Here is a 229,844-nt window from a genome sequence, read left to right on the forward strand (position 1 = left end):
TTCGCTCCTGCACTTTTTTTATCGCTTCTGACATTCCAGCACTCTTCCAAAATTTAAAGTTATGGGCCCGCCGGAACGCGTCCATGCGGCTCTCGCCGCAAAAAACTTGTCCGTGGGATACCTGTATTATCGCGAAATCTCACTATGCTGTCCAATATATGGATAATCTAGGATCCATACTTTTCACAGATACCGCATGGAACTCAGACATTTACGCTATTTCGTCGCCGTCGCCGAGGAAGGCAATATCACCCGCGCGGCGGAACGGCTCGGCATCGGCCAGCCGCCGCTGAGCCAGCAGATCCACGCGCTGGAGCGGGAGCTCGACGTGAAGCTGTTCCACCGCACCGGCCACGGCGTGGTGCCGACCGACGCCGGCAAGGCGCTGCTCGTCGACGCCAAGCGCCTGCTGGGCGACGTGGAGCACGCCACCCTGAACGCGCAGCGGGCCGGACGCGGCGAGACAGGCCATTTGCACCTCGGCTTCACCGCGTCCGCCGCGTTCCACCCGATCGTGCGCGCGCTGGTGCGCGAATTCCGCAATGCGTATCCCGGCGTCGGCCTCACACTCACCGAAGGCACGACGGCGCACCTGCTGGCGCAACTCGAGGAAGGCCGGATCGACCTGGCCTTCCTGCGCCCGGGCGTGCACTCGTTCGCCGGCGTCGTCCTGCAGGACATCGCGAGCGAGTCGATGAAGGCCGTGCTGCCGGTCACGCATCCACTCGCGCGGCGGGCGAGAATCCCCCTGTCCGCGCTGGCGCAGGAACCGTTCGTGCTGATTCCCCGCGCGGCCAGCCCGATGCTGCACGACGAGATCGTGTCGGCCTGCCGCCACGCGGGTTTCGAACCGATGCCGGGCCAGCAGGCACCGCAGCTGTCCACCGTCGTCAGCCTCGTCGCGGCGGAATTCGGCGTGTCGATCGTGCCGGCGTCCGTCAGCCAGTTCCACGCCGAAGGGGTGACGTACGTGGACATCGCGGATGCGAAAGTCCGCTCGAAGCTGGCGCTGGCGTCGCTCGAAGGGAATTCGTCGACGAAGGTGGGGAATTTTCTCGAGATCGCGCGCCAGGCGGCGACTCGGCCGAACGGGAGATAACGACATGTCGACAGAACCAGACCGCCCCTCACAATATCAACGCGGCCGCTTCGTGCTGGTGCACCAGGCGGTCGTCGTCGTGGCCACGATCGTCTCGGCGCCCGCGCTGGGCCTACTCGGCGCGGTCACCGTACTCGCGCCCCTCCTCAAGCTGCGCGGCGCCACGCGGCGCGACGCGAACACGGTGTTGATCAGCGTGGCGCTGGGCGTGGCGACGATGGCGCTCGTGTTCGGCGCCGGCGTGGCCATGCTTGCATACGGCCTCGGGCACGACCGCAACTGGCGCTGAGCGGCTTTACCCCACCTGCGCCGCGATGCGCGCCGCGCTTTCCGGGTCCGTCTGCCGAATCGCCTCGACGAACACGTCAAGCGACGACCCGCACGCGAACACGAGCACGTCCCCGCGGCGGCACAGCGACAGGCCGAGGCGGATCGCCTCGCCCACGTCGAGTTCGCGGTGCAGGGTATCCGTCTTGCCGACGACTTCCTCGGCGCCCTGCAGGATCAGGTCGACGGCGCCGCCGTAAGCGCGCCCGCGGCTCGACGATTCGTACACGACCAGTTCGTCGAAGCGCCCGGCGCACACGCGGCCCACTTCCAGCAGGTCGGCGTCGCGCCGGTCGCCCGGTGCCGTCACGATGCCCACCAGCTGGCCGGGCAGCAGCGAGCGCGCCATCTCGGCCAGCGCGGCATACGCGGCCGGATTGTGCGCGTAATCGACGATGACCGTCACGCCGCGCACGTCGAACACGTTCGTGCGCAGCGGGTTCGTCTTGCCGTCGCTGACGAACGTCGACAGCCCCGTCGCGATCTGCAGGTTGCTGAAGCCGGCCGCCATCAGGCCCGCCGCCGCCGCGAGACCGTTGGCGATGTTGTAGCGCGCGCGGCCGCCCAAGGCGATCGGCATCGCTTCCACGCGCACCAGCTCCTGGTGGTAAGTGGCATCCGCCACGACGATCGAATTGTCCTGGAAGTAGACGGCGCGGCCGCCCTCTTCCAGGTGGCGCAGCAGCACGGGACTGTCCGCCTCCATCGCAAAGTACACGATCTCCACGTCCGGATGCACGCGGCGCGCCATCGCCACGCACAACGGGTCCTCGGCGTTCAGCACGACGGCGCGGCTGGCCGACAGCGGCACCACGGCCTTCACCTGCGCGAGGTCTTCGATCGTGTCGACGCCGTCCAGGCCCAGGTGGTCGGGCGATACGTTCAGCACCATGCCGATGTCGCAGCGGTCGAAGGCGAGGCCGCGTTTCAGGATGCCGCCGCGCGCCGTCTCCAGCACGGCGAACTCCACGTCCGGCGAGGCGAGCACCGTGCGCGCCGACCAGTAGCCCGTGCAATCGCCCTTCGTGACTTCCTTGCCGGCGATGTAGACCCCGTGCGTCGTCGTCACGCCCGTGACCTTGCCCGCGAGGCGCACCGTGTGCGCCATCAGCAAGGTGGTCGTCGTCTTGCCGTTCGTGCCCGTGCACGCGATGATCGGGATGCGCCCGTCCGACTCGCCCATCAGGCCCTGGACGATGGCGTCGCCCGCATCGCGCGGCGTGCCGCCGCTGGGATGCTGGTGCATGCGGATGCCGGGTGCCGCGTTGACTTCGATGACGGCGCCGCCCTGGTCCGCCAGCGGCTGGGCGATGTCGCGGCAGACGATGTCGATACCGGCCACGTCCAGGCCGATCTTCGCGGCCGCGCGCACGCACAGGCGGCGCGTGGATTCCGGCAGCAGGTCCGTCACATCTTCGGCCGTGCCGCCCGTGGACAGGTTCGCGTTCCCGCGCAAATACACCGTCGTGCCGGCGGCAGGCACGGTGTCCGGGACGAGGTCCTGGCGCCGCAGCAGGTCTTCCGCATGGGCGTCCAGCGCGATCTGCGTGAGGATGTTCGTGTGGCCCGCGCCGCGCGCCGGATTGCGGTTCTCGAGATCGACGAGTTCGCGCACCGTGTGCGTGCCGTCGCCCACGACGTGCGCGGGCCGCCGCAGCGACGCCGCCGCCACCTTGCCGCCCGCGACGAGCACGCGGTAATCCGCGCCTTCGACGAAGCGTTCGACGATGATGTGGCGGCCGAACTTGCGCGCGTACGCGTAGGCCTGCTCGACTTCTTCATCCGTGCGGCACGCGACCGTGACGCCCTTGCCCTGGTTCGCGTCCAGCGGTTTTACGGTCACCGGCGCGTTCAGCTTATTTGCCATGTCATGGGCGACGCGCAGCGCGTCTTCGACAGTCGTCACCGTCTCGCCCTGCGGCACCGGCACGCCCGCCTCGTGCAACAGCTGCTTGGTGAGCTGCTTGTCGCTGGCGATGCGCACGGCGATGGTGCCCGTGTCGCCCGTGATCGTCGCCTGGATGCGCTTCTGCTTCACGCCCCAGCCCAACTGGAACAGGTTCGCGTCTTCCGTGATGCGCGAGACGGGAATGCCCCGCTCCTGCGCGGCGGCCAGCACGGCGGCCGTGCTCGTGCCGATCGCGTAGTGCTCTGCGATCTCGCGCAACTCTTCCAGGCGCGGCGCCAGGTCGAATGCGTGGCCGTGCGCGAGCGTGTCGACGATGTCCACCGCCAGCGCGAACGCCGGCTGCGCGACCTTTTCGAGCTGGTAGGCGCAGACGATGCGGTACTGGCCCGGCTCGCCCGTCACGGGACGCGTGCGCCCGAACGCGACGGGCGCGCCCGCGAGGCATTGCAGGCCCAGGGTCACATGCTCGATCACGCGCGCGAGATACGTGCCCTCGCGCAGGCGCTGGGCGAAGCCGCCCGGCTGGCCCGTCGGAACGAGGTAGTCCGCGAGCGATGGCAACAGGGCCAGCAGCGCCTCGTTGAATTGCGGGAGGTCGCGGGTCGAGACGCCGTACAGATCGTCCAGGTCGAGCACGGACAGCAGGCAGGGGGTGGCGGCGTGGATGTTCGGTCCGCGCAAGAAGCGTTGTTCGAGTATGTGCACAGGAATCCCTTGTTTGTCGGTCGTCGCGGCGCGCGCGGGCGCGCCGCTGCGTTCATTTCAAGCGTCCAGCAGCTGCGAATACATCCGCGTGGCCATCAGGCCGATCGCCGTGTGGTGCACGGACGGCGACATCAGCTGCGCCAGCATGGCCATCGCCTCCGGCTTGCCGGCGGCCGCCGCCACGCGCTGTTCCAGCTGGTGCAGTTCGGAGTCGCCGCCGGTGCCCGCGGGGCGGCGGCGGATCAGGCCCCGCTCCGGATAACCGCTGCGCTGGGCATGCTGCGTGAGGCTGTCGAGCGTGCGCTGGCGCGCGCGGTGGCTCAGCACGCGGGTCGTGCGCGCGGCGGCGCTGGCGTCGCGCGGGGTCGTGATCCAGTCGCGCAGCACCTGCTGCTCGTAGCTCGAGAACACGCCGAACATCTCCGCCCGCTCGCCCTGGATCAGGCGCCAGAAGCGGCTCTGCTCCACGTCTTCGCCGCGCTGGATCCAGCCGGATTCCTCCAGCTTCGTGAGGAAGTCGGGGATCTGCTGCGGATCGCCGAGCCAGTCGTTGACGGAGCGGCCGGCCACGCGGCAGTAATCCGAGTGCATGTTCTTGCCGATGGCCGCCTTGGCGCCGAAGATCTCGACCAGTTCGGCTTCGAGATCGAAGGCGCCGATGACGGAGGTCGTGCACGCGCCCAGGTCGTTCAGCCGGTAGCCGTCCAGCACGCGCCGGAAGAACGCGGCCGGGTCGCCCGACTGCGCCATCAGGTGGCGCAGCGCCTGCACGGCCTTGTGCGCGTGGCCGCTGCCGGCGTTGTCCACGGTGACGTGCAGCGTGAAGTAATACGGATCGATCCCGAGTTCGTTCAACTCGTACGACGTGATCAGCAAATGCAGCGGCAGTTGTTCGTAGCCGAGGTTGTAGCCCACCACTTCCGGCAGGAAGGCGTCGGCGTTGTACGCGAGCGCGAGCTGGATGGCGCCCTGCACGAAGTGGTCCGGCGGCAGCGTCTCCCAGTGTTCGCAGCCGTGCGCCGCGAGCAGGCGGCGGTACAGCGTGACGTGGTTCTTGTCCGGCACGCCGTCGCCCAGCTCTTCGAGATAGGTCTTGATCAGGGGGTGGAAGTCCGGATTCTCCCAGCGCGACAGGGTGCCGTACAGCCAGGCGCCGTCGACGAGCTTCGTGGGCGCGACGCCCTTCAGGAAGTACAGCGCATGCGACTTGTTCGTGAAATAGCGGCGCGGCGCGCCATTCTTGCGCGCGGCGAGGTATTCGCGGTACGCGATGCCGACCGATTCGGCACGGCCCTGGATCCAGCCCTGCAGCTGCCACACCGCATCCGGCAGTTCGCACGGTTCGGCGCGCGCGACTTCGATCTGTGCCGCGAGGAATGCGCGGGACGCCTCGAGGGCCGCGGCCGGGTTGTCCATCAGCGCGAAGTACAAATCCCTGGCGGACGATACCTGGACCGGGCGGGTGTCCCGGCCCGTCGCGCGGGCCGGGCTGTCGACGACAAAAGTGGAGGTCATAACAAATCTTTTGGTAAATGTTCTACCAAGATTATGCGGACCCGGCCAACTTGGCGTAATCGGTACGCTTCCCTCCAGAATGTCGGACAGGGATTACAAAAAATATATCGTTGCAGAATAAAAAAGCGGCGCCGCAGCGCCGCTTCTGCAAAGTCACGCCGAATTACGGCTGCGTCACGCCACTCAGCAAGGAACGCGAACGGGCATAGCCGAAATACACCAGCAGGCCCAGCACCAGCCAGATGAGGAATGCCACCCACGTGATCGCGGACAGGAACGACATCAGCGCCAGGCAGAACACGACGGCGATGCCCGGCACGATGGGCACGCCCGGGCAGCGGAACGCGCGCTTCAGGTCCGGCCGCTTCTTGCGCAGGACGATGACGGCGACGGAGACGAGGCAGAACGCGGCCAGCGTGCCGATGTTGACGAGCTCGGCCAGCACGTTCAGCGGCACGAACGCGGCAATCAGGCCGAACAGGATGCCGACCACCCACGTCGCGAAGAACGGGGTGCCGAATTTCGGGTGCACGGTGGACAGCTTCGCCGGCAGCAGGCCGTCGCGCGACATCGCGTAGATGATGCGGGTCTGGCCATAGGCCATCACCAGGATCACGGTGGTCATGCCGAGGATCGCGCCCAGGTCGATCCAGCCGGCGAACCAGTTTTCGCCCGCGTGCTGCAGGGCCAGCGACACCGGGTGGTCGATGCCCTTGAACATCTGGAACGGGACGATGCCGGTCATGATGGCGGCGACGATCACGTACAGGATCGTGCAGATGGTCAGCGAGCCGATGATGCCGATCGGGAGGTCGCGTTCCGGACGCTTGACTTCCTCGGCGGCCGACGTGACGGCGTCGAAGCCGATGAACGCGAAGAACACGACGGCGGCGGCGCTCATGATGCCCGTGCCGCCGAACGGCGCGAACGGATGCCAGTTGGCCGGCGTGACGTGCTTGAAGCCGACGGCGATGAACAGCAGCACGACGATCATCTTGATGACGACCATGACGTTGTTGACGCGGGCCGATTCGCGCACGCCGTACGACAGCATCGCGGTCAGCACGAGCATGATGACCAGCGCCGGCAGGTTCATCACGCTGTGCACGCCCGGCACCGCGCCCGGCGCGGCGGACAGGATCTCGGGAATCGTGATGCCGAAGCCGCCCATCAGCGACTGGAAATAGCCGGACCAGCCGACGGCCACCGCCGACGTCGCCAGCCCGTATTCGAGCAGGAGGTCCCAGCCGATCATCCAGGCGACGAGTTCGCCGAGGACGACATAGCTGTAGGTATAGATCGAACCGGCGATCGGCACGGTCGACGCGAACTCCGCGTAGCACATGGCCGCGAAGCCGCACGCGATGGCGGCGACGATGAACGACACCGTCAACGCCGGACCGGCCGTCAATGCGCCGGTACCGGTCAGCACGAAGATACCGGTGCCGACGATCGCCCCGATGCCCATGAGGATGAGGTCGGTTGGCCCCAGCACTTTCTTCAGCCCGCCCGGGGTACGGGAGGCTGCGACCATGTTGTCGAGATTCTTGGTTCTGAAAAGACTCACTGCTTTCTCCAATCGATAGTAGATAGATCCCGGTCCCTGATTGTTATGCGCGGCGGGCAGGCGATAACCTGCACATACATCCGCCGAAGGGGGTCTCCTCCTGGGCTCGGGCCGCCGGGACTGGCATGCAAGAACAATGCCGGTCGCCAGCCTGGCGGCGTCACATTATCGCCATTCTGTTATCCAGAATCAAAGGAAATACTCAATATTTCAAGGTGTAGAAGCTGGGAAACCGCAAAAAACGGCCAGGAACGCCTAGCGCAACGTGCAAATGAGGAGTTCCGGATCGGCATTCAGCCGCAGCGGAATGCCGGAACAGCCGATGCCGCGGCTGACGATCAGCGGGCCGTTGCCGGGCACGTCGTAGCGGCCGTAGCAGAAATCGCGCGAGCACGGGCCGCTGGGATGGAACAGCGGCGCACCATCCGGGAGCGCGATCTGGCCGCCGTGGGTGTGGCCGGCGAAGGCGACGTCGAAGCGCTGGCCCTGCAGGCGGTACAAGCCGTCGGGGGAATGCGTGAGGTAGATCCGGACGGCGCCCGCGCCGGCGAACGTGGCGCCGGCCGACGGCGCCCCGGTCCACGGATCGTCGATGCCGCACACGCTGACGCCGCCGAACGGCGCCGGCAGCGCGACGTTGCGGTTCACGAGCACCTCGGCGCCGCCCGCGCGCAGCGCGTCCTCGATGATGCCGCGGCCGTTCCAGGTGTCGTGGTTGCCGATGACGGCATAGGTGCCCAGCGGGGCCCGCGCGCCCGCAATGAAGTCCGCCAGGACGGCCACGTTCTCCGCATCGAAACACACGTAGTCGCCGCCCAGCAGCATCACGTCCGGCGCTTCCGCGCGGATCGCGGCCAGCAGGTCGTCGAACACGGCGGGATGCGTCGTGGGGCCGGCGTGGAAATCGGACGCGAAACCGATGCGCAGCGGCTGCGCCAGCCGGCGTTCCGGGCCCAGCTCCACCTGCTGGCGCGTCACCCGTACCTTGCCCAGGCCGCCGAGCCGGTAGCTCATCCCGGCCACGAAGCCCCTCAGCAGGGCGGCATTCAGGACGCGTTCGAACGCATTGCGCAGAGGTTGCTCGTGCTTGTGACTGGACATAGGACCCGCACTTTACACCAACTGCGCCCCCGGTGAGGTAACATTGCCTTTTTGCCCAGGGCTACCATGCTGACACCCGACCAGTTCCTCGCCTTCCTCGCCGCCGCCATCCTGCTGACCCTGTCGCCGGGGCCGGACAACATGATGGTATTGAGCGTGGGCGTGGCGAAGGGCCGGGTGCGCGGCATCGCGTTCGGGCTCGGATGCGCGTTCGGGTGCCTGTCGCACACGCTGCTGGCCGTCGTGGGCGTGTCCGCCCTCATCGCCGCGTCGCCGCTGGCGTTCACGACGCTCAAGGTGTGCGGCGGCCTGTATCTCGCGTGGATGGGCTGGCACGCCATCCGCAGCCGCGGCGGCGCCCGCGTCGACACGGCGCATGCCGCCGCCGACCCGGCCCGCGCGCTGTTCTTCAAGGGGCTGGTGGCGAATGCGATCAATCCGAAGGTCGCCCTGTTCTTCCTGTCGTTCCTGCCCCAGTTCGTCGTTGCCCAGCGCGGCGACGCCAACCTGCAGACGGCGCTGCTGGGCCTCACGTTCACCCTGCAGGCCGTCGTCCTGTTCGGCCTGCTCGGCTTCTTTTCCGGCGCCATCGGCCAGTGGCTCGCGCGCCGCCCCAAAGCCGGCCAATGGCTCGACCGCATCGCCGGCACGATCTTCATCGCCCTCGGCCTGCGCCTGATCGTGGCGCGCTGACGGCATCCCTCGGATACATAGTCGCTTTTCGTTTTAACGTTCGTCATATATCGAACGGCGAATATCTTCGTTCACGCGGAGTCCCCCGTTTGCCATACTGGGCCGACTCTGCTGAAGGAGATCGACCATGCATCTGGCACTACACCCGGTTCCCGCATCGTCGGACGGCTACGCCCACCCGGCCCTGGCGTCCGACCCGTATGACCCCATTGCCGCCGCCCACGACCTGGCGGCGCGCGGGCGGCAGTGGATCCGCGCTTCCGGCCTGCTCGCCCTCCCGGTGCCGCGCGAATACGGCGGCCTCTGGGCGAGCTGGAAGACGATCGGCGAGGTCGTGCGCATCGTCGCACGTGCCGACGGCGCCCTCGCCCACCGGCTCGGCCTCCACCACCTCCAGATCGCCGGCATCCGCCTGACGGGCAACGCGCGCCAGCAGCGCCGCCTGCTGTTCGAGACCATCGAGCACGACGTGTTCTGGGGCGAGACCCTGAACCCGCTGGACCAACGCCTCGTCGCCCGGCCGACGGCGGGCGGCTACGTGCTGGACGGCGCCAAGGCTTGTGCAGCAAGTTCGGTCGGGTCAGACCGGCTCACCGTGTGCGCCTGGGACCCGCTCGCGCACGGCACGCTGGTCGCCGTGCTGCCCACGCAGCGGGATGGCGTCGCCGTCCACGCCGACTGGAACGCGTTCGGCCTGCGCCACGCCGCCAGCGGCACCGTGACGTTCACCGGCGTGCAGCTGACGGAAGACGACGTGCTGCAGCCGGCCGCCCGCGCAGCCACGCCGCGGGCGGCCTTGCGCGCGCAGGTGGCGCAGATGATCGTCGCGAACGTGTACGTCGGCCTCGCCGAGGGCGCGCTGGAGGCGGCGCGCGGCGAGGCGCAGCCGTGGTTCCAGATGCTTGTGCGACCCGCGCAGGTGCTGGCCGAAGGCGCCGCCGCGGCGCTGGACGACGCGTTCGCGCGCGGCCACCATCTGACGGGACGCGAACGGCGCCAGGTCGCGCTGGCGGCCGCGGAAGCGAAGGTCGTCGCGCACAAGGCCGCGATCGGGATCGGCCGCCACGCCCTCGGCGGCACGCTGCCCGAACCCGCCGCATACCCGTGACGGGGGCCGCCATGACCATCATCCGTCTCGACCGCGTGCGCACATCCTTCGGTGCCGACCCCGTGCTGCGCGACGTATCGCTGCACGTGGCGGGCGGCGACGTCTTCGGCATCGCCGGCCAGAGCGGCGCCGGCAAATCGACCCTCCTCCGCACGATCAACCTGCTGGAGAGGCCGGACAGCGGCGCCGTCGTCGTCGCGGGCCGCGACCTGGCGCGGCTGTCGAAACGCGACCTGCGCGCCGCGCGCCAGAACATCGGCATGATCTTCCAGCACGACAACCTGCTGCAGAACCTGACCGTGTTCGACAACGTCGCGTTCCCGCTGCGCCTGCACGGCATGCTGAATCCTCCGCGCCTGCGCCGGCGCGTGCAGGCGTGCCTGGAGCTCGTCGGCCTGGCGGCGCGGGCGGACGAGTATCCGGCACGCCTGTCCGTCGGCCAGAGACAGCGCGCGGCCATCGCCCGTGCAATCGCAAGCCAGCCCGAGGTCCTGCTGTGCGACGAGCCGACGTCCGCCCTCGATGCGGAAGCGACGCGGGCCCTGCTCGCCACCCTGCGCACCGTGAGTGCGGATCTCGGCGTCACGATCGTCATCGTCAGCCATGAACTGCCCGCCCTGGCGGCGCTGTGCAACCGCGTGGCGGTGATCGAACACGGCGTCGTCGCGGAAACGTTCGCCCCCGCCGACACGACGGCCCCGCGCGTCACACCCCTCGGCCGCGAACTCGCGTTCCACGCCACCGAAGCCGGTGCGCTGTTCCATCCAGGAGTCCTCCATGCTTGAGAGTCTCATCGACCTGTTGCCCGACCTGGCCGTCGCGCTGGGCCAGACCCTGGCCATGCTCGGTATCGGCGTGTGCGCCGCCGTGCTGTTCGGCGGCCCGCTCGGCGTCGTCCTGTTCGTCGTCGGCGCCGGCCAGTCGCTGCGCAACCGTCCCCTCGCGCTGCTGCTCGGGTGGACCGTGAACACGATCCGCTCGTTCCCGTTCATCATCCTGCTCGTCGCGCTCGTGCCGCTTACCCGGCTGATCGCCGGCAGTTCGATCGGGCCGCTCGCGGCCTCCGTGCCGCTGTCGATCGCCGCCGTCCCGTATTTCGCGCGCCTCGTCGAACAGACCCTGCGCGACGTGCCGCGCGGCGTGATCGAGGCGGCGCGGGCAATGGGCGCGTCCGAGCTGCAGATCGTCACCCGCGTGCTGCTGGTCGAAGCCCGCTCCGGCCTCGTGCTGGCGCTGACTGCCCTCGCGATCGGTTTTCTCTCGTACGCCGCGGCGGCCGGCGTCGTGGGCGGCGGCGGCATCGGCGGCCTCGCCATCCGCTACGGCTACTACCGCTTCGAGACGGACATCATGGTGTTCACCGTCGTCGTGCTGGTCGCGCTCGTGCAGGTCATCCAGCTCACGGGCGACCGCTTCGCGCGGCGGCTGGACAAGCGCCAGGCGGGCTACGCGAGGACAGATTGACCCCGCCTCTCACGATAAATGGAAATTTCTGCATAGAAATTTGATTGCCGGCCACGTTTTTTGCTACATTGGCGGTTTTATCTCTTCGGGATGGCTGCCATTCCCGCTTGCGGCCGCGAATGCGCGAATCCACTCTGTTCAAGCACCTGACTTCCAGCTCGATCGTTACCGCCTGCTGCGTGCTCGGTCTGCTGTATTTCGGGCGCGACGTCCTCGAACCGCTCGCGCTGGCGGTCATCCTCAGCCTCGTGATCGCCCCGCTGATCCGCACGCTGCGGCGCATCGGCCTGGGCCAGGTACCGGCGACGATGCTGTCCGTGCTGATGGTGGGCACGTGCGTGGTCGGCCTGGGCATCGTCCTCGCGTTCCAGCTCGTCGCCGTGACGGGCGACCTGCCGAAATACCGTGCCGCGATCCGCACCAAGGTCGCGGCCGTGCGCGAGATGACGGAGCGGCCGTTCGCCCGCATCGAGGCCGAGATCAGCGCCGTGCAGCCGCAGGCGCAGCAGAGCGGCACCGTCAGCAGCCGGCGCGGCATGAGCACCGTGACCGTCAGCCCGACGCAGCCGCTGCCCGTCGAGATCCGCCAGCCGCGCCTGACGACGCGCGATTCGCTCGCGCGCCTGTTCGCGATGGCGTGGGGACCGCTGGGCGAAGCGGGCCTCGTGCTCGTGCTGCTCGTCTTCATCTCGCTCGAACACGAATCGCTGCGCGACCGCCTGATCCGGCTCGCCGGCCAGACCGAAATCAACCGCACGATCCGCACCCTGGGCGACGCGGCCCAAGGCGTGTCGCGCTTCTTCCTGTCGCAATTCACCGTCAACCTGACGTTCGGCACCCTCATCGGCGTGCTGCTGTGGCTGGCCGGCGTACCGCACGCGGGCCTGTGGGGCGCGCTGTCCGGCATGCTGCGCTTCGTGCCCTACCTGGGCGTGATGGCGGCGGGCGCCGTCATCGCCGTGTTCGTCGCCGCCATCGACCCCGGCTGGCAGCTGGCCCTGTCCTGCATCGCCCTGTTCGTCGCGCTGGAACTGTTCGTCGCGAACGTGGTCGAACCGAAGGTCTACGGCCACAGCTCGGGCCTGTCGCCGCTCGCCGTGATCGTCTCGGCCGTGTTCTGGGGCGCGATGTGGGGGCCGGTGGGCCTGCTGCTGTCGACGCCGCTGACCCTGTGCTTCGTCGTGGCGGGCCGCCACGTACGCGGGCTGGAACCGGTGACGATCCTGCTGGGCGACGCCCCCAACGTCTCGGGCGCCCAGCGTTTGTACCAGCGCCTGCTGACGGCGGACAGCGACACGATCGTGCGCGACGCCCACGCCTACCTGCGCCGCGCCAGCTTCGCGCGCTATTGCGACAAGGTGCTGCTGCCGGGCCTCGCCCTGGCCGGCGCCGACATGCGCGCGGGCCGCATCGACGCGGGCCAGATGGAAACCATGCGCGCCGCCATGGGCCGCGTGGCGGCGACCCTGAACCCGGAAGGCCGCACGCCCGCGCGCACGCGGCGCCGCCGCGACGTCTCGCTGCTCGACGCCAACCTGGGCGCCTACCTGCGCCAGATGCGCGAGACCCGCCAGGGCCGCTGGCAGGGCTCGCTGGACGTGCCCGCGCACTCCGTCGTGCTGTGCGCCGCCCTCGCGGCGGAACGGGACGAACTGCTCGCCGAACTGCTCGTGTCGGCGCTGCGGGACGCCAACATCGATGCGCGCAGCACCCTGTTGGGCACGGCCGACCGGCCCGGTCCGGAAAAGGCGGAGCTCATCTCCACCGTGATCCTGCCGTACCCCGTCGAGGACCGGCTCGGGGACTGGCTGAACGCCGTCACGGAACTGCGCACCCACCTGCCGGATGCGCTGCTCGCCACCGTCAAGCTGCCGTTCGACCAGTCGTCCGTGCCGCAGCCGACGGTCGAGGAGCATGTCGACATCGTGTTGCGCTCGTTCGAGGAAGCGCTGGCGTTCGTGGCGCCGGAGCGGGCGCCGCGCGGGTGAGCGCGTCGAAGAAATCGCTACACCATTTCGTTCATTATCTGATGTGATATTTCTATATGGCAACTTGATGTATAGACGCCATGACGACATGTTCAACCTGAACAAGGCAATCGATAAATAGACGATTCGCTATGCCCGCAACGATGCCCATCGTTCCCGGCTCGGCATTTCTCGCTGCTCACTCCGCCTCATTGAGCTGGTGGAACGGCAACCGGACAAATTTCCTTCCCAATCGGATCTCATCTGGTACAGAATCGGCTGCTAGCACAAGCGCGGTCGGCCGATTCCGCCCGACACGATCGGCGCTGCCAAACATGGCGTTTTCCGGTGCCGAGGCGTAACGCCCACTTGCAATCCCTCTACTTCAACACCGGGTGGACGGGCACTCTTCTACGTGGTTATCGGACGAATCGCGAAACTGCTTTCAAAGAGTTGCCTTGTCGCTATAATGTTTCCAAACATCACTTTTGCGGGTCATGGCAGCGTCTACTCATCCTGATACGACTGGCACATCGAACGTCGTTCCCGGCTCCGGTCGTCCCGAACACTACGAACTGCGCGCCCGACTCGGCGAGGGCGGATTCGGCGTAGTCTACGAAGCATGGGACACTCGCCTGCACCGCAGCGTCGCGATCAAGACCATACGGCACGGCTCGATGGCAAGCGCGGACCTCGTGCGTGAAGCGCGCCTGGCCGCGTCGCTGCATCATCCCGCCTTCGTGAAGGTGCACGCCATTGAGGATGACGGCATTAGTCAATTCATCGTCATGGAACTGGTGCATGGCCGCACGCTGACACAGATTCTGCGGGGAGGCCCAGTCAATCTCGCGACTGCTCTCGATTGGGTAGGCCAGGTGGCGGAGGCGCTGCGCGACGCGCATGCATCCGGTCTCGTGCATGGCGATATCAAGCCGTCGAACCTGATGATCGAAGACGGTGGACGCGTGCGCATCCTCGACTTCGGTCTCGCGCTACGCCAGGACGCGCTGGCCACCGAGACCGTGTCGCTGGGCGAGGTCGCAGCTACCGGCCAGACCGATCCCCAGGGCACGATCGCCTACATGGCGCCCGAACGGCTGCAGGGCGCGACGCCCGATCCGCGCGCGGACGTATATGCGCTCGGCGTCATCCTGTACGAACTCGTCTGCGGCAAGCGGCCGTTCGCGGCCCTGCATGGGCTGGCACTTGCCGCTGTTCTCATCCAGACGTCGTCGGATGGGTGGGATTATCCGGACAGCCTCGATACGAGATTGATCGCATTGATACGGGCGATGACGGCGCGACAGCCCGAGCAGCGGGTAACAACCATGGATGAAGCACTGCGGCGCCTAAGAGAAAAGAGGGGCAAGCCCGGCTCGGCCAGCCCACAAGAAGAGCACACTCTTCAGCTCAAGAACCGCCTTTCCCGCCGTGCCGTGCACATTGGTATCGCCACAACGATCGGGTTCGCGATTGCAGGCGGGCTGTGGTGGCAGGTTGCACCCAGGCTCGGGATGCTCAGCGAAGCGCTGGCCCCCTATTCTGAAGCGGTGGAGATGGAACAGGGCCTGGCCGCACTCAAATTGCTGGATCTTCCCGGGAGCCTCGAGAACGCAGAAACGCATTTCAACCGGATCTTGAAACAGAGCCCTGATAGTGCTGCGGCAGTTGCCGGCTTATCGCTCGTCAGTATTATCCGCTATGGCGGTGATCGCCAGGATGAAACATGGTTGCGCAAGGCTGATGCCGGTGCGCAGCAGGCGTTGAAACTGAACGATCAGTTAGCGCTCGGGTACATCGCCCAAGGCTGGGTGCGCGACTTCCAGGGCCGTCGGGATGACGCTGTCGCAAGCTACGATCGAGCACTTCGCCTCGATCCCTCCAACTTTTTCGCGTGGTGGGGTAAGATCGAAACGTTGCGCCACGCCCGGCGCTATGCAACTGCGGAATCCGCGATCACGGAAGCGATCCGCCAGTTTCCACGCGAACGTGTCTTCCTCGACGCGCTGGGCTCTGTGTACTACGAACAATCTAATCTTCCCGCCGCCGAAGAGGCATTTCGTCGCAGCATTGCGCTGCAGCCGGATGCGGTGAGATCCTATTCCAATCTGGCCGCCGTTTTGATGCGCCAGAATCGCTCTGACGAGACGTTGCGCGTACTTCAACAAGGTCTGCAAGTACGTCCGTGCGCCGATCTCTATGCAACCCTTGGCAACATCCTGTTTAAACGCGGCGACTACGTCGGTGCTGCCGGCGCGTTCGAAAATGCCGTCTCGCCGACCCGCGGCGCGCCGGGATCCTACCTGAACTGGGCCAACCTGGCTGACACTCTGCTGTGGATCCCTGGACGAGGCGACGAGGCACGTCAGGCATACGACAAGGCACGACGCCTGCTGGCCGAACGGCTCGAGCACTCCCCGAACGATGTGCTGCTCGTATCCCGCATGGGACTGTATGCGGCCCGCTCTGGCCACCAGGAAGAGGCGCGGACATTGATAACACGGGCGTTGTCACTGGCTCCCGCGAACGCCGACGCTCATTTCCGCGCCGGCCTCGCCTATGAACTGCTTGGTGACCGTAAGCAGGCGCTCGCGGCAATCACAGAAGCACTCCGCCTCGGCTATCCGGCAAAGTACGTCGAAGCGGAACCAGATCTACTGGCGCTACGCCGCGATCCCAATTACCACCCAGACTGATCGCCTCACAGTTCAAACGAAAGGAACACCATGCCCCAAAAAACCCATCAACTTGTGGTCACCTACGTCAAAGGCCAGACCACGGCCACCTGGAGCCTGGACGGCGTCCCGCATCACGATGGCGACGCGCTCAAGGTTCAGTCGGGCGACAAAATCACATTCCAGTTCGATGGACCTGATGACATCGCTGAATGTGTGCTGATCAGCGGGAAGATGGAGACAAAATGCCATGGCGGGTCGCCGTTTACCGAAGGCAACCGCATCAACCTTAAGGCGAACTCGACTGTCGTTGTCGGTCAGCAACATGGTCTTTGGGGATTCACGGTATCGTTCTCGACTAGCAACAGTGACGGGACCAGTTCGTTCTATTTCCTTCCGGACCCGGAAGTGGACGTCGGCACGATGCCGCCGATGTGCGACTAATCGCGTCGTCTACGTTGGCGTCAGGCGATCCAGCGTCAGGCGCCGCACTTCCCGCCGCAACGACTCCGTCGGCGTCCTGAGCACTTCCGCGCAGCGCCCGACGTCGCCCGCGCACGCGGCCAATGCGCGTTCGATCTCATCGGCGGGAATCCGCTCCGCCCAGCGGATCTCGCGGTGGGCATCGAGCAGCTTGTACATCGTCGGCCGCGAGATGCCCAGGTCGCGCGCCGCGGCCTGGATGTTCCACTCGTTCGCCGCCATCGCCCGCAATACTTCGGCCTCCGTGATGTCCGACGGCTTGCGGCGCGGCGCAACGTGTGGCCCAGCTGGCGGATGTTGCCGGGCCAGTCGTGGCACGCGATCTCCACCACCAGTTCCAGCGGCAGCACCGGCTGCGCGCCATGCGCCTGCAGCAGGTGCACGATCAGCACGCCGATGTCCTCGCGCCGCGCGCGCAGCGGCGGCAGTTGCAGCGCGAATCCCTCCAGCCGGCGCAACAGGGCCTGGTTGAATACGGCCGTGTCGAGGTCCTGGTCCGTCGCCGCGATCAGGCGCGCCGTCGTCTTGCGGTCCTGGCTCGCGCCCAGCGGGCGGAAATCGCCCCCTTCCAGCACGCGCAGCAGCATCGGCTGGACGCTGGCCGGCGCATTGCCGATCTCGTCGAGGAACAGGGTGCCGCCGTCCGCTTCCGCGAACAGGCCACGGCGCTCCTGCGCGCCCGTGTACGCGCCGCGCGCCGCGCCGAACAGCTCGGCCGCCGCCAACGATTCGTTCAGCGCCGCCATGTTGACGGCGACGAGCCGCGCCTGCGCGCGCTGGCCCAGCGCGTGGATCGCGCGCGCCGCGATTTCCTTACCGGTGCCCGTCTCGCCCAGCAGCAGCACGGGGATGTCGGTCGGCGCCACCATGCGGATCTGGTCGCGCAGCGCGATCGCCGCGGCGCCCACGCCCACGAGCCCCGGCACCGGGTTGTGCTTGGGCAGGCAGTCCATCCAGTGCAGGCACAGGACGACGGCGCGGCCGAGCGTCAGGACCTGGCCGCGCGCGACGTCGGCCGCGTCGAACCGGACCGGCCCCGTCGCGGCCCGCCCGTTCAGCTCGACCGGCATGCGGGTCGCCGGGAAATACACCACGACGCCCTCGCCATCGCCGCCGCGCACGATCCGCACGGGGTCGCGCGAGATCGTGCCGTGGCCCAGCGGCAGGCCGGCCTGGCCCGGACGATAGAACAGCGGCGCGTAGCGGTTCACTTCCAGCGTGCCGGGATCGCCGACGAACTGTTCGCCGATGCGCGCCGGGTCGGGATGCCAGAGGATCGTCAGCGCCAGCAGCGGCCGTCCGGGCATCCCCTGCGCGGACAGCTGCAACGTCTGGGTATATTCGGTGGAGTCAAGCATGCGCGGAACGTCGACGTTATCGCTTTACATGTAAAAAACATGGCAATTTTACACGCAGAAACATCCGATGGGCCGAAATCGGGCCCGTCTCCCCGGATTTCGCCATGGCACGGCGTTTGCAATATGAGTAGCGCCGCCATCGGGGCGGTGCCTTTTCCCGGACGTGCAATGACATTCAACCTCGCTTCCTCGCCCATCCAGCCCTTTGACGCCCGCGTCATGCTCGACGTGCACAGCCTGAAAGCCCTGCGCCAGCGCCGCAGCGGACGCGAGGCGTTGTCCGAACAGTTCCAGGAACGCAGACTCTGCCTCACCCGCGCCGCCATCAAGCGCGCCGAATCCGGCAGGCCCGTACCCTACCGCACCGTGCGCCACCTGGCCGCGTTCTACGGCATCGGCGTCGAGACCCTGATCGACCCGGAGCCGACCCGCCAGGCGCCGCGCGCGCGTCCCGTGCCGGACGCGGCGGACATCTCGGACGTCGAGCGCCTGCAATGCCGTGCAGTCATCGACGCGGTCCATGCCGGCGGCCGCGGGCGGATCATCGACGTGCAGGGTGTCGCCGGCGCCGGCAAATCGCCGCTGCTGTCCTTCGGCGTCCGCGACGCCCGGACGCGCGGCTACACCTGCGTCGTACTCGACGGCGGTCGCGCCCGCATCCCCGCCGTCCACACGGCCGCCGACCTGATGCTCGGCCTGCTCGGCCTTCAGGCCGGCGCCGGCACGGACGCCGTCCCGCTGGCCGACCTCGTGCGTAGCCGTTGCGCCGCGCTGGGTGTGGCGCCGGTCCACGTCGACGCGTGCGTCGGCCTGATCGACGCCCCGCCCGAGTGGCCCCTGCCGGCCACCCAGCTGCTGCAGACGGCCGCCCTGTGCGCGCTGGTCCAGCATCGCGCGGCGAACCAGCCGTTGCTTATCTCTATCGACGACCTCCAGTGCGCCGACTGGCAACTCGCGATGATCCTGAACGTGGTCGTGCCGACGACCCTCGATTACCCCGTCCTGTGGATGTTCGCTACCCGCCTGGAACCCGGTCCGATGCGGCGTCCGCTCGGCGTGCGCATGGACGCGCTCGCCCGCACCACCCTGCACCTGGCGCCGCCCGCCGTGCGCGCGGACCGCGCCGATGCGGGCGGCGTGCACCGCCTTGCCCGCACGGCCGGCCAGGACGCCGGCTAACCGCCGCCGATCCCCGCGTCCGGGCGGTCCACGTCCAGCACGTGGTCGCGGAAAATGTCCGGCAACATCTCCAGCACGAGCTCGCGGCCCAGCAGATCCGCACCGCGGACCGCGCGCGCGACCATGTCGATATCGATGGCCGCCAGCGCCGCCCGTGCCGACGGCGCATGGCTCAGGTGCCATGGTTCCGGGCACATCCCGCGGCGGCGGGTGCGGTACGGACGAAAGAAACCGAAGCGCGCCGCGTGCATGTCGAGCCAGGCATGCAGGCGTGCGTACACGCCGTCCGGTCCGGCCTCGTGCGGCAGCAGCTTCGTCCGGTAGCCGGGCGGGTGCGCGGCGCGGTCGAACACGTCGATGTCCGTGCCCCAGTGGCGCCGCGTCGCGCCCGGCAACCCGGTCCAGTCGAGGATCGCACGGACGATGTCCGGCGGCGCCAGCGCCCCGTGGTCGCGCGCACCGCCCGCGCAATCGTACAATGTCGCCTGCCCGGAAAATTTGCGGTTCCAGTTGCGGGCCTGGGCCTCGAACGGCCGCCACGACGCGATCGGCAGCATGTCGATACCGTCCTCCCCGGCCGCCGCGCGCATCGCGAGAAACGCCGCCGCGACCTCGGGCCGCGCCGCAAAACGGGGCTGTCCCGGCATCTGCCCGTAATGCTGGACATGCGTGCGTGCGCGTCCCGTCAGCGTGAACTCGTCGAACGGCACGCCGCCGGGCCCCTCACCGCCGGGCTCAACGGGTCTCGATCGCATCGACGCGGTCCGGATAATCCGCTTCGCGCAGCGCGAGCGCGCGGTCGCTGCTGGCGAGCACGGTACCGCCGGCGCGCACCGTCACGCGGCCCGGCGCCGGCGTGATCGTGATCGGATGGTCGGGACCGGGTGTCTTCATGGCTGTCGGCATGTTTTCTCCTGTCGTGGCCCCCTACGATCTCATGCCGCCCGGTCCCGTGCAAGTGCGTCCCGTCCGCTCCAGCCGCGGATCCGGATCAATCGCGGTCGTCCCGGCCCCCGCGCACGATGCGGATGTACAGCACGGCGTTCAGCGCCAGCACGGCCGCGGCCAGTCCCCATTGCATGCCGCTCGTGAGACCGGACGGATAGATGAGTCCGACAAGATAATGGTCGACGAAACCGCCCGCATAGCCCGCCGTCCCGGCCAGCATGCGCAGGTGATTCTCCAGCCCGGTCAGGGGGCACGCCGCGCCGGTGGCCTCGATCAGGATGCCCCAGGCGACGGCGCCCAGGTGCAGCGGCAGCAGCCGGCGCCGGCGCGCGACGAGTACGGCACCCGCGACGACGAACAGGATGAAGCCCAGGTGCAATAACAGCACCATGGCGGCGAAAAATTGATAGACCATGGCCCATGATACCGACCGGCGCACGACTGATACATGTCAAGCCCGCCCCCGGGGGTGCTCCTATTCTCCACCTTCATCGCCGATCCGTTCGGCCGAACCGAGGAGAACAACATGATGCACGCGATGCCACGCACGACGCCGCCGCCTCGTGCGGGCCGGCGCCGGTCCGCCCTGCGGCATGCCCTGCTGGGCGCCGCCGCCCTGCTCATGCTCGCCTTCGCATTGCCGGCCGCCACCGCACAGGATGCCCAGCCGTCCCGGTCCGCGACGGCGGCGGCGGGCCAGGCGGCGCACGGCACCGACAACGACTCCGCCACGCGGCGCCAGCAGGCCGCCGTCAAGCACGTCAGCGACGCCGTGGGCGTCGTCCATACGATGAGCAACGAGACCGGCATGGCGGCCCTGCTGGGCCGCGCGCGCGGCGTCTTCATCGTGCCCACCTATGGCCGCGCCGCGCTCGGCGTCGGGGGTGCCGGCGGCGCGGGCGTGCTGATGGCCCGGCGCGCGGATGGCGCCTGGGGCAACCCGGTGTTCTTCGACACCGGCGGCCTCAGCATCGGACTCCAGGCCGGCGTGGAAGGCGGGCCGATCGCCCTGGTGCTGCTGAACCAGAAAGCCGTCGACAGTTTCCGCAACCGTAACAACTTCTCGCTCAGCGCCGACGCCGGGCTCACGGTCGTCAACTTCGCGCGCATGGCCCAGGGCTCCACGGCGGGCGACGTCGTCGCGTGGTCGGGCAGCAAGGGCCTGTTCGGCAACGCGGCCACGGTGGGCATCAACGACGTCCGCTACAACCAGCGCCTGACCGAGGCCTACTACGGCAAGCCGATGACCGCGCTGCAGGCGATCGACAGCAAGGAGACCAACGCCCAGGCCGACGCCTTGCGCAAGGTACTCGGCAGTCCGCCGACGCCGGCCGGAAGCAGCGGCAAGGCGGGCGGACGGTAGCGGCGCGGTTGGGGCCCCCCGGGGTGCCCCGCCCCCCCCCCGGGGGGGGGGGCGGCAGGGGGGTGATGCTTACTTGCGCTGGCGGCCGCGCACGTCCAGCGTGGACGCCGGCAGGTCGACCGTCACGCTGGTCGCGTTCTTGCCGGCCGCGTCTTCGGCCAGCACCAGCTTGTACTTGCCCTTGGCGATGCGCCAGGTCTTGCTCTTCTCGTCGAACAGGCCGAGGATGCGCGGCTCGACGACGACGTCGACTTCCTTCGATTCACCCGGCTGCAGCGCGACCTTGTCCCAGACGGCCAGGCGCTTCGGCGCTTCCCACTTGGCGGCGAGCGGCGACACGTACACCTGCGGCACGTCCTTGCCGGCGACGTTGCCCGTGTTCGTGACCTTGAAGCGCACGTGCAGGCGGCCGTCCTTGACCTGGCTCGCGAGACCCGAGTACGAGAACGTCGTGTACGACAGGCCGTGGCCGAACGGGAACAGCGGGGTCAGGCCCTTCTGGTCGAACCATTTATAGCCGACGGCCGCGCCTTCCTTCGTGTAATCGACGGTGAAGCGCTGCTCCGGCTGTTTCGGATCGCCGTCCAGCTTCGGACGCGGCAGCTGTTGCTCGGAGACCGGGAACGTGGCCGGCAGGTGGCCGGACGGATTCACGGCGCCGAACAGCACGCGCGCGATCGCTTCGCCGCCGCTCGTGCCCGGGTACCACGCTTCCAGCACGGCCGGGATCTTCGACACCCACGGCATCGCGACCGGGCCGCCCGTTTCCAGCACGACGACGGTGCGCGGGTTGGCGCCGGCCACGTTGTCGATCAGGGTGTCCTGGTTGTCCGGCAGCGCCAGCGACGTCGCGTCGTTCGCTTCGCCGATCCACTGCGTCGCGAACACGAGCGCGACGTCGGCCTGCGCGGCCACGCGCGCGGCGCGTGCCGGATCGGTGCCGTCGTCGTACACGACCTTCGCGTTGGGCGCCAGCGCCTGGATGTGACGCAGCGGCGACGACGGGTAGTACACGACCGGACCCGGCCAGACCTTCGGCTCCAGGCCCGGCACGGCATTGCCGCCGACCGGATACACCTGCGACGAACCGCCGCCCGACAGCACGCCCACGTCGGCATGGCCGCCGATGATGGCGATGGTCTTCACGTCTTTCGACAGCGGCAGCACGCGGTTGTCGTTCTTCAGCAGGACGATGCCCTCTTCCGCCGTCGCGCGGCTGACGGCGCCGTTCTTCGCGAAGTCGATCTTGCCGCCCTGCGCGACCGGATTGTCGACGACGCCCTTGGCGAACATCGCGCGCACGATGCGCGTGGCCATGTCGTCCAGGCGCGCTTCCGACACGTAGCCGTTCTTCACGGCTTCTTCGAGCGCGCCGCCGAAGTACGGCGACTTGTCGAATTCCTGGCCCGACTGGCGGTCCAGGCCATTGTTCGCGGCCTGCACGGTGCTGTGCGTCGCGCCCCAGTCGGACATCACGTAGCCCTTGAAGCCCCAGTCCTTCTTCAGCACTTCGTTCAGCAGGTAGTCGTTCTCGCACGCATAGGTGCCGAACACGCGGTTGTACGAGCACATGACGGAACCGGCGTCCGACTGCTCCAGCGCGAGCTGCATCGCGAGCAGGTCCGACATGCGGGCCGCGGCCTTGTCGATGCGGACGTCGTGCTCGTTGCGGCCCGTCTCCTGGTCGTTCAGCGCATAGTGCTTGACGGTCGAGATGACGTGGTTCGATTCGATGCCCTTGACGGCATGGCCGACCATCGTGCCGGCCAGCAGCGGGTCTTCACCGGCGTATTCGAAGTTGCGGCCGTTGCGCGGATCGCGCATCAGGTTCACGCCGCCGGCCAGCATCACGTTGAAGCCGGACAGGCGCGCTTCCGAGCCGATCATCGCGCCGCCGGCATAGGCCATCTGCGTATCCCACGTCGACGCGGTGGCCAGGCCCGACGGCAGCGCCGTGCGCTCGCGCGGGGTCGGGGTGGACTGGGTGGCGACGCCGAGGCCGGCGTCCGTTTCCAGCAGGTCCGGCAGGCCGAGACGCGGGTTACCCGGCACGAAGCCGGCCGAGAACGGGATCGCGCCTTTCGGCGGCGTGGTGCCCTTCGGGGCGAACGACGTGCCGAAATAGCCGAACACCCAACGCAGCTTTTCTTCGCGGGTCATGGCCTTGACGGCGAGTTCGGCGCGCTTGTCGGCGCTGAGGGAACGGTCCAGCCACGGCTTCTGGGCCGGCGCGGCGGGCGCGTCGGCGGCGGTGGCGAACAGGGGGAAGGCGGCGGCCAGGGCGGCAACGAGGGTCAGTTGATTCAAACGCATGGGACGAGGCTCTCTTAGGGTACGGATCGTTATAGGTATGCGACGCTTTGGATAGGCAATGTGCCGCCGCGTGAGAACCGCGCGGCGGCAATTCGGGATCAGGCGGTCAGACGGCCTTGACGTCCACGTACATGCGGGCGTATTTCGCGCCGAAGTACAGGATGAAGGCGTAGCAGACGGCCGGGATCAGGAACGACGTCTGCAGGCCGATCATGTCCGCGGCCTGGGCCTGGATGACGGGCACCACGGCGCCGCCGGCGATGGCCATCACCAGCAGGCCGGAGCCCTGGCTGGTCTGCGGGCCCAGTTCGTGCACCGACATGCTGAAGATGGTCGGGAACATGATCGAGTTGAACAGGCCGACGGCCAGCACGGCCCACATCGCGAAGTGGCCATGGCCGAACGTCGTCGCCACCAGCAGCGCGATGCACACGGCGGCGTTGAACGCGAGGACCTTGCCCGGGCTGACGGTGCGCATCACGGCCGAACCGATGAAGCGGCCGACCATCGCGCCGCCCCAATAGTAGGCGACATAGTTCGCGCCGACTTCCGGCGAGAAACCGGCGATGGACGAGTCGCCCATGTAGTTGATCAGGAAGCTGCCGATGCTCACCTCGGCGCCGACGTACACGAAGATCGCCAGCACGCCCAGCATCAGGCGCTTCTGCTTGAGGATCGAGCCGGTGCGCACCGTGCCGGTGTCCTCGTCACGGATGATCGGCAGGCGGATCACGGCGAACAGGATGGCCAGGATCGCCAGCGTGGCGGCCAGGCCCAGGTACGGACCCTGCACGGCCTGCGCCTGCGCCAGCTTCTCGGCGGCGGTCATGTTGTTCGGATCGGCGACCGTCGAGATGTGCGACAGGATCAGGTAGCCGCCGATCGGGGGGCCGACGAAGGTGCCGAAGGAATTCAGGGCCTGGGTCAGGTTCAGGCGGCTCGACGCGGTGGCCGGCGGGCCCAGTACGGTGACGTACGGGTTGGCGGCCACCTGCAGGATGGTGATGCCGCCGGCCAGCACGAACAGGGCGAACAGGAACAGCGCGTACACGCTGGTGGCGGCCGGGTAGAACAGCGCGGCACCGACGGCGCACACGGCCAGGCCCACGACGGCGCCGGCTTTGTAACCGATGCGGCGGATCAGGGCGCCGGCCGGGATCGACAGCAGGAAGTAACCGCTGAAGAAGGCCAGGTTCACCATCATCGCCTGTACGTACGTCAGGTTGTAGACCGATTTCAGGTGCGGGATCAGGATGTCGTTCAGCGACGTCAGCAGGCCCCACATGAAAAACAGTGCGGTGACGACGGTCAGCGGAAAGGTGTAGCTGGGCTGGGCCCGGTTGGCAGGCTCGACGACAGCCTGTGGTGCGCGTTCCATGGATAAGTCTCCTCGAGATGTTACCGCTAACAGGACGGCAACTTTTATTGTGAAAAGATTCTGCAGAAGCAGGGTAATGGGGTCAAACGGGGTGTGCGATTCGCCGCGAAGTTTAGTCAGGTGCCACTAAACACGGCCTCCCCTCTTATGAAATCGGTTTCTTACATGAGAATATACCGGGCAAACAGCTGTTTAGTAAAGCCGACTAAACTTCCCTGTAAATGCACCTTCGCGTTTGACCAAGGGAATTTTCATATGCAAGACTCCATTCAAATGAGCGACGCCCAAGGCGTGCGCAGCAACGATATCGGAGACAACGTGAATCCCGTCACCTCACGCCCCCAGGCGGGCGACAGCCCCGCACAGGTCACGATCCGCGACCTGGCCAAGTACGCCGGCGTCTCGGCCGGCACGATCTCGCGCGCCCTGAAAAACGAACCCGGCCTCACGGAAAGCACGCGCCAGATGGTGTTGTCGGCAGCCCACGAACTGGGGTATGACTTCTGCAAGCTGCGCCGCAAGCGCATCCGCCGCCTCACGTTCCTGTTGCATCGACAACACAATACGGCCGCCAGCAGCCCGTTTTACTCGCCCGTGCTGCACGGGGCCGAGGAAGCCTGCCGCAAGCAGGGCATCGTGCTGTCGTTCATGGCGGTCGGCCCGGCCGACGGCGTCACGGAACAGCTGCGCATGCACGCGCCGGACGCCATCGTGTGCGCCGGCTTCTTCGAACCCGAACTGCTGAACGCCCTGCGCGCCAGCGGCAAGCCCCTCGTCCTCATCGACATGAAGCTGCGCGGCTACAGTTCGGTCAACCCGGACAACCACATGGGTGGCTACCTCGCCACCCGGCATCTGATTTCGCTGGGGCGCGAACGCATCGCCATGATCTCCGGCTCGCTCGGCCACTACAGCATCCGCGAGCGCAACCGCGGCTACCGCCAGGCCTTGTACGAAGCGGGCATGCTGGCCGACCCGCGCCTGGAGACGTGCCTGCCGGACGGCGTCGACCTCGAGACGGGCGCCTACGAAGCGATGCAGGCGCTGCTCGACCAGCCCCACCCGCCCGACGCCGTGTTCTGCTACAACGACGCCGCCGCCCTCGTCGCGATGCGCGCCTGCCTCGCGGCCGGGAAGACGGTGCCGCACGATATCTCGATCGTCGGCTTCGACGACATCCCCGGCGCCGTGCTGGGCCACCGTCCGCTGACGACGCTGCGCATCAACAAGAAGGAGCTGGGCGCGCTGGGCGTCGAGCTGCTGCTGCGCGGTCCGCAGGATCCGCCGCTGGAACAGGTGGCGCCCGTGGAACTGGTCGTGCGCGCCAGCACGGTCTGCGAGAATTTTCGCCTACGCTAGCGTGGGCTCCCCGAGCCCACGCGTGACGCCGGCATATCGCATACGTCACTGACGCAAAATCGTTCCATCCACATCCCGATTTCACTCACCATAACCCACCATGCTTCCCGATTTCCATTCCCGTTCGACGCTGCTGCAGCACATCCGCCACACCCGCCAGTTCTACGACCCGCGCTGCGTCGACCCGAGCGGCGGCTTCTATCACTTCTACAAGGACGACGGCGCGATCTACGACGCGCGCACGCGCCACCTGGTAAGCAGCACCCGCTTCGTGTTTAATTTTTCGATGGCGTGGCGCCAGTTCCAGGAGCCGGCCGACCGCGAACGCGTGCTGCACGGCCTGCGCTTCCTGCGCGACGCGCACCGCAACCCCGAGACGGGCGGCTATGCCTGGACGCTGGACTGGAACGACGGACAGAAGAAAGTCACGGACGACACGAACCACTGCTACGGCCTGGCCTTCGTGCTGCTGGCGTACGCCCACGCGGTCATGGCCGGCGTCGACGAAGCGCGCGCCTGGCTGGACGAGACGTACGACCTGATGGAACGCCGCTTCTGGGAACCGGCGCACGGCCTGTACGCGGACGAAGCGAGCGGCGACTGGTCGACGCTGTACCCGTACCGCGGCCAGAACGCCAACATGCATGCGTGCGAAGCGATGCTGGCCGCGTTCGACGCGACGGGCGACACGAAATTCCTGTGGCGTGCCGAGACGCTCGCGCACAACATCACCGTGCGCCAGGCGGCCCTGTACGGCAACCTGGTCTGGGAACACTACAACAGCGACTGGTCCGTCGACCCGGACTACAACCGCGACGACAAGACGAACATCTTCCGCCCGTGGGGCTACCAGCCGGGCCACCTGACGGAATGGGCCAAGCTCCTCCTGATCATGGAAAGCCACAAGGACCAGATGGCCGGCCCGTGCGACTGGCTCGTGCCGCGCGCGCGCCAGCTGTTCGACGCGGCGCTGACCAAGGCATGGGACGCGAAGCACGGCGGCATCCATTACGGCTTCGGTCCGGAAAACGAAATCTGCGACGCCGACAAGTACTTCTGGGTGCAGGCCGAGAGCCTCGCCGCCGCCGCGCTGCTGGGCGCGCGCACGGGAGATAAAGCGTACTGGGACTGGTACGACCGCATCTGGGCCTACAGCTGGGAACATTTCGTCGACCACGAACACGGCGGCTGGTACCGCATCCTCGGCCCGGCGAACGAAAAGCTCACGGACGAGAAGAGCCCGGCCGGCAAGGTCGACTACCACACGATGGGCGCCTGCTATGAAGTATTGACCGTTCTCGTGAAGGACTGACATGGCGGACTTTCCCGTATTCGTCGCGGCAGGGGAAGCCCTGACCGACATGATTGTCGACGACGCCGGCGCCACGCGCTGGCACAGCGTGACGGGCGGCTCGACGTGGAACGTGGCGCGCGCGATGGCCAAGCTGGGCGCGCCCAGCGCCTTCGCCGGCGCCGTCAGCCGCGACGTGTTCGGCGACCAGCTGTGGCGCGCCACCCTCGACGCAGGCCTGGACGAGCGCTTCCTGCAGCGCCTGGACAAATCGCCGCTGCTCGCGATCGTGCACCGCCTCGACCCGCCCAGCTATTTCTTCGTCGGCGACGACAGCGCGGACCTGCATTTCGACGCCGCGCAGCTGCCGCAAGACTGGATGGGCGCCTGCCGCTGGGCGCACTTCGGCGGCATCAGCCTGGCGCGCCAGCCGCTGGCCGGCAAGCTCGTCGCACTGGCCGAAACGCTGAAGGCGCGGGGCGTGCGCATCAGCTACGACCCGAACTTCCGCGCGCTGATGGACGAGAACTACGACCCGACACTCCGGCGCATGACGGCCCTGGCCGACGTCGTGAAGGTCTCGGAAGAGGATCTCGTGGGCCTCCTCCGGACGGACGACGCCGATGCCGCCTTCGCGACGCTGCGCGGCTGGAACCCGGACGCCACCTATCTGTACACGAAGGGGGCGGCCGGCGCCTCGCTGCATACGCCGGCAGGATCGTGGGAGATGGCGGCGCCGCGCATCACGCCCGTGGACACGGTCGGCGCGGGCGATGCCAGCATCGCCGCGCTGGCGTGGAGCATGCTGCATGCGCCCGAACGCGATGGCCTCGCCCACCTGCGCTTCGCCGTGGCGGCGGGCGCCGCGGCCTGCCTCGCGGCCGGCGCCACGCCGCCGTCGCTGGCCGCCATCGATACCTTGCTGGCCGGGATGCACGCCTGATCACTTCCAGCAGTTTTCGTAGGTGACGCCGACGGTGAATCCGGACAGCGTCGTGCCATGGATGCCGTTCGCGGCCAGCGGATCGTTCATCCGCGCGGCCGCGCGCGCGGCCTCGTTCCAGCGCGCGTGCGTGACGAACAGGCGCAATTCCGGACGGTCGAAATAGCCGGGCTTCGACATCAGCGCGACGGCGCCCGTGACCTTGGTCAGCCGGCGCACGTCGCCGTTCTGCGGCGCCACGCGGTCATGGCCGATATCCGCCAGCAGTTTTATCCTGTCGGACAGCGCGTACGACATGCGGCCGCCGGCCGACGCCCACGTTTTTGCCTTGGCCGGATCGTGTGCCGTATCCCGTTGCCAGACGGCGATCAGTTCCCCGCCGAAGCGGCGCGTGACCTGCGCGTACCAGCTGTCGATGATGCGCAGCCGGTGCACGTCGTCGCCGCTCGTGATGTCGCCCGTCGCGCCATTGTCCGTGCCGGCGCCCGTGCCCCACTGGACCGCGAGACGGTTGTCGCCGGCGCCGTCCAGCACGCGCTGGCGGTGCTGCACCGTGATCATCGAACCGCCGTGATGATCGCGCTGGCCATCGCTGCGGATCAGCGCCAGGCCCAGTTCCAGCGTGCCGCCCGGATTCACGGGCACGCCGCGCAGCTGAACATCGTGGCGGTTCGCCGTGTCGCCGACGCGCATGATCGGCATCGTCTGCTGGTCGTCGTGCAGGTAGGCGTAGCTGAACTTCATGGGTCCCAGCGGCACGTCTTCGATGCCCACGCCCATGCCGGACGGGTTCCAGTACAGGAAGTCGTTGACGTTCGCGCCTTCGCGCTTGTAGTAGCGGCGCCCGATCCACAGCGCGGCGTCACCGAGTCCGCTCACGTGTTCGATGGCGAGATACGCTTGCGGCAGGCCGATCTTCCAGCCGCCCTGCGGCCGCCTTGCATTGTTCGACGCGGCCGCGTTGCCCAGGTTGAGCATGGCGTACGCCTTCACGTCCTCGCCGGCGTCGCCCTGCACGAGGTGCTGGCCCAGCAGCATCTCACCGTAGACGCCGCATTCATTACCCAAGCGGTACTTGGCGCCCGCGCCGGCCAGGCCGAAGCAGGTCTGGCCGCCGCCTTCGGAATTCGCGGCCGCGTTGGCGCGCAGGTAGTTTTGGACGTCCACGGCGGACGCAGGGAAGCAAAACGCGAGCGCGAGCAGCGCCGGCGCGATGGTTGGCATGCGCATGGTATCTCCTGATTGTTTTTATGGGCAAAGCGGATCCCGTCCGGCCGCGGCGCAGATGCCGCGGCAGGTCGACGGAACAGGATCGGATGACGGGTAGGGTAGGCACCCCGTGCCCACGCGTAACGTCGGCGATATGCCGGCCTTACGCGTGGGCGGAGGCCGCCCGCCCTACCGGAGCAAAGCTTCCACCTCGCATGCGGTGGGCGCATACGGCCCGGCATGCATGGCAGCCGTGGCGGCCACCGCCGCGATGCGCGCGAGCTGGCACGAAGGGCGCATCTCCGGATGGAGCAGCAGGCCCGTGATCCAGCCGGCCATCGACGCATCGCCGCAGCCGACGGTGTCGACGACGTCCACGCGGCGCGCGGGCGCATCGAGCACCTCGTCGCCGCGGATCAGCGACAGGCCATCGGCACCGCGCGTGTACAGGATCTCGGCATCGGGCGCCAGCGCGCGCAGCGCGGCCAGCGCGTCGCGCTGTTCGAAGCCCGGGAACAGACCTTCCAGGTCTTCGTCCGACACCTTGATGTGGCTGGCGAGACCCGCGATGAGTTCGAACGTGGGCCGGTACGCCGCGTCGCGCATCGCGTTGCGGAAGTTCGGGTCGAAGGCGATGCGCTTGCCGGCCTGGCGCGCCATCAGCGCCTGCTCCACGAGACGCCGCGCCAGTGGACCGCGCGCGAGCGCGAGGCTGCCCACGTGGATGAAGTCGGCCGCTTCCAGCCAGCCGTCCGGCAGCAGTTCGGGCCGGAAGTGCAGGTCCGCGCTGTTCTCGCCCAGGAAGACGTAACGGGGCGGATGGCGCGACGTCACCATCGCGATGAACGGCGGCGCCTCCACGCGCTGCAGGAAGCGTTCGTCCAGTCCGGCCGCGCGGCTGGCGTCCGCGATCTCGTCGCCGAAGGCATCCATGCTGACGGCGCCGGCATACCCCGTGTGCAGCCCGAGCCGGGCGCCGACGCGCGCAACGTTCCAGCACGAACCGCCGGGCAGCGAGCGCCACGTGCCGTCGTCCTGGCGGATCATGTCGGTGAGCGCTTCGCCGAAGACCACGTAGCGGGGGAGTCGTTGTGCTTGCATGTCAGTTCGCCTGTTGTTGATAACGCCATTTATCGAGCATCACGGCGAGCACGATGACCGTGCCCTTCGCCACGTACTGCCAGAACGAGGACAGGCCGAGGATCGTGAGACCGTTGTTGAGCAGGCCGATGATCAGCGCGCCGATCACGGTGCCCCAGATCGTGCCCACGCCGCCCATCAGGCTCGTGCCGCCGAGGACCACCGCGGCGATCGCATCGAGCTCGTAGCCCGAGCCCCAGTTGCCGTTCGCGCCATACAGGCGGCTGGCCGACATCGCGCCCGCGGTGCCGGCGCACAGGCCGGAGAACGCATAGACGAAGACGAGGACCAGGCCGACCTTGATGCCCGTGAGCCGCGCCGCCTGCGGATTGCCGCCGACCGCGTACACATGCATGCCCAGCACCGTGCGGCGCAGGATGAACCAGGCCACCAGCACGAGCGCGGCGGCGACCCACACGAGCCACGGCAGGCCGGCGAACGAATCGTTGCCGATCCATTCGAAGGTCGGGATCTCGCGGTTCAGGATCGTGGTGCCGTCCGCGAGCAGGTACGCCGTGCCGCGCAGCGCCGTCATCGTGCCGAGCGTGACGACGAACGGGTTGATCTTGAAGACGGCGGCGAGCGTGCCGTTCAGCAGGCCCATGCCGAGGCCCGCGAGCAGGAAGATCGGCAGCGACAGCGCGGGCGCGTGGCCCGGCAGCGACGCGATCATGCCCAGCACCGCGGACACCGCCAGCACGGAGCCGACGGACAGGTCGATGCCGCCCGTGAGGATCACGAACGTCATGCCCGTCGCCAGCACGAGGTTGATGGAACTCTGGCGCAGCACGTTCATCGTGTTGGCCGTCGTCGCGAAATTCGACACGCCGTCTTCGGCGAAGTAGCCGGTCAGGAAGTAGAACACGATGTACAGCGCGACGAGCACGGGCAGCATGCCCATCGTCGCGAACATGCGCGAAAAGGCCTGGCCGATGCCGCCGTGCGCGCTGGCACGCGGCGCCGTGGGAAGGGATGATTTGAGGGTCTGCATGATGTCGTCTCCTATGCGGCCTGGGCCTGGGTGGCCAGTGCCATGATGTTTTCCTGGGTGATGCGTTCGCCAAGCAGCTCGCCGGACAGCCAGCCTTCGCGCATGACGAGCACGCGGTCGCACACGCCGATGATTTCCGCCAGCTCGCTCGAGATGCACAGCACGGCCACGCCCGCATCCGCCAGCTCGTGGATGATCCGGTAGATCTCGTGCTTGGCGCCGATGTCGACGCCGCGCGTCGGCTCGTCGAGGATCAGCACGCGCGGCTTGATTTCCAGCCAGCGCGCGAGCAGCAGCTTTTGCTGGTTGCCGCCCGAGAGGCCGCCGATGATGCCGTCCGGCCCCGCGCCGCGCGCCGACAGTCTGGCAATCGCGCCGCGCGTGACGTCCAGCAGTTCCCCGCGCCGGAGTACCCCGCAGCGGGCATGCTTGCCGAGCACGTTCATCGTCACGTTCGCCAGCAGCGACTGTTGCAGGAACAGGCCCTGCCCCTTGCGGTCTTCCGGCACGTAGGCGATGCCGAGGCGGATCGCATCGCCCGGCGTGCGGATCGTCACTGCGCGGCCATCGACTTCAATCGCGCCGCCGGACAGAGGGTCCGCACCAAAGACCAGCCGCGCCAGCTCCGTGCGGCCGGCGCCGACGAGGCCCGCGAGGCCGACGATCTCGCCGGCGCGCACCTCGAGCGACACGGGATGCACCTTCGCACCGTGCACGTCGGTGAGCTTCAGGCGCACGGGGCCCGGCACGCGCCGCTGCGCGTGCTCGTAGAAGCCGTTGAGTTCACGGCCGACCATCATGCGCACGACCGTGTCCGGCGTCGCTTCGTCGCGCGTCAGTTCGCCGATCCACGTACCGTCGCGTAGCACGGTGACGCGGTCGGCCAGCATGCGCACTTCCGCCATGCGATGGCTGATGTAGATGATCGCGATGCCCCGTTCGCGCAGGGCGCGCATCACGTCGAACAGGCGCTCCGTCTCGCGCTCGGACAGCGCGGCCGTCGGCTCGTCCATGATCAGCACGCGGCTGTCGTGCACGAGGGCGCGGGCGATTTCGACCTGCTGCTGGTCGGCGATCGACAGGCCGCTCGCGAGACGGTTCGGCGCGAACGTGGCGCCGAGACTTTTCAATACCTCGGCCGCGCGCCGGTTCATCTGCGCCGTGTCGACGACGCCGAACCTGCCGCGCGGTTCCGCGCCCATGAAGATGTTCTGCGCGACCGTGAGATTGGCCGCGACAGACAGCTCCTGGTAGATCAGGTTGATGCCGCATGCGCGCGCATCGGCGGGACACCCGATGCGGACTGGCTTGCCGGCCACGCGGATCTCGCCGGCGTCCGGCTGGTACACGCCGGCGAGGATTTTCATGAGGGTGCTCTTGCCGGCACCGTTTTCTCCCATCAGCGCGTGGATTTCGCCGGGGCGGATGGTCAGCTGGACGCCGTCGAGCACCGTGACGGCGCCGAACCGCTTGCGGATGCCGGCGACCTCCAGCACGGGCGGTGGATGTAGTGTTGCCATGTCTCCTCCAATGAAGGGGATGTTTTAATGACTGGCCCAGCCCTTGTAGGCCAGTACGTTCTGCTTGGTGATTGCGGGGGTGGGAATCAGCACGACCGGGTTCGCGGGACGCTTGCCGTTCATGATCCCGTAGCCGATGTCGACGGCCAGCGTGGCCATCTTGTAGGGGTCTTGCGCGGTGGTGACGGCGAAGATGCTGTTCTTCGACCTGAGCGCCGCTTCCGCATCCGGCGCGCCGTCGACCGACGCGACCATCTGCACGTCCGCGCGGCCCGCCTGCTTGACCGCGAGTTCCGCGCCGATCGCGGACGGGTCGTTGATGGCGAAGACGGCATCGATGCGGCGGTGCGCGATCAGGAGGTTCGTCATCACTTCCATGCCGCCATCGAGGCTGCCCTTCGCGTCCTGGTTGTCGGACACGATGCGGATGCCGGTGCCGGCAAAGGCCTGCTTGCAGCCGGCCACGCGCGCGATCACGGCGGTGACGGGCGGACCGTTGACGATGACGACGTTGCCCTTGCCGTGCAGGCGAAGGGCGATGCGCTTGCAGGACTCGGCACCCGCCATCGTGTTGTCGGACATGATCGTCGCGTCCGCATTGTCCGCGCCGACGTCGACGGCGACCACCACGATGCCGGCATTGCGCGCCTTTTGCAGCACGGGCGCGATGCCTTTCGGATCGGACGCGTTGACGATGATGATGTCGACCTTGTTGGCGATGAAGTTCTCGATCTGGCCGACCTGGGTGTTCAGGTCGTACTTGCTGGAGACGGTGGTGACCTTGACCTTGTCGCCGCCGACCTTTTTCGCGGCGTCAAGCGCGCCCTTGCCGATGGCGACAAAGTAGGGATTGGCGAGGTCGCTGACGGCGACGCCGACGGACTTCAGCGGGCGCGCGGCGTGCGCCACGCCGGCCAGGGAGAAGGCGAATGCCGCGATGCACGCGAACACGGCGGATCTTTTCATGACGGTGTCTCCGAGCTGTTTTAGGTATGGGATACTGCCTGACGAAAGAACTTTACACGTGTCGACTTTTTGTCGTCAACAGATTTTTTACAAAATTTTTAATGGTTGAGTGACCACAACAACACGTGATCCACAGCGGGCGAATGGCGCATGTGCGAGGGGAATCCGCGCTCTTATTGCACGCAAGTATTTTTGCTATGATGGTGACGCGCCTGTCGGCGGGCGCCCACTTTACACGAGTCAACAAACTGATGAAAACAGCGCAAAATCCCCGTGGCCCTGCCTCTCGTGGCCCAGTGACCATGCACGACGTCGCCGCGCGGGCCGGCGTGTCGCGCGCCACGGTGTCGAAGTATTTCAACGACCGCGAGGGATTGAAGGCCGATACGCGGGCCCGCATCGAGCAGGCCTGCCGCGACCTCGAATACGTGCCCGACCCGCACGCCGTGAGCCTCGTGCGCGGGCGCTCGCGCATGGTCGGCGTCATCCTGCCGGTGGTGAACGAACCCTTTTTTGCCGAGGCGCTGCGCGCGATCGAGGCGAAGGCCAAGGCGCTGGGCATGGACGTGATCATCCAGTGCTCGTACAACGACCCGGCCGAGGAAGCGGCGGCGCTGATGACGATGCGGTCGATGAAGGTGGCGGGCGTGATCCTGACCGCGGTCGCGTCGACGGCGAACCTCGACCTGCTGCTGCGGCTGGAGCAGGAAATGCGCATCGTCTACATGGACAGCTACGTCCACGAAGACTGCAACTACGTCATGAACGACAACCGCCAGAGCATGGCGATGCTGACCCGCTACCTGCTGGGCCGCGGCCACCGTCCGGCCTACCTGGGCGCGCCGCCGGTCGCGCATCCGTCGCCGGAAGAACGGCTGGCCGGCTATCTGGACGCGATGACGGAAGCCGGCATGCAGCCGCACCTCGTGCCGGCCAGCACGCAACCGTCGTGGGATTTCGAAGCGTACGCGTTCCGCCACGTGCTCGACTGGCTCGCGAGCGGCGCGTGGAAGCGCGCCGGCGTCACGGCGCTCGCCTGCGGCACCGACAGGCTCGCCATCGGCGCGATGTCCGCGTGCCGCCGCTTCGGCCTCGAACCGGGCAAGGACCTCGCGATCGTGGGCCACGACGACCTGCCGATCTCCGCCTACCTCTACCCGCCGCTGACGACGTTCCGGCAGGACGTCGCGGCCATCGGCGTCGCGGCGATGGAATGCCTGCAGGCGCAGCTGGACGGCGCCGACGTGGCGCCGTACCGCAAGCGGTTTACGGGCGGATTGGTGCCGCGCGATTCGGCTTAGGAACGTTCAGCGCTTCGGCCGGAACCATTTGACGGCAGCGCGCGCATTGGCCTTGACCGTGTAATCGATCTTGGCGAACTGCTCTTCCAGCGCCTCCGCAAGCACGCTGCCCGGGCTGGGCGGCGGCAGGTGCAGGTGGGCGTCCGCTTCTCCGTATTCGCGGCGGATCTCCATGCCGGCCTTCTTCGCAATGTGCATCATCGTGCGGTTCGACGACAGGCACTGCATGTACAACGTGTCGACGTCGGAATTGCGGCAGTGGATGGCGGCCCGTTCGAACAGCCGCGTGCCGACGCCCTGCCCCCGCGCGGATGCCGAGACGGAGACACCGAACTCGGCCACCTTTTCCTTGTCCGTGTAATGGATGCTGTCCGGATGCGCCTCGCGCGACGTGAACGCGAGGTGGCCGACGCCCACGAGCTGGAACCGCCCGTTGTAGACGCCGAACACGATGTCCTTCGAAAAATCGAGTTTCGCGACATACGCTTCGATCAGCTCGTCCGGCAACACGCTGCCGAAGCGCAGCAGGCGGTCGTCGCGGTCGAGGGCCAGGAAGTGGCGCAGGATCCGCCGCCGGTCGCGCCTGGCCAATGCCTTGACCAGCACGGCCTGACCCTTCTTCTTGATCAGGTGGTTCAGCCAGCGGCGGAGTGGATGGTCCTGCATGGGCGCTCTATTCTTGCGTCGATACAACAGAATTTGATCACTTATCGCTGCGAACGGGATACCAAGGGTAAAGCGGCATATACTTGATTCTAAAGAGAAATCGAGAGTGTCGCATGCCATTTTTTCGCCAGGCCCTGCCCTGCCTGATCTTCTGGATGAGCGCGCTGCTCGCGTTTCCGTCCACCGCAGCCAACGCAGATGCATCCGCAGCCTGGCAACCATTTTCTCATGTCTCGTTCCGGCATCACACCGAAGAAGCGCTGCGTTTCGGCACGTCTCTCGCCCAGGATCGCGACGGTTTCCTGTGGCTGGGTACGCAGACCGGCCTGGTTCGCTGGGACGGTTTCCGGGTGCGGCGCTATGTGGCCGATCCGGCGCGGGAAGGTAGCCTGCCGGACGGCTATATCCAGAGCGTGCACGTGGACGCGGGCGGCCGCCTGTGGATCGGTACGAGCGCGGGCGGCCTGGCGCGCTACGACGCGGCGCGCGATCGCTTCACCGTCATCCCGGCCGGCCCGGGCGGCCTGGGCCATGCACGCGTCTCCAGCATCGTCGACGACGGTGCCGGCGGCATCTGGGTCGGCACCGGCGCGGGACTGGGACGCGTCGACGCCGCCGGCAAGGTGCATGCCGCCGCCAGCGGCGCCCCGCAGCTGGCCGCATCCGTGCTCGCACCGGATGGGGTGGACGTGCTGTTGCGCGACCGCCAGGGCGGTCTCTGGATCGGCACCCGCGAGGGCCTGTTCTACCGGTCCGGCGACCACGACCGGCTGGAGGTCGTGCACCTGGGGCTGCCGGCGCCGAACGAACCGTCGATCAACGCCTTGTACCAGGACAGCGCGGGGCGCGTATGGATCGGCACCCGCACCCATGGCGCCTTCGTCATCGCCACGCGGGGCGCGGCGCCCCGTCCCATCGTGGAAACGGGTCCGCAGCCCGCCTTGCAGGGCGAGCGCGTGTTCGCGATCGTGCAAAAGGATGACGACGTCGTCTGGCTCGGCACGGAGAGCGGCGGCATCGTCGAGGTCGACGTGCGCCAGGGCACGACGCGGCGCCTGCGCTACCGCGGCGATGTGCCGGACAGCCTGCGCAGCGACGAGATCCTCGCCATGCTGCGCGAGCGCGGCGGCCAGATCTTCGTTGCCACCGGCGGCACCCTGAGCCAGCACGATCCCCTCCCGCGCGGCATCGTGACGGTGCGGACGATCGGCAGCATTACCGGCCTCAACATTTATCATCTGCTGCCCCGCCCGGACGGCAAGGTATGGCTGAGCGTTCCCGGCGGTGGCGTGAGCATCGTCGAGCCGCACACCGGCGCGCTGGCCGAGATCAGGGCGGACGCCGATGCCCTGCCCAAGGGCCGGGTGCTCGCCATGGCGAATGCGCCGGACGGCAGCGTCTACATCGGCACCCAGCAAGGCCTGTATCGCAGCGACGGCACCGGGCGTACCGTACGGCACGTCGAGATTGCGGGCCGCCGTCCCGACGCGTCCGTCTGGGCCCTGGCATGGCGCGACGGTCTCCTGTGGCTGGGCGGGCTCGACGGGGCATGGGCGGTGCGGCCGTCCTCCGCCGGGCCGGCGACCGTGTTGCGCCACGAAGACGAGGCGCTGGGCGACCGCCGCGTCACCGCCCTGCTGCCGCTCGCGGACGGCAGCGTGTGGATCGGCACCCGGCGCGGCGTCGTGCGGCTGGACCGGGACGGCACGACGGTGGAGCGCCTGCCGACCGACAACGCCGACCGCACGCGCGTGCCGAACGGCTTCGTCTCGTCCCTGCTCGTCGACCGCACGGGCCGCCTGTGGGTGTCCTCGTTCGGCAACGGCGTCGCCATCCTCGATCGCACCGATGCCGGCGGGCGCCGCTGGTTCCGGCGCCTGACGACGGCCGACGGCCTGCCCGACAACAGCGTCAACATGCTGGTACAGGACCGCAGCGGGCAGATCTGGCTGAGCACCGACCTCGGCCTGGCCGGCGTGCACCCCGACACCCTGCAGGTCCGCCGGCTGGGTGAGGCCGACGGCGCCCACGTGCCGAGTTACTGGACCAGCTCGGGCGCGCTGGGGGCGGACGGCGAGGTGCTGTTCGGCGGTTTCACCGGCCTCTCCGTCGTATTCCCCGACCGGCTGGACACCCGCCGTCCCCTGCCCCCGCTCGCCATCACGCAACTGATGCTCGGTGGGCGTGCGATCCGTGCGCTTGCGCCGGTTGCATCGGGCCGCGAGCCCGCCGCGCTGACCGTCACGCCCGCCGATCGCGAACGCGGTTTCGCGGTCGAGTTCGCGACCCTGGATTACATGCCGGCCGAGCACCGCCACTACGCCTACCAGCTCGAAGGCTTCGACACCGGATGGATCGAAGCCGACACGACCGTGCGCCGTGCCAGCTACAACAACCTGCCGCCAGGGAACTACCGCCTGCGCGTGCGTGCCTCCGGTAACAGCGACGATACCGTCAACCTGGAGCTGCCGGTCCGCGTCCTCCCCGCCTGGCACCAGCTGGCCTGGGTGCGGGCAATGGGTGCGATCGCCGTGCTGGGCATCCTTGCCGCCCTGATGCAGGCCCGCACGTCGCTGCTGCGCCGGCGCCAGCGCGAGCTGGAGGCCGTGGTCGCCAGCCGCACCGCCGAGCTGCGCGCCACCCAGCTGAAACTGGAAACCATGGCCTACAACGACGCGTTGACGGACCTGCCCAACCGGCGCCGCTTCAACGACGAACTGCAGCGCCTGGCCGCCCTCGGCCGGCGCGGCGGCGACCCGTTCGCGCTGCTCCTGATCGACCTGGACCGCTTCAAGCACATCAACGATACGCTCGGCCACGATGCGGGCGACGCGCTGCTGGTCGCGGCGGCGGAGCGCCTGCGTGCGGCCGTGCGCCAGACCGACTGCGTGGCGCGGCTGGGCGGCGACGAATTCGCCGTCCTGCTGACGCCGGCCAGCGACGCCATCGTGGGCGACGTGGCCCAGCGCATCGTCGATTCGATGCGCGCTCCGATCGCGTTCGGCGCCCACGACATGCGCGTCAGCGCCAGCGTCGGCGCCGCCGTGGCCTGGCGGGACGGTGTGGACACCGACGCCCTGTACAAGAACGCCGATACGGCGCTGTACTGCGCCAAGGAAGCGGGCCGCGACACGTGGTGCAGGTTCGGGGCCGACACCGCGGCGGCCTAGGTTCAGTCGCGCACGTCGCCCAGCGCCGCCTTCACGGCGCTCACCCGCGCGGCGTGCACGGCTTCGGGGATTTTTTCGCGGTTCTCGGCGTAGCGCGCCGCCACCTCGCCCGCGTTCACGCCGCGCGCCGCGTCCAGCGCGCGCAGCAGCCAGGGCGCCTGCGGATAGGCGCGGCTGCGCATCTCATGTCGTTCGTCGCCGCGCCCGCGCGCATCGCATTCGGACGCCAGCAGCATGTGCGCGAAGCGGTCCGGCTTGCGGAACGCGTCGCAGCGTTCGAACAGGGTCACGATCGTGTTCGGCCGCAGGTCGAGCGCGCGGCTCACGTTGCCGTGCTCGCGCGCCGTCATCACGGCCAGGTCGCGACAGTCCGTCGGCACGCGCAGGCGCTTGCTCAGTTCCGTGATCAGGCGCGGCCCCATGCCTTCGTGGCCATGGTGCTTGGGCCAGTGTTCGGGCGGCGTTGACCCTTTACCCAGGTCGTGCATGAGCGCGGCAAAGCGCACGGGCAGGTCGTAGCCCTGTTCGGCTGCGTAATCGATCACGAGCATCATGTGCACACCCGTGTCGACTTCGGGATGGTGCAGCGGCGGCTGCGGCACGCCCCACAGCGCATCGAGCTCGGGCAGGATGCGCGCCAGCGCGCCGCAGTCGCGCAGCACGGCCAGCATGCGCGACGGCTTTTGCTCCATCAGCCCGCGCGAGAGTTCCTGCCACACGCGCTCCGGCACGAGCGCATCCACCTCGCCCGCCTCGACCATCTGGCGCATCAGCGCGAGCGTCGTGTCGGCCACCGTGAATGCCGGGAAGCGCGCGGCGAAGCGGGCCAGGCGCAGGATGCGCACGGGGTCTTCGGCGAACGCGGGCGACACGTGGCGGAACACGCGGTCCCGCAGATCCTGCAAGCCGCCGTACGGGTCGACGATGGTGCCGTCCTCGGCGCGCGCCATCGCATTGATCGTCAGGTCGCGCCGGATCAGGTCGTCTTCGAGCTTGACGTCGGGGGCGGTGTGGAACACGAAGCCGTGGTAGCCCGGCGCCGTCTTGCGCTCGGTGCGCGCGAGCGCGTATTCCTCGTGCGTCTGCGGGTGCAGGAACACGGGGAAATCCTTGCCGACGGGCCGGAACCCCTTGGCGATCATGTCCTCGGGCGTGGCCCCGACGACGACCCAGTCGTGGTCCTGCACGGGCAGCCCCAGCAGCTCATCGCGGACGGCGCCGCCGACGACGTACGCCTGCATCGTCATCAGTCCGGCAACTCGTCTTCGTGCAGGCCGGCGATTTCCGTTTCGGCCATCGCTTCCTCGACCCAGCGCGCGACGGCCGGGTGCGCGAGCACGCGCGTGCAATAGGCCTGCAGCGCGGGCGCCAGCGCCACGCCATAGGTCTGGAAGCGCGTGACGACGGGCGCGAAGAACGCGTCGGCGATGGAGAAATCGCCGAACAGGAAGTTGTGGTGGCCGAAGCGGGACAGGCACTCTTCCCAGATCTCGCAGATGCGGCCGATGTCGGCCTGGGCGCCCGGCGTGCGGCCGCGGCCCGGCAGGCGCGCCTTGATGTTCATCGTCATCGCGGTGCGCAGGTCGCCGAAGCCGGAATGCATCTCGGCCACGACGGAGCGGGCCAGCGCGCGGGCGGCCACGTCCTGCGGCCACATATGCTTCTCAGGAAATTGCTCTGCTACGTATTCGCAGATGGCGAGACTGTCCCAGATGGTCATCTCGCCGGCCAGCAGCACGGGCACGCGGCCGGAAGCCGAATACTGCGCGATGTTGGTGGCCGTGTCCGGCTGGTCGAGCAGGACGCGCACTTCCGTGAACGGGATGCCGGCGGCGACGAGCGCCACCCAGGGGCGCATCGACCACGAAGAGTAATTCTTGTTGCCGATGACCAGGGTCAGGCCGGCCTGGCGTGCGTTGTCGAGGGTCTGCGTCAATGTCGGGTCGAGTTCGAGAGTCTGCATGGTGTGGCGTGATCGTTGAGGTCAGCGCCCGGCACGGGCGCGCAGGACATCGAGTCCGCCGGGCGGCGCCAGGTACTGCGGCGCGACGGCCTCGAGCGCCGTGAGCTTGATTCCCAGCGCCGCTGTTGTCAAGACTTTATTGTCCCTGGACGGCTGGAGCACATTGTCGACCTTCATCGAATCGAGATTGTCGCGCGTGATGACGGGCTCGCCCGGCAGCAGCTCGAACAACATCGCCTGCAGCCGCGCGAGCGCATCCGGCAAGGCGATCACTTTGCGCTCGTGCCCCGCATAGCGCCCCGCCAGCCGCACCAGTTCCGCCAGCTCGTAGACTTGCGGCCCACCCAGTTCATAGGTGAGGCCGGCCGTGTGCGGATCGAGCAGCGCACGCACGAACGCCTCGGCCACGTCGCCCACGTACACGGGCTGGAAGCGCGCATGCGCGCAGGCGAGCGGGACGACGGGCAGGTGGCGCTGCAGGCGCGCGAACATGTTGAGAAATTTATCTTCCGGGCCGAACACGACGGACGGCCGGAAGATCGTCGCCGCGACGCTGGGCTGGCTCGCCGCGGCCGCCTCGCCATCGGCCTTCGAGCGCTGGTACATCGAGGGTCCGTTGCGGGCAGCCCCCAGCGCGCTCATGTGCAGGTAGCGCGGCACGCCTTCGATCGCGCAGGCGGCGGCGATGCGGTGCGGCAAATCGACGTGGGCCCGGCGGAAGTCCGGCCCGTACGGGCTGCCGCGGCGCGAGTGCAAGATGCCGACCAGGTTGATGACGGCATCGCGCCCGGCCACGAGCTTGCGAAGCGCCGTGTCGTCGTAAGGATCCGCCGGCACGATGTCGACGCCCAGCGGCATCAGGTGCATCGCGTGGCTTTCGTGCCGCGTGGGCACGACGATGTCGATGGCGTGCTCGGACAGCCTGGCCGCCAGGTGGCTGCCGATGAATCCGGTCCCGCCGAACAATACGACCGATTGCGCGTGCATGCTGTCCTCCTGCTCGTTGTTCGCTCTCCTTACGGGAGGCCGATGCCCCCGCCGCGCGGCGTGATCGTACCCAGGCGCGCCTTGAGCGATTGCGGACGCTTGTCGAACAGCGCGGCATAGTTCGTCGCGTTCGACATCACGTTGCGCACGTAGGTTCGCGTTTCCTCGAACGGGATCGACTCGACGAACACCGCCCCTTCCATCGGCGCCGTCAACAGCCCGCGCCACGTGCGCGCGCGCCCCGGTCCGGCGTTGTACGCGGCCGTCGCCAGCACCTGCGAGCCTTCCGCACTGTTCAGCACCATGTTCAGGTAATTGGTGCCGAGCACGATATTCGTCCGGATATCGCTGAGCATGCCGTGGCCGTAGTCCGTCAGCCCGATCTTTTCCGCCACCCACTTGCCGGTCGACGGCATCACCTGCATCAGCCCGGACGCGCCCACGCCCGACTGCGCATCGGAGACGAAACGCGATTCCTGGCGGATCAGGCCATAGACCCAGGCCTGGTCCAGGCCGAGGCCCTGCGCCGTCGGGTGCAGAATGTCGTTGTGCGGCGCCGGGAAGCGCTGGGTGTAGTCGAACTCGGTGCGCGTGCGTTCGGACGTGGACAGCATGCGGTCGAGGATATCGTTCTGGCGCGCGAACTCGGCGGCGGCGAGCAATTGCCGTTCCGTGAATCCGGTGAGCGCCCAATTCCATTCGCGCGTGCCTTCGAAACGCATGCGCATCGAAAAGAATTTCAAGGCGCGCTTGAAGCCGGGGTTCGCGGCCACCTGCGCCAGCTCGGCCGGCGTGGGCGGCGCGGCGCTGGGCGGGATGCTGATCTGCATGCCCAGCTCTTCCATCGCCAGCTGGCCATAGAAACTGTTCTGGTCGGCGATGCCGCGGTACAAGGCCTGCGCATCCTCGCGCCGGCCTTCGGCCTGCAGCGCGCGGCCCAGCCAGTACGTCCAGGCGGGCTCGTCGTGCTGCTGCGGCGGCATCGCCTCGATCGTCGCACGCACCGTCTTCCAGTCGCCGCGGCGCAGCGCGATGCGCGTCTTCCACTCCAGCTGGTTCCACGTCAGCGGCGCCCCTTCGGCCTTCTTCCAGTCGTCGTACGCTTCGGGCGCCAAGGTCAGCGACGCGGCCAGCGCGATGTTCGCCCAGCCGATCGCCCTTTCCTCGGCCGACAGTTTCGATGCGTTCCTGTTGAGCGCCACCGTCGCCAGTTTCAGGCTCGTGCGCGCCATGCGGCCGATGGCGACGAGGTAGATCTCATGGTCGGCGCGCGTGCTGCCGATGCCGCGCGCCATTGCCACGGCCGGCAGGTCGACGGCCTGCGCGGCACGCGTGTCGGACGCACCCAGCAGCAGCGCCGTGCGGCGCGACGGCCCCGTCGCATGCATCTCGCCGGCCAGGCGCAATTGCGCCAGCAAATCATTGTTCGTGAACTGGCCGGACTGGACGAGCTGGTTGACGAGCGCGGCGCACGCTTCGCCATACATCGGCGGATTGTCGAGCAGCACGCGTGCCTCGGCCGCCACGTTTTGTCCCTTCGACGCGCGCGACAGCAAGGCGTAGCACTTGACCTGATAGTCGTCCTTCTTGACGAACAGGGGCAGCTCGCGGTCGAAATTGACCCAGTCGCGCTTGCGGCCGAGTTCCAGCAGCCAGTCGTTGCGCAGGCGGTCGGCGATGGCGCTGCCTTCGTAACGTTTCAGGAAATCCAGTATTTCCTCGTTGGAAGCGTCGCGCAGCCGCGGTTTGAGCCGATAATAGTCGACGTACGACGGAATCGCGTAGTCCGGCAGCCGGGCCGCCAGCGCCGCGGCTTTATCGGCATCGTTCTTGCGGGCGGCGTCGCGCAGTTGCGCGAAGATCTCGTCCTGCTCGCGGCTGGCATCTGCCTGCGGTCCGGGCGCGACGACCGGCGCAGGCACCGCGGTGGGCGCAGCGGGTGCGGGGGGTGCCGTCCCTGGCGACACGGCCTGGGCCGCGACAGCGGACGACGCGAGGAAGAGCAGGCTGGAAGCGGCCGCGACGGCGCCGGCTAACAGTGTCTGCGACATCGATAATGCGATATTCAATGTAGGCTTCATTTCATCCATGACCGGCGATTCAAGAATACCATGCCCCTCGAGCCCGAGCGTGGCGGACGAGAAACAGGCGGCAAAATCGGCATTGCGCAAGGCGCTCAGGACTGCACGTGGGGGGCTTGATCCCGCAATCAAGGTCCAGTGGGATGCACACATCGGCGCACAGGTCGTTGCGTGGTGGAGATTGCGCCAGGTAAGTGTCATCGGTGTGTACTGGCCGCTGGTCGGCGAGCCCGACCTGCGCGCCGCATACGCGGAGCTGCACCAGGCGGGCGTGCGCCTGGCGCTGCCCGTCGTGATGGAACGCGATGCGCCGCTGACGTTCACGGAGTGGACGCCCGGCGAAGCCATGTTGCCGGACGAAGCCGGCGTGCAGGTCCCGGCCCAGCTGCGCTTCATCGAGCGCCCGCCGGCCCTGCTGATCCCCTGCCTCGGCTTCAATGCCGACGGGTATCGCCTCGGCTATGGCGGCGGCTACTACGACCGCACCCTGGAACAGCCGCCGCGCCCGCACACGTTGGGGATTGCCTACAGTAATCAGGAAGCCCAGTTCTCGCATGCGCCGCACGACGTGCCGCTGGACGTGATCGTGACGGAAACCACCCACGTCACCTGAGCGATCGAGTGATCATTCGATACGCGCAGGGGTGGCACGCCGTGCCCACGCGGAGGTTCGCGTGAGTATCGGCGTGCTTGTTCAGGCGCCGATGATGCGCTGCCAGATCGCGGTCGTGGCCGCCGCCTGGTTCATGGTGTAGAAGTGCAGGCCGGGCGCGCCGCCGGCGAGCAGTTTCTCGCACAGGCCGCTGACGACGTCCAGGCCGAACGCCTTGATCGACGCGGAATCGTCGCCGAAGCTGGCCAGCTTCAGACGGATCCAGCGTGGAATCTCGGCGCCGCACATGTCGGAGAAACGCATCAGCTGCGTGTAGTTCGTGATCGGCATGATGCCGGCCACGATGGGCACGTCCACGCCCAGCTTGTGCGCATTGTCGACGAACTGGAAGTACGCGTCCGGATTGTAGAAGTATTGCGTGATCGCGGCATTCGCACCGGCCTGCACCTTGCGGACGAAGGCTTGCAGGTCGTCCTGCGGCGACTTGGCCTGCGGGTGCATTTCCGGATACGCAGCCACCTCGATGTGGAACCAGTCGCCCGTTTCCTGGCGGATGAACTCGACGAGGTCGCTGGCATAGCGCAGTTCGCCTGCGCCACCGTAGCCGCTTGGCAAGTCGCCGCGCAGCGCCACGAGACGGCGGATGCCCTTCTCCTTGAATTCCTGCAAGATCGCGCGGATCGATTCGCGCGTGCCGCCCACGCACGACAGGTGCGGTGCGGCATCGTGGCCTTCGGCCAGGATCTCGAGGACGGTGGACAGCGTGCCGTGCTGCGTGCTGCCGCCGGCGCCGAACGTCACGGAGAAATATTTTGGATTCAGCTCGGCCAGCTTCTGCCGGGCCACGCGCAGCTTGTCCGCACCCTCGGGCGTCTTGGGCGGGAAAAACTCGATACTGATGTTAGGGGTTTCCATCTTTGTTGAGTAATAAGGTAGAAAGCGCCCACGAAATGACACTGTACAAGATCGCCGCCAGGAACGCGGACCAGAACCCCGCCACGTGAAAGCCCCCGACGAGGTGCGCGACCAGCCAGAACAGCAGTGCGTTGATCACCAGGATGAACAGGCCGAGCGACACGACCGTCACGGGCAAGGTCAGCACGACGAGCAAGGGACGGATGATCGTGTTCACGAGACCCAGGACGAGGGCCGCCACGAGGGCGGCACCGACGTTGTCGACCGTTACCGAATGCATCAGGTAAGGCAGGGCCATCAGGGCTGCCGCATTGATCAGCCAGGTCAGGAGCAGGCGCATGTTGTGTCTTTCGTGAGAGGTTGTCCAGCACACCTCCGCCGACGATGGAATCCGGCGGACGTGCATCAGTTCACGGAAGAGCTTACCAGATCAATAACGGTAATGTTCCGGCTTGTACGGGCCTTCCTTGCTCACCGAGATGTAGGCGGCCTGCTCTTCGGTCAGCTCGGTCAGCTGGGCGTTGAGCTTCTTCAGCTGCAGGCGGGCGACTTTTTCGTCCAGCTTCTTCGGCAGCGTGTACACGCCGACCGGGTAGGCGGCGGTATTGGTGAAGAGTTCGATCTGGGCGATGGTCTGGTTCGCGAACGACGAGCTCATCACGTACGACGGGTGACCCGTGCCGCAGCCCAGGTTCACGAGGCGGCCTTCGGCCAGCAGGATGATGCGTTTGCCATCCGGGAAGATAATGTGGTCGACCTGCGGCTTGATGTTTTCCCACTCGTACTTACGCAGCGCGGCGACTTCGATTTCGTTGTCGAAGTGGCCGATGTTGCAGACGATCGCCTGGTCCTTCATGCGCAGCATGTGCTGCTCGGTGATCACGTGGTAGTTGCCCGTGCAGGTAACGAAGATGTCGCCGTGTTCGGCGGCCTGGTCCATCGTCACGACGCGGTAGCCTTCCATTGCGGCCTGCAGTGCGCAGATCGGGTCGATCTCGGTAACCCAGACCTGGGCCGACAGCGCGCGCAGCGCCTGGGCCGAACCCTTGCCGACGTCACCATAACCGGCCACGACGGCGACCTTGCCGGCGACCATCACGTCGGTCGCGCGCTTGATGCCGTCGACCAGCGATTCGCGGCAGCCGTACAGGTTGTCGAACTTCGATTTCGTCACGGAGTCGTTGACGTTGATGGCCGGGAACGCCAGCTTGCCGTCCGCGTGCATCTGGTACAGGCGGTGCACGCCGGTGGTGGTCTCTTCCGTCACGCCCTTGATCTGCGGCAGGCGCTTCGAGTACCACTGCGGATCGATGGCCAGGCGGCCCTTGATGGCGTTGAACAGGCAGATTTCTTCTTCCGAACCCGGCTTGTCCAGCACCGAGATGTCCTTCTCCGCGCGCACACCCAGGTGCAGCAGCAGCGTGGCGTCGCCGCCGTCGTCCAGGATCATGTTGGCGTAGACGTCATCGCCCCATTCGAAGATGCGGTGGGTGTAGTCCCAGTACTCGTCCAGCGTCTCGCCCTTGACGGCGAACACGGGCGTACCGACCGAGGCGATGGCGGCAGCAGCGTGGTCCTGCGTCGAGTAGATGTTGCACGAGGCCCAGCGCACTTGCGCGCCGAGGGCTTCCAGCGTGCGGATCAGCACGGCGGTCTGGATGGTCATGTGCAGCGAACCGGCAATGCGCGCGCCCTTCAGCGGCTGCGCGGCCGCGTATTCGTCGCGGATGGCCATCAGGCCCGGCATTTCGGTTTCGGCGATGCGGATTTCCTTCTCGCCCCACGAGGCGAGGCCGATGTCGGCAACGAGGTAGTCCTGGGTGGTGTCTTTGAGTACGGCGCTCATCACGCCCTCCTTTCAAGTTAAGAAAAAAGTAACGTGAGCGCGGTGTTGATATCCGAGCCTGGCGAGATGGGGAATCTCGTCGCAACGCTCCTCGGAATTTACAAGTGTAGCACGGTGGGCAGGTGTCTGCCCACCGGCAACGGGCGTTTTTGCAACGCCCGTTGGGTGTTACGCGAGACCGGCTTCGGCGCGCAGCAGCGCGGCCTTGTCGGTGCGCTCCCACGTGAATTCCGGCTCTTCGCGGCCGAAGTGGCCGTAGGCGGCCGACTTGGTGTAGATCGGGCGCAGCAGGTCGAGCATCTGCACGATGCCTTTCGGGCGCAGGTCGAAGTGTTCCATCACCAGTTCGGCGATCTTCTCGTCCGAAATGACGCCCGTGCCTTCCGTGTAGACCGTGATGTTGATCGGACGGGCCACGCCGATCGCGTAGCTGACCTGCACCTGGCACTGGCGCGCCAGGCCGGCGGCCACGACGTTCTTGGCCACGTAGCGGGCGGCGTAGGCGGCCGAGCGGTCGACCTTGGACGGATCCTTGCCGGAGAACGCGCCGCCGCCGTGCGGTGCGGCACCGCCGTAGGTGTCGACGATGATCTTGCGGCCGGTCAGGCCGCAATCGCCCTGCGGACCGCCGATGACGAAGCGGCCGGTCGGGTTGACCAGGTAACGGGTGTCCTGCAGCCATTCGCGCGGCAGCACCGGCTTGATGATCTCCTCGATCACCGCTTCCTCGATCTGGCTGTGGCTGACTTCCGGCGCGTGCTGGGTCGACAGCACGACGGTGTTCACGGACACCGGGCGGCCGTTGACGTAGCGCAGCGTGACCTGGGACTTGGCGTCCGGGCGCAGCCACGGCAGGCGGCCGTCCTTGCGCAGTTGCGACTGGCGCTCGACGAGGCGGTGCGCGTAATAAATAGCGGCCGGCATCAGTTCCGGCGTCTCGTCGCACGCATAGCCGAACATCAGGCCCTGGTCGCCCGCGCCCTGGTCGAGGTCGAGGCCGGCGCCTTCGTCCACGCCCTGGGCGATGTCCGGCGACTGCTTGTCGTAGGCGACCAGCACGGCGCAACCTTTATAGTCGATGCCGAAGTCGGTGTTGTCGTAACCGATGCGCTTGATGGTATTGCGTGCAACTTGAATATAATCGACGTTTGCGTGCGTCGTGATTTCACCGGCCAGGACGACCAGACCCGTGTTGCACAGGGTCTCGGCAGCCACGCGCGCGCGCGGATCCTGTTCCAGGATGGCGTCGAGGATGGCGTCGGAAATCTGGTCGGCGACTTTGTCCGGGTGGCCTTCAGAGACGGACTCGGAAGTGAAGAGGTAGTCGTTGGAAGACATTAAGGCTCCTGATACTGTTGTAAAAATTGCCGCAGCACCAAGGCCTGCGACGCTTTAGCGAGATTTATATTCCGCTTCGCAAGTTGTCATTAACTCCGCGGATGCTACAAAGTGGTATTTTACGCTCCTCCAAAAATTCTGGCACAGCAACCCGTCGGTTCTCTACCCTAAATCAATCAATGCTTGTCCTTTTGTTTCGGATCCTGTCGTTTTTGCCGCTGCGCGTCCTGCATGCGCTTGGCGCCGCGCTCGGCTGGATCGTCTATCTGCTCTCGCCGTCGCACCGCCGGCGCCTGCGCGAGAACCTCGAACGGGCCGGCTACGGCGGCCACTTGCGCGCCGCCATCGCCGAATCCGGCAAGGCCATCGCCGAGCTGCCGTTCGTCTGGTGCGCGCCGCAGGAGCGCGTCACCCGCCACGTCACGATGGAAAACTGGGAACTGGTCCAGCGCCAGCTCGACGCCGGCCGCGGCATCGTCTTCCTCACGCCGCACCTGGGCTGCTTCGAACTGACCGCCCAGCAGGTCTCGCTGCGCGTCGAACTGACGGTGATGTACCGCCCGCCGCGCCAGAGCGCCCTGAAACCGCTCGTCGAAGGCGCCCGCGAGCGCCAGCACATGCACCTGGCACCCGCCAACCTGGCCGGCGTGCGCATGCTCGTCAAGGCGTTGCGGGGTGGCCAGCCCGTCGGCGTGCTGCCGGACCAGGTCCCGCAGGAAGGCGAAGGCGTATGGGCGCCGTTCTTCGGCCGCGACGCGTACACGATGACCCTGCCCGCCAAGCTGGCCCAGCTGGGCAAGGCCGACATCCTGACCGTGTACGCGGAACGCCTGCCGCGCGGCCGCGGCTTCGCCATCCGCTTCGTTCCGTTCGAAGGGTCGCTCGACGGCGACGCGGCCCAGCAGGCCGCCGCCATCAACCGCCAGATGGAAAAGCTCATCGCCTACTGCCCCGCCCAGTATTTCTGGAGTTATAACCGCTACAAGAAGCCGCAAGGCGTCGAAGCACCGCACCCCGAGACCGTCGCATGAGGTTCCTGATTTTCCTGTTGTGGCTGCTGCACTTCCTGCCGCTGCCTGTCCTTGGTCGCATCGGCAACGCCGTCGGCTGGCTGATGTATTACGCGATTCCCAAGCGCCGCAAGATCGCGCTGGTCAACCTGCGCCTGTGCATGCCCGAACTGGGCGATGCGGAACGGGTCGATATCGCCAAGCGCCATTTCATGGCTTATTCGCGCAGCATCCTGGAGCGCTCGCTGATCTGGTGGGCGCCGTTCGAGCGCATCCGCAGCCTGATCGAGATCGTGCCGAAGGTGCCGAAGGAGCAGATGGAAAGCGGCCCGACCATCGTGTTCTGTCCGCACTTCGTGTGCCTGGACGTGGCTGGCGTGGCGTCGCGCGTGGTGCCGCTGTCGACGATGTATTCGCCGCAAAAGAACAAGGCATTTGACGATTTGTTGCGTTATGGCCGCGAACGCTATGGCCCCGTGCGGCTCTTCACACGCACCGACGGCATCAAGCCGATCATCCGCGCGCTGCGCGAAGGCCTGCCTTACTTCATGCTGCCGGACATGGATTTCGGCGAGAAGGATGCCACCTTCGTCCCGTTCTTCGGCGTCCCGGCCGCGACGCTCACGGCAATGGGCCGCCTGGCGGGCGCGACGGGTGCAAAAGTCATCCCGGTCGTCGCCACTTTCTTGCCCGACTACAAGGGATACCGGGTAGAGTTCTATCCTGCATGGGAAGATTTCCCCGGCGACGACATCATTGCCGCCACGCGTCGCATGAACGCCTTCATCGAGGACCGCGTGCGCGAACATCCGGCCGAGTACTTCTGGACCCATAAGCGCTTCAAGACCCGGCCACCCGGCGAGCCTTCGTTCTACGATTAATGACAGATACCATGAAACTCAAGTTCACCAAGATGCACGGCGCCGGCAACGATTTCGTCGTCATCGACGCGATCAACCAGCAACTCGACCTCGGCCCGGAACAATGGCGCCGCCTGGCCGACCGCCGCTTCGGCGTCGGTGCCGACCAGATCCTGGTCGTCGAGCGCCCGGTCACGGAAGGCAGCGATTTCCGCTACCGCATCTATAACAATGACGGCGGCGAGGTCGAGCAATGCGGCAACGGCTCGCGCGCCTTCGTCCGGTTCGTCAGCGACAAGGGGCTGACCGACAAGCGCAGCATCCGCGTCGAAACGATGAGCGGCATTATCACCCCGCGCCTGGAAGACGACGGCAGCATCACGGTGGACATGGGCGCGCCGATCCTGGAGCCGAGCCAGGTTCCGTTCGATGCGGCCGGCCTGGAAGGCGTCGCCGAAGGCCGCGACACGCTGTGGCCGATCACCGTCTCGAACAAGGGCCAGGAACAGACCGTGCTCGTATCGACGGTCTCGATGGGCAATCCGCACGCGGTGCAGGTCGTCGCCGACGTCGATGCGGCTCCCGTCCTGGAAACGGGCCCGCAGATCGAGCACCACCCGCGCTTCCCGCGCCGCGTGAACGCCGGCTTCCTGCAGATCGTGGACCGCGGCCATGTGAAGCTGCGCGTCTACGAACGCGGCGCCGGCGAGACGCTGGCCTGCGGCACGGGCGCCTGCGCCGCCGTCGTGGCGGGCATCCGGCGCGGCCTGCTGGATTCGCCGGTGCAAGTCCAGGCCCGCGGCGGCAAGCTGACCATCAACTGGGCCGGCGAAGGCCAGCCCGTTTATATGAGCGGTCCGGCCGAGACCGTGTTCGAAGGCGAGATCGAGATCTGAAGCGAGATCTGATTCAGGCGGCCAGCGAATAGTCGCCGTCCGGCGCCGGGGACTCTTCCGGTTCTTCCGTCCCTGACTCCGCGCTCGCCATCTCCGGCAACAGGCTGCGCAACCGGTACAGGCGCTGGCGATAATTCCCTTCCGGCCCGCCCGGACCGCAATCGACGTTCTCGAAGACGAGCGCCACGCGGTCGAGCAGCTGACGCTCCTGCGCCGTTTCCACCGAGATCAGCCGGCGCCGGCTGCGGCCGTAGCTGGCGCGGATGTCGATCACGAGGCAGTGACCGCGGTCGGCGCCGCGGATATCCAGCAACAGCGCCTCGGCCCGGCTCAGGCCAAAGGCCACCGCCAGTTCCAGGCGCGCGGCCAGCAGCGGATGGGCCGCGAGGTCACGCCCGGCCAGTCCACCCAGGTCCGTCCAGGCGCCGGGCTGGCGCGGCGCCAGCTTGCGCAGCGCGGCCGCAGCCTTGGGACAGGCCTGCGCCGCCGCCTTCTGCAGCCAGAACAGCGCGCGCACGTCGTTGTTCTCGTTCTCGCGGCGCGCACGCCATGCCGCGTTCCCGCATTCCAGCTGGGCATCGCGATAGCCCATCTCCGCCGCGCGCTCCAGGTATTTCTGCGCTTCCAGCACATTGCGCTGGGAGAATTCCGGCTTGATATAAATACGCGACAGCGCGTACCAGGCTTCGGCCAGGCCCTGCTCGCCAGCCAGGGTCAGCCAGCGCACGGCCTTTTTGAAGTTGGCCGCGCCATGGCTGCCGGGAATCCGCTTGCCGTCCACCCGCATGCGGGCGCACCACAGGCCGAGCGCGAACTGGGCATGGCGGTCCTGCTCGGCCGCGGCGATCTCCCAGAACCGGAGCAATTCATCCTGGTCGACGTCGTGCGGGGTCTCGTTCGCGGCCACGAGCCGGGCACAGCGCGACAGCAGCAGCACCTCGTCCGGCGCCAGGCGGGCGGCCGTGTGGTCCTGGGCGGCATCGGAACCGGCCAGGGCGCGCGCCAGCGGGAGCGCCCGCTCCAGCCAGGCGGACCAGCGGCCGGCGTTCCAGTCCTGTTCCAGCAGGGCGAACTGCGCGGCGCCGACGCCGCTGTCGGCCGCCTGGCGCAGCCAGCGCTGGCCCGCGGGGCTGGCCACGGGCGCGCGGGCGACCGGCTCGTCCGTCTCGGGCGGCGCCGCGCCGTGCTCGCGCGCGAGCAGCCACTGCGCTTCCGGAAAGCCGGCACGGGCCGCGTCTTCCAGCGCGCGCAAGGCCTTGGCGCGCTGGGCCGGCGTGCACTGGCCCTCGTTCAGCGCGCCCAGCACCAGCTGGGCATAGACGAGCCCGGCGCGCACGAGCCCGCCGTCGTAGGCCAGTTCATACCAGCCGGTGACGGGTTGCGGATTGTCACGCGCAAGATCGACCGGAATATGGTTCCCGATCAATTGCCATGCTTCAGCGCAACCCTGCTGTGCGGCGCGGTCGAGCCAGTGGAGGGCCGTGGGCAGGCTCTTCGGCAGCCCGGCACTGCCGAACAGGTAGAGCCGGCCCAGGGCCAGTTGCGATTCGACGCGCCCGGCACGTGCGCCGCGGATGACCGCCAGTTCTTCACGGTTTGCCATCGTTCTTTTCTGGATGTTAGAGACGTCTACGAAATATACGCAGTCCAATTTCGCAAGCACAATGCACGAAGATACGTGAAGATCGCTTGCGTTGCGCTACTGATGAGCTCATGTGTCGCGCACTGCGGTAACAATGGACGTCGGATGGGCCAGAGTCTAAAGCCGCGGCGATGCGATTCGGCTACGATTCCAATGGCCTTTGAGCCCGCACAAACCCTGCCGTGGTACGGGGAGAGAATGATGATGTTTTGAAACTTAAACGAGCCTTAAGGTGTGCCCGGTTTCCCGAGGCGGCCGTTTCGAAAATACAACAGCACGATTGGATTTATTGGCTTTCGACCAAGTGCAACAGTCATAATTGACAAATCAGACAATCTTGACGCATTAAGCATTTAAGGTTCACACATCCGAGTGTTCAGCAACTAATAAAAATCTCAATGCTCTCTGGATTCCTTCGATTCACTTTTTAGGATAAAAATTAAGATGAAAAAAACCCTCGTGGCAGCCGCTCTGCTGGGCGCATTCGCCGGTGTGGCACAAGCTCAAACCGCTGTTCAAATCTACGGCAACATCGACGTCGGCATGGTCAAGCGCACCGACCAGACCCTGGCCATCGGCAAGCGTGCTTCGAACACCCTGGGCTTCAAAGGCACCGAAGATCTGGGCAACGGCCTGAAGGCACTGTTCCAGGTTGAAATGCGTTACGAGCCGGACACCGGCACCAACGAAAACAACGGCCGTCCGCTGTTCCAGGGCCAGACCCGCGTCGGTCTGCAGGGTGACTTCGGTATGGTCCGTCTGGGCCGTGGCCTGACCCCGTTCCAGGAAATCGTCGGTTCGTTCGAACCGTGGCACGGTCTGCCGACCCAGGCCGGCTTCTACACCGACATCTCGGTCGCCGGCTTCAACTCGGCTCCGCTGGACGTCGGCGGCAGCGGCCCGAACAACAACCGTGTCTCGAACGCGATCTTCTATAACTCGCCGGTCGCCAATGGCTTCCAGGTGAACGCTTCGTGGGCATCGAAAGAAGCCACCGGCGGCGGCGTGACCGGTATCGGCGCTGGCGCCGCCACCTACGCTGCGGGCGCACAGGCTTCGGCCAACCCGTTCTCGATCGCTGGTACCTACAACAACGGTCCGGCAGCAGCGATGCTGGCTTACGAGCGCAACGCCGTCGAATCGAAGGTCTGGTCGGTCGCAGGTTCGTTCTCGGTGACCCCGGAACTGAAACTGATGGGTACCTACTCGCACCAGAACATGGAGCACACCAACACCCAGCGTCCGACCATCAAGGGTGCTGAAATCGGTGCAACCTACGCTGTCGGCCCGGGCAAGCTGCTGGCTGGCTTCGGTCTGAAGAAGCAGGAAGAAAACGTCCGCCTGCACGACCTGATCACCCGTCAGTACTCGCTGGGCTACGAGTACAGCCTGTCGAAGCGTACGTACCTGTACGTCGACGCATCGCGCAAGACCAACGTCTTCAACCAGGCGACCGGCGCAGCTTCGGCTACCCCGACCGTCAACCACTACGACATCGGCCTGAACCACTCGTTCTAAGCCGAGCCGCGGGGGCAACCCCGCTGCATCGCTCAAGCAAGGGCGGATCCGGGCAACCGGGTCCGCCCTTGGCTTTTGTGGCACAGTGCAGACAGGAAATCTGCGCCGACCCATTGCCGTCGGTTAAAATGAACTGTCTACCCATCTCGCAAGCCGCACATGACCGCCGCAACACTGGATTCCGCCGCCATCGCCCAATACCTGCTCGACCATCCGCAGTTCTTCGTGGAGCACGCCGCTTTGCTGGGCGAAGTAAAACTGTCGAGCCCACTTACGGGCCGCGCCGTGTCGCTGCAGGAACGCCAGATGGAAGTGATGCGCGACAAGTACCGCACCCTGGAACTGCGCATGTCCGAGCTGGTGCGCCACGCCGAGGAAAACGCGGCCATCGCCAACCGTTTCCATGGCTGGACCCAGCAATTGCTGCGCACCCGCGTGCCGGGCGAGATCCCGACCGCCGTCGCCGACGGCCTCGTCAAGCATTTCATCGTGCCGCACGCCACGCTACGCCTGTGGAAACTGGCGCCCGAGCACGCCGACACGTGGTACACGAACGGCGTCTCCGAGGACGTGCGCCTGTTCGCCAGCAGCCTGCGCGTCCCGTACTGCGGTCCGAACAAGGACTTCGAGGCGGTGAGCTGGCTGGCAGGCGCCGAGCTGGGCGGCGCGGACGCCGTGCGCTCGACCGTCCTGCTGCCGCTGCGCGCGAACGGCAGCGCCTTCGGCCTGCTCGTGCTCGGCTCGCCCGATCCGGAACGCTTCAGCGCCACGATGGCAACGGATTTCCTCGTCCACATCGGCGAGACGGCCAGCACCGCACTCGTCCCTCTGCTCGGCTGACATGGACACGCCGGCCGCCGACGACTGGACCGGCCGCTACCTGGCGGAGCTGAAAACGCAGCGCCAGCTGTCCGACCACACGATCGCCGCTTACCGCCGCGACCTGGCCGAACTGGCCCGGCTCACCGGCCAGGCCGACTGGGCGGCATTGACCCATTTCGACATCCGCCGCGTCACGGCGAAACTGCATGCCGAGGGGCAGAGCGCCGCCTCGATCGCGCGCAAGCTGTCCGGCTGGCGCGGCTTCTTCGACTGGCTGTCGCGCCACGTTGCGCTGGCCGCCAACCCGGCCGACGGCGTGCGCGCGCCGCGCCGTCCCAAGCGCCTGCCCAAGGCACTGGCCGTCGACGATGCGGTCCAGCTCATGGAAAAGACGACGTCCGGCCATCCGGAACCCGCGGAGCTGTGCGACCGCGCCATGTTCGAACTGCTCTACTCGAGCGGCCTGCGCGTATCCGAGCTGGCCGGGCTCGACGTCCACCACGTCCCCGCCCGCGATGGCCAGCCCGCCTCGCTCGGCTGGCTGGAACTCGACGCGCAGGAAGTGGTCGTCACCGGCAAGGGCAACAAGATGCGCCGGGTGCCCGTCGGCGGTCCGGCGCGCGCGGCACTGGAAGCGTGGCTGGCCGTGCGTCCGCCGGCGCGCGACGGCAGCCTCGCCCTGTTCCTGTCGACGCGCGACACGCGCATCAGCCCCCGCGTCGTGCAATATCGCCTGAAAGCCCATGCGCAAAAGGCCGGCATGCCGGTCCACGTGCACCCGCACGTGCTGCGCCACTCGTTCGCGTCGCACGTGCTGCAATCCTCGGGCGACCTGCGCGCCGTGCAGGAACTGCTGGGCCACGCCAGCATCACCTCGACCCAGATCTATACGTCGCTCGACTTCCAGCACCTCGCCGCCGTCTACGACCGAGCCCATCCGCGCGCAAAGCGTAAGTAAGTGCTCCAGCGCAGGCAGGCACGGCATGCCGGGTGGTGACGATTCGCAAATTCCGGCATAATCTTCCGATTCCCTGCGGCCGGAACGGCGCACACCATTGGACAGCGACATATGGAATTGATCCCAAGCACTATCCTGACCGGCTTCCTCGGCGCCGGCAAAACCACGTTGCTCAACCGCATCCTGCAGGAAGAGCACGGCCTGCGCATCGCCGTCATCGAAAACGAGTTTGGCCAGGAAAACATCGACAACGAGATCCTCGTGCAGGACCCGAGCGAGCAGATCGTCGAAATGAACAACGGCTGCATCTGCTGCACCGTGCGTGGCGACCTGATCGTTGCCCTGACGAACCTGGCACGCAAGCGCGAAGCGGGCGAAATCAGCTTCGACCGCGTCGTCATCGAGACCACCGGCCTCGCCAATCCCGGCCCCGTGGCCCAGACGTTCTTCGTCGACGAGGAAGTCGGCGCGCACTACCTGCTCGACGCCGTCGTCACCGTCGTGGATGCCCGCCACGCCATGGACCAGCTGGACCGCCACGAGGAAGCCCAGCGCCAGGTCGGTTTCGCCGACAAGATCCTGCTGTCCAAGACGGACCTCGTGGACGCCGCCGCCGTCGAGGAACTGAAGGCGCGCATCCGCCGCATCAACCCGCGTGCACCGATCAGCACGTCGGACTTCGGCCGCGCCCCGATCAGCGACGTGCTCGACCTGCGCGGCTTCAACCTGAACGACAAGCTGGAGCTGGATCCCGCCTTCCTCACGACGGAAGAGGCGCACGACCATGGTCACGACCACGATCATGACCACGTCCACACGGAAGCGTGCGACCACAGCCACGACCACCATCATGGCCACCACAGCGACGACATCGCCGCGTTCGTCTTCAAGAGCGACCGTGCTTTCGACCCCGAACGACTGGATCAATTCCTCGGCAGCATGGTCCAAGTATTCGGTCCAAACATGCTGCGCTACAAGGGCGTGCTGTCGATGGCGGGCGCGGATCGCAAGGTCGTCTTCCAAGGCGTGCATCAAATCATGGGCAGCGACCTCGGTGCAAAGTGGGCGGATGGCGAATCGCGCGGCAGCAAGATGGTGTTTATTGGTAAAAATTTACCGAAAGATGTCTTTATTCGCGGATTGGAACAGTGTTTGGTATAAACTACCCCGGTTCTATGGTGCTCTCATGCACCCTGTGGTTGAACGACTGAACAACGGTCACGGCAGCTCGCCCGGCGCACACACCGAAGCAATGGTAACCGCTGAGTTAGCTGATAAAATGGAAACTCTGTCGTATCAAAGGTAAGTGAAGTCATGACTAAAACAACGAAACCGAATACCGTTGCGCAGCCCGAAGAACGCCTCCTGACGGAAGAAGAAATTCGGGCCATGAGCGACGACGACTACATGAACCCGGCCCAGCTGGCGTTCTTCAAGAACCGCCTGCAGGAACTCGAAAAGGAACTGCTGAAAAACGCAGGCGAAACGACGGAACACCTGCGCGAAACGGTACTCGTTCCCGACCCGGCCGACCGCGCCACCATCGAGGAAGAGCACGCGCTCGAGCTGCGTACCCGCGACCGCGAGCGCAAGCTGCTCAAGAAGGTCCAGCAATCGCTGGCCTCGATCGAGTCCGGCGAATACGGCTGGTGCGAAGAGACCGGCGAACCGATCGGCATCCCCCGCCTGATCGCCCGTCCGACCGCGACCTTGTCGCTGGAAGCCCAGCAGCGCCGCGAGCTGAAGCAAAAGCTGTACGGTGACTGATCGCCGTACGCGCCGATGAAAAAGCATGCGCCCGTCGCATGCTTTTTTGTTTTTGGGGCCGGATTGGCCTAGGGTTCGTGCGCACGAATTATTTCCCATCGGATACACTTATCGGATTGCCGGCAAGTTGACGCAGCTCAGGCGTGCGCACCGCACCGTCCGCGCCGCCATGCTAATGTCTCGACCGGCAAACGGGCAGACAAGGACGGCATGGGACTCTTCGATTTCCTGAAGAAAAAAGGCGACGCACCGCTGGCGGGTGCGGACGCCCGCCCGCGCCCTGACGATCCGCTGACCGCCGGCCCCGTCACGCGGCTTTCCCTCGATACCGAGGCGGAACGCGAGCGCCAGCGTGAAATCGCACGCGCCACCGCGGCCAAGATCGACGCGATCGAACTGGAGATGGCCTCCGCCATCTTCGACGACGACGCCTGGGCCGGCAACCGCCGCCCGCCGGCCGCCGCCGGCGCGCCGCCACCTGACCAGGACACGGACCTCCTGCCGGGCCAGGATGAAGTGCCGGACGCGGCCGCCGCGCCGTCCAGCGCCCCCATCGTCGAAGAAGCGGCAATCCTGTACGCCAACGACCAACTGGAGGCGGCCGCCCTCCTCTTGCGCACCAGCGTGCACGACCAGGGTACCGACCGCCTGCCGTGGTGGATGCTGTTCGACCTGGTCCAGATCATGGGCCTCGAACACGAGTTCGAAAGCATCGCGATCGACTACGCCAGCCGGTTCGAAACGTCGCCGCCCACGTATCACCCCGTCGCGGACACGTCGCACGCGCCCGACCGCCAGGTATCGGGGGCGATCCCGACGGCCACCCTGTCCGGCCGCCTGGACGACGGTCCGCTCGCCCGCGCGCAACTCGCCCGCGCCGCCTCGCCCGGTCCGCTGGTCCGGTTCGAATTCCAGGCGGTCACCGCGGTGACGGCGCCGGGCTGCGCCCTGCTGCTGGACGCGCTGCAGGCCCTGCGCAAGGCGGGACGCGAACTCGTGCTGGCAGGCGCCGACCACCTCGTCGCCGTGCTGCGTCCGATGCTGGCGATCGGCGACCGCGGCGCGGGCGAGGCGCCCTGGCTGCTGTTGCTGGAACTGCTGCTGCTGACGAACCGTGAAAAGGATTTCGAGGAGACTGCGATGGATTATTGCGTCACCTTCGAGGTGTCGCCGCCCTCGTTCGAGGCCCCCAGACACGCGGCCTTGAGCCTGGCGGCCGGTCCGGCGACGGCGGGCGACCGCTTCCTCCTGCCGGCCGCGATCCGGGGCGGCAGCGCGCCGTTGCTGGCCGCCATCGCCGACCACGCGGCGCTCCATCCGGTCCTTGTGCTGGACGGATCCCGCCTCGCACGCATCGATTACGCGGCCGCGAGCGCCCTCGCCGCCCATCTGCGCACGCTTGCCCAGGACGGGCGCGAGGTCGTGCTGCGCGACCTGAACCATCCCGTCGCGGCGTTGCTGCGCCTGCTCGGCGTCGGCGACCGGGTGCGTCTGTACGCCCACCGGTACTGACGCCGCCAGGCGCCGTGCCCCTCGGATACGGTTCAGTCTTGCAATTTCATATCGCATCCCCACTTGCGGTGAGCAGATCAACCACGAGGCAAATATGGAACAATTTCACGGCACGACGATCGTCAGCGTACGGCGCGGCAACCAGGTCGCGCTCGGCGGCGACGGACAAGTCACCCTGGGCAACGTCGTCATGAAGGGCTCGGCGCGCAAGGTGCGCAAGCTCTACCAGAACAAGGTGCTGTGCGGCTTTGCCGGCGGCACGGCCGACGCCTTCACCCTGCTCGACCGCTTCGAAGCGAAACTGGAAAAACACCAGGGCAATCTGCTGCGCGCTTCGGTCGAACTGGCCAAGGACTGGCGCACCGACCGCGTGCTGCGCCGCCTGGAGGCCATGCTGCTGGTGGCCGACCGCGAAAAGACCCTGATCATCACCGGCAATGGCGACGTACTGGAACCGGAAGACGGCATCGGCGCGATCGGCTCGGGCGGCATCTACGCGCAGTCCGCCGCCAAGGCCTTGCAGGAAAACACGGATCTCGCCCCGGCCGACGTGGTCAAGAAAGCGCTGACCATCGCAGGCGAGCTGTGCATCTATACGAACATGTCGCACATCATCGAGACGCTGGAATAACGGTCTCTCACGCAAGAAAGCATTCATGAGCACAATTATGAACATGACCCCGTCCGAAATCGTCTCGGAACTCGACAAGCACGTCGTCGGCCAAGGTAAAGCCAAGCGCGCCGTATCGATCGCGCTGCGCAACCGCTGGCGCCGCCAGCAGGTCGAGGAACCGCTGCGCCACGAGATCACCCCGAAGAACATCCTCATGATCGGCCCGACGGGCGTCGGCAAGACCGAGATCGCGCGCCGCCTGGCCAAGCTGGCCGACGCGCCGTTCATCAAGATCGAGGCGACCAAGTTCACCGAGGTCGGCTATGTCGGCCGCGACGTCGACACCATCATCCGCGACCTGATCGACATCGGCGTCAAGCAGACCCGCGCCAGCGAAATGAAGAAGGTGCGCCAGCGCGCCGAGGACGCGGCCGAGGACCGCATCATCGACATTCTCGTGCCGCCGGCGCGCGACTTCGGCTTCAACGTCAGCAGCGACGCCAAGGACGGCGGCGACGCCACGCGCCAGACCTTCCGCAAGCGCCTGCGTGAAGGCGCGCTCGACGACAAGGAAGTCGAGATCGACGTCGCCGAGGCCTCGCCGCAGATGGAAATCATGGCGCCGCCCGGCATGGAAGAGATGACGGAACAGATCAAGTCGATGTTCGCCGGCGTCGGGGCGGGGCGCAAGAAGCCCCGCAAGATGAAGGTGAAGGAGGCGATGAAGCTGCTCGTCGACGAGGAAGCCGCCAAGCTCATCAACGAAGACGAGATGAAGCAGAAGGCCATCGCCAACGTCGAGCAGAACGGCATCGTGTTCCTGGACGAAGTCGACAAGATCGCGTCGCGGTCGGAACACGGCGGCGCGGACGTCTCGCGCGCGGGCGTGCAACGCGACCTGTTGCCGCTCGTCGAAGGCACGACGGTGAACACGAAGTACGGCATGATCAAGACCGACCACATCCTGTTCATCGCCTCGGGCGCGTTCCACCTGTCGAAACCGTCGGACCTGATTCCCGAGCTGCAGGGCCGCTTCCCGATCCGCGTCGAACTGGAATCGCTGTCGATCGAGGATTTCAAGAGCATCCTGACCTCGACGGACGCAAGTCTGACCAAGCAGTACGAAGCCCTGCTGGCGACGGAAGGCGTCAAACTCGAGTTCGCCGACGACGGCATCCATCGCTTGGCCGAGATCGCGTATTCCGTCAACGAGCGCACCGAGAACATCGGCGCGCGCCGCCTGTACACGGTGATGGAAAAGCTGCTGGAAGAAATCTCGTACTCGGCGACCGACAAGTCGGGCCAGGCGCTCGTCATCGACGCGGCCTACGTCAACGAACGGCTGGATGCGCTGGCGGTCAACGAAGACCTGTCGCGCTACGTGTTGTAATCCACGGCTGCAGAAAGGAGAGGCGGCGATGGCAAACAAGGCACTGGCAACCCGGCAAAAGATGCGGCTGCGTGTCGAGCCGACGCCGCCACTCAAGCCCCGCAACCCGTTCGCCGGCTTCGCCAAGGCGCGCGCGGCTGGAGCGCATGCAAAACCCGAGGCCAGCGAGCGGCTGGCCGCGAAGCGTGCGCTCCAGAAGGTCAAGCTGGAGCCGGACGACGAGTAACCAGCGCCGGCGTTATTTCGCCGGCATGATCAGCGGCTTGCCCTTCTCGACGAAATAGGTGGCGATGCCCGCCCCGGCCCCCGTGCCGGGGTTCCTGGCCGCGTGGATGGTGCCGGCCGGGATGAAGACCGATTGCCCCGCCTTCAGCATCACGGGCGCTTTGCCGTCGGGCAGGTACTCCAGCGTGCCCTCGACCACGTACAGCACTTCATCACCCGGATGCGTATGCCTCGGCACGCCATGGCCCGCGTCGACCTCGACGCGCACCTCGACGACTTCGCGTCCCGACACCACGCTGTCGTGCTTCAGCAGATCGGTGCGCCGCACGCCCGGCACCTGCGCCGCCGCCTGAGCACATGCTGCCGCACTGAATAACGCCAATACGAACACGCTTACCGTTTTCATACGTTCTCCTTGGGTCTCGATTGGACACCGGCGCAGCGGCGAGGGCACGGAAGTTCGCACCTGAACTGATGCGCATCATAACGCTGACCGGACCCAGCAGGCGGTCGTGGCTGGCGGGACTCGACATTTCTTGAACTGCCCTGCCTTCTTCTGTACATTCGTCAGGCCGAGTTGACGAACGAAAACAGAGAACTGACCACAACCATGAGCTCCCCCGACATGTTGCTGGACGTGCTGCGCGCCGAACTACGCGCGGCCGGGATCACCTACAAGATGCTGGCCGACCGCATCGCGATGAGCGAATCGAGTATCAAACGCATGTTCGGCCAGAAGGACATGACCCTGTCGCGCCTGGCGCAGATCTGCCAGGCGGCCGGCATCGCCATGGAAGACGTGCTGCGGCGCGCGGCCGATGCGCGGCCGCAGGCCGACACGCTGACGCTCATCCAGGAAACGGCGCTCGTCGCCAACCCGCGCCTGCTGCTCGTGGCGATCTGCTGCCTGGGGCACTGGAGCCTGGAACAGATGGTGGAAACCTATCGCTTGAGCGAACCCGAATGCATCGGCTTGCTGGTGGAACTCGACCGCCTCGGCGTGATCGAACTGAAGCCGCTGAACCGTTACACGCTGCGGGTCTCGAACGCGTTCCGCTGGCTGCCGGACGGGCCGGTGCAACGCTTCTTCCGCGCCCACGTCGTCGAGGATTATTTCGCCGGTAACTTCGACGGTGCAGGCGAAACGTTGATGTGCCTGCCCGCACGCCTGTCGCTGGCGAGCGCCGCCGAGCTGGCGGAAAAGATCCATCAACTGGCCGGAGAACTTGCGCGCATGCACCGCAACGACCGCCGCCTGCCCCCGCAGGAGCGCGACGGCTTTACGTTGCTGGTCGGTTTCCGTTCGTGGGAATTCGCGGCATTCACCGCGCTGCGGCGCTGAGCAGCCTTACTGCGTATTCATCTGGCCGGCCGGATTTTGCGGCGGCATCTGCTGACCGTTCGGCGTCGGATTGATCGGGTTCGGATTCGCGGGCGGCGGATTGTCGTGCGTACCGACGTCGCCCGGGTTCGTCATGGACGGCTGCGGCTGGACGGCGCCCGGCGCCATCGGCGGCTCCGGCACGGCCTGCACCGGCTGCGCGGCCGGTGCGGTCGTGATCTGCTGGGGCTGCGGAAAATTCTGCGGCGGCATGCCGCCCGGCGGCGCCCCACTGGGCGGCATGCCGCCGGGCGCGCCACCCATCGCCGCGGCGGGCTTGGTATCGGTCGCCAGGTCGACACGCTTCATGACGCCGCCATCGGACAACATCACATAGCGCGGGTGGACTTCCGCCAGCGTGATGCCGGGCGCCAGCTCCTTGCCGACCCGCAGCGCCTTCGGCGGCGAACCTTCGGCGACGATGATCGCCACGCTGCTGCTCCCGTCCGCCACGACGCCCGTCAACTGGTAATTGGTCGCGCTTGCCACCGAAACCTGGCCACCAAACAAGGTAGCGGCGGCATCGATGGTCGGGTCGGGCATGGCGGCCTGCGGCGCCGCCGCGATCGGGCGCTGGGGCGGCTGGTACAACTGCATGATCCAGTACGCCAGCGACGCGGCAAACAGGACCACGCCCAGCAGGCTCAGGAAAAAAGGCAAGCGCTTGTTCATCAGTTTCCTTGTCACTGCACCAACTGGTTGATTTCAATAATCGGCATCAGCACGGCCAGCACGATCAATAGCACGACGAGGCCCATGGCCAGGATCAGCACGGGCTCCAGCAGGCCGGCGATGGTCATGGTGCGCCGTTCGAGGTCGGCCTGCTGCGAATTCGAGGCCCGTTCGAGCATGGCCGGCAGCTCGCCCGTGATCTCGCCCGCGCGGATCATGTGCACGAGCATGGGCGGGAACAGCTTTTGCGCCGACAGCGCCCGCGCCAGGCTCACGCCCTCGCGCACGCTGGCCGTCGCCTGCTCCACGAGTTCCTTCATCGCCACGTTCGACAACGTGTCGCGGCTCGTCTCGAGCGCGCGCAGGATGGGCACGCCGGAGCCCGTCGTGATCGCCAGGGTGCTCGCGAAACGGGTCGTGTTCAGGCTGCGTTCGAACTTGCCGTACACGGGCGCGTTCAACAGCCACGTATGCCAGCGGCGCTTGAGCACGGGGTTGCGCAGGGCGCGGCGCCACGCGTACCACGCCGCGATGACGACCAATGCCACATAGATCCCGTAGGCGCGCGTAAAGTTCGACACACCGAGCATGAGGATGGTCAGGAACGGCAGTTTCTGCTTGGTGTTGGCGAACACCGAGACGATCTGCGGCACGACATAGGTCAGCAGGAAGATCACGATCGCGAACGCGACGACGGTGACGATGGCCGGATAGGTAAACGCCAGGCGCACCCGCTGCACGAGGGCGTTGCGGCGTTCGATGTAGTCGGCCAGGCGCGACAGCACGCGCGACAGCTGGCCGATCTGTTCGCCGGACGCGACGAGGGCCCGGTAGATCTCGGCGAAGTCGCGCGGATGGCGCGCCAGCGCGCTGGAGAACGACGCGCCGCCCATCACTTCGGACCGGATCGACGCGATCAGGTCGCGCACGTAGGCACGCTCGGCCTGCTCCAGCAGCGCGGTGAAGGCCTGTTCGAGCGGCAGGCCGGCTTCCAGCAAGCTCGCGAGCTGGCGCGTGAACAGCGCGAGCTCGACCTGGGACAGGCGCTCGCCGAAGCCGCGCGCGCGCGCCGCCCCGCTCTCGTCGACCTGGGCCGCGATGGCCTCGACGGCGAGCGGCGTCAATCCCTGCAGGCGCAGGTCGGCGCGCGCGGCACGCGGGCTGTCGGCGTTCAGGACGCCCTTGCGGGTAACGCCGCCCGTGTCGACGGCTTCATAGCGGAAGGCGGGCATCGATCAATCCACCTTCGTCACGCGCAGCAGTTCGGCTTCTGTCGTGATGCCTTCCCGCACCCACCGTTGGCCATCGTCGTGCATGGTCTTCATGCCGGATTTCAGGGCCGCGTTGCGGATCTCGGCCTCGGCGGCCTGGTTGTGGATCTGCGAACGGATCTGTTCGTTCGTCTCGAGCAGCTCGTACACGCCCACGCGGCCGTGGAAGCCCGTGTGGCCGCAGCGGTCGCACCCGACCGCCACCCAATGTCCCGCTTCCTGGCGCTTGCAGTGCGGGCACAGCTTGCGCACGAGGCGCTGGGCCATCACGCCCAGCAGCGACGACGACAGCAGGAACGGCTCGATACCCATGTCCAGCAGACGTGTGACGGCCGAGGCGGCGTCGTTCGTGTGCAGCGTGGCGAGCACGAGGTGGCCCGTCAGCGAGGCCTGCACGGCGATCTGGGCCGTTTCGAGGTCGCGGATTTCGCCGATCATGATCACGTCCGGATCCTGGCGCAGGATCGCGCGCAGGGCCTTGCCGAACGTCATGTCGATGCGGGCGTTGACCTGCGTCTGGCCGATGCCGGGCAGGTCGTATTCGATCGGGTCTTCCACCGTCATGATGTTGGTGGTCGTCGAATTCAGGCGCGACAGCGAGGCGTACAGGGTCGTCGTTTTACCGGAACCGGTCGGGCCCGTGACGAGCACGATGCCGTGCGGCTGGTTGATCAGCTTGTCGAACTGCGGCAGCATCTGCCCGCTCATGCCGAGATGGCTGAGGTCGAGGCGGCCCGCCTCCTTGTCGAGCAGACGCAGCACGGCGCGTTCGCCGTGGCCGGTCGGCAGGGTCGACACGCGCACGTCGACGGGCTTGCCGCCGATGCGCAACGTGATGCGGCCGTCCTGCGGCAGGCGCTTTTCCGCGATGTCGAGCTGCGACATGATCTTGATACGCGAGATCAGCGACGCGTGGATGCCCTTGCGCGGGCGCACGATGTCGCGCAGCGCGCCGTCGATGCGGAAGCGCACGACGGACGTCTGCTCGAACGGTTCGATGTGGATATCGGACGCGCCTTCGCGCAGCGATTGCGTGAGCAGCGCGTTGATCATGCGGATGACGGGCGCGTCGTCGGACGATTCCAGCAGGTCCTCGATCGCGGGCACGTCCTGCAGCAGCTTCGTGAGGTCGAGGTCGGCGTCGAATTCGTCCGCGACCTGCGACGCGTCGCCGCCGGCCGACTGGTACGCGGCGGCAATGGCCGATTCCAGTTCGGCGCGTTCCATCCGCCGCAGGGTGATGCGCCCGAAACGGCGCGAGACCTCGGCGATCGCCGCGGGCTTGGTCGCATTCGAGACCAGCACTTCGACGGCTTGCGACGGGTCGCCGTTGGAACGCGCCAGCACGCCGTAATCGCGTGCGAATGCGTAGGGCAACAAGTTATTCATCGTCTTCAGTTCTGTTGGGTCGGCGTCGCCGGCCGGTATTCGGGTTGCGCGGGTTGCACCGGGCGGAACTCCGGCTGGGCCGGCGCCTTGGGCTGGCTCGTGCCCGGCCCGGTGGCGGCACCCGGACGCGCAGCGGCGGGTGCCGGCGGCGGCATCGTGGCCATCGGGCTGCCCGCGGGCGGCTGGCCATTGACCAAGCTCGGCAGCACCGGTGCGCCGAGATTCTTCAGCAGCACGGTGTCGTCGACCGGTTGTGCCGTCGCGCCGGCGGCGCGCATGAATTCGTAGCGGTCCATCGACAGGCTGTCGTTCTGTTCCTTGCTGCGCACCACGACCGGGCGCAGGAACACCATCAGGTTACGTTTGGCGCGCGTGCGGGTGCGGTACTTGAACAGGTTGCCGATGATCGGAATGTCGCCCAGCCCACGCGTCTTTTCGTTGTTCTCGGATTCATCGTCCGAGATCAGCCCGCCCAGCACGACGATCTGGCCATTGTCGGCCAACACGTTGCTCTCGATCGCGCGGACGGTGGTCACGATTCCCGACGCCGAGCTGACGGAGTTGTCGATCCCCGAATTCTCGTGGTAGATCGCCAGCTTGATCGTACCGCCTTCGGAAATCTGCGGGCGCACTTTCAGCAGCAGGCCCACGTCCTTGCGGTCGACCGTCTGGAACGGATTGCTTGCCCCGCTCGCGCCCGTCGTGAAGGAACCCGTAATGATCGGTATGTTCTGACCGACCTTGATCGTCGCCAGTTCGTTATCCAGCGTGATCATGTTCGGTGTGGACAAGATGTTGGCGTGTCCCGTACTTTCAAGGGCATGCGCGATCGCGCCCAGGCCCAGCTCGCCGTTCACCTGCTTGAAGAGGCCGATCGACAGGCCGGTCGGCGTCGGGATCGAGCTGCCGGTGGTCGCGCCGGACGCGCCGCTGATGCCCGTCGCCGCGGCCAGCGCCAGGTTGACGATGTTGTTGTTGCTGCCGCCGAGGCTGAACGACTGCAGGCCGCCGACACGGTAGCTGCTGTTGTTGTTGCCGGTCAGGCCCACCCATTGCACGCCGAACTCGGACGCGTCGGTCGACGTCACCTCGACCACCAGTGCCTCGATGTAGACCTGGGCGCGGCGCACGTCGAGCTGGTCGATGACGGCGCGCAGGTTGCGGTACACGGCGTCCGGCGCCGTGATGATGAGGCTGTTGGTCGACGCGTCGGCCTGGATGAAGCCGGAACCCTGTCCGCCGCCGGCACCGCCGGTCGTGGCCTGGCCCTGCTGGGAGAACGAGCCGCCCGTGCCGCCCATGCCGACGCTGCTCTGCTGGCCCTGCTGGCCGCCGAGCCCGCCGGCACCGCCAGCGCCGCCGGTGGCGGTGGACTGGATCGAACCGCCCGCCGTGCCCTGCTGCTGCACCGGCACGGCCGACGCATCCTGCGACACGACGGCGCGCAAGGTCTGCGCGACCTTGCTGGCGTCGGCGTTCTTCAGGTAGACCACGTGGATGTTCCCGAGTTCCGCCGTCGGCTGGTCGAGCTTCGCGATCAGGTTCTTGGCCATGCTCGCGCGCGCGGGCGACGGCGCGCGCACGATGACGGAGTTGGTGCGCGGATCGGCCAGCACGGTGACGCGGCCCGCGTCGCCGCCGGCCGCCGGTTCCATCAGGCGCGTGACGAGCGTGGCGACGTCGCTGGCGATGCCGTTGCGGATCGGGACCACGTCGAGGTCGCCGGTGGCCGGCGCGTCGAGCGCGGCGATGATCTTCGACAGGCGGCGCAGGTTGTCGGCGTAGTCCGTGATCACGAGGCTGTTGTTGCCCGGATCGGCCATGATCGAGTTGTTGGGCGAGATCAGCGGACGCAGCACGGCCGTCAGGTTGGCGGCGGACTCGTGCTGCAGGCGGTAGACCTGCGTGGCGATCTGGTCGCCTTTGACCCGCGAGCCGCCGATGCCGACCTGCGTGGGCGACGACTGCAGCTTCGCTTCCGCTTCCGGCACCACCTTGGCATAACCGTCGCCGGTGACGACCGCATAGCCCTGCAGGCGCAGTGCCGACGTCAGCAGCGAGAAGGCCTGGGCCCTGGTCAATGTCTTTTCCGAAACGAGCGTCAGCGTGCCTTTCACGCGCGGGTCGATGATGAACGTCGTCCCCGTGTAATGGCCGACCGCCTTGATCACGGACTCCATGTCGGCATTGACGAAGTTGAGCGCGGCGCCATTACCACTACCGTCCTGGGCATGGGCGAGCGGCGGCAGGACGCTTGTTCCGACGGTGCAGCAGAGCATGGCGCCGGCCACGATGCGGCGCAGTGCCGGGAGTTGCTGGATGCTGCGGGTTGGATTTTTTTTCATCATCTGAACTCTAACGCGATTATGTTCTTGCCGTTCACCATACGCCGTTGACCCAGCAGGTTGAGCAGGTTGCCCAGCGTGTCTTCGTACTTGTCGGCCGCCGCGGCCTGTCCCGAGAAGTGCAAGCGGCCGTTTTCCAATGCTCCATTACCAGACAGCAGGAGCGCACCGCTCACCGTACGCAGCACCACGTCGGCCCGCTGGCCGTGCCAGTCCATGGCCATCTCGTAGGTACCGAGCGGTTTGATCGGGCTCATGCGCGATCCCATGTCGGTCAGCGACAGCACCGTGCGTCCGCTCACCGTCACCGTATTGCCCTGGCGCGCGATGTCCAGCAGGTTCCAGGACAGCTTGATCGTGCCCGTGAGCGCGAGCGTGTTCAACGGCGCACCCAGCCCGGCCAGGCCTTCGGCCGGCAACAGCAGCTGGCCGGCGCTGACCTGCCATTGCGACCAGCTGCCGCTGACGTGCACGGGCTGCGCCAGCGCCTGGTCGTTGGCCAGGTCCATGCTGACATCCCCGAACAGCACCAGCGGCGACAGGCGCCAGCTGAAGCGTCCCGGCAGCAGCGGGGTGACGGATCCGCCCGCGCCCGGCGCCCCGCCCACAAAGGCTGAGCCGCGCCAAAGCGTACCCTGCGCATCCCCCAGAGTCAAACGGCCATCCGTCTGGCGTTCGACCATCGGCGCGAGCCATGCCGCCGGCAGGAACGCCAGTACCGTCAGGATCACCGCGAGCGTCGGCAGCGCGATCCAGGCAAACGTGCGCTTCATTGGCCGCTGCCGGTGTTCTGGCGCAGCGTCAGGCTGGCGTCGACCTGGCCGGCGGCGGGCAGGGACGTGACGACGGCGTCCTGCACGAGCAAGCGGTTGGCGCGGCGCTGCTCGTCCAGCCACGTGGCGAGGTTGGCGAACGCCACGTTATTCAACTGCAGCTTGATGTACTCGCCGTTCACCGACAGCGATTCCGGATTCAGGCCGCGCCCCGACAGGCTGCTGCCGACGGTTTCGCGCGTGAGCGGCACGACGTGCGTTTCCGGTGCCTGGGCCAGCGTGCTCGCTTCCTGGGCCATGGCCTGCAGCTCGGCCGCCTGCTGGCGCAGCTGCGGCAACTGGCGGCGCAGCTGGGCGCGCCCTTCGATGGCCGGATCGACGAGCAGCAGGTACAGCAGCGCGGCCAGCACGACGGCGCCGCCGGCCGCCAGGAAGCGGCGTTCCTGCTCGGTGCGCGCGAGCCAGAGCGCCGTGGCGCGCTCGCGGTACTGGGCAAAGGTGGTGGCGATGCTCATGGTTTGGCTCCCGTGCTGCGGATGACCCAGTTGCCCGGCGTGCTTTCTTCCAGCGTGAGCCGGCGCGTGGCCAGGGCCGTGCGCAACTGCCCGGTCAAACCGGGGTCGACCGTTTCGGGTTTGACTTTGACGGTCAACGCGCGTTCGCGGTATTCAATTGATACAAGTCCAATCGGACGGCCGAGCGATCGCGTCGCTTCACCCAGCGCCGAGGCGAGATAAGTAAATTCGTCGGGCGACACGTCGCCCGTGTTGGCGCGCGCGCGGGCGATGTGCTGGCGCATCTGCAGCACGGGATCGAGGATCGTCGTTTCGCGCGGATACACGTTGCGGTAGGTCTGGACCATCGACTGGCGCACCGTGTTGGCTTCGCGGCGCAGGCGCAGCCAGTCGACGTTCAGCCCGATCAGGTTGACGGCCACGGCCAGCGCGCCGAGCGCGATCGGCCAGCGCCAGCGGCGCCAGTCGCGCGTGGGCGCCCCCGCCGCGCCGAGGCCACTCACGAGGTCCAGCGCAGTCGTCTTGGAACCGGCGATCCAGTGCGTCCAGCTGTCCGCTTCGATCAGGATGCCGGGACCGGCTTCCTGCGCCAGCGCCTGGTATTCGCCCACTTGCGCGGGCGGCACGTACAGCACGAGCGGGGCGTCGCCGCTAAAGGCGCGCGCCGTCTGCAGCACGACGGCCGGCGTGGCGTCGAGCGCGAGGCCGAAGCCCTGGAACAGGCTCTGGCGCAAAGTCAGTTCGACGCCGGAAATGGCGGCGGCAACACTGCCCGGCTGCAAAGGCAAGCACAGTTGCGCGGGCTCGGCCATGATGGTGCGCGCGCCCTGCGCCAGCAGGCTTTTCACGATGCCTTGCAGCCAGTCGCGCTCGACCACCGCGATGGGCCGCATGCCGTCGGGCTGCTCGGGCGCGGCCACGAGGACGGCGTCCATCGGATCGCCCAGGATGTGTTCTTCGACGAGGCCCGGCAGCGCGGCCTTCAGGCGCGCGCCGGACAGCGGCGGCGCCTGCACCGACAGCAGGGTCACGTCGGCGGCGGCGAGCAGCAGCACGATGCGGCGGCTCGTGCCGACCAGGTCGCCCAGGTTGCGCAGCGGGCCTTCGCCATGCTGGTCGATCGCGCCGCCATCGGTGACGAGGGCGAAGCGGCACAACGCATGTTCACCTTCGGCACGCGCAGGATGCCGGATATAAAGTGTGCTCAAACTGTCTCGCTTTCTCGATCTTCTGTTGGTCGTTTTAACATGCCCTGCGCTATCCCTCGAGACTTCTCTTCAATGTTCAATACTGGCGGATCCACACCACTTTCGGCCCGCTGCCCGCCACCAGGTTCGACGACCGGTGGATCAGCGCCTGTGCATCCAGTGCCGCACGGTCCAGGCGGATGCGGCTGTCGACGAAAAACCAGTCGCTCTTGACGCCCGCCGTACCCTCCGTCGGCTTCCGGTTCTCGCCGATCTCGGTCTCGAAATAATTGAGACCGCGCCACGCCGCCTGCTTGCGCCGCACGATCAGCGTATTCGCTTCCGACACCGACATGTCCGGCACCACGGCCGCCAGCACTTCCGCCGGCGCCGTGTTGACGTTCACCGGCGTCTTTTCCGGCAGCACCGTCACGAACGGCCGCAGCCGCTCGACGATGGCCGGCGTCACGCCCCGCACCGACAACAGATCTTCCACCTGCAAGACCTTCACCGGCGCACCGACCACGGGCGCGGCCTGCTGCTGCGTCGGATCGTTGCCCTCTTCCATCGTGGCCGGCAAGCCGGCCGCGACGAAGTTCGCAATGCGCAGCGCCAGGCCCTGGTCCAGCTGCAGGTTGTTCAGCAGGCGTTTGAAAATCGCCAGCTGCTGCGGATCGGGCAACCCGCGGCTCATTCCCAGGTTGCGCAAATTGTAACGCGAGCATGCGTCGGTAATGTTACCGGACAGGCTTGCATCGAACGTTTCTCCTTCGACCCGCTGGCGTTCGACGTATTGGTCCAGGCGCGTTTCCGCCAGCGGCGTCGCCCAAACCTGGTCGAGCGACGTGTAGTCGCGGTGGTCGATGCCGTCCTGGAACAGCACCAGCGTCGACCAGTCGAGCGCGCCGCGCAGGATCCACTTGGTCTGCAAGTGCAGGCGCTGGTTTTCCATCGAACGCACCTGCACCTGCTGCTGCCAGAACAGGCTGGCGACGATGGAGATCGCCAGCGTGGTGAGCAGCAGCGCGGTGATCACGGCCACGCCGCGTTCGCGCGCAGGCCGGCGCTGGCGCGTTCTCATGGTTCCCCCAGCAGGAAGGATTTGACCATCGGCTGTTGCAGGTTCTGGGCCTGCAACGCGACCTGCAGGCCCGTGGGTTCGTTGCTCACCTGCGCCGCCTGGTCGGGCGACGGGGGCTGGGGCGGCGGCGGCGCCTGGCCCGTGCCCGCCGCATTCGCGCCGGGATCGACGCCGCCCTGGCGCCACGAGTTGTTGAGCCAGGTCGCGACCTGCATCCCCGTCACGCCGGTCTGGATGGCCACGGCCGGGTTGGTGTCGGCATCGCTGGTGACGGCCTGCCACAGCGCGTCGAGCTGGACGAGGTCGCGCGTCGGCTGCGACTCGCGCCGCATCAAGGTGCCGTTGACGATGCGGTACGCGACCACCTGCAGCCGCGACGGCTGGTTTTCCGTAAACACCTCGCGCACGAGCGTCAGGCGGTCGGCGCCGACGAGGAGATAGGGCCGCTGGTCGACGACGTCGCGCTGGGCGATGTGTTCGCAGTCGCTCTGCATCTGGGCGAAGGCCAGTTGCATGCCGCGCGTCGTTTCCATCTGCTGCGTGAGGGCCACGCGGGCGCGCACGATGCCGTCCAGCCCGCGCCAGCCGAGCACGGCGACGATGGCCAGGATGCTGATCGCCACGAGCAGCTCCACGAGGGTGAAGCCGCGGGCCGGGGAAGAGTTCGTCATCGCCACGGCTTCAGCACGAGTTGGACCAGCTTGACGATGCGCCGGTTGGGGTTTTCGATGTCGTACACGGAGACCTCGACCCGGCGCAGGCGCGGGTTCGGGCTGGCGATCACTTCTTCCTGGCACACGAGGTGCAGGTCGCCCTGCGGGCAATCGAAGCTGTGCTTGCCGATGTCGGGGAATTCCTTGCCCAGTCGGATCTGCACGAGCCGGTTCTCGGCCGACCACGTCGCCATCATCGAGGCGCGCAGGCCGCTGCCGTTGGCGCTCAGGCTGCCGACGGCGCGCAGGCCCGCGCCCAGCGCCGTGCCCACGATGACGAGGGCCACGAGCACTTCGAGCAGCGTGAAGCCGCATTGCCGGTTCGGGAATCGCATGGCGCGCATGATTGACCTCTTCACTCCACCGTGAAGTGCCCGACCCCGTCGGCGCGGATGGCGACGCGGTCGTTGCCGCTGGCCAGCGTGAGCACGAACGGCTTGTCGACCGGTTCGCTGCCGAACGTGATGCGCAGCGGATTCAGGGTACCCGCGCTGGTCGGATCCAGCAGCAGGGTCAGCGGGGCATTCTTGAAGTCGCGCTCGCGCAGCATGTCGTCGTTCGCGATCGGTTGCCAGCGCGTTTCGGTGCGCACGAGGAAGTGGTAACGCTCGGGCGTGGCTTCGAAGGCGACGAGGCGGTTGCGCACGATCGCTTCGTCGCGCGCCAGTTGCAGCAGCAGCGCGATACGCTGCGCCTCCTTCTGCAGGTCCTGGTGCGGGCTGGGAATGGCGTTGAGGCTGGCCAGCCCCAGCGTGATGCCGATGATGACCATCACGACCATGATCTCCACCAGGGTGAAGCCGCCGGCGCGGCCCGGCGCGCGCGTGGTCATCGACACACCTACGTTATTTGTTGTCCCACGAACCGACGTCGGCATCCTCGCCGGTACCGCCCGGCTGGCCGTCCGCGCCCAGCGAGAACACGTCGATCTCGCCGTGCAGGCCAGGCGACAGGTACTGGTACGGATTGCCCCACGGGTCCTTCGGCAGCTTGTCGATGTAGCCGCCTTCCTTCCAGCCGTTGGCGGCCGGGCCGCTGGTCGGCTTCTGGACGAGGGACTGCAAGCCCTGCTCCGTGGTCGGATAGCGCTGGTTATCGAGCTTGTACATCTTGAGTGCCGACATCAGCGTGGCGATGTCGACGCGGGCCGCGGTCACGCGCGACTCGCCGGTACGGCCCAGCAGCTTGGGAACGACGAGCGCACCCAGGATGCCGATGATGACCACGACGACCATGATTTCGACGAGGGTGAAACCGCGCTGGCGGCGCTGCCGTGCGAAACGATGCTTGAAGTTCTGCATAGATGTGATGGATGTGGTCGAAAAAACAGTATAAGGCCGAACGAGCGGGGATGAGGTTAAAAGTCGTTTGGAAAATGTTCCAACTCGTCAGGAAAATTGTCTAATTGTAAGATAGGCGGCGCAGAAAGACACCTTCCACGTGCGCCGCGACTCATTCTACGCCGGGACGCCCCGCGCAAACGGGGCAGCACGGATTGCGTGCCACGCCGATCTCCGTCCACTCCATGGCGCGCGCATCCAGCATCTGCAGCCGGCCGGCCAGCGAACGGCCGCTTCCGGCCAGCAGCTTCAGCGCCTCGGCCGCCTGCATGGCGCCGATGATGCCGACCAGCGGCGCGAACACGCCCATCGTGCTGCATGCCACTTCCTCGAACTTGCCGTCCTCCGGGAACAGGCAGGCATAGCAGGGCGAAGCGGGGTCGCGCACGTCGAAGACCGAGATCTGCCCGTCGAAACGGATCGCGGCGCCCGCGACGAGCGGGACGCCGGCGGCAACGCAGGCGCGGTTGACGGCATGGCGGGTGGCGAAGTTGTCGCTGCAGTCGAGTACGACATCGGAATCGCGCACGAGTTCCCCTAAACGTGCGGCATCGGCGCGTTCGCGCAAGGCGACGACCTCGACCTCGGGATTGATCTGGTGCAGGGCTTCACGGCCGGACTCGACCTTGGGCTGGCCCACGCGGGCCGTCGTGTGCATGACCTGGCGCTGCAAATTCGTCAGGTCGACGGTGTCGTCGTCGACGAGCGTCAACCGGCCCACGCCGCCCGCGGCGAGATACAGCGCGGCCGGCGAGCCGAGACCGCCGGCGCCGATCACGAGCACGCGCGCGGCCAGGAAGCGCGCCTGGCCTTCGATACCGATCTCGTCGAGCAGGATATGGCGCGAATAGCGAAGCAGTTGCTGGTCGTTCATCGCTTCGGTGCAGACGGCTTGGCGTCGTCCTTGATCTCGGCCGGCTTCGGCTCCTGGCCCGGCAGCTTGGCCGGCGCGGGCTTGTCCTCGTCCGGATCGGCCTTGGCGAGCTGCACCTTCAGGCCCTTGAAGTGATTCAGGGCTTGCGCCAGCTGGAAATCGTCCTTGCCGCCGAATTCGACCGGTTTCGCATTCTTCAGCGCGGCCATGGTGAACTGCTCTTCCTCGAGCTCGTCGCGGCGCTTCGCGTTCGCGCTCTTGCTATCAGCCGCTTCGTTCGTCAGGTGATGATCGAGGTCCGCTTCGCGCACGCGCACGGCGTTCAGGCCGTCGCCTTCCGGCGTCTCGTCGACCTTCAGGTCCGGCACGATGCCCAGCGCCTGGATCGAGCGGCCCTTCGGCGTGAAGTAGCGCGCGGTCGTCAGCTTCACGGCCGTGTCGGGCGTCAACTGGCGCAGGGTCTGCACGGAACCCTTGCCGAACGTCTGGCTGCCCATCACGATGGCGCGCTTGTAATCCTGCAGCGCGCCCGCGACGATTTCCGACGCCGAGGCCGAGCCCGTGTTGACCAGCACCACCATCGGCACGGTCTTCAGCGCGGCCGGCAATTTCGCGAGCGGATCGGCGCCCGGCTTGACGGCATAGAATTCGCGCCGGCCGTAGAACGTGGCGTTCGACTCGGCCAGCTGGCCCTTCGTCGAGACGATCACGTCGTTCGCCGGCAGGAAGGCGGCGGAGACGCCGATCGCGCTCGGCAGCAGGCCGCCCGGGTCGTTGCGCAGGTCCAGCACGAGACCCTTGATGTTCGGATTGCGGGCGTACAGGTCCTTCAACTTGTCCGCGACGTCGTCGACGGTCTCTTCCTGGAACTGGTTGATGCGCAGCCAGGCATAGCCGGGCTCGATCATCTTCGCCTTGACGCTGGCCACCTTGATTTCCTCGCGCTCGACCGGCACGACCCACGGCGCGTCCGCGCCGCGGCGCGCGATGGTCAGCATCACCTTGCTGTGCGGCTCGCCGCGCATGCGCTTGATGGCATCGTCCAGCGACAGGCCCTTCACCGGCACATTGTCGATGCGGGTGATCAGGTCGCCCGCCTTGATGCCGGCACGGTAGGCGGGCGAATCCTCGATGGGCGAGACGATCTTGACGTAGCCGTCTTCCATCGCGACCTCGATGCCGAGGCCGACGAAGCGGCCCTGCACCTCTTCGCGCATCTCGGCGAAATCCTTCTGGTCCAGGTACACGGAATGCGGATCCAGCGAATTCACCATGCCGGCGATGGCGTCCGACAGCAGCTTCTTGTCGTCGACCTTCTCGACGTAATCGCTTTTAATCAGGGCATACACGTCGGCCAGCTGACGCAGCTCGTCCAGCGGCAGGGGCGCATCGCCGCCCTTTTGTGCCAGCGCCGAATACTGGACCGAGGCGGCCACCCCGGCCACCATGCCGAGGCCGATCAGACCGAGGTTCTTGAGTTTCTTGCCCATGCTGTTCCCTGGATTGTGCTTCCGGAAATTAGAACCTGATCCAGCTCGAAGGATCGAACGCTTTTCCGAGATGCCTGAGCTCGAAGTATAGCCCCGATTCCTCGTTACCGCCGGTATTGCCGGCACTGGCGATGACGTCGCCCGGCTTGACCGCGTCGCCGGCCTGTTTCACCAGGGTCTGGTTGTTGCCGTAGATCGACAGGTACTCGCCGCCGTGGTTGATGATGATCAGGTTGCCGTAGCCGCGCATCCAGTTGGCGAACACGACACGCCCCGCCGCGATGGCGCGCACGTCGGTCCCTTCCGGGGCCTTGATGAACATGCCGCGCCACGTCGGACCATCGCCGCGCTTGGCGCCGAAACGGGCCGCGATCTTGCCGGAGATCGGCGCCGGCAGGCGGCCGCGCAGGCTTTCGAATGCGCCGCTCGGCAGGTCGGCGGCCAGTGCCGTGTCGGCCGAACGCTGCGGTGCTTCCGGTTTCGGTGCCGGCTCCTCGGCCACCCGCGTCTCTTCCGGCTCGGGTTTCGGCGGCGGCAATGGTTTGACGGGCTTGCCCGTCTTGGCCGCTTCCTTGGCCGCTTCGCGCGCCAGGCGTTCGCGCTCTTCGCGCTGCGCCCTGGCCCGCGCCAGCGCACGTTGTTTCGCCTCGGCGGCCGCTTTCGCGCGCGCGGCGGCCAGTTCCTGTTGGCGCTTGCGCTCGGCCGCGGCGGCGATTTCCTGTTCGCGGATCAGGCGCGTCAGGCGGTCGACGAGGCCGCTCATGCGCTGCTCGTCCCGTTCCAGGCGGCTCGCCTGCTTGCGCTGGTCCGTCAGCTTGCTCGACAGGTTCGCCAGCAGGGCGGCCCGTTTGGCCTTTTCCTTTTCGAGCAGCGCCTTTTGCGACTTCTGCTCTTGTGCAATTTCTTCCAGCTCGTCCCTGGCGTTCTGCGTCTCGGCGTGGTTCGCCTCGACGGCCGCCAGGTTCGTGCGCAGGGAATTCAGTAATTTCGCTTGCGCCTGCGAGACGTAGGCCATCATCTGCAGGTCGCGGTTGATCCGGTTCGGGTTATCGCCGGACAGCAGCAGCTTGATGCGGTCCTCGTTGCCGGCGATATAGTGCTGGCGCAACAGCTTCGCCAGCTGGCGCTTCTGGGCCGCGATGGTGTCGCCAAGTCGCGCCTCTTCGGTCGCGAGATCCTTCAGCCTGGTATTGGTCTCGGCCTGCTCGTCCGCAAGTTCGCGCAGCGAGCGGTTGGCGTCGGAAATCTTTTCTTCCGATTCCGCCAGCTCGTCGGCCGCGTCTTCCTTTTCGCTCTCGGTGCGGCTGATGTCCTTCTTGAGCGCATTGAGCTTTTGCTGGATGCCGGCGCGCGCCGCCTCGGCGGCGGCCTTCTCCTTGCTGCGCGTGGTCTGGCGCGGCGCCGCCTGCACGCTGCCGAAGGCGAACGCACAGGCCAGCAGGCCGCAGACCAGTTTGCCGCGGGCGGACAGGCCCGCGGACGTCGACTTCACGAAGGGAAAACGCAAGACTTACTTCGCCTTCCCTTGGTTGGCCACGGCGGCCATGGCGGCCGCGATCGCTGCCTGGTCGCCCAGGTAGTAGTGGCGGATCGGCTTCAGGTCCGCGTCCAGTTCATACACGAGCGGGGTGCCGTTCGGGATGTTCAGGCCGACGATGTCCGTGTCGCTGATGTTGTCCAGCATCTTGATCACGGCGCGCAGGCTGTTGCCGTGGGCCGAGATCAGGATCTGCTTGCCGGCGCGGATGGCCGGGGCGATTTCCTCGTCCCAGGCCGGCATCACGCGGGCGACGGTGTCCTTCAGGCATTCCGTCAGCGGGATCTGGGCCTTGTCGAGGCCGGCGTAGCGCGGGTCGTTGAAGGACGTGCGCGGATCGTTCGCTTCCAGCGCCGGCGGCGGGGTGTCGTAGCTGCGGCGCCATACGAGCACCTGCTCGTCGCCGAACTTGGCGGCGGTCTCGCCCTTGTCCAGGCCCTGCAGCGCGCCGTAGTGGCGCTCGTTCAGGCGCCAGTCGTTCTTGACCGGCAGCCACATCATGTCCATCTCGTCCATGGCCAGCCACAGGGTGCGGATCGCACGTTTCAGGACCGAGGTATAGGCCAGGTCGAAGGTGAAGCCGGCTTCCTTCAGCAGGCGGCCGGCGAGCTTGGCTTCATTGACCCCTTTTTCGGTCAGGTCGACATCGGTCCAGCCGGTGAAACGGTTCTCGAGGTTCCAGGTGGACTCGCCGTGGCGCATGAATACGATTTTGTACATAGGTGCTTTATAGAAAAAAGTGAGCAAGAAATACCGATCCGACTTCTATTTTATAATGCGATGATTCAGTTCAACCAACGGAACCTTCGTGAAATTCATCATCGACCATTTCATCACTGTCGCGATCGCTCTTTTGTCGGGGGGCGCCCTGCTGTGGTTGTCGCTCGCGCCGCGTGGCCGCGTGGCCTCCCCGCTGCAGGCCACCCAGATGCTCAACCGCGGTAAATCCACCGTCGTGATCGATGTGCGCAGCGCCGAAGCCTTTGCCAACGGGCACCTGCGCGACGCGAAACACATTCCGCTGGCAGACTTGGGCAATCGCACCGGCGAGCTGGACAAGTCGAAAATCAAGACCATCGTTGTCGTCGACCAGGACGGCAAACACGCCACTAAAGCGGCGCGCCTGTTGAAAGCGGCAGGGTTCGAAGATATCTATGGCCTGGAAGGCGGCATCGCGGCCTGGACGGCTGCCGGCCTGCCCCTGATCAAATAATTTGAAAGGATACTGCCATGACAGCCCATGTTGTCCTCTATCACACCGCCAGCTGCCCCTACTGCGTGCGCGCCGAGCGTCTGTTGGAAGCCAAGGGCGTGACCGACATCGAACGCATCCGTGTCGACCTTGATCCAGAACAGCGCGCCGTCATGATGCAACGCACGGGCCGCCGTACGGTGCCGCAGATCTACGTGGGCGATACCCACGTGGGCGGCTTCGACGACCTGTACGCGCTCGACCAGGCGGGCCGCCTGGACCCGCTGCTGAAGGGCGAAGCAGCCTGATCGGTGCTGGCTTGGCCAGGCCCCGGCAAACTATTGAAACCGAATTGGTTTTGATACAATTGCCGGCGCCTTGACAAGTCAAGCACCTCGAATGGCAGGCTATGCCATTCTTCTTACAATTACACGAAAGCGTTCCATGGCTGACGAAAACCTGCAACCCGTATTCCAAATCCAGCGTATTTACCTGAAGGATCTGTCGCTGGAACAACCGAATTCCCCGGCGATCTTCCTGGAGCAGGAAGCCCCGACCATCGAGGTCGCGCTGGACGTCGGCGCCGAAGGCATTGCCGATGGCATCTACGAATCGACCGTCACCATCACCGTGACCGCCAAGGTCAAGGACAAAGTGGCCTTCCTGGCCGAAGGCAAGCAGGCAGGTATCTTCGAAGCCCGTAACATCCCGGCCGAGCAGATGGATCCGCTGCTGGGCATCGGTTGCCCGAACATCATCTACCCGTACCTGCGTGCGAACATCGCCGACGTGATCACCCGTGCCGGTTTCCCGCCGGTCCACCTGGCCGAGATCAACTTCGAAGTGTTCTACCAGCAGCGCCGCCAGGCGCTGGCCGAGCAGGCTGCCGCTGCAGGCACGCCGGCTGGTAACCAGTAATATCCCGGGCGTCCCGCTTCGCCCGTCCCGGGCGGGGCCGGACGCCTTGTTTCTTTGACGTATCTGCCGACTTTCGGCAGACACGTCTTCAAAGGCCCACATGCGCCCCATCCGCTTCCGCCACCGACTCATTGCAGGCTGCTTGCTGCTGCTGGCATCGTGCGCGGCCGCCGCGTTCGATTTCAAGACGGTCGGCGCGCATGCCGTGATCCTGTACGACGCCCCGTCCACCCGCAGCGGCAAGCTGTACGTCGCGCCCAGCGGCATGCCGGTCGAGGTCGTCCTCAGCTACGGCGACTGGGTCAAGATCAGAGACGCCACCGGCGACATGGCCTGGACCGAAGCGAAAAACCTGTCGGCGAAGCGCAACGTCATCGTGCGCGTCGCGTCCGCCAGGGTGCGTTCGGCGCCCGACGAGAATGCGCCCGTCGTGATGACGGCCGAAAAGAACGTCCTGCTCGAGCTCGTCGATCCGGAAGCCGGCAACTGGGTGCGCGTGCGCCACCGCGACGGCACCAGCGGCTACGTCAAGGCTTCCGACATCTGGGGCATCTAGCCCGTATTTCGATACCCATGCACGAACCGAAACCACCCCAAAAAATCACCGTCCTCGGTGCCGGCGCCTGGGGCACGGCGGTGGCGATCGCGCTCGCCGCGCGCCACGACGTCCTGCTGTGGGGACGCAATCCCGCGCAGATGGTGCAAGCCGCCAGCGCGCGCGAAAACACCGAATACCTGCCCGGCTTTCCGTTCCCGGACGGCCTGGACGTCACGGCCGACTTCGATGCCGCCGTCGCGCATGTCGTGAACAGCGCCGGCGCGGCGCCGCTGCTGATCGCGGCCTGCCCGGTCGCCGGCCTGCGCCCGCTGCTGCTGCAACTGAAGGGCCGCGCCATTCCGAACATCGTCTGGCTGTGCAAGGGCTTCGAATACGAGACCGGCCTGCTGCCACACCAGGTCGTGCGCGAAGTGCTGGGCGATGCCGTGCCGGCCGCCGCGCTGTCCGGCCCGTCGTTCGCGCAGGAAGTGGCGCGCGGCCTGCCGTGCGCGCTGACGGTCGCCTCGACCGACAAGGCGCTGCGCGACCGCGTCGTCGCGCTCGTCCATGGCGGGAATATGCGCGTGTATTCCTGCGATGACATGGTTGGCGTGGAAGTAGGTGGCGCCGTCAAGAACATCCTCGCCATCGCCACCGGCACGGCCGACGGCCTCGGCCTCGGCCTGAATGCGCGCGCCGCGCTGATCACGCGCGGCCTCGCGGAAATCACCCGCCTCGGTACGGCGCTGGGCGGCCATGCGGGCACCTTCATGGGCCTGACGGGGATGGGCGACCTGATCCTGACGTGCACGGGCGACCTGTCGCGCAACCGCCGCGTAGGCCTGGCACTGGCCCAGGGCAAACCGCTCGACACGATCGTCCGGGAACTCGGCCACGTGGCCGAAGGGGTACCCTGCGCCAAGGCCGTGCGCGAGCTGGCGGCCAGGCTGGGCGTCGACATGCCGATCACCAATGCGGTGGCCGGCGTGCTGTTCGATGGCGATTCCGCCAGCGACATGGTGACCAGGCTGCTGGCGCGGGATCCGCGCGACGAACTGGCCTGACACGCTCCGATAACGCGACCGTTGCGGTGGCACGTTTCATTTGAGGCCCTTGGCCTCAAATGCCCCCCTACGGCTGCGGATTACGGCGCGGGCGTGCTCCGCGTCGGTCCACCCGTGTTATCGCCCGGATGCAGCAGGATGGTCAGCAACGCGACCGCATCCTGGTTGGCCTGGACCGCATGCGGCTCGCCGCCGGCGAGATAAACCATCTCGTTCGGCCGCAGGATCGTCGTGCGGCCGTGGGCCTGGAACGCGATCTCGCCTTCCAGGCACAGCAAGGTCATCTCGCCTTCGACCCAATGTTCCGGCAGCGGTTTTTCCTTCGGTATCACGAGCCGGATCAACTCCATGTGATCCGTCTTGATCAGTGCGATCGAGGTGAAATTCGCGATGTCGTCTTCGCCCCGCTGGAGTGCGATCCGCTCACCCGAGACTGCGTGATGCAACGCCATGTGTGACTCCCTTTACTCTTCGAATGTCTGCGGCACCCCGCGCAGCCAGTTGACAAGCGCGGTGGCGTCCTTGAATCCCTGCGCGAGCTGCGGCACGAGCTTGTCCGGGGCGTTGATGTCCAGCTTCTCTTCTTTCCAGACGAAATAGCTCTTCAGCTTCAGGTATTCGACCAGCGGATGGTTCGGATCGAATCCCTTCGGCGGGCGTTGCAGCTTGTCTTCCGGCTGCAGGTCGCCATACGCTTCGCGCAGATGTTTATTCTTCAACATTTTGGCGAAACCTGTCGCATCGTTGACGACGTGCTCGCGAATCGCCTTCAGGCGCGCCGCGGGCGGCAGGTATTCGCCCGCACCATACAGCAGCGTACCGTCCGCTTCGATGTGGAAATAATAGGTCGGACCGCCGCCTTCGCTGGGCCGGCGCTTGTTGCCCGGCGCGATGCCGGCCGAGAAATGCGTTTTATACGGCGTCTTGTCGTGCGAAAAGCGTGTATCGCGCTGGAAGCGGAACATCGCCTTCTTCGGGTCGCAGGCGACGATCTGCTTGTCGAACCGGCCGATCTCCTTGATCAGTTCCGTCAGCACTTCCAGGAATTCGACCCGCAGGATGTCGTAGCGAGGCTTGTTCATGATGAACCACGGCCGGGTGTTGCTCTCTTTAAGTTCGGAAAGGAATTGCGTCAGGTCGCGCAGATGCATAAGGGGTCCAAATGAGGTCCAAACAATTCAGGGGGTCTGGCGCGGACGGCGGCCGACGGTCACGGCGATGGTCGTCTCGCGGTTCTTGCGCATGACCGTCATCTGCGCCTTGCCGCCGGGCGGCAGGTCGGCGATGAGGTTCATCATGTCGTTGGTGCTGCCAACTTTCTTGCCTTCGACGGCCAGCAGGATATCGCCCGGACGCATGCCGGCGCGGTCGGCCGGTCCACCGCGCACGACGCCGGCGATGATGGCGCCGCGGTCGCGCGGGAGGCCGAAGCTGTCGGCCAGTTCGGGCGTGATGTCCTGCGATTCGACGCCGATCCAGCCGCGCACGACCTGGCCATGCTCGATGATGGAATCGAGCACGGTCTTCGCCGTCGACACGGGAATCGCGAAGCCGATGCCGACCGAACCGCCCGTCTGCGAATAAATGGCAGAGTTGATGCCCAGCAGGTTGCCGCGCGTATCGACGAGCGCGCCGCCCGAGTTGCCGAAGTTGATGGCGGCATCCGTCTGGATGAAGTTCTCGAAGTGGTTGATGTGCAGGTTGTTGCGGCCCAGCGCCGAGATGATGCCGAGGGTGACGGTCTGGCCCACGCCGAACGGATTGCCGATCGCGAGCACGACGTCGCCCACGCGCGCCTGCCCGGGGTCGCCCAGCACGATCACGGGCAATTTATCCGCCTTGATGCGGATGACGGCGAGGTCTGTTTCCGGATCGGTGCCGACGATGCTGGCGGCCGATTTGCGCCCGTCCGCGAGGCCGACCTCGATCTCGTCGGCGCCTTCCACGACGTGATAATTGGTCAGGATATAGCCGTCGCCGCTGACGATCACGCCGGAGCCCAGGCTGGCCATCTGTTCCTGCGGCGGCATCTTGTCGCCGAAAAACCGTTTGAAGAATGGATCCTTGAGCAGCGGATGCGTTTCGCGCAACGCCTTGCTGGTGAGGATGTTGACGACGGCCGGCATCGCGCGGCCGGCCGCGTCGCGGTAGCTGGCCGGCGCCGGGCCGCCGGCGGGCGCCTGTAGCACGGGCACTACCCCGCCGACCTGGGTCGGCGCGCGCCCCGTCCACGCCGGCCGGAGCGCCGCGATCACGACATAGATACCGAGGGCGATCGTGACGGTTTGCGCGAACAGCAGCCAGTAGCGGCGCATCGGGGAACTCCTGTGTTCAGCGCTTCAGCGAATCGCGGATTTCACGGAGCAGCACGACCTCTTCCGATACTGCCACCGCCGCGGCCGCCTCTTTCTCTTCTTCCGCTTTGGTGAGCGGCGCACGCATGCGGTTCATCAGGCGCACCATCTGGAAGATGACGAAGGCAAGGATCACGAAGTTCAGCAGGATCGTGAAGAAATTACCGTACGCAAGCACGGCGCCGGCCTTCTTGGCCTCGGCCAGCGGCAGGCCGTATGCCTGGCCGTTGAGCGGGATGTAGTAGCTGGCGAAATCGAGGCCGCCGAACAGCTTGCCGATCGGGGGCATGATGACGTCCTGCACGAGCGAATCGACGATGCGTCCGAACGCACCGCCGATGATCACGCCGACCGCCAGGTCGACGACGTTGCCCTTCATCGCAAATTTCTTGAACTCTTCCAGCATAGCCATCACGGACCTCCCTTGTGTTTTTTAAAACCTTGTCAGGTTCACAGCGATGATACAGGAAACGTGGGTCGATCCGATCCGGCGAGATAACCATGTGGCCAAGTGGTCCAAGTCAAAAACGGGCGTTTTTGGAAGCCGCCTGCCACGGCAAACGTTTTTTCTTTAATTTGCAAAACTGTTCACCTATAATCGACTGTTGCAAAAAAGCCTTTTACTGGTTTGCAACGTATTGCATTGCAACATTTCGCATTTGACGAATGGAGTTGGTATGAGTAATGAGAAGCAGGTCGATTCAGGCCGGCGAGGCTTGCTCGTGGCTACATGCGCGGCGGGTGGCGTTGTCGGTGTTTCAACGGCCGGGGTGCTGGTCAGTACGTTGCAGCCCTCGGAACGAGCGAAGGCGGCCGGTGCTCCGGTCGAAGCGGATATTTCCGATGTCAAACCGGGTGAACTGAAAGTCGTGGAGTGGCGCGGCAAGCCCGTGTGGATCCTCCGCCGCACTCCCGAAATGTTGGCCAGTCTGCCGAAGAACGACAACCTCGTTGCCGATCCGAACTCCGATAAACCCTATCAAATGCCGGTGCCGGCATACGCGAAGAACGAATTCCGCGCCTACGACAAGCACAAGGAAGTGCTCGTCGTCGTCGGCATCTGCTCCCACCTGGGCTGCTCGCCCTCCGCCCGCTTTGCCGAAGGTCCCCAGCCGAACCTGCCGGACGACTGGCACGGCGGCTTCCTCTGCCCCTGCCACGGTTCCACATTCGACCTGTCGGGCCGCGTCTTCAAGAACAAGCCGGCCCCCGCCAACCTCGATGTTCCTCCGTACATGTACCTGTCCGACAACAAGATCTTGATCGGCAAAGACGAGAAAGGCGAGGCATAAGATGGGCGCAGCGTTCAAGGACACCAAACTCCCGGCCGACGCGCCGAAAAGCCACAAGGCCCTCGCCTGGGTCGACGACCGCTTCCCGCTGTCGAAGTTGTGGAACGACCAGTGGGGCCGCTACTACGCCCCGAAGAACTTCAACATCTGGTACCTGTTCGGCTCGCTGGCCATGCTGGTGCTCGTGCTGCAGATCGTCACCGGCATCTTCCTGACCATGCACTACAAGCCGGACGCCAACCTCGCGTTCGGTTCCGTCGAATACATCATGCGCGAAGTCCCGTGGGGCTGGCTCGTGCGCTACATGCACTCGACCGGCGCCTCGGCCTTCTTCATCGTCGTGTACCTGCACATGACCCGCGGCCTGCTGTACGGCTCGTACCGCAAGCCGCGCGAGCTGATCTGGCTGTTCGGCTTCGCGATCTTCCTGTGCCTGATGGCCGAGGCGTTCTTCGGCTACCTGCTGCCATGGGGCCAGATGTCGTACTGGGGCGCCCAGGTGATCGTGAACCTGTTCAGCGCCATCCCGTTCATCGGCCCGGACCTGTCGCTGTGGATCCGCGGCGACTACGTCGTGTCGGACGCCACGCTGAACCGCTTCTTCGCCTTCCACGTGATCGCGATCCCGCTGGTGCTGCTGGGCCTCGTCGCCGCGCACCTGATCGCGCTGCACGAAGTGGGTTCGAACAACCCGGACGGCATCGAGGTCAAGGAAAACCTGGGCCCGGACGGCCACGGCGTCGACACGATCCCCTCGCACCCGTACTACACGACGAAGGACCTGTTCGGCGTGTCGGCCTTCCTGCTGATCTACAGCGCCGTCGTGTTCTTTGCGCCTGAGATGGGCGGCTATTTCCTGGAATATAACAACTTCCTGCCCGCCGACTCGCTGAAGACCCCACCGCACATCGCGCCGACCTGGTACTTCACGCCGTTCTACTCGGTGCTGCGCGCGACGACGTCCGACTTCATGTGGGTCGTGATGGCCGGCATTGCCGCGTACGTCGTGTTCATCTGGCTCCGTTCGCGCCTGTCGTACAAGACCAAGGTCGCGATCACCGTCGTCGCCATCCTGGCCGAGATCGGCATGCTGCCGCAAGTGCTGGATGCGAAATTCTGGGGCGTCGTGCTGTTCGGCTCGGCCGTCGTGATCCTGGCCCTGCTGCCGTGGCTGGACCATTCGCCGGTGAAATCGATCCGCTACCGTCCGAGCTGGCACAAATACGTGTACGCCGTGTTCTTCGTCGCGTTCCTGACGCTCGGCTACCTCGGCACCCAGCTGCCGACCCCGGCCTACACGCTGCTCGCCCAGGCCTGCACGCTGCTGTACTTTAGCTTCTTCCTGCTGATGCCGTGGTGGAGCGCGATGGGCCGGTTCAAGCCGGTACCGAAGCGTGTCACGTTCACCCCGCATTGATTCCGGAAACTAGCCAAAGGACAACCATGATGTTTTTCTCGAAAAAACTGCTCGCGGTCCTGGCCCTGCTGCCCGGATTCGTGTTCGCGAACGAAGGGACGGTCGCGCTCGACCGGGCGCCGGAACGCACCGACATCGCGTCGCTGCAAAACGGCGCCAAGCTGTTCGTCAACTACTGCCTGAACTGCCATTCCGCATCGTCGATGCGCTACAATCGTCTGCGCGATCTGGGTTTGAGCGAAGACCAGATCAAGAACAACCTGCTGTTCTCGGGCGAGAAGGTGGGCGACATGATGACGATCGCAATGCGTCCCGCGGACGCGAAATCCTGGTTCGGCGCCGTGCCGCCGGACCTGTCGGTGATCACGCGCGCGCGCGCCTCGAGCGCGGGCTCCGGCCCCGACTACATCTACACTTACCTGCGTACTTTCTACAAGGACGACACCCGTCCGACCGGCTGGAACAACCTGGTCGTGCCGAACGTCGCCATGCCGCACGTGCTGTGGCAATTGCAGGGTGTGCGTACGGTCAAGATGGTCGAGGAACCGGATCCGCACGAGCCGGGCAAGACCGTGCACCGCTTCGCCGGCTTCGAGCAGGTGACTCCGGGCACCCTGAGTCAGCAGGAATTCGATACGCAGGTGGCCGACCTGGTCGGATTCATGGACTGGATGGCCGAACCGGCGCGCGATTTTCGCAAGCGCCTGGGCGCGATCGTCGTGATTTTCCTCGCATTATTCGCTTTCCTTGCCTGGTCGTTGAATGCTTCTTATTGGAAAGACGTAAAGTGAGTTGATTGCCCGGTTATAATGCGGGCAATGTCTATTCGGGGTGAGCCGCCTGGCGCTTCACCCCTTTGTTTCTTGAAGGAACTATAAACCATGATGGTTCTCTACTCCGGCACCACGTGCCCGTTCTCCCAGCGCTGCCGCCTGGTCCTGTTCGAAAAGGGCATGGACTTCGAAGTGCGCGACGTGGATTTGTTCAACAAGCCCGAGGACATCTCGACGATGAATCCGTACGGCCAGGTACCGATCCTGGTCGAGCGCGAACTGATTCTGTACGAATCGAACATCATCAACGAATACATCGACGAGCGTTTCCCGCATCCGCAGTTGATGCCGGCCGACCCGCTCATGCGCGCCCGTGCCCGCCTGATGCTGTTCAACTTCGAAAAGGAACTGTTCGTCCACGTCAACACGCTCGAAAACGAGCGCAACAAGGTGGGCGACAAGAGCCACGACAAGGCGCGCGCCGAAATCCGCGACCGCCTGACGACGCTGGCTCCGCTGTTCCTGAAGAACAAGTACATGCTGGGCGACGAATTCTCGATGCTGGACGTGGCCATTGCTCCGCTGCTGTGGCGCCTGGATCACTACGGCATCGAACTGTCGAAGACCGCGGCACCGCTGATGAAGTATGCCGAGCGCATCTTCTCGCGTCCGGCCTACATCGAAGCCCTTACCCCGTCCGAAAAGGTGATGCGCCGTTAACGCGCCACCTCCGTTGCACGCCAGTTTACGCCGCCGCAGGCGAATCGAAGTACACTGGCGTGTAACATCTCGCATCATTCCGATCACACCATGCCCGACATCTCCACCAAGCCGTACCTGCTGCGTGCCATTTACGAATGGTGCACGGACAGCGGCTACACGCCTTACCTGGCCGTCAAGGTCGACGCCGCCACCACGGTTCCCATGGAATACGTGAAAAAGGGCGAGATCATCCTGAACATCAGCTACGGCGCGACCTCCGGGCTGAAAATGGACAACGACGCGATCACCTTCCGGGCGCGCTTCAACGGCGTCTCGCGCGAGCTGTACATCCCGGTCCACAACGTGCTGGCCATCTACGCCAACGAAAACGGCCAGGGCATGGCGTTCGACGTGTCGACGACGGCCGCCGACCTGTCCCCGCCCGCACCGGAACCGGCAGCCGCCCCGGCCCCCGGCCTGGCTGCCGTCCCGGCCAAGACGTCCGAGGTGTCGCATGTACCCGACGACGATGACGAACCACCCAAAAAAGGTGGACGCCCCACGTTGACCCGGATCAAATAAGGGTATAATTCTGGCCACATTGCCGGCTTAGCTCATCAGGTAGAGCAGTTGATTTGTAATCATCAGGTGGCGGGTTCGAGTCCTGCAGCCGGCACCAAGATTCAGCGGTAAAAACAAAGGGTTACGCGCTCACGCACGTAACCCTTTTGTGTTTGGGCGTTCAGGGAAGCTTACGAACGCTTGCGGCGCAGCAGCCCGAGAACACCGATACCCAGCAGCGCCAGCGATGCCGGCTCCGGCACGCCCGCCGGCGGCGTCACGGCAGCCGTGTCGACGTTCAGGATATCGAATGCCCAGTGCCCATCGCGCTTGTCGCCGGCCGAGTCGACGAAGCCGTTGCGGAAGTTCTCATTGGCCACGCCATCGCGCGCGAAGCCATCGGCCAGGTTCAATCCGGCGGCGAAGTTGTTGAACTGCTGGACCGTCACCGTGTAGGTCCCGGCCGCCAGCGCACTCTTGTAGTTCACGTCATAGCAGCGGCCCGTCATGAGATCGGCGGCGACGTCGCCGCAGTCCGCATCATCCTGCTCGTAAAGCCTGGCACCCGTACCGTCGAATAGCGACAGGATCGGGTCAAAGCCGCCACGGGCGATCGTATCGCCGAGCGCATTCACACCGCCGGCGTACGACCAGCTGCGCAGGGTCACGGTCGACGTGCCGCTCACCGTGAACGTAAACCGCTGCACGTCGTTGTCATGGCTGAACGCCCCCGTGAAGGACAGGTTGGTTGCGTGTGCGGCAGTCGTCGCAGCGGCCAGCGCGACCATGCCGGCGAAAGTTCTCAATTTCATTTTGCTTCCCAGGTCAGTAGACACCGGAAAAGGCAGCAAAACCTGTGCCACATAAAAATGCAATTGATTTACATAGGGAATTTATTTTATGTCCAGAGAATGTAAAGTTATCCGACATCATTGCGCATTACCGTACAGCGGTCGACACCATCAAGCCGATCGAACGTGAACCGCACAGGCAGGAACGTCTCGATCACCTGTGCGTTGGTACGCGCATGCATCGACACCTCGTCCAGCGTAAAACCCCCTCCGCCGGCCAGCGCGAGCGGGAGCATCATCTGGTCGGCAAGATATTCCGCGAATGCCGCGTGCGACATCAGGTACTTGCGCGCGCGCTGCACGACCTGGCGCGCCACCTGTTCGGACGTGACGGACTTTTCGCCGAACGCCGTGAACACCTCCGTCGCATGTTCGTAGTCGAGGGTCAGCATCAAGGCGTTGCCCGGACCCTGATCGGCCGGCAGGGCGCGTATCCGTAGCTGGTCCTCGCCCCAGTTCATGGCCCTGCCGACGCATTCCAGTTCGCGCTGCCCGACCCGTCCCGGAATGCCGGCCACGAACGCCTCGGCGTACGCGGCACGGCGCTCGCCGCGCGTCATCCACATGTGCGGCCGGAGCAGCGCGCATGGCTCCGCGCGGGCGACGACGATGCCGCCGCCGGCCGGATAAAACCCGAAACGCTCCAGGTGGATTTCGATGCGGGCGCCCATCTCGGCCAGGCGTGGGCACCAGGCGCGCTGCAGGAATTGCACGGGCGGCGCCATGGGGTTGTGCGTCCCGCCCGCGAGCCGCAAGGTCGACGGCTGATCCGCCTTCAGCAGGGCCGGCAGCACGGTCTGCAGCACCAGGGTGCAGCTCCCGGCCGTGCCGATGGCGAATTCATAGTCGCCGCCGGTGATCGGCCCCGGCACGAACGTCAGGTCCTGGCTGCCGAGTACGGCGCCCGTCGCGTCGCCCCCGCACACCTGCAAGGCCGCCTGCACGGCCACGAGGTGCTGGCGCATCAGGCCGGGCCTGGCGCGATTCGCGCGGATGTTCCGGATGCGGAAGGACCGCCCCGTGATCATGGCGAGCGTCAGCGCGCTGCGCAGGATTTGCCCGCCGCCCTCGCCGGCCGCGCCATCCAGTTCGATCATGCCATGTCCTTTCATCCTCTCATTTCATCCCTTGACGCAGACGATCTGCTTCAGGGTATGCACAACTTCGACGAGGTCGCTCTGTGCTTGCATCACGGCGTCGATGTCCTTGTAGGCCATCGGGATCTCGTCGATCACGCCGGCATCCTTGCGGCATTCGACGCCCTCGGTGGCGCGCACCTGGTCGTCGACCGAATAGCGGCGTTTGGCCTCGGTACGGCTCATGGTACGGCCGGCGCCGTGGCTGCAGCTGTGGAAGCTCTCCGGGTTGCCCTTGCCGCGCACGATGTAGCTCCTGGCGCCCATCGATCCCGGAATGATACCCAGCTCGCCCTCGCGCGCCGACACGGCGCCCTTGCGCGTGACCAGCACGTCCTTGCCGAAGTGATGTTCCTTCTGCACGTAGTTGTGGTGGCAATTCACCGCTTCCACGTGCGTCTCGAACGGCTTCCTGATGACCGTGCGTACGGCCGCGATCAGGTTCTGCATCATCACTTCGCGGTTCATGCGTGCGAACTTCTGCGCCCAGCCGACCGCTTCGACGTAGTCGTCGTAGTGTCGTGTGCCTTCCTTCAGATAGGCCAGGTCCTGGTCGGGCAGGTTCGCCAGGTGCGTGCGCATGTCCTGCTTGGCGACTTCGATGAAGTGCGAGCCGATCGCATTGCCGACGCCACGCGAGCCGGAGTGCAGCATGAACCACACGAAGCCCTGCTCGTCCAGGCAGATCTCGATGAAGTGGTTGCCGGTGCCGAGTGTCCCCAGGTGCTTGTAGTTGTTCGTGTTCTTCAGCTTCGGCGTCTTCTGGCAGATGACGTCGAACTCGTCCTTCAGCGCCATCCACGCCTGGTCGACGGCCTGCGGCGGGGTGTCCCACGATCCTTTGTCGCGTCCCTTGAATCCACGCGTCTTCGGCGACATCCCGTGCGGCACCGAGCGCTCGATGGCGCTGCGCAGCGAGCCCAGGTTGTCGGGCAGGTCGTTCGCGCTCAAGGTCGTCTTGGCGGCCATCATGCCGCAGCCGATATCGACGCCGACGGCGGCCGGGATCACGGCGCCAAGCGTCGGGATCACGCTGCCGATCGTCGAGCCCTTGCCCAGGTGGACGTCGGGCATCGCCGCCATGTGCTTGTAGATGAACGGCATGCGCGCCGTGTTGGCCAGCTGTTGTTTGGCACCTTCCTCGACCGGGACGCCGCGCGTCCACATCTTGACCGGACGGCCGCCGTCCACGTTCAGGACATCGTAGTGTTCGGATTTCATCGTTGCTCTCTCCATGTGTGTCTCGTTGCTCTACCCCTTCCATTGCAAACGGCGTGCCACCTCCTCGTCGCGTCCTGAAGATGGCGCCAAGCCGCTGATTATCCAGAACATTTATTGTTGGTCCGTCGCTGCGGCAGGGCCGGACCTTCATGATAAATTTATCCTAATTTATAAAAATTTATATTCATGAAAAAGAAGAACACCGTGGTCATCGGCTTCATCGGCACCCAGCTCGACAACGGCAAGGGCAGCGCGCGCTGGGAGAAATGGCGGCCGACCGTCGCGTTGACCCAGCATGAGGATGTGGTCATCGACCGCCTGGAACTGCTGTACAACGGCGAGCCGACTCCGCTGCTCGACCAGGTCATGCAGGACATCGGCACCGTATCGCCGGAAACCAGCATCGTGCCGCGCCGGGTGGATATCGACGATCCCTGGGATTTCGAGCAGGTCTACGGCGCCCTGTTCGACTTCGCGCGCGCCTATCCATTCGAGCCCGACCGGGAGGAATACTGGGTTCACATCACGACCGGCACGCACGTGGTCCAGATCTGCATGTTCCTGATGACCGAAGCGCGCTATTTCCCGGGTTGCCTGCTGCAGACGTCGCCACCGCGCCGGCATGCGCCCGGTGCGCCCGGCACGCTGGCGCTGATCGACCTCGACCTGTCGAAATATGACCAGATCGCCCGGCGCTTCTCGCGGGAACAGCAGGATGCCGTGGCGTTCCTGAAATCTGGCATCGCCACCCGCAACGTGCGCTTCAACACGATGATCGACGAGATCGAGCGCGTGGCGATCAAGTCGCGCGCACCGATCCTGTTGATGGGGCCCACCGGCGCCGGCAAATCATTCCTCGCGCGTCGCCTGTACGAGCTCAAGAAGACGCGCCGCCGAGCGGCTGGACGCTTCGTCGAGATCAATTGCGCGACGCTGCATGGCGACGGCGCGGGTTCGACGCTGTTCGGCCACGTCAAGGGCGCTTTCACGGGCGCGATGTCGGAGCGCAGCGGCCTGCTGCGCACGGCCGACAAGGGTGTGCTGTTCCTGGACGAGATCGGCGAACTGGGTCTCGATGAACAGGCCATGCTGCTCAAGGCGATCGAGGAGAAGCGTTTTCTGCCGGTCGGCGGCGACCACGAGGTGCACAGCGACTTCCAGCTGATCGCCGGCACCAATCGCGACCTGGGCCGCGAGGTCGTCCATGGCCGCTTCCGTGAAGACCTGTTTGCCAGGATTAATCTGTGGACGTATGAATTGCCGGGCCTCGTCGAGCGCGGCGAAGACATCGAACCGAACATCGAGTACTTGTTGCGCGAATTCGGCGCCGAACATGGGCAGATGGTCCGCTTCAACAAGGAGGCCCGCGACCGCTACATGCGGTTTGCGATGTCGCAGGAAGCGCGCTGGACGGGGAACTTCCGCGACCTTTCCGCGTCGATCACCCGCATGGCAACGCTGGCCGAGTCCGGCCGGATCAATGACGCCATCGTCGAGGACGAAATCAAGCGCTTGCGGCAGCTCTGGCGGCCCTTCCGCGACGTCGCCCAGGCAGCGACCGATCTCGACGCGCTGCTGGGCACGGACGCGGCGGCGCAGCTCGACCAGTTCGACGCACTGCAACTGCAGGCCGTGGTGGGGATCTGCCGCCAGTCGCAGTCGCTGTCGGACGCGGGCCGCAAGCTGTTTGCCGTCTCGCGCACGGCCAAGCGCCAGCCGAACGATGCTGACCGTCTCAAGAAGTATCTGGCGCGCTTCGGCTTGTCCTGGGACGACGTGCATGCTTGAGGGCAGCATGGCGCGGCGATTTCACGGCCTGTACCGCCAATGCTGCGTTCTGTCGCAATCGACAGGTTGCCTACGAGGTGTTTGCCTATAGTGATTCCATCAGACCACTATTTGGAGACCCCGAACATGAACAACCTGATCAAGAGCGCCTTCCTCGCCACGACCCTGGCCCTGAGCGCGCATGCCCTGGCCGACGACCTCGTCCGCGAAAACCGCACCGTGGATGCGAACGTATCGAAGGTACGCCTGGGCGGCGTGATCCGCCTGAACCTGCACCAGGGACCGACGCCGTCGCTCGTGGTGTCCGGCGAACGCCGTTATGTGACGAAGGTAACGACCACGCAGCGCGGCGACACGCTCGTGATCGACATGGAAAACAATACCCGTTTCGAAGGCAACAGCAAGAACGAGTTGCGCGCCGATCTTACCGTACCGAACCTGCGTGAATTCGTGTCGCAGGGCGTTGGATCGAGCGAGGTCTCCGGCTTCAGCGGCGACAAGCTGAAGCTCGCGCTGGACGGCGCCGGCGCCGTGCGCTTCACGGGACAATATCGCGACGTCGACGCGCGCCTGGGCGGCGTCGGCGGTCTCACGCTGAATCCCGGCCAGGCCGACCGTATCGAACTGCACCTGGGCGGCGCCGGCCATATCACCGTGGCCGGCCAGACCAAGGTCTTGCGCGCGCAACTGGGCGGCGTCGGCGGTCTCGACGCTCAACAATTACGCGCAGAAACCGTCGACCTGGATATGACCGGCCTCGGTGGCGCCAGCGTGTACGCGAAGACGGCGGCCAACGTCAATCTGAGCGGCATGGGCTCGGCCACCGTCTACGGCAAGCCGGCCACGCGCAACGCGACGACGAATGGCTTCGGCAAGGTGAGCTGGCAATAAGTCAGCGGATGACCGTGTCGTTCTTGACGGCCTTCACGCCGTTCACGCCACGCGCGATTTCCACGGCTTTCTGGGCGGATTCGCGCGAATCGACAAAGCCGCTCAGTTGCACCGTGCCCTTGAAGGTTTCCACCTGCACCTGGGTCGCCTTGACCGTCGGATCGGCGGCGAAGGCCGCTTTCACCTTGCCGGTGATCACGGAATCGTCGATGTATTCGCCCGTGCCTTCGCGGGTCGGCGTCGGCGCGCAGGCTGCGAGCGACACCAGCAGCGAGGTTGCGAGAACTGACTGGGCAATGGCGGACTGAAAACGAGTGAGCTTCATGGCGATTCTCCCGAGTTATCAAGAATTTTATTATTCCGAATTTCGGTGGAGCCTGTCGCCCGCTACTGTTGTGAAAACGGCACTGCCACGTTCAGGGGGCATCGGCCCGGCCAGCCTGCGCCATCAGCGGACCCGTCGGCGGTCTTGCGACGATGCGCTGCAGCGGCAAATCGTGGCCGATGACGAGGCGCACGTCGGCGTGCCCTGGGAGGCCGACCTCGACCGGCTCGCCCGTGCCGACATGCCGGGCCAGGCGTTCCGCCGCCATCCGGAACGCCGGCTGGTACTCGACGCGCGTCTGGCGCACGTCGAATCGTTTTTCATTCGTCAGGCGCACCACTTTCAGTCCCGGATCGCTCAGTTGGCGCGATACGAGCCGCGCTAGGCCCTGGCGGCCGTTGCCGTTACTGATCTCGAGCCTGGCGACCGCTTCCGGTGCGAGCGGCTGGGCGGCCGCGCCGGCGGCGGGCGCGCTGTGCAGCGCGGCGGCTTTTGCCGGTGTGCGGCGTAATTCGAGGATGCCGTCGTCCCTGCGGATCACTTCGACGGACGCCCATGCGTCGTCGTCGGAGCGCCGGTCGGTCCGGACCGCCTGCTCGATGGCCGGCAGGCGCGTGCCGCCGTTCGCCGTCGCATAATCGGCGCGGAAGTCGTGTTCGCGCAAGGCTTCGGCCTGGCGCAGCATCTGCTCGCCGCGCTCTTCCTGGCCTACCTTGAGCAGCGTCTCGCCCAGGTATTGCCAGGCGCGGTGGTTGAGCGGATCGAGCAGGCAGGCTTTTTCGAGCGCGACCTGGGCCGCGTCGAGGTCGCCGCTGAGCAGGTACGCATAGCCCAGGTTGGAAAACAGGAAAGCGGATGCGGGACCGGATGCCATGGTGACGTCACGGGTCAGATCGCGCCAGATCGGGATCGCGCGCGCGAAATCGCGCTGCTCGGCGTAGGCGATCGCCAGAGCGTTGCGCGCATTGACGTGCCTGGCGTCGACGCGCAGCGCGGCCTGGTAGGCGGCGATTGCGTCGCCGTAGCGGCGCGCGAGGTACAGGTTGCGGCCTTGCAGATAACTGTCGTCCGCCGCCGGGGATGCCGGCGGGCCGGCGTACGGCTGCGGCGGTGGACTGCTGCAGGCCAGCAGCAGCACGCCGCTGCACAACAATGGCAGGTTGTAGAGACGGGTACGCGCGCGCATGACAATCTCCGTTCGTTCAGTTGGAATGACCGAGGGCGCTGCCGAAGAGCTTGGTAATCTGGATGCCGGCAGGCCCCAGCAGTACCACCAACAGGGTCGGGAAGATGCAGAAGATGAGGGGAAACAACAGTTTCAACCCGATCTTGGCGGCCGCCTCTTCCGCCACGATGCGGCGCTTGCCGCGCAGCGTTTCCGAATACACGCGCAAGGCGTCGCCGATGCTGGTGCCGAAACGCTCGGACTGGATCAGCATGGCGACGAGCGAGTCGACGTCGTCCAGCCCCACGCGCAGCGCGAAATTGCGCAACGCTTTTTCCTTGCTGAAGCCGGCGCGCATCTCCATCAGCACCAGTTGCAGTTCCTGGCCCAGCGTGACGCTCTTGATGTGGATCTCGGCGGCGACCTTGACAAACGCGCGCTCGAGGCTCAGGCCCGCCTCCACGCACACGGTAAGCAGGTCGAGCGCGTCGGGAATGTTCTCGAAGATGTCGCGCTTGCGGCGCTTGACGACGCGGTCGAGGATCGTGTTCGGCAGGTAGTAGCCGCACGTCGCCGCGAGCAGCAGCAGGAACAGAACGCCGAGCTCGGCAATGGTGGCGGGCACGAAAGCCAGTACGATGCCGACCAGCGCGGGCAGGCCCAGCGCGAGGGCCGTCTTCGATGCGAAGTACAGCGTCGGCGCCGCCGGGTTGCGCCAGCCGGCGTTCATGAAGCGCGTGCGCAGCGCCGACTTTTCCCAGCCCTCCTCCGGCACCGACAGTTTGGTGAGCGGCTTGGCGGCGCGCGCCACGCGTTCGATCCAGCCGCTGCGTTCCGTCTGGTCCTCGTTCGCACGGCCCATGAAGCTCGCCAGCCGGGCACGCAGTGCGGCGGGCGCGAACAGCACCGCCGCAAGCCACGCGAGGCAGCAGACGACCAAGAAGACGATCAACAGGAACAGCAACTGCGCGCGAGTCATCGATGTCTCCTCAGATGTGGATGCGGATCACCTTCTTCAGCCAGATCACGCCGATGATGATCATGACCAGCGCCGTCCAAAGCATGTTCACGCCCAGCGGATCGGTCCACAGCACCTTGACGTACGTGGGATTCACCAGTACCAGCATGCCCCCCACGGCAAACGGCAGCAGCCCGAGGATCCAGGCCGACATGCGCCCTTCGGCCGACAGGACGCGGACCTGCGCCGCCAGCCGCAGCCGGCCACGGATGATGTGGCCGATGTTGCTGAGGATCTCGGCCAGGTTGCCGCCGGTCTCGCGCTGGATCAGGATGGCGATGACGAGGTAACGCAGGTCGGTCAGTGGAATGCGCGCCGCCATGTTGTGCAACGCTTCGCCCAGCGGCACGCCGTAGTTGATTTCCTCGCGCGCGATGCGGAACTCGCCGCTGAGCGGTTCCGGCAATTCGTTGCCGACGATTTGCAGCACGTTTGAAAACGAGTGCCCCGCACGCAGCGCGCGCGCGATGAAGTCGGCGGCGTCGGGCAGTTGCTCCTCGATGCGCACGAGGCGGCGCATGCGCGCGCGCCGCACCAGCAGCAGCGGCACGTGGACGCACAGCAGGACGATCGCGAGGCGCACCGGCAGCGGCATCGGCCACTGCATCACGAGGTAGGTGGCCGCCAGCATCGTCGCGACGGAGCACAGCAGGAAGCGCTCGACCGACCACGCGATGCCGGACTGCACCAGGAGCCTGTCGAGGCGGTGCGCGAAGCGGAAGCGCTGCAGCAGGCGGTCGACGAGATCGTGCCGGCCGAAGCGGCGCGACTTCAGGATCGAGATGCGTTCGGCGCTGCGGCCCTGGTTCCCCGACATCAGCTGCAACCGGCGTGCGATCCGCTGGGCGCTGGCGCCATGCGTGCTCACCCACCATAGATAGACGCCTTCGATGCCGAGGATGACGGCGGCGAACAGGAAGACGATGAATCCGTAGAAGAGGATGTCCATGCGTGACTTTCGCGGCGATGCGGTTCAGGTGAACACGCGGTCGGGATCGAAGGTGTCATCGGGCACCGCGGCGCCGAACATGCGCAGCCGGTCGGCGAAGCGCGGCCGTACGCCGGTGGCGCAGAAATGGCCCTGCACCTTGCCGTCGGCGTCGATGCCCGTCTGCTCGAAGCGGAAGATTTCCTGCATCGAGATGATGTCGCCTTCCATGCCGGTGATTTCCTGCATGCTGACGACCTTGCGCGTGCCGTCGGCCAGGCGCGAGGCCTGCAGGATCACGGTGATGGCGGAAGCGATCTGCTGGCGGATGGCGCGCGGCGTCAGGCTCACGCCGGCCATGCCGACCATGTTTTCCAGCCGCGCCAGGGCGTCGCGCGGCGTGTTCGCGTGGATGGTCGCGAGCGAGCCTTCGTGGCCCGTGTTCATGGCCTGCAGCATGTCCAGCGCTTCCGGTCCGCGCACCTCGCCCAGGATGATGCGGTCCGGGCGCATGCGCAACGAGTTGCGCACGAGCGCGCGCTGCGTCACTTCGCCCTTCCCTTCGATGTTGGGGGGGCGCGTCTCGAGGCGCACGACGTGCGGCTGGCGCAGCTGGAGTTCGGCCGCATCCTCGATCGTCACGATGCGCTCGTTGCCCGGAATGAAGCCGGAGATCAGGTTCAGCATCGTCGTCTTGCCGCTGCCGGTGCCGCCCGAGATCAGGATGTTCACCTTGGCGAGGCCGAGGCTCTCGAGGACCTTGATCATCGGCGGCGTGACGCTTTTATAGTCGAGCAGGTTCTGTACCGTGAGCGGCGTCGCGCCGAAACGCCGGATCGACACCAGCGGCCCGTCGACCGCGAGCGGCGGGATGATCGCGTTGACGCGCGAACCGTCCGGCAGGCGCGCATCGACCATCGGACTCGATTCGTCCACGCGCCGGCCGACGCGCGAGACGATCTTCTCGATGATCTTCATGAGGTGCGCGTTGTCGTGGAACGACACGTCGGTCAGTTCCAGGCGGCCGCGCCGTTCGACGTACACCTTGTCGTAGGTGTTGACGAGGATGTCCGAGATGGTCGGATCGTTCAGCAGCGGTTCGAGCGGGCCGAAGCCGAGCATCTCATGCTGGATATCGAGCACGAGGTGGTGGCGCTCCTGCTGGTTCAGCACGATGCGCTCTTCCTCGATGATGCGCTGGACCAGCAGCGCCAGCTCGTGCTTGAACTGCTCGCTCGTCAGGCGCTTCAGGCGCTCCAGGTCGATCCGGTCGAGGATCATCTGGTGCATCGTTTTCTTCAGTTCCGCATAGGCTTGTTGCGCCGCAGCCGCTACGGGCTGATGCTGGCGCTCCTCGTCCTTCACGGACAGGCGTTCGCGCAGGGACATGGACGGCTCCTTGAAAAGATCAATCGTCTTCGCCGCGCCCGAACAGGCGGTCGAACAGACCCTTCGCCTCGGGAATGCGGCGTGCGGTCACCACTTCGACCAGGTCGGCCAGGCTGCGCGCGGCGGCGCTGCCGCGCGACAGCTGCAGCACCGGAATGCCCTGGTTGACGGAGTCGGTGACGGCGATGTAATCGTTGGGGACGGTGTGCAGTACTTCTGCGCCCAGCGCCGCGTGCAGGTCCGCCAGGCGCAGCTTGCCGCCCTTTTCGTAGCGATTGACGATCAGGCGGATGTGGTCCGTCAGATAGCCGAGCGAGCGGAAGATGTCGAGCAGGCGCCGGGCGTCGCGGATGTCCGGCAGGGCCAGCTGCAGCACCGGGTAGATGGCGTCGGTGCTGTCGAGAGCGCGCAGCGACACCGCGTCGATCTGGCGCCCGACGTCGAGCAGGATGTAGTCGTAATGCTGGCGTGCGACGCGCAGGATCGTGTCGATGTGTTCGGGTTTCGCCTCGGTCGTCTGGCCCGGGTCGTCGGCGGCCGCCAGCACGCCGAAGCCGGGCGCCACGTGGACGAGGCACGATTCCAGGAACGGCCCGTCGATGCGCGCGATCTGCTGGCACACGTCGGACAGCGTCATGGCCGGTCTCTGGTCCGACACGTACAGCGTGGCGTCGCCGAACTGGCGATGCAAATCGATCAGCAACACCTTCTTGTCCGCCAGCGTGGCCAGCGCGTAGCCGAAATTGGTGGAGATGAAGGTGGCGCCGCTGCCGCCCTTGCAGGCGATGAAGGCGAGTATCTTCCCGTCGCGCGTCGCGGCCACGCCGGCGCTGGCTGCAATACGGTCAATCGCCTCGTGCAGCGCGCGGTGCACCAGCGGCAGTTGCAGCACTTCGCGCACGCCGGCGCGCATGGCACGGATCAGGAGGTCGGGGTGATGATTGTCGGTCAGCAGCATGAAATGCGCTGCCGAGTAGTGGCGGGTCAGGCGTTCCAGCAAGTCGCCGTCGGCGGCATCCGCATCGCTGATATCGACGATGATCAGGCTCGGACCATCAGGCAGCGGACGATCGAGCGCATCGCGCAGGCTGGCGCGGCTGGCGGCGACATGCAGCGGCGGTACGCGTGCGGCACCCTGGGAGGCGATCTCCGCGTAAAGCTGGGTGTCGCGGCTGATCAGAAAGGCTTTCATCGTGGTCCTTGGGACGGCGTTCGGTCAAAATCATGTCATTGAAAAAGCGCGGACGACTCACTTGCTGCCCACCCCGCCGACGACCAGTGCCTTGATCGGTTTCTCCGGTTCCTTGAACGAATTCTCGTAGCGCTCCTGGGCGATGACGGCGGCCTTGCCTTCCATGCCCGTGGCTGGATCCGTATTAGCCGCCGCGGCAGGATCGAGCATCTGCGCCGCCACGTTGGCCCGCACGGCCGTGCCGAAGTGTTCGTTGAAGCGCGGGGTTGTGTCGCACCCGTACAGCAGCATGCCCGACAGCGCCGCACATGCGATTCGCTTGCATCCGATGGCCATCGCTCTCTCCTATTTCAGTTCGAAGCCGCCCGCGCTCTGCGCAGGCGGTGCGGCCGGCGCCGGGGTCGACACGGCCGCCGTTGGCGTCGCCGGCGCCGGCCCTTCCAGGAAGCCGCCGAGCATCACGCCGGCGCGCGACGGCTCGCCCACCTTGTCGGTCGGGAGCGAGTAGCCGTTGCCGGACAGGGGCTTGACGAGGTGGGCGGTGATCACGAACACCAGCTCGGTGCGGTCCTGTTGATAATCCGCGCTGCGGAACAGGGCGCCCAGCACGGGCAGCTCGCCCAGCACCGGCAGTCCTTTCAGGTTGGCGACCAGGTTGCTCTTGATCAGGCCACCGATCGCGAAGCTCTGGCCGTCGTACAGCTGGACCGTGGTGGTGGCGCGGCGCGTCGTCACGACCGGCAGGATGGCGGTCCCGTTGAACCCGGTGGCCGACAGGCCGATGCCTTCGCGCGACAGCTCCGACACCTCGGGCGCCACGCGCAGGTTGATGCGTCCGCCGCCCAGTACCGTCGGGGTAAAACGCAGGCCGACGCCGAATTCCTTCTCTTCCAGGGTTACCCGGTTGTTGTCCTGCGCGACCGGGATATAGAATTTACCGCCCACGAGGAAGGTGCCTTCCTGGCCGCTGATCGCCATCACGTTCGGCTCGGCCAGCACGCGCACCAGGCCATCCTGCTTCTCGGCCGCGGCGGAGAAGTTTCGGTCGGCACTCTTGCCCACCGTGAGCGCTCCATGGGCCGTGCCAGTGATGAAATTCGACAGCAGCATGGCGCCCCAACTGCCGGAACTGAAGGTCCACCTGGCGCCGCCTTCCAGGCGGTCGAGCAGGCTCTTCGACACTTCGGCGATCTTGACTTCCAGCTGCACCTGCTGGGGCGCGCGCACGCCCAGCATATTGACCACCCGCGCGGTGGCCGCCACCGCGCCGCCCTGGTTCTGGCTGTCGCGCTGGTTCTGGCTCGCGGCGTCTTCCTTGTCGGGCACCGCCAGCCCGCGAAGCGGACGCCGCACGTAGGCGGAGGCCAGTTCGACGGCGCGTGCCGCGGCACTCGCGTCACTCACGGTGCCGGTCAGCACCAGCGCGTCCGACGCGGCCAGCACCTTGATGTCGTGCTCGTCCGGCATGGCGGTGGCCAGCATCGCCGCCAGGGCCGACGGGTCCATGGCCACGGTGATGTCGAGTACGCTGCACAGGCCGCTCTTGCCCTGGATGATCATGTTGGTCGTACCCACGTCGACGCCGGCGATGTACAGCGTGTCGGGCGCCACCATCAGGGCCTGCACGACGAGCGGATTGCCGACACTGCGGTGCTGGACCGGTTCGGGCAGGCGCATCAGGCTGGACTTGCCGATCTGCAGGGCCAGCTGGGCCGGCTTCGCGGCCTCGCCCTTGCAATTGGGCCCGGCCTCGGCACGCAGCGGCGCGGCGCCGGTCGGGTTGTCTGCGGACTGGGCTTTCGATTTGGCGGCCGCCCCTGCGGGTCCGGCGGCCGCCAGCGCCAGGCCGGCGACGAACAGGCAGCGAAACAGCGGTGATGGCGTCAAGCATCCGTTCATGGCTTTACCCTGGATGAAGTTCAGAAGCACTCCTGCGACATGCGCAGGCCGTTGAGCACGGTGACGCAATCACGCCGCACCGGCGCCGCCACCTTGACCAACGCCGGCGCGGGACGAGCCGTGGGTGCCGGCTTGGGCGCGGGCTTGCGCGGCGCCGGCGGCGGCGCCTCGGGCAGCAGCGTGAGCTTGGTCGCGCCTTCGGTACTGGCCGACTGCGGATCGACCTGGTTGCGCAGGGCCAGCGACAGCGTGCCCACGCTGCGCGCCAGGTCGAGCTTTTCGGCCTGCTCCGGCGTCACTTCCAGCGTGACCGCGTTGACGACCTTCGGCTTGGTCTCGTCGCGGTTGACTTCCTGGGCGACCGCCAGCACGAGAATCCGCTCCAGCACGATCTTCGAGATGTTCTGCTGGCGGGCATCGGTCCCGGGCGGCACGTCCTTCTGGGTGCTGACGATGATGTCGACGTAGTTGCCCGGCAGCGCGAAGCCCGCCACGCCGATCACGTCGTTCACGCGCACCGTGATCGCACGTTTGCCTTCCGTGATCAGTGCCGACAAGCCGCCGAGCGTGCCGGCCGGCGCCAGCTTGGTCTCGCTGACCGGCTCGCCCATCAGCAGGTTCGTCTTGAGAACGCGGCCGCCGAGTTTCTGCGGATCCGTGAAAGCACCTTTTGGCACGCTGTTGGCGGGCCAGTCGGCCAGCTTGAACATCTCGGGCGTCAGGCGCTGGCCGAGACTGATGTCGGCGGCGGCCACGACGATGCGGCCGCTGCTGCTGCCCGGCTGCTTCAGCAGCCAGCGCGATGCGAACACGACGGCCGCGAATCCGAACAGGATCGCGACGGTCATGACGAGGATGGCACGCTTGTTCTTCATTTTTGAATCTCCGTCGCGCAAGCGATGAACATGCTGCGCCAGGCTTGCTCGACCGCCGCAACCGTGAGACGCGCTTCGGTCCCGGCGAAACCGGCGAAATCGGCGACCCGGTCGAGCAGTTCGCCCGGGTAGCAGGCCAGCAGCGCGCGCCCGGATTGCGGGTGCAGCCGCTCGATCAGGTGGTCGACCGCAGTGTCCTCGACATCGATGCGGCGCAGCCGGCACTGGCGGCACAACAGGGCGCGGTAGGCATTTGCCGACCAGGCGCCGATGTCGGCCTTGTAGCCGATGCGGCGCAGCGCGGCGTCATCGAAAACGCTGGTCGGGGCCAGGTTGGTTGCGAACACCACGGCGGCATCGAACGGTACCAGTTCCGCCTGACCGCCCTGCAGCGACAATTGGTCGGTCCCCGCATCCAGCGGACCGATGAAGCGGTTCAGCAGCTCGGCCGCGGCGATGCGCTGGCGGCCCACGTCGTCGAGTACCAGCATCCCGTTGTTCGCCTGCAGGTGCGGCGGCGCGTGGTACACGCCCTGCTCCGCGTCATAGCGCAGGTCGAGCATGTCGCGCCCCAGTTCGGCGCCGACGTGGACGAGCGGACGCTGGCACACGGTCCAGCGCGCATCGCAACTGCGCCGTTCTTCCTGCTGGCGCGCGACCGGCGGCGGCGCCACGTGGACGGCGGGATCGTACAGGCGGATCACCTGGCGCCCGGCCATCAGTGCATACGGCACCGCGATAGGGCCCGGCAGCAGGCGCCCGAGCTTGCGCGCCAGCGTCGTCTTGCCGCCGCCGGACGGTCCGTACAACAGCAGCGAACGGCGCGCGTACAGCGCCGCGCCCAGCACGTCGCGCGCGGCCTGCGACAGGCCCTCGTCGCCCAGCGCACCCGCCAGTTGCGCGGGTGTGATGCGCTCCACGTCCGCATGGCGCAACGCCTGGCGTTCGACCACGGCGCGATACGATGCGAGCGTGACAGGAGCCGGGCCGACATAGCCGCAGCGCGCCATCGCGTCGGCGGCGCCGCGCTGGCCATACGCGGTCAGCTGGTATTGCATGTCGATGTCCGACTCGCCGCACCAGGCCACTTCCACCTGCTGTTCCGCGATCAGTGGATTGAGGACCTCGCGCAGCACGCTGATCGACAGCCGCAGCTTGCCGGCCAGATGGGTCAACGGGGTCTTGCCGCCGGCCTGGATTGCCTTGAGCACCAGGTCCGTCACGAAGCGCGGTTCGAGTCCGGTATCGCGCACGGTCTTTGCCTGGCGCGGCAGGACTGGCGCGATCTCCGGACCGCCCGCAGGCGCGAGCTGCGCGGCACGAAATCCCGCCGCGGTATTGTCTGTCGATAGCGTTTCAAACATCGGAACCCCCTTGCCTTGCTTGTTTTCCGAAACAGGTCAGAATGATTCTAGCGACCGGTCTTTTGGCCACCCTTGAGCTTTACCAAGAGCGGGCTCATCCATATTGAGTGACCAGAACGACGATCGTGCCGGCCGCGATGGCCAGCCCGTAGGGCATCGAACCGGCAGTTTGCGGGAGCGTCATGTCGGCTAATTTCGTGCCCGGTACGATGAGTCCGGACAGCAGGTGGCCGATGTTGACGAGGGCCAGTCGCAGGCGACTGCGCAGCAGTATCAGCAAGAGCGCCATCACCCCCCCGGCACACCATGTAAAAACGGCGATCTGGAATGCTTCGGCCGGACCGGTGAAGAAGCCGATCACGGCCATCATCTTGACGTCGCCCGCCGCCATTCCTCGCACCAGGTAGAACGGCAGGAAGATGACCAGGCCCAGCAGCATGCCGCCGACGGCGGACAGCAGGGCCGCGCCCGGTTCGGGGGACAGCAGGTGGAGGAACAGCGCACCGGTCATGCCGGCGAACAGAAGACGGTTCGGGATACGCCGCGTGGCCAGGTCGTTGACGGCGGCAATACTGACCATGAGCAGCAGCAGCGCATCGCGGTATTGGTCGATTTGCATGACGGCTCCCAAAAAAAAGCCCCCCGGGCTCGGGGACCCGGAGGGCTACCACGGCATGACGATTACGGGGTAACCAGCTTGCCTGCGACGTAGGTGAATACCCCTTCCACTTTCTCACCGACGGTTGTTGCCGCAGCAGCCATCGCCACGCCGATCAGGGCGGCGATCAAGCCATACTCGATGGCCGTTACACCGTTCTCGTCAGCAGCGAAGGTTTTGACTGCGGAGATGAAGTTGCTCATGACAAACTCCCATATGGTGGGTTAATAAGGACAGCTACCAGCCGGCGACGCTGGTCAAGTCACCACTTCCAGTTGACTTGCTGCGTTCCGTGCCAGTGAGTTCACTATAAGTTTTGATGCCACGCGGCAACTTGACCATCAACAACTTTGCTTCGCGGAACTATTTTTTGCGTGATGGAATCAAAATTCCCCTAGTCGGGGGGAGCACGTTGCAGTTTGGTTTTGAGAAAATTCACTCAGGCTAAAAAAATTGCATTTGCATAATTGCTTAGAATGCAAAAACGCTATATCCTGTTTCGCTTGCTCTTTGTGAAACGCCTGATACCTGCGAACGCGACGGCGGCTGTGCCCAGCCTGCAGGTCGGTTGATTACATTGCTGAGAACGACATGGATTCGCTTCTGAAACACATGGTGGACATGACCGGCCACCGCGATCACGCGATGCTCGATATTTCCGTGATCTCGGCAGTGCAGGAGCTGGCCGGTGCGGCGCAGACGCGCATACTGGCCATCACGACCGTGTCGGGACAGCAATATCTACGTGCGCGCGCGACCATCGTGCAGGGCGGTGCGGCGCGCCTGGAAGAATCGCAGGACGGCGTGCTGGGCGAACCGGTGGCCGCCCTCCCCGAACTCAAACGCTGCCTGGCCGAGCGCCAAGCGAGCGCGGAAGCGATCACGGCCGACGGCATGCGCGTGCTATGGCTGCCGATCTGGTTCGGCGACAAGGCCACGACGTGCCTGGAAATCCGCGACGACAAGGCGTTTTCGCACGAGACCGTGTACGTGATCGGTGGCATCGTTGGCGTCTACCGGAATTTCCAGAACCTGCTCGACTACAGCGAGCGCGATTCGCTGACCGGCCTGCTCAACCGCAAGACGTTCGACGACCAGCTGGCGCGCATGCTGCAGAATGCCCACGAACGGGATCCGCGCCTGCCGGGCCAGCCGGAGCGGCGCCAGCACCATGCCCAGGAAAAGCAATGGCTGGCCGTCGTCGACGTCGACCATTTCAAGGCCGTCAACGACAAGTTCGGCCACCTGTACGGCGACGAAGTGCTGATCCTGATCGCAAACCTGCTGCAATCGTCGTTCCGCGCCCAGGACCGCGTGTTCCGCTTCGGCGGCGAAGAGTTCGTCGTGCTGCTGCGCTCGACCACGCTCGACAATGCCTGGAAGATCATCGAGCGCTTCCGCATCAACGTCGAGAGCCATGTCTTCCCGCAGGTGGGACGGGTGACGGTCAGCGTCGGCTTCGTCAGCATCAGCGCATACGATTCGCCTGTGGTCACGCTGGGCCACGCCGACCAGGCGCTGTACTACGCGAAAAGCAATGGGCGCAACCGCGCCTGCCATTACGACGACCTCGTCGCGCACGGCCTGCTGCAGACCGTCGCCTCCAACGACACCGCCGAATTCTTCTGAGGCTCAGGCCACCTGCAGGAAACGCAGCGGGTCGACCTGCCATTTGTCGGGCGATTCGTGGCGCACGATCTTGTCGGCGCCCCCGAAGCCCACGCCACGCGCCAGGTCCACCGTCTCCGGCTTGATATAAGTCTGGCTCTTCGTGCTGTAGAACACGTTGACCTTGGGCGTGAGCAGACTCGTTTCGTGCGGCTCGACGACCACGGCCAGCCGGCCAGATTCCAGCAGGACGAGCGTCCCGACCGGATAAATGCCGACGCAACGCATGAATTCCTGCGTCAGCGCGGGATTGAAATGGAATTTGCTCCACTCGTACATCTTGCGCAGCGCCTCGGCCGCCGGGATGCCCTTGTGGTAGCAGCGATCGGCCGTGATGGCATCGTAGACGTCGACGATCGCGGCCATCTGCGCGAGCTCGCTGATCTCCTGTTCGCCCTGGCGGTCCGGATAACCCGTGCCGTCGCGCCGCTCGTGGTGGTGCAAGGTGATGTCGAGAGGGATCGGACCGATCTCGGACGAACGGCGCAGGATGTCGTAGCCGTCCCTGGGGTGGCGGCGCACGATCTCGAATTCCTCGTCGGTCAGGCGGCCCGGCTTGTTCAGGATGGCGTCCGGCACCAGGGCCTTGCCCGTATCGTGCAGCAGGCCGCCGAGACCGGCCTGGTACGTGGTCGCGGCATCCAGCTTGCGCGAACGACAGAAGGCGACCAACAGGGTGCAGACGCTGACCGAGTGCAGGAATGTGTAATCGTCCTTGGTCTTGATGGCGGACAGCCCCAGCAACGCGGATGAATTGCGCAGGATCGAGGCGGTGATGCTCTCGACCATTGGCGACACCTTGTCCATTTCCACCGCCTTGCCCAGGCGCGCATCCTGCATCACGGTCTTGACGAGGCCGGCGGCCTGGCGCCGGATCGCCAGGGCACGGCCGAATTCCTCGGCCAGCGTCGTGCGCAGCGGCGCCACCGGTTTGGCGGCGATCGCGGCAACCTCGGCCTCCGTTGCGGCTTCCGCTTCCGCCACCGTCGGCGCATCGGCCACGTCCAGGCCGCGCGTGCAGTCGATCGTCACGGAGCGGATGCCGGACGTCACGATCTTGCGGATCTCATCCTCGGAGGTGAGGAGGAAGCGGTTGCGGACGAAAGGATGCTCCATCCAGCCGCAATCGAGGTCATGGATGAACATCCCTACGCGCAACCGGGAAGAAGCGACTTTCTTGAGCATGGGCGTCCAGAAGGTGTGTGTTAATCTCGCCGCGACCGACGTCGTTCAAGTATAACAACTTGATCTCGGGAAACTTTTTAATAATAAACTTTTGGTTGCGTTTTGTAGCCATAAAGATACAAGTATTTGCAAGATGGAACTCCGTCAGCTGCGCTATTTCGTTGCCATCGTGGACCATGGGTCGCTGTCGCGTGCCGCACTGGTCCTGCACGTGGCGCAGCCGGCGCTGACCCAGCAATTGCGCCAGCTGGAAGAGGAATTGGGCGTGCAACTGCTGCATCGCTCGGCACAAGGCGTACTCAACACCGACGCCGGCAAAGTGTTCTACGAACATGCACAAGCCATCCTCAAGCAGGTGGCGGATGCGCAGGCCGCCGTCGTGCAATCGGCCGAACGGCCATCGGGCAGCGTCACGCTCGGCCTGCCGCACAGTATTTCGGACGCCCTCGCACTGCCGCTGTTGACGGCCATCCGCCAGCGCTACCCGGAAATCACGCTTCAGCTGACCGAGGAAATCACCGGCAGCCTCGCCGAGCAGTTGCGTGCCGGTCGCATCAACCTGGCCGTGCTGTTCGACGATGGCCAGCTCGGCAGCTTCACCGCCATTCCGCTCGTCGAGGAAGAACTGCGCTTCATCTGCCGCGCCGACGCGACCGCCGCGGCGGGCCATGACAGCCTGACCCTGCGCGATGCGTTGGACACCACCCTGATCCTGCCGGGCCTGCAGCATGGCGTGCGGCCGCGCATCGAAAGCACGGCGCGCGCCGCGGGTCTGGCCACACATGGCGTCATCGAAATCAACTCGATCGCGATCCTGAAATCGGCCATCCTCGCCGGCATGGGCGCCACCATCCTGCCCGTCGCGCCGGTGCTGACGGAGGTCGAACGCGGGGCCATGCGCGCGCTGGCCATCCGCGATCCCGCCATCGCGCGCACCGTCGTCCTGTGCACCTCGCGCAATATCCCGCTCACGAATGCGGCGGCGGCCGTCAGCCGCCTCGTGGTCCAGGTGGCGCACGATCTGTGCGCCGAGGGCCGCTGGATCGGCGCACGGAAAGTGTAGTCCGAGCCATCATTTTTTCTTATGGCTCCATCCCCATTCCGTATTTCCGTATACGTCAACTTGTCTCTACACTTGGTGTAACAGCCGCCAAAGCGGCACCCGGACCCATTCCGGCCAGCGCCTACCCGGCGCGCCTCCGGCACGGGTCCATCTGAAAACACAAAGTTTGGAGACACCATGCCTGACACCGTCCTGGGCCAGGGCGCATCCGCGTCCATCCCTGCCGTGCCCGCCGTTCCCGCCCCCCTCAAAGACGTCAGCCTCGACGACAAGTACACCGCCACCTCCGGCAAGATCTTCCTGTCCGGCATCCAAGCCCTCGTGCGCCTGCCGATGATCCAGAAACTGCGCGACGAGCAGGCCGGCCTGAACACCGCGGGCTTCGTCTCCGGCTACCGCGGCTCGCCGCTGGGCGGCCTGGACGAGAACCTGTGGAAGGCCAAGGGTCACCTGGAAGCGAAATCCATCCAGTTCGTGCCGGGCGTGAACGAGGACCTGGCCGCGACAGCCGTCTGGGGCACGCAGACCGTGGACCTGATCGGCCCGGCGAAGTACGACGGCGTGTTCGCGATGTGGTACGCGAAAGGTCCGGGCGTGGACCGCTGCGGCGACGTCTTCAAGCACATGAACCATGCCGGCACGGCGAAGAACGGCGGCGTGCTGCTCGTCGCGGGCGACGACCACGGCGCCTATTCGTCGACCCTGCCGCACCAGTCCGACCATATTTTCGCCGCCTGCATGATCCCCGTGCTGTATCCGTCCAACGTGCAGGAATACCTGGACCTGGGCGTGCACGGCTGGGCGATGTCGCGCTTTTCCGGCCTGGCCGTCGCGTTCAAGGCGCTGGCCGACACGGTGGAATCCAGCGCCTCGGTCGACGCCGATCCGTTCCGCGTCGACGTGAAAATCCCGCAGGACTTCGCGATGCCGGAAGGCGGGCTGAATACGAAGCTCTCGTCCATCCCGCTGGGCCAGCAGGCGCGCAATCAGGAAGCCCTGATGCAGGACTACAAGATCTATGCGGCGCTCGCCTATGCGCGTGAAAACAAGCTGAATCGCACGACGATCGACAGCCCGGATGCGAAGCTCGGCATCATCGCGTCGGGTAAATCGTACGTGGACGTGCTGGAAGCGCTGGAAGAACTGGGCATCGACGAAGCGATGGCGGCACAAGTCGGCCTGCGCCTGTTCAAGGTGGCGATGATCTGGCCGCTGGAGCCGGAAGGCGTGCGCGAATTCGCGCAAGGCCTGGACGAGATCCTCGTCGTCGAAGAGAAGCGCCAGGTCGTCGAATACCAGCTCAAGGAACAGCTCTATAACTGGCGCGACGACGTGCGTCCGCGCGTGATCGGCAAGTTCGACGAAAAGGGAGAATGGGTCGCGCCGCGCGGCGAATGGCTGCTGCCGCCGAAGGCCGATTTCTCCGTCGCGCAGGTGGCGCGCGTGATCGCCGGCCGCATCACCCGCCTTGCCCTCGACGACCGCACGCGCGACCTGATCAAGGCCCGTCTCGCGTTCCTGGAAGCGAAGGACGCGGTCTTGAAAAAGGCCGTGACGACGCCGTTCCGCCCCGCTTTCTACTGCTCCGGCTGCCCGCACAACACGTCGACGAAGGTGCCGGAAGGGTCGTTCGCGCTGGCCGGCATCGGTTGCCACGTGATGGCCACGTCGATCTACCCGGAGATGAACAAGCTCACGACGCACATGGGCGGCGAAGGCGCGCCGTGGATCGGCCAGGCCGCGTTCTCCACGGTGCCGCACGTGTTCCAGAACCTGGGCGACGGCACCTATTTCCACTCGGGCTATCTCGCCGTGCGCGCCGCCATCGCGGCCAAGGTCAACATCACCTATAAAATCCTGTACAACGACGCAGTCGCGATGACGGGCGGCCAGCCGGTCGACGGCACCACGTCCGTGCCGCTGATCGCGCGCCAGATGGCGGCCGAAGGCGTCAAGCGCATCGCACTCGTCACGGAAGACCTGTCGCGTTATGAAGACCGTTCCGCGCTGCCGGCGGAAGTGACGCTGTACGACCGCAGCAGGATGGACGACGTGCAGCGCGAGCTGCGCGAGATCCCCGGGGTGACGGTCCTGATCTACGACCAGACCTGCGCGGCCGAGAAACGGCGGCGCCGCAAAAAGGGCGAGTTCCCGGACGTGGCGAAACGCATGGTGATCAACGAGGCCGTGTGCGAAGGCTGCGGCGATTGCGGCGTGCAGTCGAACTGCGTCTCGATCCTGCCGAAGGAAACGGAATTCGGCCGCAAGCGCGCCATCGACCAGTCGGCGTGCAACAAGGATTATTCGTGCGCCAAGGGCTTCTGCCCGAGCTTCGCCACCGTCGAAGGGGGCACGCTGAAGAAGAACAAGGCCGGCGCCAGCAGGAAGGATGGCGATGATGACTGGGGTCCGCTGCCGACGCCCGCCCTCCCCTCGATCGCGGCGCCCTACAACATCCTGATCAACGGCATCGGCGGCACCGGCGTCATCACCGTCGGCGCGCTGATGGGCATGGCGGCCCACCTCGAAGGCAAGGGTGCGTCCGTCCTGGACATGACGGGCATGAGCCAGAAGAACGGCTCCGTCACGTCGCACGTGAAGATCGCCGAGACGCCGGAACGCCTGCGCGCCCAGCGCATCGCGACCGGCGAGGCCGACCTCGTGCTGGGTTGCGACATGCTGACGGCCGGCGCGGCCGACGCCATCTCGAAGATGCGCCCGGGCCGCACGATGGTCGTCGTCAACCTGCACGAGCAGCCGACCGGCACCTTCGCCCAGCAGAGAGATTGGGAATTCCCGGCCGACCAGGTCCGTGCGCTGATCGTGGAAGCGGTCGGCGGCGAGGCCGGCGTCGACTTCCTCGACGCGACGAAGCTGGCGACGGCGCTGATGGGCGATTCGATCGCCGCCAACCTGTTCATGCTGGGCTATGCGTGGCAGAAGGGCCTCGTGCCGCTGTCGGAAGCATCGCTGCTGCGTGCCATCGAACTGAACGGCGTCGCCATCGCATCGAACCAGCGCAGCTTCCTGTGGGGCCGCCGCGCCGCCGTCGACCTGCAACGCGTCGAACGCACTGCGATCCCGGCGCAGCCGGTGTTGCTGCAAATGCCGCAGAGCCTCGACAGCGTGATCAGGAAACGCGTCGAATTCCTGACCGGTTACCAGGACGCGGCCTATGCGGCGCAGTACGAAACGCTGGTCGCGCGCGTGCGCGAACGCGAGTCGGCGCTCAAGCTGGGCAACAAGCTCTCGATGGCCGTGGCGAAATCGTATGCCAGGCTGATGGCCTACAAGGACGAGTACGAAGTGGCGCGCCTGTACACGGACGGCCGTTTCGTGGAACAGCTGCAAAGCCAGTTCGACGGCAAGTTCAGCGTGAAATTCAACCTGGCCCCGCCGCTGTTCGCGAAGAAGGATGCCAAGGGCCACCTCGTGAAAGCCGAATTCGGGTCGTGGATGTGGGGTGCGTTCAAGCTGCTCGCGAAGCTGAAAGGACTGCGCGGCACGGCGTTCGACGTGTTCGGCTACACGGCCGAGCGCAAGATGGAGCGCGCCCTCGTCACCGAATACCGTGACATGATCGAGGCGCAGCTGGCGTCGCTGGATGCCGCGAACCACGGCGTCGCCGTCGAACTGGCGGCACTGCCGGAGCAGATCCGCGGTTTCGGGCACGTCAAGGAGAAGGCCGTGGCCGAGTATCGGGCGCGCAGGCAGGAGCTACTTTCCGGCAGCATCAAAAAACGCGCTGCGTAATGCACGGTGGGCTCGGGGAGCCCACCCTACGGCAAGCAAGAAGTAGGGTGGGCACCCCGTGCCCACCAAACGCACATCAATGAGCCATTCTTGACGTTTACGTTAACGTCATATACCGTACAAAGAACCCCCAGTTCGCTTCCGTTTTCCAAGGAACACCATGAACGACATCACGCCTTCCGCCAAGCTCGACCTGCCGGAGCACGCCAAACTGTCCAACAAAGTCCGCTTCGTCACCGCCGCCTCGCTGTTCGACGGCCACGACGCCTCGATCAACATCATGCGCCGCATCCTGCAGGCGAACGGCGCCGAAGTCGTGCACCTGGGCCATAATCGCTCGGTCGACGAGGTCGTCACCGCGGCGCTGGCCGAGGACGTGCAAGGCATCGCCATCTCCAGCTACCAGGGCGGCCACGTCGAATATTTTAAATACATGATCGACCTGCTGCGCCAGCGCGGCGGCGCCCACATCAAGGTGTTCGGTGGCGGCGGCGGCGTCATCGTCCCGCACGAGATCGAAGAACTGCATGCCTATGGCGTCACGCGCATCTTCTCGCCGGAAGACGGCCAGCGCATGGGCCTCGTCGGCATGATCCGCTCGATGCTGGAAGCGTGCGACGTCGACCTGTCGAGCTATGCGCCGACCACGCTCGAGCCGCTGCAGACGGGTCCGATCGAGCAGCGCCACCGCCCGCTCGCGCAACTGATCACGGCGCTGGAAAACGGCAAGGCGTCCAGCGACCTGCGCAAGCGCATCATGGACACGGCCGAAAGCCTGAAGGTCCCCGTGCTGGGCATCACGGGCACGGGCGGCGCCGGCAAATCGTCGCTGACGGATGAACTGATCCGCCGCATCCGCCTCGACCAGGGCGACCGCCTGAACATTGCCGTGATTTCCATCGACCCGTCGCGCCGCAAATCCGGCGGCGCGCTGCTGGGCGACCGCATCCGCATGAACGCGATCAATCCGTGGAACAAGGATGGGGAAATGCGGACACGCGTGTTCATGCGCTCGCTCGCCACGCGCGAGGCGGGTTCCGAGATTTCGCAGGCGCTGCCCGACGTGATCGCCGCGTGCAAGGTCGCGGACTTCGATCTCGTCATCGTCGAGACGTCCGGCATCGGCCAGGGCGACGCCGCCATCGTGCCGCACGTGGACGTGTCGATGTACGTGATGACGCCGGAATTCGGCGCCGCGTCGCAGCTCGAGAAGATCGACATGCTGGACTTCGCCGACTTCATCGCCATCAACAAGTTCGACCGCAAGGGCGCCCAGGACGCGCTGCGCGACGTGGCCAAGCAGGTCCAGCGCAACAAGGAATTGTGGAGCAAGTCGCCGGACGAGATGCCCGTCTACGGCACGCAGGCCTCGCGCTTCAACGATGACGGTGTCACCGCGCTGTACCTCGGCCTACTGCCGGCGCTGGCGGAACTCGGCCTGAAGATAGCCACGCCGAAGCTGCCGAAACCCGCCACCAGATACTCGAGCGGCAGGAACGTGATCGTGCCGCCCGCGCGCGCGCGCTACCTGGCCGAGATCGCGGACACCGTGCGCGGCTACCACCGCAACGTCGGCAAGCAGGTCAAGCTCGCGCGCGAGCGCCAGCAGCTGACGGAGACGCAGCGCATGCTGGCCGCCGCCAACCGTGAGGTGGTCCTCGACGACCTGATCACGGAACGCGACAACGCGATGGAAGGCGAGGCGAAGAAGCTGCTCGCGTCCTGGCCGCAGCTGCAAGAGACTTATGCGGGCGACGAGCACGTCGTGAAAATCCGCGACAGGGAAATCCGCACGAACCTCACCTACACGACGCTGTCCGGCAACAAGGTGCGCAAGGTCGCCCTGCCCCGCTTCGAAGACCATGGCGAGATCCTGCGCTTCCTGATGCTGGAAAACGTGCCGGGCGCGTTCCCGTACACGGCCGGCGTGTTCCCCTTCAAACGCGAGGGCGAGGATCCGACGCGCATGTTCGCCGGCGAAGGCGATGCGTTCCGCACGAACCGCCGTTTCAAGCTCGTCTCGCAGGGCATGGACGCGAAACGCCTGTCGACGGCGTTCGACTCCGTCACCCTGTACGGCGCCGACCCGGCGCTGCGGCCGGACATCTACGGCAAGGTCGGCAACTCCGGCGTGTCGATCGCGACGCTCGACGACATGAAGGTGCTGTACGACGGCTTCGACCTGTGCAGCCCTGCTACGTCCGTGTCGATGACGATCAACGGCCCGGCGCCGACCATCCTCGCGATGTTCATGAACACCGCGATCGACCAGCAGCTCGACAGGTTCGAGCGCGACAACGGTCGCAAGCCGAACGCCGACGAAACCGCGACGATCCGTGCCTGGGTGCTGGCCAATGTGCGCGGCACCGTCCAGGCTGACATCCTGAAGGAAGACCAGGGCCAGAACACCTGCATCTTCTCGACCGAGTTCTCGCTGAAGGTCATGGGCGACATCCAGGAGTATTTCGTGCATCACCAGGTGCGCAATTTCTACTCGGTGTCGATCTCGGGCTACCACATCGCGGAAGCGGGCGCGAACCCGATCTCGCAGTTGGCCTTCACCCTGTCGAACGGGTTTACCTTCGTCGAAGCCTACCTCGCGCGCGGCATGCACATCGACGACTTCGCGCCGAACCTATCGTTCTTCTTTTCGAACGGCATGGACCCGGAATACACGGTGCTGGGCCGCGTGGCACGCCGCATCTGGGCCGTCGCGATGCGCGACAAGTACGGCGCGAACGACCGCTCGCAAAAGCTGAAGTACCACGTCCAGACATCGGGCCGCTCGCTGCACGCGCAGGAGATCGACTTCAACGACATCCGGACGACCTTGCAGGCGCTGATCGCGATCTACGACAACTGCAACTCGCTGCACACGAACGCCTACGACGAGGCGATCACGACGCCGACCGACGAATCCGTCCGCCGCGCGCTTGCGATCCAGCTGATCATCAACCGCGAATGGGGCCTGGCCAGGAACGAGAACCCGAACCAGGGCTCGTTCATCCTCGAGGAACTGACGGACCTCGTCGAGGAAGCCGTGCTGCAGGAATTCGAACGCATCGCCGAACGCGGCGGCGTGCTCGGTGCGATGGAAACGGGCTACCAGCGCGGCAAGATCCAGGAAGAGTCGATGCTGTACGAGCACCGCAAGCACGACGGGACGCTCCCCATCATCGGCGTCAACACCTTCCGCAATCCGAAGGCGGCACAGGCCCCGGCGACGATCGAACTGGCCCGTTCCACCGACGACGAGAAGCAGTCGCAGCTCACGCGCCTGGAAGACTTCCACCGCCGCCATGCGGACGAGGCACCGGCCGCGCTGGCCGCGCTGCAACAGGCCGCCATCGACAACGAGAACGTGTTTGCCCGCCTGATGGACGCCGTACGCGTCTGCTCATTGGGCCAGATCACGACGGCCTTGTTCGAGGTGGGCGGACAGTATCGCCGCAATATGTAGTCCTGCCCTAGAATGGCTCCGGGGACCATCACCGGAGCCATGTATGCCGATCCAGCCGCAACAACTCGCCGCCCTCATGCGCGAAGTCGAACAGGAAGACCCGATCGACTTCGCGGACCTCCCCTTTCCCGAGGACGACTTGCGTGAACTCGTCGCCAACCACCTGTGCGAGATGGCCGCCTCGATGGAAAACTTCAGTACCGAAGACCGTTTGATGACCCTGCTGGCCGTGTCGGCCAAGCTCGTGCTCGAAAACCTTGTATTGCACGTGCAATTGTTGCGTCGCCATGGCTTGCCCGTCGGCGACAACGTCGAAGCCCTGCTGAGCCGGCTGCGCAAAGGCGAAAACGGCCCAGGATCGTAATATAGTCGTCATATTGTCGAGATATGACGTCAAATGTGACCGACTTCCACCACTTTGGTGGGGGGATTTGCAACACGACGGCAAACTTGTGCGTCTTTGTTAGTATTCCTTCAGGTATTATTGTTGAAGAGGAATCCGCACACCATTGCGGTTACGATACATATCTCGAGGAATGCCAGATGCCGCGTCACCCCAACAAGCTGAAACTTACCGCTGCCATCCTGTCCGGCGCGTTCATGGTCGCCGGGCTGTCCGCCTGCGGCCGCTCCACGCAGTCGACCGAGCAGCTGCTGACTGAAGCCAAGCAGTATCAGCAAAAAGGTGACCTGAAGTCGGCAATGATTCAGCTTAAGAATGCGGTCGAAAAGAGCCCGGAAAACGGCGAGGCGCGCATGGAGCTGGGCAACCTCCAACTCAACATGGGCGATTTCCCCTCGGCCGAGAAGGAATTCCGCAAGGCCCGCTCGAATGGGATCGCCGCCGACCGCGTGCTGCCCCAGCTGGCCAGGGCGATGTCGCAGCAAGGCAAGTTCAAGGAAATCCTCGACGAAGTCACGCCGGAAGTGGCCGCCAAATCGGCGCCGTTGTTGACGCTGCGCGGCGACGCCCTGCTGGCCACCGGCAAGCTCGACGAAGCCAAGCAGGCGTTCGAGCAAGCCCTGGCGCTGAACGCCAATGCCGGCGACGCCCTGCTCGGCCTGGCGCGCTACGCCGTCGCCAAGCAGGACAAGGACGCGGCCGCGCGTTACATCGACGAGGCCGTGGCCAAGGATCCGAAGAATGCGGATGTCTTCATGGCGCGCGGCTCGCTGCTGCGCACGCAGGGCAAGTCCGACGAGGCGCTCGCCGCCTTCGACCAGGCGCTGGCACTGAATCCGCACCATCGCACGGCGCACATCGAGAAAGCCTACGTCAACATCACCCGCGGCAAGTTCGCGGACGCAAAAGCGGAAATCGACGCGGCCGAGAAGAATGCGCCCGGCAATCTGCTCGTGACCTATACCCGCGCACTGTACGAATTCTCGCAAGGTAAGTATTCGGCTGCCCAGGATGCCCTGCAACGCGTACTGAAAGTCGCGCCCGATCACATGCCCAGCGTGCTGCTGGCCGGCGCATCGGAACTGAACCTCGGTGCCTTGCAACAAGCCGACCAGCACCTGCGCAAATACCTGGAATTCAATCCGGACGACGTGTACGCCCGCAAGCTGCTGGCCCAGGCCCAGCTCAAGAGCGCGCAACCGAACGACGCTGCAGCCACGCTCGCGCCGGCACTAAAGAACGCGGCGGACGATCCGCAGGTACTCGCGCTGGCCGGCGAAACCTATATGCAGGTGCGTGACTTCAACAAAGCCAGCGTCTACCTGGAAAAAGCCACGACGCTGGCACCGAAGGCGGCCGGCCTGCGTACCTCGCTCGGCCTGTCCAAGCTGGCCCAGGGCGATCAGGCGCGCGGCCTGTCCGAACTGCAGAAGGCCACGGAGCTCGACCCGAAGTCGGCGCAGGCGACGATGGCGCTGGTCCAGACGGAAATCAGCCTCAAGCATTACGACAAGGCGCTGGCCGCCATCGACGCGCTCGAAAAGCAACAGCCCGACAATCCGCAGGTGCTGACCCTGCGCGGCGCCGTCAACATGGTCAAGGGCGACGTGCCTGCCGCCCGTGCCGCGCTGGACAAGGCCGTGGCCCTGCAACCGACCTTCATCCCGGCCGTCCAGAACCTGGCACGCCTGGACCTCGTCGAGAAGAAACCCGACGCCGCCAAGCAGCGCTACGAAAAAGTCCTGCAGAAGGAACCGAACAACGTCGACGCGATGCGCGCCCTGGGCGAACTGGCGACGATGCAGAATCATCCTGAAGAGGCGACGTCGTGGTTCGAGAAGGCCAGCAATGTGAAACCGGAAGCCGTCGGCCCGGCGCTCAACCTCGGCCGGCACTATCTGCGTACGGGACAGGCACAAAAAGCGCTGACGCTGGCACGCAAGGTCCAGACCGCCAACCCGACCAATCCCGAACTGGTGGAACTGCTGGGCCAGGCCCAGATCGCCAACAAGGACACGGCTGGGGCGCTGGAAACCTACAGCAAGCTCGTCAACCTGGCCCCGAAATCGGCCGCGCCGCACCTGCGCCTGGCCGGTGTGCACATGCTGATGCAGAACAATAATGCCGCGGCCGACGACCTGAAGCGCGCCATCGACCTGCAACCGAACCTGATCGCCGCCCGTCTCGCCCAGGTCGAGCTGGCCGTGCGCATGGGCCACGGGGACGAAGCGCTGGCCATGGCTCGCCAAATCCAGAAGATCGACGACAAGTCGCCCGTCGGCTACGCCACCGAAGGCGACGTGCTGATGTCGCAAAGGAAGCCGGCGCAGGCATTGCCCGCCTACGACAAGGCGTTCGCGATCGCCAAGGCGCCGGAAATCCTCATGAAATCCCTGCAGGCCATGACGCTGACCGGCAAGGGCAAGGAAGCGCAAGCCCGTGCAGCCCAATTCCTGAAGGACAACCCGAACGACATCCTGGTCGGCATGTACGTCGCCGAGAACCATCTGGTTGCCAAGGATTACAAGGCCGCGATCGCACGCCTGGAAGACATCGTCAAGCGCGCGCCGAACAATGCTGCCGCGCTGAACAACCTGGCGTATGCTTATCAGCAAGTGAAAGATCCGCGCGCACTTGCAACGGCCGAGCAGGCATATAAACTTGCTGAGAACAACGCCGGCATCATGGACACGCTGGGCTGGCTGCTGGTGGAACAGGGCAATACGGGCCGCGGCCTGCCGCTGCTGCAGAAAGCCAGCACCCTGGTGCCGAAGTCGTCGGAAGTGCGCTACCACCTTGCAGTGGGCCTGAGCAAATCGGGCGACAAGGCGGGCGCGCGCAAGGAGCTCGACAAGCTTCTGGCGGACGACAAATCGTTCGCCCAGGCCGATGAAGCGCGCGCATTGCTAAAGGCTTTGTAAGAAGCTAATATACATTAATAAATAAATAATAATCCACGCCCGGCACCGCCAGGGCGTAGGGCGACCAGAACTTCCGTTCGCAGTACGCGAACGTTTTTAAACAATTGGGGAATCCTGCGATGACGACTTTCGACGATTTCAAGGATCCAGAGGGTGGTTCGGCCGCATCCCTATCGGACGCTCATGATTTTGGTGATCGCGATAATATGACGCCCTCGCAATATGAGGATGTTATCGTGAACCACGATTCGTATGGAATCCGGCTTACCGATACTGCGGACGGGCGAAATTCGGCAAGTATGCTGATCAACAAGATGTATGCCTGGCGCGGTTATGCCGGTACCCATCAATTCAGCGACGACCCGAATCGCATTACCCTCACCGCCACCGACAAGGGTGACGTGGTCGGTACGCTCACGATTGGTATCGATTCGCCGATCGGCCTGATGGCGGACCAGATCTTCAAGGAGGAGCTGGACGCGCACCGCAACAAGGGTGCGCGCCTGTGCGAGTTCACGAAGCTGGCGTTCGACCCGTCGGTCCGCTCTAAAACGTCGCTGGCCAACCTGTTTCACCTGGCCGTGATCTATGCCCGCGACATCCACCAGTGCACGGATATCGTCATCGAAGTGAATCCGCGCCATCGCCGTTTTTACGAACGCATGCTCGGCTTCCAGCAAGAGGGCGAACTGAAAGTCAATCCGCGCGTCGAGGCACCGGCCTACCTGCTGCGGGTGAACCTGGAATTCGTGACGGAGCAGATCCAGAAATACGGTGGCACGTTCAGCGCCGATAACAACGTGTCCGAACGTTCGTTTTACCCTTATTTCTTCTCGCCGCGTGAAGAACGAGGCATCATCAACCGCCTCCTGCGCATGGACGAACAACACGCATAAAATGCGCTGTGCGTAGCAGATATCGGTGCTTTCGGCCGTTTTATCGATAAAACCGTTTTTCCTCATCAATGACAAATCCGTTCCGCTATGAACAGGCGTTTTCGCGCAATATCGGCTGGGTAACGCCTGCAGAACAGCAGACCCTGCGCGGCAAGCGTGTCGCCATTGCCGGCGGCGGCGGGGTCGGCGGCGTACACCTGCTCACCCTCGCTCGCCTGGGCGTGGCGAAGTTTCATATCGCCGACTTCGACACCTTCGACATCGTCAACTTCAACCGCCAGGTCGGCGCCATGATGTCGACGGTCGGCCAACCGAAGGCCGAAGTCCTGGCCCGCATGGCCAAGGACATCAATCCCGAAATCGACGTCAAGATCTTTCCTGACGGCGTCAACCAGGGCAATCTCGACCAATTCCTGGACGGCGTCGACCTCTACGTCGACGCACTCGACTTCTTTGCCTTCGACGCCCGCCAGCAGACGTTTGCCGCCTGCGCCCGCCTCGGCATCCCGGCCACGACGGCCGCGCCGCTGGGCATGGGTGCCGCCCTGCTGAATTTCATCCCGGGCCAGATGACGTTCGAAGAATATTTCCAATGGGGCGACCTGCCCGAACTGGACAAGGCCATTCGCTTCGTCGTCGGCCTGGCGCCGGCCGGCCTGCACCGCCCGTACCTCGTCGTGCCGGACGCCGTCAATTTCGCCGAGCGCCGCGGTCCCTCCACGTTCATGGCCTGCCAGCTATGCGCCGGCATCGTCGCCACCGAGGCGCTGAAGATCCTGCTGGGACGCGGCAAGGTCCTGGCCGCGCCGCACGGCGTGCAGTTCGACGCCTATCGTAACAAGCTGGCCCACACCTGGCGCCCGGGCGGCAACGGCAATCCGTTCCACCGCCTGATGATCGCCGTCGCCAAGCGTCAGATGACGCGCCAGCTCGCCGGGAAAGCGGTACAGGCATGAACCAGACCCTCCGCGACATCCTCGACCTGGCGCGCTGGGCGCCGAGCGGCGACAACACGCAGGTGTGGCGTTTCGAAGTGCTCGGCCCCGACCACGTGGCCGTGCACTTCCACGATACGCGCGAGGATACGGTGTACGACTTCCGCGGCCGCCCGAGCCAGATCTCGCACGGCACCCTGCTGGAAACGATGGCGATCGCCGCCACCGCCCACGGGCTGCGCGCCGAGATCACCCGGCGTCCGGACGACCAGGACCACCTGCCCGTGTTCGACGTACGCTTCGTTCCCGATCCCGCTGTGAAGCCGAGTCCGCTGCTGGGCGCCATCACGACCCGCAGCGTGCAGCGCCGCGCGATGAGCACGCGCCCCCTGCTGCCCGAGGAAAAACGTGCCCTCGAGGACAGCGTCGGCCCCGGCTACGAAGTGCGCTGGATCGAAGGCTTCAGCGGCAAACTGGCCGCGGCGCGCCTGATGTTTTCGAACGCCAAGCTGCGCCTGACGATGCCGGAAGCCTACGAGGTACACCGCCGCATCATCCACTGGAACGCACGCCACAGCCCCGACCGCGTGCCCGACCAGGCCCTGGGCGTCGATGCCGCCACCCTGCGCCTGATGAAATGGGCGATGGTCAGCTGGGGCCGCCTGTCGACGATGAACCGGCTGATGGGCACCTGGGCGCCGCGCCTGCAGATGGACCTCGTGCCGGGTCTGCGCTGCGCCGCCCACTTCGTCATCATGGCCAGGCACGCACCGGAAACGGTCGAGGATCACGTCGCCGCCGGCCGCGCCGTGCAGCGTTTCTGGCTGACGCTGACCCACCTGGGCCTCGCGATGCAGCCGGAGATGACGCCCCTGATCTTTTCCGCCTACGTGCAGCATGGCGAGCCGTTCTCGACCGTCGACAAATTGCACCATTCGGCGCGGCAATTGCAGCAACGTCTGCACAAGCTGATCGGCACCGGCAACGGCCATCCGGTCTTCATGGGCCGGCTCGGCGCAGGTCCGGCGCCCCAGGCCCGTTCGCTGCGCAAGCCGCTCGAAGAACTGATGAAGTAAACCGGCGGCGCGGGATGTCCGCGCCGCCGGCGCCGTCCGCCTGGCACGTTCCCGCAACCATCTTTCTATCGATACCCCTATGGAACGTATCAAAATCCTGTTCTTTGCGGAAGCCGTGACGCTCGCCCACGTCGGCCGCCCCATCGCGCTCGCGCAATCTCTCGATCCCGCACGTTTCGACGTGCACGTCGCGTGCGCGGACGGCTACGAATTCTGCTTCAACGGGACGCAGTTCACCCGCTGGACCATCCACAGCATTCCGAGCCAGCAATTCCTCGACGCGCTCGCGGGCGGCAAGCCGGTGTACAGCACGGCGACGCTCGCCAGCTACGTCGAAGACGACCTGCGCGTGCTCGACGCGGTCCGTCCGGACATCGTCATCGGCGATTTCCGGCTGTCGCTCTCGGTCAGTGCACGGCTGCGCCGGATCCCGTACGTGTCGCTGATGAATGCCTACTGGAGCCCGTACGTCGTGCAGCATTACGCCGTGCCGCACATCCCGCTGACGCGCCTGCTGCCGATCCGCATCGCGAATGCGATCTTCCGCATGGCGCGTCCGGTCGCGTTCGCCTCGCATTCCGTGCCGCTGAACCGCGTACGCCGCCAGTACGGCCTGCCGTCGCTGGGTACCGACTTGCGCAAGGTCTATACGGACGCCGACTACAGCATGTACGCCGACGTCCCCGATCTCTTCCCGCCGAAGAGCCTGCCCCAGCAGCATGCCTACATCGGCCCCATCATCTGGGCGCCGCCGCTGGCCAAGCCGGACTGGTGGGATAAATTGCCGGAAGATAAGCCGATCGTCTACGTCACGCTCGGCAGTTCCGGCCAGGGCCGCCTGCTGCCGCTGGTGCTGGAAGCGCTGGCGCCGCTGCCGGTGACGGTCATCGCCGCCACGGCGGGCACGATCGACGTGGCCAGTGCGCCGACGAATGCGTTCGTTGCCCCTTATCTGCCGGGCGACCTGGCGGCCAAGCGCGCCAGCCTCGTCGTCTGCAACGGCGGCAGCCCGACCAGCCAGCAGGCGTTGGCCGCCGGCGTGCCGGTGCTCGGCATCGCCAGCAATCTCGACCAGTTCCTGAACATGAGCGGCGTCATCAAGGCCGGTGCTGGCGCCCTTCTGCGCGCCGACCGCTTCCGCGCCAAGAAACTGACGCGCCAGGTGCGCGCAATGCTCGACGATCCGGCGCTGAGGGCAGGCGCCCGTCGCGTGGCCGACGCCTTCTCCAACTATCCGGCGGCGCAACGCATGACGGCGTTTCTGGAAGGCGTACAGGCATTCCATCGCCATGCACCGACCACTTACGTGGAGGCCAATTCCGTTGCAACCGAGAATCAAAAAAGTGCGTTAACGAACGCTATTCAGTGACTGTCGGAATTTTTTACAGCAGCCCTCCCCCCGAATCGGGTATTTTTTTGCATTTATTCATAAGTCGTTGATTTAGAACAGCAGAACAACTCCTGGCACGGCATTTGCATTAGGGTTGGCATAAGCCGCATCAATGAACATGCGGTTTAACCGAACAAACCTAACACGCATCCACTTTTGGAGCCTAAATGAAGAATTCGTTCCGCAAACTGATCCCGGTCGCAGCCGCCCTTGGTCTGGTCTTCGCCGCATCGTCGGCACAAGCATTCACCCTGCAAAATGGTGCTGGCGTAACGTACGCATCCAACGTGAATAGCCTGGACTGGAACTCCACCGGCAGCGGCGTTGCCAAAGGCATCGCCAACGGCGTGGCACTGACGCAAGGCAATCCCTTTAATTTCCTGTATCAGGCGAACCTGTCGTCCGTTAATGGCCAGACCACTGGCAACTTCCGCGGCAACCTGGATTCGACCGCGGATGGCGTGGCGAACGACTCGTCGGCTTTCGAGTTCACGATCGTGGCAAAGCTGAGCGAATACGTGAAAACGTCGTCGGCCGATCCGGTCAACAAGACGGTGAGCGCAACCTTCGGCCTGAACAACACCGTCGGCGCCAACAAAGTGGCGATCTTCTACGACACCAAAGCCAACGCCTTCACCAGCGCCGGCACCGGCTTCGACGACGGCGTCATGGTTGCCCTGCTGACCGTCGACCCGGCCAGCACGCTCTCCACGTTCACCACCAACGTCGTCACCGGCAGCGGCCTGGGTTCGACCAAGATGACGGCTTCGATCATGGAAAGCGGCGACTTCATCAACCAGAACTATCTGAAGGGTCTGACGAACGTGAGCTTCAAGTTCGACTCGAACCTGAACCTGCCGGCACTCGACTCGATGACCAGCTCGTTCCACTCTGGCGCCGGCGGCAACACGGACCTGTTCCCGGCGTACGGTGTGACGCCGAACGACCTGGTGTTCAAGGTCGACGGCGCGACCTCCGTCGAGAACGGCCGCGTGCCGGAACCGGCAAGCATCATGCTGCTGGGTATGGGCATGCTGGGCCTGGTCGGCGCCAAGCGCCGCCGCGCTCCGAAGGCCTGATCCGGACAGGCATCGGCATCACGAAAACCGCGGCTACGGCCGCGGTTTTTTATTGTGCGCAACTTTCTTTATGATATGACCGATTTCCTTCACGCATTCTTTCCCAAAAACATCTAAAAACTTTACGCAAGGACACATAAAAAATCGGAATTTTTTACAGTTGGCCTACCCCGGACGCAAGTTTTCGACGTAAGCTTTTGATTTATAAAGAAAAGAAAAGACTGGCACGGGGTTTGCATTAAGTAGGAACAAGCCCGCAGAACGCGGCGCCTATACCGAACAACTTAATAAGCATCCACTTGGAGCCAACATGAAGATTTCGTTCCGCAAATTGATTCCGGTTGCAGCCGCACTCGGTTTCGCATTCGCTGCATCGTCGGCACAAGCATTCACTCTGCAAGACGGTAGCGGCGGTGTCTACGCTACCAACGTGACCAGCCTGGACTGGAACTCGACCGGCAGCGGCGTCGCCAAGGGGATCCCGAGCGCTCAGCAACTGACCGTAGGCAAACAATTCGACTTCCTGTATCAAGCCAACCTGTCCGCCGTCAATGGCAGCACGACCGCCAATTTCCGTGGCAACCTGGACTCGACCGCAGACGGCGCCCCGAACGACTCCTCGGCTTTCGAATTCACGATCGTGGCAAAGCTGAGCGAATTCGTGAAAACGTCCAGCACGGCGGGCACCACGCTGAACGCCAGCTTTGGCCTGAACAACACCCCGGGCGCGAATAAGGTCGCCATCTATTACGACACCCAAGCCAACGCCTTCACCAGCACCGGCACCGGTTTCGATGACGGCATCATGGTTGCCCTGCTGACCGTCGATCCGAACGTCACGCTGTCGACGTTCACCACCGACAGCGCTACCGGCGTCGGCATCGGTTCGACCAAGATGACCGCTGCGATCCTCGAGTCGGGCGACTTCATCAACCAGGACTACCTGGCTGGCCTGACGAGCGTGACGTTCAAATACGACTCGAACCTGAACCTGCCGGCCGGCGACTCGCTGACCAACGGCTTCCACAAAGGTGGCGACGCCCTGTTCCCGGACTACAGCGTGACGACGGACGACCTGGTGTTCAAGGTCGACGGCGCCTTCTCGGTCGAAAACGGCCGCGTGCCGGAACCGGCAAGCATCATGCTGCTGGGTATGGGCATGCTGGGCCTGGTCGGCGCCAAGCGCCGCCGCGCTCCGAAGGCCTGATCCGGACAGGCATCGGCACCATGCAAAACCGCGGCCTCGGCCGTAATGCCGTTCAGTTAAGACTGAACGGCATTTTTATTTAATCGTTGTAAACGCCGGGCATCGCTGTTAACCTTCGTCGCCATGTTCGACGACACTCTGCATTTTCTGGCAAATCATCTTGAGGCTCCCGACTGGGCAAGGTTGGGGGAGCATTTGCCATACGAATGGATCGAGCAGGCCGTCATGAGCACGGAAGCGACGAGTATCCGACATCGTCGCCTGCCTGCCGAGCAGGTTGTATGGCTGATGGTGGCACTGGCTTTGTATCGGCACAAATCGATCAGCGAAGTGCTGGATGATCTTGGTTTGGCGCTACCGGACGCGCAGACGCCGTTCGTCAGCAAAAGCGCTGCGGCCCAAGCGCGCCAGCGCGTCGGACCTGAGCCCTTGAAGTGGCTATTCGAGCGCTCGGCAAGGCATTGGGTGACGCAGGACAGGAAGGCTTACCTGTTCAAAGGACTGCAGCTGTTCGCCATGGACGGGACGACCTTGCGCACGCACGACACTGCGGAAAATCGCAATCACTTTGGCGCCCAGAGTTACGCCAGCGATACGGTCGCCAGCTATCCGCAAGTGCGCGGTGTCACCCTCACGTCGCTGCCCACGCACCTGGTGCATAGTGCCGCGTTCGGCCCATACTCGACCAATGAAATGCTGTACGCAAAGCAGCTTGTCGAGGCTATTCCGGATGAATCGCTGACGGTCTTTGATCGAGGCTTTCTCTCGGCCGAAATCTTGTGCGGCCTGACAGGCAGCGGCGCCGAACGGCACTACATCATTCCAGCCAAATCGAACACCAAGTGGGAAGCGCTCGAAGCCGAAAGCGACGATATGCTGGTGCGCATGCGTGTGTCGCCCCAGGCCAGGGCCAAGTGCGCAGAATTGCCCGAGTTCTGGGAAGCGCGCGCGATCACCGTCGTCGACGCACAGGCGCGCAAACGCATCCTGCTGACCTCGCTGCGCGACCGTCGTCGCTACAAGCCAAGCGATATCGCCGCCTGTTACGACAAGCGCTGGGGGATTGAAACGAGCTACCGGGAGCTCAAGCAAACGATGCTCGGCACGGCACTGACGCTGCGCTCGAAAACAACGGATGGCGTATATCAGGAAATCTGGGGAACGCTTATCGCCTACAACCTGATCCGGCTCGAGATCGCCAAGGCTGCGCTGGCGGTGAAGTGCGAGCCGACCGAGGTCAGCTTCATCCGGGCATTCCACCTGATCCAATTCGAACTGCACTGGGCCGGCGTCACGAGATCGTATGGAAAATTGCCTGCGTCGATGAGACACTTGCGGGAAAGGCTGGTTAGCCTCCTGAAAGACGAACGGCCCGGCCGCAAATGCGACCGGGCCGTCAAGGCAACGCCAAAGCGTTATGCCGTCCGGAAGGTCAAGAAGCTAGCTTAACTGAACGGCATTACGGCCTCGGCCGCGGTTTTTTTATGGGCGGACGGGTCAGGCTGCCTGTGTGTCGCTCTTCCCGCTGAGGAACGCTTTATGAAACAGATGCCGGGCCAGCAGCAGCGGCGGCATGCGCAGCCAGTTCCCGCGCACGTACAAGGCAAAGCGCGCCGCGTCGCTGAATGCGTCCGCGCAGCTTGCATGCAGCGGCAGCAGCGCGCGCGCGAACAAGCGGTCCATCAGCCACAGCAGGGCCGCGTTCGGTCCCTCGGATGCCACCGCCGCCTGCACGGCCGGCGGGACGACGGTACCGAGCAGACGCGGACAATACCGCAGCGCATAGAACAGCGGCCGCCCAAGCTCGAGCTCGCGAGCCCGCGCCGGCAACGTCTCCCAGAACCCGGGCGCCTGGCCGAACTGCGTCAGCAGGCGGTGCAGGTCGACGAGGTCGCGCAAGCCCTTGTCGAATTCGCCGTCGAAGAACAGGTGCACGGCGCTGTGCAGGACCATGTCGGCCGGCGACAACGTGGCCAGATGCGGTTCGCCCGGGATCGGACGAGCGCTCGCGCGCAGCCTGGCCGGATCCGGGCGCACGGGGGCCGTTTCCGGCAGGATCGCGTGGTGCACGTCGATCGAGTTGCCGCGCCGGGCGTGCTGCATCGGCGGCAACTCGTGCATCCATTCCCGGTAGTAGCGCTGGTCGTAGGCATCGTGGTGCGTGGTGATCCAGCCATGCATCATCAGCGCCGCCTCGACCTCGGGCAGCCGCGCCTTCGGCACGAGAATGTCGATGTCGGAAAACAGGCGGCCGCGGCCGGCGTCCAGGCCCGCCATCGCGTATGCGGCGCCCTTGAGCAGGATCAGCGGCAGTCCCAGCCCGTCGAGCGCCCGGCCGATCTGGCGGACTTCGTAGCGGGCCGCCCTGGCATGTCCGGCGGCGCCCACGCGCGTCCACTCCAGGTGCGCGCGCGGTGCGGCGGGAACGGCATCGAGCAGGCCGGCATCTTCCAGCAGGACGAGCAGATACGCGTCGAGGTTGGCGGCGTCGGCCTGGCGCAGCAGCAGGTCCCAGCCGGCGTCGTCCAGTCCTTGCACGGTGCCCGGATCGCGCAACACGCGTATCAGCAGCGGCGTCATGCGTCCCCCAGCACCAGGCGTTCGAACAACGCCATCGCCTCGGGCAGGCTGCTGTAGCGGAACGTGTAGGCGTCGCTGGCGTCGATCAGCCCGCCGAGGGCCGTAAAGCCGCGCGCACCCAGCACCTGGTAGTTGAAACAGTTGTCGGCCACCTGCATGAAGGCGCGCGCCTTCGGCAGCGGATCCAATGCGATGGCGGCACCGGCCTCCCAGCGCGGGAACACGATGCATGCCGGGCGCGCGGGTTCGAGGGCGCGGGCGATGCTTGCTCCCGGCGCCTTCAGGTGGGCGATCGTTCCCTTGGTCGTTTCTTCCACGGGCCGGCTCAGTACGGCGTCCGGACGGAACGCACGGATGATGTCGATCGACGTATTCTTGAGGCTGACCGGGCGCGGCAGCGGCACGAGAACGCCGTCGTCGAGGCGCACGAGCGTCATCTCGTCCGACAGCAGCCGCCAGCCGTGGCCCAGCAGGGCGGCCGTCAGCGTGCTCTTGCCGGAGCCGGGCGGTGCCGGCAGGATGATGGCGCGGCCATGTTTCTCGAGCACGGCCGCGTGGACGATCAGGTAGCCGTGGGCGCGGTGGGAGACGCACCAGTTCATGGTCCATTCCAGCATCGGATACGCCTGCGCCAGCGGCAGGGGCTGGAACGGCGTGGTGCCGTCGTAGGCGAAATGTACCTGCGACTTGTACCAGCGGCGCAAGCCGCCCGAACGCCGCAGTTCGAGGTGGAAGTCGACGAAGCCGCCCACAGGCTCGACGGGGTAATCCGCATACATCAGCGCGACGCTGTCGATCAAGGGCGCCACGTCGCTGCGGATGCGGTTGGTGAAGGGGCCGGTGCGCAACACGAGGCCGTCATCGGACAGGCGTGCCGCCAGTTCGGCGCGCGACAGCGAACCGACCGTCAGCATGGCTCGATCAGGTCCAGCCCGGCAAGCGCTGCCAGCATCTCGTCGATCAGGGAAACGAGGTCGTCGTCGCCGGCATCGAAGCGGTCGGCCAGGCGGCCGGCCAGCCCGACCGCATCGGCGGGCTCGTCACGCAGGGCGAACAACAGGTCGAGCGCGGCGCCATCCAGCAGGTGGGTATTGCCCGACAAGTCGTTGTACAGCACGGCTTCCCCATCCCATTCCCGGCAGGCCAGCGCCTGGCCAGGCATCAGACGCCACATGCGTTTCGCCGCTCTTATACGTCGTAAGGCGAGGGAGCGTGAATCGAGCTGAGGTAGTGTGCGACCTCGGCGGTGCCCCAGTACACGCTCGCCGTCGGGCTGAACCGGCCCGTGGACTGCAGCTCGTTCCACATGGTCTGCAGGTCTTCAACCTTCAGGAAGCCCACGTAACCCTGCAGGATATTAAGATAGGCAGTGACCAGGTGCATGCCAACGCGGTTGGTATCGAACGACTGGGGATTCAGCATATCCGACAGCTTGGCGCAGCCATAAGAACCCGGTTCATAATATTTGGCGCCAGACGTTTTCTTTGCGTAATAAGTATCCGTATAACGCGTCGGACAGGAGCCGCCACTGGTCACCGAAAAAACCCTGGAAAACATGAGATCGCGCGAGACTGGCCAGCCGCACTTGGGAGCCAGCCAGTAATCCGGCCCCATACCGCTGCACGCGGGCGCGGTATTGCCATAATGACTCGTCGACAAGCCGTCCGACAGCGAGCCCGAAGGCGATCTGCAGACCATCGACGCCATCGCCGATTTGCTTTCCAGCGTCGCGAGTACCCCCGCGCCCATGCCGGCTTTGGCCAGGCGACGGCGTGCCGCGCCCCGTTTGGTCAAGGACGGCGCCGGTTCGATCTTGTCGTTATCTTGATGTTCGGTAGCCACGTGCGTTCCCCAAAATGTTGTCGCTCACTGAGGGCGACCAGTACCTGATCAAGCAAGTTTTACGCCAACGTGGTTCCTGGAAGAAAAACTTACATTAAATCAGGTGCTTATTTTGGCGCCGTACCACCCAGCAACCACTATTGTATGTTGGAACACTGAGTGGTGTAAAAAATATCGACGACTGATGTTATCAGAAGAAGCTTTCCGGGATGACGAGGACGTCGCCCGGACGCATCGGCACGTTGGCCGAGATGTCGCCATCCTTGATCAGGTCGTCCAGGCGGACGTTGAAGCGTTGTTGTTTGCCGTCCACGTTACGGATCAGGCTGGCGCGATTGCCCGCCGCGAATTCGGTGGTGCCGCCGACGGCGATCATCACGTCCATCAGGCTCATGTCGCGGCGATATGGCAGCGCCTGCGGCTTGGTCGCCTGGCCGATCACACGGATCTGTTCGGAGTAATTGCCGATGAAGTTCGTGACGACGACGGTGACGACCGGTTGCTGGATGTACTTGGCCAGGGCTTTTTCGATGTCACGCGCAAGCGCGGTCGACGTCTTGCCGGCAGCCGGCAGGTCCTCGACGAGCGGCGTCGTGATCTTGCCGTCCGGACGGACCGGCACCGACATCGACACTTCCGGGTTGCGCCAGACGATGATGTTGACGGCATCGCCCGGCCCGATCAGATATTGGGAATCGGTCACCTGCGTCTCGATCGGCTGTTGGCCACCACGCGTTGCGCAACCGCCCAGCGCCAGCACGCATGCAGCGGCGAGCACGATCGCCGAATATTTCCCCAGGTTCGCCTTGTACTTGCCCACGTCAGATCCCTTTCGGTAAAGCCATTGTTATAAAGCCATTAACAGATTGGTATTGTATAGCATAGTGCCAAATGAACAGACGCCGCACAATATAAATTGTTCATGGTCATGACGTGCTTGCGGCTTTTCTGCCTATTTTTTTCGCAACAAGTCCCGGACATGGTTCACCGGAATCGCATACGTGATCCCGCTCGGCGCCGAGATCGCCGTCTCCTTCAATCCCTTGACGAACACGGCATTGATCACGCCGAGCACCTTGCCGGTGGCGGGATCGTAGACGGGACTGCCGCTGTTGCCCGGATACGCCGTCCCGTCGAGCTGGAAGATATTGAAGGGTTCGCGTTGCAGTGCGGCGATCTGGCGCGGGTCGAGGCTGCGCGCGCCGAGCGACGGGCGGACGATGGGCGTGATCGCCGCGAGCGTCGCCCGGTGCGTGGCTGCATGCAGGCCCAAGGCCATGGCCAACGGAAAACCCGTCAATGCCAGTTCCTGGCCTTCCTGGACCGTATCCGAATCGCCCAGCTCGAGCGCAGGCAGCGGTGTGCCGGACAGGCGCAGGTGGGCCAGGTCGTGTTCATTGTCACGCGCCACCAGTTCGGCCGGGCGGAAGCGCACGCCTTCTCCGTCCGGCAAGACGATGCCGAGCTGTACCATTTTGCCGTCGGCCGGCGTGGCCGGTACGACGTGGGCATTGGTAATGACGTCCAGGCCGTCCCCGACGACGAAACCGGTACCGTTGAAGACGGTCGACGGGCTGCGGGTCCGCTCGAACGTACCGATACCGACGACCGAGCGTTTAATGACCGGCACGATGGGCCGCAGGTCGGTCGCCATCGACTGGCCAGGCAACACGCCTGCCGCCAACGCGCCTGCCGCCAGTAACGCCGTCAATCCGCGGCGGCGTGACCAGAATCTATTACGAAACGGCATCAACCGTGCACCCCCTTTTGCAATTTAGACATTACAATAAAGCGTTAGAATTTGAAAAATTGCTGAAACGTAAGTCTACGCGATGCGATCGCTCACCGTGCGCTCTCAGCGTTGAAGGCGTACAACGGTTTAACGATTTTTTATTAAATCCATGCTAATAATTCACGGATATTAAGCAAAAAAACCCACGGTCCTCAGCTTGCTCGGTGGCATTTGCGTTGCAGATGAGGCACTCCCGAATGAGCTCACCATATTTTTCTCGCGTGTAATTGCAATTGCTCGGGGTACAAGCGATCATGCGAGATGTTTGATTATTTTTTAGGCCCCTCTTCCCCACGGGTAACGGGCCGTTCATGGCGAGACTGACGAGATGGCAGAGATCACAGCCGTACTTCTAAACTTCCTCAAGGCGATTGGCAAATACCGTTGGCATGCCGTCGTCATCACCTGGGTTGTCGCATTGATCGGCTGGGCGGTGGTATTGCGCCTGCCCAATCAGTACGAAGCGTCGGCACGCGTGTATGTCGACACGCAAAGTATTCTGAAGCCACTGCTTTCGAATATGACGACCGTGCCCAACCTGGAGCAACAGGTCACGTTCATGCGCCGCACGCTGATCAGCCGCCCGAACGTCGAGCGCTTGATGCGCATGGTCGACCTCGACGTCAAGGCCAAGGACAGCAAGGAACACGACAAGATCGTCGATGAACTGATATCGCAGATCAAGATCACCGGCACGGAGCGCGACGACATTTATACGCTGACGTATATGTCCGACAATCCGAAACTGGGCAAGGACGTCGTGTCGTCCCTGCTCACCATCTTCGTCGAGGGCAGCTTCAGCGGCAAGAAACAGGATTCCGAAAAGGCGGTCCAGTTCATCGACGACCAGATCAAGACGTACGAGGAAAAACTGGCCGCGGCCGAAAATTCGCTGAAAGAGTTCAAGCTCAAGAACCTCGGCATGCTGCCGGGTGGCGGCAGCGGTACCGGCGACTTCGGCGGGCAGCTGCAAACGGCGACCGACCAGCTGAGCCAGGCCCGGCTGGAACTGGCCGAAGCGGAACAGGCGCGCAATGCGATCCGCCGCCAGATCGACGGCGAACCGGCCAAGCCGGGCACCGTGACGGTCGACCCGGCCCTCGTGGATCCGGAACTGGAATCGCGCATCGCACTGGCCCAGAAGAACCTGGACAACCTGCGCCTGCAATACACGGAACAGCATCCGGACGTGATCGCCAACCGCCGCCTGCTCGAGCAGCTGATGGCGCAGAAGGCCGATCTCGCCAAGAACAAGAAGCGCAGTCTCGACCCGGGCGCCAGCTACAGCCCGATGCTGCAGCAGCTGAACGTGTCGCTGTCGCAGGCCGAGGCCCGCGTGGCGTCGATGCGCGCCCGCGTCGCGGAATACGAGAATCGCGTGGCACGCCTGCGTAACCAGAGCACGACGGCGCCGGAAATCGAAGCGCAGTTCGCCCAGCTGAACCGCGACTACAACGTCAACCGCGAAAACTACCAGAAACTGGTCGAACGCCGCGAGTCGGCGCGCCTGTCGGGCGACCTGTCGTCCGCCACCGACATGCTGCAGTTCCGCGTGATCGATCCGCCGACCGTGCCGAACCACCCGAGTGGCCCGAACCGCCTGCGCCTGTTCTCGCTGGTGTTCGTCGGCGCCCTCGTCGCCGGCCTGGCCGTCGCGTTCCTGATGAGCCAACTGCGTCCGACCTTCCTGAGCCAGAGCACGCTGCGCGACGTGACCGGCCTGCCGGTGCTGGGTTCGATCGGCATGAACTGGACGCCGGAACAGACCGTCAAGCGCAAGCGCCGCCTCGTCGCTCTCGCGAGCTCGGTCCTGCTGCTGTTCGGCGCCTATGGCGTCGGGATGGCTGCCATCCTGGTCCGTCCCACGCTTTAAGATTAAGGAGTACACCGTGAGCATCATCGAAAAAGCGGCCAGCCGGATCGACCTGCAGCGCAACGCGCCCGCCGTCGCCAAGACGCCGGAAGCGGCCACCGTCGACGTCGTCGAGGCGGACGCGCCTGTCGTAGCGCCCGCTGTGCCGGCGCACGCGGCACCGGCGGCAGAAGCCGCCGCGGCCCAGGCAAGCGCAGCCGCCGCTGAAGCGCCTCCGGCGCAAAAATTCTCGACCCGCCGCGTGGAGCTGGACCTGAACCGCATGCGCGACCTGGGCATGGTCACCGCCGCCAGCGGCCGCACGCGCCTGCTGGAAGACTTCCGCGTCATCAAGCGTCCGCTGCTGCAGCGCGCCTTCGCCGAACGCGCGGAAGGCGAGAAGCCGGGCAACCTGATCATGGTGACGAGCTCGCTGCCGGGCGAAGGCAAGACCTATTGCGCGATCAACCTGGCGATGAGCATCGCGATGGAACTCGACCATACGGTGCTGCTCGTCGACGCCGACGTCGCGCGCCCGTCGGTGCTGCGCTCGCTCGGCCTGCCGGCGCACCGCGGCCTGATGGACATCCTGCTGGACGACAAGATCGACATGGCCGACGTCATGCTGCGCACCAACGTCGACACGCTGTCGATCCTGCCGGCCGGCACCAGCACCCCGCGCGCGACCGAGTTACTGGCCAGCTCGGCCATGAGCTCGCTGGTGGACGAGATCGCCCACCGCTATCCGGACCGCGTCGTGATCTTCGACTCGCCGCCTCTGCTGCTGACGAGCGAATCGCGCGTGCTGGCCTCGCACATGGGCCAGATCGTCATGGTGGTCGAAGCCCAGACGACGACCCAGCATGCGGTCAAGGAAGCACTGCACCAGCTGGAAGGCTATCAAAACGTCAATCTCATCTATAACAAGACCAGGGAGTTCCCCGGCATCGAAGAAACGTATGACTATCACTACGGCTAATTTGTCCGTCCACCGGCCGGTCAAATGGCCACGCAGCGCCACCCTCCGGCTCACGCCGCTTGCAGTGGCGGCACTGTTGCTGTCGAACCAGGCGTGGGCACAATGGCGGGTCACCCCCACGATCCAGTTGCGCGAAACGTATTCCGACAACGCGAGCAACCAGGCGGACGATCAGGCCCACGGCAGCTTCATCAGCGAAGCGGCGCCCAGCCTGAGCATCACCGGCACCGGTCCGCGCCTGAAGGTCGCGGCGAGCGCGGAATGGCGCAAGTTCGCCTATAGCAACGACGACATCGGCAACACGCGCAACAGCGACCGCCGCTACCAGGCCACGGCCAATGCCATCGCCGTCAAGGACTGGCTGTACGTGGACACCAGCGCGAGCGGCTCGCGCCAGGCCGTGTCGGCGTTCGGCCCGCTGCCGAACAATTCGTACACGGCCAACAACGGCACGGACATCCGCACCTGGAGCATCAGCCCTTACGTGCGCCACCAGTTCGGCACGACGGCCACCCTGAACGCCCGCTACCAGCGCGATTCGGTCGAAGGCGGCACCGGCAGCGGTTTCGGCAACAGCCTGGCCAGCACGGGTGCGTTCGACGTGACCAGCGGTCCCGCATTCCCCGACCTCGGCTGGAACGTGCATTATTCGCACCAGGACATGAGCGCGCAGCGCACGGGCAAGACGACCAACGAGAACAGCCTCGCCGGCCTGCAGTACCGCGCCACGTCGCACCTGAGCCTGACCTCCAGCGTCGGCTACGACAAGTACGAATACCGCGCGCTCTCCGAAAAGACGCGCGGCCGCAGCTGGTCCGCCGGTTTCATCTGGCAACCGTCGACCCGCACGCGCATCGCGGCCACGGTCGGCCACCGTTACTTCGGCAACACGGGTTCGCTCGACGCCAGCTACCGCACGCCGCACACCGTGTGGACGGTGACCTATGCCGACATCGTCACGACGTCGCGCCAGCAATTCCTGCTGCCGGCCGCGGTCGATACGGCCGCCATGCTGGACCAGATGCTCGTCAGCCGCTATCCCGATCCGGTGCAGCGCCAGCAGATCGTGCAGGCCTATATCGCGCAGGCGGGCCTGCCGCCCACGCTGCCCAGCGCAGTCCCCTACCTGAGCAACCGCTACATGCGCAACAAGCGCCTGCAGGGCGGCGCCACGCTCCGCGGGGCGCGCAGCACGCTGCTGTTCACCGTGTTCAAGGAACGCATGAACGCCCTGTCGCTGCAGCAGGAAGACAGCACCCTGCTGCCATCGCAGCTGAGCACCCTGAACGAGGACACGGACCAGAAAGGCGCCAGCGCGAGTGCCGACTACAAGCTGTCCTCGCGCACGTCGGCCCACGCGAGCCTGTACGGCGTGAACGTCAAGTCGCTGCGCACCGGCGTCACCAACGACATCCGCCAGGTGAGCATGGGACTGAGCAGCCGCTTCGACACCAAGACCACCGGATCGCTCGACCTGCGCCACTCGAAAGGCCGCGCCGGCGTATTCGACAACCGCGACTACCACGAGAACGCCATCGTGGCGACGCTTACCGTCCAGTATTGAGCCCGCGGAGGCATACGATGTACGAGTCTTTTTACGGATTATCCGCCAAACCTTTCCAGCTGCGCCCGGACCCGCATTTCTTCTTCGGCAGCAAAGGCCACAAGCGCGCCATGGCCTACCTCGAGTACGGCCTGTCGCAGGGCGAGGGCTTCATCGTCATCACCGGTGAAGTCGGCGCGGGCAAGACGACGCTCGTGCGCAACCTGTTCAACCGGCTGCCGTCCGACCAGATCGTGGCCGCCCACATCGTCAACACGCACCTCGATCCGGACGACACGCTGCGCATGGTCGTCTCGGCCTTCGGCCTGCCGTACGAGGGCGCCAGCAAGACGGACCTGCTCACGCGCCTGGAAAAATTCCTGTGCGACGTCGACCACCAGGGCAAGCGCGCCCTGCTCGTGATCGACGAAGCCCAGAACCTGTCCGCGCGCACGGTCGAAGAGCTGCGCATGCTGTCGAACTTCCAGACCGACGACAAATCGCTGCTGCAGACCTTCCTGCTCGGCCAGCCCGAATTCCGCGCCACCCTGCACAGTCCCGGCATGCAGCAGCTGCGCCAGCGCGTGATCGCCAGCTACCACCTGGGCCCGATGGATGCGCAGGAAACCCGCGCCTATGTCGAGCACCGCCTGACCACCGTCGGCTGGAAGGGCGACCCGGCGTTCGACGATGGCGCGCACGACGCGATCTATGCCTACAGCGGCGGCATCCCGCGCAAGGTCAACACGCTGATGGACCGCGTGCTGCTGATGGGCTTCCTGGAAGAGATGCACACGTTCGGCGAGCCGGACATCAATACCGTCGTCAAGGACATCAGCGAAGAATTCCAGGTGCCCGACCCGGTCGGCACGCCGGCACCGGACACGCTGCCGGGCCACCTGCCCGACGACGATGGCGACGCGGACTACAAGACCGGACTGCGCACCATCGACCAGCGCATCGGCGAGCGCCGCGCCAGCAGCGTCGAAGTGCTCGACGAACGCATGATGCGCCTGGAGAAATCGATCGTTTCCGTGCTGTCGATCCTGAAGAAGATCGTCGCCACGCCCCACGGGGCGGTAACCCACCCTATGGATAATCAAGAATGAACATGGTCGAACTCGCCCCGCGGCCCGTGCCGGCCCCGGGACAACGCATCCGCAATGCGATGACCTGCGACGTCGAGGATTACTTCCAGGTCTCCGCGTTCGCCCCCTACATCGATCGCGCCAGCTGGCCGACGCGCGAATGCCGCGTCGAAGCCAACATGGATCGCATCCTCGGACTGTTCGAACGCCACGGCGTGCGCGCCACCTTCTTCACGCTGGGCTGGATCGCCGAGCGCTATCCGCAAGTGGTGAAACGCATCGTCGCCGCCGGCCACGAACTGGCCAGCCACGGCTACGGCCACCTGCGTGCCTCGGACCAGACCCGCGCCGAATTCGCCAACGACATCCGCTCGGCGAAAGCGCTGCTGGAAGACATCGGCGGCCAGGCCGTGCTGGGCTACCGCGCGCCCAGCTTCTCGATCGGCCGCGACAACCTGTGGGCGCTCGACGAGCTGCTCGACGCCGGCTACCGCTACAGCTCCAGCATCTACCCGGTCGTGCACGACCATTACGGCATGCCGGAAGCGCCGCGCTTCGCGTTCTACCCGAACGGCACCGACGGCCTGCTGGAAATCCCGATCACGACCGTGCAGATGATGGGCCGTAACCTGCCGGCCGGCGGCGGCGGCTACTTCCGCCTGCTGCCGTACGCGCTGTCGCGCTGGATGATGGCCAAGGTCAACCGCGAGGATGGCCAGCCCGCCCTGTTCTACTTCCACCCGTGGGAAGTCGACCCCGGCCAGCCGCGTCCCGAAGGCCTCGGCGCCAAGGCCCGCTTCCGCCACTACATCAACATCGACCGGATGGAACGCCGTATCGAATCCCTCGCGCGCGACTTCGCGTGGGACCGCATGGACAACATCTTCCTGAACCGCCCATGAACTCCATCATCGAAGCCGCACAGGCCAAACGGGCCGCTCCCGTCATGGCCTCCTTGCCCATGACCCTGCACGTGCTGCAGCCGCACGAATACGGCCGCTGGGACGCCTTCGTGCGCGCCTGCCCGGACGCCACCTTCTTCCACCTGTCCGGCTGGCAGAAGGTCATCGAAGGCTCGTTCGGCATCAAGACCTGGTTTTATTACGTGCAGCAGGACGGCCAGATCCTCGGCGTCCTCCCCCTCGCGGAAATCAGGAGCCGCCTGTTTGGCCACTCGCTGGGCGCGATGCCGTTCTGCGTGTACGGCGGCCCGGCCGCGACGAACGATGCGGCGCGCGCCATGCTCGACCAGGCCGCGCACGAACTCGCGCAGAAGCTCGGCGTCGGCCACCTGGAATACCGCGGCATGCAGCGCTTCCACCCGGACGACGCCAGCTGGCACACGAAGGAGTTGTACGTCACGTTCCGCAAGGAGATCACGGGCGACGACGAGGCCAACCTGAACGCCATCCCGCGCAAGCAGCGCGCGATGGTCCGCAAGGGCATCAAGCTGGGCCTGCGCGGTGAGGTCGACAGCAACGTCGACCGCATGTTCGAAGCCTATGCCCACAGCGTGCACCGCCTGGGCACGCCGGTGTTCCCGAAAAAATACTTCGCCATGCTGCAGGAAGTCTTCGGCGACGAGTGCGAAGTGCGCACCATCGTCACGGACGACAACCGCCTCGTGGCCGCCGTGCTGTCGTTCTACTGGCGCGACGAAGTCGTGCCTTATTACGGCGGCGGCATGGACCTCGCGCGCGAAGTGGCCGGCAACGACTTCATGTACTGGAACCTGATGCAGGCAGCAAGCGCGCGCGGCTGCCGGCTGTTCGACTTCGGCCGCAGCAAGCTGGGCACCGGCGCCTACGATTTTAAAAAGAACTGGGGCTTCACGGCGCAGCACCTGCCGTACGAGTACAAGCTGTACGGCGCGACCGCGCTGCCGGACAACAATCCGCTGAACCCGAAATACCAGCTGTTCATCAAGATGTGGAAGAAGCTGCCGCTGCCGGTGGCGAACTTCATGGGCCCCTACATCGTCCGTAACCTGGGGTAAGCGATGGAACACCTGCTGCTGCTGATCCACCGGATCCCGTATCCGCCCAACAAGGGCGACAAGATCCGCTCGTACCACCTGCTCAAGCACCTGGCCCGGCACTACCACGTGCACCTGGCCACGTTCGTGGACGACCCCGACGACTGGCAGTACGTGCCGCATGTCGAGGCGCTGTGCGCCAGCAGCCATTTCGCCGGCATGAAGCCCCTGGTGGCGCGCGTGCGCAGCCTGCAGGCGCTGCTGAAGAACCGCTCGCTGTCGCTCGAATACTACCGCGACGCCTCGCTCGCGCGCTGGGTCGACGCCACCGTGGCGAAACACAAGATCGAGCGCGTGCTCGTGTTCTCGTCGGCGATGGCGCAGTACGCCGACCCGTACCGTTCGGCGCGCCGCGTCGTCGACTTCTGCGACGTCGACTCGGACAAGTGGAGACAGTACGCCGAACAGAAATCGTGGCCGATGAACTGGCTGTACCGCTACGAGGCGCGCCAGCTGCTGGCGTACGAACGCCGCGTGGCGCGCGACTACGACGCGTCGCTGTTCGTCTCGGCGCCGGAGGCGGACCTGTTCCGCCAGCTGGCGCCGGAAAGCACCGCCAAGATCGGCCACTTCAGCAACGGCGTCGACACCGACTACTTCTCGCCCGAGCAGCCGCATGCAAATCCGTACGCGCCGGACGAGCGCGCCCTCGTGTTCACGGGTGCGATGGATTACTGGCCGAACGTGGATGCCGTGCAGTGGTTCGCGGCCGACGTCTTCCCGCGACTGCGCGAACGCTTCGGCGACGTGAAGTTCTACATCGTCGGCTCGCGCCCGGCGCCGGCCGTGCAGGAACTGGCCAGGCTGCCGGGCGTCGTCGTGACGGGCACCGTGCCCGACGTGCGGCCGTATATCGCGCATGCCGCCGTGTCGGTGGCACCGCTGCGGATCGCGCGCGGCATCCAGAACAAGGTGCTGGAAGCGATGGCGATGGCGACGCCGGTCGTCGTGTCGCCGCAGGCGCTCGAAGGCATCGACGCCGTGCCGGGCAGCGAACTGGTACTGGCCGAGGATGCCGGCGCCTTCGTCGACGCCGTGAGCATGCTGCTGGCCGGCCAGGACAGCGCCGCCGCCGCGATCGGCGCCGCCGCCCGCGCCAAGGTCCAGCGCCGCTACAGCTGGTCCAGCAACCTGGCCTGTATTGGAGAGAGTCTCGAATGTTCCTGAAACCGCCGCCCGGCGTGATCAACGCCACTTCCGCTCCCATCTCGCGCCAGGGCACGGCGCTGATCGCGCTGGCCCTGCTCGCGCCGTTCCTGCTGTACCTGGGCACCGTGCGCTCGATCATCTCGGTGTGGAACAGTTCCGAAACCTTCGCCCACGGCTACGTGATCCTGCCGATCAGCCTGTGGCTCATCTGGCGCCGGCGCGAGAATTTCAGCCTGTACCCGCCGCAGCCCTGGCCGCCCGCGCTGCTCCTGCTGGGCGTCCTCGGCGCCGGCTGGCTCGCGGCCCAGCTGGGCGAGGTGCAGGTCGTGTCGCAATACTCGTTCGTCGCGATGTTCCCCGTCGCCGCGCTGGCCCTGTTCGGCCCGCGCCTGGCCGGCTCGCTCGCCTTCCCCCTGCTGTTCCTGCTGTTCGCGGTGCCGTTCGGCGAAATTTTCGTGGGACCGCTGATCCAGTTCACGGCCGACTTCACGGTGTGGGCCGTGCGCGCCACCGGCATCCCCGTGCTGCGCAGCGGCACCCGCTTCGAACTGCCGACCGGCAGCTGGTCCGTGGTGGAAGCCTGCAGCGGCGTGCGCTACCTGATTTCCTCGATCACGCTGGGCTGCCTGTACGCCTATCTCACCTACCGGTCCGCGCTCCGGCGCGCGTTGTTCATCGGCCTGTCGGTCATCGTCCCGGTCATCGCCAACGGCCTGCGCGCCTACATGATCGTGATGATCGGCCACCTGTCGGGCATGGAGCTGGCGACGGGCGTCGACCACATCATCTACGGCTGGCTGTTCTTCGGTCTCGTCATGTTCGTCATGTTCTGGATCGGCAGCTTCTGGCGCGAAGACACCGTCGCCACGCCGGCTTCCGCCTCCGCGACTGCGGCCACGCCCGCATCCGCGCCGCGCGCCGCCGGCACGCCCCGCCGCCTGCCGGCGATGGTGATCGGCGTGCTGCTCGTGTGCGCGTTCTGGCCCGCGCTGGCGCTGGTGGGCGAGCGCGCCAACCACAACCCGGCCCCCGTGCGCCTGGCCGACGTCGCCGTGACGGCGCCGGCCGCGGCCGACTTCGCGGACTGGAAGCCCTTCTACATGGAACCGGATGCGCGTTTCCACCGCGCCTACCAGGCCGGCGGCGTGCCCGTCAGCCTGACCGTCCTGTACTACCGCAACCAGAACCCGGACAAGAACCTGATCAGCTCCATGAACCGCCTGAACGGCTACGAGGATGCCTGGCACGAGGTCGAAGGCACGTCGCGTGCCGAGACCGTCGCCGGCACGCCGGTCACGCTGCACGAAGGCATCCTGCGCACGCCGCAGAGCGCGATCATGGTCTGGTCGTTCAAATGGGTCGGCGGTCATTACACGGGCAGCGACCCAGTCGGCAAGCTGTGGCAGGCCGCGAACAAGGCGATGCTGCGCGGCGACGACGGCGCCGCCGTGATGCTCGCCGTCCCGTACGAGAACGACAAGGAGCGGGCACGCGCCGCGCTGCACCGCTTCCTGGCCGAACAGGGCCCGGCACTGGACCAGGCACTGAACGCGACCCGCACCCGCCAATAACACAACGCGACAACCAGAACGGAAAACGACCATGCGTGTACTGCACGTCCTCGACCACTCGATCCCGCTGCACAGCGGCTATACCTTCCGCACCCGTTCGATCCTGCGCGAACAACGCGCGCTCGGCTGGGAAACCTTCCACGTCACCGGCGCCAAGCAGAATTCCGGCGACATGCTGGAAGAAACCGTCGACGGCCTGCACTTCTACCGCACGCCGGAATCGAAGGGCGCGCTGGCGAAGATGCCCGTGCTGAACCAGGTGAACGTGATCGACGGCCTGGCCAAGCGCCTGGCCGAGATCATCCCGCTCGTGAAACCGGACGTCCTGCACGCGCACTCGCCGTCGCTGAACGCGATCGCCGCGCTGCGCGCCGGAAAGCGCTTCAACATCCCCGTCGTGTACGAAGTGCGCGCGTTCTGGGAAGACGCCGCCGTCGACCACGGCACCAGCACGGAGAACGGCCTGCGCTACCGCCTCACACGCGCGCTCGAGACCTATGCGCTGAAGCAGGCCGACGCCGTCACCACGATCTGCGAAGGCCTGCGCAAGGATATCGTCGCGCGCGGCGTCCCGGCCGACAAGGTCACCGTGATCCCGAATGCGGTCGACATCGAGAAATTCTCGATGGGCGGCACGCCCGACCTCGGACTGAAGGAACAGCTGGGCCTGGGCGGCTCGCGCCTGATCGGCTTCATCGGCTCGTTCTACGCGTACGAAGGCCTGGACGTGCTGCTGCGCGCCGTGCCGACGCTCGTCGCGCGCATGCCGGACCTGCGCGTGCTGCTCGTCGGCGGCGGCCCGCAGGATGCGCAATTGCGCCAGATGGCGAAAGACCTGAACATCGCCGACAAAATCGTGTTCACGGGCCGCGTGCCGCACGACCAGGTCAACAAGTACTACGACCTGCTCGACGTGCTCGTGTACCCGCGCCTGTCGATGCGCCTGACGGACCTCGTCACGCCGCTCAAGCCGCTGGAAGCGATGGCGCAGGGCCGCATCCTGGCCGCCTCCGACGTCGGCGGCCACCTCGAGCTGATCGCCGACGGCAAGACCGGCGTGCTGTTCCGCGCCGACGATCCGGACTCGCTGGCCGACAAGGTCGGCGCGCTGCTCGCCGCGCAGGACACGTGGCCGCAGCTGCGCCAGGCCGGCCGCCACTACGTCGAGACGGAACGCAACTGGAAAGCCAGCGTGGGCCGCTACCCCGCCATCTACGGTCGCCTGACGAAGAAGGCGCTGGCGGCATGATGGAACTGCGACGATGAATGCACCGGCTCCTGCACTTACCCCGGCCGGCGTCGACACCCGGCCGCTGGTCGTGCACCTCGTGTATTCGCTCGGCGTGGGCGGCCTGGAGACGCTGCTCGTCGACTGCATCAACCGCATGCCGGCGTGGCGCCACGCCGTCGTCTGCCTGACGACCTACACGTCGTTCGCCGACCGCATCGCCCGCCGCGACGTCGAACTGCACGCGCTCGGCAAGCCGCCGGGCCTCGGCCTCGGCACGCACCTGACGTTCTGGCGCCTGATGCGGCGCCTGCGCCCGACCGTGCTGCACACGTACAACCTGGCCGCGCTGGAATACGCGTTCACGGCGACGCTGGCCGGCGTCCCCGTGCGCATCCACGCGGAACACGGCCGCGACGCGAGCGACCCGCACGGCCTGAACCCGAAGCACAACTTCCTGCGCCGCCGCCTGGTGCCGTTCGTCGACCGCTTCATTCCCGTCTCCGAAGACCTGAACCGCTGGCTCGGCGACGTCGTGCGCATCCCCACCGCGAAGACGCTGTTCATCAAGAACGGCGTCGACACGGACAAGTATGCGCCCGGCGGCACGCCCGCGGCGGACGCGCCCTTCAGCGCGGACGACATCGTGATCGGCACCGTCGCGCGCGTGCAGGACGTCAAGAACCACCGCGCCCTCGTCGACGCGTTCGCGCGGCTGCGCAATCAGCTGCCTCGACTCGCGCCGCGCCTGAAGCTGGCGATCGTCGGCGACGGCCCGCTGCTGCCGGCCGTGCGCGAACAGGTCGCGCAGCTCGGTCTCGACGGCGCCGTGTGGCTGCCCGGCGCACGCGCCGACATCGCCGCGGTGCTGCACACGTTCTCGATCTTCGCCCTGCCCTCGCTGGCGGAAGGCACGCCCGTCTCGATGCTGGAAGCGATGGCATGCGGCCTGCCCGTCGTCGCCTCGCGCGTCGGCGGCATTCCGGAAGTCGTCGACGAAGGGGTGCAGGGCCTGCTGGTGCCGGTCGGCGACGTCGACGCATTGACGGCCGCGCTGGCGCGCTACGCCCAGGATGCCGGCCTGCGTACCACCCACGGCGTTGCTGCCCGCGCGCGCGTGGAAGACCGTTTCAGCCTGCGCGCCATGGTGGCCGCGTACGGCGCGCTGTACGACGGACTTTGCCGAAACAAGGCACACTGACGCGTTACCGTTTCACCCTCTACAAGCAAGAAAGCCAACACCATGTGCGGAATAGTCGGAATCTTTGACACCCAGGGCAACCGGGAGATCGACCGCGAAGCGCTGCGGCGCATGAACGAAAGCCAGCACCATCGCGGTCCCGACGAAGGCGAGCTGTATCTGGAAAAAGCCCTGGGCATGGGCCACCGCCGCCTGTCCGTGATCGACGTGGCCACGGGCCAGCAGCCGTTCCTGAACGCCGCACGCGACGTGGCCCTCGTGTTCAACGGAGAAATCTACAACTACCGGCTGCTCCGCGACGAACTGGTCGCGCTGGGCCACGTGTTCCGCACGAAGTCGGACACGGAAGTCGTCATGAACGCGTGGATCGCATGGGGCGAGGACTGCGTGCGCCGGCTGCGCGGCATGTTCGCGTTCGGCGTATGGGACCGCAGGAAGCAGACGCTGTTCCTCGCGCGCGACCACGTGGGCGTGAAGCCGATGTTCTATTCGCTGCTGCCCAGCGGCCTGTTCGTGTTCGGCTCGGAACTGAAATCGATCATGACCTTCCCCGAACTGTCGCGCAAGCTGAACCCGCGCGCCGTCGAGGATTACTTCGCCTACGGCTACGTGCCGGAGCCGAACACGATCTTCCACAACGCCTATAAACTCAGCCCCGGCCATTCGATCCTGCTGAAGGTCGGCGACCGTGCCGTGCAGCCCAAGCGCTGGTGGGATCTGTCGTTCAACGTCGCGCCGGCGCGGCCGGAAGCGGACGTCGAGGCGGAGCTGATCGACCGCGTGCGCGAAGCGGTGAAGAGCCAGATGGAAGCGGAGGTGCCGCTGGGCGCCTTCCTGTCCGGCGGCGTCGATTCCAGCGCCGTGGTCGCGATGATGGCCGGCGAGCGTGACGGCACGGTCAGCGAAGGCGTGACGACGTGCTCGATCGGCTTCGACGATCCGGAATTCGACGAGACCCAGTATGCGATGCAGGTGGCGCAGCGCTACCGCACGCACCACCACGCGCAAATCGTCGACAAGGACGACTACGGCCTGATCGACACGCTCGCGCATTTGTACGACGAACCGTTCGCCGACAGCTCCGCGATCCCGACCTACCGCGTGTGCCAGCTGGCGCGCCGCCACGTGACGGTGGCGCTGTCGGGCGATGGCGGCGACGAGAACTTCGCGGGCTACCGCCGCTACCGCTTCGCGATGGCCGAGCACAGCGTGCGCTCGAAGGTGCCGGAAGCGATCAGGAAGCCGCTGTTCGGCACCCTGGGCAGCCTGTACCCGAAGGCCGACTGGGCACCGCGCGTGTTCCGCGCCAAGACGACGTTCGAGTCCATTGCGCGCGACCTGGTGGAGGGCTACTTCCACGGCGTGTCGCGCCTGCCGGACCGCCAGCGCGACCTGCTGTTCTCGGATACGTTCCGAAGCGACCTGCAGGGCTACCGCGCGATCGACGTGATGCGCGCGCACGCCAAGGAGGCGCCGACCGACGATCCGCTGTCGCTGATCCAGTACCTCGACTTCAAGACCTGGCTGCCGGGCGACATCCTGACGAAGGTCGACCGCGCCAGCATGGCCCACTCGCTGGAAGTGCGCGTGCCGCTGCTCGACCACGAATTCTGCGAATACGCGGCGACGCTGCCCCCGAGCCTGAAACTGCGCGGCGGCGAAGGCAAGTACATCCTGAAAAAATCGCTGGAACCGCACCTGCCGCACGACATCATGTACCGCGCCAAGAAGGGCTTCTCGATCCCGCTGGCGGCCTGGCTGCGCGGCCCGCTGCGCGACGCCGTGCGCGAGGCCGTGCTGGGCGCGCGCCTCGTCGATACCGGCATCTTCAACCGGCGCTACCTGGAGAAGCTGGTGGCCGAGCACCATGCCGGCACGGCCGATCACAGCGTGGCGTTGTGGTCGCTGATGATGTTCGACGCGTTCCTGCGGGTCAGCGCAGGGGCATGAGGACGTAACATGCGCGACGTCATCCTTCTCATGGCGATGCTGGCCAGCATCCCGTTCGCACTCAAGCGCCCTATCGTGGGCGTGCTGGTGTATGCAGTCTTCAGCCTGATGAATCCGCACAGGCTGACCTATGGCTTCGCCGGTACGTTTCCGTTCGCGATGATCATGGCGGTGGTCACGCTGCTGTCCGCCCTGTTTTCGAAAGAACAGAAAAAGCTCCCGTTCACGCCGGTCGTCGTCCAGCTGACGATCGTGATCTTCTGGGTCACGCTGACGGCCGTGTTCGCGCTCAACCAGGCCGGTGCCTGGGATGAGTGGAATACCGTCATGAAGACGATGCTGATCGTCCTCCTGACGATTGCCGTCACCCGTACCGTCAACGACGCGAAGGCGCTGATCCTGACCGTCGCCGCGGCACTGGGCTTCTGGGGTTTCAAGGGCGGACTCTGGACCATCATGACGGGCGGCCATAATGGCCTGATCGGCCCGCAAGGCACCTATATCGGCGACAACAACACCCTGGCGCTGGCCATGGTGACGAGCATCCCGCTGATCGTGGCCGTATCGTCGTTCGCGCCCACCAAGTGGACGAAGCGCGCGGCCATCGTCGTGGCACTGCTCACCGGCGTATCGGTCATCGGCTCCTATTCGCGCGGCGCCCTGCTGGGCGGCACGTGCATGGCCTTGTTCCTGTGGCTGAAATCGAGTTCGAAGGTCAAGACCGGCATGCTATTCGCACTGGCGATTCCGCTGCTCATCATCGCAATGCCGTCCGCCTGGATGGACCGGATGCATTCCATCGACAACTACAAGGAAGACGCCTCCGCGCTGGGCCGCATCAACTCCTGGGGCTTCGCGATCAACGTCGCCAACCACCTGCCGCTCGGCGGCGGCTTTGCCACGTTCACGCCGCAGATCTTCCAGCTGTACGCACCCGATCCCACTGTGTTCTTTGTCGCCCACAGTATCTACTTCCAGGTACTGGGGGAGCACGGCTACTTCGGCCTGATCCTGTACCTGCTGATGTTCTTCTTCGCGTGGCGCACCGGTTCGCGCATCGTAAAAAAGTGCGGCAAGGATCCGGAACTCGCCTGGGCCGCTACGACCGCCCGGATGTGCCAGGTCAGCATCATCGGCTACATGACGGCGGGCGCGTTCCTCGCGATGGCCTATTACGACCTGCCGTACTATGTCCTGGCGATCCTCGTGTGCCTCGAGAAGGTGTTGTTCATCGCGCCGCAGCCGGACAACACGCCGCCGCTGCGCCTGCCCTTCCTGTCGCGCCGCAAGGCGCAGGCAGGCGCCGGGAAACTGGCGACGCCGACCCCAACGCCCCGCAAGCGCTAGACCAGCACTTCCAGCGGCGCCGGGTGTCCCAGGAAGGCGCCCGGACTGGCCGTGGGGCCGTAGGCGCCCGACTGGAACACGACGATCAGGTCGCCGACCTGCGCATGCGCCAGCTCCATGCGGTCGGCCAGGATGTCGAGCGGGGTGCACAGCGGCCCCGTCACGCTGGCCGGGCCGCTGTCCACGGCCGCCATGCGGTTGCCCACGGCGACCGGATAATTCTTGCGGATGACCTGCCCCAGGTTGCCGGATGCGGCCAGGTGGTGGTGCATGCCGCCGTCCGTCACGAGGAAGACTTCGCCGCGCGAGACCTTGCGGTCGACGACGCGCGCCACGTACACGCCGCATTCGCCGACGAGGTAGCGCCCCAGTTCCAGCGCCAGCCGCGCCTGCGGCAGCGCCGCGGTCAGTTTTTCGACCTCGGGCGCCAGGCGCGCGGCGATCGGCGCCACGTCGAGCCGTTCCTCGCCCGGAAAATACGGGATGCCGAAGCCGCCGCCGATGTTCACCTGGCGCACGGACACGGGCGCCGCCTCGGCCAGGCGCAGCGCGAGCGCGATGCTGCGCGCCTGCGCGTCGATGATGGCGTCGGCGCGCAGGCTCTGCGAACCGGCGAAGATGTGAAAGCCCTGGAAGTCGACGTTCAGCGTCCCCGCCAGGCGCAGCACGCGCGGCACCTCTTCGGCGTCGATGCCGAACGGCTTGGCGCCGCCACCCATCTTCATGCCGGAGGATTTCAGTTCGAAGTCGGGGTTCACGCGCAGGGCGATGCGCGGCGCGATGCCGAACGCGTCGCCGATGCGCGCGAGGGCGATCAGTTCGCGCTCCGATTCCACGTTCACGCAGACGCCGGCCGCGACGGCCTGCGCCAGCTCGTCCTCCTGCTTGGCCGGACCCGCGAAGCTGATGCGCGCCGGCGCCATGCCCGCATCCAGCGCCGTTTTCAGCTCGCCGCCGGACGCGACGTCGAGACCGTCGACGAGGCCCGCCATGTGCTGCACGAGCGCCGGCATCGGATTGGCCTTGATCGAGTAGTGCAGCAGGACGCCCTGCGGCAGCTGGGCGCGCAGGTCGCGCACGCGCTGCGTGCACAAGGCGCGGTCGTAGGCGAAGAACGGCGTGCGGCCCACGCGCTGCGCGAGCCGGGTCAGCGGAATGCCGCCGACCTGCAGGACGTCGTCGACGACGGGAAAGTGGATCTGCGGTGCGTGACGCGGTTTGTCGCGGTTACTGTCTGTCATGAGGCTTCGTTCGTGTGCAGGGTTTGGCGCAGCAAATTGCGGTCGATCTTGCCGTTCGGGTTGCGCGGCAGCGGGCCGGCGCGCAGGTCGATGCGGGCCGGGACCATGTAGGCCGGCAGGCGGCGCTTGCATTCGGCCAGCAGGGCGGCTCCGTCGATGGCCCCCTCCTCCACCGGCACGGCGATCACGGCGATCGCCTGGCCCAGTTGCGGATGGTCGATGCCGAAGGCGGCCACCTCGGCGACGAGGCCGGTCGCGTGCAGCACGGATTCGATCTCGGTGGGGCTGATGCGGTAGCCGGACACCTTGATCATGTCGTCGCTGCGGCCGATGAAATACAGGTAACCGTCGGCGTCGCGGCGCACCGTGTCGCCCGACCACACCGCGAGTTCCGGCACGGGCAGGCCCGGATCCTGGCCGGGCGCAGGGCGGAACCGCTGCGCCGTGCGCGCCGGGTCGTTCCAGTAGCCCAGCGCGACGAGCGCGCCGCGGTGCACGAGTTCACCCGGCTCGTCGGCATCGCAAGGCGTGCCGTCCGGGCGCACGACGAGGATCTCGGCGTTCGGGATCGCGCGGCCGATCGAATCGGGACGGCGCGCGACTTCCTCCGGCGGCAGGTACGTGGAGCGGAACGCTTCCGTCAAGCCGTACATCAGGAAGATCCGCGTGTCAGGCAGGATCTCGCGCAACGCCTGCACCGTCGGCACCGGCATGGCGCCGCCGGAATTCGTGATGAAGCGCAGCGTGCAACCGGCGGGCCATGCGAGGCGCGCCAGCGCGATCCACAGCGGCGGCACGGCGGCGAGGCCCGTGATGCGCTCGCGCGCGACCATCGTCACGATGTCCTTCGGGAACAGGTAGTTCATCAGCACGACACAGGCGCCGCGCAGGAAGGCCGTCGTCAGTTGCGACAGGCCGTAGTCGAAACTGAGCGGCAGCACGGCAAGCAGGCGGTCGTCGCTGCGCAGGTCCAGGTAGCTGGCCACGCTCTGCGCGCCCGCCACCATGTTCCGGTGCGACAGTACGACGCCCTTCGGCTGGCCCGTGCTGCCGGATGTGTACAGGATCGCGGCGACGTCGGTGTCGATACGGCGGTGCGGCACGGCGTCCGCGCCGGCGCGTGTCGGCCACGCCAGCACCGGCAATGCTGCCGATGCGGACACGGCGTCGCCGTCGGCCAGCAGCACGGCACGCAGGTCCGGACAACGATCCAGGACGGGTGCCAGCTGCGCGAGGCGTTCGGCCGTCGTGGCCAGCAGGCGCACGTTGCAGTCGGCGAGGATGTACGCGACCTGCTCGGGCTTGAGCAGCGGATTGACGGGCACGAAGACGCAGCCGGCGGCTGCGGCGCCGAACATGGCGGCCACGTTCTCGATACGCTTTTCCATGTACACGGCCACGCGCGCGCCGGGTTCCAGGCGTGCGTCCAGCAGCAGCGCGGCGACGGCGCGCACGTCATCGGCCAGCTGCGCATAGCTGCAGCGCCTGTCGCCGTACGCGAGCGCTTCGGCGGCGGGCGTGTGCGCCGCGGTCTCGAACAGGGAGTCGTGGATCAGGTGGTTCATCAAAGCCATGGGGTCTGCCAGCAGGCGTGATCGGGCAAATGCCAATCTTACCAGTTCGACCTACCGAGTCGTAGAGGAAGCGCTCGCATGAACCGGCGCGTCACGGCAAGGGCAAACGGCCAGCGTCAGCAGGAACAGTCGTGCAGTCTTGTGCCCGAGCGTCGCTTGAAGCCGCATCAAAGCCGTCTTGCAGACCCCCAGGTGTGTTGTTGTAAAGCCTCTTCCTGCACGTCTTGTCTACGGCACGCCCCTGATATGTTGTTAGGAATATGCGCCGTTATCCTATAGGACTAGACTTACATTTTCCCTACTGTTAGCATCTTTATATTCGTCCTTAGCAAACTGCAAAGAACGAGCCCGGACCGATATGCCCGCATCGCAGCCTCTCCTGTCCTGCCGAACCTCCTGACCGTCGAAAAACGCCTGCTACGTTCCGACGAGGTGTTCTGCGCGTGGTTGGCACCTGGAATCCGGTCACTTTGACCGCAGGGGCTGACCGGACTGATCGACGTACCGTAAAAAAATCGGTGATGTCTGCTGTCTTAGTCGGCAGTGCGATAGACAAGCGGGGCTCAAGACCCTGCAATTCCAAACACGAACTGAATATCACTGAATCAGGAAGTCATCATCACGCAATCGGTTGTGTGGGAAATTTCGAAACACTTTGACGTCGATAACTCAAGACGAACTGCATATGAAAATGCAAAGAAACTCCGAGCTCGCTACACCAGACACCAATGCAATGATTGCACGGGCTGCACCGTTGGTCGTCGACCTGGACGGCACGTTGACGCCGACGGACACACTTGTCGAGAGTGTCCTTCAGCTGATCAAACAGGCTCCGCTGAACCTCTTCCTGTTGCCCTTCTGGTTGTTGCGAGGAATAGCCTATTTCAAGGCAAAAGTCGCCGGTGCGACCACTTTTTCTGCGCGAAATCTGCCATATCGTGATGACCTCCTGCGCTTTCTTACCGAGCAAAAGGCCGACGGACGCCAGCTTGTGCTGGCCACGGCAGCCCATCAATCGATTGCCCACGCGGTCGCTACCCATATCGGGCTGTTCGATCTGGTGATCGCTTCAGACGCCAACTGCAATCTCAAGGGCGAACGTAAACTGGCGGCGATACGCGAACAGGTAGGTCACGTCTTTGTGTACGCCGGCGACAGCAAGGTCGATTTGCCGATCTGGCGTAGCGCCTATGCCGCCATACTGGTCGACGTCGGCGACAGGGTGTCGCATGCAGTCAGACAATCCGTTCCGACGGAACGGGAATTCCGCGCGGCGAAATCGCCACTGAAAACGTGGGCCAAGGCTTTGCGCGTGCATCAATGGCTGAAAAATCTGCTCATCTTCGTGCCGCTGTTGACTGCATTTTCGTTCTCAAGCACTGCGGCCGTGCTGACGGTTTTGTTGGCGTTTCTGTCGTTTTCGTTCGCTGCGTCCGCAACCTACATCGTCAACGATCTTTCGGACCTGAGCAGCGACCGCGCTCACGTCCGCAAGCGCGCGCGCCCGTTTGCCTCCTGTGCGATCAGAATCGTCGACGGCATCGGGGCCGCCATTGCGCTGATGAGCGGCGCATTCTTGCTCTCCACATTCGTGTCGCCAAGCTTTTCGCTGGTCCTGCTGACGTATGTGGTCATTACGACGGCCTATACGTGGCGCCTCAAAGAGTACGTTTTGCTCGATGTCCTGACATTGGCCGTTTTATATACCGTACGCATCGTTGCCGGTGCATTGGCCATCGGAGCCCCGATGAGCCCATGGCTACTCGCCTTTTCCGTATTCATATTCTTCAGCCTGGCGTTGGTCAAGCGCTGTTCGGAACTCGTTTCGCTTCGCTCCGCGGACATCGAAGCTGCCAAAGGGCGCGATTACCGGACTACCGATCTCGTCGTACTGTGGCCGCTGGGCGTTGCCGCAGCAATGTCGTCCGTCGTCATTTTCTGCCTGTTCGTTTCGGCGTCGGTAACGCGGGAACGCTACGCCACGCCCGAAGTGTTGTGGGTTGTCGCCCTGGGTCTGATTTACTGGCTGACACGACTGTGGATAAAGACGGCGCGCGGCGAAATGCATGACGATCCCATCGTCTACGCGCTCAAGAACCGCGGCAGTTGTCTGACCATCGCGATCTGCGTTGGCGCAATGGTGTTCGGGCATTTTGTCGAGATTTTGCCAAACTAATAGCACGATGCAGGAATTGTCATGAATATCCTCCTGATCGCCATTGGCAGCATAGCCCTGTCGGTAATGGCACAGTTTTCGTTGAAGGCCGGAATGTCGAGCGCAGTTGTTCGTGCAGCCTTGTCGAATGCCGACTACGTCCAGTCCGGCATTGCCATCTCGACCAATAAATTCGTCCTATTGGGATTCCTTTTGTATGGCGTCGGTGCGGTCGTGTGGCTGGCAGTTCTCTCAAGCTGGGAAGTCAGCAAAGCGTATCCTCTCGTTGGACTCGGGTTCGCGCTCTCGCTATCATCGGCGTCTTTCTCGGCGAACAAGTCAGCGTCCCGCGCGTATGCGGCGCGCTGCTGATCTGTACTGGCGTTTTTGTGGTAAGCCGAAGCTGAGTTAACGACTCAAATTCCCTTGGGTCGAAATCACGAATTGGGACATTGAATCATGGCTCCCAACAAGAGTTTTAATTCACGTTATTTCTGGACGCGCATCTGCTTCGCGCTTGGCCTTCTTTTGCCGACCCTTGAATTACACAGCATTCCCGGTCGCACTGGGTCAAATTTCCGCATTTTTTATAACGCGGCGCTTCGATTCGGCAACAGCGCCATGAGCTTTACCTGTCCAATTCTATAAGGACGCTTCACGGCTTCCCTGTATCCGTCGCCTGCGGTTGATGTTTTTCGTGCCGTTTTTCCCAGTCGCCGACGGACTGGAGTTACAGAGTTCTCCTGTATCTGCCCGGATTTGCATCCATGCCAATCTGGGCCAACCTCAGCGAGACTAGCGATAAAGCCGTCATCATCTCGAACCTGGGGAAATAGACTGGTGTTGCTGTCCTTGGCAGCATTCTACGCCCAACTCAATTTGTCTCTCAGCACAAGACGCTTGCGCAAATAAGTACGATCGTTATCGAGGTCCTATAAATCAATCACCAGATAGGTTGCCGAGGCGGCGAACGAGAAAGCGGTGAAAGTGGGTAGGACTGAAAACACCTTCTCGATGTCAAAGAAGCTGAAACCGGTCAACAAAGGCACAAAGAGAAGCAAATTTTTTGCCCACTGGTGCATGCGCAACGCATGCATCCACTCCGCCCGCACAGTTGCGTCACGAACGAACTCGCGCTCAACCGAGGTCAAGTTGCGCACTTGAGAGCTAACGTTGGACGAGGTGCCGGCCAAAACTGCTCCTCTGGCCTGCGCCCATATTGGCAGATCCGCCTTGCAATCGCCGGCATAGACGAAATCCTCTGGATAATGATCTCGAATCGCAGCAAGCGTCTCTATACCTTTAAGGTTTGTCTGCTCGGCAGACGCAATAACAGTATCGAATATACCGAGACGACGTGCCTTCTCAGCATGAGGCACTCAATTAGAGGCTCGCGCAGAGGCAATTGCGTTAATGAAAACTGCGCACGCTCCGCAATTCTGGATTTCAACACAGCATGGCCTATTAGAAGCCAGAAGGCATGACAAGTGCACTGAATGGACATTGTTCAATCAGCCGCACGGCAGATTCAGCTGGTATAGCAGTTGGCGTTAATGTACCGTCAATATCGACCACTAAAGGACGGTCGTCGTGTCATTGCCCTCGTAAGTCCGCGTCAGAGTGACGAGCAATGATTACTTGTTGTATAGCGTAAGGAAGTCATCGTAAATCTTGCAAATTGAACGAAAATATACGAAAGCTTGCAGAAGTTTATTGCTACCAGGTTGCATCAAACATCGGCCGTCGATAATGGTTTTTTATCACCCTCCTCAGCCTGATCCATTGCAAGACCCCGGTCCAATGGCTGCTCTACCGTACTAGCGATGAGCACGACAAATCCAACAAAGAGAAGACTCAGGTTACGCATCTCTCCAGGTGCACAAAACAGCAGAAATAAGGGAAAATTGACGATGGCCGCGATTAAAAGATGGGCTCGAACCTTCGCCGGAGAGGTCGGCCATCCCCGAAGAATTACAGCAACGATGACAAACAACGTTCCAATGAAAGCACCGCTTGGCCCAACAAAACCATAGGTTACCTCCAATTGCGCGTATGTAGTTGGCAACAAATATTTATGGAGATTGTCGAAAAATTGGAAATGTGCAGCGCCGCCCCCAGCATCGAGGTACACCCACTTCACTATTGCATTTACCAATCCCGAGATGCCGACTGCCCCTGCCAGGATCAAAATAGCGGCTTTTTTTGACGAACGCGCACGAAGGAAAGGGTAAAGAGTCGGCAGAAAAAAGAAGAACGCCTCTTTATTCAATGTCGCGGGAATTGCCATCAAACAGAGGAGCAACAATTGATTACGCAACGCTAAAAGCACTGCCGCGCTAAAAAAGAACATCTCTGCGTAATCATAGAAATACCCACCGATAGTCTGAATAAATGGGAAAGCAAGCACAAATATGACCGGTATCGACGTCGCTGTCTGCATGCTAAACTTTAGCTCAAGCAGTACCTCACGCAAAACAAACAAGCTTGCGAGACAAAGTCCGAGACATAAGTGCATTACAACAATGTAACGAAAAGCATAACTGGGTTTTACAGATGAAGTCGCTCTGGTAAACGTCCGATAGGGGCCAAGTTTGTCAACCGCATACGCTTTTACATTGGCAGGAACAATACGGTCTACAACATTTGCGACCGTCGGCAACAATATACGATAAGCGAACGGCTTGATTGCAGTGTTATCAAATACCTGCTCGATACCGTACGTAGGCGCAGAGTCGCGCAGCGCCCATTTCCCAATAAATCCCGACATGCTCGCAGTTGCAGCTATCCAGTACAGGACCAGAAGAAGGGTATATGAAACCCAGCGGGAATTGATGGCTAATCGAGTCTTATACATATCGATGAATACGTCGCCTAAACTGGTTTGCATGAGCCGCAGGCCTGATTACCACGCTCATGGCTGAAAAATACCGTCTCGAACCCGGCCAAATGGCCATCACAATGTGACGTAGAATCTCTACGCCAAGTTAACAGATCGACCGACACTTGCAAAAATAAAAACGATTTATTGTAACATGGCACCTCTACTTTCAAGCAAAAATAAGTTTACGCTGCCCCCTCAAATCAAACATCGGCCCTAGCCATTCGACAATATAAGAACGTTAAAAAATAATGTAAAATTAGCTGATTTTGAAAAATATTTGACATTAATGAATATTAGATTGTTACAAATTTTTTGCCCGACATTCGAAGGCTAGATCTTTAGGATCAGAAAATCGACAGTACCTTTATAAGATGCTTAAAAAGAGGCCCGAGAGTGCCGCAAAAGTTGACGTTGTTGCGCTATTTATAAGGCGGGAGAGAGGTAAAGACGCCACTCGCATTGAAGCGCTGGTCTTCGGAATACCCTGTCCGCTGAAGCCCGGCTGGCCAAGCAGATACGCCGCGATGGAAATTACCGATGCAATGAGCGAGGTATGGGCCCGTGTTGCAGTCGCGAAGGAGTCGACAGCAAACAGAGCACGCCGCCGGTTGGAGCGCGTTTATAAGATCGTCGCCACGGCGAGTCTGTGCAGAGCAGTCAATTGGATCGATTGGCGCCGATAGCACATCCACGATGTCGCCTATTCGCGGTTTCGCGCTAAGTCAGGCCGGAACTACGTGTTGGCAGGTGCGGCATGATGAACATGCTGCGCAGATGTCTCATAGGGTCTGATCGTGCATGACTTTAAACTCTTCTTCCATCTCGAAGCACTTTTGCGCTGACGTGTCCTTCTCGGAGGCCGAGTTTAATGTTTTCTGCCAAGCCCAGCATGAGTCAATGAGGGCCCTTTGCTGGGCGGTATGCTGTACCTCAGGCGGCGATTCGATAACCAGATCGAGTCCGCAAAGAAGCACGGCAAGCACTGCGGGTACGCAAATGTTTTGTACGTTCGTTCTTAGACGCGTACCTGTGCACGAGGGGCACTCAGTTGCGTCTTTCGCATTGGCGCTGCAATGCTTGCACGAGATGAGTTCCATGCTGCACATACATGTTGGTGAAATGCACTAATTTCTCATGTGAATGATCTGATGTCAATATTTAAGATAAGTATCTGAAGTAGAGCAGGATTTTTATAGTCGTCCTGTCACATCTCTGCTTTCGCAGCTAGAAATGGCAACCGAGATCGAGGCGTTTCAATTCCCAAATCTCAGGGCAAGTGGCAACAGACAAAGAGGATTCGCAAGGCATCGTAGCCGCCCAGGACCAGATCGGCCACTCGACGGCCGCGATGACGAAACACTATGTTCGCTATCGAAAAGGCAAGCTAGTGAAGCCGGCAAACTAACGAAAATTCTTTCGCAAAGCGGAGCATGTTAAGCACCTTCCATAGGGAGATATGAGCCAAATATCCTACGGTTTGCGGAAAGAGAAATGAGGATAAGGGATTGAATTAAAAGGTTTTGGACGTGGACTTTACAGTCTTGGGTGCGATAGTCGAGCCCGACAACCAAACACGTTCGCGCCTCTACCGCGGTCTCGGATGCGCGACGGCCATGAGGTCGCTCTGTTCGAGCAAGGAATGTGCGTTGATGGCACCACCATGGGCGTAGCCGGAGGATGAGCCTGAACGCATCAATGACCTACCAGCTCGCGCGATAAGCGGACTTGAGGTGTTCGCACGTTGCGGATGAAAGCCTGTCCTGCGTGGAGGTAAACGAGGGGCGTGTGCTAGCCGCGGTGATGCTCGAGCAGGTCGGTTGCCGCAGCGCGATTCGCCCGACAGCGCGCCACGTCTCATGAACATGCATGTATTTCCGGCGCGGAAACCTGCGGTGATCAATCGTTATGCTGGCTTGGGGGCTCGGCATAGTTTTGCATGCTCATCGCCGCCGAGTGGCTTGACGAGCCCATCACAACCGGAAGAGGCCAGGCAAGCAGACCGACACCCCATCGAACACTGCCGGATCGCGCAACTCAAACCATCCAGAGACCTGCCGACAAGGCACCGCAAACATGCGAGCGGATGGAACCCGATTAGCTCGAAAGATACGAAAAAACCTCATAGAGGCATCCGGAAGCATGATATCGCAAATTGACACAGTAAGAACGTTTATATTGCAAACTTAATAACTAATGACGTTCCTTCGACAAAACCGGTATCGTACGCACTCTTGACCAACCGGCACTGCCGGTCACGTTGACCCGCAACGGCAGAATAATGGAAAACAAAGCAACTTTTTCTCACTCGTCGAACGTGTTGCAACCGAATCTGTCGGTGTATCTGGACCTGCTCAGGTATTTTGCCGCGTTGATGGTCTATCTCTTCCACGCTGGCCACTTCTCGCACTACAAACTCCTGTTCTTCGGCACCTATGGCGGCCTGGGCGTCGCCGTGTTTTTCGTACTGTCCGGGTTCGTGATCGCGTTTTCTTCGACGGGCAAACGCCGGGACATCGTCGATTATTTCATTGCACGCTTCGCCCGCCTGTGGTCGGTCGCTCTGCCGGCAATTCTCCTCACCCTCGTCCTCGATACGGTGGGTCAATGGCTTGTGTTGTCGGCATATGCGCCGATGCAGCCGTATCCGGCCTACAAATGGATTGCGGCGTCCGGCATCACAGCGCTGTTCCTCAACGAAATCTGGTTCCTGGATATCTGGCTGGGAACGAACGGGCCGTTCTGGTCTTTGTCGTATGAATTTTGGTACTACGCGATTTTTGCGACGCTGATCTATTTCCGTGGATGGCAGCGCGTTGCCATGGCAGGTCTCGTGATGTGTATTGCCGGGCCCGGCATCATCATCGCCTTCCCGGTATGGCTGCTCGGCGTAGGTCTGTTCCATTTACTGCGCAAACACGTGTCAGCGGACAGGACTCGGCTGGGCCTTGGTGCTCTGCTTGTCTCTATCGTATGCCTCACCCTTTACGTCATGATGGGTGGATCGAAGATCTTTACCGCTCTCCCGATCGCTTACCCGCTGGCCAATCTGAAGTCATGGGGCATCAATTTCTGGCCGCAGAGCTATGTCGTGGGCTTCCTCATCGCACTGAACATCTACGGCTTCGCCCGCATGCAACGGATTTTCAGGAGCCCTTCCGAATCAACGGTACGCCTCGTCCGTACGACGGCGGAAACGAGCTTCGGCCTGTACCTCTTCCATTATCCTTTGATGTACTTCTGCAAGGCCCTCCTGGCTGTCGCCCAGGTCCCCCAAGGCATGTTCTACGTTCTGGCCATCTATATCGCTCCATTCGTTGCGGCGACATGGTTGTCCCTGAAATGCGAACCCCTGAAGTTTGTCTTGTCCAGGATCCTGAAAACGTTATTGAAAAAGGATAAGGCACAGTCGGCACACGGCAAGGACGTCCCCATCGTCCCGGACTATCCCATGGCCGCACCGCTGGCGACCAGCGACCACGAGCGACGCCTCGACATCTGACAGGTCGGCCTTCTTTCACCCCACCTCATCGACCTGTACCAGGCATGCATCTGCATGCACCCCGCATGTGTCGATATTTCGCTTTTAAATACATTTCAGCAAATTTGTTGTTTTCACACCGCACTCTCTTCATTTCATAACCGTAACTTGTGTATTTACACCGGCGTATATATGCTGAATTTAAGCAAATTTCCCTGGTGTCAATATGCGTACCCAAGTGTCCATCACCGTTGACACCGAGTTCAGCATCGCGGGCGCGTTTCGCGATCAGACGGCGTGCCCGGTCGCAGAGCAGCGGGTCTGGTGCGTGAGCGGTTACAAATCGCATGGCCTGGGCTATATGCTCGACTGCTTCGCGCAGTACGGGATCACGGCGACCTTTTTCGTCGAGGTCCTGAACCGGCATTACTTCCATCGCGACCCCATGCGCGACATCGCCGAAAAACTGCATTTGGCAGGACACGACGTGCAGTTGCACCTGCATCCATGCTGGACCGTCTTCCGGCACGAAGACTGGCGCGAACGCGCGCGCGTGCGCACGCGGCCCGGCATCGACGCCTTTTATGGCCGCGCCGAAGACGAATCGCTCAAACTGATGGAGTACGGGCTCGAGACGTTCCACACGTGGGGATTGCCGGCGCCGACGGTGTTTCGCAGCGGGAGCCTGCACCATGACGACGCGCTGTATCGCGCCCAGGCCCGCGCGGGGATTCCTTACAGTTCCCATGTCGGCGTGGCCGTGTTCGACAGCGGCGATGAGAACTATCGCCTGTACAGCGGCCGCCACGAACGCCATGGCGTGATCGAATGTCCGGTCCTGACCTTCCGCGACTGGAAGGTGCCCGGCAAGACCCACCTCAAAAGCCTGACGATCACGGGCAGCAATTTTGCCGAGACGCGCATGCTGCTGGAGCAGGCGCACCGCGAAGGCGTCGAGCAGGTCGTGATCCTCACCCATCCGTTCGAGTACGTGCACGCCTCGGACCAGCAGATGTCCCGGATGCGCCGCCATCGCGTCAACCAGCGCCGCCTGGCCCGGCTCTGCGAATTCCTGAGCGAGAACACTGACCGGTTCGCGACGGATGGCCTGTCCGCCGCCGCCGCCATGCCGATGCGCGCCGAATCGTCGCGTAACGTCCTGCTCAAGGGAAGCCTGCTGAAGGCCGTGCCGCGCATGGTCGAGCAGGCCGTCTACGACAACTACGCCATGTGGCGCCTGAAGCACCAGGACGCCGGCGCCGTGGTCGACGTCGAGGCCTGCGCCTGAGATTCCAGCGCCGTGCCGGGGGCACGGAAACGGGGCCGCATGTTATATTAAATGCATGACGTCAACAGCTCCCGTCCGCCGCGCCATTCCTCCCGTTCCCGTGCTGTCGCTTGCCGCATTCTCGGGCGGGCGCCGTGCCGCGCTGCCATCGCTGCTGGACGGGGCGGACGCGCGCCTCGTCACGAGCGGCCGCGTCGCCATCGGCCTCGCCTTGCGCGCGCTCGGCGTGGGTGACGGCGACGTCGTGCTGGTGCCCGCCTATCACAGCCCGTCGATGGTCCCGCCCGCGCATTGGTGCGGCGCCGAGGTCGCGTTCTACCGCGTGCGGCCGGACACGGCGCCGGACCTGGCCGACATCGAAGTGCACGTCGCCAGGGGACGGGTCAAGGCGATCCTCGCCACGCATTTCTTCGGCATCCCGCACGACCTCACGCTGCTCCGCGCGCTGTGCGACCGGCACGGCATCGGCCTCGTCGAAGATTGCGCCCATTGCTTCTTCGGTGCGCGCGACGGTGTCGCGGTGGGGAGCGTGGGCGACTACGCGGTCGGCAGCACGATGAAATTCTTCCCGGTCTACGAAGGCGGCTGCCTGGTCTCGCGCCGGCACCGGCTGGACGTGGCCCTGCACGGCGCCGGCGCCGGCTTCGAAATGAAGGCCGCGCTGAACGCGCTCGAAACGGCGTTCGCCTACGGCCGCCTGCCCGTGCTGCGGATGCTGCTCGCGCTGCCGCTGCGCGCGAAAAGCGCGCTGTGGGGCGCATTGAAATCACGCGGCGGCAAAAGCGGCGACAAGAGCGGCGGCACGACGGCGCCCGCGCCCGCGCTGGCGCCGTCATCGTCGGACAGCAGCTTCGAGTTCGATCCGCGCTGGACCGACAAGCGTTCGTCCTGGTTTTCGCGCGCGGTGCTGCGCGCGGTGTCGCCCGCGCGCATCGTCGCGCGGCGGCGGCGCAACTACCTCGACCTGCAGCGCGCGCTGGACGGCGTGCCCGGCTGCCGCCCGCTTTATTCAAGCCTGCCCGACGGCGCCTGTCCGTGGATGTTCCCGCTGCTCGTCGACCGGCCGCAGGCCGTGTTCGACGCCTTGCTGCGCGCCGGCGTGCCGATGACGCGCTTCGGCGCGACGCTGTGGGCCGGCGTCGACGCGAGCGTGTGCGCCAACAGCGCGGACCTGGGCCGGCGCCTGATCGCCTTCCCGTGCCACCAGGCGCTCGACGACGGCGAACGCGCGTGGCTGCACGCGCAGGTGCGCCAGGCGCTGGAAACCTGCGCGGCGGTGCCCGCATGAACTGGACTGTCGTCCCTGCGCGCGACTTCGCGCGGCACGCCCCCCGCTGGCAGCGCCTGCACGCGGCCGGCGCCGCATCGCCGCTGCTCGCTGCCGATTTCGTGCAGCCGCTGCTCGACGTGTTCGGCACGGGCCGCGAGCTGCTCGCCTGGCACGGCCGGGGCGATGATACGGACGCGATGACGATCGTGACCCCCGGCCGCCCCGGCGTGTGGAACACGTTCCAGCCCGCGCAGGCGCCCGTCGGCCTGTGGCTGCAGCGCGATACCCGTCCCGCCGACGGCCTGCTCGCGGATCTGCTGCGCGCCCTGCCCGGTCCCGCGCTGATGCTGGGCCTCACGCAGTGCGACCCGATGCTGACGGCACGCCCGGCCGGGCCGCACAGCTTCGACTACATCGAGACGGCACGCATCACGCTGCAGGGGTCCTTCGACGACTACTGGAACGCGCGCGGCAAGAACCTGCGCAACAACCTGAAAAAGCAGCGCAACCGCCTGCGCCAGGACGGCATCGCGACGCGCCTGGAGATCGTGCGCGATCCCGCGCTGATGGCCGCTGCCGTCGCCGACTACGGCCGGCTGGAGACGAGCGGCTGGAAGGCGTCCGAAGGCACCGCCGTCGCGGCCGACAACGACCAGGGCCGCTTCTACCGCGCGATGCTGGAAGCGTTCGCGCGGCGCGATGCGGCCAGCGTCTACCGCTACTGGTTCGACGGCCCGGATGGCCCGCGCCTGGCCGCGATGGACCTGTGCGTCGAAGGCGGCGGCTGCATCGTGATCCTCAAGACGGCCTATGACGAAGCACTCGGTCCGCAGCTGTCGCCGGCCCTGCTGATGCGCGAGGAAGCGACGCGCGGCCTGTTCGACGAAGGCCGGTTCGAGCGCATCGAATTCTATGGACGGGTGATGGAATGGCACACCCGCTGGACCGACGAGATCCGCACGATGTATCACCTGAACGGCTACCGCTGGCCGTGGCTCGGCCGCCTGCATGCGCTGGCGGCACGCCGCGCGGGTGACGTCAGCGCTGCGCCGCCAGCGCCTGCCGCAACTGCGACAGGCTCATGAACTCGCCGCCGACGCGGTCGCGGAACCACGCGCAGTAATCGTACACCGTCGTGATCAGGCGCTCGAGGTCCGCCTCGCAGCGCACGTACGGCGTGTGGCCCGGCATCATCGACGGGCTGTGGTACGTCAGCGAAAAGACCTGGCAGCCGCCGGCCAGCAACGCCTCGGTCAGGCGGCGCATCTCGGCGCCGGACGCCACTTCGGGGCTCAGGCGCACGCGCTCGAGCGCGCGCGAGCGCGCCAGCACGCCGCCCAGGCGCAAGCGCCGTGCCCAGCGGCGCTGGGCGAGGTCGTACAGGCGCGGCCCGACGTGGCGCAGCCAGCCGCAGTAGCCGGTCGTGACCGGCAATTCGAGCAGTTCGCGCCGCCCCGCCTGGAACCAGAACGGGTGCTCGTCGAACGTGCGGAAATCCGGGCCGCCGTCTTCCGTGAACGCGCTGTAGGGGACGACGCTCGCATCGACCTCGTAGCCGAGCGACGCGATCGACTCGGCCGTGTGCGGACCGAGGCCGTAGCGGCCGGCCTTGAATGCGAGCGGCTGGCGGCCGAACGCGTCGGCGATGGTTTCGGTCAGGAGGCGCAGCTTGTCGTATTCGAGCTGGCGCGGCAGGTTGCCGCCATACGAATTGAAATCCGACAGCGCTTCTTCGTACGGGGGCGAGACCCACGGGTGCAGGTGGGCGCCGATCTCGCAGCGCTTCGCATCGAGCAGGCGGCGCAGCGTCGCGACCGCGCCGGGCGTCGTGGCGACCGGCCAGTCGACCATGTAAGTGGGCAGGATGCCGAACTCGTCGAACACGCGCGCATGCATCAGCGGCTGGCTGGCGATCGAGGTCGTCCCGATCGCGCTGCGATTGAACGGCTGGTCCCAGGCGAATTCGCCCTCGGTGTCGACGATCACGAGCAGGACTGGACGCTGTCCGGGTGCCAGTTGTGCCGGCACATGCTGAGCTTTTGTTAACATTACTTGCGTTCTTGCGTCCCATGCCCCCGACGTTGCCACGATAAGTATGGCCGTCGGGCGTTCTTGTTGATGCCGCTAAAAATGTTGCAATCCTAGCACAACAGCTTATTGTTAAGTATCAACCGTGCGGCAATCGGAACCTGGCTGAACAAGATGATTTCATTACAACACCTGCGTAAGAATATGGCAGCTCAGGCGGCGCCCGCTGCTACACTTGCGGTCGTGGCCGCTGTACAGACAATCAACGAAAGAATCGGAATCCATGGTGCCCGCAAAAAACGAAAATCCGGTATCCGATTTCAAATTCGATGCGCTGACGTCCCTCCGGGGTATCGCTGCCCTGTGCACGGTGCTGGCGCACCTGATCGTCATCTGGGGCGACGTGTTCCCCGCTTTACAGCAGGGATCCCTGTTCCGCGATTTTGCCCTGCACACCTACCTGTTCGTGGATTTCTTTTTCGTCCTGAGCGGTTTCGTGATGAGCCATGCGTACGGCAGGCATTTCGCGGATGCCGTCAGGCCCGGCAGCTACATGCGGTTCCTGCGCGCGCGGTTCGCGCGCGTCTATCCGCTGCACCTGCTGTTGCTGCTTGTGTATGTCGGCCTGGCCACCATCGGGATCAAGCAGGCCCAGGAAAATCCTGACTGGTCGATTACCGCCCACCTGCTGCTGCACGCGATGGGATTCTTCAACCACACGACGTGGAACCAGCCTTCGTGGTCCATCAGCGTCGAGTGGTGGACGTACATCGTGTTCCCGTTTGCGATTCCGCTGGCCCGCCGTTATTTCTCGAAAACCGCGGCGGTGCTCGCCCTGCCGGTCATCCTCGGGCTGTTCGCGTTCCTGGCCATGCATTTCGGCAGCGCGAACCTGACGGTCGGTTTCGCATTCTTCCGCTGCCTGATCGGATTTTGCGCCGGCGCGTGCCTGTATGCGATCGTCCGGCACCGGCGCATGGCATCGTTCGCCGACGCTGCCGCCAACGGCGCGCTGGCCGCGGTGTTCCTGGTCCTGCTGTTCGTACCGTCGCCGTATGCCGACATGCTCGCCTTCGTGGGCTTTTGCGCGCTCGTGGTCGCGGCCAGCGTGGGAACCGGCGGCGGCCACTGGCTGCATCATCCGGTCCTGGTCTGGATCGGCGACATCTCGTATTCGATCTATCTGTGGCACAGCCTGCTGCTGCACGTGTTTGCAAAAGCCCTGGGCGCGGCCGCCCGGGCGCTGCCGTTCTTCCACAACCACCCGGTCCTGTTCTTCGTCGCCGCGCTCGTGCTGTTCGAAGCCGCCATCCTGTTGCTGGCGCACATGAGCTACCGGTTCTTTGAATTGCCGCTGAGGAACTTCTTGGGGCCAAAGAAGCATGCCGAGGCGCGCACGTTACAAGTGTTGCATTTTAGATAGCTTATCAATAGGCTATAATTTCGCGCCGGTTGTTGTCAAAGTGAAACTAAAGCCGGCCGAACAAAATTGCCGGAGAACAGGGTGGCCGCAGCGGACAAGCCAGGAATCGTATTCACCATGCGTTATCCCGACGATACGGGGTACGTATGGAATTTCACCGCCGCCGTGCGCGACCGGGCAAGTGCCGACCTGCGCGAACGGGCGAACGTGTACATGGCGTTTCCCAAGCTGACCGGCAATCCCAGCTACCAGCCGAAGAATTTGCAACCGGTCGAACTGGATTGCTACGATACATCGCCGGCCGGACGGGCCGCGATCGAACAATTCGTGCGCACCCATAATGTAAAAGTCATGGTGTTCATGAGCGCGCTGTCGAACACCGTGTGCCTTGACCTGCTGCGCCGCCTGGGCGTGCGCACGATCAATACGGAAAACGACAGTTTCGACCCGCGCCAGCGGGACGGCGCTATCAAGAAAGTGGCGAAATTCCTGCTGCGGCGCGTGCTGCGCCTGCAGCAGCACGACCTGCACCTCGCCAATTCCGTCGCCCAGGAACACTTCCTGCTGAATTACCAGAAGCTTCCGCGCGACAAGGTGGTCCTGATGCGCAATTCGGTCGATTCGGTCAAGTTTCATCCAGGCGACCGCAACGAAGCACGCGCGCAGCTGGGCCTGGACGCCGATCGCTTCTGGATCCTGGCCGTTTCGCAGGCGCGCCCGGAAAAACGCGTGGACCGGCTGCTGCAAGTGGTGCGCGACGTCATCGACGCGCGCCCGGCCAAGCGCATCGGCTTCATCTACGTGGGCGACGGTCCGCCGGCCGCGCAATGGAAACAGCTTGCGCAGGAACTCGGCCTCGCCGATGTATGCGTGTTCGCCGGCCGCCAGAACGACCTCGTGCCGTACTACCGCGCCGCCGACCTGCTCGTGCACGCGGCCGAGCGCGAAAGCTTCGGCAATGCGATCGTCGAGGCCATGGCATGCGGCATCCCCGTCGTCGCCAGCGCGGCATTGGGCCCGAAGGAAACGATCCTCGACGGCAAGACCGGCGCCGTGATCGACCTGGACGATTTCGCGGGTTTCACCCAGGCCGTGCTGCGCTATGTCGACGATCCGGAAATGACAAAAATGCATGGTAACTACGCGCGTGCGCACGTCGATACCGCATATAATGTTGTGCGTCAAAGCAAGGAGTTCGCTGCACACATTGCGCGGTTCCTATGATTGCCCAGCAAACGCAACCGCTTTGAATTCGATCAGCAGAAAAGGGAGTCCCGAGGAATGTCTTTAGTCGAGAGGGTGGTCCAGCGCGTCAGGCGAGACTATTTCCGATGGCAGTACCAGAAAGTCGCACGCCAGATCCTGGACACCCGCCCCGTCAAGCGCGGCGACCTGCCCTTCACGCTGCTGTCGATGGTGCACCAGCGCGACGTCCATTCCTACCTGGTCGCGGTCAAGTCGTTTACCCATTTCCTGAATCCGTCGCGCATCGTGGTCGTGTGCGATCCGTCGATCGACGAGACCGACCGCGCCGTGCTGAAGCACCACCTGCCGCACGTGATCCTGCGCGAAGCGGGCGAATTCACGCATCCGGACATTCCGCGCGGCGGCACCTGGGAGCGCCTGTTCGCGATTTCCGGCTATGCGCTGGACAGCTACGTCGTCCAGCTCGATGCCGATACGCTGACCATGCAGCCGATCCCGGAGGTGCTGCAGGCCATCCAGACCGGCGCCGGCTTCGTGCTGGGCGAAATCCCGGACACGCCGATCCGCCCGCTGGACGCGGTACGCGCCCACGCGCTGCCGAAGGTGAAGCCGGGCGCGCACATCCAGACCCTGTCGGAGGCCGAGATGGCCAACGTCGGCCTGCCGGGCGATGCGCGCTACGTGCGCGGCTGCTCCGGCTTCACGGGGTTCCCGCCGTCGACGACGATGCGCGACAACCTGCTCGACTTCTCGCGCCGCATGACGGGCAAGCTGGGCGAGGACTGGAAACGCTGGGGTACCGAACAGGTGACCTCGAACTACCTGGTGGCGAACGCGTTCGCCGCGAAATCGCTGCCGTTCCCGAAATACGGCACGCCCGACTGCGCCACGGCGGAGACGGCGTTCTTCCACTTCATCGGACCGATGCGCTTCATCAATAACAAGTACAAGACGACGTCGCGCCAGGCCATCCACCTGATCTCCAACGCGCCGGCCTGATACCCGGCGCGTTTTTCTCTCCCCGGTTGCGTTGTCATGGCAGATTTGCGTCGTTCGCTGGTCATTAATTTCTTCGCGACGTCGGGCACCAAGGTCCTGCAGTTCATCGTCAGCATCCTGCTGGCGCGGATCCTGAGCCCGAGCGAGATCGGCATCTATTCGATGACGGTCGTGTTCGTGAATTTCGCCCAGGTGTTCCGCGACTTCGGCGTCAGCTATTACCTGCAGCGCGAACCGGATCTCGACAACGACAAGATCCGCTCGGCGACCGGCGTCGTGTTCACGACGTCGTGGGTCATCGCCGCCGCCCTGTTCGCGGCCAGCGGCTGGCTCGGCACGTGGTTCAAGGAACCGGGCATCGTGCCGGTGATGCGCGTGCTGGCCATCGGCTTCGTGTTCATCCCGTTCGGCACCGTCACGGGCGCCCTGCTCGCCCGTCACTACGAGGCCGAGAAACAGGCCGTCGTCCACGTCGTCGGCACCGTGTGCTTCTGCGCCAGCACGCTGATCCTCGGCGAGATGGGCCACGGCGCCATGTCGATGGCCTGGGGTAACCTGATCAACATCGTCGCCTGCGGCATCGCCTACGTGCCGCTGCGCCCGAAAGGCATGCCGTGGCTGCCGGGCTTCCGCCACTGGAAGAGCGTGGCGCACTTCGGCGTCGGCTCGCTCGTGACGAACTGCGCGACGACGCTGAACAACTCGATTCCCGATATCCTGCTCGGCAAACTGGGCTCGGCGCGCCACGTGGGCCTGCTGAGCCGGGCGAACTCCACGGTGTCGATCTTCAGCTACGTGGCCGGTTCGACGATGAACTACGGCGCCGTCCCGTATCTGGCCCAGACGTATCACAAGGGCGAATCGCTGGCGCCGATCCTCGCCCGTTCCACCTTGCTGCTGACGGGCGTCGGCTGGACCGCGCTGGCGCTGACGGCCGTGCTGGGCCAGGACGTCGTCGTCGCGCTGTACGGCGCCAAATGGATCGAGTGCGTGCCGGCGATCCTGCCGCTCGTGCTGGCCGCCGTCGTGACGCTCGCCTTCAACTACATCCCGATGGCGGTGACCGCGATCGGCAAGCCGTACCTGAGCGCGTTCCCGGTCGTCGTCACCCTGGCGACCCGCATCCTGTTCGGCGTGCTGCTGTTCGACGGCAGCCTGAACGGATTCGCCTGGGCGCTGTTCTTCGCAACGGTCGCCAGCGCCCCCGTCACCGCGATCCAGCAGAGCCGGTATTTCGGCCTCACGACCGCGATGATGTTGCGCGCCCTGCTGCCCAGCGCCGTCGTGGCGGCGGGCACCGGCGCGGTCGCCTGGCTGCTGGCGGCGCTGCTGCCGGCGTCCATCCCGGCCATGGCGCGGCTGCTCGTGATGATGCTGCCGCTGGCCCTGGCCTGGTACCTCCTGCTGCGCGCCACGCGCCACGAACTGGTGGGCGAAGTGCACCGCCTGGCCGCACCGTTGAAAGCCCGGCTGGCCCTGTTGCGCCCGAATGTATAATCGACCGCTCGCCCTCTCGTGGCGTGGCGCTTACTGAACCGAATGACCATCATGACGTATCTCGACGAAGTCAAAGCGACCCTGATCGACGTGCTGAGCCTGGGCGATGCCGGCCAGCGCCTCAATGCCGACTCTCCCCTGCTGGGCAGCCTGCCCGAACTCGACTCGATGGCCGTCGTCAGCCTGATCGGCGCCCTCGAAGAGCGCTTCGGCATCGCCATCGACGACGACGACCTGAGCGCCAGCACCTTCGAAACCCTGGGCAGCCTGGCCGGCTTCGTGGCCGCGAAACGCGCCGAATGACACCGGACCGGGCCGAGGTGGACACGGAACCGTTCTTCCTCGGCAGCGGCGCGGACCGGCGCTTCTGCCTGTTCCACCGGCCCGCGGGCCCCTGCCGCGGCGCCGTCCTGTACGTGCCGCCGTTCGCCGAAGAACTCAACCGCACCCGCCGCATGGCCGCCCTCGGCGCGCGCCGCCTGGCCGCGCACGGGGTTGGCGTACTGCAGATCGATTTGCTCGGCACCGGCGACAGCGCCGGCGACTTCGCGGACGCCCGCTGGGACCTGTGGAAGCAGGACCTGGACACGGGCGCCGCCTGGCTGCGCGCGCGCGTCGACGCCCCGCTCACGCTGTGGGGCCTGCGCCTCGGCGCCCTGCTTGCGCTCGACTTTGCGCTCGACCATGCGCGCACATCGGACGTCCCGCTCGCGCCCATGCTGCTGTGGCAGCCGGTGGCCGCGGGATCCACGTACCTGACCCAGTTCCTGCGCCTGCGCACCGCGAACGCGATGCTGGGAGAAGACGCGGCCGCGCAGAGCGGCACGAAGGCGCTGCGCGCCGCGCTGCAGGCCGGGGAAACGCTGGAAATCGCGGGCTACGATCTCACGCCCGAACTGGCGCGCGCCATCGACGCCCTGCCCGCGCCCGACGCGATGCTGCCGCCCGTGCCCGTGCACTGGTTCGAGGTGCTCGGCGCACCTGGGCAGGCGCCGGGACCGGCCGCGGCGCGCGTCAAGGCGGCCTGGGAAGCACGCGGCACACAACTGCACGTGCACACGGTCACGGGCGCGCCGTTCTGGGCCACGACCGCCATCTCGACCTGTCCGGCCCTGCTCGACGCGACCGCCGACGCCACCCTGGAGCGCGCCCATGTCGTATGACGAACGCGCCCTGTCGTTCCGCTGCGGCGACGCGGCGCTGGTCGGGATCGCGTCCGTGCCGGCGCAGGCGTGTACGCGCGGCGTGCTGATCGTCGTCGGCGGTCCGCAATACCGCATCGGCAGCCACCGCCAGTTCGCCCTGCTGGCGCGCCATCTCGCCGCCCACGGCATCGCCGCGATGCGCTTCGATTACCGCGGCATGGGCGACAGCGACGGCGAGGAACGCGATTTCGAAGCGATCCAGGACGACATCCGCGCCGCGCTCGACGCCTTCGTCGAAGCCGTACCGAGCCTCACCGACGTCGTGCTGTGGGGCCTGTGCGACGGCGCGTCGGCGGCCGCGATGTATGCGCCGGGCGATGCGCGCGTGCGCGGCCTCGTGCTGCTGAACCCCTGGGTGCGCACGGACGACGGCGTCGCCCGCACGACGTTGAAACACCATTACCGCGACCGCCTGCGCAACCCGGAATTCTGGCGCAAGCTGGCGCGCGGACAGTTCGATTACGCGGGCTCGCTGTCGTCGATGCTGAAACTCGTGCGCACTGCGCTTTCAGGCCGACCGGCGGGGCGCCCGGCGTCGGAAGACGAACCGGCCCCGCTGCCCGAGCGCATGCGCCAGGGCCTGCACGGGTTCAAGGGCGACACCCTGCTCGTGATCGGCGGCGCCGACCTGACGGGCCGCGAATTCTGCGACGTGGCCGGTTCGACGCCGGCCTGGAAACGCCTGCTGGCCACGCCACGCGTGACGTGGCGCCGCCTCGAGGAGGCCGACCACACGTTCTCGCGCCGCGCGTGGCGCGACCAGGTGGCCGAGTGGACCCGCGAATGGGTCAAGGCGCTGCCAGGCACGCCGTAAAGCGGGCGAAGGCTCCGTACACGGCAGGCGCGCCGCGGCGCGTGCCGCACAGGTCGAGCGCGTCCGCCGGCCGTTCTCCCTCATCCGCCTCGGCGCGCAGCGGCGCGTCGTCGCGCCAGGCGAAATCGCCGGTCTCGGGCGCGCGGAACAGGCCGCGCACGGGATGGCTGCCCAGGTAGGCGCGCCACAGCGGCGCCTCACGATTGTCGCCCAGGTGCACGATGCCGCCGTCGCGCGCGCGGATCGGACCGTCGACGAGGTTCCCGTCCACCTGGGCACTGCTGGCCGGATAGCGCACGTCGATGCCGGTCGTGTCGACGAGCGTGTTGTCGAAGACCTTGCTCCCCGCCGCTTTGTTCAGGTAGATGCCCGCATCGGAACAGCCGACGATCAGGTTGGCGCGCAGGGTGCCGCCCTCCTGTTCCGTGATACAGCGGCCGTCGCGGCAGAATTCGTGCCCCGTGCCGCCGCCGCCCAGCGACAGGCCCACGCGCTGTCCCGGCAGGCCGCGCAGCATCTGTTCGCACCACACGACGTTACGCTCGAAGACGTTGTTCCTGCCGCCGCCCTTGGCGAACGCGCCGTAGCTGACCTGGTTGCCGTCGCGCTTGGCGAAGTCGGTGATCAGGTTCGCGCGCAGCGTCCAGCCGCTGGCCGCCACGAGGTCGACGGGCGTCACCGGATTCGCGGTCGCGCGCGCGCGCGTGGCGGTGAGGGTCGTGTGTTCGATCAGGCCGTCGTCCGGAAAGCGGCCGCCGGCGCCGTTGATCTTGATGTGCGCGTTGAAGTCGCGGATCGTGTTGTTGAGGCTCGCGAAGTGGTGGCCGTTGCCGATGACGTGGAAGGCGTGTTCGCAGTCGTCGTCGGCCCGGCACACGCCGTCGATGTTCAGGTTTTCGAAGCGCCAGTACGGCGCGCCGACGACGAAGCCCTCGAGCGTCTCGAGTTCGATGTGCACGGTGCCCGGCTGCGCCGCGCGCACGACGATGGGCGCATCGGCCCGGCCGGGGCGCGGTACGTCGATGCTCTTGCCCTGGAACCGGTAGGTGCCCGGCGCCAGCGTGATGACGTCGCCCGGAGACGCCTGCAGGAGCGCCGCGCGCAAGGCCTCGGGCGTGGCGACCTGGATGCCGGCGCCGTCCTGCCCGACGGGCCGCGGCTGGGCGCCGGCCGCGAGCGCCAGCCGCGCGGGCGGCGCGGCGGCGCTCCCGCGGTCGAGCGACGTCAGGATGGCGGCGACGCGGCGGCCCGTGTTCTCGATGAGCGGATTGTGGCCGCTGCTGCGTTTTTCGATGTACGGCGCGAGCGTGCGCGGCGCGCGTCCGACGTGGTCGATGGCGGCCAGCAGCACGCCGCCCGCCACGACGGCAAGTACGCCCGCCGCGAGCAGGCCGCGGCGCGCCAGCCTGGCCGCCGTCACGCGCTGGCCTTGATGCCGTGGCGTCCCATCAGGTCGTACAAGGTGGGCCGGCTGACGCCCAGCATCTCGGACGCCTTGACGATGTTCCCGTCCGTGCGCGCGAGTGCGCGGGCGATGGCCTTGTACTCGGCTTCGTCGCGCACCTGGCGCAGGTTCAACGGCTCTTCCTCGGCACCCGTGTCGGGCAGGCCGAGATCGTCGGCGACGATGGTGTTTCCGTCGGCCATGATGACGGCGCGCTTGATGCAGTTTTCCATCTCGCGCACGTTGCCGGGCCACTGGTAGGCTTCGATCGCGGCCAGCGCGTCCGGCGCGAAGTGCAGCGACGCGCGCGATTCCTGCGCGCAGAACTTGTTCTTGAAGTGATGGGCCAGCAGCGCCGCATCGCCCTCGCGCTGGCGCAGCGGCGGGATCGTCACGACGATTTCGGAAAGGCGGTAATACAGGTCTTCGCGGAAGCGGCCCTGCGCGCACAAGTCCTTCAGCTTCTGGTGCGTCGCGCAGACGATGCGCACGTCGACGGGGATCTCGTCATGGCCGCCGATACGCTCGATCACGCGCTCCTGCAGGAAGCGCAGCAGCTTGGCCTGCAGCGCCATCGGCAGGTCGCCGACTTCGTCGAGGAAGAACGTGCCGCCGTGGGCCAGCTCCACCTTGCCCTTGGTCTGCTTGGCGGCGCCCGTGAAGGCGCCCTTCTCGTAGCCGAACAACTCGCTCTCGAGCAGGTTTTCCGGAATCGCCGCGCAGTTGATCGCCATGAAGCGCTCCTTCGCGCGCGGCGACAGCGCATGGATGGCGCGTGCCAGCACCTCCTTGCCGGTACCGGATTCGCCCAGCAGCATGACGGACGCGGACGTCGGCGCCACCTTCTCGATGGTGCGGCAGACTTTCGACATGCCCGGGTCGCGCGAGATCACGCCGGCCAGCGGCGAGTCGGCCTGCGACTGCTGCATGCGGCGGTTTTCCTCCTGCAGGTTGTGCAGGAAGAAGGCGCGCTGGATCACGAGGTTCAACACTTCCGGATCGACCGGCTTCTGGTGGAAATCGTAGGCGCCCATGCCGATCGCCTTGACGGCGTTGGCATGGTCCTGGTTGCCCGTCAGGACGATCACGCGCGTGTCCGGCGCCAGCGCCAGGATCTGCTGCAAGGTGGCCAGGCCTTCGGTGGAGCCGTCCGGATCGGGCGGCAGGCCGAGGTCCATCGTGCAGACGGCCGGCTCGTGGCGGCGGATCTGCGCCAGCGCCGCCTCGCGGTCGCCGGCCACCACCACGTCGTACGCGTCCAGGCTCCAGCGCAGCTGTTTCTGCAGGCCTGGATCGTCTTCGATGATCAACAGCTTGGGTTTTTGTTGGGTCATGGTGTCTTCTTTCAGGCGATCGTCGCGGCGGCCGCGACGCGGTGCAGCGGCAGGACGACCTTGAACGTGGTACCGAGTCGGGGTTGGCTGGTCACGTCCAGCGTCCCGCCCAGCTCGGTGATGTATTCGCGGCTTTCGAACACGCCGATGCCCATGCCGGCCGACTTGGTGGAGTCGAATGGCTTGAACAGGCGCTCGCGGATGAATTCTTCGGTCATGCCTTCGCCGGTGTCCGTGATCTCGACCTCGACGGCGTCTTCGCGTCCGTCGGCCGGCAGGGCCACGCGGACCATCACGTTGCCGTCGCGCGGCGTCGCCTCGATCGCGTTCTGGATCAGGTGGCCCAGCACGCGCTCCAGGCGCTCGCGGTCGGCCAGCACGCGCAGGCCCGCCTGCTCGACGAGCAGTTGCGGATGCGGCTCGAACGCGCTCTTGAGGGCCAACGCCTGGCGCACGACGTCGTCGACGGCCAGCGGCTGCGGCTTGTCGGCATTCTCGCTGCGCGACAGCTTCTGCAGCAGCAGCTTCATTTTCTGCACGGAGTGGTTCAGCGTCTCCAGCATGTCGCGCTGGAATTCGGGGTTGTCCTTGTGCTTCTCCGCGTTCGCGTTCATCAGCGACAGCTGGGCGACGAGGTTCTTCAAGTCGTGCACGACGAACGTCGACATGCGGTTGAACGACTCGAACTGGCGCGCCACCATCAGCGCGTTGGCGGCGTCTTCCTGCGCGAGGTAGCTGGCGGCCTGGCTGCCGGCGATCTCGAGCAGGTCGATGATTTCCCAGTTCAGTTTCACCGGGCTGCGCGCGCGCTGCAGCACGACGAAGCCGAACAGTTTTTCCTGCAGCATCAGCGGCACGACGAGCCAGCGGCGCGGGGAGTCCAGCAGCCAGCCGGGCAAGGCGAGACCTTCGTATTTGTCGGGGCGCTCGACGTATTCGTCGACGTCGACGACCCACTGCGTGCTTTCCAGGAAGCGGCAGAACGGCGCGTTGGCCGGCTCGCTCACGTGGGTGTCGACCGTCGGCCAGCCCGCCATCGCCGTGAAGCGGCCGCCGGCATCGCGCTGCCACAAGGTGCCGCCGGGGCTTTCGACGAGCACGGCCAGCGCCTGGATCGCGCGCTCGCCCAGGTTCGGGCCGCGCTCGGACAGCGTGCGCGTAAAGCGCATCCACTCTTCGCGGTAATCGTAGTTGTAGCGGTAGAAGTGCTTGCTGATCGAGACCTTCAGCCAGGAGCGCGCCGTGCCGGAGAACAGGATCACGCCCAGCAGGGAGATGGCGCCGAACAGGAAGCCCGTCTGCATCACCGTGCCCCAGCTGCCGCCCACGTAGCGCAGGTAGTAGCCGACCGTGCCCATGGCCAGCAGGTAGATCGCGGAACCGAACAGCGCGGCCGAATGGAAGACGACGCGGCGCGACACGGCGAACGACGTCGTCCACGACTTGCGCCGCGTGATCGACAGCGCGATCAGCGGCACCGTCAGCGCGTTGACGAAGCCGCGCGCCGTCCACAGGTCCGCGCTCAGTTTGCGGAACAGCAGCGCATTGCTGTACATGTAGAAGTCGTAGGCGAACATGCCGCCGATGCCCAGGCAGGCGAACTTGATCGCCCAGCGCTCTTCGATGGTCTTGTTGCGGTAGACCTGCTCGACGAGCAGCATGCCGTACACGGACAGGCCGACATAGCCGATCAGGAGCGGCAGCCCGAGCACGGGCAGGAGGTCGTTGTCCCAGTGGGCGACGCCGACGCCGGTCAGCAGCAGCAGATAGACGCAGCCCGCCGCCAGCAGTCCCGCGCGCGGCGCGGGAAGCGGCCGAGGATCAGGCGCGCCGGCTGGCCGTCCGCGTCGCTGCGCCAGTCGCCGAGCAGGGCCACGAGGAACAGCGACCAGGTGCCGTCGCGCAGCACCTCGAGCGCGGCCGTGCCCGTGTTCCACAGGATCTCCCGGGCGGCATCCACGCCCAGCGCCGCGGCCCACGCGGCCGTCGCCAGGCAGGCGGCGCTCAGCGTGCCGCGCTGGACGCGGCCGTGCCAGCCCGACAGGACCGACAGGCCCAGTGCGAGGAAGCCGATGGCGGCCAGTGCGTAGCAGGAAGCAGCGATATTGATCACGTTACTGGGCACGATGCGGCCGCAGGGAACATCAGCGTCCGCTGCGGAACAGGACGACCTTCAGGGTGTCGATCAGGATCAGGACGTCCAGGAACAGGCTGTTGTTCTTCACGTAGTACAGGTCGTACTGCAGCTTCTGCAGCGCGTCCTCGGCCGAGGAACCGTAGCCGTAGCGTACCTGGGCCCAGCCGGTGATGCCCGGCTTGACGCTGTGGCGCACGTTGTAATACGGGACCACTTCGATCAGTTGGTCGACGAAGTACTGGCGCTCCGGGCGCGGACCCACGAACGACATGTCGCCCTTGAGCACGTTGAGCACCTGCGGCAGCTCGTCGATACGCGTCTTGCGCATGAAATTGCCGACGCGCGTGATGCGCGGGTCGTTCTGCTGCGCCCATTGCGGCTTGCCGCCCTTTTCCGCGTCGGTGCGCATGCTGCGGAATTTGTGGACGAAGAACACGGCGCCATCCTTGCCGACCCGTTCCTGGGAATAGAACACGGGACCGCCGTCTTCCAGCTTGACGGCCAGCGCCGCCAGCAGCATCAGCGGAAGCGTCAGCACCATGATGATCAGGCTGCAGACGATGTCGAAGCTGCGCTTCATGAACGTGCGCACGAAGCTCTGGTCGAAGCCGCCGCCGAACACGAGCCACGACGGCTGCAGCGAATCGACGCGGATCTGGCAGGTCTCGCGCTCGAAGAAGGTGGCGGCGTCGGTGACCTTGAAGCCCTGCAGCTTGCACTCGAGCAGATCCTTGATGGGGAAGCCGCCGCGGCGGTTCTGCACGGAGACGACGATTTCCTCGACGTTGTACTGGCGCGCCAGCGCGACGAGCGATTCGCCCTCGCGCGACTTCAGCAGGCTGGTCCCCGGCACGCACAATTCCTCGGTCGGCGTCGGCACGAAGCCGGCGATGTTGTAGCGGTGGTAGCTGGTGCTCTGCATCGCCAGGTCGCTGCATTCCTTGGCGAGCGGGCCGCTGCCCAGGAACAGGATGCGGGTTTCCAGGAAGCGCAGCTCGGACGACTTGAAGAACACCATGCGCGCCAGGAAGATGCCGCCGCGGCGATGCCGAACACGAGCGCCATGATGCCGCGGCCGAAATACAGGTCGGGCGCCACGTAGAACACCAGCGTCAGGATCAGGAAGCCCATCAGGAACGAGGGCATCAGCTTCATGAAGAACGGATGGCGCAGGCCTTCGTTGAAGTCGAGCTGGTACATGCCCATGGCGCTCATGCTGAAGATGATCGCGGCGGTGAATGCGATGGCGGATGTAAAGAAGTGATGGTCGAGGTTGGGCAGGGACGCGTTCTGTCCCAGTTCCATGAACCGCACCGTCGCGCCGATGTAGGCTGCGCCAAGCAGCACCAACACTTCGACGAACAGAAGGACGAATACGATCTTCGACACATAGTGATTAGAAATCCTAAGCACAATTGCCTCCGGTGTAGCTGTTATTGCTGATTTGCACAACCAATAGTCGAGCCGGGATACGCGTGCGCGTTCCCAAAAGTTCTTGACTCAAGGAAATAAAACAAGGCCGGAAATAGCCTGGAACTGTCATTGTCATCATCACATGCAAAACGGCAAGGCTCGGGGGTCCAAGCGGCCTGCCCTCGGCACGACCCATCGAATAGTCACGGCATCCGCAGCTGCGGATGCCGGCGATACATTACAAACGCCAGAGGCAGTAGCCAGCCTCGCGGATCCCGTTCGGATCGAACTGGGCCTTGACGTCGACGAAGCAGCCGCCGTCGTTCAGCTTGGACTGGAAATCCGTCAGCGAACGCGCCAGCACTTCCTTGTGCGGCACCGCAACGATGAGGGCATCGCCCTTCGGCAGGTCTTCCCAGCGCTCCAGTGCGATGCCGTATTCATGCTGCGCTTCGTCCGCTTCGGCCACCGGGTCGTGCACGTGCACTTCGACACCGTAAGACTGTAGCTCGTACACAATGTCCGCGACTTTGGAATTGCGCAGGTCCGGGCAATTTTCCTTGAACGTCAGGCCGATCACGTTGACTTTCGAACCCTTGACGTGGAAGCCCGCCGAGATCATCGATTTGACGGTCTTTTCGGCCACGAACTTGGCCATGCCGTCGTTGATGCGGCGCCCCGCCAGGATCACCTGCGGGTGGTAGCCGATCATCTCGGCCTTGTGCGTCAGGTAGTAGGGATCGACGCCGATGCAGTGGCCGCCCACCAGGCCCGGGCGGAATGGCAGGAAGTTCCATTTCGTGCCGGCGGCCTTCAGCACTTCCAGCGTATCGATGCCGATCTTGTCGAAGATAATCGCCAGTTCGTTCATCAGCGCGATGTTCAGGTCGCGCTGGGTGTTTTCGATGACCTTGGCCGCTTCCGCGACCTTCAGGCTGGACGCGCGATGCACGCCGGCCTTGACGACGGTCTCGTACATGGCCGCCACGCGTTCCAGCGTCTCCGCGTCGTCGCCGGACACCACTTTCATCACGTTGGTCAGCGTGTGTTCCTTGTCGCCCGGGTTGATGCGCTCGGGCGAGAAGCCGACGTGGAAGCCATCCTTCCACTTCATGCCGGAGAATTTTTCCAGGACGGGGATGCAGACTTCCTCGGTCGCGCCCGGATACACGGTCGATTCATAGATGACGATCGCACCGCGCTTCATGTGCTTGCCGACGGTCTCGCTGGCGCTGATCAGCGGCGCGAAATCGGGCACGTGGGCGATGTCGACGGGGGTCGGAACGCCGATCAGGATGTAATCGGCCTTGGCCAGCGCGGCCGGGTCGGTAGTGACGCTCAGGTGGCGCGCCGAACGCAATTGCTCAGTCGACACCTCACCGGCGGGATCGACAAATTTCTTGTAGCTCTCGACCTTTGTCGTCGACAAATCGAAACCGATCGTCGGGCCGAGCTTGCCGAACTCGACAGCCAGCGGCAAACCTACGTAACCCAATCCCACTACTGCGATGACCTCGTCTGGCTTCATATTGATTCCGTTCCGCTTGGTTGCTATTACGATAACTTTGAGTCAGCACGGAAAAACGTCTGCCCGCTCGACGAGTCAACTCGCCTTGCCGACAACGGCGCCTTGTGCCATCGTCGTTTGCAGACCAACGTTCACATCGTGGGAGCCCATCGAATTTTCACGAATCCTCACCGCCGTGCTGATGAGATAATAACATTTTATCGATTACAAGTTAGCAACAAGACATACCGTGCGCATGAATCGAAACGTTCCGAGAACAGCAGAATAAGTGGCTGCGGTCTAAACAGGCAAGCAATACCTTGTCCTTACGTCCCGGAGTGTTGTAAGCGCGGTTATTGAGCGCTCGTAACTTGTCGTAATGTTATGTCTTTCGGGTAGGCGGTGACATTGCCGGCGTCGAGATCGAGGAAGGCGGCGCGGCCGGTCCTGCTGCGCTCGCGGTTGGCGGCGATGGCCGCCTTGTCGATGCCGGCCAGCAGGCGGATCTTGGCCAGCTGCAGCTTGACGTCCTGCATGTTCACGCGCGCCAGCGCATAGCCGAGGTGGGCGAACACGGACACCCATTCGCGGCCGAAGGAGAAACGCGTGTTCGGGTTCGAGCTGCGCGCGATGACTTCGCGCCGGAAGGTTTCGCCCGATTCGAAGAATTTGCTGGGCGGGCGCTGTTCGCGGTCGTGATAGATGCGCGACGTGGGCAGGACGCCCAGTTTCAGTTTGTGGAACTGCAGGCGCTGCGTGTAATTGTCATCCTCGCCGTAGTGGAAGAACGACGGGCTGAAGCCGCCCACCTGTTCCAGGCATGCGCGCGTCACCAGCCAGGCGGCGGCATTCACGAAGCCGACGTCGTACACGTCCTTCATGCGGCCGAGGAAGAGATCCGAGTACAAGCCCCGGCATTTGTTCGGCGCGATGTAGTTCGAAAAGCCGTAATCGAGACCGTCGCCGGCGCCGTTCAGGTGCATCGGGCTGATGACGCCATAGGCGGGATGCCGCTGGTGCGCCTCGACGAGTTTTTGCACCGCGTCCGGATCGATCCAGGCATCCTGGTTGAGCAGGAAGACATAGTCCGCGCCGCGCTGGTACGCCATTTCCATGCCAATGTTGTTGGCCTTGCCAAACCCGTGGTTCGTTCCGGTAGCGACGACCTCCACTTCCGGATATTCGGCCGCGATGCGCGCCAGCGTGTCGTCCTTCGATCCGTTGTCGATGACGATCGTGTGCAGCGGCACGGTCGACTTGCGCAGGCTGGAAAAGCACGGGGTCACCCACTTGGATCCGTTGTAGGTCACTATCACCACAAAAACCTTGGCGCTCATCGTCGTCCTCTTTGAAATGGCTGGAAAATCGGCTGCAGTGTCGGATGTTGACACATTTGCAGCAAATCCGGAAGGAAACGGGCACTACGGTGTGCGGGGGGCATCAGGGACAGGAGAGGACCTTGACGCGCTATTGTGCGATCTTGAGCGCACCGGCGAGCACTCTCAGGCAAAAAGGCGCTGCCGGCCGGTCTTCGTGTCAGAAGCTCGTGGAGAGTCTCGTGTACATCGAACGCCAGGCGCCATACTGGGATGCACCGATACCAACACCCGAACCGTCACGCACCAGGTACGAATGATCGAGCAAGTTGATGATCGCCATCCTGCCCTCGACCTTCCCGACCGGTGTCTTGGCCCGAGTATGCGTAAGCGACGTGTTGACGGTCAAATACGACGGCAGCGTCGACGAATTGGGCGCACCGCTCTCCGTTGTTTTGCGAACACCACTGCCGTACAGGAAATCCGCGCTCCACTGATTATCGCCGAACGGCCAAAGATTACGCTTCTCCACCCACAAGGCAATCTAAATTGCCCGCAATCAATACACAACAATCAGCGCCCCCTATATTGGATCACGTACGCTCCCTTAGCCCTATGTCTGGAGCGATTATGCAAACGTCCTGTGTGTTCTCGAGGCCCTGCACTTGGCGGCGAACAGTTAGCGCCTCGTAGAACCTGATAGGTAGGTGATAACGGGGGCATTTTTGAGCGCTGAGTCGAAACTTACAAAGGCCGCAACGCCATTATTTCGAACCGAAATCTCTTCGGCAAGAATTAGAGGTGATCTTGGAAGCATTCGCTTGGCGCGGCCAATTTCTGCACTTTGGATTACGGTAGGAGCGCTATTCATCGGCGCGGCGTTCGTTGTCTTTATCATCGCGGGCAGCGTCACTAGGAAGGCACGCGTCGTGGGAATCACGGTGCCGACGGGAGGTAGCCTGAGCATAGTTGCCCCCTTGTCGGGCATACTGGTAAAGAGCATGTGTCACGAAGGGGAATACGTCCATACCGGCCAAGTATTGTTCGAATTGTCGACCGAACGACAAGTTGGCACTGGAGAAGTATCAGAGATCGTATCTCGGCAGCTTGCTTCGGAAGAGCGCAGTCTGGATAACGAACAGCGCTTGCGCGTTGCACAAAATCGTCTGCGGCGCCAGACGCTGCAACAACATCTCGACAGTCTGGCGGCTGAAATCAAGCACGTGAATGAGGAACTGGCGTTGGCGCAAAGGCGCTATCAGTTGGCAGAGCGCAGTCTTAAACAGTACGAATCGCTGCAGGTAAGCGGTTTTATGTCATCGGCGCAGGTGCAGCAAAAGCAGGATGATCTGCTCGACCTTGCGGCACGTGTCAGCGATGTTGGCCGTAACGTTGTTCAACTGCAATCAAGCAGGCGCGACGTTGAAGCGGAGTTAAGCGGACTTGATACGACTATGGCGAGCGATCTATCGCAGTTGTCGCGTGCCAAGTCTAGCTTGGCCCGTGAAATGGCCGAAAACAGTTCGCGCAAATCGCTCATGATCACTGCACGGGAGTCGGGCATCCTCACGACGATTACATATCAGGTTGGCCAAGCGATCAGCATCGGCCAAGTGCTTGCCGCCATGATTCCGGCCTCACAATCATCCGCTAGGAGTGACGGCAGGTTGGGAGAACTAGAGGCACAGCTATATGCCCCCAGCCGTGCAGCCGGATTCGTCGCGCCGGGGCAGGAAGTACTGATCCGTTATCAGGCATTCCCATATCAAAAATTTGGGTTGCAACGCGGCATTGTGAGCGATGTCAGCACTACGCCGTTTGCACCAGGCGAGCTGCCGTCCAGCTTGGCGAGCACGATCCTCAGTAACGCCCAGCAGAACATCAATGGGTTCAACAACAACGAAGCGCTGTACCGCATCAAGGTGAAATTGACGCGACAGACAATAACGACCTATGGAAAAGAACATCCCCTAAGGCCGGGCATGACACTAGAAGCCGATGTGATTCAGGATCGCCGGAAGATCTGGGAATGGATCGCTGAGCCGCTGTTGGCGGTCGCGTACCGGTAGCCAATAGAGCCGCGCAGAATCGTTGGCACGGGCGACAACTTCCGCCCGTGCTGCCGAGAGTCGTACGTCGTGATTGCAGCACATCGTACGACATTAAGTTGCATTCTGACCAGAATGCGTTTCACAAACCGTCTTTTAAGGATGTCATATTATGCGAGTCATTTCAAGCGAAGAATTGGACTTGGTCTCCGGTGGTGCTAACGAGGACGAACATTATGCAAGAGCCAAAAAAGACCAGGACGGTGGCGGCTTTTGGGGGTCAATCGGCAGCTTTATGTCTGGTCTGTTTGGTGGCAGCTCGGGGTCCAATAGTAACTCTTGCGTGCCAAGTAGCAACAGCGCCGGGAGCACCACCACGACCCAGACCTGCGGAGCCGGTGGCGTGTCGACTGTGACTACCACAAGTCCTGGATATTTCAGCCAGACCATCACGACACCAAATCCCGCCGTCTCCGCCGCTGGTCGCTATGGCCCTGGGTCCCTCCAGGGAAGCTACACCGGCGGGTTTACGGTAACGACGAACACGTGCATAGGCGGAAAGTGCAGCACCACGACAAGCCACCGTTGAGTAGTTTGGTGAGTCATCTCCCGTAATCAATGCCGGCATTTTCGGCAGTTGGCCCTGGTCTTTGCCGGGGCCAACGCTTCACTGGGTCCGAAACTATGATGATCTCTTGCATTCGAAGCTATACGATATTGGCCACTGTGTTCGCCACGTTGCTCTCAACTGTCGCTGCCGCTGCTGCCACGGCGCCGCGCGCATGGCTAGTCAGCAAAGGCAATACACAGGCCGTGCTAGTCGGCGAGTCTCACGTCGGTACCCCAGTTGAGAACGATCACTACTTTGAGACCGTCGTGAAACCGAGTTACGCGGTGGCTGAGGTGGCCGTGATGGAGACTTATTTCGGCCCGGACCAGCTACGGAACGGATCGTTCGCGCTTGGCGCGCCCTGCTTTGACGATCCGAAGGGTTTGCACACGCAGCGCTTGCATCTTGCCTTTGACGCTCTGATTGAGGCGACACGGGATAGCCATCTTGACGTGCCGAACTGGCTCGAAAGCTGGGCACTCGTGCCAGAATACCTGATTTTGACGTTGTTGGACACGTTCACGACAGCGTCGCTTGGGCCAGCATATGACGTCAGTGAAACAGGCATTTCCTTCCGCTTGCGTGGCAAGGGCACGACATCGAAAAAGACGATTGGCCTAGATACGCTCGGGGACCGGCGAACGCACTTCTGCAGCGCGAATGCCGCTGACCGAGCAGATTTCGTTGCTGATAAAGCCCTGCAGGTTTCGCGCTTACTGCGCCTGAGGCAATCGGATCCGTTGTACAGCTCCCTTGGCAAACTAGCAGTCGTCGCCGGAGAGGTTACTGACGAAAAGGTCCGCTGCGTCGACCGCCCGATGCCCTGTGCCATCGACCCGGTTTCTCCTGGCGATCAGATCTTGCAGGACAAGGGATTGGAGACAAACTGTAGTTCGGGTACTTTTGAGATCATGATCAAGCAACGCACCCATGCCTGGGTTCCCCTCATCGCCAAAACCATTTCCGAACACCATAGGACCTTCGTCATCGTCGGCGCACTGCACCTTCCCGACCTACGAGTTGGCAACCGGGTCGAGCCTGGCTTGATCAGTCTGCTGCGCCAGCAAGGCTTTTCGGTCACCAGTATCGGCGGGGCAAGTGACATCGGTGCGACATTCCTATCGCCTTCGTGGTTCGACCGCGTGCGCTCCGCGCTGGGTAGCTTATGAAGACCATATTACAGACCGAAGCGAGCGAGTGCGGCCTGGCCTGCCTTGCCATGGTGGCCGATCACTTCGGCTACCGCTGCGAATTAGGCGATCTGAGGCGGCGTTTTGCGGTCAGTCTGAAGGGAGCCACCATGACACAGCTTGTGCGCTATGCCGCCGTGCTGGAACTGGCCGTGCGGCCGCTGAGTCTTGAACTGGAGGAAATAGCTGATCTACAGCTACCCTGTATCCTGCACTGGGATCTGAAACACTTTGTGGTATTGAAGAATGTACGCAAGAGCCTGACGGGCGCTATCAGTGTCACGCTGGTCGACCCTGCCGTGGGTGAACGTCGGATAACGCTTGAGACGATGTCAAAGCACTTTACTGGCGTGGCGCTGGAACTGTCGCCGAACGAGCACTTTAAACATGCCGACGAAACCAAGCAGATATCAGTGAGTCAGCTGACAGGAAAAATTCTCGGTTTGCGCACGGCGTTGGTACACGTCTTTTGCCTTGCCGCGGTACTCGAGTTGTTTGCGATGGCGGCGCCGCTATTTAACCAATACGTAATCGACGACGTCATCGTCGCTGGTGACCGTGAATTGCTCATTGTCCTAACTGCGGGCTTTGCATTATTGACCGTTACGCAGACCGCGATCGAACTTGTGCGCAGCTGGTTCCTGATGCACTGGAGTATTGACATCGGATTCCAATGGGCGAGCCGTGTGTTTACCCATATGACACGCCTGCCGGTGGCGTTTTTTGAGAAGCGCCGACTGGGCGACATTGTGTCGCGCTTTAGCAGTATTGCAGATATCCAGAACACGCTTACCAGCGTGTGTGTTGGGAGCGTACTTGACGGCGTCATGGCGCTGTTGGCGTTGGGCATCATGTTCGCCTACAGCGGCTACCTGAGCATCATCGTTATTGCCGGCGTGGCGGCGTACGCACTGCTGCGCTGGCTGTTCTATCAGCCGTTCCGCGAGGCATCGCAAGAGCAGTTGATCTTGGGGGCGAAGGAAAGCAGTCATTTCTTCGAAACGATCCGTGCCGTTTCCCCGATAAAGCTTTTCGGCCGAGATGCCGAACGCCGGGCGCGCTGGTTGAATCTGAAACAGGATGCCATCAACCGTGCGGTCAAAACCCAAAAGCTGGGAATCCTTTTCAAGGTAGCAAATACCGTGCTGTTCTCTGCACAAGGTCTGGCAATCTTTTATGTGGGGGCGGGTTTAGTCATGAGCAATGCCCTAACGATAGGCATGCTGACTGCATTCAGCAGTTACGCCGCCACATTTTCGGGGCGAATTTTCAACCTGATCGATGTGGTTTTCAGTATTCGACTCCTGGGCATGCACACGGCGCGTCTTGCGGACATCGTGATGGAGGAAGCAGAGCCCGAAGTCGAGACCGATATTGATTGCAGCCGGCTCGATGCGGAAATCACACTGCGCGGCGTGAAGTTCCGTTACGGCGAAGGTGAGCCGTGGGTACTGGACGGCATCGACCTGAACATTCCGGCTGGGCAGAGCTTGGCCCTAGTCGGACCGTCGGGCTGCGGCAAGAGCACCCTGTGCAAAATCATCCTTGGGCTGCTCGCGCCTACGGAAGGGGAGGTACTGCTGGGCGGCGTACCCATTACACGGATCGGGTACCGCGCCTACCGCCAGTTAGTCGGCACGGTAATGCAAGATGACACATTATTGGCTGGCTCGATCTTAGAAAATATCACCTTTTTTGATACCCAGACTGATATTGGGCTTGCCGAGCAATGTGCGCGTCTCACGGCGGTCCATGACGAGATCTTGGCCATGCCCATGGGGTACCAGACCTTGGTCGGCGAGATGGGTGGCAGCCTGTCCGGAGGTCAAAAGCAGCGCGTACTGCTGGCGCGGGCGCTATACAAGCGGCCGCGCATTCTCGCGCTTGACGAGGCCACTAGCCATCTGGACGTCGCTAACGAGCAGAAGGTCAACGCGGCACTTGGTCTACTGCCGCTAACTCGAATTATGGTAGCGCACAGACCGGAGACTATCAATGCTGCGGAGCGGATCGTAGCAATCCAGAACGGCCGGGCGCTCGAAGTGATCAGGAACCAGGTTGGCCCCGAGCCGCAAACTGCTGCGCGTATGCGGTTCACATGGATGCATGTGCCCAATCGTTTCGCTCCTGCGCGCGCATGAGGCGATCACTAAATTGATTGCAGCTGGCTCATGAGTCCTGTTGTGTTTATGGGAGGATTGCCACAGCTCATCTATTTGCCGTATGTCCAGATCTGCACGGCGTCCTGAACACGTTCTTCGACAAAAAGGCTCCGTCTGAGAGGATTGCCGTTCGGGAAAAAGAAGTTAACTTAGATGCGCCGTAACTTGCCTCGAAACGTACGAGACGCCGGCACAAATTTGACACATTCGATGTGCTAAGAAATGAAATTCAACGCACGACACCACTGCGTACCGCATCACCTAAATGATTGAATTTTATAGGGAATGTGGCGCGGCTGGCGGGGATCGAACCCACGACCCTTGGCTTCGGAGGCCAATACTCTATCCACTGAGCTACAGCCGCGCTGGTCGAAGTGATGCGAAGGATACAGTCTTTCCCGGGCGTCGTCTATGGCAACCGTTCATCCAAGCTTATGCAAAGCTAACGATAGTTAACTTTTCGGTTGAATTCCTGCTTCGCCGGAGCTGGTTTCACCCTGCGTTTACGTTGCGGTCGAGGGATGCGCCGCAACCCGGGCAGGTCTCGCACATCGAGGCCGAGTTCATCCAACCGGGATCGACAGCCTGAGCACAGCTTGCTGCTTGGGAACCAGCGATCGGCCAGCACGACCTGCTCGTCGCGCCAGCAGGTTGCCCAGCATGCCTTTGACGTTGAGGTCCTCGATACCGATCGTGTGAAAGCGACGCGTGATGTTTGTGCTCAGCTGATGCAGGCTATCGCGGCGAATGTTGGCGATGCGCCCGTGCAGTTTCGCCAGCTTCAGCTTCGCCTTCGCGCGATTGCGCGACCCTTGGACTTTATGGGACAGGGCACACGAAAGTCGTCGCAGGCGCATCAGCAGGGTACGCAGCGCTTTCGGCCCTTCGAACGTTTCGCCGGTCGACAACGTGGCCAGCGCCTTGATGCCCAGGTCCACTCCAACCGAGCCTTGGTTATCGACTGGCGGCAGAGATAAACTGGGAGCATCGACGGTGATACTGGCGTACCAGTGGTTGGCGACACACGCGACCGTCGCGGAGACGATACGACCGGAGAAGCGCAGTGTCTCGCGCATGCGGACCCATCCCAGCTTAGGGATGCGGATACGCCGTCCCTCGACCCGGAACTGATCATTGCTTAAGGTAAAGCGGTCGTCCCGCCCTTTCCTGCGAAACCGCGGATAACGTGCGCGTCCAGAGAAGAAATTTTCGAAGACTCGCTCGAGCTGCATGATGGCAATCTGCGGCGCGTTCTTGGTGCCCCCCCAACATCCAGGGAAACAGCTCGCGTTTGATGCTATTAAGCACACGTCACAACGCCGCGTCAGAAGGTTTGGGCAGCGTCGGGGCGGTTTTGCAGCCTTCGTACAGCCTCCGCCATTCGCTCAATGCCCAGTTATAGGCGAAGCAGGCCATGTCGGCCGCGCGCGCAAAGTAGGTCACCTGCACGTTGTTCGGGTCCAGTAGGATGCGGTGTACTACGAGCATTGTGTCCTTACGCCGGTGTTGGTCGAGATTCCGAGCGCTTCGGTAGCCATTCTTGAAGAACAAATTTGTTTCTTTTGCATAAAATCGCAGAAAACTCGCTAAGTTCCGAACGATCTATGGCAACGCGCCACTCCAGTGGGAAATTGCGTTTCCACCAAGTGTCTTTGGGTCTATAATCGCCCGGCGGCATTGCATATAAATAAGTATTCCACGTATTCCGCAGGGCAGAAGCAGGTTTTTTTAATTTGTATTAAGGAAATCATGAGCGACGCGCACAACGAACACCAATCCTTTATCCGGACCCCCAAGCAACTGATCATCGCAGTGGCTGGTTTTTTCCTGGTCATCGTCATCGGCATCATCCTGCTGGTGATCTTTGCCACCAACAAGCCCCTGGGCGGCGCCGGGTCCGAAAGCCAGAGTGCGCAAGCCGTCGCGACGCGCGTGCGCCCGGTGGCCGAGGAAGGGTTTGCGTTCAAGGACGTGAACGCGCCCAAGATGCTGCAATCGGGCCAGGCCGTGTATAACGCCACCTGCGTCGCCTGCCATGGCTCGGGCGCAGCAGGTGCTCCGAAGGCTGGCGACGCAAGTGCCTGGAGCGCCCGCATCGCCCAGGGCTACGACACCCTCGTCCAGCACGCCGTGCAAGGCATCCGCGCCATGCCGGCCAAGGGCGGCAATCCCGATCTCGACGACATCGAAGTCGCCCGCGCCGTGGTCTACATGACCAACCAGTCGGGCGCCAAGTTCAAGGAGCCGGAAGCCCCGGCGGCAGGCGCCCAGGCGCCGGCCCAGGCCGCAGCCGCACCGGCCGCCGCCGCACCCGCCCCGGCCCAGCCGGCAGCAACGCCGGGCACCCCGCCTACCGCAGGCGCGATCGCGACGCCGGCCGTCGCCGGCAACAACGAAGCCGGCAAATCCCTGTTCAATACGGCCTGCACGGCCTGCCATACCGCGGGCATCGCCGGCGCACCCAAGGTCGGCGACAAGGCCGCGTGGGCACCGCGCATCGCGCAAGGCACGAATACCCTGTACGAGCATGCCATCAAGGGCTTCCAGGGCAAGGCCGGCGTGATGCCGCCGAAGGGCGGTTCCACAGCGCCCGACGCCGACGTGAAAGCCGCCGTGGACTATATGGTCGCGGCGGCGAAATAAGCCGAAAAAACCGTCCTGCGGGACGGTTTTTTCATGAATGAGACAAGAAATGAACGTGTCACCGTCGTACACCCCCGTCATCCGCCTGTCCCTCGCCGCGGCACTGCTGGCCACGGCCGGCGCCGCGGGCGCCGCCACGCTGTCGGTGGGTCCGGGCAAGACTTATGTCGCGCCATGCGCGGCCTTCGCCGCCGCCAGGGATGGCGACACCATCGAGATCGTCGGCGACTGGACGTACAGCGGCGACACCTGTGCGGTCGCCCGCAGCAACCTGACCATCCGCGGCGTGCAGGGCCGGCCGGTCATCGACGCGGCCGGACGTCAGTTCGGCAACAAGGGCACCTGGGTCGTCACCGGCAACAACATCACGGTCGAGAACGTGGAGATGCTGGGCTCGAAAGTCATGGACGGCAACGGCGCGGCGCTGCGGCTGGAAGGCACGAATTTCACGCTGCGCCAGGCCTTCATCCACGACAATGAAAACGGCATCCTGATGGGTGCGAACCGCAACAGCAACGTCGTCATCGAGCACAGCGAATTCGGCCACAACGGCCACGGCGACGGCCAGACGCACAACCTGTACATCGGCAACGCCAAAAGCCTGACCTTCCGCTACAACTATTCGCACGACGCGAACATCGGGCACAACCTCAAATCGCGCGCGATGTTCAACATGATCGCGTACAACCGCTTCTCGAGCACGCCCCCGGGCAAGCCCGGCAGCACGGCGAGTGGCAAGCCGTCGTACGAAATCGACCTGCCGAACGCCGGTACGTCCTACATCATCGGCAACGTGATCGAGCAGCCGGCCATCAACGACAATCCGAACATCGTGGCGTATGGCGAAGAAGGGGCGACGAATCCCGGCCAGGATCTGTATGTCATCAATAACACCTTCCTGAACGACTTCAGCAGCGGCACGTTCCTGTTCATCAGCGGCAAGGTATCGACCCCTGCCCTGATCCAGAACAATCTCTTCGCCGGTCCTGGCACCGTGAGCACGCAGGGCAGCGCCGTGCAGAAAGACAACCGCCGCATGGACAAACCGGGCTTCATCGACCGCGCCGGCTTCACGCTGCGGCCGTTGGTCAACGAGGTCGTCCTGAAAGCGGGGCCGGCGGCGGATCCGTGGACGAGCGGCGCCGGCGGCCGCTGACGCTTATACGCAACATTTCGCCTCCGTAAGCGTTTTTTCCGCTGACTTTTCTCAAAAAAGTGAAAACGGCCGCGTTGTGCCTAAACGCTAAGACCTCTTATAAATTTTTAACTATTGGTCTCTGGTTACCGAAACTCGTGCATTTCATAGGGAGAATAAAAGTTGGGCTGAGGAAACACAAACACCGAAAGACTGAATAAAATGTTCAAGAAGTCATCAAGGTGGAATTTTTGGCATGCCTAATGCTGAACGACGCGGCGAACGTTTTGTTCCAGGTCTTTTTAATTGACCAACTATTGTTACACGCCGTTACAAAGGGTGGGTCGTAAAACCTCGTATTCTGCATCTTGCCCTTGGGAATTACTTCCCGCACAGAAACTTTACGAGGAATCTCATGCACACTTTGCGTAACCATTCACTCCTGGCTGCCACCATTCTGATGGCCTTCGCAGGTGTGACCTCCGCTTCCGCAGCCACGCTGTCCGTCGGCCCCGGCAAGACCTATGCCAAACCCTGCGCCGCCATCGCGGTCGCCAAGGACGGCGACGTCATCGAAATCACCGGCAATACCACGTACAGCGGCGACGCCTGCAGCATCAACCGCCACAACCTGACCATCCGCGGCGTCAACGGCCGTCCGAAGATCGACGCCGCCGGCAAGAACGCGGCCGACAAGGGTATCTGGGTCGTCAACGGCAACAACCTGACGGTCGACAACGTCGAGATGTACGGCGCGAAGGTCATGGACGGCAACGGCGCCGCGTTCCGCCTGCAGGGCGCGGGTTTTACGCTGCGTAATTCGTTCATCCACGACAACGAGAACGGCATCCTGGCGAATGCCAACCTGAACAGCGACATCCTGATCGAATACACGGAATTCGGCCACAACGGCGCGGCGACGGCCAGACGCACAACCTGTACATCGGCCATGTGAAGAGCCTCACGTTCCGCTACAGCTATTCGCATGATGCGAACGTCGGCCACAATCTGAAGTCGCGCGCGGATACCAACATGATCGCGTACAGCCGCTTCTCGAGCACGCCGCCGGGCGAAACGGGCAGCACCGCCACCGGCCAGCCGTCGTACGAGATCGACCTGCCGAACGCCGGTACGTCCTACATCATCGGTAACGTCATCGTCCAGCCGGCCGCCAACCAGAACCCGGCCATCGTGGCCTACGGCGAAGAAGGCGCGATCAACGCCGGCAGCGACCTGTACGTCATCAACAACACGATCCTGAACGAGTACGGCGACGGCACGTTCCTGTTCGTCAGCGGCAAGGTCCCGACCCCGGCGGTGGTCCAGAACAATATCTTCGGCGGCATCGGTACCCTCAGCTCCCAGGCGAGCTCCATCGTGAAGAACAACTACCGTTCGGTCTCCCCGGGTTTCGTCGACCGTGCCAAATGGGACCTGCATCCGACCGCCAGCGCGCTGGTGATCAATGCCGGTACGGATCCGGGCAAGTCGGCCAAGGGCGTGTCGCTGACCCCGGTCGCACAATATAAAGCCACTGCATCCGGTGAAGCACGTCCGGTGGCCGGCCAGCTGGACATCGGCGCCTATGAAGTGACGGGCGACGCTGCGAACACCACGCCCGTGACCTGGACCGCCTGCGGCAACGAAGGCTCGAGCTGCTCGTTCAGCGGTACGCGTGAAGTCCGCTTCGGTGCCAACGGCATCTATACGTCGAAAGTGGTCACCGGCTCGACCGCGTGCACGAGCGCCGTGTTCGGCGATCCGATCCGCGGCGTCGCCAAGACCTGCAGCTATTCCAGCGCACTCTCGACCGTGACGGCGACCGCGGCCACGGGCCCGTCGTGGATCCCGTGCTCCGGCGAAGGCGGCACCTGCGTGTTCAGCGGCACCCGCGAAGTCCGCTTCGGCGCCGGTACCTCGTTCTCGACCAAGACGTTCACGGGTTCCATCTACTGCGCGAATACCGTGTTCGGCGACCCGGCAAAAGGCCAGCTGAAGACCTGCAGCTACTCCAGCAACACGATCACGACCTCGGGCACCTCGACCACGACCCCGGCCCCGGCCCCGACCGCACCTGCCGCCAACGATACCGGCTGGACGGCGTGCGCGGCCGAAGGCGGTACCTGCTCGGTCACGGGTACCCACCAGGTCCGCTACGGCGCCAACGGCTACTATGTGACCAAGACCGTGACGGGTCCGGTTGCCTGCTCGAACGCCGTCTTCGGTGACCCGGCTTACAGGATTGCCAAGTCCTGCAGCTACAAGTAATTCGCGGGGCCTGTCCCCTTCCGAAAAACGCGGCCTCGTGCCGCGTTTTTTGTTTTGGAACGAACGGATCAGCGCCCGTTTGTGGCGTCAAAGTCGCATTAATAGTCCGCAATTACTTCAGATACAACTTTTACTCATAAAATAGTTTCTAGGACTGAACTTTTTCTGTACAGTCCACGAACAGGCTGGTCACCAGCACAAATTTTTTCGAAAAAAATGCGGCGTGAACGCAACATCGACTTGATTTCGAAAATTTTTTTCGTAGCCATTTCATCAACGGGTGTCAGCTCGGCACTTGCCAGTCAGATATGCATATTGTCGCTCTGGCTCTGTCGATAAATTTTCCACCGGAAATTACATTCCATAGGGAAAAACCGTAGAAAGTCGTTTCAGGCTTCCTTGTTCTTGCACTGGATGCTAGAAAATGCGATCACAAAATGTTCTTTTGCTCTACTAAATAAGGCTAAAAGGAACAATAATTAGCCTCTTTTCAGGATTGCCGTTCAGCTATTTTCGGTTACACTTCGTTACAAACCGTCGATCTCAAACCTCGTATTCTGCAACTTTCCAGCAGGCACAACTGCTGACAGGCAATCGCTTACAAGGACATCGACATGCAACAAACCGCATCGCGCAACACCCAATTCTCTGCATCGCACCTGGCTGCTGCCGTCCTGATGGCGTTCGCAGGTGTGACCACTGCATCCGCAGCGACGCTGTCGGTTGGCCCGGGCAAGACCTACGCCAAGCCGTGCGCCGCGATCGCCGCCGCCAAGGATGGCGACGTCATCGAAATCACCGGCAACACCACGTATAGCGGCGATGTCTGCTACATCCTGCGCCACAACCTGACCATCCGCGGCGTCAACGGCCGTCCGAAGATCGATGCGGCCGGCAAGAACGCCGGTGGCAAAGCCATCTGGGTCGTCGACGGCAACAACCTGACCGTGGACAACGTCGAAATGTACGGCGCTAAAGTGCCCGACGCGAACGGCGCCGCGTTCCGCCTCGAAGCGGCCGGTTTCACGCTGCGTAACTCGTTCCTCCACGATAACCAGAACGGTATCCTGGCGAACGCCAACGCGAACAGCGACGTCGTGATCGAGAACACCGAATTCGGCCACAACGGCGCAGGCGACGGTCAGTCGCACAACCTGTACATCGGCCACGTGAAGAGCCTGACGTTCCGCTACAACTTCTCGCACGACGCCAACGTCGGCCACAACCTGAAGTCGCGTGCGGACACCAACCTGATCGCGTACAACCGCTTCTCGAGCCTGAACCCGGGCGAGACGGGCAGCACCGCCGCCGGCAAGCCGTCGTACGAGATCGACCTGCCGAACGCCGGTACCTCCTACATCATTGGCAACATCATCCAGCAACCGGCATCGAACTCGAACCCGGCGATGCTGGCCTACGGTGAAGAAGGCGCGGTCAACGCCGGCAGCGACCTCTACGTCATCAACAACACGTTCATTAACGACATGGGCAGCGGCGGTACGTTCATGTTCGTCAGCGGCAAGGTGCCGACCCCGGCCGTGGCCCAGAACAACATCTATGCCGGCGTGGGCACGTTCAGCACGCAGGGATCGACGATCGACAAGACGAACTACCGTTCGGCATCGCCGAGCTTCGCGAACCGCGCCGCGTACGACCTGCATCCGGTCGGCAGCGCGCTGGTGATCGATGCCGGTTCGGACCCGGGCGTGTCGGCCAAGGGCGTGTCGCTGAAGGCTGTCGCGCAGTACAAGGCTGTCGCCGCGGGCGAAGCCCGTCCGGTGGTCGGCCAGATCGACATCGGCGCGTACGAATCGCTCACCGCGCCGACCACGACGACCACGTCCTGGACCGCGTGCGGCAACGAAGGCTCGACCTGCTCGTTCAGCGGCACCCGTGAAGTCCGCTTCGGCGCGAACGGTGTGTACACGTCGAAAATGATCGCCGCGTCGACCCCGTGCACGACCGCCGTGTTCGGCGATCCGATCCGCGGCGTTGTCAAGTCCTGCAGCTACGCCGGCACGACCACGGCGGCCGCGCCGGTGACCGGCACGCCGACCTTCACGGCCTGCGCCACCGAAAACGGCACCTGCTCGTTCACCGGCAAGCGTGAAGTCCGCTACGGCACCAGCACGATCTACACGTCGAAGATCGTGACCGGTCCGGTCAAGTGCACCAACGCCGTGTTCGGCGACCCGGCACGCGGCCAGGTCAAGTCGTGCTCCTACTCGAGCGTGACGCAGTAATCGCTTTACCCGCACCATGAAAAAGGCCGCTTCGATGAACTGAACCCCAAAAGTTGGACACCAACTTTTGGGGTTTTTTCATGGCCAAGTACAGCGAGCAGTTCAAACTCGCCGTTGTCCAGGACTATCTAGCGGACACATCTGAAGGCTACCGTGCGATCGGAAGACGGCACGGGTTAAGTAGCCATGTCATTTTGCAGCGGTGGGTCGCGGCCTACCAGCTCCACGGCGGGGCAGGTTTGCGCAAGAAGTCCAGCGGATACAGCGCTGAGTACAAGCTGTCTGTGTTGCAGCACATGTGGGACAATCGGCTCTCGATTAATCAAACTGCCGCCAAATTCGATATTCGCAGTTATGCGATGGTTAGCATGTGGGAGCGTGCGTACCAGGAGGGCGGCATCGAGGCGTTGAAACCACGCCGTAGAGGAAGACCCAGGCCGATGACGGCGTCAGACACAAGTAAGCCGGATCAGGCTCCGGATGACGACAAGCGCAGCCGCGAGGATTTGCTGGCCGAGGTAAATCAACTGCGTATGGAGCTAGCTTACGTAAAAAAATTGCAGGCCTTAGTTCAAGCCCGGCCAAAGCAAGCGCCGCGCAAAAAGCGCAAGTAGTGCAAGAACTAAGGCAGCAGTTCCCGATCGCCAGTTTGCTCAAGCTGGCGCAGCTCCCGCGCAGCACCTTCTATTATCAGCAGGGTTTGCTGCGACAGGAGGACAAGTACGGGAAGCTGAAAGAGACAATCAAAGCTGTCTTCGAACGCCACAAGGGACGTTATGGCTACCGACGCGTTACCGCCGCGATTCGCCAGTCAGGCAGTCCAGTCAACCATAAGCTCGTCCAGCGTTTGATGGGATTACTGGGGCTGAAATCGCTCGTGCGACCGAAGAAGTACCGCTCGTTCACGGGCGAAGTGGGGCAAGCTGCGCCCAATGAACTGCAACGCCAATTCAAGGCTGATGCCGCCAATCGGAAGTGGGTGACGGACGTGACCGAGTTCAACGTCGCCGGCGAGAAGCTGTACCTCTCGCCCGTGCTGGACCTGTACAACGGCGAAATCATTTCCTTCGAAATGAACAAGCGTCCCGTCTTCGACATGGTGAGCTCAATGCTCAAGAAAGCCTTGGCCAAGCTGCAGCCTCATGAGAAGCCACTGCTTCACAGCGACCAGGGATGGCAGTATCGGATGCCGGCTTACCAGCATCAGCTTCGGGAGCGGGAACTCGTGCAGAGCATGTCGCGCAAAGGCAACTGCCATGACAACGCGGCCATGGAAAGCTTCTTCGGGGTGCTCAAGTCAGAGTTCTTCTACCTGAACAAATTCGACAGCGTCGATGCGTTACGGGATGGCCTGGTTGAGTACATCCATTATTACAATCACGACCGTATCAAACTCAAACTAAAAGGCCTCAGTCCTGTGCAATACAGAACTCAGGCCTTGGCTGCCTAGCAAACTAACCGTCCAACTTTACGGGGTCAGTTCATTCGAGCGGCCTTTTTTATTGCACCGCGCGCCGCTCGGCGAACACCGCGCGCTTGGAGATCACGAAGTTGAACATCAGCGCCACCGCCGACCCGGCCACGACGCCGAGGAACAGGTTCAGCGTGCTGTGGTCGGTGAACCAGAGCCAGGTCTGGTAGACGGCCACGTTGATGAAGCCGCCCACGCCGGTGAACGCCAGATACTGCAGCCACTCGCGCACGGAGCCTGCGTCCTGCTTCACGAACGTGAAATGGCGGTTGACCTTCCACGTGACCGTGGCGGCCACGAGGAACGACACGATGCGCCCGCTCGTGGGGCCGAGGCCCAGGCCCTTGACGACGGCGTACAGGACGCCGAAGTCGGTGACGAAACCCAGCGCGCCGACGAGGCAGAAACGGAAGAACTGCTTCAAGCCTTTTTCTCGCGCGTGGCCCCGACCGACGGCACGGTCAGGTAGGCCAGGCGCTTCATCTCGCGCCGGCCATGGGTGACGGTGTCGAGCACGAGGCCGCAGGTGAGCGCCAGGAAGGCCAGCAGCATCATGCTGGCGGCCAGCACGGCGGTCGGCAGGCGCGGCACCAGGCCCGTCTCGAGATAGGTCACGAGCACGGGGATCGACACGCCGATCGACACCAGCGCCAGCAGCGCGAACAGGATCGTGAAGAACAGCAGCGGCCGCTCGTTCTTGAACAGCTTCGTGATCATCAGCAGGATGCGGAAACCGTCGCGGTAGGTCGACAGCTTGCTGGTGGAGCCTTCCAGGCGCGCGCCGTACGGCGTGTCCAGTTCGCCGATCGGCATGCGCAGCTGCAGCGCGTGCACGGTCAGCTCGGTCTCGGTCTCGAAGCCGTTCGACAGCGCCGGGAACGATTTCACGTAGCGCCGCGAGAACACGCGGTAGCCCGACAGGATGTCGGTGAAGCGGTTGCCGAACAGGTGCGCGACGAAGCCCGTGAACAGGGCATTGCCGAAACGGTGGCCGGCGCGGTAGGCGGCTTCCTCCGAGTCGACGCGGCAGCCGACGACCATGTCCAGGTTTTCCTCGACGAGCTTGGCGATCAGCGCCGGGGCGCTCGCGGCGTCGTAGGTGATGTCGCCGTCGCACATCAGGTAAATGTCGGCATCGATGTCGGCGAACATGCGGCGCACGACGTTGCCCTTGCCCTGCAGGGTCTCGGCGCGCACGATGGCGCCCGCGGCCGCTGCCACTTCGGACGTGCGGTCCTTGGAATTGTTGTCGTAGACGTAAATCCGCGCCTGCGGAAGTTCGCGCCGGAAGCCTTCGACGACGGCGCCGATGGCGGCCTCCTCGTTATAACAAGGCAGGATCACTGCGATGTCGAGGCCGGCATACGCGGCGCGGGCCGCTTCGATCGGCAATACATTGGTTTTCAGTGTGGAAGGCATGCTGCGTCCTCGCTGCGGATACTGTTGTGTGACGGGTGAACTGGGATTACTGCAATTTGGTGAGCGCCGTCGCCTTGGCCGGCAGGCCCATGTTGCGGACGGCCGCGATGTCGGGCCGGGCCGGGGCGACGGCGTCGTAGACTTCGGTGACGCCCGACCGGTACTGGTGCGGCAGGGCCTGGCCGAGCCGGAAGCCGGAATCGGCGCGCGCCAGTGCCTCGCGCACCTGGGCACTGTGCGGATAGGCGTCCTTGCCGCCCTCGCGCACGATGACGACGTGCTGGACGCCCAGCCGGTGCAGTTCGGCCAGCACGTCCGCGGTGTCGTGGTACTTGAGGGTATAGGTGGTGCCCATGAAATTCGAGTCGGCCAGCAGCTTCGATGCGCGCACGACGTAGCCGCGCAGCGCGCTGTCGTGCACGGCCATGTCGGCGATGAACCAGCCTTCGGTGGAGGCGCTGCCGTCGATGACGGTCAGCACGGGCTTGGCGGCGGCCAGGCGGTCGGTCACGGCGGCGATGCCGGTATCGGCCTTTGGCGCGCGCTGGACCAGGTGCACGATGCCCGGCACGGCCATCACGACGGCCAGCGCGGCGAGCGCCGGTGCGGGCGTGCCCGCGCGCAGAAGGGAGGGCAAATGAGCCAGCAGGCGCACGGCGCCGAGCACGGCCAGCACGACGACGGCCGGCAGCGCGGGCGCCATGTAGCGTTCGACGATGTCGACCGGCACCAGCGACTGCAGCAGCAGGGTCGCCAGCAGCAGGCTGATCACGGCGCTGACGATCGTCCAGCGTGCCGGATCGGCGCGGCGTGCGCGGAACTCGGCCACGATGGCGTACAGGGCCAGCAGGCCGCCGACCGGCGTCACGTTCCGCCCCAGGGCCTGCAGGTTGTACAGCAATGCCTTCGTCGCATACGGCAGGCCCGCCTGATAGTTGAAACCGTCGGCGGCGATCTTGGCCGTCAGCATGTACCACGGCACGACGATGGCGGCCGCCAGCGCGGCGGCGACGTACAGCCGCACCGACAGCAGCAGTTTCCAGTTGGCCGTCAGCAGGATGTGGAAGACGGGAACGAACACGACGAGCCAGCCGTTGCCCTTGACGAGCACGGCCGTTGCGGCGAGCAGCGCGAACCCGAGCGCGCTGCCCCAGCCGGGACGCACGCTGAACACGATCCAGACGGCGGTGGCGGCGACCAGGCAGGCGGTCAGCGGCTGGTCCGCCATGAACATCACGTGGCCTTCGAGCACCAGCGGCGTCACCGCGTAGACGAGCGCCCCGGCCAGCGCGGCGCGGCGGTCGGCCAGCATGGACAGCGCCGCGGCGACGCCGATCGCCGGCAGTGCGGCGAACAGGACGTTGACGGCGAAGATTACCGGCAAGGTCGGCGGCAGCACGAGGAACACGAGACCGAGGATGCCGTAATAGGCCGGCGGCCAGTGCCCGATCGAGATTTTCGGATAATGGACGTAGAAATCGGTGGCCGCGCCCATCGGATTGCTGCCGAAATGGTGGGCAATGTAATCGGAGACAAAATACCCGTTGAGGAAGTGCGACGGTTCATCCGCCCCGGAAAAACCGGACTGGTACGACTTCGCCATGAACACGGCCAGCGCGCCGACGAGGACGGCGCACAAATAAGCCAGGCAAAGGAACCGGGACGAGGGTTTCTGGAAAACCGCTTGCATGAATGTCGGGGAAAGGTCAACGATGGGACAGCGTCGCGAACTTTAGCATATTTGCAAGCTTTAAGAGCATCAAGTTGTAACCATGTTGTATTTGCGACCGCTAACAACGACAACGCCATCCCCGGGACTGCGGGATGGCGTTGGGGCCGGGATTACCAGATGATGACGCGCTCCTGCGGCGCCAGGTACATCTTGTCGCCCTGCTTGACCTTGAAGGCGTCGTAGAAGCCCGGCTGGTTGCGCAGCGTGCCGTTGGCGCGGAACTGGCCCGGCGAGTGCGGGTCGGTCTTCACCTGCACGATCTGCTGCTGCTCACGCATCTTGGTGCGCCACACCTGGGCCCAGCCCATGTACAGGCGCTGTTCGCCCGTCAGGCCGTCGATCACGGGCGCTTTCTTGCCCTTCAGCGAGATCTTGTAGGCTTTATAAGCGATCGCGAGACCCGAGTTGTCGGCGATGTTCTCGCCCAGCGTCAGTTCGCCGTTCACGTGGTAGCCCTTGATCGGCTCGAACTGGTTGTACTGGTTGACCAGCATCTTCGTCTTGGCCTCGAAGTTCTTGTGATCGGCCGCCGTCCACCAGTCGCGCAGGTTGCCGTCGCCGTCGTACTGGGCGCCCTGGTCGTCGAAGCCGTGGCTGATCTCGTGGCCGATCACGGCGCCGATGCCGCCGTAGTTCACGGCATCATCCGCATTCGCGTCGAAGAATGGCGGCTGCAGGATCGCGGCCGGGAAGACGATCTCGTTCATCTCCGGGTTGTAGTACGCGTTGATGGTCTGCGGCGTCATGCCCCACTCGTCGCGGTCGATCGGCTTGCCCAGCTTGTTCAGCTCGCGGTTGTACTCGACGTCGCGCGAACGCATCACGTTGCCCACCAGGTCGTCACGCGACACGACCAGGGCCGAGTAATCCTTCCACTTGTTCGGGTAGCCGATCTTCGGCGTGAACTTGGCGAGCTTGGCCTGCGCTTCCTTCTTGGTCGCCGGCGACATCCAGTCCAGCTTGTCGATGCTCTGCTTGTAGGCGACCAGCAGGTTCTTGACCAGCGCTTCCATGCGCGCCTTGCGCTCCGGCGGGAAGTACTCGGCCACGTACAGCTTGCCCAGCGACTCGCCCTGCGAACGCTCGATCGCGCCCACGCCACGCTTCCAGCGCGGTTCCATCTCCTTCACCCCCGACAGCGTCTTGCCGTAGAAGTCGAAGCGCTCGTCGACGAAGGCCTTGTTCAGGTAGTTCGCGTACGCGTCCACCAGGTGCATCGTCAGGTAGGCCTTCCAGGTGTCCAGCGAGGTCTTGTTGGAGATCTCGGCGAAGCCTTTCAGGTAGGTCGGCTGGCTGACGATCACATAGGTCGTCTTGCCGGCGATGCCGGTGGCCTGCAGGTAGCCGTTCCAGTCGTAGTCCGGCGCGACCTTGCCCATGTCGGCCAGCGGCACCTTGTTGTAGGCCTTGATCGGGTCGCGCAGTTCGACCTTGGTCCACTGCACCTTGGCCAGTTCCGTCTCGAAGTCGACGATGGCCTTCGCGTTGGCGGCGGCGTTCTTGTCGCCGGCCAGTGCCAGCGTCTTCTCGACGTGCGTCAGGTACTTCGCCTTCGCGTCGGCCAGCTTGGCGTCGTCCGCCTTCAGGTAGTAGTCGCGGTCCGGCATGCCGAGGCCACTTTGATAGATGTCGGCGACGTACTTGGTCGAATCCTTGTTGTCCTGGTGGATGCCGAAATCGTACGGCACGTTCACGCCGATCTTGCCCAGGTGCGCCAGCAGCGCGGGCAGCTCGGACTTGTCCTTCAGCGCCGCGATCTTCGCCAGTTCGCCGTTCAGCGGGGTGATGCCGAGCTGCTCGAGCTTCGCTTCGTCCATGAAGCTGGCGTAGTAATCGCCGATGCGCTGGGCGTCGGTGCCCTTGGCCGGGTTGCCGGCGGCGGCTTTCTCGATGATGCCGCGCAGCTGCGGCAGCGTGTCGTCGCGCAGCTTGGCGAACGAGCCCCAGCTCGATTTGTCGGCCGGGATCTCGACCGTCTTCATCCACTTGCCGTTCAGGTATTCGTAGAAATCGTCCTGCGGGCGCACGGCCGGATCGATGTATTCGGTGGCGACGCCGGCGGCCAGGGTCTGGCCCTTCTTGATGGCCGTGTTCTTGGCGGCGGCGCCTTCCGCCGCATGGCCGGCGTTGGCAAGCAGCGCCAGGGTCAGGGCGCTCAACAGGGTGTGCTTCTTCATCATCTCTTCATCTCCCTCGGGTTGTTATGGGTGGGATGGTGGGTTGCCGGCGGGGGTACCGCCGGCTTCGATTATCGCTGATGGCGATCCGTTTTGTTACCAAATCGTGACGCGCTGCTCCGGCGGCAGGTACATCTTGTCGCCTTCCTTCACGCCGAATGCCTCGTAGAACGCGGCCTGGTTGCGCAGCGTGCCGTTGGCGCGGAACTGGCCCGGCGAGTGCGGGTCGGTCTTCACCTGCACGATCTGCTGCGCCTCGCGCATCTTCGAGCGCCACACCTGGGCCCAGCCCATGAAGAAGCGCTGGTCGCCCGTGAGGCCGTCGATGACGGGGGCCTGCTGGCCGTGCAGCGAGATTTTATAAGCCTTGTACGCGATGGCAAGGCCCGAGTTGTCGCCGATGTTCTCGCCCAGCGTGAGGGCGCCGTTGACGTGGTAGCCCGGCAGTGGCTCGAAAGAGTCGTACTGCTTCACCAGCATGTCGGTCTTGGCCTTGAAGCGCGCCTGGTCGTCCGCCGTCCACCAGTTGCGCAGATTGCCCTCGCCGTCCGACTGGCTGCCCTTGTCGTCGAAGCCGTGGCCGATCTCGTGGCCGATCACGGCGCCGATGCCGCCGTAGTTGACGGCGTCGTCCGCGCTCGCATCGAAGAACGGCGGCTGCAGGATCGCGGCCGGGAACACGATCTCGTTCATGCGCGAGTTGTAGTACGCGTTCACCGTCTGCGGCGTCATGCCCCACTCTTCGCGGTCGATCGGCTTGCCCAGCTTGTCGATGTTGCGGTTGTAGGCGAAGGTCGCGGCGCGCATCACGTTGCCGACCAGGTCATCCTTCCTGACGCTCAGGCGGGTGTAATCGCGCCACTTGTTCGGATAGCCGATCTTCGGCGTGAACTTCGCCAGCTTGGCCTGTGCTTCCTTTTTGGTCTCCGGGCCCATCCAGTCCAGCTGGTCGATCGATTCCCGGTACGCGGCGAGGACGTTCTTGACGAGTTCCTCCATGCGCGCCTTGCGCTCCGGCGGGAAGTATTTCGCCACGTATTCGCGGCCCAGCGCCTCGCCCAGCGCGCCCTCGACGACGGACACGCCGATCTTCCAGCGCGGACGGTTGACGTCCGCGCCGGTCAGCGTCTTGCCGTAGAAATCGAAGTCCGCGTCGACGAACGCCTTTGACAGGTAAGGCGCGTATTCGCGCAGCAGCTGCCACTGGAAATACGCCTTGACCGTCTCGATGTCGGTGTCGGCGAGGAGCTTGTCGAAGGCCTGCAGGTAGGTCGGCTGGCCGACGATCACGTAATCGACCTTGTTGCCCACGCCGGCGGCGCCCAACGCGGTCTTCCAGTCATAGCCCGGCGTCAGCGCGGTGAGCTGCGCGACGTCCATCTTGTTGTAGTTCTTGTTCGGATCGCGCAGTTCTACCTTCGTCCACTGCGCCTTCGCCAGTGCCGTCTCGAACGCGACGATGGCCTTCGCCTTCGCGTCCGCCTCCTTGTCGCCGGCGAGCGCCAGGATCTTCGCGACGTGCTGTTCGTACTTCGCCTTGGCCGCGGCCATCTTCGCGTCGTCCGCCTTCAGGTAGTAGTCGCGGTCCGGCATGCCGAGGCCGCCCTGGCGGATGTAGGTGGCGTACTTCGTCGACGCTTTCGCGTCCTGCGCCACGCCGATGCCGTACGGCGTCGCGACGCCGATTTTAATGAGGTGCGCGATCAGGTCCGGCACGCCCTTCTTGTCCTTCAGCGTGCGGATGCGCTGCAGTTCGCCCGTCAGCGGCTTGTAGCCCTGCGTCTCCAGCTTCTTCTCGTCCATGAAGCTCGTGTACAGGTCGGCGATCTTTTGCGCGTCCGTGCCGGCCTTCTTGTGCGGGTCCTTCTGGTCCGCTTCGATGATGCCGAGGAGCTGCGGCTGCGTGTCCTCGCGCAGCTTCATGAAGGTGCCCCAGCTCGAGCGGTCGGCGGGGATATCGGTCGTCTTGAGCCACTTGCCGTTCAGGTAAGTGAAGAAATCGTCCTGCACGCGTACGCTCGGGTCGATGTATTGCGTGTCGATGCCGGCGCGGTCCGCCGCGGATGCGAAGGTGGCCAGCATGGAGAGGGTCAGGGTACTGAGAAGGTAACGTTTCACGAGGGGTCCTTGTGTGCTGCGGTGTGGCTTGTGGCCATCCGCGAATGTAACACGGCCCAGTGTGCCGATACACCGGGCCGCCGTCGCCGCGCTCTGCACGAGAATCGCCGGCGGCGGGCTCTTGAGGACTTCGCTGGTGCTCATGACTATCGTTGTTATCGGTTGCGCGGCGGCACCAATTTTAGCGGGGAAGGATAGTCGAATCAGCGACGGGCGCCGGATTTTTACTTAACGATACATTGTATGTACGCCTCAACCGCCGAGATTGATCGACGCGCCGCCGGGGCCGCCCATGCCGCCGCCCATGCCGCCACGCCCGTGGCCGCCCATGCCGCCCGGACGGCCGCCGCCGCGCTCCCCGCCACGTTCGCCGCCGCGTTCGGTGCCCGAACGCCCCTCCGGCACCACGCGCATCAACTGCTCGCCCATGAACGTCGCGACCTGGGCGCGCTGCTTGTCGTCGAGCGCATCGTTCACTTCCAGCCACGCTTCGCGCAGCTGCTTGTCCTCGGTATTGGTCGCCGCGGCTTCCGCCTCGACGGCCCGGTTCAGGTCGCGCAATTCGACCTCCGGCTTCGCGAGCAGCGTCTTCGCCTGTTCCTGCAGCGCCTCGCGGCGGCGCTGGCGCTCGCGCAGGATGGAGCGCGAACGGCCTTCCACCTGGTTCCACAAGGTCTGCTGGTTCGGGGTCAGGTTCAGGGATTTCTTTACGTCGGCGGACATGAACAGCAGGTCCTCGACGCGCATGTCCATCAGCGGGACGGCGAACGAAGGGACGGCGCTGCCGATGGCGAGCGCGCACAGGACAGCGCGGGCGAACCGGGTCGTGATCATCTTTGGGCTCCGGGCAGAAAAAAGCCCACGGTGGGGGAACCGTGGGCAAAGACCACTTCAAGAGTGGAGAGAGAGAGAGAAAAACTGATAAGAACTATATGCTCCGCCCCCCACCCTGTCCGGGCACTTTACAAATGCTTACGCCGTGTTTGCCGGGAGATACAAGGATTAACAAGAACCCCGAGGTCGTATTTACGGCGCGTACTTACAGCGGCAGGTGCCGGCTCCACCCATCGGCCATCGCCCGCGCGAGATCCGCATGATTCGCGTGCCGGCTGGCGCGGTCGCGCTCGCGGCAAAAGGCCTCGTCGCGGTTGAACAGCGACGCCGCCAGGCCGCGGCCGGCCAGCGTGATGCCCGCCGTTTTCTGGAAGCGCAGCGCGGTGAACGCTTGCAGGGCCTGGCCCACATCGCCCGGATGTGCGTCGATGCAGTTCGCCAGGTGCCACGCGTCTTCCAGCGCCTGGCACGCGCCCTGGCCGGACGTGGGCAGGGCCGCGTGGGCCGCGTCGCCGATCATGACCAGGTTGTCCCGGTGCCAGGTCGGCACGGGATCGTGGTCGTGCACGTAGATCTTGTTGATGCGCGCGGCGGGCGTGGTGGCGACGATGCGCCGTACCGGTTCCGGCCAGTCCGAGAAGAGGCGCTGCAGCTCGTCCCGATAAGCGTCCGGATCGCGCGTGCCGATCATGGCCTGCGCCGCGCCGCCGGCCCAATACGCCTTGTCGCGCGCGACGGGCACGATGCCGAAGCGTTCGCCCGTGCCCCAATAGTCCGAGATCGTGTCCACGTCGAACTCCCCCTCGCAGACGCCGATCCAGTTGATGAAGCCCTGGTAGATGGGCGCATTGCCGCCCGTGACGTAGCGGCGGGCGCACGATGCCATGCGGCCGTCGGCGCCGACGATCAGGTCCGCCGTCAAGGTCGTTCCGTCGTCGAAGTGGACGACCGCACCCGGTTCGATGCGCGCGACGTTGCGGCCATACCGGACGGCGACGCCCAGCGCCTGCAGCCGCGCCGACAGGATGCGCTGGAAATCGCTCCTGAGGATGGACAGGCTGGGATAGCCCATCCGCGCGTCGATCAGGCCGATATCCAGCGCGCCGAGGTCCGCGCCGGCACGCGACAGGCGGCGCATCGCACGCGGGCGGCCGGCGACGGCCGCCATGTCGTCCAGGAGGCCCAGTTGATCCAGCACGAAGGCGGCATTCGGCCACACGACGATCCCCGCGCCGATGTTCGCATCGCCGGCGCGCCGTTCGTGGACGGTGACGTCGTGGCCTTTCAGCTTGAGAGCGATCGCGCTGGCGACACCCGCCACGCCACCGCCGAGAATGGCTATGTGCATGTGAATAAAAAAGGCTGCCGCGGCAGCCTTTTCAACGAGGATCGAACGCAGGTCAGGTGTTGAGCTGCTCGGCGTCGCCCAGTTTGTCCTTGTACGAATCGAAGATCTTGACCAGCGCGTCGCGCATGGAGACCTGCGGCTTCCAGCCCAGTTCCGAGACCGTGTTCTCGATCTTCGGCACGCGGTTCTGCACGTCCTGGTAGCCGGTGCCGTAATAGGCGCCCGAGCTCGTTTCGACCAGCTTCACCTGCTTGGCCGTCTCGCGGTATTCCGGATACTCGGCAGCCAGGTCCAGCATCATGCCGGCCAGTTCGCGGATCGAATAATTGTTGACCGGGTTGCCCACGTTGAAGATCTTGCCGGTGGCCTTGCCGTCCTTGTTCTCGATGATGCGCATCAGCGCGTCGATGCCGTCGTCGACATAGGTGAACGAACGCTTCTGCTGGCCGCCGTCGACCAGCTGGATCGGTTCGCCGCGCACGATGTGGCCCAGGAACTGGGTCAGCACGCGCGAGGAGCCCTCTTTCGGCGTGTGGATCGAATCCAGGCCGGCGCCGATCCAGTTGAACGGACGGAACAGCGTGAAGTTCAGGCCTTCCATGCCGTAGCCCCAGATCACGCGGTCCATCAGCTGCTTGGCGCAGGCGTAGATCCAGCGCGGCTTGTTGATCGGGCCGTAGACCAGTTCCGAGTTCTCCGGATCGAATTCCGAGTCCGGGCTCATGCCGTAGACTTCCGACGTCGACGGGAAAATCAGATGTTTCTTGTACTTGGCGGCCGAGCGGACGATCGGCAGGTTCGCCTCGAAGTCCAGTTCGAAGACGCGCAGCGGCTCCTTCACGTACGTCGACGGCGTCGCGATCGCCACCAGCGGCAGGATCACGTCGCACTTCTTGACGTGGTACTCGACCCACTCCTTGTTGATGGTGATGTCGCCTTCAAAAAAGTGCATGCGCGGATGGTCCAGCAGATGCGCGATCCGCTCGGAGTTCATGTCCATGCCATACACTTCCCAATCGGTCGTCTCCAGGATGCGCTTGGAGAGATGGTGGCCGATAAAACCGTTGACGCCGAGGATGAGGACTTTTTTCATTTCAGGTAGGAAACATTTTCACGTATCGCCCGATTATACCACCGCGCAAATTCACGCAAACCCGCCTCCAGTGACGTCGTGGGTTTGTAGCCGACCCAATCCTGCAGCTTGCTGGTATCGGCGTGCGTGGCCGGCACGTCGCCCGGCTGCATCGGCTGGAAGTCCAGCGTCGCCTTGACATCGAGCGCGCCTTCCAGCGTGCGAATGAAGTCCAGCACCTGCACCGGCGTCTGGTTGCCGATGTTGAAAATGGCGTGCGGCGGCTTGCCTTCCGGTTTGGTCGGCTTGAACAGCAGACGGACGACGCCTTCGACGATGTCGTCGATATAGGTGAAGTCGCGGTACAGCTTGCCTTCGGCGAACACGGGGATCGCCTCGCCCGCCAGCATCTTGCGCGCGAAGCTGAAATAGGCCATGTCCGGGCGGCCCCACGGTCCATACACCGTGAAGAAGCGCAGGCCCGTCGTCGGAATGCCGTACAGATGGCTGTACGAATGGGCCATCAGCTCGTTCGACTTCTTCGTCGCGGCATACAGCGACACGGGCGCGTCGGTGACGTCATCCTCGCTGAACGGCGTCTTGGCGTTGGCGCCGTAGACACTGCTGCTGCTCGCGTACAACAGATGCTCGACCTTGTGGTTGCGGCACGCTTCCAGCATGTGGCCGAACGCGACGAGATTCGCCTGTACGTACGCGGCCGGGTTCTTCAGCGAATAGCGCACGCCGGCCTGGGCGGCCAGGTGCACGACGAGCGCCGGTTTCACGCGCTCGAACAGCGCGGCGACCTGCTCGCCGTCGCTCAGTTCGACGGTCTCGCACGGCACGCCGGCCGGTTTCAACAGCGCCTCGACACGGTGGTGCTTCAGCGCCGGGTCGTAGTAATCGTTGAAGTTGTCGCAGCCGACCACGGTGTGGCCCATGGCGGTCAGGCGCACCGCCACCGCGCTGCCGATGAAGCCGGCCGCGCCGGTGACGAGGATCGTTCCCTTGTTGCTCACTGCTTCCGTCATTGCTCGACTTTCCCCGAACGGCGGCCGATGCCTTCGTAGACCAGGCCGGCGGCGGCGAAGGCGTCCGGATCGTAGATGTTACGACCGTCGAACACGGCCTTCAGTTTCAGGTTCTCGGCCAGGAACGGCAGGTCCGGCGCGCGGAATTCCTTCCATTCCGTGACCAGCACGAGCACGTCCGCGCCTTCGACGGCCTGTTTGGCCGACTCGACGATGCGCAGACGGGTATTGCACAGGTCTTCGCCATGCTCGGCCACCAGGACGCGCTTCGCCTCGGTGCTGGCGACCGGGTCGTAGGCGACCACGTTGGCGCCCGCGTCGAACAGCGACTTGACCAGGATGCGGCTGGGCGCTTCGCGCATGTCGTCCGTATTCGGCTTGAACGACAGGCCCCACAGGGCGATCGTCTTGCCGTTCAGGTTGTTTGCGCCGCCGAAGAAGCGCACCAGCTTCGTGTACAGCACGTTCTTCTGTTCTTCGTTGACCTTCTCGGTTGCGGTCAGCAGGTGCAGCTGCTTGTCATGGTCGGATGCCGTCTTGATCAGCGCCTTGACGTCTTTCGGGAAGCAGGAACCGCCATAGCCCATGCCGGCGTACAGGAAGTCCGGACCGATGCGCGGGTCCATGCCGATGCCCAGGCGCACGGCCTCGATGTCGGCGCCCAGCAGTTCGGACAGGTTGGCCAACTCGTTCATGAAGCTGATGCGGGTGGCCAGCATCGCGTTCGCCGCGTACTTCGTCAGCTCGGCGCTGCGGATGTCCATCTCGACGAATTTCTCGTGGTTGCGGCTGAACGGCGCGTACAGCTGGCGCATCTGCTTGCCGGCTTCGGCGTCGTCGAAACCGACCACGATGCGGTCCGGCTTCATGAAGTCGTCGATGGCGGCGCCTTCTTTCAGGAATTCGGGGTTGCTGACGACATGGAACGCGACGTTCACACCGCGTTTCTCCAGTTCGCCCGCGATGGCGCGTTTCACTTTTTCAGCGGTGCCGACGGGCACGGTCGACTTGTCGACGATCACGGCCGGCTTCGTCAGGCGCTCGCCGATGCTGCGCGCGGCCGACAGGATGTGGGTCAGGTCGGCGCTGCCGTCTTCGTCCGGCGGCGTACCGACGGCCAGGAAGATGATGTCGGCGTGGCTGACGGCATCGTCGTAGTTCGACGAGAACAGCAGGCGGCCGGCGGCGGCGTTGCGCTGGACGAGGTTGTCCAGGCCGGGTTCGTGGATCGGGATGATCCCGTCCTTCAACATCGTGATCTTGCGCGTATCGACGTCCAGGCACAGCACGGTGTTGCCGACGTCGGCGAAGCAGGCGCCAGACACCAGTCCGACGTAACCAGTCCCGATAACTGAAATTTTCATGATCTTCTACAGATTGAGGTAAGGGACCATGGGACGCCCGCGCTGCATGCCGGTTCGCCTCATGAGGGAGTGGGCCGGAGGACTTGCCGCCGGGTTAATAACTAGACGAATTTATCACAGATTTCTGGCGAGCACGCTACACGTTTGCTTTTTTGCTATTAAACTGGAGGACGTTCCGTTAGAAAAGCCAAGTAATTGCAATCTATTACATAATAGATGCTACGCTCTGCTATTCCGCCCTGCGCACATCGTCGATGAAGCTCCTTACATTCAGTTCCCTCTTCCCGAACACGGTCAAACCCAGCCACGGCATCTTTGTCGAGACAAGATTGCGTTACCTGCTCGCCAGCGGCCAGGTCGAATCGAAAGTCGTCGCGCCCGTGCCCTGGTTCCCGTCGCAGCACCCGCGTTTCGGCGACTACGCGGCGTTTTCCAAGGTGCCGGCGCGCGAAACCCGCTACGACATCGAGGTCACGCACCCCCGCTACCTCGTCATTCCGAAGGTCGGGATGACGGCGGCGCCGTGGCTGATGGCCCAGGCCTGCAAGAAAGAGATCGGGCGCATCATCGACGAGGGCTATGACTTCGACGTCATCGACGCGCATTATTTCTATCCGGACGGCGTCGCTGCGGTGATGCTGGGCAAGTACTTCAACAAGCCCGTCGTCATTACGGCCCGCGGTACCGACATTAACCTGATTCCGCAGTTCACGCTGCCGAGAAAGCAGCTCATGTGGGCGGCAAACAACGCGGCCGGCATGATCACGGTGTGCCAGGCACTGCGCGAAGAGATGATCGGTCTCGGCATTCCGGGCGACCGCATCGTCTCGCTGCGCAACGGCGTCGACCTGCAGCGCTTCGTGCCGATGGACCGCGCGGCCGCGCGCGCCCAGCTGGGCATCGACGGCTTCACCGTCATTTCCGTCGGCGTGCTCGACCCGCGCAAGGCGCACGACCTGACCATCGGCGCGCTGCCGATGCTGCCGGACGTGAAACTGCTGATTGCCGGCATCGGCCCGGAGCGCAAGAAGCTGGAAGCGCTGGCCGCCAGCCTGGGCGTGACCGACCGCGTCAAATTCCTCGGTGCCGTCGCGCAGACCGAGCTCAAGCATTACTACAACGCGGCCGATGCGATGATCCTCGCGTCCAGCCGCGAAGGCTGGGCCAACGTGCTGCTCGAGTCGATGGCCTGCGGCACCCCGGTCGTTGCATCCAACGTGTGGGGCACGCCGGAAGTCGTGGCCAGGCCGGAAGCCGGCGTGCTGATGAAGGAACGCACGGCGAAAGGCATCGCCGAGGCGCTGACGGAACTGCGCCGCAGCTACCCGGACCACGCCGCCACCCGCCGCTATGCCGAGGGTTTCAGCTGGGACGACACGACCAACGGGCAACTGACGTTGTTTTCGCGCATCATCAACAGCCGCGGCAGCTTGCCGGCGGGCAAGCGCGCCGTCGCCTGACGGGACTCCCGCGCATCCCGGCGTCGCACCGGGGCCGCGGGAGGGTTATACTGGACCGCAGTCTCCTTTCGCTCATCGCCCATGCGCTCCAGCTTCAAGAACGTTGCCCTGGTCACCCTCGGTGTGATCCTCGGGGTTGGCGTCACGATGCAATATTCGGCCCTGGCCCACAAGCCGGTGGACGGCATGCCCATCGAGGGCCTGCACCAGCTGGCGCATGCCTACAACACGATCAAGGCCGACTACGTCGAGCCCGTCGAAGACCGCAAGCTCCTCACGCAGGCCGTCTCCGGCATGGTGGGCGCGCTCGACCCGCACTCGGCCTACCTGGACCGCAAGGCCTACCGCGAACTGCGCGAAGGGACCGAAGGCAAATTCGTCGGCCTGGGCATCGAGATCAACCAGAGCGAAGAAGGCTATGTCCGCATCGTCACCCCGATCGAGGACGCCCCGGCCGCCCGCGCCGGTATCCAGGCGGGCGATTTGATCACACACGTCGACGGCGCGGCGGTGAAGGACATGGACCTCGACGAGGCCATCAAGCGCATGCGCGGCGAGCCGCACACGAAGGTCGTGCTCACGGTGCTGCGCAAGAACGCCCCGGCGCCGCTGTCGTTCACGATCGTGCGCGACGAGATCGTGCAGAAGAGCGTGAAGGGCAAGATCGTCGCGCCCGGCTACGCGTGGGTGCGCGTGTCGCAGTTCCAGGAACCGACTGTCGAGGATCTCGCGAATAAACTGGCCGCGCTCGCGCGCGAGGAGCCGAACCTGAAAGGTCTCGTGCTCGACCTGCGCAACGACCCGGGCGGCCTGCTGCAGGGCGCGATTGGAGTCTCCGCCGCGTTCCTGCCGAAGAATGCCGAGATCGTCTCGACGAACGGCCAGCTGGACGATTCGAAGGCCCGCTTCTACGGCAGCCCCGAGTACTACCTGCTCAGCCGCGGCAACGATCCGCTCGACAAGGTGCCGGACCTGTATAAAACGATTCCGATGGTCGTCCTCGTGAACACGGGTTCGGCATCGGCATCGGAAATCGTCGCGGGTGCGCTGCAGGACCATAAACGCGCCGCCATCGTCGGCAGCCAGACGTTCGGCAAGGGTTCGGTGCAGACGATCCGCCCGCTGGCCGGCGACACCGCCGTGAAACTGACGACCGCACGCTATTACACGCCCAGCGGCCGCTCGATCCAGGCGCGCGGCATCGTGCCCGACGTCCCCGTCGACGAGAACGCCGACGGCGACGGCCTGAACGCCCTGCGCATGCGCGAGGCCGACCTGCAGCACCACCTCAAGAACGACACCAGCCGCGCGGGCGAGGAAGCGACGAACCACGACGACATCGAGGAGCAGATGCGGATCCTCGCCGCCGAACGCACCCGCAAGCCGCTGGAATTCGGCAGCGCGGACGATTTTCAGTTGACCCAGGCGCTGCACCATCTGCAAGGCCTGCCCGTACAGTTATCCAAACGCGCCACGCCGCCCGCCTCGCTCGCCCAACAGGCTCACTGATTCCGCACAACGCCTGTACTGACGGGCTTCCTGTGGAATGGAGCCTCGGTTCCCACCCTCAGTACGATTGTGTAGAATCGCCTGATTCAGGGAGTGTTGCCTCCCGTTATAGTCTATGAAAGCTAGTCAAACATGAAACCTGTCGTCATCAGCGGCACCGGCCTGTTCACGCCACCGAATTCGATCTCCAACGATGAGCTGGTGACGGCGTTCAACCAGTACGTCGAGCTGTTCAACGCGGAGCACGCCGGGAAGATCGCGGCCGGCGAGGTTACCGCGCTGGAACCGTCCAGCAGCGCCTTCATCGAAAAAGCGTCGGGCATCAAGTCGCGCTACGTGATGGAAAAGGCCGGCATCCTCGACCCCACGCACATGACGCCGCGCATCAAGGAGCGCGCCGACGAGGAACTGTCGCTGCAGGCCGAGATCTGCGTCGTCGCCGCCCGCGAAGCCCTCGCGCGCGCGGGCCGCACGCCGGCCGACATCGACATGGTCCTCGTCGCCGCCAGCAACATGCAGCGCGCCTACCCGGCGATGGCTGTCGAGGTGCAGGAAGCGCTCGGCATCGACGGCTACGGCTTCGACATGAACGTGGCCTGCTCGTCCGCCACGTTCGCGATCCAGACCGCCGCCGCCGCCGTCCAGACGGGCCAGGCGCGCGCCGTGCTCGTGCTCGATCCGGAAATCACGAGCGCCCACCTGAACTTCCGCGACCGCGACAGCCATTTCATCTTCGGCGACGCGTGCACCGCGATGGTCATCGAAGCGGCCGACACGGCCACGAGCGCCCACCAGTTCGAGATCCTCGATTCGAAACTCAAGACAAAGTTCTCGAACAATATCCGCAACAACTACGGCTTCATGAACCGTTTCGACGAAGACGGTATCGGCCAGCCCGATAAACTGTTCCGCCAGCAGGGCCGCAAGGTGTTCAAGGAAGTGTGCCCGATGGCGGCCGCGATGATCCGCGACACCGTCGAGCACGCGGGCCTGAAGATCGAGGACATCTCCCGCTTCTGGCTGCACCAGGCGAACCTGAGCATGAACCAGCTGATCGTGCGCACCCTGCTGGGCCGCGATGCCACGCCGGACGAAGCGCCGGTGATCCTCGACCGCTACGCGAACACATCGTCGGCCGGCTCGATCATCGCGTTCCACTCGCACCAGGACGACCTGCCCAGCGGCGCCAACGGTGTCATCTGTTCTTTCGGCGCCGGCTATTCGATCGGCTGCGTCGTCGTGCGTAAAAGGTAGTTCCAGTCCTACAAAGGTGCGCTCCCTCTTCCTCTGGAACAGCGCGTTCCCCGCGCGCATGATCCTCCTGTCAGCGCATCAGCATGCGCAGCCCACAGGAGGATCAAATGACCAAACAAAAGGGACCGGACGCCACGCGCGCCCGCGGCATCGCCAAGGAAAAAATCGTTCCCGTCGCGGAAGGCAGCCAGCAACCGCGCGCACCGGGCTGGGTGGCGCCGGGCGGGGCCAACGTCCAGTCGGCGAATATCGAACAGCAGGGCGCATCCCTGCGCGCGCGCGGCTCGCTGCAGGGCGGCCTCAACGAGAATGTGGGCAGCCAGCGCGGCGGTCCCGGCGCCCAGCAGGCCGGCTGGAGCGCCCGCCAGAGCGCCCAGCGCATGCAGGCGCGCGGCGAAGAAGACCGCCTGAACGCATCGCGCCAGTCGGGCTACGGCGGCATGGAACAGCAGCAGAAAGGCGGCTCGCTGGAAGCGGCGGCGGGTTCCCGGCAGAGCGGCCTCGACACGCCGCGCGAGGGTGACCAGACGGCGCAGCCGGCGTCGGATTACCGCAGCAAGAAGAGCAAGAAACGCAGCAGCTAGGACCCGGCGGCTCGTCTTATAAACGCGCCGCCAGCTCCGCGCCTTCGCGGATCGCCCGCTTCGCATCCAGTTCGGCCGCCAATGCCGCGCCGCCGATCTTGTGGAATGCGGGCCCGCCCTGCTGCCCTTCCGGCGGCATCAGTTCCGCCAGGCTTTCCTGCCCGGCGCAGATCACCACATTGTCCACTTCCAGCAATTTCGCCTGCCCGCCCACGGTGATGTGCAGGCCCGCGTCGTCGATGCGGTCGTATTGCACGCCCGCCAGCATCGCGACGCCGTTGCGTGCCAGCGTGGCGCGGTGCACCCAGCCCGACGTCTTGCCCAGGCCCGCGCCCGGACGCGTCGACTTGCGCTGCAGGAGCCAGATGCTGCGCGCGGGCGTCACGCCATGCGGCTTCACGAGGCCGCCCGGCGCGGCCACGTCCAGGTCGACGCCCCATTCGCCGGCCCAGTCCGCGACGGGCTGCGGGCGCGGCGCGTTGGCGTCGTGGACCAGGAACTCCGCCGTGTCGAAGCCGATGCCGCCGGCGCCGATGATCGCCACGCGCGGGCCGACGGGCGCGCGGTCGCGCAGCACGTCCAGGTAGGACAGCACCTTCGGATGCGCTATGCCCTCGATGCGGGGACGGCGCATCGTGACACCGGTCGCCACGATCACGTCGTCATAGCCGGCCGCGACGAGTTCCTCGCGCGTGACGCGCTGGCCGAGCCGCAGTTCCACGCCCGTCAGCGCCAGCTGGCGGCCGAAATAGCGGATGGTTTCCGCGAATTCTTCCTTGCCGGGGATGCGCATGGCGATGTTGAACTGGCCGCCGATCCGCTCAAGCGCATCGAACAGCGTGACGGCATGGCCGCGCTGCGCCGCCACCGTCGCGGCGGACAATCCCGCCGGCCCGGCGCCGACGACGGCGATGCGCTTGCGCTGGCGTGTCGGCGTGTACACCAGTTCCGTCTCGTGGCATGCGCGCGGGTTCACGAGACAGGTCGCGCGCTTGTTGGCGAACGTGTGGTCCAGGCACGCCTGGTTGCAGGCGATGCACGTGTTGATGCGGTCCGCGTGGCCCGCCGCGGCCTTGTTCACCCAATCGGGATCGGCCAGGAACGGCCGCGCCATCGACACCAAGTCCGCGCTGCCCTCGGCCAGCAGCTGCTCCGCGTCGGCCGGCATGTTGATGCGGTTCGACGCGACGACAGGAATCCTGACGGCATCCCGCAGCCGCGCCGCAACCGACGCAAAGGCAGCGCGCGGCACCGACGTGACGATGGTCGGAATGCGTGCCTCGTGCCAGCCGTAGCCCGTGTTGAGGATCGTGGCGCCGGCGTTCTCCAGCGCCTGCGCCACCTGCACGACTTCGTCCCACGTGTTGCCGCCGTCGACGAGGTCCAGCACGGAGTGACGCACCATCACGATGAACTCGCGCCCGACGGCCGCGCGGATGCGGCGCACGATCTCCACCGGCAGGCGCATGCGGTTCTCGATGCTGCCGCCCCACGCGTCCGTGCGGCGGTTCGTGCGCGCACACAGGAACTGGTTGATCAGGTAGCCCTCGCTGCCCATCACCTCGACGCCGTCGTAGCCGGCGCGTCTGGCAAGCGTCGCGCAGCGGACATAGGCCGCGATGGTCGATTCGATGCCGCGTGCCGTCAGCGCGCGCGGGCGGAACGGGGAAATCGGCGACTTGACGTTCGAGGCGGAGACGACGAGCGGCTGGTAGCCGTAGCGGCCCGCATGCAGGATCTGCAGCAGGATCTTGCCGCCCTCTTCGTGCACGGCGCGCGTGACGCGGCGGTGATTCAGGACGTCGGCGCGGAAGTTCAGCGTGCCGCCGAACGGCAGCAGCCAGCCCTGGCGGTTCGGCGAGATGCCGCCGGTGACGATCAGGCCCGCGCCGCCGCGCGCACGCTCGCGGTAGAACGCGGCCAGTTTCCCGTAGTTCCAGAAGCGGTCTTCGAGCCCCGTGTGCATCGACCCCATGATCACGCGGTTCTTCAGCGTCGTGAAGCCGAGGTCGAGGGGAGACAGCAGGTGGGGATAAGCGGTGTCGGGGAGCGGGGCGGTCATGGGCACGACGTGAGTGATGATCCCGGCATTACACCGGGATTTCGTCGAGCCGTGGTTCTAATCGCGACACGCGCGAACGTCAGGCCGGATAACTCTCCGGCGTGCGCAGTTCGGCGAACTGCTCGATGCTGCCGATGCGCACGCTGACAGGGTTCAGGCTGGTATGCGGCGCCAGGGAGCGCCACGCGAACTTCCACTCCTTTTCGCGCGCGTCGGAAATCGGGCGGGAAAAGGCCGAGCCCAGGCGCGAGCGGATGCCGTATTCGACCTGGCCGTCGATGCCGGCCCAGTTGGGCAAGGCGCGCTGGACGGCGCGGTGCAGGCGCTCGCCGAATTCTTCCGTGTTGTGGATGACGAGGCAGCTGTCGGCCGGGCCGAGGACGTCGAACAGGCTCCGGTTCCACGCCGTGGAAAACGACAGGGTCAGGAAGCCGTTCTCGGGCTGGAGCTTGAACTGGCCGGTGGACAGCGCCAGTTCCAGCTCGGCGCGCAGGCCGTAGCGATGCAGGGTGGGGGGACGTTGATAGTCGTTCATGATGGTCTCGATTCGTAAAAACTAGTCCGGCCGGACCGGAACGTCGTGGCGGTGGATGCGCATGTAGCGGAACGAGACGGACACTTCGCGCAGCAGGAAAATGAAGCTGGCAATCAGGGCGACCATGGCCACCACGAACATGCCGGCGATGTAGCGGTCGAGCGGCAGATTGGTGGTATCGCCGAGGAACAGGCAGGCGATGATCACGCAGATCAGGAAGCCGCAGCCGGTGCTGGCCGTGATCGCATAATTGATCAGCCGCCAGCGCTGGTACAACACGTCGAGCTCCTCGCTGCAATCCGGATCCGGCCCCTTGCGCAGTTCGATCTTGAGGTCGCGGGTACGGTCGATGATGCGCGCGAGGCGGTTCATCAGTACCGTCAGCTTGGTCGCCACGCCGGTCAGCAGGAACACGGGCGCGATCGACAGCTGGATGACATGGCCGATGTCGTTGGTCTGGATATTCATGCGGGTAGCTTGTCGTTATTGTAAGAAGCTGGGGACAGTGTAGCAGGCGGCGGCCTCGGTCCAAATCGACGCCGTTTCAATCGAAACGGCCGTGTCGCTTGAACTGTTCCGTGGCGGCGACGAGGGCACGGGCGATGCCCGCTTCCAGCGCGCCGTGACCGGCGTCCGGGATCATGCGCAGGCGCGACCCGGCCCAGGCCTGGTGCAGGCGGTACGCGGACAGCGGCGGGCAGATCACGTCGTAGCGCCCCTGCACGATCACGGCCGGCAGGTGGGAGATACGGCCGACGTCGCGCAGCAGCTGGTCGGGCTCGAGGAAGCCGCCGTGCGCCATGTAGTGCGATTCGAGCCGGCCCACGCCCAGGTCGAGCGTGTCGGACGCGTGCTCTTCTTCCTGCGGCAGCAGGAACACGCGGCGGCCCTCGAAGCGGCTCCACGCGCGCGCGGCGGGCCAGTACTGCTGCGGATCGTCGCACAGCAGGCGCTTCGTGTACGCCTTCAGCAAATCGCCCCGTTCCTCGACGGGAATCGGCGCGACGAACTCGTCGTACAGTTCAGGATAGAACCACTGCACGCCGTACAGGAAGAATTCGATCTCGGCCGGCGTGCACAGGAAAATCCCGCGCAGGACGAAGCCGAGGCAGCGCTCCGGGTGCGCCTGCCCGTAGGCCAGCGCCAGGGTCGAGCCCCACGAGCCGCCGAACACGAGCCAGCGCTCGATGCCGAACATGGCGCGCAGGCGTTCGATGTCCTCGATGAGCAGCTGCGTCGTGTTGTTGCGCCACTCGCCCAGCGGCGTCGACTTGCCGGCGCCGCGCTGGTCGAACAGGATCACGCGGTAGGTGCTCGGGTCGAAGAAGCGGCGGTGCTGCGGCGACAGGCCCGCGCCCGGACCGCCGTGCAGGAACACGACGGGAATGCCGTTCGGGTTGCCCACTTCTTCCCAATAGATCGTGTGCAGGTCGTCCACGGCCAGCATGCCGTGACGGTGCGGGAGGATGGGCGGGAACAGCGACGGCGGGGTGGCGGGCATGATCGGTCAGCGAAAAAACGACAACCGATTGTAGCCTACCGCCCGGCCATTCTAGAAGAAAGTGTTGAGCGCGAAGCGTACCGCGTAGTCGTCGTCCACGGCCAGCAGCAGCGGCCAGCGGTCGAACGTCGTGCACGGATGCGAGATGCCGCAGCCGACCAGGTCCCCCACCGCGAGCATGTCGCGCACGGGGCCTTCCGGCAGGCGCAGGTACGCGTGCTGGTCGTTCATCTTGACGATCTCGCAGCCGTCCGGCAACGCGTGCGCGGCGCCGGGACCGGGCCGGTGGTGCCACAGCGGCACCGGCAGGCCGGCATCGTGCGACGCGTCGCGCTTGCCCATCGTGAGGATCGCGAGGCCCGGTTCGGGGCGCGACTGCACGACGCTCCAGATCTCCAGCGCCGGCCGCAGGCCCGCTTCCGGCTCGACGCCTTCGCGCGCGTCGAGTGCGGCGATGTGGCGCTGGTACATGCCGTGGTCGCTCGTCAGGTAGCAGCCGCTGCGCAGCACGGGCACGAGCGGCAGCGACAGGCCGTGCAGCTCCTGGAAGCCGCGCGCGACGAGGTCGAAGTACGACGAGCCGCCCGCCGTCACGAGGATCTCGCGCGTGCCGAACAGACCTTCGTCGTCGGCCTCGCGCACGAGCGCGCACAGGCGCGCGACGAAGCTGGACACGGCGCGCAGGTCGGCATCGTGGTCGTCCGACACCAGCAAGCCTTCATAGCCTTCGAAGCCGGCCAGCACGAGACCCGGCGCGCGCTCGATGGCCCGCGCCACTGTCAGCGCTTCCTCGGGTGTGCGGCAGCCGGCGCGCTTGCCGGACAGGCCCAGTTCGACGAGCACGGACAAGGGTCGCGTGAGCGGGTGATTTTCGACTTCCTCGGCCAGGCGCGCCACGCCCGCGAGCGAATCGGCCAGCACGACGCATTCGAAGCCGGGATCCTCGTGCAGCAGCTGCAGCACCATGCGCACGTCGCTGCGTGCGACGAGCTGGTTCGCGACCAGCACACGGCGCACGCCGAAGCGGTGCGCGACCCGCACCTGCACGGCGTTCGCCAAGGTGATGCCCCAGGCGCCGTTCGCGAGCTGGGCGCCGAACAACTGCGGGCACATCGTCGTCTTGCCGTGCGGGGCAATGCGCACGCCGTGGCGGTCGCAGAAATCGCGCATCCACTCGAGGTTGTGGCGCAGCGCGGACGTTTTCAGTACCGCGACGGGAAAACTCGTGTCGCCATGCAGCACGTTCCAGCCCTGCACGCCGATCGCACCCTGGCGCAGCGGCGCCGTCAACGGCAAGCCCTTCACGCCGGGCTGCAGCATCTGTTCTTCGAGACTGGACAAGGCCAGCGCGCCGTGCGGCAATGCGTTCATGGTGTTTTTCTTCGCAACTCGTCCTCGAGATCGACGCGCAGCAGGCCCGGCGTCGGCATCACGCCTTTCGAACCGGGCGTGCGGAAGATGCCGGGCAGGAGGCCATCCTGCTGCAGCTGGGGCAGCAGCTCGGACAGCAGCTCGTCCAGCGAAAAGGCCTGGGGTTCATAGCCTTCCCATTCGAATTCCGCGCACAGCCGAGCGAATTCCTCGTCCGGCCACATCGCGAACACGAGCGTGCCGTCGTCCTTCTTCGCGAGCGCCCAGCCGTTGCGGTACAGGCCCCACACGGTGCCCGACGCGGCCACCCGCTTGACGAAATATTCATAGCGCTGCGGCGCCGGCAGGCGCACCACGGCCTTCACTTGTTCAGCATCGATCATTCAATTATCCCACGCGCGCCCGGCGGCGGCCGTCGGGACGAGCATACGACATCTGCCCTCCACCGCGGCGCGCAGGCCAACACCGGGGTCAGAGCCCGTTTTTTGGAAATTGCCCAAAATCGGGCTCTGACCCCGGTGTTTAGACGCGAAAAAAAAACACCGCCCGGAGGCGGTGTCGATGCGTCGCAAGCGCGGCCGCTTACTGCATGTGCTGGCCACCGTTGATGGCGATGTTGGCGCCGGTGACGAAGGCGGCTTCGTCCGACGACAGGTACGCGACCAGGCCAGCCACTTCTTCCGGCTTGCCCAGGCGGCCCATCGGGATCTGCGGCAGGATCTTCGATTCCAGCACTTCGGCCGGGATGTCGGTGACCATCTTGGTGCCGATGTAGCCCGGCGAGATGGTGTTCACGGTGACGCCCTTGCGCGCCACTTCCAGCGCCAGGGCCTTCGTGAACCCGTGGATGCCGGCCTTGGCCGCCGAGTAGTTGGTCTGGCCGAACGCGCCCTTCTGGCCATTCACGGACGAGATGTTGATGATGCGGCCCCAGCCGCGCTCGACCATGCCGTCGGCGACGGGCTTGGTCATGTTGAACACGGAATCCAGGTTGGTCTTCATGACCGCATCCCAGTTGACCTTGTCCATCTTCTTGAAGGTCATGTCGCGCGTGATACCGGCGTTGTTGACCAGCACGTCGACGGGGCCGACGTCCTGCACGACCTTGGCCACGCAGGCCTGGGCGGAGTCGTAATCGGACACGTCGCATTCATACGCCTTGAAGTCATGGCCCTGTTCGCGCATCGCAGCAAGCCAGCCTTCCGCTTTCTTGCTGCCCGGCGAGTACGTCGTCACGACCTTGTAGCCGAGCGCCGCCAGCTTGATGCAGATCGCTTCACCCAGGCCGCCCATGCCGCCGGTCACTAATGCCACTCTAGCCATTGTCTTCTCCTAGTTTTTGCACACACTTGTTAACTACGGATACCGGCACGGCGCCCCAGCAGTGGCCAGTGGCGCCGTGCGGGTGTTTAATCGCGCTCGACTGCCAGGGCAACGCCCATGCCGCCGCCGATGCACAGCGCCGCGAGGCCCTTCTTGGCGTCGCGGCGGACCATTTCGTGCAGCAGGCTCACCAGCACGCGCGCGCCCGAGGCGCCGATCGGGTGGCCCAGCGCGATCGCGCCGCCGTTGACGTTGATCTTCGACGTGTCCCAGCCCATCTGCTTGTTGACGGCGACAGCCTGGGCGGCGAAGGCTTCGTTGATTTCCATCAGGTCGACTTCTTCGTGCTTCCAGCCGGCCTTTTCCAGCGCCTGGCGGGCGGCGTCGACGGGGCCCATGCCCATGATGGCCGGGTCCAGGCCGGCCGACGAATACGCCTTGATGCGGGCGATCGGGGTCAGGCCCAGTTCCTTCGCTTTCGAGGCCGACATCATGATCACGGCGGCGGCGCCGTCGTTCAGGCCGGAGGCGTTGCCGGCGGTGACGGTGCCCTCCTTGTTGAAGGCCGGACGCAGGCTGGACAGGCCTTCCAGCGTGGCGCCGTGCTTCGGATACTCGTCGGTATCGAACACGGTGGTGCCCTTCTTGGAGGCGATCTCGATCGGGATGATCTCGTCCTTGAACTTGCCGGCCTTTTGCGCGGCTTCCGCCTTCAGCTGCGACTGCAACGCGAATTCGTCCTGTTCCTGGCGCGAGATTTCGTACTTGCGCGCGACGTTCTCGGCCGTCACGCCCATGTGGTACTGGTTGTAGACGTCCCACAGGCCGTCGACGATCATCGTGTCGGTCAGCTTGGCATCGCCCATGCGGAAGCCGTCGCGCGAACCGTTCAGCACGTGCGGCGAGGCGCTCATGTTTTCCTGGCCGCCGGCGATCACGATCGAGGCGTCGCCGCACTTGATGGCCTGGGCCGCCAGGTGGGTGGCGCGCAGGCCGGAGCCGCACACCATGTTCAGGGTGAACGCCGGCACCTTGTCCGGCAGGCCGCTCTTGATGACCGCCTGGCGCGCCGGGTTCTGGCCGACGCCGGCCGTCAGGACCTGGCCCATGATGACTTCGCTGACCGCGGCCGGATCGATGCCGGTCTTCGTCAGCAGGTGCTTGATGACCTGGGCGCCTAGCTCGGCAGCCGGAATTTTTGAGAGCGTGCCACCGAACTTGCCGATTGCAGTACGGCCTGCGGCCACGATTACGACATCTTCCATATCAATCTCCGGTATCCCGGCCCCAGCGGCCGGGGTTCAATGAGTGGACAGCCCTGCTGTCGGCCTTTTTCTGCCCAGGCCTGGAAGAATTCGAACACCAGCACAACGCGCGCTTGAGGAATCACAATCTCCGCTCAAGCTTGGACAGAAAGCCAACAATATTAGTGACCTCGCTTAAATCTTGTTTAAGCAAAATCAATCTTATCAGCTTATTCATCGGAAAAAACAGCCTTTTTATTGATTTTGCTTAAGGTTGAGCATCTTTCTCAGACATTATTTTTGTTCAGGAAACAGGAGTTTCCAGTCATCCAAACCCGCCCAAAACCCTTTTCCGTTGAGTGAAATTTCACAGTAGAATGCACGGGCTAAGCCAACCACATTGATTTATGCCCAAAAGCTCGAGCTCCCTGCCCATCGAAATCAAGATCTCCACGGTCGTGGCCATTTCGACCATCCTGCACTCGGCCGATCCGATCGCGATCGATGCCGCGCTGAAGCAGATGACCGGGGGTGTGTCGGATTTTTTCGAGGATGAATTTGCCGTCATCGATGTCGCCGGCATCGCCGACGACGCCGCGCACATCGATTGGGAGGCGCTGGTCGCGCTGCTCAAGAAATACCGCCTGAACGCCGTCGCCGTGCGCGGCGCGCCGGCCGCGCTGCACGACGTGATCCGCGCCCACGACCTGTTCCTGGACGACGGCACCAGCGGCTTGCAGACGAGCGCCGGCCGCGAACGGGAAATGCCCGCGGCACCGGTCGACACGGCAGAGCCCACAGCCGAACCCGCACCATCGCCCGCGCCGGCCCCTGCGGCACCGGTGCACGCGATGATCGTCGACACACCGGTCCGTGCCGGCCAGCGCATCTACGCGCGCGGCACCGACCTGATCGTGACCGCCGTCGTGAACAATGGCGCCGAGCTCATCGCCGACGGCAGCATCCACGTGTACGCGCCGCTGCACGGCCGCGCGCTGGCGGGGGCGTCGGGCAATGCGGGCGCGCGCATCTTCGCGCTGCAGTTACAGCCAGAACTGGTGTCGATCGCGGGCGTTTACCGGACGTTCGACGAAGGTTTCCCGGCAGAGGTCGCACGCCAGCCGGCACAAATCCGTTTGGTCGGCGACCGAATCGATATATCATCGCTGGGTTCGGCGACCCGCAATTAAAGCGCGCCCCTGTACCAGCACTGACCAGATACTGAAAAGGACACAATTTTTTCATGGCAAGAATTATCGTTGTAACGTCCGGTAAGGGTGGTGTGGGCAAGACCACCTCGAGCGCAAGCTTCTCGACCGGCCTCGCACTGCGCGGCCACAAGACCGTCGTCATCGATTTCGACGTCGGCCTGCGCAATCTCGACCTGATCATGGGTTGCGAACGCCGCGTCGTGTACGACCTGATCAACGTCATCAACGGCGAAGCGAGCCTGACCCAGGCCCTGATCAAGGACAAGCACTGCGACAACCTGTTCATCCTGCCGGCTTCGCAGACGCGCGACAAGGACGCGCTGTCGGAAGAAGGCGTGGAAAACGTGCTGAACGAGCTGGTCAAGATGGAATTCGAGTTCATCATCTGCGACTCGCCGGCCGGCATCGAGCACGGCGCCCTGATGGCACTGACGTTCGCCGACGAAGCGCTGATCGTCACCAATCCGGAAGTCTCGTCCGTGCGCGACTCCGACCGCATCCTCGGCATCCTGCAAGCCAAGTCGCGCCGCGCCCAGAGCGGCGGCGAACCGGTCAAGGAACACCTCTTGATCACCCGCTACTCGCCGCGCCGCGTGGAAAACGACGAAATGCTGTCGTACCAGGACGTGCAGGAAATCCTGCGCATCCCCCTGCTCGGCATCATTCCGGAATCGGAAGCCGTGCTGCACGCGTCGAACCAGGGCAACCCGGCCATCCACTTCAAGGAGACGGACGTGGCCCAGGCCTACCAAGACGTCGTGTCCCGCTTCCTGGGCGAAGACATCCCGCTGCGCTTCACCAGTTACGAAAAGCCGGGCTTCCTGCAGCGCCTGTTCGGAGCGAAGTGATATGCCTCTGCTCTCATTCCTGTTCCCCAAGAATCAGAAAAGCGCGACGGCGGCCAAGGAAAGGCTGCAGATCATCATCGCGCGCGAACGCAGCGGCCGCGGCGGCCCGGATTTCCTCCCCGCCCTGCACCGCGAGCTGATCGAAGTGATCTCCAAGTACACCAAGGTCAACGCCGAGGACATCAAGATTTCCCTCGACCGCCAGGGCAACCTGGAAGTGCTCGACGTCAACGTCGTCCTGCCGGACGCCTGACCCCGTTCTTTCTGCCGCGCCGGGGTGATCACGCCGGCGCGGCGGCCACCTCGCGCACGACGCGCGTGCAGGCATCGATGTGCTGGTAGCCCATCTGCCTGAATAACGCAAAGCCGATCGCGGCCGACGCGACCTGCCCCGCCAGCGGCACGATCTTCGCCGCCGACTTGGCCGCCAGCTTGGCGCCCGACTTCTGCAACAGCTTCAGCACCAGTTCCTTCGTCACGATCTTGCCCACGAGCGTACTGCCGATGGCCGCCACGGCCTGGTAAGTGGCGATGCGCATGCGCGGCTGCAGCCGGTCGATCTGCTCCGGCGACAGGCCGAACGCCCGGTTGATCTCTTCCACCATGACGGCAAAGCTGGACAGGTCCGCGACGATGTCCACGCCCGGCACCGGGATCACGGATACGCCTGCCGAAATGGCCGCGCGCTTGCGCACGAGGCCGCGGCAGCGTTCGCGCACGCGTTCGATGTCCTCGCTGGAGACCGGCAACAGGGCCAATTCGTCGCCCTGACTCTTCTTCTTGAACATGTTAGCTCCTCAACCACAATGTTGACGTCAGTGTAACCGGGAGTTTGTCTACGGCCTGACACAACTATGACGCAATTTCCCAACGAAAATGTGAATTTATCTGAGGCATCAGTAGCTTTGCGTTTTAAAAGTCTGATATATTTAGTGACATTGTAGGAATGTTCCTACAGTGATGTCCTTCAGTCCCACAAGCCGAGACAGCCTGAAAATCATGAGAATATCCGTACTGGACAACGACACGACCCAGGCAGAACTCATCTGCCAAGTTCTGAACGGAGCTGGGCACAGCTGTCAAGCCTTCGACAGTGGTAAAGAATTGCTGGGGCAACTCCGCAAGGACAGCACCGACCTGCTGATCGTCGACTGGCAAGTGACCGACGTCCCGGCGGCGGAACTCCTGCGCCGCGCCAAGGAAAAACTGGCGCCGAATACCCCGACGATGTTCCTGGCCGGCAGCTCGGCCGAAGACGACATCGTGGCCGGCGTCACGGCCGGTGCCGACGACTACCTCGTCAAGCCGCTGCGCCGCGGCGAGCTGGTCGCACGCACCCAGGCCCTGCTGCGCCGGGCGTACCCGTCGCAGAATGGTGCCGAACAGTTACAGTTCGGTCCGTACGTGTTCGAGACCCGCCCGGGCCGCCTGATGATGGACGGCGAACAGATCGACGTCACGCACAAGGAATTCAACCTGGCGCTGCTGTTTTTCCGCAACCTGGGCCGTCCGCTGTCGCGTGCGTACATCCACGAATCGATCTGGGTGCGCGAAACGGCCGTGCCGTCGCGTACGATGGACACCCACGTTTCGCGCGTCCGCAACAAACTGCGCCTGCGTCCGGAGAACGGTTTCCGCCTCGTGCCGGTCTATAGCTACGGCTACAGGCTGGAAAAGCTGGGCGCGTGAAACCCTGACGCTGTAGGGGTATAATGGGCGCGCTGCCCAATTTTTGATCACCCATGCAACTGCTCGCCGTCGGCCTCAATCACACCACAGCACCGGTCTCGCTGCGCGAGCAACTGGCGCTGGCGCCTGAGCAGCTGGGCGATGCGGTGCAGGCGGCGCGCGGCTGGTTCTCGAAGTTCAATACTCGCGGCGAAGACGAAGCGGCGCTGCTCTCCACGTGCAACCGCACCGAGATGTACGCCGCCAGCTGCGCACCCGACCCGCTCGATGCGTCCGCGCGCTTTCTCGCGGATTACCACGACCTGAATTTCGCCGACCTGCGCCCGCATTTGTACATGCTGCCGCAGCACGACGCCGTGCGCCACGCGTTCCGCGTCGCCTCCGGCCTCGATTCGATGGTGCTGGGCGAGGCCCAGATCCTCGGCCAGATGAAGGATGCCGTGCGCGTCGCCGACGAAGCGGGCGGCCTCGGTACCTATCTGCACCAGCTGTTCCAGCGCAGCTTCGCCGTCGCGAAGGAAGTGCGATCGACGACCGAGATCGGCGCGCACAGCGTGTCGATGGCCGCCGCGGCCGTGCGCCTGTCGGAACGCATCTTCGATCGCGTCAGCGAGCAGAACGTGCTGTTCATCGGCGCCGGCGAGATGATCGAGCTGTGCGCCACGCACTTCGCCGCCCACAATCCGAAGTCGATCACGATCGCCAACCGCACGCTGTCGCGCGGCGAGGCGCTGGCCGCGCGCTTCAACGGCAGCGCGATCGGCCTCGCCGACCTCTCTGAACGCCTGGCGCAGTTCGACATCGTCATCGCCTCCACCGGCTCCACCTTGCCGCTGATCGGCAAGGGCCTCGTCGAACGCGCAATCAAAGCGCGCCGGCACCGGCCGATGTTCATGGTCGACCTGGCCGTCCCGCGCGACATCGAACCGGAAGTGGGCCGCCTGAACGACGTGTTCCTGTACACGGTCGACGACCTGGCCGAGGTGGTGCGCACCGGCGTCGAAAGCCGCCAGGCGGCCGTCGCGCAGGCCGAGGCCATCATCGAGACGCGCGTGCAGTCGTTCATGCACTGGATCGGCGACCGCGCCGTGGTTCCCGTCATCCGCGACATGCACGAATCGAGCGAAGCGATGCGCCTGGCCGAACTGGAACGGGCGCGCAAGCTGCTCGCCAGGGGCGAAGACATCGAGACGGTGCTCGACGCCCTGTCGAAGGGCCTCACCGCGAAATTCCTGCACGGCCCGCAACAGGCCCTGCACCGCGCCCAGGGCGACGAACGCGCCCGCCTCGCGAGTTTGCTGCCCCAGCTGTTCCGCGGCCGCCGTTAGCGGCCCGCACTCCTTCGCTGCACCCGCGTGCCGCTTCCCGCGGCTTGTCCGCTGTCATTCTCCATAAGAGCCCTATGAAACCATCCATGCTGGCCAAGCTGGACCAACTGGCCAACCGCCTCGTCGAACTGGACGAACTCCTGATGTCCGAAGGCGCCACCGCGAACATGGACAGCTTCCGCAAGCTGAACCGCGAACACGCCGAACTGAGCCCGCTGGTGGCCGTCTATCGCCAGTACCAGACCGCGCAGGCCGACATCGACGCCGCGCAGGAGATGCTCGCCGACCCGGACATGAAGGAATTTGCGCAGGACGAGATCGACGCGGCGAAGGCACGCATGGCGGAACTGGACCTCGAGTTGCAGAAGATGCTGCTGCCGAAGGACGAGAACGACGAGCGCAACATCTTCCTCGAGATCCGCGCCGGCACGGGCGGCGACGAATCCGCGCTGTTCGCGGGCGACCTGCTGCGCATGTACACGCGCTACGCGGAGCGCAACCGCTGGCAGGTGGAGATGGTGTCGGAATCGCCGTCCGACCTGGGCGGCTACCGCGAAGTCATCGTGCGCATCGTCGGCCAGGGCGCCTACTCGAAACTGAAATTCGAGTCCGGCGGCCACCGCGTGCAGCGCGTACCGGCGACGGAGACGCAGGGCCGCATCCACACCTCCGCCTGCACCGTCGCCGTGATGCCGGAGGCGGACGAAGTGGAGGACGTGCAGATCAATCCGGCCGACTTGCGCATCGACACCTACCGCGCTTCGGGCGCCGGCGGCCAGCACATCAACAAGACGGATTCCGCCGTCCGCCTGACGCACCTGCCGACCGGCATCGTCGTCGAATGCCAGGACGACCGCAGCCAGCACAAGAACAAGGCGCAGGCAATGAAAGTCCTCGCCGCGCGCATCAAGGAC

At 64.7% G+C, this 229,844-nt stretch carries 201 protein-coding genes, 2 tRNA genes, 1 pseudogene and 1 riboswitch (1 of these 205 running past the window's edge); of the genes and pseudogenes, 101 read left to right on the forward strand and 103 right to left on the reverse strand.

Translation table 11 applies throughout. The features are described 5' to 3' along the window. Positions 1-196: 196 nt before the first annotated feature. Positions 197-1,099 carry a LysR family transcriptional regulator gene (locus ACEN98_RS00005; protein WP_413380400.1) on the forward strand — a complete coding sequence of 301 codons (903 nt, stop codon included), beginning with the start codon at positions 197-199 and terminating at the stop codon, positions 1,097-1,099. A 4-nt stretch (positions 1,100-1,103) separates the two neighbouring features. Then, on the forward strand, positions 1,104-1,388 hold the full coding sequence (locus tag ACEN98_RS00010) for a hypothetical protein (RefSeq protein WP_413380402.1): 285 nt from the start codon (positions 1,104-1,106) through the stop codon (positions 1,386-1,388). Between the two features lie 6 nt (positions 1,389-1,394). Here the strand turns inward: ACEN98_RS00010 and cphA are convergent, their stop codons facing one another. The 4 genes from cphA to ACEN98_RS00030 form a co-directional block, all read right to left on the reverse strand. Continuing rightward, on the reverse strand, positions 1,395-4,040 hold the full coding sequence (gene cphA, locus ACEN98_RS00015; RefSeq protein WP_413380404.1) for a cyanophycin synthetase: 2,646 nt from the start codon (positions 4,038-4,040) through the stop codon (positions 1,395-1,397). Positions 4,041-4,097: 57 nt separating this feature from the next. Next, a complete protein-coding gene (locus ACEN98_RS00020) occupies positions 4,098-5,555 on the reverse strand; it encodes an iron-containing redox enzyme family protein (RefSeq protein ID WP_413380406.1) in 1,458 nt (485 codons plus the stop codon). 163 nt (positions 5,556-5,718) lie between these two features. Then, positions 5,719-7,122, reverse strand: a complete 1,404-nt coding sequence (locus tag ACEN98_RS00025; protein ID WP_413380408.1) for an amino acid permease — start codon at positions 7,120-7,122, stop codon at positions 5,719-5,721. Between the two features lie 255 nt (positions 7,123-7,377). Continuing rightward, positions 7,378-8,223: a metallophosphoesterase gene (locus ACEN98_RS00030; protein ID WP_413380410.1), complete on the reverse strand. Its 846-nt coding sequence runs from the start codon at positions 8,221-8,223 to the stop codon at positions 7,378-7,380. Positions 8,224-8,289: 66 nt separating this feature from the next. Here ACEN98_RS00030 and ACEN98_RS00035 point away from each other — a divergent pair, with 66 nt between their 5' ends. The 7 genes from ACEN98_RS00035 (at position 8,290) to ACEN98_RS00065 (ending at position 16,574) form a co-directional block, all read left to right on the forward strand. After that, the gene (locus tag ACEN98_RS00035; protein WP_413380412.1) at positions 8,290-8,916 is read left to right on the forward strand and encodes a LysE family translocator; all 627 of its coding nucleotides are present in this window, start codon (positions 8,290-8,292) and stop codon (positions 8,914-8,916) included. Between the two features lie 127 nt (positions 8,917-9,043). Beyond that, a complete protein-coding gene (locus ACEN98_RS00040) occupies positions 9,044-10,024 on the forward strand; it encodes an acyl-CoA dehydrogenase family protein (RefSeq protein ID WP_413380414.1) in 981 nt (326 codons plus the stop codon). A gap of 11 nt (positions 10,025-10,035) precedes the next feature. Next, entirely contained in the window at positions 10,036-10,809 is a 774-nt protein-coding gene (locus ACEN98_RS00045) for an ATP-binding cassette domain-containing protein (protein ID WP_413380416.1), read from the forward strand. Further along, entirely contained in the window at positions 10,802-11,488 is a 687-nt protein-coding gene (locus ACEN98_RS00050) for a methionine ABC transporter permease (protein WP_413380418.1), read from the forward strand. The genes ACEN98_RS00045 and ACEN98_RS00050 overlap by 8 nt, the downstream gene beginning before the upstream one ends. 119 nt (positions 11,489-11,607) lie before the next feature. Next, positions 11,608-13,476 carry an AI-2E family transporter gene (locus tag ACEN98_RS00055; RefSeq protein WP_413380421.1) on the forward strand — a complete coding sequence of 623 codons (1,869 nt, stop codon included), beginning with the start codon at positions 11,608-11,610 and terminating at the stop codon, positions 13,474-13,476. Positions 13,477-13,952: 476 nt separating this feature from the next. After that, on the forward strand, positions 13,953-16,151 hold the full coding sequence (locus tag ACEN98_RS00060) for a protein kinase domain-containing protein (RefSeq protein WP_413380423.1): 2,199 nt from the start codon (positions 13,953-13,955) through the stop codon (positions 16,149-16,151). 30 nt (positions 16,152-16,181) lie between these two features. After that, a complete protein-coding gene (locus ACEN98_RS00065) occupies positions 16,182-16,574 on the forward strand; it encodes a hypothetical protein (protein ID WP_413380425.1) in 393 nt (130 codons plus the stop codon). A gap of 9 nt (positions 16,575-16,583) precedes the next feature. Here the strand turns inward: ACEN98_RS00065 and ACEN98_RS00070 are convergent, their stop codons facing one another. Both ACEN98_RS00070 and ACEN98_RS00075 read right to left on the reverse strand, forming a co-directional pair. Further along, a complete protein-coding gene (locus tag ACEN98_RS00070; RefSeq protein WP_413380427.1) occupies positions 16,584-16,835 on the reverse strand; it encodes a helix-turn-helix domain-containing protein in 252 nt (83 codons plus the stop codon). Positions 16,836-17,041: 206 nt separating this feature from the next. Continuing rightward, positions 17,042-17,971: pseudogene (locus ACEN98_RS00075) on the reverse strand (sigma-54 factor interaction domain-containing protein); the annotation flags it as partial. A gap of 168 nt (positions 17,972-18,139) precedes the next feature. On the opposite strand from ACEN98_RS00075, the gene ACEN98_RS00080 reads away from it, so the two are divergent. Continuing rightward, positions 18,140-19,150 (forward strand): hypothetical protein, encoded by a 1,011-nt coding sequence (locus tag ACEN98_RS00080; protein ID WP_413380429.1) that lies wholly within the window; start codon positions 18,140-18,142, stop codon positions 19,148-19,150. On the opposite strand, the gene ACEN98_RS00085 is transcribed toward ACEN98_RS00080, so the two are convergent. From ACEN98_RS00085 to ACEN98_RS00095, 3 genes are all read right to left on the reverse strand, one after another. Beyond that, positions 19,147-19,905 carry a M15 family metallopeptidase gene (locus tag ACEN98_RS00085; RefSeq protein WP_413380430.1) on the reverse strand — a complete coding sequence of 253 codons (759 nt, stop codon included), beginning with the start codon at positions 19,903-19,905 and terminating at the stop codon, positions 19,147-19,149. The genes ACEN98_RS00080 and ACEN98_RS00085 overlap by 4 nt on opposite strands. Further along, complete coding sequence (locus tag ACEN98_RS00090; RefSeq protein ID WP_413345987.1) at positions 19,886-20,056, reverse strand: hypothetical protein; 171 nt, start codon at positions 20,054-20,056, stop codon at positions 19,886-19,888. Before ACEN98_RS00090 ends, ACEN98_RS00085 begins: the two co-directional genes overlap by 20 nt. Before the next feature lie 85 nt (positions 20,057-20,141). After that, the gene (locus ACEN98_RS00095; RefSeq protein WP_413380432.1) at positions 20,142-20,513 is read right to left on the reverse strand and encodes a DUF2784 domain-containing protein; all 372 of its coding nucleotides are present in this window, start codon (positions 20,511-20,513) and stop codon (positions 20,142-20,144) included. A gap of 111 nt (positions 20,514-20,624) precedes the next feature. Here ACEN98_RS00095 and ACEN98_RS00100 point away from each other — a divergent pair, with 111 nt between their 5' ends. Beyond that, positions 20,625-21,461 (forward strand): lipid-binding SYLF domain-containing protein, encoded by an 837-nt coding sequence (locus ACEN98_RS00100; protein WP_413380434.1) that lies wholly within the window; start codon positions 20,625-20,627, stop codon positions 21,459-21,461. A gap of 69 nt (positions 21,462-21,530) precedes the next feature. Here ACEN98_RS00100 and ACEN98_RS00105 read toward each other — a convergent pair whose 3' ends face one another. After that, complete coding sequence (locus ACEN98_RS00105; protein WP_413380438.1) at positions 21,531-23,774, reverse strand: glycoside hydrolase family 3 C-terminal domain-containing protein; 2,244 nt, start codon at positions 23,772-23,774, stop codon at positions 21,531-21,533. 106 nt (positions 23,775-23,880) lie between these two features. After that, positions 23,881-25,152, reverse strand: coding sequence for a sugar MFS transporter (locus ACEN98_RS00110; RefSeq protein WP_413380441.1), 1,272 nt, complete (start codon positions 25,150-25,152; stop codon positions 23,881-23,883). Between the two features lie 273 nt (positions 25,153-25,425). Here ACEN98_RS00110 and ACEN98_RS00115 point away from each other — a divergent pair, with 273 nt between their 5' ends. The 3 genes from ACEN98_RS00115 to ACEN98_RS00125 all read left to right on the forward strand — a co-directional run bounded on the left by ACEN98_RS00115 (position 25,426) and on the right by ACEN98_RS00125 (position 28,745). Further along, positions 25,426-26,511: a LacI family DNA-binding transcriptional regulator gene (locus ACEN98_RS00115; RefSeq protein ID WP_413380444.1), complete on the forward strand. Its 1,086-nt coding sequence runs from the start codon at positions 25,426-25,428 to the stop codon at positions 26,509-26,511. A gap of 100 nt (positions 26,512-26,611) precedes the next feature. Further along, a complete protein-coding gene (locus ACEN98_RS00120; protein ID WP_413380446.1) occupies positions 26,612-27,823 on the forward strand; it encodes an AGE family epimerase/isomerase in 1,212 nt (403 codons plus the stop codon). 1 nt (position 27,824) lies between these two features. Then, positions 27,825-28,745, forward strand: a complete 921-nt coding sequence (locus ACEN98_RS00125) for a carbohydrate kinase family protein (RefSeq protein ID WP_413380448.1) — start codon at positions 27,825-27,827, stop codon at positions 28,743-28,745. Here the strand turns inward: ACEN98_RS00125 and ACEN98_RS00130 are convergent, their stop codons facing one another. From ACEN98_RS00130 to ACEN98_RS00150, 5 genes are all read right to left on the reverse strand, one after another. Continuing rightward, entirely contained in the window at positions 28,746-29,975 is a 1,230-nt protein-coding gene (locus tag ACEN98_RS00130; RefSeq protein ID WP_413380450.1) for a maltoporin, read from the reverse strand. 168 nt (positions 29,976-30,143) lie between these two features. Beyond that, entirely contained in the window at positions 30,144-31,055 is a 912-nt protein-coding gene (locus ACEN98_RS00135; RefSeq protein ID WP_413380452.1) for a carbohydrate kinase family protein, read from the reverse strand. Position 31,056: 1 nt separating this feature from the next. Further along, positions 31,057-32,085, reverse strand: a complete 1,029-nt coding sequence (locus ACEN98_RS00140; RefSeq protein WP_413380454.1) for an ABC transporter permease subunit — start codon at positions 32,083-32,085, stop codon at positions 31,057-31,059. 11 nt (positions 32,086-32,096) lie between these two features. Continuing rightward, positions 32,097-33,605 (reverse strand): sugar ABC transporter ATP-binding protein, encoded by a 1,509-nt coding sequence (locus ACEN98_RS00145; protein WP_413380456.1) that lies wholly within the window; start codon positions 33,603-33,605, stop codon positions 32,097-32,099. A 24-nt stretch (positions 33,606-33,629) separates the two neighbouring features. Next, positions 33,630-34,571: a substrate-binding domain-containing protein gene (locus tag ACEN98_RS00150; protein ID WP_413380459.1), complete on the reverse strand. Its 942-nt coding sequence runs from the start codon at positions 34,569-34,571 to the stop codon at positions 33,630-33,632. A 302-nt stretch (positions 34,572-34,873) separates the two neighbouring features. Between ACEN98_RS00150 and ACEN98_RS00155 the strand changes: the two genes are divergently transcribed. Next, a complete protein-coding gene (locus tag ACEN98_RS00155; RefSeq protein WP_413380461.1) occupies positions 34,874-35,872 on the forward strand; it encodes a LacI family DNA-binding transcriptional regulator in 999 nt (332 codons plus the stop codon). 6 nt (positions 35,873-35,878) lie between these two features. Here the strand turns inward: ACEN98_RS00155 and ACEN98_RS00160 are convergent, their stop codons facing one another. After that, the gene (locus ACEN98_RS00160; RefSeq protein WP_413336807.1) at positions 35,879-36,538 is read right to left on the reverse strand and encodes an N-acetyltransferase family protein; all 660 of its coding nucleotides are present in this window, start codon (positions 36,536-36,538) and stop codon (positions 35,879-35,881) included. A 113-nt stretch (positions 36,539-36,651) separates the two neighbouring features. On the opposite strand from ACEN98_RS00160, the gene ACEN98_RS00165 reads away from it, so the two are divergent. Beyond that, complete coding sequence (locus ACEN98_RS00165; protein WP_413380464.1) at positions 36,652-39,708, forward strand: two-component regulator propeller domain-containing protein; 3,057 nt, start codon at positions 36,652-36,654, stop codon at positions 39,706-39,708. Between the two features lie 2 nt (positions 39,709-39,710). On the opposite strand, the gene ACEN98_RS00170 is transcribed toward ACEN98_RS00165, so the two are convergent. From ACEN98_RS00170 to ACEN98_RS00185, 4 genes are read right to left on the reverse strand one after another with little or no spacing between them, the layout of a single operon-like run. Further along, the gene (locus ACEN98_RS00170) at positions 39,711-40,949 is read right to left on the reverse strand and encodes a multifunctional CCA addition/repair protein (RefSeq protein ID WP_413385925.1); all 1,239 of its coding nucleotides are present in this window, start codon (positions 40,947-40,949) and stop codon (positions 39,711-39,713) included. A gap of 5 nt (positions 40,950-40,954) precedes the next feature. Further along, positions 40,955-41,671 (reverse strand): glutathione S-transferase family protein, encoded by a 717-nt coding sequence (locus tag ACEN98_RS00175; RefSeq protein WP_413336805.1) that lies wholly within the window; start codon positions 41,669-41,671, stop codon positions 40,955-40,957. A gap of 21 nt (positions 41,672-41,692) precedes the next feature. After that, positions 41,693-42,658, reverse strand: coding sequence for a complex I NDUFA9 subunit family protein (locus ACEN98_RS00180; protein WP_413380467.1), 966 nt, complete (start codon positions 42,656-42,658; stop codon positions 41,693-41,695). 29 nt (positions 42,659-42,687) lie between these two features. Continuing rightward, on the reverse strand, positions 42,688-44,709 hold the full coding sequence (locus ACEN98_RS00185) for a transglycosylase SLT domain-containing protein (protein ID WP_413380470.1): 2,022 nt from the start codon (positions 44,707-44,709) through the stop codon (positions 42,688-42,690). 79 nt (positions 44,710-44,788) lie between these two features. Between ACEN98_RS00185 and ACEN98_RS00190 the strand changes: the two genes are divergently transcribed. Then, positions 44,789-45,352 carry a 5-formyltetrahydrofolate cyclo-ligase gene (locus tag ACEN98_RS00190; protein ID WP_413380472.1) on the forward strand — a complete coding sequence of 188 codons (564 nt, stop codon included), beginning with the start codon at positions 44,789-44,791 and terminating at the stop codon, positions 45,350-45,352. An 81-nt stretch (positions 45,353-45,433) separates the two neighbouring features. Here the strand turns inward: ACEN98_RS00190 and metF are convergent, their stop codons facing one another. The 4 genes from metF to metK all read right to left on the reverse strand — a co-directional run bounded on the left by metF (position 45,434) and on the right by metK (position 49,451). Next, positions 45,434-46,267, reverse strand: coding sequence for a methylenetetrahydrofolate reductase [NAD(P)H] (gene metF, locus ACEN98_RS00195; RefSeq protein WP_413380475.1), 834 nt, complete (start codon positions 46,265-46,267; stop codon positions 45,434-45,436). Continuing rightward, positions 46,254-46,607: a phage holin family protein gene (locus tag ACEN98_RS00200; protein ID WP_160406869.1), complete on the reverse strand. Its 354-nt coding sequence runs from the start codon at positions 46,605-46,607 to the stop codon at positions 46,254-46,256. The genes metF and ACEN98_RS00200 overlap by 14 nt, the downstream gene beginning before the upstream one ends. A 90-nt stretch (positions 46,608-46,697) precedes the next feature. Continuing rightward, positions 46,698-48,113: an adenosylhomocysteinase gene (gene ahcY / locus ACEN98_RS00205; RefSeq protein ID WP_413380477.1), complete on the reverse strand. Its 1,416-nt coding sequence runs from the start codon at positions 48,111-48,113 to the stop codon at positions 46,698-46,700. A gap of 28 nt (positions 48,114-48,141) precedes the next feature. Further along, a riboswitch (S-adenosyl-L-homocysteine riboswitch) is annotated at positions 48,142-48,212 on the reverse strand. A 69-nt stretch (positions 48,213-48,281) separates the two neighbouring features. After that, on the reverse strand, positions 48,282-49,451 hold the full coding sequence (gene metK / locus ACEN98_RS00210; RefSeq protein WP_056134518.1) for a methionine adenosyltransferase: 1,170 nt from the start codon (positions 49,449-49,451) through the stop codon (positions 48,282-48,284). Between the two features lie 179 nt (positions 49,452-49,630). Between metK and ACEN98_RS00215 the strand changes: the two genes are divergently transcribed. From ACEN98_RS00215 to dapF, 3 genes are read left to right on the forward strand one after another with little or no spacing between them, the layout of a single operon-like run. After that, the gene (locus ACEN98_RS00215) at positions 49,631-50,482 is read left to right on the forward strand and encodes a lysophospholipid acyltransferase family protein (protein WP_413380479.1); all 852 of its coding nucleotides are present in this window, start codon (positions 49,631-49,633) and stop codon (positions 50,480-50,482) included. Continuing rightward, positions 50,479-51,342 (forward strand): lysophospholipid acyltransferase family protein, encoded by an 864-nt coding sequence (locus tag ACEN98_RS00220; RefSeq protein ID WP_413380481.1) that lies wholly within the window; start codon positions 50,479-50,481, stop codon positions 51,340-51,342. Before ACEN98_RS00215 ends, ACEN98_RS00220 begins: the two co-directional genes overlap by 4 nt. Positions 51,343-51,353: 11 nt before the next feature. Beyond that, a complete protein-coding gene (gene dapF, locus ACEN98_RS00225) occupies positions 51,354-52,217 on the forward strand; it encodes a diaminopimelate epimerase (RefSeq protein ID WP_413336796.1) in 864 nt (287 codons plus the stop codon). 13 nt (positions 52,218-52,230) lie between these two features. On the opposite strand, the gene ACEN98_RS00230 is transcribed toward dapF, so the two are convergent. After that, positions 52,231-53,820, reverse strand: coding sequence for a tetratricopeptide repeat protein (locus ACEN98_RS00230; protein ID WP_413380483.1), 1,590 nt, complete (start codon positions 53,818-53,820; stop codon positions 52,231-52,233). 483 nt (positions 53,821-54,303) lie between these two features. Between ACEN98_RS00230 and ACEN98_RS00235 the strand changes: the two genes are divergently transcribed. From ACEN98_RS00235 to ACEN98_RS00275, 9 genes are all read left to right on the forward strand, one after another. Beyond that, positions 54,304-55,377 carry a porin gene (locus ACEN98_RS00235; RefSeq protein WP_413341848.1) on the forward strand — a complete coding sequence of 358 codons (1,074 nt, stop codon included), beginning with the start codon at positions 54,304-54,306 and terminating at the stop codon, positions 55,375-55,377. A gap of 159 nt (positions 55,378-55,536) precedes the next feature. Beyond that, on the forward strand, positions 55,537-56,217 hold the full coding sequence (locus ACEN98_RS00240) for a DUF484 family protein (RefSeq protein ID WP_413380485.1): 681 nt from the start codon (positions 55,537-55,539) through the stop codon (positions 56,215-56,217). A gap of 1 nt (position 56,218) precedes the next feature. Further along, positions 56,219-57,157, forward strand: a complete 939-nt coding sequence (xerC, locus tag ACEN98_RS00245; RefSeq protein ID WP_413380488.1) for a tyrosine recombinase XerC — start codon at positions 56,219-56,221, stop codon at positions 57,155-57,157. A 111-nt stretch (positions 57,158-57,268) separates the two neighbouring features. Beyond that, on the forward strand, positions 57,269-58,318 hold the full coding sequence (locus ACEN98_RS00250; protein ID WP_371764256.1) for a CobW family GTP-binding protein: 1,050 nt from the start codon (positions 57,269-57,271) through the stop codon (positions 58,316-58,318). A 153-nt stretch (positions 58,319-58,471) separates the two neighbouring features. Continuing rightward, the gene (dksA, locus tag ACEN98_RS00255; RefSeq protein WP_056134490.1) at positions 58,472-58,924 is read left to right on the forward strand and encodes an RNA polymerase-binding protein DksA; all 453 of its coding nucleotides are present in this window, start codon (positions 58,472-58,474) and stop codon (positions 58,922-58,924) included. 210 nt (positions 58,925-59,134) lie between these two features. Next, positions 59,135-60,436, forward strand: coding sequence for an STAS domain-containing protein (locus ACEN98_RS00260; protein ID WP_413380491.1), 1,302 nt, complete (start codon positions 59,135-59,137; stop codon positions 60,434-60,436). 94 nt (positions 60,437-60,530) lie between these two features. Then, a complete protein-coding gene (gene hslV, locus ACEN98_RS00265; RefSeq protein WP_036231052.1) occupies positions 60,531-61,067 on the forward strand; it encodes an ATP-dependent protease subunit HslV in 537 nt (178 codons plus the stop codon). A 37-nt stretch (positions 61,068-61,104) separates the two neighbouring features. Continuing rightward, the gene (gene hslU, locus ACEN98_RS00270) at positions 61,105-62,439 is read left to right on the forward strand and encodes an ATP-dependent protease ATPase subunit HslU (RefSeq protein WP_413385926.1); all 1,335 of its coding nucleotides are present in this window, start codon (positions 61,105-61,107) and stop codon (positions 62,437-62,439) included. 28 nt (positions 62,440-62,467) lie between these two features. Continuing rightward, positions 62,468-62,665: a hypothetical protein gene (locus ACEN98_RS00275; protein ID WP_413342519.1), complete on the forward strand. Its 198-nt coding sequence runs from the start codon at positions 62,468-62,470 to the stop codon at positions 62,663-62,665. 12 nt (positions 62,666-62,677) lie between these two features. Here ACEN98_RS00275 and ACEN98_RS00280 read toward each other — a convergent pair whose 3' ends face one another. Beyond that, positions 62,678-63,070, reverse strand: a complete 393-nt coding sequence (locus tag ACEN98_RS00280) for a cupin domain-containing protein (RefSeq protein WP_413380493.1) — start codon at positions 63,068-63,070, stop codon at positions 62,678-62,680. A 204-nt stretch (positions 63,071-63,274) separates the two neighbouring features. Here ACEN98_RS00280 and ACEN98_RS00285 point away from each other — a divergent pair, with 204 nt between their 5' ends. Further along, complete coding sequence (locus tag ACEN98_RS00285) at positions 63,275-64,006, forward strand: helix-turn-helix domain-containing protein (protein WP_056134472.1); 732 nt, start codon at positions 63,275-63,277, stop codon at positions 64,004-64,006. A gap of 6 nt (positions 64,007-64,012) precedes the next feature. Here ACEN98_RS00285 and ACEN98_RS00290 read toward each other — a convergent pair whose 3' ends face one another. The 16 genes from ACEN98_RS00290 to gpmA all read right to left on the reverse strand — a co-directional run bounded on the left by ACEN98_RS00290 (position 64,013) and on the right by gpmA (position 79,952). Next, the gene (locus tag ACEN98_RS00290) at positions 64,013-64,717 is read right to left on the reverse strand and encodes a type II secretion system protein N (RefSeq protein WP_413380496.1); all 705 of its coding nucleotides are present in this window, start codon (positions 64,715-64,717) and stop codon (positions 64,013-64,015) included. An 11-nt stretch (positions 64,718-64,728) separates the two neighbouring features. Beyond that, positions 64,729-65,949, reverse strand: coding sequence for a type II secretion system inner membrane protein GspF (gene gspF, locus ACEN98_RS00295; RefSeq protein ID WP_413342527.1), 1,221 nt, complete (start codon positions 65,947-65,949; stop codon positions 64,729-64,731). A 3-nt stretch (positions 65,950-65,952) separates the two neighbouring features. Beyond that, complete coding sequence (gene gspE, locus ACEN98_RS00300) at positions 65,953-67,377, reverse strand: type II secretion system ATPase GspE (protein WP_413342528.1); 1,425 nt, start codon at positions 67,375-67,377, stop codon at positions 65,953-65,955. A gap of 5 nt (positions 67,378-67,382) precedes the next feature. Continuing rightward, positions 67,383-69,722 (reverse strand): type II secretion system secretin GspD, encoded by a 2,340-nt coding sequence (gene gspD / locus ACEN98_RS00305; RefSeq protein ID WP_413380498.1) that lies wholly within the window; start codon positions 69,720-69,722, stop codon positions 67,383-67,385. Then, positions 69,722-70,495 (reverse strand): type II secretion system protein N, encoded by a 774-nt coding sequence (gene gspN / locus ACEN98_RS00310; RefSeq protein WP_413380500.1) that lies wholly within the window; start codon positions 70,493-70,495, stop codon positions 69,722-69,724. The genes gspD and gspN overlap by 1 nt, the downstream gene beginning before the upstream one ends. Then, complete coding sequence (gspM, locus tag ACEN98_RS00315) at positions 70,492-71,010, reverse strand: type II secretion system protein GspM (RefSeq protein WP_371764249.1); 519 nt, start codon at positions 71,008-71,010, stop codon at positions 70,492-70,494. Before gspM ends, gspN begins: the two co-directional genes overlap by 4 nt. Further along, positions 71,007-72,218 carry a type II secretion system protein GspL gene (gspL, locus tag ACEN98_RS00320; RefSeq protein WP_413380502.1) on the reverse strand — a complete coding sequence of 404 codons (1,212 nt, stop codon included), beginning with the start codon at positions 72,216-72,218 and terminating at the stop codon, positions 71,007-71,009. The genes gspM and gspL overlap by 4 nt, the downstream gene beginning before the upstream one ends. Before the next feature lie 76 nt (positions 72,219-72,294). Further along, on the reverse strand, positions 72,295-73,278 hold the full coding sequence (gene gspK / locus ACEN98_RS00325) for a type II secretion system minor pseudopilin GspK (RefSeq protein ID WP_413380505.1): 984 nt from the start codon (positions 73,276-73,278) through the stop codon (positions 72,295-72,297). Then, positions 73,275-73,949 carry a type II secretion system protein J gene (locus ACEN98_RS00330; protein ID WP_413380508.1) on the reverse strand — a complete coding sequence of 225 codons (675 nt, stop codon included), beginning with the start codon at positions 73,947-73,949 and terminating at the stop codon, positions 73,275-73,277. Before ACEN98_RS00330 ends, gspK begins: the two co-directional genes overlap by 4 nt. Continuing rightward, positions 73,946-74,335 (reverse strand): type II secretion system minor pseudopilin GspI, encoded by a 390-nt coding sequence (gene gspI / locus ACEN98_RS00335; RefSeq protein WP_413380511.1) that lies wholly within the window; start codon positions 74,333-74,335, stop codon positions 73,946-73,948. The genes ACEN98_RS00330 and gspI overlap by 4 nt, the downstream gene beginning before the upstream one ends. Before the next feature lie 11 nt (positions 74,336-74,346). Next, positions 74,347-74,823, reverse strand: coding sequence for a type II secretion system minor pseudopilin GspH (gene gspH, locus ACEN98_RS00340; protein ID WP_371764244.1), 477 nt, complete (start codon positions 74,821-74,823; stop codon positions 74,347-74,349). A 13-nt stretch (positions 74,824-74,836) separates the two neighbouring features. Continuing rightward, positions 74,837-75,292 (reverse strand): type II secretion system major pseudopilin GspG, encoded by a 456-nt coding sequence (gspG, locus tag ACEN98_RS00345; RefSeq protein ID WP_371764243.1) that lies wholly within the window; start codon positions 75,290-75,292, stop codon positions 74,837-74,839. 151 nt (positions 75,293-75,443) lie between these two features. Then, complete coding sequence (locus tag ACEN98_RS00350; RefSeq protein WP_371771676.1) at positions 75,444-76,205, reverse strand: HesA/MoeB/ThiF family protein; 762 nt, start codon at positions 76,203-76,205, stop codon at positions 75,444-75,446. After that, positions 76,202-77,695: a S41 family peptidase gene (locus ACEN98_RS00355; protein WP_413336921.1), complete on the reverse strand. Its 1,494-nt coding sequence runs from the start codon at positions 77,693-77,695 to the stop codon at positions 76,202-76,204. Before ACEN98_RS00355 ends, ACEN98_RS00350 begins: the two co-directional genes overlap by 4 nt. Positions 77,696-77,723: 28 nt before the next feature. After that, the gene (locus tag ACEN98_RS00360) at positions 77,724-79,136 is read right to left on the reverse strand and encodes a murein hydrolase activator EnvC family protein (RefSeq protein WP_413385927.1); all 1,413 of its coding nucleotides are present in this window, start codon (positions 79,134-79,136) and stop codon (positions 77,724-77,726) included. Positions 79,137-79,205: 69 nt separating this feature from the next. Next, entirely contained in the window at positions 79,206-79,952 is a 747-nt protein-coding gene (gpmA, locus tag ACEN98_RS00365) for a 2,3-diphosphoglycerate-dependent phosphoglycerate mutase (protein WP_413380514.1), read from the reverse strand. 88 nt (positions 79,953-80,040) lie between these two features. Here gpmA and ACEN98_RS00370 point away from each other — a divergent pair, with 88 nt between their 5' ends. The 5 genes from ACEN98_RS00370 (at position 80,041) to ACEN98_RS00390 (ending at position 82,944) form a co-directional block, all read left to right on the forward strand. Continuing rightward, on the forward strand, positions 80,041-80,445 hold the full coding sequence (locus ACEN98_RS00370; protein WP_413380517.1) for a rhodanese-like domain-containing protein: 405 nt from the start codon (positions 80,041-80,043) through the stop codon (positions 80,443-80,445). A 17-nt stretch (positions 80,446-80,462) separates the two neighbouring features. Further along, positions 80,463-80,732, forward strand: coding sequence for a glutaredoxin 3 (grxC, locus tag ACEN98_RS00375; protein ID WP_413380519.1), 270 nt, complete (start codon positions 80,463-80,465; stop codon positions 80,730-80,732). A 136-nt stretch (positions 80,733-80,868) separates the two neighbouring features. Then, entirely contained in the window at positions 80,869-81,342 is a 474-nt protein-coding gene (gene secB / locus ACEN98_RS00380) for a protein-export chaperone SecB (protein ID WP_056134424.1), read from the forward strand. 100 nt (positions 81,343-81,442) lie between these two features. Continuing rightward, complete coding sequence (locus tag ACEN98_RS00385; protein WP_413336917.1) at positions 81,443-81,898, forward strand: SH3 domain-containing protein; 456 nt, start codon at positions 81,443-81,445, stop codon at positions 81,896-81,898. Positions 81,899-81,915: 17 nt separating this feature from the next. Continuing rightward, positions 81,916-82,944 carry an NAD(P)H-dependent glycerol-3-phosphate dehydrogenase gene (locus tag ACEN98_RS00390; protein ID WP_413380521.1) on the forward strand — a complete coding sequence of 343 codons (1,029 nt, stop codon included), beginning with the start codon at positions 81,916-81,918 and terminating at the stop codon, positions 82,942-82,944. Positions 82,945-83,024: 80 nt separating this feature from the next. On the opposite strand, the gene ACEN98_RS00395 is transcribed toward ACEN98_RS00390, so the two are convergent. The 4 genes from ACEN98_RS00395 to mscL are packed head-to-tail and all read right to left on the reverse strand — an operon-like array spanning position 83,025 to position 85,710. Next, entirely contained in the window at positions 83,025-83,396 is a 372-nt protein-coding gene (locus tag ACEN98_RS00395) for a cupin domain-containing protein (protein WP_413336915.1), read from the reverse strand. 12 nt (positions 83,397-83,408) lie between these two features. Beyond that, the gene (locus ACEN98_RS00400; RefSeq protein WP_413336914.1) at positions 83,409-84,095 is read right to left on the reverse strand and encodes a DUF2461 domain-containing protein; all 687 of its coding nucleotides are present in this window, start codon (positions 84,093-84,095) and stop codon (positions 83,409-83,411) included. A 27-nt stretch (positions 84,096-84,122) separates the two neighbouring features. After that, a complete protein-coding gene (locus ACEN98_RS00405; RefSeq protein WP_413380524.1) occupies positions 84,123-85,259 on the reverse strand; it encodes a Do family serine endopeptidase in 1,137 nt (378 codons plus the stop codon). 16 nt (positions 85,260-85,275) lie between these two features. Beyond that, positions 85,276-85,710, reverse strand: a complete 435-nt coding sequence (gene mscL / locus ACEN98_RS00410) for a large conductance mechanosensitive channel protein MscL (RefSeq protein ID WP_413380527.1) — start codon at positions 85,708-85,710, stop codon at positions 85,276-85,278. A gap of 265 nt (positions 85,711-85,975) precedes the next feature. Here mscL and petA point away from each other — a divergent pair, with 265 nt between their 5' ends. From petA to ACEN98_RS00440, 6 genes are all read left to right on the forward strand, one after another. Further along, positions 85,976-86,590 carry a ubiquinol-cytochrome c reductase iron-sulfur subunit gene (gene petA / locus ACEN98_RS00415; RefSeq protein WP_413336911.1) on the forward strand — a complete coding sequence of 205 codons (615 nt, stop codon included), beginning with the start codon at positions 85,976-85,978 and terminating at the stop codon, positions 86,588-86,590. A gap of 1 nt (position 86,591) precedes the next feature. Beyond that, a complete protein-coding gene (locus ACEN98_RS00420) occupies positions 86,592-88,007 on the forward strand; it encodes a cytochrome b (RefSeq protein WP_160406902.1) in 1,416 nt (471 codons plus the stop codon). A gap of 29 nt (positions 88,008-88,036) precedes the next feature. Beyond that, positions 88,037-88,798, forward strand: coding sequence for a cytochrome c1 (locus tag ACEN98_RS00425; RefSeq protein ID WP_413385928.1), 762 nt, complete (start codon positions 88,037-88,039; stop codon positions 88,796-88,798). 90 nt (positions 88,799-88,888) lie between these two features. Next, positions 88,889-89,500, forward strand: coding sequence for a glutathione S-transferase N-terminal domain-containing protein (locus ACEN98_RS00430; protein WP_036231132.1), 612 nt, complete (start codon positions 88,889-88,891; stop codon positions 89,498-89,500). Positions 89,501-89,590: 90 nt separating this feature from the next. Next, the gene (locus ACEN98_RS00435) at positions 89,591-90,064 is read left to right on the forward strand and encodes a ClpXP protease specificity-enhancing factor (RefSeq protein ID WP_413380529.1); all 474 of its coding nucleotides are present in this window, start codon (positions 89,591-89,593) and stop codon (positions 90,062-90,064) included. A gap of 21 nt (positions 90,065-90,085) precedes the next feature. Next, a tRNA-Thr gene (locus ACEN98_RS00440) sits at positions 90,086-90,161 on the forward strand. A gap of 73 nt (positions 90,162-90,234) precedes the next feature. Here the strand turns inward: ACEN98_RS00440 and ACEN98_RS00445 are convergent. The 3 genes from ACEN98_RS00445 to ACEN98_RS00455 all read right to left on the reverse strand — a co-directional run bounded on the left by ACEN98_RS00445 (position 90,235) and on the right by ACEN98_RS00455 (position 93,251). After that, entirely contained in the window at positions 90,235-90,855 is a 621-nt protein-coding gene (locus tag ACEN98_RS00445; RefSeq protein WP_413380530.1) for a DVUA0089 family protein, read from the reverse strand. 107 nt (positions 90,856-90,962) lie between these two features. Beyond that, positions 90,963-91,991 (reverse strand): RNA 3'-terminal phosphate cyclase, encoded by a 1,029-nt coding sequence (gene rtcA / locus ACEN98_RS00450; protein ID WP_413380533.1) that lies wholly within the window; start codon positions 91,989-91,991, stop codon positions 90,963-90,965. Between the two features lie 24 nt (positions 91,992-92,015). Then, the gene (locus ACEN98_RS00455) at positions 92,016-93,251 is read right to left on the reverse strand and encodes an RtcB family protein (RefSeq protein WP_413380535.1); all 1,236 of its coding nucleotides are present in this window, start codon (positions 93,249-93,251) and stop codon (positions 92,016-92,018) included. 186 nt (positions 93,252-93,437) lie between these two features. Between ACEN98_RS00455 and rtcR the strand changes: the two genes are divergently transcribed. Then, entirely contained in the window at positions 93,438-95,039 is a 1,602-nt protein-coding gene (gene rtcR, locus ACEN98_RS00460) for an RNA repair transcriptional activator RtcR (RefSeq protein ID WP_413380538.1), read from the forward strand. A gap of 126 nt (positions 95,040-95,165) precedes the next feature. Further along, positions 95,166-95,930, forward strand: a complete 765-nt coding sequence (locus ACEN98_RS00465; protein ID WP_413380541.1) for a GIN domain-containing protein — start codon at positions 95,166-95,168, stop codon at positions 95,928-95,930. A 1-nt stretch (position 95,931) separates the two neighbouring features. Here the strand turns inward: ACEN98_RS00465 and ACEN98_RS00470 are convergent, their stop codons facing one another. The 12 genes from ACEN98_RS00470 to ACEN98_RS00525 all read right to left on the reverse strand — a co-directional run bounded on the left by ACEN98_RS00470 (position 95,932) and on the right by ACEN98_RS00525 (position 106,946). After that, the gene (locus ACEN98_RS00470) at positions 95,932-96,255 is read right to left on the reverse strand and encodes a BON domain-containing protein (RefSeq protein ID WP_413336863.1); all 324 of its coding nucleotides are present in this window, start codon (positions 96,253-96,255) and stop codon (positions 95,932-95,934) included. A 91-nt stretch (positions 96,256-96,346) separates the two neighbouring features. Beyond that, positions 96,347-97,441, reverse strand: a complete 1,095-nt coding sequence (locus tag ACEN98_RS00475; protein WP_413380544.1) for a LytR C-terminal domain-containing protein — start codon at positions 97,439-97,441, stop codon at positions 96,347-96,349. 16 nt (positions 97,442-97,457) lie between these two features. Beyond that, positions 97,458-98,399 carry a type II secretion system F family protein gene (locus tag ACEN98_RS00480; protein WP_413380546.1) on the reverse strand — a complete coding sequence of 314 codons (942 nt, stop codon included), beginning with the start codon at positions 98,397-98,399 and terminating at the stop codon, positions 97,458-97,460. Positions 98,400-98,409: 10 nt separating this feature from the next. Next, positions 98,410-99,387, reverse strand: coding sequence for a type II secretion system F family protein (locus ACEN98_RS00485; RefSeq protein ID WP_413336860.1), 978 nt, complete (start codon positions 99,385-99,387; stop codon positions 98,410-98,412). 24 nt (positions 99,388-99,411) lie between these two features. After that, a complete protein-coding gene (locus ACEN98_RS00490) occupies positions 99,412-100,755 on the reverse strand; it encodes a CpaF family protein (protein WP_413380548.1) in 1,344 nt (447 codons plus the stop codon). Positions 100,756-100,774: 19 nt separating this feature from the next. Next, positions 100,775-101,947: an AAA family ATPase gene (locus tag ACEN98_RS00495; RefSeq protein WP_413336858.1), complete on the reverse strand. Its 1,173-nt coding sequence runs from the start codon at positions 101,945-101,947 to the stop codon at positions 100,775-100,777. Between the two features lie 57 nt (positions 101,948-102,004). After that, a complete protein-coding gene (locus ACEN98_RS00500) occupies positions 102,005-102,283 on the reverse strand; it encodes a hypothetical protein (RefSeq protein WP_413380550.1) in 279 nt (92 codons plus the stop codon). A 9-nt stretch (positions 102,284-102,292) separates the two neighbouring features. After that, positions 102,293-103,846 carry a type II and III secretion system protein family protein gene (locus ACEN98_RS00505; RefSeq protein WP_413380552.1) on the reverse strand — a complete coding sequence of 518 codons (1,554 nt, stop codon included), beginning with the start codon at positions 103,844-103,846 and terminating at the stop codon, positions 102,293-102,295. A gap of 20 nt (positions 103,847-103,866) precedes the next feature. Further along, complete coding sequence (gene cpaB / locus ACEN98_RS00510; protein ID WP_413380554.1) at positions 103,867-104,721, reverse strand: Flp pilus assembly protein CpaB; 855 nt, start codon at positions 104,719-104,721, stop codon at positions 103,867-103,869. After that, positions 104,718-106,085, reverse strand: coding sequence for an ATP-binding protein (locus ACEN98_RS00515; RefSeq protein ID WP_413380556.1), 1,368 nt, complete (start codon positions 106,083-106,085; stop codon positions 104,718-104,720). The genes cpaB and ACEN98_RS00515 overlap by 4 nt, the downstream gene beginning before the upstream one ends. Positions 106,086-106,179: 94 nt before the next feature. Beyond that, positions 106,180-106,704 carry a prepilin peptidase gene (locus tag ACEN98_RS00520; protein WP_413380558.1) on the reverse strand — a complete coding sequence of 175 codons (525 nt, stop codon included), beginning with the start codon at positions 106,702-106,704 and terminating at the stop codon, positions 106,180-106,182. Positions 106,705-106,766: 62 nt separating this feature from the next. After that, positions 106,767-106,946: a Flp family type IVb pilin gene (locus tag ACEN98_RS00525; protein WP_056134270.1), complete on the reverse strand. Its 180-nt coding sequence runs from the start codon at positions 106,944-106,946 to the stop codon at positions 106,767-106,769. 388 nt (positions 106,947-107,334) lie between these two features. Here ACEN98_RS00525 and ACEN98_RS00530 point away from each other — a divergent pair, with 388 nt between their 5' ends. After that, the gene (locus ACEN98_RS00530; protein ID WP_413380560.1) at positions 107,335-108,372 is read left to right on the forward strand and encodes a GGDEF domain-containing protein; all 1,038 of its coding nucleotides are present in this window, start codon (positions 107,335-107,337) and stop codon (positions 108,370-108,372) included. A 3-nt stretch (positions 108,373-108,375) separates the two neighbouring features. On the opposite strand, the gene ACEN98_RS00535 is transcribed toward ACEN98_RS00530, so the two are convergent. Continuing rightward, positions 108,376-109,596 (reverse strand): HD-GYP domain-containing protein, encoded by a 1,221-nt coding sequence (locus tag ACEN98_RS00535; RefSeq protein ID WP_413380562.1) that lies wholly within the window; start codon positions 109,594-109,596, stop codon positions 108,376-108,378. 133 nt (positions 109,597-109,729) lie between these two features. On the opposite strand from ACEN98_RS00535, the gene ACEN98_RS00540 reads away from it, so the two are divergent. The 12 genes from ACEN98_RS00540 to ACEN98_RS00595 all read left to right on the forward strand — a co-directional run bounded on the left by ACEN98_RS00540 (position 109,730) and on the right by ACEN98_RS00595 (position 129,228). Beyond that, positions 109,730-110,659: a LysR substrate-binding domain-containing protein gene (locus ACEN98_RS00540; protein WP_413380564.1), complete on the forward strand. Its 930-nt coding sequence runs from the start codon at positions 109,730-109,732 to the stop codon at positions 110,657-110,659. A 177-nt stretch (positions 110,660-110,836) separates the two neighbouring features. Beyond that, complete coding sequence (locus ACEN98_RS00545; protein WP_413380566.1) at positions 110,837-114,412, forward strand: indolepyruvate ferredoxin oxidoreductase family protein; 3,576 nt, start codon at positions 110,837-110,839, stop codon at positions 114,410-114,412. 160 nt (positions 114,413-114,572) lie between these two features. After that, entirely contained in the window at positions 114,573-117,872 is a 3,300-nt protein-coding gene (gene icmF / locus ACEN98_RS00550) for a fused isobutyryl-CoA mutase/GTPase IcmF (protein ID WP_413380568.1), read from the forward strand. Positions 117,873-117,915: 43 nt separating this feature from the next. After that, a complete protein-coding gene (locus tag ACEN98_RS00555) occupies positions 117,916-118,236 on the forward strand; it encodes a hypothetical protein (protein WP_413380570.1) in 321 nt (106 codons plus the stop codon). A 179-nt stretch (positions 118,237-118,415) separates the two neighbouring features. Further along, on the forward strand, positions 118,416-121,196 hold the full coding sequence (gene prsT / locus ACEN98_RS00560) for an XrtA/PEP-CTERM system TPR-repeat protein PrsT (RefSeq protein ID WP_413380572.1): 2,781 nt from the start codon (positions 118,416-118,418) through the stop codon (positions 121,194-121,196). A gap of 119 nt (positions 121,197-121,315) precedes the next feature. Then, positions 121,316-122,092, forward strand: coding sequence for an N-acyl amino acid synthase FeeM domain-containing protein (locus ACEN98_RS00565; RefSeq protein ID WP_413337325.1), 777 nt, complete (start codon positions 121,316-121,318; stop codon positions 122,090-122,092). A gap of 68 nt (positions 122,093-122,160) precedes the next feature. Beyond that, positions 122,161-123,048, forward strand: coding sequence for a ThiF family adenylyltransferase (locus ACEN98_RS00570; RefSeq protein WP_413380574.1), 888 nt, complete (start codon positions 122,161-122,163; stop codon positions 123,046-123,048). Next, on the forward strand, positions 123,045-124,103 hold the full coding sequence (locus tag ACEN98_RS00575; RefSeq protein WP_413337323.1) for a molybdopterin biosynthesis protein MoeY: 1,059 nt from the start codon (positions 123,045-123,047) through the stop codon (positions 124,101-124,103). Before ACEN98_RS00570 ends, ACEN98_RS00575 begins: the two co-directional genes overlap by 4 nt. Positions 124,104-124,182: 79 nt before the next feature. Beyond that, positions 124,183-125,472, forward strand: a complete 1,290-nt coding sequence (locus ACEN98_RS00580) for a glycosyltransferase (protein ID WP_413380576.1) — start codon at positions 124,183-124,185, stop codon at positions 125,470-125,472. A gap of 188 nt (positions 125,473-125,660) precedes the next feature. After that, positions 125,661-126,572 (forward strand): PEP-CTERM sorting domain-containing protein, encoded by a 912-nt coding sequence (locus tag ACEN98_RS00585; RefSeq protein WP_413380578.1) that lies wholly within the window; start codon positions 125,661-125,663, stop codon positions 126,570-126,572. Between the two features lie 310 nt (positions 126,573-126,882). Further along, on the forward strand, positions 126,883-127,779 hold the full coding sequence (locus ACEN98_RS00590; RefSeq protein ID WP_413380580.1) for a PEP-CTERM sorting domain-containing protein: 897 nt from the start codon (positions 126,883-126,885) through the stop codon (positions 127,777-127,779). 123 nt (positions 127,780-127,902) lie between these two features. Continuing rightward, positions 127,903-129,228: an IS4 family transposase gene (locus ACEN98_RS00595; protein ID WP_413380582.1), complete on the forward strand. Its 1,326-nt coding sequence runs from the start codon at positions 127,903-127,905 to the stop codon at positions 129,226-129,228. Between the two features lie 48 nt (positions 129,229-129,276). On the opposite strand, the gene ACEN98_RS00600 is transcribed toward ACEN98_RS00595, so the two are convergent. The 6 genes from ACEN98_RS00600 to ACEN98_RS00625 all read right to left on the reverse strand — a co-directional run bounded on the left by ACEN98_RS00600 (position 129,277) and on the right by ACEN98_RS00625 (position 133,855). Further along, a complete protein-coding gene (locus ACEN98_RS00600) occupies positions 129,277-130,359 on the reverse strand; it encodes a nucleotidyltransferase family protein (protein WP_413380584.1) in 1,083 nt (360 codons plus the stop codon). Further along, a complete protein-coding gene (locus ACEN98_RS00605; RefSeq protein WP_413380586.1) occupies positions 130,356-131,273 on the reverse strand; it encodes an HprK-related kinase A in 918 nt (305 codons plus the stop codon). Before ACEN98_RS00605 ends, ACEN98_RS00600 begins: the two co-directional genes overlap by 4 nt. After that, on the reverse strand, positions 131,267-131,533 hold the full coding sequence (locus ACEN98_RS00610; protein ID WP_413380588.1) for an HPr-rel-A system PqqD family peptide chaperone: 267 nt from the start codon (positions 131,531-131,533) through the stop codon (positions 131,267-131,269). The genes ACEN98_RS00605 and ACEN98_RS00610 overlap by 7 nt, the downstream gene beginning before the upstream one ends. A 14-nt stretch (positions 131,534-131,547) precedes the next feature. Next, complete coding sequence (locus ACEN98_RS00615; protein ID WP_413380590.1) at positions 131,548-132,201, reverse strand: hypothetical protein; 654 nt, start codon at positions 132,199-132,201, stop codon at positions 131,548-131,550. Between the two features lie 190 nt (positions 132,202-132,391). Beyond that, the gene (locus ACEN98_RS00620) at positions 132,392-133,021 is read right to left on the reverse strand and encodes an XrtA/PEP-CTERM system exopolysaccharide export protein (protein WP_056134225.1); all 630 of its coding nucleotides are present in this window, start codon (positions 133,019-133,021) and stop codon (positions 132,392-132,394) included. 132 nt (positions 133,022-133,153) lie between these two features. Next, the gene (locus tag ACEN98_RS00625; RefSeq protein WP_413380592.1) at positions 133,154-133,855 is read right to left on the reverse strand and encodes a S1C family serine protease; all 702 of its coding nucleotides are present in this window, start codon (positions 133,853-133,855) and stop codon (positions 133,154-133,156) included. 466 nt (positions 133,856-134,321) lie between these two features. Between ACEN98_RS00625 and ACEN98_RS00630 the strand changes: the two genes are divergently transcribed. Genes ACEN98_RS00630 through ACEN98_RS00685 form a run of 12 tightly spaced genes read left to right on the forward strand, consistent with a single transcriptional unit; the run spans position 134,322 to position 149,936 of the window. Beyond that, a complete protein-coding gene (locus tag ACEN98_RS00630; protein WP_413337315.1) occupies positions 134,322-135,866 on the forward strand; it encodes an XrtA system polysaccharide chain length determinant in 1,545 nt (514 codons plus the stop codon). Between the two features lie 16 nt (positions 135,867-135,882). Next, positions 135,883-136,824, forward strand: a complete 942-nt coding sequence (locus ACEN98_RS00635) for an XrtA-associated tyrosine autokinase (RefSeq protein WP_413380594.1) — start codon at positions 135,883-135,885, stop codon at positions 136,822-136,824. Further along, a complete protein-coding gene (locus tag ACEN98_RS00640) occupies positions 136,805-138,388 on the forward strand; it encodes a TIGR03016 family PEP-CTERM system-associated outer membrane protein (protein ID WP_413337313.1) in 1,584 nt (527 codons plus the stop codon). Before ACEN98_RS00635 ends, ACEN98_RS00640 begins: the two co-directional genes overlap by 20 nt. Positions 138,389-138,405: 17 nt before the next feature. Then, positions 138,406-139,476, forward strand: a complete 1,071-nt coding sequence (locus tag ACEN98_RS00645; protein ID WP_413380596.1) for an XrtA/PEP-CTERM system-associated ATPase — start codon at positions 138,406-138,408, stop codon at positions 139,474-139,476. Continuing rightward, positions 139,473-140,357, forward strand: a complete 885-nt coding sequence (locus ACEN98_RS00650; protein WP_413337311.1) for an XrtA system polysaccharide deacetylase — start codon at positions 139,473-139,475, stop codon at positions 140,355-140,357. Before ACEN98_RS00645 ends, ACEN98_RS00650 begins: the two co-directional genes overlap by 4 nt. Next, the gene (locus tag ACEN98_RS00655) at positions 140,354-141,451 is read left to right on the forward strand and encodes a FemAB family XrtA/PEP-CTERM system-associated protein (protein ID WP_413380598.1); all 1,098 of its coding nucleotides are present in this window, start codon (positions 140,354-140,356) and stop codon (positions 141,449-141,451) included. Before ACEN98_RS00650 ends, ACEN98_RS00655 begins: the two co-directional genes overlap by 4 nt. A 3-nt stretch (positions 141,452-141,454) precedes the next feature. Further along, the gene (locus ACEN98_RS00660; protein WP_413380600.1) at positions 141,455-142,657 is read left to right on the forward strand and encodes a TIGR03087 family PEP-CTERM/XrtA system glycosyltransferase; all 1,203 of its coding nucleotides are present in this window, start codon (positions 141,455-141,457) and stop codon (positions 142,655-142,657) included. Next, positions 142,648-144,210, forward strand: coding sequence for an exosortase A (gene xrtA, locus ACEN98_RS00665; protein WP_413380602.1), 1,563 nt, complete (start codon positions 142,648-142,650; stop codon positions 144,208-144,210). The genes ACEN98_RS00660 and xrtA overlap by 10 nt, the downstream gene beginning before the upstream one ends. 31 nt (positions 144,211-144,241) lie before the next feature. After that, on the forward strand, positions 144,242-145,459 hold the full coding sequence (locus tag ACEN98_RS00670) for a TIGR04063 family PEP-CTERM/XrtA system glycosyltransferase (protein WP_413380604.1): 1,218 nt from the start codon (positions 144,242-144,244) through the stop codon (positions 145,457-145,459). A gap of 13 nt (positions 145,460-145,472) precedes the next feature. Further along, positions 145,473-146,639 carry a TIGR03088 family PEP-CTERM/XrtA system glycosyltransferase gene (locus tag ACEN98_RS00675; RefSeq protein WP_413380606.1) on the forward strand — a complete coding sequence of 389 codons (1,167 nt, stop codon included), beginning with the start codon at positions 145,473-145,475 and terminating at the stop codon, positions 146,637-146,639. 42 nt (positions 146,640-146,681) lie between these two features. Beyond that, entirely contained in the window at positions 146,682-148,589 is a 1,908-nt protein-coding gene (locus tag ACEN98_RS00680) for an XrtA/PEP-CTERM system amidotransferase (RefSeq protein WP_413380608.1), read from the forward strand. A gap of 9 nt (positions 148,590-148,598) precedes the next feature. Further along, positions 148,599-149,936: a putative O-glycosylation ligase, exosortase A system-associated gene (locus ACEN98_RS00685; protein WP_413380610.1), complete on the forward strand. Its 1,338-nt coding sequence runs from the start codon at positions 148,599-148,601 to the stop codon at positions 149,934-149,936. On the opposite strand, the gene ACEN98_RS00690 is transcribed toward ACEN98_RS00685, so the two are convergent. Next, complete coding sequence (locus ACEN98_RS00690) at positions 149,933-151,177, reverse strand: pyridoxal-dependent decarboxylase, exosortase A system-associated (protein WP_413380612.1); 1,245 nt, start codon at positions 151,175-151,177, stop codon at positions 149,933-149,935. The two genes, ACEN98_RS00685 and ACEN98_RS00690, sit on opposite strands and share 4 nt — an antisense overlap. Beyond that, a complete protein-coding gene (locus ACEN98_RS00695; RefSeq protein ID WP_413385929.1) occupies positions 151,174-152,742 on the reverse strand; it encodes an acyl-CoA ligase (AMP-forming), exosortase A system-associated in 1,569 nt (522 codons plus the stop codon). The genes ACEN98_RS00690 and ACEN98_RS00695 overlap by 4 nt, the downstream gene beginning before the upstream one ends. Positions 152,743-153,436: 694 nt before the next feature. Here ACEN98_RS00695 and ACEN98_RS00700 point away from each other — a divergent pair. Continuing rightward, entirely contained in the window at positions 153,437-154,927 is a 1,491-nt protein-coding gene (locus tag ACEN98_RS00700) for a UbiA family prenyltransferase (protein WP_413380614.1), read from the forward strand. Between the two features lie 21 nt (positions 154,928-154,948). Continuing rightward, positions 154,949-155,278 carry a hypothetical protein gene (locus tag ACEN98_RS00705; protein ID WP_413380615.1) on the forward strand — a complete coding sequence of 110 codons (330 nt, stop codon included), beginning with the start codon at positions 154,949-154,951 and terminating at the stop codon, positions 155,276-155,278. Positions 155,279-155,838: 560 nt separating this feature from the next. Here ACEN98_RS00705 and ACEN98_RS00710 read toward each other — a convergent pair. Beyond that, entirely contained in the window at positions 155,839-156,285 is a 447-nt protein-coding gene (locus ACEN98_RS00710) for a hypothetical protein (RefSeq protein ID WP_413380616.1), read from the reverse strand. A 350-nt stretch (positions 156,286-156,635) separates the two neighbouring features. After that, positions 156,636-157,793 (reverse strand): hypothetical protein, encoded by a 1,158-nt coding sequence (locus ACEN98_RS00715; RefSeq protein ID WP_413380618.1) that lies wholly within the window; start codon positions 157,791-157,793, stop codon positions 156,636-156,638. A 2,272-nt stretch (positions 157,794-160,065) separates the two neighbouring features. Between ACEN98_RS00715 and ACEN98_RS00720 the strand changes: the two genes are divergently transcribed. From ACEN98_RS00720 to ACEN98_RS00735, 4 genes are all read left to right on the forward strand, one after another. Beyond that, entirely contained in the window at positions 160,066-161,286 is a 1,221-nt protein-coding gene (locus tag ACEN98_RS00720) for an acyltransferase family protein (RefSeq protein WP_413380620.1), read from the forward strand. A 217-nt stretch (positions 161,287-161,503) separates the two neighbouring features. Then, positions 161,504-162,553 (forward strand): hypothetical protein, encoded by a 1,050-nt coding sequence (locus tag ACEN98_RS00725; protein WP_413380622.1) that lies wholly within the window; start codon positions 161,504-161,506, stop codon positions 162,551-162,553. 55 nt (positions 162,554-162,608) lie between these two features. Continuing rightward, the gene (locus tag ACEN98_RS00730) at positions 162,609-163,841 is read left to right on the forward strand and encodes a DegT/DnrJ/EryC1/StrS family aminotransferase (protein ID WP_413380624.1); all 1,233 of its coding nucleotides are present in this window, start codon (positions 162,609-162,611) and stop codon (positions 163,839-163,841) included. After that, positions 163,838-164,908 carry a GNAT family N-acetyltransferase gene (locus ACEN98_RS00735; RefSeq protein WP_413380626.1) on the forward strand — a complete coding sequence of 357 codons (1,071 nt, stop codon included), beginning with the start codon at positions 163,838-163,840 and terminating at the stop codon, positions 164,906-164,908. The genes ACEN98_RS00730 and ACEN98_RS00735 overlap by 4 nt, the downstream gene beginning before the upstream one ends. Here ACEN98_RS00735 and ACEN98_RS00740 read toward each other — a convergent pair. Then, a complete protein-coding gene (locus tag ACEN98_RS00740) occupies positions 164,862-165,872 on the reverse strand; it encodes a polysaccharide deacetylase family protein (RefSeq protein ID WP_413380628.1) in 1,011 nt (336 codons plus the stop codon). The genes ACEN98_RS00735 and ACEN98_RS00740 overlap by 47 nt on opposite strands. Positions 165,873-166,134: 262 nt before the next feature. On the opposite strand from ACEN98_RS00740, the gene ACEN98_RS00745 reads away from it, so the two are divergent. The 7 genes from ACEN98_RS00745 (at position 166,135) to ACEN98_RS00775 (ending at position 172,995) form a co-directional block, all read left to right on the forward strand. Then, positions 166,135-167,274: an acyltransferase family protein gene (locus tag ACEN98_RS00745; RefSeq protein ID WP_413380631.1), complete on the forward strand. Its 1,140-nt coding sequence runs from the start codon at positions 166,135-166,137 to the stop codon at positions 167,272-167,274. 117 nt (positions 167,275-167,391) lie between these two features. Next, on the forward strand, positions 167,392-168,498 hold the full coding sequence (locus tag ACEN98_RS00750) for a glycosyltransferase family 4 protein (protein WP_413380634.1): 1,107 nt from the start codon (positions 167,392-167,394) through the stop codon (positions 168,496-168,498). A gap of 57 nt (positions 168,499-168,555) precedes the next feature. Continuing rightward, positions 168,556-169,479: a hypothetical protein gene (locus ACEN98_RS00755; protein ID WP_413380636.1), complete on the forward strand. Its 924-nt coding sequence runs from the start codon at positions 168,556-168,558 to the stop codon at positions 169,477-169,479. Positions 169,480-169,515: 36 nt separating this feature from the next. Then, positions 169,516-170,976 (forward strand): oligosaccharide flippase family protein, encoded by a 1,461-nt coding sequence (locus ACEN98_RS00760; RefSeq protein WP_413380638.1) that lies wholly within the window; start codon positions 169,516-169,518, stop codon positions 170,974-170,976. Between the two features lie 51 nt (positions 170,977-171,027). Next, positions 171,028-171,279, forward strand: coding sequence for an acyl carrier protein (locus tag ACEN98_RS00765; protein ID WP_413385930.1), 252 nt, complete (start codon positions 171,028-171,030; stop codon positions 171,277-171,279). Then, a complete protein-coding gene (locus ACEN98_RS00770; RefSeq protein WP_413380640.1) occupies positions 171,276-172,139 on the forward strand; it encodes a hydrolase 2, exosortase A system-associated in 864 nt (287 codons plus the stop codon). The genes ACEN98_RS00765 and ACEN98_RS00770 overlap by 4 nt, the downstream gene beginning before the upstream one ends. Continuing rightward, entirely contained in the window at positions 172,129-172,995 is an 867-nt protein-coding gene (locus ACEN98_RS00775) for a hydrolase 1, exosortase A system-associated (protein ID WP_413380642.1), read from the forward strand. The genes ACEN98_RS00770 and ACEN98_RS00775 overlap by 11 nt, the downstream gene beginning before the upstream one ends. Here ACEN98_RS00775 and ACEN98_RS00780 read toward each other — a convergent pair. The 7 genes from ACEN98_RS00780 to ACEN98_RS00810 form a co-directional block, all read right to left on the reverse strand. Next, positions 172,970-174,415, reverse strand: coding sequence for a right-handed parallel beta-helix repeat-containing protein (locus tag ACEN98_RS00780; protein ID WP_413380645.1), 1,446 nt, complete (start codon positions 174,413-174,415; stop codon positions 172,970-172,972). The genes ACEN98_RS00775 and ACEN98_RS00780 overlap by 26 nt on opposite strands. Then, positions 174,412-175,773 carry a PEP-CTERM-box response regulator transcription factor gene (gene prsR, locus ACEN98_RS00785; protein ID WP_413341112.1) on the reverse strand — a complete coding sequence of 454 codons (1,362 nt, stop codon included), beginning with the start codon at positions 175,771-175,773 and terminating at the stop codon, positions 174,412-174,414. The genes ACEN98_RS00780 and prsR overlap by 4 nt, the downstream gene beginning before the upstream one ends. Positions 175,774-175,784: 11 nt before the next feature. After that, positions 175,785-177,485, reverse strand: coding sequence for an XrtA/PEP-CTERM system histidine kinase PrsK (gene prsK / locus ACEN98_RS00790; RefSeq protein WP_413380648.1), 1,701 nt, complete (start codon positions 177,483-177,485; stop codon positions 175,785-175,787). Between the two features lie 41 nt (positions 177,486-177,526). After that, positions 177,527-177,898, reverse strand: coding sequence for a hypothetical protein (locus ACEN98_RS00795; protein WP_413380651.1), 372 nt, complete (start codon positions 177,896-177,898; stop codon positions 177,527-177,529). Positions 177,899-177,917: 19 nt separating this feature from the next. Beyond that, a complete protein-coding gene (locus tag ACEN98_RS00800) occupies positions 177,918-178,928 on the reverse strand; it encodes a TIGR03013 family XrtA/PEP-CTERM system glycosyltransferase (protein WP_413380654.1) in 1,011 nt (336 codons plus the stop codon). Between the two features lie 633 nt (positions 178,929-179,561). Further along, a complete protein-coding gene (locus ACEN98_RS00805; protein WP_413341117.1) occupies positions 179,562-180,851 on the reverse strand; it encodes a nucleotide sugar dehydrogenase in 1,290 nt (429 codons plus the stop codon). Between the two features lie 332 nt (positions 180,852-181,183). Next, a complete protein-coding gene (locus ACEN98_RS00810; protein ID WP_413380657.1) occupies positions 181,184-182,167 on the reverse strand; it encodes a glycosyltransferase family 2 protein in 984 nt (327 codons plus the stop codon). A gap of 311 nt (positions 182,168-182,478) precedes the next feature. Between ACEN98_RS00810 and ACEN98_RS00815 the strand changes: the two genes are divergently transcribed. The 4 genes from ACEN98_RS00815 to ACEN98_RS00830 all read left to right on the forward strand — a co-directional run bounded on the left by ACEN98_RS00815 (position 182,479) and on the right by ACEN98_RS00830 (position 188,135). Further along, positions 182,479-182,643, forward strand: a complete 165-nt coding sequence (locus ACEN98_RS00815; RefSeq protein WP_413380660.1) for a hypothetical protein — start codon at positions 182,479-182,481, stop codon at positions 182,641-182,643. A gap of 324 nt (positions 182,644-182,967) precedes the next feature. Beyond that, positions 182,968-184,215 (forward strand): HlyD family secretion protein, encoded by a 1,248-nt coding sequence (locus ACEN98_RS00820; RefSeq protein ID WP_413380664.1) that lies wholly within the window; start codon positions 182,968-182,970, stop codon positions 184,213-184,215. 855 nt (positions 184,216-185,070) lie between these two features. Continuing rightward, positions 185,071-185,973 (forward strand): TraB/GumN family protein, encoded by a 903-nt coding sequence (locus ACEN98_RS00825; protein ID WP_413380667.1) that lies wholly within the window; start codon positions 185,071-185,073, stop codon positions 185,971-185,973. Further along, complete coding sequence (locus ACEN98_RS00830) at positions 185,970-188,135, forward strand: peptidase domain-containing ABC transporter (protein WP_413380670.1); 2,166 nt, start codon at positions 185,970-185,972, stop codon at positions 188,133-188,135. Before ACEN98_RS00825 ends, ACEN98_RS00830 begins: the two co-directional genes overlap by 4 nt. A gap of 309 nt (positions 188,136-188,444) precedes the next feature. Here the strand turns inward: ACEN98_RS00830 and ACEN98_RS00835 are convergent. The 3 genes from ACEN98_RS00835 to ACEN98_RS00845 all read right to left on the reverse strand — a co-directional run bounded on the left by ACEN98_RS00835 (position 188,445) and on the right by ACEN98_RS00845 (position 189,644). Beyond that, positions 188,445-188,520 (reverse strand) — tRNA-Arg (locus tag ACEN98_RS00835). A 199-nt stretch (positions 188,521-188,719) separates the two neighbouring features. Further along, positions 188,720-189,388, reverse strand: coding sequence for an RNA-guided endonuclease InsQ/TnpB family protein (locus ACEN98_RS00840; RefSeq protein ID WP_413380673.1), 669 nt, complete (start codon positions 189,386-189,388; stop codon positions 188,720-188,722). 79 nt (positions 189,389-189,467) lie between these two features. Continuing rightward, complete coding sequence (locus ACEN98_RS00845; RefSeq protein WP_413380675.1) at positions 189,468-189,644, reverse strand: helix-turn-helix domain-containing protein; 177 nt, start codon at positions 189,642-189,644, stop codon at positions 189,468-189,470. Positions 189,645-189,905: 261 nt separating this feature from the next. Between ACEN98_RS00845 and ACEN98_RS00850 the strand changes: the two genes are divergently transcribed. From ACEN98_RS00850 to ACEN98_RS00875, 6 genes are all read left to right on the forward strand, one after another. Next, positions 189,906-190,799 carry a c-type cytochrome gene (locus ACEN98_RS00850; RefSeq protein WP_413380677.1) on the forward strand — a complete coding sequence of 298 codons (894 nt, stop codon included), beginning with the start codon at positions 189,906-189,908 and terminating at the stop codon, positions 190,797-190,799. 49 nt (positions 190,800-190,848) lie between these two features. Beyond that, positions 190,849-191,955, forward strand: a complete 1,107-nt coding sequence (locus ACEN98_RS00855; protein WP_413380679.1) for a hypothetical protein — start codon at positions 190,849-190,851, stop codon at positions 191,953-191,955. Between the two features lie 394 nt (positions 191,956-192,349). Further along, positions 192,350-192,889 (forward strand): hypothetical protein, encoded by a 540-nt coding sequence (locus tag ACEN98_RS00860; RefSeq protein ID WP_413380681.1) that lies wholly within the window; start codon positions 192,350-192,352, stop codon positions 192,887-192,889. After that, complete coding sequence (locus ACEN98_RS00865; protein ID WP_413380683.1) at positions 192,886-194,202, forward strand: hypothetical protein; 1,317 nt, start codon at positions 192,886-192,888, stop codon at positions 194,200-194,202. The genes ACEN98_RS00860 and ACEN98_RS00865 overlap by 4 nt, the downstream gene beginning before the upstream one ends. 614 nt (positions 194,203-194,816) lie before the next feature. Beyond that, positions 194,817-196,445, forward strand: coding sequence for a hypothetical protein (locus tag ACEN98_RS00870; protein WP_413380685.1), 1,629 nt, complete (start codon positions 194,817-194,819; stop codon positions 196,443-196,445). An 80-nt stretch (positions 196,446-196,525) separates the two neighbouring features. Then, positions 196,526-197,895, forward strand: a protein-coding gene (locus tag ACEN98_RS00875) for an IS3 family transposase (protein ID WP_413380687.1) whose coding sequence is annotated in 2 segments (ribosomal slippage) — positions 196,526-197,014 and positions 197,017-197,895 — 1,368 coding nt in all. Because the reading frame shifts where the segments join, the coding sequence is not laid out codon by codon here. Positions 197,896-197,944: 49 nt separating this feature from the next. Here ACEN98_RS00875 and ACEN98_RS00880 read toward each other — a convergent pair. From ACEN98_RS00880 to ACEN98_RS00925, 10 genes are all read right to left on the reverse strand, one after another. Continuing rightward, the gene (locus ACEN98_RS00880) at positions 197,945-198,340 is read right to left on the reverse strand and encodes a GtrA family protein (RefSeq protein WP_413380689.1); all 396 of its coding nucleotides are present in this window, start codon (positions 198,338-198,340) and stop codon (positions 197,945-197,947) included. Beyond that, positions 198,337-199,335 carry a glycosyltransferase family 2 protein gene (locus tag ACEN98_RS00885; RefSeq protein WP_413337637.1) on the reverse strand — a complete coding sequence of 333 codons (999 nt, stop codon included), beginning with the start codon at positions 199,333-199,335 and terminating at the stop codon, positions 198,337-198,339. The genes ACEN98_RS00880 and ACEN98_RS00885 overlap by 4 nt, the downstream gene beginning before the upstream one ends. Before the next feature lie 46 nt (positions 199,336-199,381). Next, a complete protein-coding gene (locus ACEN98_RS00890) occupies positions 199,382-201,025 on the reverse strand; it encodes an ArnT family glycosyltransferase (protein WP_413380691.1) in 1,644 nt (547 codons plus the stop codon). Between the two features lie 152 nt (positions 201,026-201,177). Then, complete coding sequence (locus ACEN98_RS00895; protein WP_413337648.1) at positions 201,178-203,244, reverse strand: M13 family metallopeptidase; 2,067 nt, start codon at positions 203,242-203,244, stop codon at positions 201,178-201,180. A gap of 96 nt (positions 203,245-203,340) precedes the next feature. Then, positions 203,341-205,326, reverse strand: coding sequence for a M13 family metallopeptidase (locus ACEN98_RS00900; RefSeq protein ID WP_413385931.1), 1,986 nt, complete (start codon positions 205,324-205,326; stop codon positions 203,341-203,343). A gap of 288 nt (positions 205,327-205,614) precedes the next feature. Beyond that, on the reverse strand, positions 205,615-206,196 hold the full coding sequence (locus ACEN98_RS00905) for a hypothetical protein (RefSeq protein ID WP_413337640.1): 582 nt from the start codon (positions 206,194-206,196) through the stop codon (positions 205,615-205,617). Between the two features lie 205 nt (positions 206,197-206,401). Next, positions 206,402-207,544, reverse strand: coding sequence for an FAD-dependent monooxygenase (locus ACEN98_RS00910; protein ID WP_413380693.1), 1,143 nt, complete (start codon positions 207,542-207,544; stop codon positions 206,402-206,404). Between the two features lie 52 nt (positions 207,545-207,596). After that, the gene (locus tag ACEN98_RS00915; RefSeq protein ID WP_056134049.1) at positions 207,597-208,637 is read right to left on the reverse strand and encodes a bifunctional UDP-4-keto-pentose/UDP-xylose synthase; all 1,041 of its coding nucleotides are present in this window, start codon (positions 208,635-208,637) and stop codon (positions 207,597-207,599) included. Beyond that, on the reverse strand, positions 208,634-209,647 hold the full coding sequence (locus ACEN98_RS00920; RefSeq protein WP_413380695.1) for an NAD-dependent epimerase/dehydratase family protein: 1,014 nt from the start codon (positions 209,645-209,647) through the stop codon (positions 208,634-208,636). The genes ACEN98_RS00915 and ACEN98_RS00920 overlap by 4 nt, the downstream gene beginning before the upstream one ends. Continuing rightward, positions 209,644-211,011, reverse strand: a complete 1,368-nt coding sequence (locus ACEN98_RS00925) for a UDP-glucose dehydrogenase family protein (protein WP_413380697.1) — start codon at positions 211,009-211,011, stop codon at positions 209,644-209,646. Before ACEN98_RS00925 ends, ACEN98_RS00920 begins: the two co-directional genes overlap by 4 nt. 254 nt (positions 211,012-211,265) lie before the next feature. Here ACEN98_RS00925 and ACEN98_RS00930 point away from each other — a divergent pair, with 254 nt between their 5' ends. The 4 genes from ACEN98_RS00930 (at position 211,266) to ACEN98_RS00945 (ending at position 215,818) form a co-directional block, all read left to right on the forward strand. Further along, positions 211,266-212,471: a glycosyltransferase family 4 protein gene (locus ACEN98_RS00930; protein ID WP_413380699.1), complete on the forward strand. Its 1,206-nt coding sequence runs from the start codon at positions 211,266-211,268 to the stop codon at positions 212,469-212,471. An 81-nt stretch (positions 212,472-212,552) separates the two neighbouring features. After that, positions 212,553-213,980, forward strand: a complete 1,428-nt coding sequence (locus tag ACEN98_RS00935; RefSeq protein ID WP_413380701.1) for a S41 family peptidase — start codon at positions 212,553-212,555, stop codon at positions 213,978-213,980. 132 nt (positions 213,981-214,112) lie between these two features. Then, positions 214,113-215,234, forward strand: a complete 1,122-nt coding sequence (locus ACEN98_RS00940) for a beta-ketoacyl-ACP synthase III (RefSeq protein ID WP_413380703.1) — start codon at positions 214,113-214,115, stop codon at positions 215,232-215,234. A gap of 107 nt (positions 215,235-215,341) precedes the next feature. Further along, positions 215,342-215,818 carry a hypothetical protein gene (locus ACEN98_RS00945; protein ID WP_413380705.1) on the forward strand — a complete coding sequence of 159 codons (477 nt, stop codon included), beginning with the start codon at positions 215,342-215,344 and terminating at the stop codon, positions 215,816-215,818. A 16-nt stretch (positions 215,819-215,834) separates the two neighbouring features. Here ACEN98_RS00945 and ACEN98_RS00950 read toward each other — a convergent pair whose 3' ends face one another. The 8 genes from ACEN98_RS00950 to ACEN98_RS00985 form a co-directional block, all read right to left on the reverse strand. Further along, positions 215,835-217,880: an FAD-dependent oxidoreductase gene (locus ACEN98_RS00950; protein WP_413380707.1), complete on the reverse strand. Its 2,046-nt coding sequence runs from the start codon at positions 217,878-217,880 to the stop codon at positions 215,835-215,837. Positions 217,881-217,959: 79 nt separating this feature from the next. Continuing rightward, positions 217,960-218,415 carry a hypothetical protein gene (locus ACEN98_RS00955; protein WP_413380709.1) on the reverse strand — a complete coding sequence of 152 codons (456 nt, stop codon included), beginning with the start codon at positions 218,413-218,415 and terminating at the stop codon, positions 217,960-217,962. Between the two features lie 21 nt (positions 218,416-218,436). After that, on the reverse strand, positions 218,437-218,883 hold the full coding sequence (locus tag ACEN98_RS00960) for a DUF2721 domain-containing protein (RefSeq protein ID WP_413380711.1): 447 nt from the start codon (positions 218,881-218,883) through the stop codon (positions 218,437-218,439). Between the two features lie 76 nt (positions 218,884-218,959). Continuing rightward, positions 218,960-219,916, reverse strand: coding sequence for a prolyl aminopeptidase (gene pip / locus ACEN98_RS00965; RefSeq protein WP_413380713.1), 957 nt, complete (start codon positions 219,914-219,916; stop codon positions 218,960-218,962). Between the two features lie 51 nt (positions 219,917-219,967). Further along, the gene (locus ACEN98_RS00970) at positions 219,968-221,287 is read right to left on the reverse strand and encodes an amino acid deaminase (protein WP_413380714.1); all 1,320 of its coding nucleotides are present in this window, start codon (positions 221,285-221,287) and stop codon (positions 219,968-219,970) included. Then, the gene (locus ACEN98_RS00975; RefSeq protein ID WP_413380716.1) at positions 221,284-221,670 is read right to left on the reverse strand and encodes a DUF2750 domain-containing protein; all 387 of its coding nucleotides are present in this window, start codon (positions 221,668-221,670) and stop codon (positions 221,284-221,286) included. Before ACEN98_RS00975 ends, ACEN98_RS00970 begins: the two co-directional genes overlap by 4 nt. 199 nt (positions 221,671-221,869) lie before the next feature. Next, complete coding sequence (gene phbB / locus ACEN98_RS00980) at positions 221,870-222,610, reverse strand: acetoacetyl-CoA reductase (protein ID WP_413380718.1); 741 nt, start codon at positions 222,608-222,610, stop codon at positions 221,870-221,872. 86 nt (positions 222,611-222,696) lie between these two features. Then, positions 222,697-223,875, reverse strand: a complete 1,179-nt coding sequence (locus ACEN98_RS00985) for an acetyl-CoA C-acetyltransferase (RefSeq protein ID WP_413380720.1) — start codon at positions 223,873-223,875, stop codon at positions 222,697-222,699. A gap of 386 nt (positions 223,876-224,261) precedes the next feature. On the opposite strand from ACEN98_RS00985, the gene minC reads away from it, so the two are divergent. From minC to minE, 3 genes are read left to right on the forward strand one after another with little or no spacing between them, the layout of a single operon-like run. Beyond that, positions 224,262-225,044: a septum site-determining protein MinC gene (minC, locus tag ACEN98_RS00990; protein WP_413380722.1), complete on the forward strand. Its 783-nt coding sequence runs from the start codon at positions 224,262-224,264 to the stop codon at positions 225,042-225,044. A gap of 53 nt (positions 225,045-225,097) precedes the next feature. Further along, on the forward strand, positions 225,098-225,913 hold the full coding sequence (minD, locus tag ACEN98_RS00995) for a septum site-determining protein MinD (protein WP_413380724.1): 816 nt from the start codon (positions 225,098-225,100) through the stop codon (positions 225,911-225,913). Position 225,914: 1 nt separating this feature from the next. Then, complete coding sequence (gene minE / locus ACEN98_RS01000) at positions 225,915-226,166, forward strand: cell division topological specificity factor MinE (RefSeq protein ID WP_036231293.1); 252 nt, start codon at positions 225,915-225,917, stop codon at positions 226,164-226,166. 28 nt (positions 226,167-226,194) lie between these two features. Here the strand turns inward: minE and ACEN98_RS01005 are convergent, their stop codons facing one another. After that, positions 226,195-226,701: a hypothetical protein gene (locus ACEN98_RS01005; protein WP_413341954.1), complete on the reverse strand. Its 507-nt coding sequence runs from the start codon at positions 226,699-226,701 to the stop codon at positions 226,195-226,197. Positions 226,702-226,912: 211 nt separating this feature from the next. On the opposite strand from ACEN98_RS01005, the gene ACEN98_RS01010 reads away from it, so the two are divergent. The 3 genes from ACEN98_RS01010 to prfA form a co-directional block, all read left to right on the forward strand. After that, entirely contained in the window at positions 226,913-227,602 is a 690-nt protein-coding gene (locus ACEN98_RS01010; RefSeq protein WP_056133996.1) for a response regulator transcription factor, read from the forward strand. Positions 227,603-227,655: 53 nt separating this feature from the next. Then, positions 227,656-228,930, forward strand: a complete 1,275-nt coding sequence (gene hemA, locus ACEN98_RS01015) for a glutamyl-tRNA reductase (protein ID WP_413380726.1) — start codon at positions 227,656-227,658, stop codon at positions 228,928-228,930. Between the two features lie 74 nt (positions 228,931-229,004). After that, positions 229,005-229,844: the 5' portion of a peptide chain release factor 1 gene (gene prfA / locus ACEN98_RS01020; RefSeq protein ID WP_056133989.1), read on the forward strand. It continues 237 nt past the right edge of the window; 840 of the gene's 1,077 nt are visible here — the first part of the coding sequence; it begins with the start codon at positions 229,005-229,007; its stop codon lies beyond the right edge, outside the window.

Source organism: Massilia sp. CT11-137 (assembly GCF_047302885.1).
GTDB lineage: Bacteria > Pseudomonadota > Gammaproteobacteria > Burkholderiales > Burkholderiaceae_D > Telluria > Telluria orientalis.

Excerpts from the sequence above, each read along its gene's own strand:
- ACEN98_RS00840 (WP_413380673.1), bottom strand. The coding sequence starts at position 189,388 with ATGCAGCTCGAGCGAGTCTTCGAAAATTTCTTCTCTGGACGCGCACGT.
- ACEN98_RS00005 (WP_413380400.1), top strand. The coding sequence starts at position 197 with ATGGAACTCAGACATTTACGCTATTTCGTCGCCGTCGCCGAGGAAGGC.
- ACEN98_RS00110 (WP_413380441.1), bottom strand. The coding sequence starts at position 25,152 with ATGGAACGCGCACCACAGGCTGTCGTCGAGCCTGCCAACCGGGCCCAG.
- ACEN98_RS00625 (WP_413380592.1), bottom strand. The coding sequence starts at position 133,855 with ATGGCGACCGACCTGCGGCCCATCGTGCCGGTCATTAAACGCTCGGTC.
- ACEN98_RS00390 (WP_413380521.1), top strand. The coding sequence starts at position 81,916 with ATGCACGAACCGAAACCACCCCAAAAAATCACCGTCCTCGGTGCCGGC.
- ACEN98_RS00975 (WP_413380716.1), bottom strand. The coding sequence starts at position 221,670 with ATGATCGATGCTGAACAAGTGAAGGCCGTGGTGCGCCTGCCGGCGCCG.
- ACEN98_RS00170 (WP_413385925.1), bottom strand. The coding sequence starts at position 40,949 with ATGCAGGCGTACGTCGTCGGCGGCGCCGTCCGCGATGAGCTGCTGGGG.
- ACEN98_RS00430 (WP_036231132.1), top strand. The coding sequence starts at position 88,889 with ATGATGGTTCTCTACTCCGGCACCACGTGCCCGTTCTCCCAGCGCTGC.
- ACEN98_RS00745 (WP_413380631.1), top strand. The coding sequence starts at position 166,135 with ATGGTGCCCGCAAAAAACGAAAATCCGGTATCCGATTTCAAATTCGAT.
- cpaB (WP_413380554.1), bottom strand. The coding sequence starts at position 104,721 with ATGAAGAACAAGCGTGCCATCCTCGTCATGACCGTCGCGATCCTGTTC.
- ACEN98_RS00650 (WP_413337311.1), top strand. The coding sequence starts at position 139,473 with ATGAACATGGTCGAACTCGCCCCGCGGCCCGTGCCGGCCCCGGGACAA.
- ACEN98_RS00765 (WP_413385930.1), top strand. The coding sequence starts at position 171,028 with ATGACGTATCTCGACGAAGTCAAAGCGACCCTGATCGACGTGCTGAGC.
- ACEN98_RS00605 (WP_413380586.1), bottom strand. The coding sequence starts at position 131,273 with ATGCTGACGGTCGGTTCGCTGTCGCGCGCCGAACTGGCGGCACGCCTG.
- ACEN98_RS00955 (WP_413380709.1), bottom strand. The coding sequence starts at position 218,415 with ATGAACGACTATCAACGTCCCCCCACCCTGCATCGCTACGGCCTGCGC.
- ACEN98_RS01005 (WP_413341954.1), bottom strand. The coding sequence starts at position 226,701 with ATGTTCAAGAAGAAGAGTCAGGGCGACGAATTGGCCCTGTTGCCGGTC.
- ACEN98_RS00655 (WP_413380598.1), top strand. The coding sequence starts at position 140,354 with ATGAACTCCATCATCGAAGCCGCACAGGCCAAACGGGCCGCTCCCGTC.
- ACEN98_RS00675 (WP_413380606.1), top strand. The coding sequence starts at position 145,473 with ATGAATGCACCGGCTCCTGCACTTACCCCGGCCGGCGTCGACACCCGG.
- ACEN98_RS00275 (WP_413342519.1), top strand. The coding sequence starts at position 62,468 with ATGGCAAACAAGGCACTGGCAACCCGGCAAAAGATGCGGCTGCGTGTC.
- ACEN98_RS00770 (WP_413380640.1), top strand. The coding sequence starts at position 171,276 with ATGACACCGGACCGGGCCGAGGTGGACACGGAACCGTTCTTCCTCGGC.
- ACEN98_RS00155 (WP_413380461.1), top strand. The coding sequence starts at position 34,874 with ATGCACGACGTCGCCGCGCGGGCCGGCGTGTCGCGCGCCACGGTGTCG.
- minD (WP_413380724.1), top strand. The coding sequence starts at position 225,098 with ATGGCAAGAATTATCGTTGTAACGTCCGGTAAGGGTGGTGTGGGCAAG.
- ACEN98_RS00130 (WP_413380450.1), bottom strand. The coding sequence starts at position 29,975 with ATGCGCATGCCAACCATCGCGCCGGCGCTGCTCGCGCTCGCGTTTTGC.
- ACEN98_RS00905 (WP_413337640.1), bottom strand. The coding sequence starts at position 206,196 with ATGATCACGACCCGGTTCGCCCGCGCTGTCCTGTGCGCGCTCGCCATC.
- gspK (WP_413380505.1), bottom strand. The coding sequence starts at position 73,278 with ATGAGAACGCGCCAGCGCCGGCCTGCGCGCGAACGCGGCGTGGCCGTG.
- ACEN98_RS00420 (WP_160406902.1), top strand. The coding sequence starts at position 86,592 with ATGGGCGCAGCGTTCAAGGACACCAAACTCCCGGCCGACGCGCCGAAA.
- ACEN98_RS00800 (WP_413380654.1), bottom strand. The coding sequence starts at position 178,928 with ATGGTGTTCTTCAAGTCGTCCGAGCTGCGCTTCCTGGAAACCCGCATC.
- ACEN98_RS00810 (WP_413380657.1), bottom strand. The coding sequence starts at position 182,167 with ATGAGCGCCAAGGTTTTTGTGGTGATAGTGACCTACAACGGATCCAAG.
- ACEN98_RS00895 (WP_413337648.1), bottom strand. The coding sequence starts at position 203,244 with ATGAAGAAGCACACCCTGTTGAGCGCCCTGACCCTGGCGCTGCTTGCC.
- ACEN98_RS00860 (WP_413380681.1), top strand. The coding sequence starts at position 192,350 with ATGCACACTTTGCGTAACCATTCACTCCTGGCTGCCACCATTCTGATG.
- ACEN98_RS00180 (WP_413380467.1), bottom strand. The coding sequence starts at position 42,658 with ATGCACGCGCAATCGGTCGTATTGTTCGGCGGGACCGGATTCATCGGC.
- ACEN98_RS00930 (WP_413380699.1), top strand. The coding sequence starts at position 211,266 with ATGAAGCTCCTTACATTCAGTTCCCTCTTCCCGAACACGGTCAAACCC.
- ACEN98_RS00730 (WP_413380624.1), top strand. The coding sequence starts at position 162,609 with ATGACGTCAACAGCTCCCGTCCGCCGCGCCATTCCTCCCGTTCCCGTG.
- grxC (WP_413380519.1), top strand. The coding sequence starts at position 80,463 with ATGACAGCCCATGTTGTCCTCTATCACACCGCCAGCTGCCCCTACTGC.
- ACEN98_RS00095 (WP_413380432.1), bottom strand. The coding sequence starts at position 20,513 with ATGGTCTATCAATTTTTCGCCGCCATGGTGCTGTTATTGCACCTGGGC.
- ACEN98_RS00055 (WP_413380421.1), top strand. The coding sequence starts at position 11,608 with ATGCGCGAATCCACTCTGTTCAAGCACCTGACTTCCAGCTCGATCGTT.
- gspN (WP_413380500.1), bottom strand. The coding sequence starts at position 70,495 with ATGAAGCGCACGTTTGCCTGGATCGCGCTGCCGACGCTCGCGGTGATC.
- ACEN98_RS00900 (WP_413385931.1), bottom strand. The coding sequence starts at position 205,326 with ATGCTGGCCACCTTCGCATCCGCGGCGGACCGCGCCGGCATCGACACG.
- ACEN98_RS00805 (WP_413341117.1), bottom strand. The coding sequence starts at position 180,851 with ATGAAGCCAGACGAGGTCATCGCAGTAGTGGGATTGGGTTACGTAGGT.
- ACEN98_RS00755 (WP_413380636.1), top strand. The coding sequence starts at position 168,556 with ATGTCTTTAGTCGAGAGGGTGGTCCAGCGCGTCAGGCGAGACTATTTC.
- ACEN98_RS00250 (WP_371764256.1), top strand. The coding sequence starts at position 57,269 with ATGGAATTGATCCCAAGCACTATCCTGACCGGCTTCCTCGGCGCCGGC.
- ACEN98_RS00640 (WP_413337313.1), top strand. The coding sequence starts at position 136,805 with ATGACTATCACTACGGCTAATTTGTCCGTCCACCGGCCGGTCAAATGG.
- ACEN98_RS00775 (WP_413380642.1), top strand. The coding sequence starts at position 172,129 with ATGTCGTATGACGAACGCGCCCTGTCGTTCCGCTGCGGCGACGCGGCG.
- ACEN98_RS00240 (WP_413380485.1), top strand. The coding sequence starts at position 55,537 with ATGACCGCCGCAACACTGGATTCCGCCGCCATCGCCCAATACCTGCTC.
- ACEN98_RS00435 (WP_413380529.1), top strand. The coding sequence starts at position 89,591 with ATGCCCGACATCTCCACCAAGCCGTACCTGCTGCGTGCCATTTACGAA.
- ACEN98_RS00685 (WP_413380610.1), top strand. The coding sequence starts at position 148,599 with ATGCGCGACGTCATCCTTCTCATGGCGATGCTGGCCAGCATCCCGTTC.
- ACEN98_RS00815 (WP_413380660.1), top strand. The coding sequence starts at position 182,479 with ATGATCGCCATCCTGCCCTCGACCTTCCCGACCGGTGTCTTGGCCCGA.
- ACEN98_RS00585 (WP_413380578.1), top strand. The coding sequence starts at position 125,661 with ATGAAGAATTCGTTCCGCAAACTGATCCCGGTCGCAGCCGCCCTTGGT.
- xerC (WP_413380488.1), top strand. The coding sequence starts at position 56,219 with ATGGACACGCCGGCCGCCGACGACTGGACCGGCCGCTACCTGGCGGAG.
- ACEN98_RS00545 (WP_413380566.1), top strand. The coding sequence starts at position 110,837 with ATGCCTGACACCGTCCTGGGCCAGGGCGCATCCGCGTCCATCCCTGCC.
- ACEN98_RS00985 (WP_413380720.1), bottom strand. The coding sequence starts at position 223,875 with ATGGAAGATGTCGTAATCGTGGCCGCAGGCCGTACTGCAATCGGCAAG.
- ACEN98_RS00515 (WP_413380556.1), bottom strand. The coding sequence starts at position 106,085 with ATGTTTGAAACGCTATCGACAGACAATACCGCGGCGGGATTTCGTGCC.
- ACEN98_RS00580 (WP_413380576.1), top strand. The coding sequence starts at position 124,183 with ATGGAACGTATCAAAATCCTGTTCTTTGCGGAAGCCGTGACGCTCGCC.
- ACEN98_RS00925 (WP_413380697.1), bottom strand. The coding sequence starts at position 211,011 with ATGAAAATTTCAGTTATCGGGACTGGTTACGTCGGACTGGTGTCTGGC.
- gpmA (WP_413380514.1), bottom strand. The coding sequence starts at position 79,952 with ATGTACAAAATCGTATTCATGCGCCACGGCGAGTCCACCTGGAACCTC.
- minE (WP_036231293.1), top strand. The coding sequence starts at position 225,915 with ATGCCTCTGCTCTCATTCCTGTTCCCCAAGAATCAGAAAAGCGCGACG.
- ACEN98_RS00220 (WP_413380481.1), top strand. The coding sequence starts at position 50,479 with ATGAGGTTCCTGATTTTCCTGTTGTGGCTGCTGCACTTCCTGCCGCTG.
- ACEN98_RS00120 (WP_413380446.1), top strand. The coding sequence starts at position 26,612 with ATGCTTCCCGATTTCCATTCCCGTTCGACGCTGCTGCAGCACATCCGC.
- ACEN98_RS00020 (WP_413380406.1), bottom strand. The coding sequence starts at position 5,555 with ATGACCTCCACTTTTGTCGTCGACAGCCCGGCCCGCGCGACGGGCCGG.
- ACEN98_RS00535 (WP_413380562.1), bottom strand. The coding sequence starts at position 109,596 with ATGCTCAAGAAAGTCGCTTCTTCCCGGTTGCGCGTAGGGATGTTCATC.
- pip (WP_413380713.1), bottom strand. The coding sequence starts at position 219,916 with ATGCCCGCCACCCCGCCGTCGCTGTTCCCGCCCATCCTCCCGCACCGT.
- ACEN98_RS00285 (WP_056134472.1), top strand. The coding sequence starts at position 63,275 with ATGAGCTCCCCCGACATGTTGCTGGACGTGCTGCGCGCCGAACTACGC.
- minC (WP_413380722.1), top strand. The coding sequence starts at position 224,262 with ATGCCCAAAAGCTCGAGCTCCCTGCCCATCGAAATCAAGATCTCCACG.
- ACEN98_RS00670 (WP_413380604.1), top strand. The coding sequence starts at position 144,242 with ATGCGTGTACTGCACGTCCTCGACCACTCGATCCCGCTGCACAGCGGC.
- ACEN98_RS00705 (WP_413380615.1), top strand. The coding sequence starts at position 154,949 with ATGAATATCCTCCTGATCGCCATTGGCAGCATAGCCCTGTCGGTAATG.
- ACEN98_RS00935 (WP_413380701.1), top strand. The coding sequence starts at position 212,553 with ATGCGCTCCAGCTTCAAGAACGTTGCCCTGGTCACCCTCGGTGTGATC.
- ACEN98_RS00475 (WP_413380544.1), bottom strand. The coding sequence starts at position 97,441 with ATGCGCGCGCGTACCCGTCTCTACAACCTGCCATTGTTGTGCAGCGGC.
- ACEN98_RS00630 (WP_413337315.1), top strand. The coding sequence starts at position 134,322 with ATGGCAGAGATCACAGCCGTACTTCTAAACTTCCTCAAGGCGATTGGC.
- ACEN98_RS00010 (WP_413380402.1), top strand. The coding sequence starts at position 1,104 with ATGTCGACAGAACCAGACCGCCCCTCACAATATCAACGCGGCCGCTTC.
- ACEN98_RS00870 (WP_413380685.1), top strand. The coding sequence starts at position 194,817 with ATGCAACAAACCGCATCGCGCAACACCCAATTCTCTGCATCGCACCTG.
- ACEN98_RS00065 (WP_413380425.1), top strand. The coding sequence starts at position 16,182 with ATGCCCCAAAAAACCCATCAACTTGTGGTCACCTACGTCAAAGGCCAG.
- ACEN98_RS00445 (WP_413380530.1), bottom strand. The coding sequence starts at position 90,855 with ATGAAATTGAGAACTTTCGCCGGCATGGTCGCGCTGGCCGCTGCGACG.
- ACEN98_RS00115 (WP_413380444.1), top strand. The coding sequence starts at position 25,426 with ATGAGCGACGCCCAAGGCGTGCGCAGCAACGATATCGGAGACAACGTG.
- ACEN98_RS00400 (WP_413336914.1), bottom strand. The coding sequence starts at position 84,095 with ATGCATCTGCGCGACCTGACGCAATTCCTTTCCGAACTTAAAGAGAGC.
- ACEN98_RS00260 (WP_413380491.1), top strand. The coding sequence starts at position 59,135 with ATGGGACTCTTCGATTTCCTGAAGAAAAAAGGCGACGCACCGCTGGCG.
- rtcA (WP_413380533.1), bottom strand. The coding sequence starts at position 91,991 with ATGATCGAACTGGATGGCGCGGCCGGCGAGGGCGGCGGGCAAATCCTG.
- ACEN98_RS00910 (WP_413380693.1), bottom strand. The coding sequence starts at position 207,544 with ATGCACATAGCCATTCTCGGCGGTGGCGTGGCGGGTGTCGCCAGCGCG.
- ACEN98_RS00280 (WP_413380493.1), bottom strand. The coding sequence starts at position 63,070 with ATGAAAACGGTAAGCGTGTTCGTATTGGCGTTATTCAGTGCGGCAGCA.
- ACEN98_RS00470 (WP_413336863.1), bottom strand. The coding sequence starts at position 96,255 with ATGAAGCTCACTCGTTTTCAGTCCGCCATTGCCCAGTCAGTTCTCGCA.
- xrtA (WP_413380602.1), top strand. The coding sequence starts at position 142,648 with ATGTTCCTGAAACCGCCGCCCGGCGTGATCAACGCCACTTCCGCTCCC.
- ACEN98_RS00230 (WP_413380483.1), bottom strand. The coding sequence starts at position 53,820 with ATGGCAAACCGTGAAGAACTGGCGGTCATCCGCGGCGCACGTGCCGGG.
- mscL (WP_413380527.1), bottom strand. The coding sequence starts at position 85,710 with ATGGCTATGCTGGAAGAGTTCAAGAAATTTGCGATGAAGGGCAACGTC.
- ACEN98_RS00135 (WP_413380452.1), bottom strand. The coding sequence starts at position 31,055 with ATGCAAGCACAACGACTCCCCCGCTACGTGGTCTTCGGCGAAGCGCTC.
- ACEN98_RS00845 (WP_413380675.1), bottom strand. The coding sequence starts at position 189,644 with ATGCTCGTAGTACACCGCATCCTACTGGACCCGAACAACGTGCAGGTG.
- ACEN98_RS00080 (WP_413380429.1), top strand. The coding sequence starts at position 18,140 with ATGACATTCAACCTCGCTTCCTCGCCCATCCAGCCCTTTGACGCCCGC.
- ACEN98_RS00090 (WP_413345987.1), bottom strand. The coding sequence starts at position 20,056 with ATGCCGACAGCCATGAAGACACCCGGTCCCGACCATCCGATCACGATC.
- ACEN98_RS00425 (WP_413385928.1), top strand. The coding sequence starts at position 88,037 with ATGTTTTTCTCGAAAAAACTGCTCGCGGTCCTGGCCCTGCTGCCCGGA.
- ACEN98_RS00505 (WP_413380552.1), bottom strand. The coding sequence starts at position 103,846 with ATGAACGGATGCTTGACGCCATCACCGCTGTTTCGCTGCCTGTTCGTC.
- ACEN98_RS00575 (WP_413337323.1), top strand. The coding sequence starts at position 123,045 with ATGAACCAGACCCTCCGCGACATCCTCGACCTGGCGCGCTGGGCGCCG.
- ACEN98_RS00920 (WP_413380695.1), bottom strand. The coding sequence starts at position 209,647 with ATGACGGAAGCAGTGAGCAACAAGGGAACGATCCTCGTCACCGGCGCG.
- ACEN98_RS00125 (WP_413380448.1), top strand. The coding sequence starts at position 27,825 with ATGGCGGACTTTCCCGTATTCGTCGCGGCAGGGGAAGCCCTGACCGAC.
- ACEN98_RS00050 (WP_413380418.1), top strand. The coding sequence starts at position 10,802 with ATGCTTGAGAGTCTCATCGACCTGTTGCCCGACCTGGCCGTCGCGCTG.
- ACEN98_RS00715 (WP_413380618.1), bottom strand. The coding sequence starts at position 157,793 with ATGCAAACCAGTTTAGGCGACGTATTCATCGATATGTATAAGACTCGA.
- gspE (WP_413342528.1), bottom strand. The coding sequence starts at position 67,377 with ATGAATAACTTGTTGCCCTACGCATTCGCACGCGATTACGGCGTGCTG.
- ACEN98_RS00030 (WP_413380410.1), bottom strand. The coding sequence starts at position 8,223 with ATGTCCAGTCACAAGCACGAGCAACCTCTGCGCAATGCGTTCGAACGC.
- ACEN98_RS00700 (WP_413380614.1), top strand. The coding sequence starts at position 153,437 with ATGAAAATGCAAAGAAACTCCGAGCTCGCTACACCAGACACCAATGCA.
- ACEN98_RS00720 (WP_413380620.1), top strand. The coding sequence starts at position 160,066 with ATGGAAAACAAAGCAACTTTTTCTCACTCGTCGAACGTGTTGCAACCG.
- ACEN98_RS00760 (WP_413380638.1), top strand. The coding sequence starts at position 169,516 with ATGGCAGATTTGCGTCGTTCGCTGGTCATTAATTTCTTCGCGACGTCG.
- ACEN98_RS00695 (WP_413385929.1), bottom strand. The coding sequence starts at position 152,742 with ATGAACCACCTGATCCACGACTCCCTGTTCGAGACCGCGGCGCACACG.
- ACEN98_RS00395 (WP_413336915.1), bottom strand. The coding sequence starts at position 83,396 with ATGGCGTTGCATCACGCAGTCTCGGGTGAGCGGATCGCACTCCAGCGG.
- ACEN98_RS00485 (WP_413336860.1), bottom strand. The coding sequence starts at position 99,387 with ATGGACATCCTCTTCTACGGATTCATCGTCTTCCTGTTCGCCGCCGTC.
- hslV (WP_036231052.1), top strand. The coding sequence starts at position 60,531 with ATGGAACAATTTCACGGCACGACGATCGTCAGCGTACGGCGCGGCAAC.
- ACEN98_RS00750 (WP_413380634.1), top strand. The coding sequence starts at position 167,392 with ATGCGTTATCCCGACGATACGGGGTACGTATGGAATTTCACCGCCGCC.
- ACEN98_RS00355 (WP_413336921.1), bottom strand. The coding sequence starts at position 77,695 with ATGGGCAAGAAACTCAAGAACCTCGGTCTGATCGGCCTCGGCATGGTG.
- ACEN98_RS00610 (WP_413380588.1), bottom strand. The coding sequence starts at position 131,533 with ATGTGGCGTCTGATGCCTGGCCAGGCGCTGGCCTGCCGGGAATGGGAT.
- ACEN98_RS00500 (WP_413380550.1), bottom strand. The coding sequence starts at position 102,283 with ATGGCCATCGGATGCAAGCGAATCGCATGTGCGGCGCTGTCGGGCATG.
- ACEN98_RS00890 (WP_413380691.1), bottom strand. The coding sequence starts at position 201,025 with ATGCAAGCGGTTTTCCAGAAACCCTCGTCCCGGTTCCTTTGCCTGGCT.
- phbB (WP_413380718.1), bottom strand. The coding sequence starts at position 222,610 with ATGGCTAGAGTGGCATTAGTGACCGGCGGCATGGGCGGCCTGGGTGAA.
- ACEN98_RS00160 (WP_413336807.1), bottom strand. The coding sequence starts at position 36,538 with ATGCAGGACCATCCACTCCGCCGCTGGCTGAACCACCTGATCAAGAAG.
- ACEN98_RS00660 (WP_413380600.1), top strand. The coding sequence starts at position 141,455 with ATGGAACACCTGCTGCTGCTGATCCACCGGATCCCGTATCCGCCCAAC.
- secB (WP_056134424.1), top strand. The coding sequence starts at position 80,869 with ATGGCTGACGAAAACCTGCAACCCGTATTCCAAATCCAGCGTATTTAC.
- ACEN98_RS01010 (WP_056133996.1), top strand. The coding sequence starts at position 226,913 with ATGAGAATATCCGTACTGGACAACGACACGACCCAGGCAGAACTCATC.
- ACEN98_RS00490 (WP_413380548.1), bottom strand. The coding sequence starts at position 100,755 with ATGTCCCTGCGCGAACGCCTGTCCGTGAAGGACGAGGAGCGCCAGCAT.
- ACEN98_RS00480 (WP_413380546.1), bottom strand. The coding sequence starts at position 98,399 with ATGACTCGCGCGCAGTTGCTGTTCCTGTTGATCGTCTTCTTGGTCGTC.
- metK (WP_056134518.1), bottom strand. The coding sequence starts at position 49,451 with ATGTCTTCCAACGACTACCTCTTCACTTCCGAGTCCGTCTCTGAAGGC.
- ACEN98_RS00830 (WP_413380670.1), top strand. The coding sequence starts at position 185,970 with ATGAAGACCATATTACAGACCGAAGCGAGCGAGTGCGGCCTGGCCTGC.
- ACEN98_RS00070 (WP_413380427.1), bottom strand. The coding sequence starts at position 16,835 with ATGGCGGCGAACGAGTGGAACATCCAGGCCGCGGCGCGCGACCTGGGC.
- ACEN98_RS00600 (WP_413380584.1), bottom strand. The coding sequence starts at position 130,359 with ATGACGCCGCTGCTGATACGCGTGTTGCGCGATCCGGGCACCGTGCAA.
- ACEN98_RS00100 (WP_413380434.1), top strand. The coding sequence starts at position 20,625 with ATGATGCACGCGATGCCACGCACGACGCCGCCGCCTCGTGCGGGCCGG.
- ACEN98_RS00105 (WP_413380438.1), bottom strand. The coding sequence starts at position 23,774 with ATGCGTTTGAATCAACTGACCCTCGTTGCCGCCCTGGCCGCCGCCTTC.
- petA (WP_413336911.1), top strand. The coding sequence starts at position 85,976 with ATGAGTAATGAGAAGCAGGTCGATTCAGGCCGGCGAGGCTTGCTCGTG.
- ACEN98_RS00200 (WP_160406869.1), bottom strand. The coding sequence starts at position 46,607 with ATGCGCCTGCTCCTGACCTGGCTGATCAATGCGGCAGCCCTGATGGCC.
- ACEN98_RS00175 (WP_413336805.1), bottom strand. The coding sequence starts at position 41,671 with ATGCAGACTCTCGAACTCGACCCGACATTGACGCAGACCCTCGACAAC.
- prsR (WP_413341112.1), bottom strand. The coding sequence starts at position 175,773 with ATGACCCAACAAAAACCCAAGCTGTTGATCATCGAAGACGATCCAGGC.
- gspM (WP_371764249.1), bottom strand. The coding sequence starts at position 71,010 with ATGAGCATCGCCACCACCTTTGCCCAGTACCGCGAGCGCGCCACGGCG.
- ACEN98_RS00035 (WP_413380412.1), top strand. The coding sequence starts at position 8,290 with ATGCTGACACCCGACCAGTTCCTCGCCTTCCTCGCCGCCGCCATCCTG.
- ACEN98_RS00735 (WP_413380626.1), top strand. The coding sequence starts at position 163,838 with ATGAACTGGACTGTCGTCCCTGCGCGCGACTTCGCGCGGCACGCCCCC.
- ACEN98_RS00465 (WP_413380541.1), top strand. The coding sequence starts at position 95,166 with ATGAACAACCTGATCAAGAGCGCCTTCCTCGCCACGACCCTGGCCCTG.
- ACEN98_RS00850 (WP_413380677.1), top strand. The coding sequence starts at position 189,906 with ATGAGCGACGCGCACAACGAACACCAATCCTTTATCCGGACCCCCAAG.
- metF (WP_413380475.1), bottom strand. The coding sequence starts at position 46,267 with ATGGAAACCCCTAACATCAGTATCGAGTTTTTCCCGCCCAAGACGCCC.
- ACEN98_RS00950 (WP_413380707.1), bottom strand. The coding sequence starts at position 217,880 with ATGACCGCCCCGCTCCCCGACACCGCTTATCCCCACCTGCTGTCTCCC.
- ahcY (WP_413380477.1), bottom strand. The coding sequence starts at position 48,113 with ATGAGCGCCGTACTCAAAGACACCACCCAGGACTACCTCGTTGCCGAC.
- ACEN98_RS00680 (WP_413380608.1), top strand. The coding sequence starts at position 146,682 with ATGTGCGGAATAGTCGGAATCTTTGACACCCAGGGCAACCGGGAGATC.
- ACEN98_RS00165 (WP_413380464.1), top strand. The coding sequence starts at position 36,652 with ATGCCATTTTTTCGCCAGGCCCTGCCCTGCCTGATCTTCTGGATGAGC.
- ACEN98_RS00915 (WP_056134049.1), bottom strand. The coding sequence starts at position 208,637 with ATGAAAAAAGTCCTCATCCTCGGCGTCAACGGTTTTATCGGCCACCAT.
- ACEN98_RS00405 (WP_413380524.1), bottom strand. The coding sequence starts at position 85,259 with ATGCGCCGCTACTGGCTGCTGTTCGCGCAAACCGTCACGATCGCCCTC.
- ACEN98_RS00525 (WP_056134270.1), bottom strand. The coding sequence starts at position 106,946 with ATGAGCAACTTCATCTCCGCAGTCAAAACCTTCGCTGCTGACGAGAAC.
- hemA (WP_413380726.1), top strand. The coding sequence starts at position 227,656 with ATGCAACTGCTCGCCGTCGGCCTCAATCACACCACAGCACCGGTCTCG.
- dksA (WP_056134490.1), top strand. The coding sequence starts at position 58,472 with ATGACTAAAACAACGAAACCGAATACCGTTGCGCAGCCCGAAGAACGC.
- ACEN98_RS00530 (WP_413380560.1), top strand. The coding sequence starts at position 107,335 with ATGGATTCGCTTCTGAAACACATGGTGGACATGACCGGCCACCGCGAT.
- ACEN98_RS00945 (WP_413380705.1), top strand. The coding sequence starts at position 215,342 with ATGACCAAACAAAAGGGACCGGACGCCACGCGCGCCCGCGGCATCGCC.
- ACEN98_RS00385 (WP_413336917.1), top strand. The coding sequence starts at position 81,443 with ATGCGCCCCATCCGCTTCCGCCACCGACTCATTGCAGGCTGCTTGCTG.
- ACEN98_RS00970 (WP_413380714.1), bottom strand. The coding sequence starts at position 221,287 with ATGAACGCATTGCCGCACGGCGCGCTGGCCTTGTCCAGTCTCGAAGAA.
- ACEN98_RS00520 (WP_413380558.1), bottom strand. The coding sequence starts at position 106,704 with ATGCAAATCGACCAATACCGCGATGCGCTGCTGCTGCTCATGGTCAGT.
- ACEN98_RS00855 (WP_413380679.1), top strand. The coding sequence starts at position 190,849 with ATGAACGTGTCACCGTCGTACACCCCCGTCATCCGCCTGTCCCTCGCC.
- gspF (WP_413342527.1), bottom strand. The coding sequence starts at position 65,949 with ATGCCCGCCTTCCGCTATGAAGCCGTCGACACGGGCGGCGTTACCCGC.
- ACEN98_RS00215 (WP_413380479.1), top strand. The coding sequence starts at position 49,631 with ATGCTTGTCCTTTTGTTTCGGATCCTGTCGTTTTTGCCGCTGCGCGTC.
- ACEN98_RS00330 (WP_413380508.1), bottom strand. The coding sequence starts at position 73,949 with ATGACGAACTCTTCCCCGGCCCGCGGCTTCACCCTCGTGGAGCTGCTC.
- hslU (WP_413385926.1), top strand. The coding sequence starts at position 61,105 with ATGAACATGACCCCGTCCGAAATCGTCTCGGAACTCGACAAGCACGTC.
- ACEN98_RS00570 (WP_413380574.1), top strand. The coding sequence starts at position 122,161 with ATGACAAATCCGTTCCGCTATGAACAGGCGTTTTCGCGCAATATCGGC.
- ACEN98_RS00690 (WP_413380612.1), bottom strand. The coding sequence starts at position 151,177 with ATGACAGACAGTAACCGCGACAAACCGCGTCACGCACCGCAGATCCAC.
- ACEN98_RS00350 (WP_371771676.1), bottom strand. The coding sequence starts at position 76,205 with ATGAACGACCAGCAACTGCTTCGCTATTCGCGCCATATCCTGCTCGAC.
- ACEN98_RS00595 (WP_413380582.1), top strand. The coding sequence starts at position 127,903 with ATGTTCGACGACACTCTGCATTTTCTGGCAAATCATCTTGAGGCTCCC.
- ACEN98_RS00085 (WP_413380430.1), bottom strand. The coding sequence starts at position 19,905 with ATGCGATCGAGACCCGTTGAGCCCGGCGGTGAGGGGCCCGGCGGCGTG.
- ACEN98_RS00040 (WP_413380414.1), top strand. The coding sequence starts at position 9,044 with ATGCATCTGGCACTACACCCGGTTCCCGCATCGTCGGACGGCTACGCC.
- ACEN98_RS00885 (WP_413337637.1), bottom strand. The coding sequence starts at position 199,335 with ATGCCTTCCACACTGAAAACCAATGTATTGCCGATCGAAGCGGCCCGC.
- gspD (WP_413380498.1), bottom strand. The coding sequence starts at position 69,722 with ATGAAAAAAAATCCAACCCGCAGCATCCAGCAACTCCCGGCACTGCGC.
- ACEN98_RS00740 (WP_413380628.1), bottom strand. The coding sequence starts at position 165,872 with ATGTTAACAAAAGCTCAGCATGTGCCGGCACAACTGGCACCCGGACAG.
- ACEN98_RS00590 (WP_413380580.1), top strand. The coding sequence starts at position 126,883 with ATGAAGATTTCGTTCCGCAAATTGATTCCGGTTGCAGCCGCACTCGGT.
- ACEN98_RS00290 (WP_413380496.1), bottom strand. The coding sequence starts at position 64,717 with ATGAACAAGCGCTTGCCTTTTTTCCTGAGCCTGCTGGGCGTGGTCCTG.
- ACEN98_RS00045 (WP_413380416.1), top strand. The coding sequence starts at position 10,036 with ATGACCATCATCCGTCTCGACCGCGTGCGCACATCCTTCGGTGCCGAC.
- ACEN98_RS00140 (WP_413380454.1), bottom strand. The coding sequence starts at position 32,085 with ATGCAGACCCTCAAATCATCCCTTCCCACGGCGCCGCGTGCCAGCGCG.
- ACEN98_RS00455 (WP_413380535.1), bottom strand. The coding sequence starts at position 93,251 with ATGAAATCCGAACACTACGATGTCCTGAACGTGGACGGCGGCCGTCCG.
- ACEN98_RS00960 (WP_413380711.1), bottom strand. The coding sequence starts at position 218,883 with ATGAATATCCAGACCAACGACATCGGCCATGTCATCCAGCTGTCGATC.
- gspI (WP_413380511.1), bottom strand. The coding sequence starts at position 74,335 with ATGCGCGCCATGCGATTCCCGAACCGGCAATGCGGCTTCACGCTGCTC.
- ACEN98_RS00565 (WP_413337325.1), top strand. The coding sequence starts at position 121,316 with ATGACGACTTTCGACGATTTCAAGGATCCAGAGGGTGGTTCGGCCGCA.
- ACEN98_RS00645 (WP_413380596.1), top strand. The coding sequence starts at position 138,406 with ATGTACGAGTCTTTTTACGGATTATCCGCCAAACCTTTCCAGCTGCGC.
- gspG (WP_371764243.1), bottom strand. The coding sequence starts at position 75,292 with ATGCAGAACTTCAAGCATCGTTTCGCACGGCAGCGCCGCCAGCGCGGT.
- ACEN98_RS00150 (WP_413380459.1), bottom strand. The coding sequence starts at position 34,571 with ATGAAAAGATCCGCCGTGTTCGCGTGCATCGCGGCATTCGCCTTCTCC.
- ACEN98_RS00495 (WP_413336858.1), bottom strand. The coding sequence starts at position 101,947 with ATGAAAGCCTTTCTGATCAGCCGCGACACCCAGCTTTACGCGGAGATC.
- ACEN98_RS00185 (WP_413380470.1), bottom strand. The coding sequence starts at position 44,709 with ATGTCGCAGACACTGTTAGCCGGCGCCGTCGCGGCCGCTTCCAGCCTG.
- rtcR (WP_413380538.1), top strand. The coding sequence starts at position 93,438 with ATGAAAAAGAAGAACACCGTGGTCATCGGCTTCATCGGCACCCAGCTC.
- dapF (WP_413336796.1), top strand. The coding sequence starts at position 51,354 with ATGAAACTCAAGTTCACCAAGATGCACGGCGCCGGCAACGATTTCGTC.
- ACEN98_RS00145 (WP_413380456.1), bottom strand. The coding sequence starts at position 33,605 with ATGGCAACACTACATCCACCGCCCGTGCTGGAGGTCGCCGGCATCCGC.
- ACEN98_RS00235 (WP_413341848.1), top strand. The coding sequence starts at position 54,304 with ATGAAAAAAACCCTCGTGGCAGCCGCTCTGCTGGGCGCATTCGCCGGT.
- ACEN98_RS00940 (WP_413380703.1), top strand. The coding sequence starts at position 214,113 with ATGAAACCTGTCGTCATCAGCGGCACCGGCCTGTTCACGCCACCGAAT.
- ACEN98_RS00540 (WP_413380564.1), top strand. The coding sequence starts at position 109,730 with ATGGAACTCCGTCAGCTGCGCTATTTCGTTGCCATCGTGGACCATGGG.
- icmF (WP_413380568.1), top strand. The coding sequence starts at position 114,573 with ATGAACGACATCACGCCTTCCGCCAAGCTCGACCTGCCGGAGCACGCC.
- ACEN98_RS00555 (WP_413380570.1), top strand. The coding sequence starts at position 117,916 with ATGCCGATCCAGCCGCAACAACTCGCCGCCCTCATGCGCGAAGTCGAA.
- prsT (WP_413380572.1), top strand. The coding sequence starts at position 118,416 with ATGCCGCGTCACCCCAACAAGCTGAAACTTACCGCTGCCATCCTGTCC.
- gspH (WP_371764244.1), bottom strand. The coding sequence starts at position 74,823 with ATGACCACGCGCGCGCCGGGCCGCGCCGGCGGCTTCACCCTGGTGGAG.
- ACEN98_RS00060 (WP_413380423.1), top strand. The coding sequence starts at position 13,953 with ATGGCAGCGTCTACTCATCCTGATACGACTGGCACATCGAACGTCGTT.